The following is a 188,362-nucleotide window of genomic DNA, read 5'->3' as shown; positions in this document are numbered from 1 at the left end:
GGGGATCGATGGGTTCACTGGCTGCCACCGCCGCAGCCTCGCGGCCGAAGTGTCACCACCAAGGCGTACGGAAGTGTCACCGATGTCCTGATGCAGAACTGTCACCGAAGTCCTGCGACATGACAGCCGTTCACCAGCTTCCCGCTCCCGACCTGCTCGGTGCGGTCGACGCGGCGCTGGAGGCGGTGGGTGCGGGGCAGGTGATGCCGGCAGCGGGGCTCGACGACGACGGTCTCGCCGACGCGACCCGGCAGCTCGCCCAGCTCGAAGCGCGGGTCTCCTCGTGGCGTCACGAGCTCCTCGCCGAGGCCCAGCGACGTGACGTCGCCGCCCGCACGGGCGACACCGGCACCGACGCGTGGGCCGGCAAGCTCACCGGCAGCACGCGCGAGCTCATGGCGGGCGGGCTGCGCACGGCCGGGCTGCTCCGCGAGAAGTACCACGAGACGCGGGAGGCCTTCGCGGCCGGCCGGATCAGCCTGCGGCACGTGAAGATCATCGTCCACGCGGCCGAGCAGTCGCCGCCCGAGGCGACGCCGCGGCAGGTGGCCGACGCCGAGGCCTGGCTGGTGGCCCGTGCGACCGGCGACGCCAACCGGAGCGGCCGCCCCATGAACCCCACCCGCCTCCGTCAGGCCGCCCGGCGGATGTTCGAGTGCGTCGACGCCGAGCTGGCCCAGGCGCACGCGCAGATCCTGCTCGGGCGACGCGAGCGCCACGCGCAGCGGGAGACCTACATGGGGCTCCACGACAACGGCGACGGCACCTTCTCGGGGAAGTTCACGATCCCCGAGCTCCACGGCCGGATGCTCCGGGACGCGATCGACCGGCTCACCGCCCCGCGGCGGCTCTTTCGCGGCCCGGACGGGCGGACCGAGGTCGACGAGTCGGCCATCGACCCGCCGAACATCTTCGAGGTCCGCGGGCAGGCCCTGCTCGAGCTCATCGAGCACCTCCCGACCGACGGCCACGCCGCCAACGGCGTCGCGCTCGTCGTCAAGGTCAGCCTGGACGAGCTGCGGGAGGGCCTCGGGGTGGCCGGCCTCGACACCGGCGCCGAGATCACCGCCGGCGAGGCCCGGCGGCTGGCCTGCAATGCCGGCATCATCCCGGCCGTCCTCGACGGGGCGTCCCAGCCCCTCGACCTCGGCCGCACCAAGCGGCTCTTCAGCTCCGCACAGCGCAAGGCGCTCGCGCTGCTCCACGACACCTGCGCCATCGACGGCTGCGAACGCCCGTTCGCGTGGACGGAGATCCATCATCCCGACGCGTGGTCCGGTGGCGGATCGACGGACCTCGACAACGCGCTGCCGCTCTGCGGCCACCACCACCGCCGGGCCCACGACGACAGGTTCCGGCTGACCCGGACCGGGGTCGGCTGGCGGTTGCGACCACGCAGATAGGCGACCGCAACCGTCGTTCCAATCAGGCCGATGCCTGGCGGCTCTCCTGCCACTGCGTGACGTCCCACCGTTCGAGGTCGACGTGCGCGCTGAGCACGACCTCGACCTGGTAGACGTCCTCCGGCTCGCGGCGCACCACCTCGCCCGAGGCGTCGGCGACCGTGAGAGCCGGTCGGGTCACCTCGATGAGTGCGCGGTACTGGTGCCAGCCCGCGTTGGCGCGGTAGACCACGCTGCGCCGCAGCACCTCCACGCGCACCGGGTCCGTCTCCGCGTGCAGCCCGTCCTCGGCCAGGTCCCACACGTCGTCGTTCCAGCTGCAGTCGCAGCCCACGCTGCGCAGCGTGCGCTGGAAGCCGGTGCGCAGCCCGAACGTGCAGGCATCGGCCGCGAACTGGATGACCTCGTCCATCTCCCGCTCGGTCGGCTTGCCGTCCGGGACCTCGGGCCACGCGGGCGACTCGTACTGGAGCGGGTCGAACGCGGCCGACCGGTCGGTCGGGGAGGCCGGCTCGTCGCCGCTCGCGGTATCAGCGTTGCTGCAGCCGCCGAGCAGGGCGGCAGCGAGCAGGGCGGACGCCGCACTGCGGCGCGCCTTGGGGAGGTTCATGGGGGCTCACGATCGTGTGGGGGCGAGCGCATAGTACGCGGGACGAGGGGTCTCGACGGGCTCGACCGGCGTTGGTTGCGGTCCTGCGGCGGGTGCGCTGCTAGCACCGCGCCTGATCGAGAATCTTCAAACGGGGTTGGGGATTCTCGTCCGGTGTGTGCTTGTTCACCCCCCTCCTGTTTGCATTTGCTAACTGCAGTTAGCACGATGGGGGCATGGCCAAGGGCAAGGTAGGGAAGACCGTCGGGTCTCTCGGGGAGTTCCTGAAGGAGCAGCGGGTCGCCAAGCGGCTCTCGCTCCGACAGCTCGCCGAGCAGGCCGGCGTGTCCAACCCCTACCTCAGCCAGATCGAGCGCGGTCTGCGCAAGCCCTCGGCCGACGTGCTGCAGCAGATCGCCAAGGCGCTGCGCATCTCCGCGGAGCAGCTCTACATCCGTGCCGGGATCGTCAGCCCGGAGGACGGCGTCGGGGGATCGGTCGAGCTGGCCATCCTCGGCGACACCGGTCTCACCGAGCGTCAGAAGCAGTCACTGCTGGACGTCTACTCCTCCTTCCTCGCCCTGAACGCAGCGGCTTCCGGGCGGGACGAGGAGCGGACCGCGTCACCCGAGGCAACCAACGAGGCCCCGCAGGACGGGCCGACCAACGAGAAGGAGTGAACATGGCCAAGGCCAAGTTCGACATCAAGACCGAGGCGACCCGCCCCCTCTACGCCGGTGTCGGCGTGACCGACCTGGTCGTCGAGGCCGCCCGCGAGTACGTCGCGGACGTCCAGAAGAAGCTCGCCGGCGTCCAGCAGGACGTCCAGAAGCGCGTCGACGACTTCGAGTTCGAGCCGAAGGCGCTGCGCGACCAGGCCGTGACCGTCGTCAACGCCCGCGTCGAGGCGCTGGCCGCCGACGCCAAGGCCCGCCGCGCCGCCATCGAGGCGCGCGTCGCCGAGCTCCAGGCCGAGGTCCAGACCTACCCGGCCAAGGTCCAGGCGCTCGTCAACGAGAACGTCGCCACCGCCGGCGAGACCTACGGTGAGCTCGTCAAGCGCGGCGAGACCCTCGTCGCGCGGGTCCGCAAGCAGGAGTCGACCAAGAAGACCGCCTCCTCGGCCAAGACCACCTCCGCCAAGGCGAAGACCACCACCACGCAGGCCAAGAAGGCCACGAAGTCGACCGCCAAGAAGGCGTCCTCGACCACCAAGTCGGCGGCCAAGAAGACGGCCTCGACCGCCAAGAAGACCTCGGCTCCCGCCGAGAGCAGCGCCAAGGCGACCGCCACCGCTGCCAAGGAGACCGCGGCCAACGCGGCCGACGCGGCCACCGACGCCGCCGCGAAGGTCGGCGACTGATCTTCGTCGCACACGGCTGAAGGCCCCCGGGAGGTTCGCCTCCCGGGGGCCTTGTCGTTTGTGCCCTGCGTCGGTGCGGGGGTTTCGAGGCTCGGCGCTGAGGCGCCTCGCACCTCAACCACCGGTGCCGGGTGCGGCGGTTTCGAGGCTCGCTCCGCTCGCACCTCAACCACCGGTGCCGGGTTCTCGACGGGCTCGACCGGCGTGTGGTCGCTGCCCTGCGACGGTGCGGGGGTTCCGAGGCTCGCTGCGCTCGCACCTCAACCACCGACGGGTCGGTAGGCTGGAGGGCGTGCCGAACGTGTTCGAGATCCAGGGGACCGTGATCCTGCTCGTCTTCCTCGCCCTGCTGGCGGTGAAGGTCTTCGCGTTCGTGAGCGCGATGCTCTACTCGGGCGAGTCCTACGAGGCGGCCGGCAAGCTCACCAAGCCGGCCTGGGGGGCGATCCTCGGCCTGGGGCTCGCCGCCCACGTGGTCCTGGGGGGCTCGCCGATCAACCTGATCAACCTGGCGTTCACGATCGCCGCGTTCGTGTACCTCGCCGACGTCCGTCCTGCCCTCGCTTCCCTGACGAGGCGCTGACCTCCTCGAGGCTCGCGTAGCCGTAGCCGTAGCCGTAGCCGTAGCCGTACGGGCTGCTGGACTTGCGCGCGGGCGTCATGTTGACCACGACGCCGATGGTCTTGGCGTCGACGGCGTCGAGGCGCTCGATCGCGTGGCCGAGCTGGTCGCGGGTGGTCCTGCCGTGGCGCACCACGACCAGGGCGCCGTCGGAGCGGGCGGCCAGCAGCGCCGCGTCCGTCACCGGCAGCAGCGGCGGCGCGTCGATGATGACCACGTCGAACTGGTCGCGCAGCTCCGCCAGCAGCTTCTCCATCGCCGTCGACTGCAGCAGCTCCGACGGGTTGGGCGGGATCGGGCCCGAGGCGAGCACGTTGAGGCCGGTGGCGTCGTACTCCTGGAGGGCGTCGGCGAGCGGCACCCGGCCGATGAGCACGTTGGTGGTGCCGACGCTGTCGTCGAGCTCGAGGCGCTTGGCGATCTGGGGCCTGCGCAGGTCCGCCTCGATCAGCACCACGCTGTGACCCGCCTGGGCCATCGTGACCGCGAGGTTGACCGAGGTCGTCGACTTGCCCTCCGCGGGCAGCGAGCTCGTCACGACGAAGACCTTCTGGTCCTGGTCGACCTCGACGTACTGCATGTTGGTGCGCAGCACCCGGAACGCCTCGGCCCACGGCGTCGCCCCCTTCAGGGCGGTCGCGGGCGGCTGGGCCACCAGCTGGGAGTCGGCCTTGATGTTGCCGAGGACGGGCGCGTCGGAGACCTCGCCGATGTCCTCCGACGTCGTGATCGAGGTGTCGAGCAGCTCGCGTGCCACCGCGAGGCCGATGCCGAGCAGCAGGCCCAGCACCGTCGCCAGCCCGAGGTTGCGCACCGGTTGCGGCGCGACCGGAGTCGGGTTGATCCGGGCGGACTCCGGGATCGAGGCCTTGATGAGGGCGTTGTTCTTGCCGTCCGGCGTCTCCAGCTCGGCGATCATCAGCCGCAGCCCCTCGGCGTAGGCCTGCGCGATGTCGCGGGCCACCACCGGGTCGGGGTGCGTGGCGGTGAGCTCGAGGATGACGGTCTCCGGGACCACCTGGGCCTTGATCTGGTCCATCAGCACGTCCGGGTCGAGCTCGCCGCCCAGGTCGGCGCTCACCTCCGCCGCGAGCTGGCGGTTCTCGCTGACCAGCTCGGCGTACGACGCGACGCGCTGGCTGGCGAACAGGCTGCCCTGGTAGGCCGAGGAGGTGTCGCTCTCGCTCGTCGAGACGAACAGCCGCACCGACGAGGCGTACTGCGGCGTCGCCTGCCAGGTCAGGAAGGCGGCGCTGGCGACAGCGAGAAACATGACCAGGAGGACTGCGGTCCACCGTCGGCGGATCGCAATCCAGTAGTCCTTCAGCTCCACGAGGGCATCCGATCCAGTTGCAGCCGAGCGCGTCGGCGGGGCAGGCGGGGATCACTCTAACCCCGGCCCGTCACATCGTTCCCGGTCGCCGCGCGGCCCCGGGCAGGCACCCAGCACAGCCTCCCGCGAGATCCAAACTAGGACGTGCGCCACACTTCGTGAGAACGTCTGCGTGGGGACGTAGGTCCCGGCAAACTGTGCGCTCGGGGAATGGCTTGCAACAAATCAGAATCCGGGGAACGGGGGAACGCTCAGTGCGTGACGTGGTGGCGGCGCTTCGGCGCCGACGGGTGGCAGTCGTGGTGGCCTACGACTCGGCGGCATGGTTCGGCGCCTTCGCGCTCTTCGCGTGGCTCCGGATGGACCTCGTGGTGGGTGAGGTGCCGTGGTCGGCAGTCCTCGCCGTCGCTGCGGTGACCGTCGGGCTGTTCCTGGTGGTCGGCGCGGCGTACCGGCTCCACCAGGGGCGGTCGATCACGGCCAGCCTCGAGGAGATGCTGATGCTCGGCGCGGTGGCCGTGAGCGCCGGTGGCGCGGTGACGGTGCTCAACCTCGCCTACCAGTGGATCCCCCGCAGCATTCCACCCAGTGCCACCGTCGGCGCCCTGGTGACGGCCGCCGCCGGTCGGGCCGTGTGGCGTCTCCTCAAGGAGCGTGGCTCGGAGCAGCAGGCCCACAACGAGGACGCCACCCGCGTCCTGCTGCTCGGCGCCGGCGAGGCCGGCCGCGAGCTGGTCGGCTCCATGCTGCGGGACCCGCAGCGGGCCTGGCGCCCCGTGGGCTTCCTCGACGACGACCCGGCCAAGCGCTACCGCCGGATCCGCGGCATCCCGGTCCTCGGCACCACCCGCCAGCTGGCCACGGCGGTCGAGGCGACCGGCGTCGACACCGTCGTGATCGCCATCCCGAGTGCCGACGCCGACGTCGTCGCGCGCCTCCGCAAGGCCGCCGACGAGGCCGGCGTCGCGGTCAAGGTGCTGCCCTCGACGGCCCAGCTGCTCGACCACCACGTCGGCATCCGCGACCTGCGCGACATCAACCTCACCGACGTGCTGGGCCGCAACCAGCTCGACACCGACATCGAGTCCATCGCCGGCTACCTCACCGGCAAGCGGGTGCTGGTCACCGGCGCCGGCGGCTCCATCGGCTCCGAGCTGTGCCGCCAGATCCACCGGTTCGCCCCGGCCGAGCTGATGATGCTCGACCGCGACGAGTCGGCGCTGCACGCCGTCCAGCTGTCGCTGCACGGCCGGGCCCTGCTCGACGGCGGCGACGTGATCCTCTGCGACATCCGCGACGAGCTCGCCGTCCACCGGATCTTCCACGACCGGCGGCCCGAGGTGGTCTTCCACGCGGCCGCCCTCAAGCACCTGCCGATGCTGGAGCAGTACCCCCACGAGGCGGTCAAGACCAACGTCCACGGCACCCGCATCGTGCTCGACGCCGCCGAGGCGGTCGGCGTCACCCACTTCGTCAACATCTCCACCGACAAGGCCGCCAACCCGTGCAGCGTGCTCGGCTACTCCAAGCGCGTCGCCGAGCGGCTGACCGCGGCCCGGGCCGCCACCTCCGACGGCACCTACCTCTCGGTGCGGTTCGGCAACGTGCTCGGCTCCCGCGGCTCGGTGCTCACGGCGTTCGCCAAGCAGATCGCCGCCGGCGGCCCGCTCACGGTCACGCACCCCGACGTCACCCGCTACTTCATGACGATCGAGGAGGCCTGCCAGCTCGTCATCCAGGCGGCCGCCATCGGCTCCGACGGGGAGGCCCTCGTGCTCGACATGGGCGAGCCGGTCCGGATCGCCGACGTCGCCCACCAGCTCATGGAGCAGGCCGGCACGACCGTCCGGATCGAGTACACCGGGCTCCGCGACGGCGAAAAGCTCCACGAGGAGCTCTTCGCCGACCACGAGCCGCAGGACGTCCGGCCGCGCCACCCGCTGGTGTCCCACGTGCCGGTGGCCGCGGTGACCATGGCCGAGATCGAGGCGCTCCCGCTCGGGGGCGACCCGACGGAGGCCAAGCGCGCGATGGCCGAGCTCTGCCTCGCCGACGCGGACGACTTCGCGGACTCCTGGAGCAACTAGCGAGCGGGCGCTACTGCCCCTTCGCGGCATACGCCGCCTCGGTCGCCGCCTTGGCCGGCCGCCACCACTCCTCGTGGTCGCGGTACCAGCCGATGGTGGCGGCCAGGCCGGCGCGGAAGTCGGCGTACCGCGGCTCCCAGCCCAGCTCGGTGCGCAGCCTGGTCGGGTCGATCGCGTAGCGCAGGTCGTGGCCGGCACGGTCGGTGACGAGGTCGTAGTCGTCGGCCGGCCGGCCGAGCTCCTCGAGGATCATCCGCACCACGGTCAGGTTGTCGAGCTCGCCGTCGGCGCCGATCAGGTAGGTCTCGCCCGGCTTCCCGTCGGTGAGGATCCGCCACACGGCGGCCGAGTGGTCGTCCACATGGATCCAGTCGCGGACGTTCTGGCCGGTGCCGTAGACCCTGGGCCGGATCCCGTCGAGGACGTTGGTGATCTGGCGGGGGATGAACTTCTCGACGTGCTGCCACGGCCCGTAGTTGTTGGAGCAGTTCGAGATCGTCGCCTCGACCCCGAACGAGCGGACCCAGGCGCGCACCAGGTGGTCGGAGCCTGCCTTGCTCGCCGAGTAGGGGCTGCTCGGCCGGTAGGGGCTCTCCTCGGTGAACCGGGCCGGGTCGTCGAGCGCCAGGTCGCCGTAGACCTCGTCGGTGGAGACGTGGTGGAGCCGGACGCCGTGGCGGCGGACCGCCTCCAGCAGCGTGAACGTGCCGACCAGGTTGGTGGTGACGAACGGCGTCGGGTCGTCCAGGGAGTTGTCGTTGTGCGACTCCGCGGCGAAGTGCACGACGGCGTCGTGCTCCGCGACCAGCGGGTCGACCGCCTGGGCGTCGGCGACGTCGCCGACGACGGCGGTGACCCGGTCGGCGGGCAGCGCCTCGAGCGCGGCCGGGCTGGCGGCGTACGTCATCTTGTCGAGGACCGTGACCGTCACGTCGGTGTGCTCGACGAGGTGGTGGACGAAGTTGGCGCCGATGAAGCCCGCGCCGCCGGTGACCAGGATGCGCCTCACGAGGGGAGTCTAGGAGCCCTGCTCCGCCACGGCCGGGTGCCCTAGTGTCTGGCCCATGCGGGGAATCATCCTGGCCGGCGGCACCGGCACCCGGCTCCACCCGATCACGCTCGGGGTCAGCAAGCAGCTGATGCCGGTCTACGACAAGCCGATGGTCTACTACCCGCTCACCACCCTGATGCTGGCCGGGATCCGCGACATCCTCGTCATCACCACCCCCCACGAGGCCCAGCAGTTCCAGTGGCTGCTCCGTGACGGCTCGCAGTGGGGCGTCTCCATCAGCTACGCCGAGCAGCCCTCGCCCGACGGGCTCGCCCAGGCGTTCCTGATCGGCGAGGAGCACATCGGCGACGACTCGGTGGCGCTCGTCCTCGGCGACAACCTGTTCTACGGAGCCGGGGTCGGCCTGTCGCTGGCGCGGTTCACCGACGTCGACGGGGCGCTGGTCTTCGGCTACCGGGTCGGCAACCCGAAGGCGTACGGCGTCGTCGAGTTCGACGAGACGGGGAAGGCGATCTCGCTCGAGGAGAAGCCCGAGCAGCCGCGGTCGCACTACGCCGTGCCGGGGCTCTACTTCTACGACAACACCGTGGTGTCCCGGGCGGCGTCGCTGAAGCCGTCGGAGCGCGGCGAGCTCGAGATCACCGACCTCAACCGGCTCTACCTCGACGAGGGCAGGCTGCTCGTCGAGAAGCTGCCGCGGGGCGCCGCCTGGCTCGACACCGGCACCTTCGACGCCCTCAACGACGCCTCCGACTTCGTCCGGGCCGTCGAGGCGCGGCAGGGCACCAAGATCGGCTGCCCCGAGGAGGTCGCGTGGCGGCGCGGCTTCATCGACGACGCGCGGCTGCTCGAGCTGGCCGACGGGCTGATGAAGAGCGGGTACGGCGAGTACCTGCGGGGCCTGCTCGAGACGCCCTAGGACGGATCGGTCGGCGGCTGCTCCTCCGTGCGCTGCACCATGCGCGGGTGCTGCGACAGCCGGCTCGGCGGTGCCGGCGGACGCGGCTTCTGCGCCAGCGGGGGCGCAGTCAGCGAGTGGTGGGCCGCGAGGATGCCGAGCTTGACGCCCCAGCCGACCAGGGCGATGAACATGATGAGGCAGCCGGCTCCGACCACGAAGAGCCCGAACGTCGCGCCGCCCGCATCGCCGGTGACCGTCGGCTCGAACAGGAGCGGGTCGACGTCGTAGTCGACGCGCGGCCGGTTGACGCCGTAGATGGCCCCGCCGACGACAGCGACGCCCAGGCCGACCCAGAAGGCGGCGGACAGGGTCTTGTCGGCGCCCTCGGCGGCGCGCCGGCCGGCCTCGGTGGTGTCGGGCTCGATCATGTGGTTCCCCCTTCGCTCCCGTGTCGCTGGCTGGGCACGCTACCGGCTCCGGGGGTCTCGACGGGCTCGACCGGCGTGTGGTTGCGGTCGGTGACTCAGGCGAGGTCGTGGGCGACCATGCGGCGGACGATCTCCTCGAAGCCGACCGTGGGAGCCCAGCCGAGGAAGGTGCGGGCGCGGGTGGCGTCGCCGACCAGCTCGGTCGGGTCGGCCGGGCGGACCAGGGACGGGTCGGTGCGGACCAGCGGCTCCCAGTCGGTGACGCCGGCGGCGGCGAAGGCCGCGTCGACGAAGTCGCGCACCGAGTGGGCGATCCCGGTCGCGACCACGTAGTCGGCGGGGGAGTCGGCGCGGGCGGCCCGCACCATCGCGTCGACGTAGTCGGGCGCCCAGCCCCAGTCGCGGCGGGCGTCGAGGTTGCCCAGCACGAGGTGGTCGGCTCGCCCCTGCGCGATGGCGGCGACGCCGCGGGTGACCTTGCGGGTCACGAACCGCTCCGGCCGCCGCGGCGACTCGTGGTTGTAGAGGATCGCGCAGACCGCGTGCAGGCCGCGGCGCCGGTAGACGTCGACCATGAGGTGGGCGTAGGCCTTCGCGGCGCCGTACGGGTTGACCGGCCGGATGGGGTTGTCCTCGGCCTGCGGCGAGGTCGCCGGCTCCCCGAAGATCTCCGCGCTGGAGGCCTGCACGAACCGGACGTCGGTGCCGTGCTTCTCCTGCACCTGCAGCGCCGACTCCAGCAGCGCCGCTGCCGCGGCGCCGTTGACGCTGGCGACCAGGTCGGGCTCGGCCCACGACTGCGCCACCGAGGAGACCGCGGCGAGGTTGTAGACCTCGCCCGGCGCGAGGTCGAGCAGCAGCGCCCGCACCTCGTCGTGGCGGGTCAGGTCGCCGGTGTGGAGCACCACCCCGTCGGGGACGTCCGGCGCGGGCTCACGGTCGTGTGCCAGCGCGTGGACCTCGACGCCGTCGGCGAGCAGCCGCTCGGCGAGGTAGCCGCCGTCCTGGCCGCCGATGCCGGTGACGAACGCCCGGGTCACCAGCCGGCCCTCTGCGCCTCGACGTCGGCGTCCACCATCATCCGCACCAGGTCCTCGAACCCGACCTTCGGCTGCCAGCCGAGCACGGTGCGCGCCCTGGTCGCGTCGCCGACCAGCCGGTCGACCTCGGCTGGCCGCATGAACCGCTTGTCCTGCTTGACGTACGGCGTCCAGTCGTCGATGCCCACGTGGCGGAACGCGACGTCGACCAGCTCCCGGATCGAGTGGGTCTCGCCGGTGGCGATGACGTACTCGTCACCGACCGGCTGCTGCAGCATCAGCCACATCGCCTCGACGTAGTCGCCGGCGAAGCCCCAGTCGCGCTCGGCGTCGAGGTTGCCGAGCACCAGCTCGTCCTGCAGCCCGAGGTGGATCCGCGCCACCGCCTTGCTGACCTTGCGGGTCACGAACTCCTCGCCCCGCCGCGGCGACTCGTGGTTGAAGAGGATCCCCGAGCTGGCGTGCATGCCGTAGGACTCGCGGTAGTTGATCGTCATGTGGTGGCCGAACGCCTTCGCCACGCCGTAAGGCGAGCGCGGCCACAGCAGGGTGCGCTCGGTCTGCGGCGTCTGCTGCACCTTGCCGAACATCTCCGAGCTCGACGCCTGGTAGAAGCGGACCCTGCCCGGGTCGTCGCCCCCCTCGTAGGCGCAGTGGAGCCGGATCGCCTCGAGCAGGTTGAGCACGCCCTTGGCGGTCACGTCGGTGGTGAGGTGGGCGTTCTCCCACGAGTAGGCCACGAACGAGACCGCGCCGAGGTTGTAGACCTCGTCGGGCGCGGAGTCGCGCAGCGCCCGGACCAGGCTGGACATGTCGGTGAGGTCGCCGTTGTGCAGCGTGACGTCGGGCAGCAGGTTGCGGACCAGCTCCCGCTTGGGGTTGTTCTGGCCGCGGATCACGCCGTGGACGTCGTACCCCTTGGCCAGCAGCAGCTCGGCCAGGTACAGCCCGTCCTGGCCGGTGATGCCGGTGATGAGGGCGGAGGGCATGCGCGGATTCTGCCAGCCGCCCTCATCGGGGCCGCCTCAGCAGTCCGGAAGGCGCTTGACCCGGATGCCCTCGCGCCTGGTCTTGCCGTTGCGGAGCTCGATCTCGGCGTGCGCGCGGTACCGCTTGACCTGCCGGCCGGTGAGCTCGGTGCCGCCGTCCGGCGTGGTGGTCTCACCGGGACGGACCCAGTCCGTGGTGCCGACCAGGATCAGCTTGCGGGGCCCCCGCACCGACACGAGGGTGCGAGTGGTCCGCTCGGCGTTGCGGGCCTGGTGGCGGAAGATCACCTGGGACCAGCCCCCTGCCTCCGGGTCGAGGCACAGCTGCGTCTTCGCCTTCTTGAATGCGGTGACGGTCCGCCAGTGGGCGTCAGTGGCCTCCTGGGCGGTGGCCGCGGACGGCGTCACGGCGAGCAGGCCGGCGACGAGCGTGCCGGCCGTGGCGAGTGCGAAGTGGCGCGTGGAACGAGTGGTCACGTGGTCCCCCGAGATGTCGTGGCGCCGACCGTCGGCGCCGAGGGGAGCCTAGACCTGGTCTCGACGAGCTCGACCGCCGTGGCCCTGCGCTCAGAGGGTCCGGGCGACGCGCGCGCGTCCCGCTCTCCTAGGTCAGCCGTCGCCCCGACGGCTGTGCCTCAAGACGCGCGCGCGTCGATCTCCGGAAGGTCAGCGAGATCAGGGTGGACGCGCGCCATGTCGTCCATCCCCATCCACTCCGCGACCGTGATCGGGAGTGCTTGCCACTGCGTCTCGCTCACGGAAAGAGCATCGAACGGGGCTCGATCGCGGGTGGGCAGGTTGCGGGTGGCTTACCCCAATTTGGGGACCGACGGTTTCTCAACCGCATGGTTGACGAACGGTCGGGCGTGGGCGTAGCGTCTTCAACCATCAGGTTGACGAAGGAGGAGTCGTGACGGACCAGCTGTCCCGGGTGTTCGCGGCCCTGGCCGACCCCACGCGACGCGACATGGTCGCCCGGCTCGCCGACGGCGACGCGTCCGTCGGCGAGCTCGCGGCGCCGTACGACGTGTCGGTGCAGGCGGTCTCCAAGCACCTCAAGGTGCTCGAGGAGGCGGGGCTGGTGAGTCGCAGCCGCGACGCGCAGCGCCGGCCGGTGCACCTCGAGGCGGAGGTGTTCGACCTGATGACGAAGTGGATCGAGCGGTACCGGCAGCGGGCCGAGGAGCGCTACCAGCGCCTCGACACGGTGCTGGCGGAGATGGAGGTCCCGACGGGCTCGACCGCCGGGGCCCGGACCGAGGGCAAGAGCAAGGGAGCAGCATCATGAGCGCCACCACCCACCACGAGACCACGATCAGCGCGCCCGAGGGGCTGCCGCTGATCGAGATCACCCGCGAGTTCGACGCGCCGGTCGACCGGCTCTTCCGCGCGCACACCGACCCCGAGCTGTTCGTGCGGTGGATCGGTCCGCGCAGCATCGACACCCGGATCGTCGAGTGGGACTGCCGGACCGGCGGCTCCTGGCGGTACGTGTCGCGCCACGAGGGGGAGGAGCTGCCGGAGTTCTACGGCTCCTTCCACGAGGTCCGCGAGAACGAGCGGATCGTGCAGACCTTCTGCTGGACCGGCGCACCCGACGGGGTGGCGCTGGAGATCATGACGCTGGAGGCGCTGCCCGGCGGCCGCAGCCGGCTGCGGGCCGTCTCCGTCGGCGAGTCCGTCGAGGACCGTGACGCGATGATCGCCTCGGGCATGGAGCACGGTGTGGTGGAGGGCTACCAGAAGCTCGACGAGCTGCTGGCCGCCGATGCCGTCTGAGCCGACCGGGCTGCCGCCCGCCGAGGAGCACCGCATCGTCGCGGGCGGCTTCACCGCGCTGGTCCGCGGCGCCGAGACCGGCGCCTGGGACGCCCCGGCCCCGGTCGAGGGCTGGACGGCGCGGGACGTCGTACGCCACCTGGTCGAGTGGTTCCCGGCGTTCCTGCAGCACGGCGCCGGGGTGACGCTGCCGGCCGGGCCGTCGGTCGACGCGGACCCGGTCGGCGCCTGGGTCGTGCACAGCGACGGGGTGCAGGCGCTGCTCGACGACCCTGCGACGGCCGGGCGGGTGCTCTCCGACCCGCACGTCGGCGACGTGCCGCTGCCCGATGCGGTGTCACGCTTCTACACGGGCGACGTCTTCCTGCACACCTGGGACCTCGCCCGCGCCACCGGCCAGGAGGCTGCCCTGGACCCCGACCGGTGCGCCGAGATGCTCGCCGGGATGGAGCCGCTCGATGAGCTGCTCCGGTCGTCGGGACAGTACGGGCCGGCGGTGCCGGTCCCCGAGGACGCCGACCCGCAGACCCGGCTGATCGGGTTCATCGGGCGCGACCCCGGGTGGGTCGCCCCCGGTCGTCAGCCCGGGTAGTCGTCGCCGGCAGCCTGCCGGGCCGACCAGGCGCTGCGCACCATGTCGCGCAGGTCGTGGCGCATCTGCCAGCCCAGGTCGCGGGCCGCGAGCTCGCCGGAGGCGACGATCCGGGCCGGGTCGCCGGGGCGCCGTGGCTTGATCTCGGGGGTGAAGTCGATGCCCGTCACCTCGGCGATGGTGTCCATGATCTCCCGCACCGAGCTGCCGTCGCCGCTGCCGAGGTTGTAGACCGGCTCGAGCCGCTCGCCGGTCTGCAGCCTGCGCGCCGCGGCGACGTGGGAGTCGGCCAGGTCGGCGACGTGGATGTAGTCGCGCACGCAGGTGCCGTCCGGCGTCGGGTAGTCGTCGCCGTTGATGTGCGGCGTCCGTCCCTTGTGCAGCGCGTTGAACACCAGCGGGAAGAGGTTGTGCGGGCTGGTGTCGTACAGGTCGTCCGACCCCGACCCGACCACGTTGAAGTAGCGCAGGCTGGTGTGCGCGAACCCGTGCGCCCGCTCCGCGTCGGCCAGCAGCCACTCACCGATCAGCTTCGACTCGCCGTACGGCGACTCCGGCCGGGTCGCGGTCTCCTCGGTGACCAGGTCGACGTCGGGCGTGCCGTAGGTGGCGGCGCTCGAGGAGAAGACGATCTTGTCCGCGCCGGTCGCCAGCATCGCCTCGAGCAGCGTGACCGTGGCGGTGACGTTCTGGGTGTAGGTGTGCAGCGGCCGCTCGACCGAGACGCCGGCGTACTTGAAGCCCGCGATGTGGATGACGCCGGTGACGTGGTGGGTGACCATCGCCTCCTCGAGTGCCTCCCGGTCGAGGAGGCTGGCCTGCACGAACGGCACGCCCTCCGGCACGAACTTCGCGAAGCCGCTGGACAGGTCGTCGATCACGACCGGCTTCATGCCGGCGCCCTGCAGCGCCCGCACCACGTGAGCCCCGATGTACCCGGCACCGCCGGTGACCAGCCACGTCATCTGCCTGCTCCTCGCCTCGCTGGTTCGCGTACGTCGCCGGGGCGTTTCGGGTTGCTCCGACTCCGGCGAGCCAGCATAGGGTGGCCGACCGTGAAGATCCTCGTCACCGGCGGCGCCGGGTACATCGGCTCGGTCACCGCGAAGGCGCTCGAGCAGGCCGGGCACACCCCGGTCGTCCTCGACTCGCTGCTCACCGGCCCGCTCGCGTTCGTCCGCGACCGCGCCTTCTACCAGGGCGACATCGCTGACCGGGCGCTGCTGCGCCGGATCGTCGACGAGCACCCCGACCTCGACGCCACCATCCACATGGCCGCCCGGATCGTGGTGCCCGAGTCGGTGGAGCTGCCCTACGAGTACTACCGCGACAACGTCGCCAAGTCGCTCGAGCTCTTCGACGAGCTCGCCGCGCTCGGCAAGCCGCGGGTGCTCTTCTCCTCCTCGGCGTCGCTGTACGCCACGAAGCCGGACTTCGAGGTCCGCGAGGAGGACCCGCTCGACCCGCCGTCGCCGTACGCGCGGACCAAGCGGATGATGGAGCAGGTCCTCGAGGACATGGCCCGGGCCACGGACCTGCGGGCCATCATCCTGCGCTACTTCAACCCGGTCGGCTCCGACCCGGACCTCGAGAGCGGCGTCTACGCCAAGGAGCCCTCGCACGTCCTGGGCCAGCTGGTCATGGCCGCGCGCGGCCTCAAGGACGCCTTCACCCTCACCGGCGTCGACCACCCGACCCGCGACGGCACCGGCATCCGCGACTACGTCCACGTCTGGGACCTGGCGCAGGCGCACGTCCGGGCGGTCGAGCGGTTCGACGACGTGCTGTCGTCGGTCGAGGCCCCGAGCACGGTCCTCAACGTCGGCACCGGCTCCGGCGTGACCGTCCGCGAGCTGGTCGCTTCCTTCGAGCGGGTCTTCGGCTCGCCGGTGCCGCTGCGCGAGGCGCCGCCGCGCCCGGGCGACGCGGTCGGCGCCTTCGCCAATGTCGACAAGTGCACCGAGCTGCTCGGCTGGCGCGCCCAGCACACCCTCGACGAGGCCATCGCCTCCGCGCTCGCGTGGGGCGAGAAGCGCCGGGAGATCCTGGGCTACGAGTGATGATGCGCCGGGGATTCGTCCTGCTCGTGGTGCTGCTGCTGGCTGCCACGACCTTCTACGCCGTCGACTCGATCGGCCACCGCCCCGCGGTGGTGTCGCTGACCGAGCCGCTCGACCTCGCCGCGCCCGACCGGGAGCGGCCGGTCACCCGCGCGGCCGGGCGCCCGGCGCTCGCCCGACCGGCCGTGGGTCCGGCGTGCAGCACCGACAGCCCCGGCGGCTGGCTGACTGCCCCGCTGGCACTCACGGTGGCCCTGCGATGCCGTCTGGACCAGGGCGGGTTCTAGCCTCTCTGCGTGACGCGCGAGGCCGGGCCCTGGGGGCTCCCCAACTTCAGATGGTTCTTCACCGCCCAGGCGGTCAACACCGCCGGCTCCACGATGGCGCCGGTGGCTCTCGCGTTCGCGGTGCTCGAGGTCTCGGACTCGGCCGCGGCGCTGGGGCTGGTGCTGGCCTCCCACTCGGTCCCGATGGTGGTCTTCCTGCTGTTCGGCGGGGTGATCGCCGACCGGCTCCCGCGGGTGCCGCTGCTCCGGGTGGGCAACCTCGTCCTGGCGCTGACCCAGGGCGCGGCCGCGCTCCTCGTCGTCGCCGGGACCGCGGAGCTGTGGATGCTCGTGGCGCTGCAGGCGCTGAACGGCACGACGCTCGCGCTGACCTACCCGGCGCTGGCCAGCCTGATGCCGCAGCTCGTGCCGCGGGAGATGCTCCTGCGCGCCAACGTGCTGCAGTCGATGATGCGCGGAGTGCTCCGGGTCGGCGGCCCCGCCGCCGGCGGCCTGCTCGTGGTCACCGTCGGCGCCGGGTGGGCGCTGCTCATCGACGCCCTCACCTACCTCGTGACCGCGCTGCTGCTGGTGCGGGTCCGCATCCCGGCCCGCGCGGCCGCCGCCGAGAAGACCTCGACCCTGACCGAGCTGCGGGAGGGCTGGTCGCTCTTCGTCGGCACCACCTGGCTGTGGGTCGTCGTGGTCGCGTTCAGCCTGCTCAACGCCATCCACATGGGTGCCTGGTTCACGCTCGGGCCGGTGCTGGCCAAGGACACGATCGGGGAGCAGGGCTGGGGGCTCGTGCTCTCGGCCGAGTCGCTCGGCCTGCTCGCCATGACCCTGGTCATGCTGCGCCGGCAGGTGCGGCGTCCGCTGCTCGTCGGGATGCTCGGCGTGGCCCTCCTCGGCCCGGTGCTGGTCCTGCTCGGGGCAGCCCCCGTCCTCGTGGCGCTCCTGCTGGCCGCGTTCCTCGCGGGCGCAGGGCTGGAGCTCTTCACCCTCGGCTGGAACCTCGCCATGCAGGAGAACATCGTGGAGCGGATGCTCTCCCGCGCCTACTCCTACGACATGCTCGGCTCCTACGTCGCCATCCCCGTGGGCCAGCTCGGCTTCAGCCAGCTCGGCGAGGCGTTCGGCATCCGAGAGGTCATGGTGGTCGCCGGCATCGCCTACACCGCCATCGCCCTGCTCACCCTCGCCTCGGGCGCGGTCCGCCGGCTCCAGCGCGCCCCGGGCCCGCTCGAGGTGGTCTCCGCCTGACGCAGTGCCGACGCGGCATCGGTGGTCGAGTGGCTCCGGTGGGTGAGTGGCACCGGTGGTTGAGGTGCGAGGCCGTTCACGGCCGAGCCTCGAAACCCCGCAAGGGGAGGCAGCGCCTAGGTCGGGTGTGTGGCACCGGTGGTTGAGGTGCGAGGCCGTTCACGGCCGAGCCTCGAAACCCCTGAGTGCAGGCAGGGCCTCAGGCAGAGGACTGGTCGGCGACCACCCGCCTCGGACGGCTCGCCAGCTCCGGCAGGTCCTCCAACCGCCCCTCGATGAGCGCGAGCCGCTTGGCCCGGCTCCAGCCCTGCACCTGCTTCTCAAAGGCGAAGGCGTCCTCGATCCGAGCGAACTGCCCGGCCCAGGCCAGGTGCACGGGCCGTCGGCGGCGTGGCCGGGTGTACTTCGCGCCCTGGCCGCGGTTGTGCTGGTCGATCCGTCTTTGCAGGTCCGTGGTGCTGCCGACGTACATCGAGCCATCCGCGCACCAGAGGATGTAGGTCCAGGCCATGGGGCACGGTGCGCCGGAGAGCTGTCCGTTCGCTCCGGTGACAGCGAGACCTGAGGATGGGGTGCCGTGGTCGCCGCCCTGCGGACGCCACTGGGGTTTCGAGGCTCGGCCGTGGGCGGCCTCGCACCTCAACCACCGGTGCCACTCGACCACCGGTGCCACCTCAACCACCGGTGCCGCTCGACCACCGGTGCCACCTCAACCACCGGTGCCGCTCGACCACCGGTGGGCCGCGGGTTTCCGGGGCTTGGCTAGTTTTGCTGCGTGTCGAGCTGGGCCGCGCGCAACACCTACCACTGGGGCGAGTGGACCCTTGACGACCTGCTCGGGCGCAAGCAGGAGTCGGTGAGCCTGGTGGTGCCGGCGCGCAACGAGGCGGCCACCGTGGGCGACGTCGTCACCCGGGTGCGGGAGGCGCTGGTCGACACGGTGAAGCTGCTCGACGAGATCGTCGTCATCGACTCCGACTCCACCGACGCGACCTACGACGTCGCCACCGAGGCCGGCGCGACGGTGCACCGGGCGGCGGAGATCCGGCCCGACCTCGGCACCCGGCCCGGCAAGGGCGAGGCGATGTGGAAGTCGCTGTTCGTGACCACCGGCGACCTCGTCGTGTTCATGGACGCCGACCTGCTCGACTGGGACACCCACTTCGTGCCCGGGCTGCTCGGACCGCTGCTGACCCGTCCGGACGTCCAGCTGGTCAAGGGGTTCTACGAGCGGCCGCTCGGCAGCGGCGACGCGGCGGTGCCCTTCGAGGGCGGCCGGGTCACCGAGCTCGTCGCGCGCCCGCTGATCCGGCTGCTGTTCCCCGAGCTCGAGGGGCTCCACCAGCCGCTCGCGGGGGAGTGGGCGGTGCGGCGGTCGCTGTTCGAGTCGCTGGAGGTGCCGACCGGGTACGCCGTCGAGCTCGCCGCGCTGGTCGACACGCTGCGCGGCCACGGCCTCGACGCCATCGCCCAGGTCGACCTCGGCACCCGTGCCCACCGGCACCAGGCGCTGCGCGACCTGTCCGGCATGGCCACCCAGATCCTCGCCGCCGCCCTGGCCCGCTCCGGCGGCGAGCCCTCCCCCGACGAGCGGCCGGCCGCGAGGAGCGTGGCATGACCCTGCGACTGGGCCGGCACGAGTTCGGCGACGAACGCGCGCTGATGATGGCGATCGTCAACCGCACCCCCGACTCCTTCTACGACAAGGGCGCCACCTGGGCCGAGGACAAGGCCTTCGAACGCGTCGAGCTCGTGGTCAGCCAGGGCGCGGAGATCGTCGACATCGGCGGCATCAAGGCCGCCCCCGGCGTGGAGATCGACGCCGCCGAGGAGAAGGCACGCGTCGTCGACTTCGTCGCCCGGGTCCGCGAGGCCCACCCCGACCTGGTGATCTCCGTCGACACCTGGCGCGCGGAGGTCGGCGACGCCGTCTGCCGTGCGGGCGCCGACGTCCTCAACGACGCGTGGGGCGGCGCCGACCCCGAGCTCGTCGACGTCGCCGCCGAGCACGACGCCGCGATCATCTGCACCCACACCGGCGGGGTCACGCCCCGCACCCGCCCCTACCGGATCGAGTACGACGACGTCGTCGCCGCCGCGATCGCCGACACGACCGCCTACGCCGAGCGGGCGCTGGCCGCCGGCGTCGACAAGCAGTCGATCGTCATCGACCCTGCCCACGACTTCGGCAAGAACACCTTCCACTCGCTCGAGGTCACCCGCCGGCTCGGCGAGATGGTCGCGACCGGCTGGCCGGTGCTGGTCTCGCTCTCCAACAAGGACTTCGTCGGCGAGACCCTCGACCTGCCGGTCGGGGAGCGGCTCAACGGCACCCTCGCCGCCACCGCCGTCTGCGCCCTGGCCGGCGCCCGGATCTACCGGGTCCACGAGGTCGTCGAGACCCGGCAGGTCGTCGACATGGTCGATGCGATCGCCGGCCGGCGGCCGCCGCGGCGCGCGATCCGGGGGCTGCAGTGACTCGAGTGGTGCTGGTGCCCGGGGTGCTCGCGCTGCTCCCGGAGTACGCCGGCGAGATCGACCCGGTGCCCGAGCTGCGGGCCGCCTGCCGCGAGGCGGTGGGCTGGCTCGACGGGCCGGTCGAGGTGGTGGCCGGGGACGACCGGGGCCGCCGGGTGGCACAGGCGCTGCTCGAGGAGGCCCGCGACGGCCGCCGCGAGGTGAGCGGCGACGGCGAGCCCACGGCGTACCTCGTCGTCGGCAACGGCTCCGCCTGCCGCACCGAGAAGGCGCCCGGCCACCTCGACGAGCGCGCCGCCGGCTTCGACACTTCGCTGGGCGAGGCCCTCGCGAGTGCCGACAGCGCCGCCCTCGCCGACCTCGATCACGACCTCGCCGAGGAGCTCTGGGCCTCCACCGGCGCGTTCGGCCGGCTCGCCGAGCTGCTGGCGGCCGGCCCCGAGGGCGCAGTGAGCACGACGGTCGACTACGCCGACGACCCGTTCGGCGTGCAGTACTGGGTCGTGCGCTGGACCACCCCTGCCTGACACGCCGAGCAGGAATGCCCGGCCCCTCGCCGCCGTTGGGCCCCGAGTGAACCCTGACGACTCCCGCCGCGTGTCCCTGCTGCTCGGCCTGCTCTTCGGCCTGGCCGGCATGGGGTCGTCCTCGGCCGCCATCGCGCTGCCGCTGATGGGCGCCGACCTCGGCGTCTCGGTCGGGGTAGCCACCTGGGCGATCAGCCTCTACGCGCTGATGCTGGCCGTGACCACCGCCGTCTACGGCCGGGTCTCCGACCTCGTCGGGGTCCGGATTCCGCTGCTCGTCGGCATCGGGCTCATGGTCGCAGGCGCGCTGGTCGCCGCGCTCGCCCCGTCGTACGGCGTGCTGCTCACGGCGCGGCTCGCCCAGGGCGCCGGCGCCGCGGCGATCCCGACGCTGGGCGTCGCCATGCTCAGCCGCCGCTACGAGGGCGCGGTCCGCGGTCTCGCCCTCGGCCGGCTGGCCGGGGTGGCGGCGGCGGTCAGCTGCCTCGGGCCGTTCATCGGCGGCGTGGTCGAGGCCGGCCTCGGCTGGCGCGCCGTGATGGCGCTGCCGGTGCTCGGCCTGGCCGTGGTGCCGTTCCTGCTGCGCGCGATGGGCGGCGAGGGCACCGGCGCCCGGCTCGACGTCCTCGGCGCGGTGCTCGTGGCGCTCACCGCCGGCGGCGCCGTGCTGCTCGTCCAGTCGCCCTCCACCGGCGTCACCGTCGCCCTCGTCGGCGCCCTCCTGCTCGCCCTCGGCACCCCCGCAGTCGCGCTGCGGGTCCGGCAGCGCCCCGACGGCTTCCTGCCCCGCGAGGTGATCTCCAACGGCACCGTCGTCCGCTCCGCGCTGGCTGCGGCCGCCGTCCCGGCCGCGTGGTTCGCGTTGCTCGTCGGCGTCCCCGCGGTCCTCGTCGGCGAGGGCTGGGAGGCGTGGCAGGTCGGCGTGCTGCTGCTGCCGAGCGCCGCTGTCGCGCTGATCGTGCCGCGGTTCGTCGGGCCGACCCTGGTCCGGTTCGGCGCCGCCCGGTCGCTGGCCTTCTCCGGCGTGGTCTCGACCGTCGCGCTGCTGCTGGCCGCCGCCGGGACCGCCCTGCTCGCACCCGGCCTGCTGGTCGCCACGATCGTGCTGGTCACGGTCGCCTTCGGGCTCGGCCAGCCGGCGCTGTCCGCCTCGGTCGGCGACGCCACCGAGCCCGGCGTACGCGGTGTCGCGCTGGGCGTCGCGACCCTGCTCTTCCTGGTCGGCGGCAGTGTCGGCTCGGCGGTGGTCGGCGGTCTCGGCGAGGTGGCCGGCGTCCCCGTCGCGCTCACCGTGCTTGCCGTCCTGCCGGTGCTCGGGCTGGTCGCGCTGGCCCCGCTGCTGCGCCGCCAGGCTTGGGAGCCGCTCGCTACCGTGGACGCATGACCCAGTACCCGGCCCTCGACCGCCAGCGCTCCACCCCCGCGTGGGTGCGCGCGGCCGTGCTGGTGGCCGTGTTCACGGCCGTGCTGTGGGCCGTCGAGATCGTCGACGTCGTCACCCCCGCCCAGCTCGACGCCGAGGGCATCCGGCCGCGAGACACCGACGGGCTGCTCGGCATCCTGCTGGCGCCGTTCCTCCACGCCGGGTTCGACCACCTCGCCGCCAACACCGTTCCGCTGCTGGTTCTCGGCTTCCTCGCGCTCGCCACCGGCCTCGGCCGCGGCCTCGCCGCCACCGCGATCATCTGGGTCGTCGGCGGCCTCGGCACCTGGCTGATCGCGCCCGAGCGGACCATCCACATCGGCGCGTCCGGGCTGGTCTTCGGCTTCCTCACCTACGTCATCCTGCGAGGCTTCCTGTCCCGCAGCGCCGGCCAGATCACCATCGGGATCATGGTGCTGCTGGTCTACGGCGGCCTGCTGTGGGGCGTGCTCCCCGGCGTCCCGGGCGTCTCGTGGCAGGGCCACCTCTTCGGCGCCGTCGGCGGCGCGCTCGCCGCCTGGTGGCTGCGGCCGGCCCACCGCCCCGTCCGGCCCTGATCCCCGGGGCCGCGGCCCGTCTGGAAGAGTGGCGTCATGCAGATGCGCCTCCTGGTGGGCCCCGACGGGACCCGCGCACCGCAGACCGACGCCGACCTCCGTGAGCTGTACGCCGCCCCCCGCCCCGCGTGGGTCCGCGCCAACATGATCGCCACGCTCGACGGCGCCGCCACCGGCGAGGACGGCCGCAGCGGCTCGATCAACAACCCGGTGGACCACCGCGTCTTCGAGACGCTGCGCGGCCTCAGCGACGTGATCGTGGTCGGCGCCGGCACCGCCGAGGCCGAGGGCTACGGGCCGACCGACCGGCCGATCGTCGTGGTCAGCCGCTCCGGCCGGGTGCCCGGGAAGCTGCGCGGCGCCGAGCCGGGATCCGTCCTGCTGGCCACCTGCCAGGCGGCCGAGGGCGTCGACGATATGCGCGACCTGCTCGGCGCCGACAACGTGCTGGTCCTCGGCGGCCACCGGGTCGACCTCGCGCAGCTGCGCGACCGGCTCGCCGAGCGGGGCCTCCACCAGGTCCTCGCCGAGGGCGGCCCCCACCTGCTGCGCGACCTGTGCGACCAGGGCGTGCTCGACGAGCTCGACATGACGATGGTGCCGCGGCTCGTCGGCGGCACCCACCCGCGGGTCACCGACGGCCCGCCGGTCGACGTGATGCTCGACCTGAAGGTGCTGCTCGAGGCCGAGCACACCCTGCTCGGCCGCTGGTACGTCCACCGCTGACCCGGTCAACCCCTGTCCACACCGGCGGGCGAAAGCCTCCCGGAACAGGGTCGAAGGACCCTAGACTGCTGCGACCTGCCTCTCGCTGTCCCGGAAGGGTCCCCGATGCGCGTCGACTGGGTGCCGCTGTCAGCCTCCGCCCTCGTGGCCGGCGCGGTGGCGCTCTCGGTCAGTGGGGTGATGCTGCCGGACGCCAGCGGCGCCGAGACGCTGCAGGTGGTCGAGCAGAACCGCGGCGAGTGGATGGCCATGGCGGCCCTCTACTTCGTCGCCTCGGTCGGCCTCACCGCCGGCATGCCGGCGGTGCTGACCCTCTTCCACGACCGTGGCGCCCGGACCGGCCTGACCGCTGTCACCGTGTTCACGGTCGGCGCCGTCGGGGTGGCGGGCCTCGCGATGCTGATGGCCTTCATCGGCGCCCTCGTCGAGGAGCAGGCCGTCGACCCCGTCGTCTTCGACGCGGTCACCAGTGAGGTCGGCTTCTCGGCCTTCCTCTACTCCTGGGTGGCCGCGTTCTACCTCGGGGAGGTGCTGCTGGCGGTCGCGCTGCTGCGCGCCGGGTCCACCCCGCTCTGGATCCCGCTGCTGCTGCTCGCGCACGTCGCGACGTTCCCGCTGCGGGCCGTCCTCCCCGAGGAGGTCTCCAACCTCGCGGTGCTGCTGCTGACCGTCGGGCTCTCCGGCCTCGGCATCGCCGCCAACCAGCAGCACATCCGCGACGAGGTCCGCGTCCGCGTCTAGGACGGCCCGCGGTGGCTGCGCCCCCGACGGCGAGGATGGACGCCATGAACGAGCGGCCGGCGTACCACCTGACGCCGCGACGGCAGTGGATGAACGACCCCAACGGGCTGGTGCTCCACGACGGCGAGTTCCACGCGTTCTTCCAGTTCAACCCCGAGGGCGTCGACTGGGGGAACATGTCGTGGGGCCATGCCGTCAGCCGTGACCTGCTGCGCTGGGAGGAGCTCCCGGTCGCGCTGCGCCACACGGAGGCCGAGCACGTCTTCTCCGGCAGCGTCGTCGTCGACGAGGGCGACACCGCCGGCTTCGGGGCCGGCGCGATGGTCGCCGTCTACACCAGCCACGTCGAGGAGCCGAAGCACGAGGCGCAGTCGCTCGCCTTCAGCCTCGACCGCGGCCGGACCTGGGAGCGGTACGCCGGCAACCCGGTCCTCGACCTCGGCCTCGAGGACTTCCGCGACCCCAAGGTGTTCCGCCACGACGGCCGCTGGGTCATGGTCGTGGCGCTCTCGACCGAGCGGCGGGCACGGATCTTCGCCTCGCCGGACCTGAAGCGGTGGGAGCCGTTGTCGGACGTCGGCCCGCTCGGGGAGTCGGGGGACCCGACCGGGGTGTGGGAGTGCCCCGACCTGTTCCCGCTGGCCGTCGACGGCGACCCCTCCCGGCGCCGCTGGGTGCTGGTGGTCAGCGTCATCGAGGGTGCGCCCGCCGGCGGGTCCGGCACCCAGTACGTCGTCGGCGACTTCGACGGCACCACGTTCACGCCCGACCCCGGGGGGCCGCAGTGGCTCGACTGGGGCGCCGACCACTACGCGGCGGTCTCCTTCTCCGGCCAGCCGGAGGACGAGCGGGTGCTGCTCGGCTGGATGAGCAACTGGGCCTACGCCCGCGAGGTCCCCGCCGGCGGCGGCTACCGCGGCGCGATGACCCTCGCCCGGGCGGTCTCGCTGCGCACCCTCGACGGCCGGGTCCGGCTGGCGCAGCGCCCGGTCGCGCCGGCCGGCGAGCCGGCGTACGCGTGTGAGGGGGAGCGGGTCGACGGCGTGCAGCCGCTGCCCGTCGCCACGTCCCGGCTCCGGGTGCGGCTCGAGCTCGAGGCCCCCGCCGGCGGCCGCGCGGGCGTCCGGGTCCGGGCGGGGGAGGGCGAGCACACCGAGGTCGGGTACGACGCCGACCGCGGCAGCGTCTACCTCGACCGCACCCGGTCGGGGGAGACCGGCTTCGCGCCCGGGTTCGCGGCGGTGCACCGGGCGCCGTACGAGCCGGTCGACGGGGTCGTCACGCTCGACGTGCTCGTCGACAGCACCTCGGTGGAGGTGTTCGCCGGCGAGGGCGAGGTGGCGCTGACCGACCTCGTCTTCCCGGGCCCGGGCAGCACCGGCGTCGCCCTGGTGGCAGAGGCGACCGGCGAGCCGGCGCGGGTGCGCCGGCTCGAGGTCACCGACCTGGGCGACTGGGCCTGACGGCTACTTGTTGGCCTTGCGGGCCCGCGAGGCCATCAGGGCGCCTTCGGCGCCCGGATCGCTCGCCTCGCAGAAAACGATCAAGCGAGACCGCTCCGCTCGTTCCTCGCTCCGGGCCTCACTTGTTCGCTTTACGCGCTCGGCTCGCGATCTTCGCCCGCTCGTTGCTGTCGAGGACCACCTTGCGGATCCGCACCGTCTCCGGCGTGACCTCCACGCACTCGTCCTCGCGACAGAACTCCAGGCACTGCTCCAGCGACAGCTTGCGCGGCGGGATCAGCTTCTCGAAGTTGTCGGAGGTGGCGGACCGGATGTTGGTCTGCTGCTTCTCCTTGGTGATGTTGACGTCCATGTCGTCGGCGCGGGAGTTCTCGCCGACGATCATGCCCTCGTAGACCTCGGTGGCCGGCTCCACGAACATGACGCCGCGCTCCTGCAGCGAGGTCATGGCGTACGCCGTGGCGGCACCCGACCGGTCGGCGACCAGCGAGCCGCTGGCGCGCGAGCGGATCTCGCCGGCCCACGGGAAGTAGCCCTCCGAGATGTGGTGGGCGATGCCGGTGCCGCGGGTCTCGGTGAGGAAGTCGGTGCGGAAGCCGATCAGGCCACGTGCGGGCACGACGAACTCCATGCGCACCCAGCCGGTGCCGTGGTTGGTCATGCCCTCCATGCGGCCCTTGCGGGCCGCGAGGAGCTCGGTGATCGTGCCGAGGAACTCCTCGGGTGCGTCGATGGTCAGCCGCTCGAACGGCTCGTGCAGCTTGCCGTCGACCTCCTTGGTGACCACCTGCGGCTTGCCGACGGTCAGCTCGTAGCCCTCGCGGCGCATCTGCTCGACCAGGATCGCCAGGGCGAGCTCGCCGCGGCCCTGCACCTCCCAGGCGTCGGGGCGCTCGGTGGGGAGGACCCGCAGCGAGACGTTGCCGATCAGCTCGGAGTCGAGGCGGTCCTTGACCAGGCGGGCGGTGACCTTCGAGCCCTTGACCTTGCCCACCAGAGGGCTGGTGTTGGTGCCGATGGTCATCGAGATCGCCGGCTCGTCGACGTGGATCAGCGGCAGCGCGATCGGGTTCTCCGGGTCGGCGAGGGTCTCGCCGATGGTGATGTCGGGGATGCCGGCGACGGCGACGATGTCGCCCGGCCCGGCGGACTCGCCCGGCTTGCGCTCGAGGCCCTCGGTGACGAGGAGCTCGGTGATGCGGACGTTCTTGACCTCGCCGTCGCGGCGGATCCAGGCGACGTTCTGGCCCTTCTTCAGCGTGCCCTGCTTGATGCGGAGCAGCGCGAGCCGGCCGAGGAACGGCGAGGCGTCGAGGTTGGTGACGTGGGCCTGCAGCGGTGCCTCCGGGGTGTACCGCGGCGCCGGGATGGTCTCGAGGATGGTGCGGAACAGCGGCTCGAGGTCGGTGCCCTCGGGCATGGTGCCGTCGGCGGGCTGCTCGAGCGAGGCGATGCCGGCCTTGCCGGAGGCGTAGACGACCGGGAAGTCGAGCGCGTCCTGGCTGTGGGAGTCGTCGAGCAGGTCCATGAACAGCTCGTAGGTCTCGTCGACGACCTCGCTGATGCGCGCGTCGGACCGGTCGGTCTTGTTGACGACGAGGATGACCGGCATGTCGGCGTTGAGTGCCTTGCGCAGCACGAACCGGGTCTGGGGGAGCGGGCCCTCGGACGCGTCGACGAGGAGCACGATGCCGTCGACCATCGACAGGCCGCGCTCGACCTCGCCGCCGAAGTCGGCGTGGCCCGGGGTGTCGATGATGTTGATGGTCATCCCGGCGGGGGCACCGAAGTCCGCGGCGCTGGGGCCCTCGTAGCGGACCGCGGTGTTCTTCGCGAGGATCGTGATGCCCTTCTCGCGCTCGAGGTCACCGGAGTCCATCACGCGCTCGGCGACGCCCTCGGCCTCGTGCGCGGAGAACGCGCCGGCCTGGTGGAGCATCGCGTCGACCAGCGTGGTCTTGCCGTGGTCGACGTGGGCCACGATCGCGACGTTGCGCAGGTCGGAGCGCTCCACGAGCGTGCTGGCGGGGCTGGTGGGGGCAGACATGGGCGTACGGCGTCACTTTCGGGAGAGGTCGCGGGCCCGACCGGGCCGGCAAAGAGTCTACGGACCCGCCTGCGAACCTCCGATTCGACAGGTACCGTCGCTGCATGGTCGGGCCGGTCACCACCGCCGAGGACGTGCGTCGCGAGGTCGACGCCCGCGTCACCCTGCTCCGCACGGTCTGCCGGGTGGCGGACCCGTGGGTCCCCGTCCCGGCGGGCTCGCCGGGCGGCTCCGACGGCCGTCTGGAGTACGCCGTGCGGGACGGCCTCTTCGTCCTGGAGGCGCGCAGCCGCGGCTCGGTGCTGCTCCGGCGCGAGACCAGCGACCCCGACCAGTTCCTGTTCTGGTGCCTCGACGCCGTCGTGTCGGAGGCGGCCGCCCGCTGGGAGGCCGACCGGCGCCGCCCCGGCACCGACCCGCGCCGGCAGTTCTACGCCCGCCGGCTCGACCTGATGACGAGGCTCGACGAGGGCTGGGTCGGGCGACTGGAGAAGCAGCTCGACGCCGTGCTGGCGGGCAACCCGCTCGACACGGACCTGGTCTCGATCTCGGTGCCGACCGTCCGGGCCAGCCGCCGGCGCGGGCTGCTGCGGCGGCCGATGGTCGGCACGATGGTGCTCGCCGGCAACGACGAGCGGGTCCTGGAGGCCCGGCACCTCGTCGCGCGGCTCCTTCCCCAGCCCGCCCACCGGCTGATGGGATCCGTCGCCGAGGCCGGGCTGGGCGCCGCCGGTGTGGCGCTGCGAGCCGCGACGTACGAGTTCGACCTCGACGGCCACCGGCTGGTCGTCCCCGAGCACGCCCTCACCCCGGAGCTGCGGCGGCTCGCCGAGCTGGTGCTGCCATCCGGCGTCCGCTGATTCCGGTCGTTCCGGACAGCTCGTGACGTTCGGGTCGCGAATCGGGCCGGAACCCGACCCGATCGTCACGAACTGTCCGCGCCTCCGCGGTTGACGGGCGCGTCTACCGTGACGGGCATGGTGACGATCGCGACCAACCGTCGGGTGGACCGTGCCGAGCTGCTCGACTTCGTGCGGGTGCGGCACCGCCTGGTGCTGGTGACGACGAGACGCGACGGCAGCCCGCAGCTCTCACCGGTGGCCGGTGGCGTCGACGACGAGGGGCGGATCGTGGTGTCGACCTACCCCGACCGCGCCAAGGCGGTGAACCTGCGGCGCAATCCCGCCGCCTCGGTTCTGGTGCTCTCCGACGACTGGGACGGGCCCTGGGTGCAGGTGTCCGGCCGAGCCGAGGTCCTCGACATGCCCTCGCAGGAGGCCGAGGACGCGCTCGTGGAGTACTTCCGCTGCATCTCCGGCGAGCACCCGGACTGGGACGAGTACCGCCAGGCGATGCGACGCCAGGGCAAGTCCCTGATCCGGGTCACCGTCGAGTCGTGGGGACCCGTCGCGACCGGCGGCTTCCCGCCCGACCGGGCGCCCGCCGGCTGAGGCGTCAGGCCAGCGCGCGGTCCAGCGCCGCCTCGACGTGCAGCGTGGTGCACGGGAAGACGGGGATGTCCACGTCGGGCTGCTTGATGAGCAGCTCGAGCTCGGTGCAGCCGAGGAGCACGCCGCCGGCGCCCGCGTCCCACAGCTCGTCGATGATCCCGACGACCCGGCGGCGGGTGCGGGGCAGCACGTGGCCGTGCACGAGCTCCTCGTAGATCGCGGAGTTCAGCCACTCGTGGTGCTCCTGCTTCGGCAGGATCGCGGTCACGCCGTGCTCGGCGAGCCGGTCGGTGAAGAAGCCGTCCTCCATCGCGACCTTGGTGCCGATGAACCCGACCGTGGTGACGCCCTGGTCGGCGCAGGCCTTGGCGACCACGTCGGCGAGGTGCACCAGCGGGATGTCGACCGCGGCCTCCACCTGGGCGGCCACCTTGTGGAACGTCGTGGTGCACAGCAGCAGGAAGTCGGCGCCGGCGCGCTCGACCCCCCGCGCGGCGTCGGCGAGCAGCTCACCGACCTGCTGCCAGCGCTCCTCGTCCTCGAGGTGGGTCAGCTCCGCGAAGTCCACGGTGCTGAGCACCAGCTTCGGTGAGGAGAGCCCTCCCAGCCGCTGCTGCACCCCGAGGTTGAGGTCGCGGTAGTACACCGCGCTGCTCTCCCAGCTCATCCCGCCGATCAGTCCGATGGTCTGCACGCGGGCAGTCTGCCACCGTCGGGCCCACGGTGCTCGACGCATCCGTCAGGTGGCCCGTCCCGGCTGCTCAGGCCTCGCGGTGGACCTTGTGCTGGGCGGCCTGCGCCCGCGGGCGGATCACCATCTCGTCGACGTTCACGTGGCTGGGCCGCGTCGCGATCCAGGCGATGGCGTCGGCAACGTCCTCGGCGACCAGCGGCTCGGCGACGCCCTCGTAGATCGCGTCGGCCCTGCTCGTGTCGCCGCCGAACCGCTTCACCGAGAACTCGTCGGTCCGGACCATCCCGGGCGCCACCTCGGAGACCCGGATCGGCTCGCCGCACAGCTCGAGCCGCAGCGTCTCGGTGACGACCTGGGTGCCGTGCTTGGCGGCGGTGTAGCCGGCGCCGCCCTCGTAGGCGATCCGGCCGGCCGTGGAGCCGACGTTCACGATGAGCCCGTCGCCCGACTCCCGCAGCGCCGGCAGCAGCGCCTGGGTGACGTGCAGGACGCCGAGCACGTTGACGTCGTACATCGCCCGCCAGTCCTCGGGGTCGGCGACCTCGACGTAGTCGGCGCCGAACGCGCCGCCGGCGTTGTTGACCAGCACGTGGAGCGGCCCGCCGGTCGCCTCGGCGACCGACTCGGCGAGCCCGGCCACGGACTCCCGGTCGGTCACGTCGCAGGCCACGGCGAGGCCTCCGATCTCGGCGGCCAGCGCCTCGACCCGATCGGTACGCCGGGCGGCGCAGACGACGCGGTACCCCTCGGCCGCGAGGGCGCGGGCGGTGGCGGCGCCGATGCCGCTGCTGGCTCCCGTGACGACGGCGGTGCGGGACGGGTGGCTGGTGGGCTTGTCCATGGCCGAGATTCTGCACACGTCGCCGCCGAGGGCGGCGCCGGGGACCTGCCGCTGGTGGGGGAGGGAGAACCGGTGGCAGACTGGCCTGCCCACCGCGACCCGAGGAGGCCGATGAACCTGCGCACCGCCCTGCTGGCGTCGGGTGTGCTCGGCGGCCTCGCCTGGCTGCTGCGGACCGTCCTCGACCTCGCCGGCTCGACCGGCGGCCTCGTCGACGTCCTCCACTGGGTCGGCCTCGTGCTGCTCGCGCTCGGCCTGGCCGGCCTCGGCCTCGACCTCGTCGGCAAGGGCGTCGTCTGGCTGCGGGCCATCGTCGCGGTCGCGGTGCCGGTGCTGGTGTGGTCGATCCTCGAGGCGATCGACCCCGGCACCGACCCCTCGGTGGTGGACGGCATCGCCGGCCTGGTCGTCGCCGTCCTGGCCTGGCTGGAGCTGCGCAAGGCCAAGCGGGCCCGCGCGCCCAAGCGCCGCGCGGGCACCCGCGCCCGCTGACGGCTCAGCCGCCGGGCCGGACCACGCCGCTCTCGTAGGCGAACACCACCGCCTGCACCCGGTCGCGCAGCCCGAGCTTGTCGAGCACCGAGGCGACGTGGGTCTTCACGGTCGTCTCGCCCACGTGCATCGCCGCCGCGATCTCCGCGTTGGAGCGGCCGCGGCCGAGGTGGTCGAGGACCTCCCGCTCGCGGGGCGTCAGCCGCGCCAGCGCCGGCGCCTCGCGCACGCTGCCCCGCAGGCGCGGCGCGCTCCGGCCTCGCGGTCGAGCTGGTGGCCTTCGTGCTGCTGCTCTGCTTCGTCGGCAGCCTGGCCGGGTCCGTGCGCCGCTCCGCGGCCGCCGGCGTGATGGCGGTGGCCGGCACGGCGATGGTGGCCGTCAAGCTCGGCTCCGCCGCTGCGGTGCTCGCCGCGCTGCACACCCGCGACGAGCTCGACGAGGTCACCGCGACCGCGCTGGTCGAGCAGAACGGCGCCGCCTTCGTGCTCTTCTGGATCCCGTTCGGCCTGTTCGTGGCCGCCGCCGCGCGGGTGCTCGGCGAGGCGGGCCACGTCGGCAGGGTTCTCGGGTACGCCGGGCTGGTGCTCGGCAGCCTCGGCACCGTCGCCGGCGTCCTCGGCGCCGTGTGGCCGTCGTACGCCGTGCCGATCCCGTTCCTGCTGTCGCTGATCTGGGTGGTCGCGGTGTCGGTGCGGCTGGCCGCGGGCCGAAGCGTCGACCGGGGCGCTGGTCGGCGTGGTGCCCGTCACACCGGGGCGCCCGTCACCGCCTGATCCGGTTTCGCGGCACCGGGAATGAGGCAGGATCACCGGGTGTTCTACGGGGTCGGACCCTGACCTGGAGGTGGACCTTGCCGAACCCGGTGCCGCACCCGGTGCCGCGCTCGACCCGGCGCGTCGCGATGATCAGCCTGCACACCTCCCCGCTCGACCAGCCCGGGACGGGTGACGCGGGCGGCATGAACGTCTACGTCATCGAGCTCGCGCGCCGGCTCGCCCAGCAGGGCATCGAGGTCGACATCTTCACCCGCGCCACCACCTCGGCGCTGCCGCCGGTGGTCGAGGACACCGACGGGGTCCGGGTGCGCCACGTCCTCGCCGGACCGTTCGAGGGGCTCGACAAGCACCAGCTGCCCGGCCAGATGTGCGCCTTCGCCCGCGAGGTGCTGCGCGCCGAGGCCGCCGAACCGGTCGGCCACTACGACGTCGTCCACTCCCACTACTGGCTCTCCGGCCAGGTGGGCGCGCTCGCCCGGGACCGCTGGGGCGTCCCGCTGGTCCACTCGATGCACACCATGGCCAAGGTCAAGAACGCCGCGCTCGCCGAGGGTGACACCCCCGAGCCGGAGGGCCGGATCATCGGCGAGGAGCAGGTGGTCGACGCCTCCGACATGCTCATCGCCAACACCGACCTCGAGGCGTCGCAGCTCATCGACCTCTACGGCGCCCACCCCGACCGCGTCGAGGTGGTCCACCCCGGCGTCGACCTCGGCGTCTTCCGGCCCCACGACCGCGCCGAGGCCCGCCGTGAGCTCGGCCTGCCCGCCGACGCCCACGTGCTGATGTTCGCCGGCCGGATCCAGCCGCTGAAGGCCCCCGACGTGCTGCTCCGCGCCGTCGCGGTGCTGCTCGAGCAGTCCCCGCAGCTGCGCAGCCGGCTCGTCGTCCCGGTCGTCGGTGGCCCGTCCGGCACCGGCCTGGAGCACCCCGAGTCGCTCGCCCAGCTCTCCGCCGAGCTCGGCCTCGACGACGTGGTCCGCTTCGTGCCGCCGGTCGCGCAGGCCGACCTCGCGCGCTGGTCGTCGGCCGCCACCCTGGTCGCCGTGCCGTCGTACAACGAGTCCTTCGGGCTGGTCGCCGTCGAGGCGCAGGCCACCGGCACCCCCGTCGTCGCCGCCGCGGTCGGCGGCCTCACCACGGTCGTCCGCGACGGACGCAGCGGCCTGCTCGTCGACGGCCACGAGCCCCGCGACTGGGCCGCTACGCTGCGCCGGGTGATCGAGGACGAGGCGCTCCACGCCCGGCTCTCCGCCGGCGCCCGGCAGCAGGCCCGCCGGTTCGCCTGGGAGCGCACCGCCCAGCGCACGCTCGACGTGTACGCCGCCTCCCGCGGCGCGCTGCTGCAGGCGGTCTCGTGAGCGACGCCGTCGAGCGCGTCCCGGGGGACCTCCAGCAGCGGGCTGCCCAGGCGGTCCGCGACCACCTCGCGGCCCAGGAGCTCGACTATCGCGAGCTGTCCGACGGCGTCTTCTCCTTCAGCCTGCCCGGCGAGAAGAAGCTGCAGACGCCGGTCCGGCTCGACGTCGGCGAGCACGCGCTGGGCATCCACGCCTTCGTCTGCCGCCGACCCGACGAGAACCACGAGCGGGTCTACCGCTGGCTGCTCGAGCGCAACCTGCGGCTGTACGCCGTCGCGTTCGCCGTCGACGCCGCCGGCGACATCTACCTCGACGCCCGGCTGCCGCTGGCCGCGGCCACCCCGGACGAGCTCGACCGGCTGCTGGGCGCGGTGCTCAGCTACGCCGACGGGTCCTTCAACACCATCCTCGAGCTCGGCTTCGCCAGCTCGATCCGCAAGGAGTGGGAGTGGCGCAAGCTGCGCGGCGAGCCCACCCACAACCTCGAGGCGTTCCGCCCCTGGCTGGAGGCCGAGGAGGCCGAGAAGGGCTAGCGGGCGGCCGGCTCCAGCGGCGCCGGCGGGGTCACGACCGGCGGGGCCGGCGGGCGCCGCCGGTGGCGGGCCACCGCGACGCCGACCAGCGCCAGCGCGCCGCCGAGGTAGGCGATCGACGGCGGGGTCTCGCCGAGGAACAGCAGGCCGAGGACGATCGTGATCGGCGGGACGAGGTAGGTGGTCACGCCGAGCCGGCTGGCGTCCATGTGGCGCAGCGCGTAGGCGTACGTCGTGAACGCGATCGCCGTCGGGAAGACCCCGAGGTAGACCAGCCACAGCACCGACGACAGCGGCGCCTCACCCAGCTCGACGACGAGCTGCGGCGTGAACGGCAGGCAGGTGACCACGCCGACCGAGCAGGCGAGCCAGGTGATGTGGACCGCCGGCATCCGGCCCACGAGCGGCTTCTGGAGGATCAGGCTGATCGCGTAGGAGACCGCGGCCAGCACGCAGAGCGCCACGCCGAGCACGTCGCGGTCGCCGGCCGGCGACGTGCCGAGCGCGATCAGCCCGACGCCGCCGAACGCCAGCGCGAGGCCGACGCCGAGATTCAGCGTGAACCGCTCGCCGAGGAACATCGCGGCCATGAGTGCGATCAGCACCGGCGAGACCTGGATCAGCATCGCGGCGGTGCCGGCGTCCACCCGCTGCTCGCCCTCGTTGAGGGCGACGTTGTAGACGCCGAACCACAGCACGCCGATGGCGGCGATGGCGAACCAGTCGGCGCGCGTCGGGCGCGGCAGCCCGCGGCTCAGCGCGACCGCCCCGAGGCAGGCCGCCCCGACCACCAGGCGGCCCAGCGAGAGGGCGCCGGCGGAGAAGTCGTGGCCGAGGTGCCGGATCGCCACGAAGGCAGAGGCCCAGAACACCAGCGTCACCGCCACGGCCGCCAGCGGCAGCCAGGCGCGGGGGTTCGTCGTGCTCGTCACCGCATCAGCGTAAGGAGCACAACCCCCCTGTGCCACGCGGTTTTCGGACGCGCATGCGCGAGATCCCGCCACCTTCCGGCGGCGGGCCAGGCGTCGCCGGCGGGGCTCAGGCCTCGAGCTTGTAACCGAGGCCGCGGACCGTGACGAGGTACTTCGGCTCGCTCGGGTCCGGCTCGATCTTGGCGCGGAGCCGCTTCACGTGGACGTCGAGCGTCTTGGTGTCGCCGACGTAGTCGGAGCCCCACACCCGGTCGATGAGCTGGCCGCGGGTCAGCACCCGGCCGGGGTTGCGCAGGAACATCTCGAGCAGCTCGAACTCCTTCAGGGGGAGCTTCTGCTCCTGGCCGTCGACGGTCACCACGTGCCGCTCGACGTCCATCCGCACCGGGCCCGCCTCGAGCGCGGCCGGCTCGAGCTCGGGCTCGCCGCCGCGGCGCAGCACCGCGCGGATCCGGGCGACCAGCTCGCGGGGGGAGTAGGGCTTGGTGACGTAGTCGTCGGCGCCGAGCTCGAGGCCCACCACCTTGTCGACCTCGTCGTCCTTGGCGCTCACCATGATCACCGGGACGCTGGACGTGGCCCGGATCTGGCGGCACACCTCGGTGCCGGGCAGGCCCGGCAGCATCAGGTCGAGCAGGACGATGTCGGCGCCGTTGCGGTCGAACTCCGCCAGCGCGTCGGTGCCGGTCGCGGCGATGGCGACCTCGTAGCCCTCCTTGCGGAGCATGTACGCGAGGGCGTCGCTGTAGCTCTCTTCGTCCTCGACGACGAGTACCCGTGTCACCGGCCGTTCTCCTGGTTCTTCTCGTGGGGGACGTGGCGCGGAAGGCTGAGGGTGAACGTAGACCCCTGCCCCTCCACGGACCAGACCCGGACGTCGCCGCCGTGGGTGGTGGCGACGTGCTTGACGATGGACAGCCCCAGCCCGGTGCCTCCGGTGGACCGGTGGCGGGCGGGGTCGACGCGGTAGAACCGCTCGAAGATGCGGCTCATCTCGCTCGACGGGATGCCGACGCCCTGGTCGACGACGGAGATCTCCACGTCGTCGCCCTCGGACTTGCAGGACACCAGCACCGTCGAGTCGTCGCCGGAGTAGTGGACGGCGTTGGCGACGAGGTTGGCGACCGCCGCGGTCACCTGCTCCGGGTTGCCGAGGACCTCCAGGCCCGGGGCGCCGCTGGTGACGACGGAGATCCGCCGCGCGTCGGCGTCGATGGCGACGGTGTCGGCGGCGGTGCGGATCACCTCGTCGACCGGGACCGGGACCGGCTCCTCGAGCGGGTCGTCGCCCTGCAGCCGGGACAGCTCGATGATCTGCTGCACCAGCCGGCCGAGCCGCTCGCTCTCGGTGAGCATCCGGTTGCTGAAGCGCTTGACGGCCTCGGGGTCGTCGGCAGCGTCGGTGACGGCCTCGGCGAGCAGCCGGATCGCGCCCACCGGCGTCTTGAGCTCGTGGCTGACGTTGGCGACGAAGTCGCGGCGGATCGCCTCGACCTGGCGCTCGCGGGTGCGGTCCTCGACCAGTGCCAGCACCAGCCGTGCGCCCAGCGGCGCGACCCGGGCGGTGACGTGGCGGGCGGGCATGTGGTGGCGGGAGAGCAGCAGCTCGGTCTCGCGGATCTGGCCGTCTCGGCGTACCTGCTGGACCAGCGTGGCCAGCTCGTCGGAGGCCAGCGCCTGGCCGCGGACCAGGCCGTAGGCGTACGCCGGCGCCGACGCCTTGAGCACGACGTCGTCCTCGCCGACGACCACGGCGCTGCTGCGCAGGACGGACAGCACGGCGGTCACCGAGGGTGGCACGGCCCGGTCCTCGAGGCCCGGCGTCGTGCGCTGCTGCTGCCGCTCGCGGCCGCGCCGCGTCAGGAGCAGGCCCGCGGTGAGGCCCGCTCCGAGCAGCGCTCCGAGCAGCATCCAGAGAAGCACCGGGAGCAGTGCCTCCGTCGTCGCGTCCACGGTCCCGATCTTAGGCAGGGATTGGCCGGAACCTCCGCCCGAGGACGGCGGGCTTCGAGACGTTCACCACTCGTTCACGGCGTTGCCGCCTGTTGTCACCCGCACTGCTTATGGTGGGGGCATGCGTGAGGCATTCCATGACCAGCTCGACGGCATCTTCCAGGACCTGGCCGGCATCAGCCACCAGGTCGAGAACGCCGTCCACCTCGCCACCGAGGCACTGCTGACGGGGGACGCCGGCATCGCCGAGCGCGTCATCAGCGGCGACGCCGCCATCGACCGGGCGCGTGAGCGCGTCGAGGACAACGCCTTCCAGCTGCTGTCGCTGCAGCAGCCCGTCGCCGGCGACCTGCGTCTCGTCGTCTCCGCCCTGCGGATCGTCAGCGAGCTCGAGCGGATGGGCGACCTGAGCGTCCACGTCGCGAAGATCGCCCGGCTCCGCGTGCCGCAGGTGGCCGTGCCCGAGGAGGTGCGCCCCACCCTGGCGAAGATGGGCCAGGTCGCCGAGGAGATGGTGGGCCGGGTCGCCGGGATCATCGTCGAGCGCGACGTCGAGGCCGCCGCCGAGCTGGTGCGCGACGACGACGTCATGGACGGCCTGCGCCGCCGCAGCTTCACCGAGCTGCTCGGGGACCACTGGGCCCACGGCATCGAGGCCGCCGTCGACGTCGCCCTGCTCGGCCGCTACTACGAGCGGATCGCCGACCACACCGTCTCGATCGCCAACCGCATCGTCTACGTCGTCACCGGCGACTTCCCCGTCGAGGCCTGAGGCCCCGCACAAGCCCGGAAATACGCTGACCCGCCCGGAACTTCCGGGCGGGTCAGCGTTCAGTTTCGGGCGGGTCAGCGCAATCCGCGCGTCAGCGACCCTGGTTCGCGACCGCGGCCGCGGCGGCCGCGGCGGCCTCCGGGTCGAGGTACTCGCCGCCCTGGACGGTCGGCTGCATCGAGTCGTCGAGCCGGTAGACCAGCGGCTGACCGGTGGGGATGTTCAGCCCCGCGATGTCCTCGTCGCCGATGCCGTCGAGGTGCTTCACCAGTGCGCGGAGGCTGTTGCCGTGCGCGGCGACCAGGACGGTGTGGCCGGCCTGCAGGTCGGGGACGATCGCGGACTCCCAGTAGGGGAGGAACCGGGCGATGACGTCCTTGAGGCACTCGGTGCGGGGCATCTCCTCGCCGAGGTCGGCGTACTGCGGGTCGCCGACCTGGGAGTGCTCGGCGTCGTCGTCGAGCGGCGGCGGCGGGACGTCGAAGGAGCGGCGCCAGAGCATGAACTGCTCCTCGCCGTAGGCCTCGAGGGTCTCCTTCTTGTCCTTGCCCTGGAGCGCGCCGTAATGACGCTCGTTGAGCCGCCAGCTGCGGCGCACCGGGATCCAGTGGCGGTCGGCGGCGTCGAGCGCGAGGCAGGCGGTGCTGATCGCGCGCCGCTGCAGCGACGTGTGGACGACGTCGGGCGCGAGCCCGGCCTCCTTGATCTGCGCGCCGCCGCGCACCGCCTCCTGCTGGCCCTTCTCCGTGAGGGGCACGTCGACCCACCCGGTGAAGAGGTTCCTGGCGTTCCACTCGCTCTCGCCGTGGCGGAGGAGGATCAGCGTGTGGGTCACGGGGTGCTCCGATCGGTCGTGCCGGCGCCGCCGGGACGCCCGCGGATTTTCAGTGCGTCACCTGGGAGGCGACGAGATCAGTGGTCGCCCTCGCCGTGGACCTCGTCGGGGTCGATGCACTCGGACTCGCCGTCGATGCCCTCGTAGTCGCCGCAGTTGTCGACGACCACGACGTCCATCTCGATCTGCTCGCCGTCACCGAAGCGGATGGAGACCGGGATGAAGTCGCCCTTGTCGAAGTCGCCCTCGACCTCGACACCGCCCTCGTCGTTGAGGTTGACCGCGCCGGCGGCCGGCACCTCGAAGGGTGAGAAGCCGGTGAAGTCGAGCGTCGTCTCGCCCGCGCCGGCCATCTCCTCGACCGTGGCGGCCTCGAGCTCCTCGTTGTTGACGAAGGTGGCGATGAAGGTGCCGGAGCCGTCCTCGGCGGAGACGATCACGGCGCTCAGCACGTCGACGGAGGCGTCGCGGTTGTTGACGCCGGCGCCGGGCGTGTAGACCCGGTTGGTCGCCTCGTCGAAGCCGCACGCGCCGAGCGTGGAGAGGACGAGCGCGGTGGTCGACAGCGCAAGGGTGCGTCGCAGGGGCGTCGGTCGCAGGTGCATCGTGTGAGGGCCTTCGCAGGTCGTCGGCGAGCGCGGGCCGCCGTTCCGGCATGGTGCGGAGGACAGCCTAGCGGCCCCCGCGCCCGAGGGGCCTACTGGCCGAGGCCGACCCGGCCCGCCTCGACCAGCAGCGCCAGCGACACGACCGTCGTCGCGCCGATCGAGAGCCACAGCAGCCGGGGTGCGCCGGTGCGCAGCGCGATCCGCAGCGGCAGGTGGCGCAGGCCCTCCCGGTTGTCGGGGACGAGCCCGGGGAGTGCCCGGAGCACGTGGACGCACACGCCGAGGAGGGCGGCGAGGACGGTGATGCTGATCTCCGGCGGTCGGCCGGTGGCGGCGCCGCCCCAGCCGCCGTACGAGAGGAAGGCGGGGTAGAGGCCGTACGACGCCGCCCACGGCAGCCAGGACAGCCAGCCGCCGCGGAGGGCGACGTTGCCGACGACGGCGACCGCGACCGAGGCGAGGTAGGCGACGCCGGCGGCGAGCCCGTTGCTCAGCGACATCGGCACGAGCAGCAGGACGGCGCAGGTCAGCGCGAACCAGACCGTGCCGGGGTCGAGCCGGCCGGCCGCGACCGGCTTGCCGGGACGCTGGGCCCGCAGGTCGCGCTCGCGGTCGACCACGTCGTTGTGCCAGCCGAGCACGGCCTGGCCGATCAGCACGGTCCCCAGCACGAGGAGCACCTCGCGGGTGGCGCGGCCGCTCAGCGCGGCGGCGGTCGCCAGCACCAGCGCGGTGACGACGGCCTGCCGCGGGTGCGCGGCGTGCAGCAGCGGCAGCGGGCGCGGGTCGGGCACCGGGGACGGCAGCGGCGGCAGCGGCGGCAGCGGCGGCTCGGGGTCGACCGGCTTGCCGGGCGGGGCGTCCGGCCGCTGCCGACCGGGCAGGCGGACGCGCAGGCGGGGCGACATGCGACGCAGTATCGCCAAAGAACCGCTCAACCGTGGGGGATTCGCGCACCGACACGCGCCCGCCACCACAGGGGACGCCGATCTGTCAAGCCCTCATACCCCCTCTGACCTGCACAAACGCGGAAGGAGCAGTCGTGGCGGCGTGTTAGACTGCTCACCTAGGAAGGGGTACTTGCCATATGACTTTCACCGTCGGAGAAACGGTCGTCTACCCGAATCACGGGGCTGCAGTCATCGAGGACATCGAGACTCGGAAGATCAAGGGAGAGGACCGGCAGTACCTCGTCCTTCGGATCGTTGCCCAGCAGGACCTGGTGGTCCGCGTCCCCGCGTGCAACCTTGACCTCGTCGGCGTTCGCGACGTGGTCGACAAGGAGGGTCTCGACCGTGTGTTCGACGTGCTGCGGGCCGAGCACGTCGAGGAGCCGACCAACTGGTCGCGCCGTTACAAGGCCAACCTCGAGAAGCTGCACAGCGGCGACGTCATGAAGGTCGCCGAGGTCGTCCGCGACCTGTGGCGCCGTGAGCGTGACCGCGGGCTGTCGGCCGGTGAGAAGCGGATGCTCGCCAAGGCGCGGCAGATCCTCGTCTCCGAGCTGGCGCTCGCCGAGCACACCAACGAGGACAAGGCGGAGGCCCTCCTCGACGAGGTCCTCGCCTCCTGAGTCAGTTCCTGACCGTCACGACGAGGCCCCGGCGCAGCAGCGCCGGGGCCTCGTCGCGTGTGCGGCCGGTGCGCTGTCGGTTCCCAGGGGCGCCCGGACGTCATACGATCCGGTCGCCATGACGACCGATTCGTATGACGTCCCCGAGTACCCCGAGTACCCCGAGTACGCCGCCCTCGGCGCCGTCGTGGAGACCGGTCGCGGCTCGCTGCCGTTCGCGCTCATCCACGGCGAGCCACTCGTGGGCTGTGCCTCCTGGGCGTTGGGGGAGGCCGGCGTCACCGCGGTCGACCTCGGGACGTCGTGGGAGGACATCGTCGAGTCGGGCGAGCCGTTCGTGCTGCACGACCCGCTGTGCCCGATGACCCCCGCCGGCTTCGTCCGGGAGTGCGTGGCCCGGGCTGCCGAGCTCGACCGCGTGGTGGTGGCGGTGCGCCCGGTGACCGACACGGTCAAGCAGGTCACCGGCGAGGCGGTCGGCGGGACGGTCGACCGCGACGGGCTGGTGACGGTCGTCTCGCCCGTCGTGCTGCCCGCCTCCGTGGTGCGCGAGATCCGCGGGCTGCCCTCGCCCGAGCTGCCGTCGCTCGACTTCGCCGAGCTGGTGCCGGCGCTGCGCGACCGGTTCGGGGTCGAGCTGGTTGAGGCGCCGGCCGACGCTCGCCGGGTCGCCTCCGAGGAGGACCTGCGACTGCTCGAGGCGCTCACCGGCCGCGGCGAGCAGCGGCCGTGACGGGCGGGCCGATCGACCCCCGCGGGCCGGGCAGCCGGCCCGACCCGGTGGAGACCGCCCGGGCGGTCGTGGAGACCCACCACCCCGACGCCCGGCAGGCCTGGCTCTCGGGGTCTGTCGTGCTGGGCGGCGCCGGACCGACCTCCGACCTCGACGTGACCGTGCTGCTCGACGCCGCGGACTCCGGGGGCGCCGGCGACGCGGTCGTCCACCGCCGCTCGCTGACCCACGACGGCTGGCCGGTCGAGCTCTTCGTCCACACCGAGGCGTCGGTGCGGCACTTCGTCGAGCTCGACCGGCGCCGCCGCCGGCCGACCATGGCCCGGCTGGTCGCGACCGGGGTGCCGTTGCTGGGCGGCGACGCAGGTGCGGCACTCCAGGCCGAGTGCGCCGACCTCGTGGTGGCCGGCCCCGGCCCGCTGTCCGACGAGGCGCGTGACCGCGCCCGCTACGCGCTCACCGACCTGCTCGACGACCTCGTCGACGTCGCCGTCTCCGGCGGGGACCGCGACCGCCGCGGCGGCGCCGCCGGCCACGCGGTCGCGGTCGAGGTGTGGCACCAGGCCGCCGAGCTGCTGCTCGCCGCCGCCGGCCGGTGGAGCGGCACCGGCAAGTGGCTGGTCCGCGAGCTCGAGGAGTACGACGCGGAGTACGACACGGCGTACGCCGAGCGGCTCGACGCGGGGCTGCAGGCCGCCCTCTCCGGCGACCCGAACCCGCTGGCCACGGTCGCGGAGGCGGTCCTCGACGGCGTCGGCGGCCGGCTCTGGGCCGGCTACAGCGCGGTGGCCACCGTCGAGGAGCCTCCCCCGGACGCGACCGGCTGATCCAGCCCCGGTCGACCCAGATCGGCCCGGCTCACGTCGAGCTGGGTTCCGTGGCGCCGTCGTCGGGCGAGAGGTCCGCGCCGGGCCCGCCCGGGAGCCCGCCCTCGGGTCCGCCTGGACCGTGGCCGAAGTCGTGGTGCCCGCCGAGACCGGGGAAGCCGTCGCGCTCCTCGGCGGCCTCGAGCAGCGCGTCCGCCTGCTCGCGGGTCATCAGGCCGTCCTCGACCGCCCGGTCCAGCCGGAAGGCGAGCAGCTCCAGCCGGCGCGCCTCCTGCTCCTCGCGGAGCTCCTCGGTCACGGTCTCCAGCGCTGCGGCGACCTCGTCGGCGTCGAGGCCGAGCTCCTCGGCGAGCCGCTGCGCGAAGTCGGCCTGCCGCTGCTCGCGGAGCTCGTCGCGCAGGCCGTCGAGCTCCCCGAGCTGCCCCTCGAGCTGCCCCTCGAGCTGGCCCTCGAGCTGGGCGGCCGTGCTCGTGTCGGCCGGGTCGTCGTCGGCCAGCGCGGGCACGGCGAGGCCGGCGGCGGCGATGCCGGCGACCGCGACTCCGGCGACCGTGGTCCGGTGCAGCCGGGGGAGCCGGGGAAAGGTCGTGCGGTTCATGGTGGTCCTCCCGTCGGTTGCTGACGCAGACGAGCCTGACCCCGCAGGCTGGGACGCCCTCCAAGGTTTGCTGGACGTTCGCTGGGAGTCTCAGGACCCGTCGTCCGGCGCCAGCGGCAGCCGCACCCGGAAACTGGCGCCCTCGCCCGGTGTGGAGTCCACGTCGACCTCGCCCTGCAGCGCCCGGACCAGCGCCGCGACGATGGTGAGGCCCAGCCCGGCGCCACCGCCCGACCCGCGGGCGCGCGACCGGTCCGCCCGGGCGAAGCCGTCGAAGGCCGTGGTGACCAGGTCCTCGGGCAGCCCCGGCCCGTCGTCACGCACCGCGACGACCCCGACGCCGCCGTCGCGCGACGCGGCGATCGTCACCGTCGTCCCGGCGGGGGTGTGCCGCACCGCGTTGACGACGAGGTTCATCACGACCTGGCGCAGCCGCTCCTCGTCGGCGAGCACCAGGACGCCGCCGTCGTCGCGGGGCAGGTCCAGCCGGACCGCGTGCCCGGGTGCGGTGGCCCGGGCGTCGTGGGCGGCGTCGGCGGCCACCACGACCAGGTCGACGACGTCGCGCCGCAGCGGTCGCTGCTGGTCGAGCCGGGCGAGGAGCAGCAGGTCCTCGACCAGGCCGGCCATCCGGGTCGACTCCTCCTCGATCCGGCGCATCATCCGGTCCAGGTCCTCCGGCTCCCGGACCGCGCCCTGCCGGTAGAGCTCGGCGAACCCCCGGATGGACGTCAGCGGGGTCCGCAGCTCGTGGCTCGCATCGGCCATGAACCGCCGCATCCGACGCTCGGACTGCGTGCGGACCTCGAAGGCCGCCTCGATCTGGGCGAGCATCCCGTTGAGCGCCTGGCCGAGCCGCCCCACCTCGGTCCCCGGCCCGCCCTCGACGGGGACGCGACGCGAGAGGTCGCCGGCCGCGATCGCGCCGGCCGTCTCCTCGATCCGGTGCAGCGGCCGGAGGCTGCCCCGCACGGCCGCGAGGCCCGCGGCGACCCCCAGTCCGAGCACCGCCAGCCCGATCGCCAGCACGATCCGCCGCAGCTGCGCCGCGGTGGCCTCGACGTCCTCGAGCGAGGTGGCGAGCACGAACGTCCGGCCCTGCTCCAGCGGCGCCACGAGGAGCCGCCACGGGGTGCCGTCGGCGGCGGTCAGCGTGTACGGCGTGCCCGCCCGCTCCGCGGCGACCCGGGAGGTGATCCCGGTCAGGTCCGGGGGCTCCTCCGGGGTCACCGGGTCGGCGAGCTGCAGCAGCGTCGACCCGTCGGCGGCGAGCACGCGCACGACGTACCGGCTGGGGAGGTCCTGCCGCTGCCGCAGGCCACGGTCGGGCCCGGCCAGCGGGCCGCGGCGCAGCGACTCGACGACGGTCGACATCTCGTCGTCCACGCGGTCGGCGAGGTAGCCGCGCAGCAGCGCGCTCGTGGTGGCGCTGGTGAGGGCCAGTGCGGCGGTGAGCAGGAGCGCGACCACGACGAGCAGCCGGCCCCGCAGCGACCGGCGGCCCCACCAGGACGCCCGGTCCGGGGTCGTCGCGGTGACCATCGGGTCTCAGCCGCCGTCCGGCAGCCGCAGCACGTAGCCGACGCCGCGGACGGTGTGCAGCAGCGGCGGCCCGTCCGCGTCGACCTTGCGCCGAAGGTAGGAGACGTAGGACTCGACGATGCCGGACTCGCCCGCGAAGTCGTACTCCCAGACGTGGTCGAGGATCTGCGCCTTCGACAGCACGCGGCCGGCGTTCACCATGAGGTAGCGCAGCAGGTTGAACTCGGTCGGCGAGAGCGCCACCAGCCGGCCGCCCCGGCGCACCTGGTGGGCGTCCTCGTCGAGCTCGAGGTCGGCGACGACGAGCCGGCCGTCCGCGCCCGGGTCGGCCGAGGTGCGGCGCAGCACGGCGCGGATCCGGGCGACGACCTCCTCGAGGCTGAACGGCTTGGTGACGTAGTCGTCGCCGCCGAGCGTGAGCCCGGTGACCTTGTCCTCGGTGGCGTCGCGGGCGGTCAGGAACAGCACCGGCAGCACCCGGTGGCCGGCGCGGAGCCGGCGCAGCACCTCGAACCCGTCCAGGTCCGGCAGCATCACGTCGAGCACGACGAGGTCCGGGGCCCGGCGGGCGGCGGCGTCCAGCGCCTCCCGGCCGCTGGCGGCCGCGGTGACCTCGAAGCCGGCGAAGCGCAGGCTCGCCCCGAGCAGCTCGCGGATGTTGGGCTCGTCGTCGACGACCAGCAGGTGGGTGGTCACCCCGTCATCGTGGCGGCGCCGGCTGACGGTCTGCTGGGAGCCGGCTGAGCGTTCCCTGTGAGCCGGCCGAGCCGGTCGAACCGGTCAGTCGTCGCCCGGCGCCCGGTCGTCGAGGCCGGCCAGGGTGGCGGCGAGGGCGACGTCCTCGGGGAAGGTGATCTTGATGTTGGCCGGTCCGGACCCGACCGCGACGACCCGCCCCTCGCCGTACCGCTCGAAGCAGCTCGCGGTGTCGGTGCCGTCGAAGCCGTCGGCGTCGGCCCGGCGGTACGCCGCCAGCAGCTCCGCGGCCCGGAACGCCTGCGGCGTCTGCACGCCGACGAGGCCGGCGGGTACGGCGGCGCCCTCGGCGGTCACCAGGCCGGACAGCCGGACGACCGGCAGCGCGCCACCGTGCTCGCGGGCCGCGGCGACGGTGGCCGCGAAGAGCTCGGGGCCGGCCAACGGCCGGGCGGCGTCGTGGACGGCGACCACGTCGATCTCGCCGGCCTCGATCTCCGGGGCCAGCGCCCGCAGCGCCTGCCACTCCGACGCGTGCCGGGTGGCGCCGCCCTCCACGACACCGACCTCGCGGTCGCCGAGGTGGGGGGAGACCGCCCCGGCCACGGCATCGCGCTCGCCGGGGCGGACGACGAGCAGCAGCCGGTGCAGGTCGGGCAGCTGCCAGGCGGCCCGCAGCGAGGCCACCAGCACGGGGGCGTCGCCGAGGGGGAGCAGCACCTTGTTGACCTCGGCCCCGACCCGGGAGCCGGACCCGGCGGCGAGGACGACGACGGCGGCGGGCATGGGGCGCAGTCTAGGTTTCCACGGCTGTTACACGGCCGCCCGGTTGCGAAACCTCGGCACAACACGGCGGCCCTAGCGTCGGTCCCCAGGCTGCGAGAGGAGTGCGCATGGAGGACTGGCAACCCGTGTGCCGCGTGGTGGAGCTCGAGGTCGACCGGCCCGCGACCGCGCTGGTGCACGGGCAGGCGGTGGCGGTCTTCCGCACCGTCGGCCCCGGGGGCGGCGACGAGGTACACGTGCTCGGCAACCACGACCCGTACGCGCGGGCGTCCGTGCTGTCCCGCGGGATCGTCGGCCGGCGTGGCGACGTCCCGATCGTCGGCTCCCCGGTGCACCACCACGCCTTCGACCTGCGGACCGGGACCTGCCTCGAGGACCCGCACGTGCACGTCCCGGTCTTCGCGGTCCGGGTGGTCGAGGGCGTGGTGCTGGTCGGGCCGCGGCTCGACCGGGTGGTGGAGGGGGCCTAGCGGGGCCGTCGCGATCCCCGGATATCCGGGGATCGCCTCGCTTCTGGGCCACTGCAGTGCCCGAGAAGCGAGCGGAGTGCCCGAGCAGCGGGGCTGGTGTGACGGCTGGTGTCAGACGATCAGGGCGGTCGCGATCGCCGCGACCCCCTCGCCGCGCCCGGTGAGCCCGAGCCCGTCGGTGGTGGTGGCCGACACCGTCACCGGGGCGCCGGCCGCCGCGGAGAGGGCAGCCTCGGCCTCGGCGCGGCGCGGGCCGAGCCGCGGCCGGTTGCCGACGACCTGGACCGCGACGTTGCCGATCTCGAAGCCGGCGGCCCGCACCCGGCGGGCGGTCTCGGCGAGCAGCGCGGCGCCCGAGGCGCCCGCCCACTCCGGCTCGGCCGTGCCGAAGTTGCTGCCGAGGTCGCCGAGGCCGGCGGCGGACAGCAGCGCGTCGCACGCCGCGTGCGCGGCGACGTCGGCGTCGGAGTGCCCCTCGAGGCCCTGGGGCTCGTCCGGCCACCCCAGCCCGGCGAGGTTCATGGGGACGCCGTCGACGAGCCGGTGGACGTCGGTACCGAGGCCGACGCGTGGGACGCGTGGGGTCTGAGTCACACGATGATGATGCACGAGCCACAATCGGACGTGTGAGGACCTCCCGAGGCACAGGCGCCTGGTCGTGGGCCGGCATCGTCGCCGGCTTCGCGGGCCTGGCCACCAGCTACGCGCTGGCCATGGCGCTGACCATCCGTGAGTCGCCCGTCGTCGCGGTGGCCGAGCTGGTGATCAGGGTGACGCCGGGCCGCGTCGTGGAGGAGGCCATCGCGCGGCTCGGCTTCTGGGACAAGCCGCTGCTGATCGGCGGGATCCTGCTGTTCCTCGCGGTCCTCTTCGCGTACGCCGGCCGGTTGGCCGCGCGCGGCCCGTGGCAGCCGCTCACCGTGTGGCTGCCGCTGACCGCCGTCGGCGCCGTCGCGGTGGTGGTGCAGCGCGGGCAGACGCTCGTCGACTACCTGCCGCTGGCGCTGGGTCTTGCGACCTGGGTGGTGGTGCTGCGGCTGCTCGCGGCGGTGCTGCGGCGCGAGCAGGCCGCCGCTGCCGGCGCCGACGCCACGGGTGCGGCGTTCGACGAGCCCGTGGCGGTCGCCGACGAGGGCCGGCCCGGGGCCGCCTCCTCGCGGCGTACCTTCCTGCTCGCCTCGGGCGCGGTCGCGCTGGTCGCGGCCGCCACCACCGGCCTGGGTCGCGTGGTCGGCGCCGGCCGCCGCGGCGTGGAGGCGAGCCGGCGGCTGCTCAAGATCGACGGGGTCACCGAGCCGAGCGTGCCGGCGAAGGCGCGGATCGGGCTCGACGGGGTCTCGCCGTGGATGACGCCCAACGAGGACTTCTACCTGATCCACACCGCCATCGTGGTCCCCACGATCGCGCCCGGCGACTGGTCGGTGCGGATCCACGGCATGGTCGAGCGCGAGGTGGTGCTGACGTACGCCGACCTGCTGGAGCGGGAGCGCACCGAGGCGTGGGTGACGCTCAACTGCGTGTCCAACCCGGTCGGCGGCAACCTCATCGGCAACGCGTGGTGGAGCGGGGTCCGGCTCGACGCGCTGCTCGCCGAGGCCGGGCCGCTGCCCGGCGCCGACGCGGTCAAGCAGACGTCGCACGACGGCTGGACCTGTGGCACCCCGCTCACCGCGCTCACCGACGGTCGCGACGCGATGCTGGCCGTCGCCATGAACGGCAAGCCGCTGCCGATCGAGCACGGCTTCCCCGTGCGCACCATCGTCCCGGGGCTCTACGGCTTCGTGTCGGCCTGCAAGTGGGTCGTCGACATCGAGGTGACCCGGTTCGCCGACTTCACGGCGTACTGGACCGGGAAGGGCTGGTCGGCGCAGGGCCCGGTCAAGATCGCCTCGCGCATCGACGTGCCGCGCCAGGGTCAGGACGTCGAGGCCGGCAAGGTGCAGGTCGGCGGGGTCGCCTGGCACCAGCGGACCGGCATCGACGCGGTCGAGGTCTCCCTCGACGGCGGCGGCTGGCAGCGGGCCGCGGTCGCGTCGGTCCCGACCGACGACACCTGGGTGCAGTGGGCGCTGACCCTCGACGACGTGCCGCCGGGGGACCACGAGGTGCGGGTGCGCGCCATCGGCAAGGACGGCGACGTGCAGACCGGCGTCGAGCGCGACGTGGTGCCGGACGGCGCCACCGGCTGGCACGGCGTGGAGTTCACCGCCCGCGCCTGACGCGCCTCAGCCGGGCGTCACCAGTTGCGCAGCTTGGTCCCGGGCAGCGGGTGCGCGGCGTCGTGGATGACGTAGACCAGCCCGCCCGACTTCGGCAGCCAGGCGTCCTCGAACTGGCCGCGGTCGTAGACCCGCCGCACCCCGGCCCGGTCCTCGGCCGCGGGGTCGTTGACGACGACGTCGCCGTTCTTGCGGAAGCCGACGATCACCAGCAGGTGGCCGTTGCTGCCGTTGCGGGTCTCCGGCGGCGCGTTGTCGAGCCGGCCGGCCGACCAGGAGAGCGACGCGATCAGCGGGATGCCGGCCTCGATGAACCGGCCCGCCTCGCGCAGGTTGCGCAGTCGCGTCACGAACGCGTGGTCGGTGCGGGTCGCGGCGTACGCCGTGTTGAAGGGCCAGTTGCCGGTGCCGCGGTAGGACGCGTCGTACGTGCGTCGGGCCGCGTGGTCGACCCACGGGTCGACGTGGTCGTCGGGGACCCAGTCGTAGGCCTTCGCGGGCGGGAGCGCGTCGTAGTAGCCGAGCACCATCGAGGTCGAGGTCGGCGAGCACCACGCCTGGCCGCCGGCGCCCCAGGTGGGGTAGTGGCCGCGGTGCATCATCTGCGAGTAGCGGGGGACGGGCAGCACGGTGCCGGCGCCCGGTCCGGGCCGGGAGGTGGCCACGTCGCTGACGGCGGGCAGCCGGCTCGCCATCGCGCCGACGGCGTCGAGCCGCGGGCTCCTCGCGCCGGGGCGGCGGAGCAGCGTCACCTGCAGCTGCCAGGAGGTGAGCGGGGTGCTCGCCTGCCAGGTGTCGACGTTGACGTCGGCGAGGTCGTCGCCCTGGCCGGGCAAGGAGGTGCGCCGCACGTGACGGTCGGCGTCGGCCCAGCGGCCGAGGACGTCCCAGCTCGAGGTCCGGCCGTCGGCGGCCTGGCCGCGCACGGCGACCTCGAGGTAGCCGGCGCCGCGGGTGCGGGCCTCCCAGGAGGCGATCAGCTCGGTGAGCCCGAAGCCCGGCGAGACCCACGGCGAGGTCCAGGTGCCGGCCTCGTAGGTGTCGCCGTTGTAGGACCGGGTGCCGCTGGCCTCGGAGATCCGGAGCCCGCCCTTGCGGACCCGGACACCGTCGCGGGTGCCGGCTCGCAGCTCGGCGCCGGTGTCCCAGGCGGTCCGGGCGATCTGCCGCTTGGCGGCCCGCTCGGTGGTCGGGGCCGCCGCAGAGGCCTTGCCCGGGGCCGGCTCGGCGGGGGCCGGGAGCGGGGTGAGCAGGGCGGCGGCGAGGGTCAGGCCGGCCGCCAGGATCGGGGTGCGCACCCGACGACGGTAACCCGCACCCGCCACTCCTGTCACAGGAGTCACAGGGATCCGCCCGGCGCGGACCGCGCGTCCCCTGCGGCCCCCGGAGCGGCCGGGGATGCGGGGTCGACCGGGCCGCGACCCTAGAATCGGCCGGGTGAGTTTCCGGCTGTACGACACCGCGACCCGAGACGTCCGCGACTTCGTCCCGCTCGAGGCGGGCAAGGCGGGCATCTACGTCTGCGGTCTCACCGTGCAGTCCGAGCCGCACGTCGGCCACGTCCGCTCCGCGGTCAACTTCGACGTGCTGCGCCGCTGGCTCACGAGGTCGGGCTACGAGGTGTCGTTCATCCGCAACGTCACCGACATCGACGACAAGATCCTCGCCAAGGCCGAGCAGCAGGGCCGCCCCTGGTACAACCTCGCCTACGCGATGCACCGCGAGCTCGACCGGGCGCTGGCCTCGATCAACGTGCTGCCGCCGACCTACGAGCCCGGCGCGACCGGCCACGTGCCGGAGATGGTCGAGCTGATCGCGGAGCTGGTCTCCCGCGGCCACGCCTACGCCGCCGAGGACGGCTCGGGCGACGTCTACTTCGACGTGCGCTCCTGGCCGTCGTACGGCGAGCTGACCCGGCAGAAGGTCGAGGACATGGAACCGGCCGGCGACGCCGACCCGCGCGGGAAGCGCGACCCCCGCGACTTCGCGCTGTGGAAAGGCTGGAAGAAGGACTCCGAGCCCGCCTCCGCCGCGTGGCCGTCGCCGTGGGGCCCCGGCCGCCCCGGCTGGCACATCGAGTGCTCGGCGATGGCGCAGAAGTACCTCGGCCCCGCCTTCGACATCCACGGCGGCGGCGTCGACCTGCGCTTCCCCCACCACGAGAACGAGCAGGCCCAGTCGCGCGCGGCCGGCCACCCGTTCGCGTCGTACTGGATGCACAACGCGTGGATCACCACCGCCGGCGAGAAGATGAGCAAGTCGCTCGGCAACTCGCTGCTGATCCCGTCGGTGCTCGAGCGGGTCCGCGGCATCGAGCTGCGGTTCTACATCGTCGCCGCCCACTACCGCTCACACGTCGAGTTCTCGTTCGAGGCGCTCGACGAGGCCGCGGCGGGCTTCCGCCGCATCGAGGGGTACGTCGCGCGGGCGGCCGCCGTCGTCGGCGAGCTGCCGACCGGCGGTATCGCCTGCGCCGAGTTCGTCGAGGCGATGGACGACGACCTCGGCACCCCCGCGGCCGTCGCGGCGATCCACGACGTGGTGCGCGAGGGCAACAGGCTGCTGGCAGCGGGGGACCCCGGCAGCACCGCAGCGCTGCGGGGGAACCTGGCGTCGGTGCTGGAGATGCTCGACGTGCTCGGGCTGCATCCCGCCGACCCCGCCTGGGCGCAGGCGTCCGGGGGTGCCGACGAGCGGCTCACGCAGGCCGTCGACGTGCTGGTCTCCGGGCTGCTCGAGCAGCGCGCCGAGGCCCGCGCCGCCAAGGACTTCGCCACCGCCGATGCGATCCGCGACCGGATCAAGGCGGCCGGCATCGAGATCGAGGACACACCCGAGGGCCCGAAGTGGTCGCTCGGAGAAGGACACTGAGGGCAATGGCAGGTAATTCGCAGCGCAAGGGCGCCATCCGCAAGTCGTCGAAGGGACCGACCGCCGGCTCCGGCGGCCGGGTCAAGCGCGGCCTCGAGGGGAAGGGTCCGACGCCGAAGGCCAAGGACCGCCCCAACCACAAGGCCTACAAGGCCCGCCAGAAGGAGGAGCGCGCCGCCGCGGCCCGTCCCAAGCGCAAGCCCACCAGCGGCGACGCCGAGTGGGTCGCCGGGCGCAACTCCGTCGTCGAGGCGCTACGAGCCGGCATCCCGGTCAGCGGCGTCTACGTCGCCGAGGGCGCCGAGCGCGACGGCCGCCTCCGCGAGGCGTTCCGGCTGGCCGCCGAGCAGGGGCTGAGCCTGCTCGAGGTGAGCAGGGGCGAGCTCGACCGGATGACCGGGGGCGCGGTCCACCAGGGGCTCGCCGCGAAGATCCCGGCCTACGAGTACGCCCACCCCGACGACCTGCTCGCCCGCGCCGCCGAGGCGGGGGAGAAGCCGCTCGTCGTGGCGCTCGACTCCGTCACCGACCCGCGCAACCTCGGCGCGGCGGTCCGCAGCGCCGCCGGGTTCGGCGCCCACGGCGTACTGGTGCCCGAGCGGCGCGCGGCCGGGATGACCGCGTCGGCGTGGAAGACCTCCGCCGGCGCCGCCGCCCGGATCCCCGTCGCGCAGACGGTCAACCTGGTCCGGCAGCTCAAGGCCTACCAGGAGGCCGGCTGCATGGTCATCGGCCTCGCTGCCGACGGCGACGTGTCGCTCCCCGACCTCGACCTGGCCGACATGCCGCTCGTCGTCGTGGTCGGCTCCGAGGGCAAGGGCCTCTCGCGGCTCGTGGCCGAGACCTGCGACCAGCTGGTCTCGATCCCGATGGCCAACCAGCTCGAGTCTCTCAACGCCGGCGTGGCCGCCTCGGTGACCCTCTACGCGATCGCCCAGGCGCGCGCCTGACGCACCTTCCCCGCGAGGTGGCAGGCTTGGCTCCGCGAGGTGGCAGGCTTTGCCCAACGAGGTGGGACAGTTGAGGCATCTCCAGCAGCGGAACCAGAGGTGGCAGCGATGGTGAGACGGTCCCCGTCGGTGGGGCGTCGATGACTCGCGCCCGCGTCCTCCACGGCGTCGTGCTGCTGGTGGTCTGGCTCGTCGTGGCCCTGCCTGCCGCGATGGCGTTCTTCCTCAACAGCAGCACCCAGGTGGTCGTCGCCAGCCACCAGGCCCAGCTGCGGCCGACCCTGGACGGCTGGGTGGTGCTCCACACCGGCCCGGTGCTCCCCGACGTGCGCCTCGAGTCACCGAGCATCGTGGGCGCCGACCTCGTGCTCGGCAAGACCACGGCCGGTGACACCACCGGCCTCGTCGAGCGCTACGCCTTCCTGGCCAGCCAGCCGGACGGCCAGAAGGCCAAGGTCGAGCGCGCGCTCACCGACATGGCGTACGACGCCGCGGTGCGCGGCGCGCTCGTCGGCCTCGTCCCGGTGGCGATCTGGCTCCTGGTCGGACCCGTGCGTCGCCGGGAGCTGTGGGGTCACGTCAAGCGTCCCGAGGGCGCCGCCCTGGTGGCCGCCGCGCTGGTCGCCGGCGTCCTGGTGTGGGAACCGTGGAACCCCGACGAGCCCACCGGCGAGGACGAGGTCGGCTGGGCCGCGCTGCAGGACTACCTGGGCCCGGAGGTGCCGGTGCCCGAGCCGGCACGCGGCCTGCAGATCAGCACCGACGCGACCGCCGTCTCCTCTCGCCGGCTCATCCAGAGCGCGCTCGACACCTACGACAAGAGCCGCGCGTTCTACGAGAAGGCCGCGGAGAAGGCGGCCGAGCTCGAGCTGCGGCAGCCCGAGGAGGGCGAGACGGTCGTGACGCTGGTCTCCGACCGCCACGACAACATCGGCATGGACGTCGTCGCCCGCGCCATCCACGACGCCGCCGGCGCCAGTGCGGTCTTCAACGCCGGCGACGACACCTCCACCGGCGCCAGCTGGGAGGCTTTCAGCCTCGACTCCGTCAGCGCCGCCTTCGACGGCGTGGACAAGTACGCCGTCGCCGGCAACCACGACCACGGCGACTTCGTCGCCGACTACCTCGACGAGCTCGGCTGGACCATGCTCGGGGGCGAGGTGATCGACGGCCCCGACGGCATCTCGCTGCTCGGCGTCGACGACCCGCGCTCCAGCGGCCTGGGCAACTGGCGGGACGAGACCGGGCTCAGCTTCACCGAGGTGGGCTCCCGGCTCTCCGGGGTGGCCTGCGACCGGGACGAGAAGATCTCGACGATCCTCGTCCACGACGAGAACCTCGCCGACGAGGCGCTCGAGCGCGGCTGCGTCGACCTGGTGCTCGCCGGCCACGTGCACGTCCGGGTCGGCCCCACCCGCGTCGTCGGCGCCAACGGCGAGGTCGGCTACCGCTACACGACCGGCACGACCGGCGGCGCGGCGTACGCGATCGCGATCGGAAGCAAGCCGCGACGCGACGCCATGGTCAGCCTGGTGACCTACCGCGAGGGCCGGCCGGTCGGCATCCAGTACGTCATCCTGCAGACCAACGGCGTCTACCAGGTCGGTCCCTTCACCGAGCTCGACCTGACGCCGGTCTCGGAGATCGCCCCCGTCGACGACCCCGATGATGCCGGGGGGCCGGACGGGGACGGCGGCGAGGCCGACGGCGAGGGGACCGGGGACACCGGGGACGAGCGCTGAGGGGCGCCGCCTAGCATGGCGGGGTGCCCACGAACGTCGACCGACTGCTGCCCACCGACGAGGCCGAGGCCCTTCTCGAGCTGACCCGCGACATCGCCGCCAAGGAGCTGGCGCCGCAGGTCGCGGAGCTGGAGGAGCAGGCCGCCTTCCCGACGGACGCGTACGCCCTGCTCGGACGCTCCGGGCTGCTCAGCCTGCCGTTCGCCGAGGAGCACGGCGGCGGCGCGCAGCCCTACGAGGTCTACCTGCAGGTCATCGAGGAGATCGCGACCGCGTGGCCGAGCGTCGGCGTCGGCACCAGCGTCCACACCCTCACCGCCAGCGTCGTCGACGCCAACGCGAGCCCCGAGCAGCGCGCCGAGTGGCTGCCGCGGATGCTCGGCGGCGACTGGCTCGGCGCCTACTGCCTCTCCGAGCCGCAGGCCGGCTCCGACGTGAGCGGCATCCGCACCAAGGCGGTGCGCGAGGGCGACGAGTACGTCGTCACCGGCACCAAGCAGTGGATCAGCAACGGCTCGTGTGCCGACTACTACATCCTCTTCGCCCGCACCGGCGAGCACCCCTCGCGCGGGTTGTCGGCGTTCATCGTTCCCGCCGACACCGAGGGCATGGGCTTCGGCGCCCCCGAGAAGAAGATGGGCCTCGCCTGCGACGTCACCACCCAGGTGATCTTCGAGGGCGCCCGGATCCCGGTGGCGCAGCGGATCGGCGAGGAGGGCGACGGGATGCGGGTCGCGCTCTCGGCGCTCGACGCCGGTCGGCTCGGCATCGCCGCCGTCGCCACCGGCATCGCCCAGGCCGCCCTCGCGCACGCCGTCGCCTACGCCGGCGAGCGCGAGCAGTTCGGCAAGCCGATCGGCGAGTTCCAGGGCCTGCAGTTCCTGCTCGCCGACATGGCGGCCGAGGTGGAGCGCGCCCGGGCGACGTACCTCCACGCGGCGCGGCTCAAGGACGCCGGCCGGCCCTTCTCGCGGCAGGCCAGCATCGCCAAGCTCACGGCGACCGACGCGGCGATGCGGGTGACCACAGAGGCCGTGCAGGTGCTCGGCGGCAACGGCTACACCCGCGACTACCCCGTCGAGCGGCTGTTCCGCGACGCCAAGGTGACCCAGATCTTCGAGGGCACCAACCAGATCCAGCGGATGGTCATCGGCCGCGACCTGCTGCGCTGACCCGCTAGGCCCGCCACCTCGCGGGTCAGAGCAGCTCGGGACGCGCACCCGGGTCCGGGGCAGCGGCGACGGCCTCGTCGGGCTTCTTCGACAGCACGGTCGCGATGTAGTCGCGGGCGGTGTCGAAGAGGTCGACCTCGTGTCCGGCGCGCTCCGAGAGGTACCACCGGTGCTCGAGCACCTCGTGGTAGAACTCCGCAGGCTCGAGCTTGCCGCGCGCCTCCGGTGGCACCATCTCCACGACCGGCTCGTAGAAGTCCGTGAGCCAGCGGTAGGCCACCAGGGTACGGTCCTCGCCGCCCTGGTCGCTGGAGACGCGGTACGACGCGATGTCGTTGAGCAGGCGCCGGGCCTGGGCGTCCTCGACGTACAGGCCGGTGAGGGTCTGCAGCTCGCGCGAGTGGTGGCCGAGCTCGACGACCTTGGGCTGGATCCGGATCTTGTCGCCGTCGAAGTCGGTGATGATGTCGAGCTCGTCGACGTCGAAGCCGAGGTCGTTGAGCCGCTCGATCCGCCGCTCGATGCGCCACATCTCGTCGGTCGAGAACTCCTCCTCGCCGGTGAGCTCGTCCCAGAGCGCCGCGTAGCGCTCCTGGATCATCTCGACGATGTCGTGGGCCTGGACGTGGGCGTCGAGGGACTCGCTGGCCTGGAGATCGAGGAGCTCGGCGAAGACGTTCTCGCAGCCCACGGTGAGGTCGTACTCGCGCAGCTGCCGCGACAGGGACGGCTTGAGCTCGCCGGTCTCGGCGTCGACGAGGTACGCCGAGAAGCCGCCGGCGCTGCGCCGGAACAGCACGTTCGACAGCGACACGTCGCCCCAGTAGAAGTCCTCGAGGTGCAGCCGGACCAGCAGGACCACGAGGGCGTCGATCAGCGAGGGCAGGTTGTCGGCGGAGAGGCCGTGGGCGAAGAGGCTGCGGTAGGGGAGCGAGAACTGCAGGTGCTGGGTGAGCAGCGCGGCCGGCAGCTCGTTGCCGTCCTTGTCCACGCGGCCGGTGACCACGCCCTGGGGGACGACCGCGGGCAGCCCCTCGCGCTGCAGGTCGCGCAGCAGCCGGTACTCGCGGAAGGCGATGTCCTCGACGGTCTCCTTGACCGCGTAGGTGCGCTGGCCGAGCCTGACGATCCGCACCACGTGGCGGGACAGGCCGCGGGGCAGCGGGACGACGTACTGGTCTGTCCACTCCTCCAGCGGGGTCGACCACGGCAGGGACACGATCGCCGGGTCAGGACGGCTCGCCACGATCCGCAGGGCCATGGCCCTCAGCCTAGCGGCGGTCCGGCGGGCGCCCTCAGCGGCGGAGAGTGGGCTCGATGTTCACCGCGCCGGTGCCGCGCAGCGCCGCCTCGTCGTGCGGGTTGTGCAGGGAGCAGGTCTTGAGGCTCAGGCAGCCGCAGCCGATGCAGCCGTCGAGACGGTCGCGCAGCAGCTGGATCCGCTCGATCTGCTCGTCGAGGCGCCGCCGCCACATCCGGCTCAGCCTCGTCCAGTCGGCCTTGGTCGGCGTGCGGTTGTCCGGCAGCTCGGAGAGCGCCTCGGCTATCTCCTCGAGGGAGAGGCCGATCCGCTGGGCGGCCCGGATGAAACCGACGCGACGCAGCTCGGGCTGGTCGTACCGGCGCTGGTTGCCGGCCGTCCGGTGGGAGCGGATCAGCCCGCGCGACTCGTAGAAGCGGAGCGCGGACTGGGGCACGCCGCTGCGCTCGCTGAGCTCTCCGATCGACAACTGGTGCATACCGCCCATCGTAGACCTTGACCTGAAGTGAACTTCAAGTCTCACCATCGTTCTCATGAGCCAGATCCCACGACTGATCTCCCTGATGACGGGGGACGAGAAGCACACCGCTGCCGCCACGTCGACCCTCGACGTGATCCGGGTCCTCTACGAGCGGGTGCTCGACGTCTCTCCGGAGACCATGGGGGATCCCCGGCGGGACCGGTTCCTCCTCTCCAAGGGGCACGGGCCGATGGCGTACTACGCGGTCCTCGCCGACCAGGGCTTCTTCCCTGAGGAGTGGCTCGCCGGCTGGTCCACCTGGGACAGCCCGCTGGGCTACCACCCGGACCGGAACCTCGTCCCCGGCGTCGAGATCGGGTCGGGCTCGCTCGGCCACGGGCTGCCGCTCGCGGTCGGCACCGCCCTCGGCCTGCGGGCGCAGGGCATCGACTCCCGGGTCGTCGTGCTCGTCGGCGACGCCGAGCTGGACGAGGGCAGCAACCACGAGGCGCTCGAGGTCGCCGCGGCCCTCGCGCTGGACGCCCTCACCGTGGTCGTGATCGACAACCGGTCGTCGTCGTACGCGGTCCCCGGGCGCATCGAGCAGCGGTTCCTGACCGAGGGCTGGGATGCCGCCACCGTCGACGGCCGCGACCACGACCTGCTGGAGAAGGCCCTGTCCCACCGTTCCGTCGGCCGCCCGAACGCGGTCGTGGCCATCGTCGAGGAGAAGTCGTGAACCCGCGCCAGCAGTTCGCCCGCACCGCCGCCGAGCTCGTCGAGACCGACCTGTCGGTGACGCTGGTCTACGCCGAGATCTCCGGCCAGTTCTTCCGTGACGTCGAGGCCGCCCACCCCGACCGGGTGGTCAACGTCGGCATCCGCGAGCAGCTGCTCGTCAACGTCGGCGCCGGCATGGCGCTGACCGGCATGCGCCCGATCGTCCACACCTTCGGTGCCTTCCTGGTCGAGCGTGCATTCGAGCAGGTCAAGCTCGGCTTCGGCCACCAGGACGTGGGCGGGGTGCTGGTCGGCTCGGGCGGGTCGTTCGACATGACCACCGGCGGGCGCACCCACCAGTCGCCCGGCGACATGGCGCTGATGGACACCCTCCCGGGGGCCCACCTGCACGCCCCCGGGACGTCCGCGGAGGTCGACGCGGTGCTGCGCCGCGCCGTCGACGGCGACGGGCTGCACTACGTCCGCGTGGTGGACCAGAACAACACCACGTCGTACCCCGGCCGCGGCCTGCACGTCGTCCGCCGCGGCACCGGGCCGACCGTCGTCGCCCTCGGCCCGGTGCTCGACGCCGTGCTCGAGGCCACCACCGACCGCGACGTCACGGTCGTCTACGCGCACTCGGTGCGGCCCTTCGACGGCCGCGGGCTGCGGGAGGTCCTCGGCACGCCCGAGGTGGTGCTCGTCGAGCCGTGGCTCGCCGGCACCTCGGCGTACGTCGTCTCCGACGCGTTGCGCGACCTGCCGCACCGGCTGCTGGCGCTGGGTGTGGGACGCGAGGAGCTCCGCCGCTACGGCAGCGCCGCGGACCACGTGCGTGCCCACGGCCTCGACGCGGCCGGGATCCGGCGCTCGCTCGACGGCTTCCTGCGAGTGGCGGCATGAGGTCGCTGGGCCTGCCGTGCCCCTCGCTGCGGGCGGGCGGCGCGTCCGCCGGTCGCGGTTCGGACGGCGACCGGGCAGCAACTACGATGAGGCCGCGCCCCACGGTGGATCCGTGGGGCGAGGCCGGTGTAGCTCAGTTGGTAGAGCGTTCGCCTTGTAAGCGAAATGTCGCGGGTTCGACTCCTGTCACCGGCTCCCAGTCCTGGGTGTGGTGACGCCCGGGGTCACGACGCGAGCAGCTGCTCCATCTGCTCGATCTCGGCCTGCTGGCCGTCGCGGATCTGCTCGGCGAGCTCGATCGCCTCGGGGAACTCGCCCTCCGCGATCTCGGTCCCGGCCATCTCGATCGCGCCCTCGTGGTGCTCGATCATCATGTCGAGCCACATCTCCTCGAAGGACTCCCCGGCGGCGGACTCGAGCCCGTCGAGCTCCTCGTCGCTCATCATCCCGGGCATGTCGCGGTGGTCGGTGCCGTCGGGGTGCCCCCCGTCGCCGTGCGCGTTCGCGTGGTCGCGCATCGTCTCGGGCACCGGCTCCTCCCACGAGGTGAGCCAGTCGGCCATCAGCTCGATCTCGGGCGCCTGGGTGGCGAGGATCTGGTCGGTCAGCGCCGCGAGCCCGGGGTCGAGGTTCCGGCCGCGGGTCATGTCGACCATCACCAGCGCCTGCGCGTGGTGCGGGATCATGTCGGCCGCGAACGCGACGTCGGCCTCGTTCCAGGGGTTCTCGTCGTCGACGCTGCTGGTCGAGGCGTCGTCGCCGCAGCCGGCGAGCAGGCCCAGGGCGAGGGTGGTGGCGGCGGTCGTGCGGCGTACAGCGGTGGAGCGGGGGGTCACGGCGGCGAACCTAGCAATCGCCTGGTGGTGGCCGGGGCCTGCACCGGCCCAGCCTCAGCGCAGCCGGCGCACCTCGAACCGCGTCGGCGGCTCGGCGATGGCCTCCTGCGCGGCGACCAGCTGGATCTCGCGGGTGCCGGCCTCGAGGGTGCGCTCGAGCACCGCGAAGACCGACGACGCGGTGGCGGCCAGCGCCTGCTCCGGCGACCCGCTGGTGCTGAGGTGGGCGAGGTAGAGCGCGGCGGTGACGTCGCCGCAGCCGTTCGGGGTGATCGGCAGCAGCGGCGTGGTCAGCGCCCAGGCGCCGGCGCCGGAGACCGCGACCAGGTCGAGGCTGCCCTCGGGCAGGTCCTCGTGCAGCACGCTGGTCACCAGCACGTCGCGCGGACCGGTGTCCCGCACCGCGTCGACCGCGTCGAGCACCTCGTCGAGGGTGCGGGTGGTGCGGCCCGCGAGGAAGTCGAGCTCGAAGTGGTTGGGCGTGATGACATCGGCCTGCGGCACCACCGAGTCGCGCATGAACTCCGGGATGCCCGGCCTCACGAACATCCCGCGGCCGACGTCGCCCATCACCGGGTCGCAGCAGTAGACCGCGTCCGGGTTGGCCTTCTTGACCCGCGCGACCGCGTCGAGGATCACCGCGCCCACGGCCGGGTCGCCCTGGTAGCCGGAGAGCACCGCGTCAGCCTGCCCGAGCACACCGCGGTCCTCGATGCCGTTGATGACGTCGGCGACGTCCGTCGGCGCGAGCAGCGGCCCGCGCCACTCGCCGTACCCGGTGTGGTTGGAGAAGTGGACCGTCAGCACCGGCCACACCTCGTGCCCGAGCCGCTGCAGCGGGAACACCGCCGCGGAGTTGCCGACGTGGCCGTACGCGACCGAGGACTGCACCGACAGGATCTTCACCGGGCGATCATCGCGAGCGCTGCACGGCACTGGCAAACCCCGGGCGCACGACGTAGCGTCGGGGACGGGAGGCCGCATGACGGAGATGCGCTACCGCTCGCTCGGCCGCTCGGGGCTGATGGTCAGCGTCGTCGGGGTCGGGTGCAACGCGTTCAGCAGGCGGGTCGGCCTGGAGGAGGTGCGCGACATCCTCGCCGCGGCGCGCGAGGTCGGCGTGACCTTCCTCGACACCGCCGATGTGTACGGCAACCCCGCCGGCGGCAGCGAGTCGCTGCTCGGGGAGGCGCTGCAGGGGCAGCGCGACGAGTTCGTGGTCGCCACCAAGTTCGGCATGGACATGCGCGGCCAGTACGGCAACGACCACGGGGTGCGGGCGTCGCGGGCGTACGTGCGCCGCGCGGTCGAGGCCAGCCTGCGGCGCCTCCGGACCGACCACATCGACCTCTACCAGCTGCACACCCCCGACGCGGTCACGCCGATCGAGGAGACGCTCTCGGCGCTGAGCGAGCTGGTGCAGCAGGGCAAGGTCCGCTACGTCGGCTGCTCGAACCTCGCGGCCTGGGAGGTCGTCGACGCCGACTGGACCGCCCGCAGCCGCGGCCTCGAGCGGTTCGTGTCGGTGCAGAGCCGCTACTCGCTGCTGCACCGCGACGTCGAGGTCGAGATGGTGCCCGCCTGCGAGCGGCTCGGGCTCGGGCTGCTGCCGTACTTCCCGCTGGAGTACGGCCTGCTCACCGGGAAGTACCGCCGTGGCCACGCCCCTCCGGAGGGCTCCCGCGCCGCCCACGACCCGCGCCGGGCGCACTGGCTCGCCGAGGCGGACTGGGACCGGATCGCCGCGCTCGAGGAGTACGCCAAGGTCCGCGGCCTCGACCTGCTCGACGTGGCCATCGCCGGCCTGGCCGCCCAGCCGACCGTCGCCTCCGTCATCGCCGGCGCCACCTCGGCCGACCAGGTGCTCCGCAACGCGGCCGCGCTGGCGTGGTGTCCCGACGCCGAGGACCTCGCCGAGCTCGACCGGGTGACGGGCTAGGGGCCGTCGCGATCCCCGGATATCCGGGGATCGCCCCGCTTCTGGGCCATCGGAGTGGCCGAGAAGCGCAGCGAGTGGCCGAGCGGTGTGACGGCTGGGGCGATCAGGCCACCAGGAGCGAGCGCTTGGAGAGGCCGAGCCAGAACCCGTCGATGACCTGCCGGCCGGGTTGCTCGGGGTCGGTCGCGGCGCCGAGCGTCACGAACAGCGGGGTGTAGTGCTCGACGGTCGGGTGGGCGTAGGGCATACCGGGCGCCTGGCCTCGGAAGTCGGCCAGCGCGTCGACGTCGCCGCGCGCCAGCGCGTCGCCGGCCCAGGCGTCGAAGTCGACCGACCAGCCGGGCGGCTCGGCGTCCAGCCGCCACGACGTCAGGAACGGCAGGCCGTGGGTGAGGAAGCCGGAGCCGATGATCAGCACGCCCTCGTCGCGCAGCGGGCGCAGCCGCTCGCCGAGCCGCATCAGCCGGACCGGGTCCTGGGTCGGCAGCGACATCTGCAGCACCGGCACGTCGCCGGCGGGGTACATGATCCTCAGCGGCACCCACGCTCCGTGGTCGAGGCCGCGCGAGGTGTGCTGGTGGACCGGCTCGGTGTCCGGCATCAGTGCCGCGATCCGTGCGGCGAGTGCCGAGGCGTCCGGCGTCTCGTAGGTCATCCGGTAGTACTTCGGGTCGAAGCCGCCGAAGTCGTAGACGAGCGGTACGCCGCTCGCGGTCAGGCTGACCGGCGCCGACTCCCAGTGGGCGCTGACGATCAGGATCGCGCTCGGACGTGGCAGGTCCGCGGCCAGCGCGGCCAGCTCGCTCGACCAGACGGGGTCGTCGAGCAGCGGGGGAGCGCCGTGACCGAGGTAGAGCGCCGGCATCGGTGTAGCGGAATCCATGACCACCCCAACTGGTTTAGGATTCAACTTTATTCCACGGGGAGTCGCCAGTCCACCGCCGTCCCGCCCTGCTCCTCCAGCAGCCGGTTGACCCGCGAGAACGGCCGCGACCCGAAGAAGCCCCGGCTCGCCGACAGTGGCGACGGGTGCGGCGACTCGACCCACGGCACCGGCGCCAGCATCGGCTTGAGCGACTGCGCGTCGCGGCCCCAGAGGATCGCGGCGAGCGGCCCGCCGCGGCGTACCAGCGCCTGGATCGCGCACTCGGTGACGGCCTCCCAGCCGCGGCCGCGGTGGGACGCCGCCTCGCCGGGCCTGACGGTCAGCACCCGGTTGAGCAGCATCACGCCCTGGTCTGCCCAGGCGGTCAGGTCGCCGTGGGGCGGCGGCTCCACGCCGACGTCGGTGCGGAGCTCGGCGTAGATGTTCGCGAGGCTGCGCGGGATCGGCCGCACGTGGGCGTCGACGGCGAAGCTGAGCCCGATCGGGTGCCCCGGCGTGGGGTAGGGGTCCTGGCCGACCACGAGCACCCGGACGTCGGCGAGCGGGCGCCGGAACGCCCGCAGCACCTGGTCGCCGGCAGGCAGGTACTGCCGACCGGCCGCCAGCTCGTCGCGCAGGAAGCGCCCCATCGCCGCGATCCGGTCGTCGACCGGGGCCAGCGCCTCCGCCCAGTCCGGGGCCACGAGGCCCTTGGCGACGAGTCCGGCCAGCGCGCTCATGCCGCGGAGGCTACCGGGCGCTCACCGGCGGCGGTTCAGCGCCAGAACGCCCGGCGGGGGAGGTGCGACCGCCGGCCGCGCTCGCCCACCTCGACGTCGAGGATCGCGTGGTGCTCGGAGTTCCCGGTGAAGGCCTGGTTGGCGACCAGCACCCGGGTGCCGTGGAACGTGGCGTTGGAGGGCGTGTCGAAGGGGATCGACGAGCCGTTGTCGCCGGCGCCCGGCTCCTCGGGGAACCGCTCGAGCTCGCGGCCATTCCTCGTCAGCACCACGATCTGCTGGGTGGTGCCGACGGTGGCGAGGTAGATCCGGCCCGACCGCGCGATCCCGAAGCCGTCCGGCAGCTCGCCGGGCAGCGACTCCCAGAGCGTCGACAGCTTCCCTGGCCGGCCGTTCGTGCGGACAGCGAGCCGGAAGAGCTTGCCGTTGGTCGGCGCCGACCCGTCGGTCGTCGAGGACATCTGGGAGATGAGCAGGTCGGAGCGCCCCGGCCGGAACACGATGCCGGTCGTCCCGAACTCCGATCCGTCCAGCCGCGGCGAGGCGAACCAGAGCCGCGGCCGCTGCGTCCGGCGGGAGATCTTCCAGATGACCGCCTGCCCGTAGTCGCTGACGAACAGTGCCCCGCCCGGGCCCCAGGTGGCGTAGTTGGGGATCGCCGGGTTGTCGGCGACGTTCGGCGAGCAGGGCTGCTCGCCGGACGAGCAGGTCGGCAGGTCCGGCAGCGTCGCCCAGGTGCGGAAGCGGCCGGTGCGGGTGTCGAGCGTCATCACCCGGGACCGCGACTTCTCCAGCAGCACCAGCCGGCCCCGAGCGTCCTGGTTCGCCACCTGCACGCCGCGGTCGGAGTCGAGGTCCTGCCCGGGCACGGTCCACGAGCGCAGCAGGGTGCCGCCGCCGGTCCACTCGAAGACCCGCGACCGCTGCCGGTCGCCCTGCGGGTCGGTGTAGGTGCCGGCGTACACCCGGCCGTTGCTGTGCTTGTGGACGTACGCCGGGAAGCCCGGCTCGGGCACCTTGGCGAAGACGCGGGTGTCCCAGCGCGGGCGCTCCGCCCCGGCGCGCGCCGCGGGACCGGGCAGCAGCGTCGCGGACACGGCGAGCGTCGCCGCCGCGGCGACGACGCGGGTGGTCAGGCGGGCGGGGCGGCTCATCGGAGCACCTCCAGCACCTCGACGGCGGCGCGCTCGCCGGCCCGGACCGCGCCGTCCATGTAGCCGTTCCAGTAGGTCGAGGTCTCGGTCCCGGCCCAGTGCACGAGCCCGTGCGGACGCCGGATCGCCCGGCCGAACCGCACCATCGTCCCGGGGGAGTAGTTGGCGATCGGGCCGCCGCCGGTCCACTGCTCCCGGGTCCAGTCCTGCTCGGTGTACTCGACCGGGCGCAGCGCCTGCTCGCCGAACATCGCCGCGAACCCCTCGAGCACGGCCTGCTTCCGCTCGGCGCGCGACTGCACGCCGTACGTCCGCCAGGTCGAGCCACCGACGAAGGCCAGCAGCACGCCGGGGTCGCCGTCCTTCGGGCAGTTGTCGAAGGCGACCCGCACCGCGCCGGAGTCGTTGAGTCCGAAGCCGTTGAGCCCGGCCTCGCGCCAGAACGGCTTGTCGTAGACGGCGTCGCACTTCATCAGCTGGCCCATCTCGAGGTGCCGGAGCAGCTCGGCGCGTCGCCGCGGCAGCTGCGGCTGCCAGTCGATGTCGAGCACCAGCGGCGGCGGGCACGCGACCACCACGCGCCGGGCGCGGACCCGGCCGCGGTCGGTGTGCACGATCGCGTGGTCGCCCCGCTGCACTATGCGCCGGACCGGTGCCGCCAGCGCGACCGCGTCCCCGAGCCGGCGCGCGAGCCGCAGCGGGATCAGCTGCGAGCCGCCGACGAAGCGGCGCTCCTGGGCGCCGTTCTGCGTCTCGGAGTTCCGGGCGAAGGTGCCGGTGTTCCGCTCGTCGCCCGAGCAGGCCACGAACCACAGCACGTAGAGGAACGACAGCTGCGCGGGATCGGCGCCGAAGCCGGGGTGGGTCCAGGAGCGGATGAGGTTCTCCACGCCGTCGGGGTTGACCGCGTTGTCGCGGATCCACTCCCCAAACGTGATCGCATCCCACTCCGCGGCCCGCGGGTGGGACCAGGGGGCGTGGACGGCGATCTCGCTCGCGTACTTGTCGATCTCGGTGAGCAGCCGGGCCGCGTCGAGGAGGATCGACGGGTCCGGCGGGACGGTGCCCTGGTACTCCTGCCGCCCGGTGGTCGAGGAGATGTAGACGCTGCTGCCCTCGACGTGCTCGTCGAACGTCGGGACCCCGACCTCGCGGGCCAGCCGCAGGATCCGGCCCTGGGTCGGGCCGACGAAGGCGGCCCCGGCCTCGACGACACCGCCGCTGCGCAGGTGGTGGTTGAGGATCCGGCCGCCGACGCGGCGCCGTGCCTCGACGACCAGCACCGACCGGCCGCGCCGCGCCACGTCGCGGGCCGCGACGAGCCCGGAGAGCCCGGCGCCGACCACGACGACGTCGACCGCGCGCGGCAGCGAGCCCTGTCGTGTCGCGGCGGCGACCTCGTCGGCGAGCAGGCCCACCGACCCGGCGCCGAGCGCCAGCCCGGCACCGCCCAGCAGCGTGCGGCGGGACAGGTGCAGGTCGGTCATGGCGGCTCCCCGGGGCAGACGTTGTTGACAGATGTTCAACGGCGCGTCCGCCCCGGGGTCACGACCCGCGGAGAATCAGATCCCGCAGGTCGGGGCACTCCAGGAGATGCTGCTGCGGACGTCGACGTGCACGTGGTCGTCGTGGTTCGGGTAGCCCGGGCCGAAGATGCCGCCGAAGCCGGCGTAGCGGGCGTTCTGCGCGATGCTGCACAGCGTCGGGCTGCCGCTGACCCCGACCAGGTCCAGCGCGGTGCCGTAGGTGTGCTGGCCCGACCCGGACCCGCCGACCGAGGCGTCGCACGACTTCGAGCGGAACCCGGACGTCACCACCAGCGGCTTGTCACCCATCCGGTGCCGCAACGCCTCCGCGCGCCACATCGCGCGCAGCAGGTTCTGCTGCACGGTCGCAGCCGAGACCGAGCCCCCGCTGTAGCCGCCCTGGCCGCAGCCGCCGTCGACCTCGGCCCAGCTGAAGTGCGCCGGCGAGCAGTCGGCGTCCTGGAGCTCGTAGATCTTCGCGTAGGTCTGCGGACCGGCCACGCCGTCGGCGGACAGGCCGTACGCCGACTGGAAGTTGCGGACCGCGGTGGCGGTCTGCGAGCCGTAGGAGCCGTCGATCGACATCACCACGCCGTAGCCGGCCCAGCCGGCCACCCGGACCTGGAGCTCGGCGACGTCGGAGCCGCTGGCCCCGCTGGAGAGGGTGCGGTTCCACGTGTAGCACTCGTCGGCGTACGCCGGGGACGGCGCCGAGGTGAGGGCCACGAGGCTGGTCAGGGTGACCAGCAGCGCCACGAGGGCAGCGCGCAGTCGCGACATGGAGGGTCCTTTCCCGAGACGGTGCGGACGCGAGCGCGGCCGCACCCAGAACCTGCCACCGAACGCGTGCCCGGGGAACCCCTGGGACCGGGTCATGCCCGGGATCGGAGGTCTCCGGCTCAGAAGTCGCTCGGGCCGAAGTTCTTCAGCCCGGCGCACTGGCCCTTCAGCACGCCCGGGGTCTCGGCGGAGATGCCCCGGACGAGCGGCTCGCGGGTGTTGCCCCGGCAGTCGGCGCTGCCGAGGTCGAAGTAGATGTCGCGGATCTCGACCCGACCCGTGTTGCGACGGATCAGGTAGTCCGTGTAGCCGCCCTCGAGCAGGAGGACGTCCCGGCCGCCCTCGATGACGGCCTCGACCTCGTTCAGCGGGTAGTCGGCCCGCCACCAGTCGCTGCGGCCCGGGACCGGACCGTCCACGATCGCCACCCTCCGGTGGCCGCGAGCGGTGAGGCCCTCCCCGAACCAGGAGGACCGGGCGTACAGGGTGGCGCCGGCGCCGACGGAGGTGTGGCCGAGCACTGCGACCCCGAGCAGGCGGCACCGTTCGCCCGGCGGCACCGTCAGGTCCCCGTCGACCTCGGCCGCGCGCACGGTCCCGGTGCACTCGCCGCCGTCGAGCGTGCTGGGCGGGGGCCGGTCGGCTCCCGGCCCGTCGTCGCCGTCCCGGAGCCAGATCGGAAGCCCGACAGCAAGCCCCACGACGAGCACGACGACGAGCACGACGACGAGCACCGCCGCCGTGGCCGCGCCCCGTCGCTGCATCCGTCCCTCGACGCGTCCCCCGTCCATGCCGCAACGGTACGACGTTCCGCGCCGGGCTCCTCGCGCCCCGCGGGAGTGAGCGTCAGCGTGCCAGCGAGCGGGAGGACTCCGAGCCGTAGCGGCGCGACGGGTTGGCACCGATCGCGTCGGCGCTGGACTTCGTCGGCTTCTTGCGCGGGGTCTTCTTCGCCGTCTCCTTCCCGGCCTGCTTGGTCGACTTCGCGGCGGCCTTCTTGCGCGCTGCCTTCGGCGGCGGCGCGGCGGCGGACGGCGCGGACGCGGCGTGCCGCGGGGTGCCGGAGTCGTCGTCGGAGCCGGGGGTCTCGACCGGGGTCGACCACTGGTCGATCCACTCGTCCATGATCCGCCAGGTCGTGTGGCGCGCCGCCCGGCCGGTCAGCATCCCGAGGTGGCCGCCGGGAACGACCTCGAACCGTGCCTCCGCCGAGCCGCTCAGCAGCGGCACCATCGCCTGGACGGCGGGGCTGGGGGCGATGCCGTCGTTGGCGCCGCCGAACACCAGCACCGGCTGCTTGATCGAGCCGAGGGAGATGGTGCGGTCCCCGAACTCCACCTCGCCGGTGACGAGCATGTTGCCCTTCACGAACCGGTGGTAGAGCTGCCCGAACGTGCGGCCGGGGTAGGCGATCATGTTGTCGGTGAACCGGTCGACCGCCTCGAGCTGGGCGAGGAAGTCGTGGTCGTCGAGGTTGGCCGCGATCGCCAGCGGCTTCGTCACGAGCTTCTGGAACGACGACAGCTGGAACGCCCACTTCACCAGCGGTCGGGGCGCACCGCCCATCGCCTGGTAGGCCCGGGTGATCGCGCCGCGTCCGTCGGTGAGGTGCAGCAGCGGCCGGATCGGCGCGACCAGCGGCACCTGCTTGATGTCGGCCGGCGTGCCCACCGCGGTCAGCGACGCGATCGGCAGGTCGGGCCGGTCGGCGGCCGTGAGCAGCGTGAAGATGCCGCCGAGGCTCCAGCCGACCACGTGGACGGGCCGGCCGCCGGCGTGCCGGGAGGCCTCCTCGATCGCGGCCGGCACCACCTCGTCGACCCAGTGCTCCATCCCGAGCGCCCGGTCCTTGAAGGACACTCGGCCGTACTCCACGAGGTAGGTCGGACGGCCCTGCGCGATGAAGTGTTCGACCAGCGAGCAGCCGCGGCGCAGGTCGTAGCAGAGCGACGGCGCGGCAAGCGGCGTCACCAGCAGCACCGGGTCGCCCTGCTCCACGACCTTCTTGGCGGGTCGGTAGTGGTAGAGCTCGCGCAGGTGGCCGTCGTCGATGAGGGTGCGCGGCATCGGACGGAGATCGGCCAGACCGCCGTAGAGCATCTTGTGGGCCACGTTGCCGGCAGCCGAGACGACCTGATCGGGCTTCGGGATCAGATCCATGCTCGCAAGTTACCCGACCGTCGCCTGCGGCGCGGTGGTCTGGACGCGTCGGGCATCCCACACCCCGCAGGCCGTAACCCCTTCCGCTGTGACCCCGGTCACCACTAGGTTCGCGCTGGCCGGTCGGCCGGGGAGGGAACAACCACTCGAAGGAGCCCTTGGTGCCTCGTCTCTCGGGAGCCGGTCGGCCACGCCGCCGTGCCGCGCTCGCCATCCTCGTCACGCTGTTCCTGTCCGCGACGATCGCCCTCGTGGCGGCGCCGCCCGCCACCGCGGACGGTCCCGGGGTCGGCACCCCGTGGGTCGTCACCGTCGGCGACTCCTACATCTCCGGGGAGGCCGGTCGCTGGGCGGGCAGCTCCAACGCGTCCTCGTCGTACGCCGACGCGCTCGGCCCCTCGGCGTACCACGACAACGCCACCGGCACCGGCGAGGCCATCGCGCGCTGCCACCGCAGCAAGTCCGCCGAGGCGTTCATCGGCGGCGGCGTCAACGGGCTCAACCTGGCCTGTTCGGGCGCCAGGACGGGCACCTACACCGACTCGAACGGCCGGTTCAAGCCGGGCCTGGACTTCTACGACAACGCCGGGCAGAAGGGCCAGGCCCGGATGCTGCAGGACTTCGCAGCCGCCAACAACGTCAAGATGGTCGTCGTCTCGATCGGCGGCAACGACTTCAACTTCGGCGACATCGTCCAGACCTGCGTCAGCAACTTCCTGTCCTCCCCCTCGTGGTGGCCCGACTACTGCAACGACGACAGCTCGGTGACGTCCAACTTCACCACCTCCAACGTGACCGCGGTGCGCGCCAAGATCGCGACGGCGCTGACCAACGTGCGCACCGCGATGCGCAACGCCGGCTACGCCGACTCGTCCTGGACGATGCTGGTGCAGACCTACCCGTCCCCGATCCCGAACGGGTCGGGCTTCCGGTACTCGCAGAGCGGCTACACCCGGCAGAGCACCGGCGGCTGCGGCTTCTGGAACGCCGACGCCGACTGGGCCAACGCCACCGCACTGCCGACCATCAACAACACGGTCACCGCCGCGATCTCGCAGGCCGGCATCACCAACAGCAAGACGCTGAACCTGGCGAGCGCGTTCAACGGCCGCCGGCTGTGCGAGACGACCGTCGGCCTCTACGAGGAGAAGGGGCTCACGTCCTGGACCCAGCCGACCGCGGTCGACAAGACCGAGTGGATCAACCAGATCCGCACGGTCTCGACCTGCTGTGCCAACAGCCCGTACTACATCCAGGAGTCGCTGCACCCGAACTACTGGGCGCAGCTGGCCACCCGGTCCTGCGTGCGCCAGGCGTACAACGGCGGTACGCCGCGTGGCGGCAGCTGCACCATCGCCGGCACCGGCCTCGTCAACGGCGAGCCGCGGATGACCCTGAGCTGACCCGACGCTGACCCGCCCGAGTCTTTCGGGCGGGTCAGCGCTCAGCTCCGGGCGGGTCAGCGGGCGTCGGGGTGCCCGGTCGCCATGAACCGCTCCGGGTGCGCGAGCGGCTCGAACCCGAACCGCCGGTACAGGTCGTGCGCGTCCGCGGTCGCGAGCAGCACCCGCTTCAGCTGCAGCCCCTCGAGCTCGGCAGCCACCCTCTCCAGCAGCGCGGTGCCGACGCCCGACCCGCGGTGGTCGGGGGCGACGTACACGTCGCACAGCCACGCGAACGTCGCCCGGTCGGTGACCACCCGGGCGTAGCCGACCTGCTCGCCGTCGACGTAGGCGCCGACGTTGAGCGAGCCGGCGATCGCGCGCTCGACCACATCGCGGGAGCGGCCCAGCGACCAGTAGGCGTCGGTCGACAGCCAGTGGTGGATCCGGTCCACGTCGAGGCGCGCCGGATCGGTGGAGAGCTCCATCAGGCGGGTCCTGCCGCCTCGAGCTCGGCCGGTCCGTAGCGGGCGGCGGGCTGCCCGGTCACCAGCGCCCAGTAGCGGTCGCCGTAGGACCAGTGCCACCACTCGGTGGGGTAGTTGACCAGCCCCGCCGCGGTCATGGCCCGGGCCAGCTCGCGGCGCAGCAGCAGGGCCTCGCCGGTCACGTCGGGGTGCCAGGTGTAGCAGCGCCCGCCGCTGGCCTCGGGGGAGGCGTCGATGGGGCAGCCCATGTCGAGCTCCACGCCCTCGGGGGTGGTCAGCAGCACGTCGGCGGCCGCGCCGGCGCTGTGCGGGGCGACGTCGGGCGGGGACACGAAGCGGCTGGCCAGTCCCCGGATCTCCTCGTCCGGCAGGGCGGGGAGCTCGGCGCGCAGGCGGGCGGCGTACCGCTCGAAGTAGAGCCGCTGCAGGCGCGGGGGCCGGTAGCCCTCGTTGAGGACGAGCCGCAGGTCGGCCGGCAGGGCTGCCGCGGCGTCGGCCAGCCGGTCGGCCACCTCGCGACGCAGCCACCGGGCGGCACCCGTGCCGTCGTCCTCGCGGCCGTCGAAGGGCAGCCTGCTCGACGCGTCCTCCAACGGCTCGTCGATCGGCTGCACCGGGATCGAGGTGACGCGGGCGTCGCTCATCACGACGACGTCGGGCAGCCGGCTCACGAGCGCTTGGCGGGCCGCACGGTCTTGCCGTGCGAGGGACGGACGTCGGCGAGGCCGTCGAGGAAGCTGTCGGCCCAGGCCGCGACGTCGTGGGTGATGATCGTCTTGCGCATCGCCCGCATCCGGCGGGTCAGCTCGCGCTCGCTGGCGCCGTACGCCTCGAGGAGTGCCGACTTCATGCCGTTGATGTCGTAGGGGTTGACCAGCCATGCCTGCCGCAGTTCGTCGGCGGCGCCGGCGAACTCCGAGAGGACCAGGGCGCCGTCCTCCTCGAACCGGCAGGCGACGTACTCCTTGGCGACGAGGTTCATGCCGTCGCGGAACGGCGTGACGACCATGATGTCGGCGGCGCGGTAGAGGGCCGCCATCTCCTCGCGCGGGTAGGAGGAGTGGAGGTAGGAGATCGCCGGGCGGCCGATCTTGCCGAGGTCGCCGTTGACGCGGCCGACCAGTCGGTCGATCTCGTCGCGGAGGATGCGGTACTGCTCGACCCGCTCCCGCGACGGGGTGGCGACCTGGACGAAGACGGCGTCGTCGACGTCGAAGTGGCCGTCCTCGATGAGCTCGGCGAAGGCGCGCAGCCGCGCGTGGATGCCCTTGGTGTAGTCGAGCCTGTCGACGCCGAGGAAGACCTTGCGGGGGCTGCCGAGCGCCTCGCGGATCTCCTTGGCGCGCTGGGTGACGCTGTCGGAGCGCGCGAGCTCCTCGTAGCCGGCGGCGTCGATGGAGATCGGGAAGGCCGCGGCCTTCACCGTCCGCCCGTCGGGCAGGTAGACGAGGTCGCGGTGGGTCTTGTGGCCGACCCGCTGCCGGACCAGCCGGACGAAGTTCTGCGCGCCGCCGGGGAGCTGGAAGCCGATGAGGTCGGCGCCGAGCAGCCCCTCGAGGATCTGCCGCCGCCACGGCAGCTGCTGGAACAGCTCGTTGGGCGGGAAGGGGATGTGCAGGTAGAAGCCGATGCGCAGGTCCGGCCGCAGCTCGCGCAGCATCTGCGGGACCAGCTGCAGCTGGTAGTCGTGCACCCACACGGTCGCGCCGTCGCCGGCGACCTCCGCGGCCCGCTCGGCGAAGCGGCGGTTGACGTTGACGTAGGTGTCCCACCACTCGCGGTGGAACTCCGGCTTGGCGACGAGGTCGTGGTAGATCGGCCAGAGCGTGGCGTTGGAGAAGCCCTCGTAGAACTCCTCGAGGTCCTGCTCGCTCATCGACATCGGCACCAGCGACAGGCCGTTGTCCTCGAAGGGCTCGAGGTCGGTGTCGGTGCCGCCGGGCCAGCCGATCCAGACGCCGTCGTTGGCCCGCATGACCGGGTCGAGGGCGCTGACCAGGCCGCCGGGGGAGCGGCGCCACTCGGTGGTGCCGTCCGCCGCCGTGACCCGGTCGACCGGAAGCCGGTTGGCGACGATCACGAGGTTGGCGGAGTCGGTCACAGGTCTCACCTTATGCAGGTCGGGGGAAAGAGGTCCCCTGTCCGTACCCGGTGGGACGACGCGCACGCGGTCGTCAGGGCTGCCGGGGGGCCTCCTGCGGATAGGCGACGCCGACCTGCCGCCGCAGCGCGTCCATCGTCTCCATCAGCCGCAGCGTGCGGTCGTGCGGCGCGAGCGGGCTGTCGCGCAGGCCGAGGGCCAGGCAGCGCTGCACCTCGGCCGCCTCGTTCCCCAGCCCGCCGCCCAGCAGCGGCTCGATGCCCTCGATCCGGACGGGCTCGCCGCCGTGCGGGACCCACACGGCGTACGGCGGGTGGTGGAAGTCGGCGGGCAGCTCGACGCGGCCGGCGTCGGTGGCGAGCGTCGCGTGGCGCGGCGACCAGGAGGTCATCGAGGCGGTCAGCGCGGCGACGGCGCCGTCGGCGTGGCGGGTCGCGATCGCCACGTCGAGGTCGAACCCGGAGTCGCTGAGTCCGGCGACCGCGGTGGCCTGCTCGGCGGGCCCGAGCAGCAGGTCGGCGAGCGTGAGCGGGTAGACGCCCATGTCGAGCAGCGCGCCGGCTCCGAGGTCCGGCTCGACGAGCCGGTCGCCGGCGGGGCGGCTGACCACGAACCCGAGGTCGGCGTGGAGCTGCCGCGGCCGTCCGAACCGGCCGGCCTGCAGCTCGTCGCGGACGGCACGGATGACCGGGTGGCAGGTCATCCACATCGCCTCCATCAGGAAGCGGTCGTGCTCGGCGGCGAGGTCGACCATCTCCCGCGCCTCGGCGAGGTTGAGGGTGAGCGGCTTCTCGCAGAGCACGTGCTTGCCGGCCTCGAGGGCGAGCCGGGCGTGCTCGAGGTGCAGGGCGTGCGGGCTGGCGACGTAGACCACGTCGACCGACGGGTCCGCGACCAGCGCCTCGTAGGAGCCGTGCGCCCGCGTCCCGGAGTCGCCGTACTGCTCGGCGAGGTCGTGCGCGGATCCCTCGCTGCGCGAGCCGACCGCGGCGAGCCGGGCGCCGGGCACCTCCCGCAGGTCGCGCGCGAAGCTCCGCGCGATCCGGCCGGTGGCGAGGACCCCCCACCCGGTCGTGGCCTCCTGCGATGACATGCTCGTCCCCTTCCGACGGCCGCACATGGATGCGGCGAAGCCTGTCACGGCGACTCGCCGCAAACGAATCACATCGGTGTGGTTCGTAGCCCTACACTGGGGGCAGTTGGGTCGAGGTCACACATCAGGGGAGACGCCATGGACGCCGCGAACGCCCGTCATGCCACGGGGGCCACCGGAACCGAGGGTCACGCCGACGAGTCGACCGCGGCCGGGCTGAGCGACCGCGACCGCGACATCCTGGAGTTCGAGCGCCAGTGGTGGAAGTACGCCGGCGCCAAGGAGACGGCCGTCCGCGAGAAGTTCGACATGTCGTCGACCCGCTACTACCAGGTCCTCAACGCCCTGATCGACCGTCCCGAGGCGCTCGAGGCCGACCCGCTGCTGGTCCGCCGGCTTCGCCGCCTCCGCGCCGCCCGGCAGCGGCAGCGCTCCGCCCGCCGCCTCGGCTTCGAGCTCTGAGGAGCCACCGTGCGGGTCCGTGACGAGCGTGGCGTGGTGTTCCCGTCGCCGGTGGTGATGCTGAGCATCGTCGCCGTCGCAATGGCCGGGATCGCCTACGTCGCGACCCAGGGCCAGGACCCCACCGAGCGCGAGATCATCAGCGCGGCCCAGCCGGCGGCGCCCGCCGACCCGCAGCCCACGTTCAAGCCGGAGAAGATCGAGAAGAAGAAGCCGGCCAAGCCGCCGGTGAGGCGCAACCGCGTCTACGTCGAGGTCTACAACAACTCCGGCATCACCGGCCTGGCCGGACGCTACGCCCAGCGCGCCGGCGAGATCGGGTGGCGCGTGGTCGGCTCCGACAACTGGTACGGCACCATCCCCGCCTCCACCGTGTACTTCCCCGAGAAGCTCGAGCGCGAGGGCAAGCTGCTCGCGCTCGACCTCGGCATCCGCCGGGTGATGCCGGCGGTCGACGGCCCGATGAAGTCCGACCGGCTCACGGTCGTGCTCACCGCCGACGCCGCCAGCTGACCCGTCCCGGGGGTGAGACCCCCCGGCCTGCCACGCCGGTGACGTGGTTGGGTGGAACCCATGGAGTTCCGCTCCCCCGAGGCAGAGCACCGGTACGCCACCTTCGTCGCGGCCGCGTCGCGCGCGGTCTGCGGCTTCGACTTCGACGGCACGCTGTCGCCGATCGTCGAGGACCCGACCGAGGCCCACATCCACCCCGACGCGGGTCAGGCGCTGGCAGAGCTGGCGGACGTGGTCGGCGCGGTCGCGGTGATCACCGGCCGGCCCGCCCGTCAGGCGCTCGCCCTCGGCGGGCTCGACGAGGTCGGCGACGCCATCGGCGAGGCCGGCAAGGAGCTCTACCTGTTCGGTCAGTACGGCAACGAGCGGTGGAGCTCCACCAACCGCCGGATCGTCTCGCCGCGCCCCCCGCACGGCCTGTCGACCTTCCTCGGCAAGCTGCCGGGCGTGCTGCGTCGCCACGACGCCGGCGACGCGTTCATCGAGGAGAAGGGGCTCGCGGTCGCGGTCCACACCCGCCGGCTGCCCGACGCCGCGGCGGCGTACGACCGGCTGCTGCCGGTGCTGCGCGAGCTCGCCGCCGAGCACGGCCTGCGGATCGAGCCCGGCCGCCACGTCATCGAGGTCCGGGCGTCGGGGATGGACAAGGGCCAGGTGGTCCGCACCCTCGTCAAGGAGCTCGACGCCGGTGCCTTCCTCTTCGCCGGCGACGACCTCGGCGACGTCGAGGCGTTCGAGGCGGTCGCCGAGCTGCGCGAGCAGGGGCTGCCCACGCTGCTGGTCTGTTCCATGTCCGACGAGCAGAGCGCCCTCCTCCCGCTCTCCGACGTCGCCGTCCACGGCCCCGACGGGGTGCTGGACCTGATGCGCCAGATCGCCAAGGACGCCGCCTCCGCCTGAGGTTCGGGATCCGACATGACAGGGTCTCCGCGTGCCCACCTCGCTCCATGTCGACGAGATCCCCGTCGACCTCGCCCTCGTACGCCGCCTCCTGGCCGCGTCGGTGCCGAAGCTGGCGGACCGGCCGCTGACGCCGCTGCCGGCGACGGGCTCCTCGAACGTGCTCTTCCGACTCGGGGACGACCTGCTGGTCCGGGTGCCCCGGCAGCCCGGCGGCGCCGCGTCGATCGAGAAGGAGGCGCGCTGGCTGCCGCACGTGGCACCGGCGCTGCCGGTGGGGACGCCCGAGGTGGTCGCCGTGGGCGAGCCTGCGGCCGGGTACCCCGAGCGGTGGTCGGTCGTCCGGTGGGTCGAGGGCCAGACACCCGGTGGTCCCGGTGACGTCGCGCCGGCCGACCTGGTCGCGGTTCTGGAGGCCTTTCGCCGTGCCGAGGTGCCGGACGGGGCACACGCCGACGGTGCGCTGCGCTGGTACCGCGGCGGACCGCTCGCCGAGGTCGACGAGGACCTCCGGGAGACCCTCGTCGAGTGCCGGGAGCTGGCGTGGCTGGACCTGGACCTCGACGCGGTCGCGGCCTGCTGGGACCTGGCGCTCGACGCAGCCCGCTCCCGTCGGGCCCCGTCGCTGCGGTGGTACCACGGCGACCTGCTGGCCGAGAACCTCCTGGTGTGCGACGGCCGGCTCGCGGCCGTCCTCGACTTCGGGGGTCTCGGGGTGGGCGACCCGGCGGTCGACCTGATGGCGGCCTGGGAGGTCCTCGATGCCCCGGGTCGCCGGGAGCTGCGGGACGCGCTCGAGGTCGACGAGGCGACGTGGCTGACCGCCGCCGGCTGGGCGCTGCTGGTCGCCGTCGTCACCTTCCCGTACTACGGCGAGACCATGAAGTCGAGGTGCGCGAGCCGGCTGGCCATGGCGCGGGCGGTGCTGGAGGACCTCGGCCACTGACCGCATGCCGGACAGGTCGACCAGCATGTGGACCCGGCGTACGGATGGCGGGAACGGCGACCGTAGAGTTCTCACCAGCTCATCGAGAGGGACTGAGGGAACGGCCCGACGACGTCCCGGCAACCGCCACGATCCTCCCGCCGCAAGCGGCAGTCGTGGAAACGGTGCCAATTCCGGCCCGAGGCGAGGTCCGTCGCGGGGAAGATGAGAAGGAGGACACTCATGAGCACCCTCGTCGCCCACTCGACCGGCACGGACACCACCGACACCACCGGCGCCACGGGAACGACCGGCCTGCGGGAGGGCGCCTTCGGGCACGCCACCGCGCTGTCGTGCCGCGAGTGCGGGCACCGCACCGCGCTCGGCCCGTTCTACGCCTGTCCGGAGTGCTTCGGCCCGCTCGAGATCGCCTACGAGTTCCCGGCCGTCACCCGCGAGGAGATCGAGGCAGGACCCCGCAACATCTGGCGCTACAAGGCGCTGCTGCCGGTGCCCGCCGACATCGAGGAGAGCCCCAACACCGAGCCCGGCTTCACCCGGCTCCTCGAGGCCCGCAACCTCGGCCGCGAGCTCGGCATCGAGAAGCTGTGGGTGAAGGACGACTCCACCAACCCCACCAACTCCTTCAAGGACCGCGTCGTCGCCTGTGCGCTCAGCGCCGCCCGCGAGCTGAACGCGAAGGTCTTCGCCTGCCCCTCGACCGGGAACCTCGCCAACGCCGTCGCCGCCGCCGGCGCCCGCGCCGGCATCAAGACGGTCGTCTTCATCCCCGCGAACCTCGAGAAACCGAAGCAGGTCAACTCGGCGGTCTACACCGAGAACCTGGTCGCGGTGAACGGCAACTACGACGACGTCAACCGGCTCGCCTCCGAGATCGCCGGCGAGGAGGACGGCTGGGCGTTCGTCAACGTCAACGTCCGGCCCTACTACGCCGAGGGCTCCAAGACGCTCGGCTTCGAGATCGCCGAGCAGCTCGGCTGGCGGCTGCCCGACCAGGTCGTGATCCCGGTGGCCTCCGGGTCGCAGCTCACGAAGGTCCACAAGGCGTTCCAGGAGCTGATCGCGCTCGGGCTCGTCGAGGACAAGCCCTACCGGATCTTCGGGGCGCAGGCGAACGGCTGCTCGCCGGTCTCGGCCGCCTTCAAGGAGGGCCACGACGTCGTGCGGCCGGTGAAGCCGGACACCATCGCCAAGAGCCTCGCGATCGGCAACCCCGCCGACGGCGTCTACGTGCTCGACATCTGCCGCCAGACCGGCGGCGCCGTCGAGGACATCACCGACGACGAGGTGCGCGAGGGGATCCTCACCCTGGCCCGGACCGAGGGCATCTTCACCGAGACCGCCGGCGGCACCACCGTCGGCGTCACCCGCAAGCTCGTCGAGACCGGCCAGCTCGACCCGACCCTCGAGACCGTCATCATCAACACCGGCATGGGCCTGAAGACCCTCGACGCCGTCTCCGACTCGGTGGGCGCCGCGGCGACCATCGACCCGTCGTACGACGCCTTCGCGGCCACCGGCATCGCCTGACCAGCCCGACCACAGCTCAGACCAGCCAAGACCTGAACCGAGGAGCACCGACCGTGAGCGTCTCCGTCCGCATCCCCACCATCCTGCGCACCTACACCGGCGGGGAGTCCGAGGTGGCCGCCGAGGGCGGGACCCTCGCCGAGGTCCTCGACGACCTCGACGGCCGGTTCGCCGGCATCAAGGGCCGGATCCTCGACGAGGCCGGCCAGCTGCGGCGGTTCGTCAACGTGTACGTCGGCAACGACGACGTCCGCTTCCTCGACCACCTCGACACCGCCACCCCGGACGGCGCCCAGATCTCGGTGATCCCCGCGGTCGCCGGCGGCTGACCCGGACCGTCAGGCGGGGGTGGGGCTGCCGTTCCTCCCGTTGACGCCGTTCGCGCCGGTGACGTCGTCCGCGTCCTCGGTGTCCTCCCGCTCCTCCAGGCTGGCGGCGAAGCGGCGGCGCGCCCGGTCGAAGAGGTAGCCGGTCGCGAGGAACACGGTGCCGAGCACCACGAACAGCCACGCGCCCTCGACCAGCACGCCGAACACCTCGAACGCCTGGACGGTGGTGAAGCCCACCAGCGCCACGGTGGCCAGGGCCGTCAGTCGCCAGCTGTCGCGGATCGTGCCGAGCACGGCCACGCCGCCGGCGAGTGCGACGTACGCCGCGACGCTGACGCCCGCGTGCAGCCAGTCGACCACGGTCACCGGGTCGGCGGCGTCGGCGCCGGCGTCCCACAGCACCAGCACCACGGCGACCAGGCTGGCCACCAGCGCCCCGAGGGGCTCGAGCCGCCCGCTCTCCTGGGCGCCCGCCCCCGCCGCGATGAAGGCCACCGCCGCCAGCAGCGGTCCGCCGACCAGCCAGGCGTCCCAGGCGAAGTCCGCGCGGGTGCTGGTGGGCATCGCCGCGATGAAGAGCATCACCAGCGCGATGCCGGCGCCCACCTCGCGCCACGGCACGGCCAGGCTCGGCGACCAGCGCTCGTGGACCGCGGCCAGCGCGAGGCAGATCGTGGCCGCGACCCCCATCGCGATCACCAGCGCCAGCGCGGTCGGGTCCCCGGGGCCGAGCTCGCCGAACCACCAGCCGGCCAGCGCGCCGACACCCACGAGCAGCGGCGGGGCCGCGTGCCGCAGGTAGCCGTGGAGCAGCGCGCCGGCACCCCAGACGGCGAACAGCCACGGCTCGATGTCGACCTCGAACGAGAAGGCGGCCTGCAGCATGGTGGCGCCCCACGCGAACGCCGCGACCAGCCGCAGCGCGGCGACCACCGGGTTCGGGACGACGTCCTGCCAGCGCAGCGCGAGGGACTCGGCGGCGACCAGGGTCACCAGGAACACCGACCCGACGACCACGACGCGCGCCACCGGCGGGAGCTGGTCGAGGTTGACGCCGACCAGCCAGATCAGGCCGACGCCGACGAAGGCGGCGCCGAGGCCCAGCAGCAGCTTGGCGATGGTGAAGCGGCGGGTGACCTGGTAGCTCGCGAGGATCGCGTCGGCCTGGCCCTGCTGGAGGAGGCCCGAGGCCTCCCAGGCGCGGGCCTCGGCGTCGAGCCACTCGAGCTGGCGCGGCGACGCGGGGCGCGGGGGAAGGAGGGTGCTCATGGGCCCATCGTGACCCCGTGGCAGGGCGGACACATGGGTACGAGTGCTCAAATCCCCAAGGTGTGGAGCCTCCGGGCCAGGTGGCGACGCTCGGGAGCGTTGTCGCAGGCAGTCAGCGCGGCGGCGTACGCGTCCCTCGCCTCGGCGTACCGGCCGGCCCGCCGCAGCAGCTCGGCGCGTACGCCGGGCAGCCGGTGCCCGGGGAGCGCGCCCTCGGCGAGCCCGCCGGGACCGTCGAGCAGGGCGAGGCCGGCCAGCGGCCCGTCCGCCTCGGCGACCGCGACGGCCCGGTTGAGCCGGACGACGGGGGAGCCGGTGAGGGCCTCGAGCTCGCGGTAGCGGTCCGCGATCCGGGACCAGTCTGTGTCCGCAGCAGTCGGCGCGACCGCGTGCTCGGCCGCGACCAGGGCCTGCAGGAGGTAGGGCCCGGCGGGGGCGTCGACGTGCGGCCGGAGCAGCCCGAGCGCCTCGTCGACCTCGTCGTCGTGCCAGCGGCTGCGGTCCTGGTCCGGCAGCAGCACCAGCTCGCCGTCGGCCACGCGCGCGTCGCGGCGCGCGTGCTGGAGCAGCACCAGCGCGAGCAGGGCGTCGAGCTCGACCGACGGCGGTGCCAGCTCCCGCAGCGTGCGCACGAGGCGCACCGCCTCGCCCGCCAGGTCGGCGCGGAGGACCTCGTCGCCGGAAGGCGGCGCGTACCCGGCGGTGAAGGCGAGGTAGGCGACGTCGGCGGCCACCCGGAGCCGCTCGTGGAGCGCCTCGCCGGACGGCACCTCGAAGCGCTCGCCGGCGAGCCGCTTGCGGGCCCGGGTGAGCCGGGCCGCCATGGTCGGGACGCGGACGAGGAACAGCCGGGCGATGTCGGCGGTGGACAGGCCGAGGACCAGCCGCAGCGTGAGCGCCGCGGCAGCCTCGGGGGCCAGCGCCGGGTGCGCGCACAGCAGCACGAGCCGGAGCCGCTCGTCGCGCACCGCCCCGGCGGGCTCCCCGGCATCGGCCATGACGCGTTGCGCCTCCTCCTGCAGCTCGGCCTCGACAGCGAGCAGCGGCAGCCGGCGGGTCGCGGCCTCCTCCGAGCGCAGCCGGTCGACGACGCGGCGCCGCGCGGTGGTGAGCAGCCAGGCCGGCGGGTTGGTGGGGACGCCGCCGTCCGGCCAGGTGCGGGCGGCGGCCTCGAAGGCGTCGGCCAGCCCGTCCTCGGTCAGGTCGAGACGGCGGAACTGCGCGACGAGCAGGGCCAGCAGCCGGCCCCACTCGTCGCGCCAGGCGGCGTCGAGCGCGGTCCGCGCCGGCTGGTCGGACGCCGCGGTCAGGCCGGCCCCGGCATCACGACGAGGACCCGTCCCGGCACGCGCGCAGCTCGAGCGGGGATTCGTCCACGGCGAGCATCCCGACGCACTCCACGAGGTCGTCCAGGTCGTCGCTCTCGATCAGGTAGAAGCCCGAGAGCTGCTCGACCGCCTCCGCGTAGGGGCCCTCGGTGACGTGCAGGGCGCCGTCGCGGCGGCGTACGGTCCGGGCCTCCTTCGAGGGGGCGAGCTCCGCGCCGCCGGTGACCTTGTGGCCGCGGGCGGCCAGCGCGGCGGCGAACTCACGGTGCCGGTCGTAGGTCCGTTGCCGCTCGTCCTCGCTCCTGGCGGCCCACTGCTCCTCGTCGTCGGGGATGAGCAGGATGTACTCGGTCATGGGTTCCTCCCGTGCGTTCGTGGTGAGTCTGGCACCTCCATGACGGAGCCGGCCCGGGGAAATCGACAGCCGCCGGCCACCTTGTGTTGGCGGCCGGGTCGGCCGGGCATGGTTGAACTGCGCGGGTGAGCATCCTGCGCCGCTCGTCCGTGGTCCTCGGGGGCGCCGCCGTCGTCGGCGGCGGCCTGTCCCTGACGGCCCGCCACCTGCTGCGCCGCCAGGCGGCCGCGGCCCGACGGCTCATCGGGCACCCGCTCGGCGACGAGCCCCCGGACGCGGACCGGGTCTACAAGAAGAGCCTCGGCGACACCGTCGAGCTCGTCGTCCTGGGGGACTCGATCGCAGCCGGCCTCGGCGCCGAGACGGCCAAGGGCACGCTCGGCGCCCGCCTCGCCAAGGGCGTCCACAAGGCGGCGCGACGCTCGGTGCGACTGACCACCCTCGCGGTCGTCGGGTCGGAGAGCAGCGCGCTGGCCGACCAGCTCGCCTCGCTGCCCGCGGGGGTGCAGCCGGAGGTGGCGGTGATCGTGGTGGGCGGCAACGACGTGACCCACCGGGTGCCGGTCGCCGAGTCGGTGCGCCACCTCGTCGCCTGTATCGAGGGGCTGCAGGAGCTCGGCGCCGCGGTGGTGGTCGGCACCTGCCCGGACCTCGGCGCGCTGCGGCCGGTGCCGCAGCCGCTGCGGGCACTCGGCTCCCGGGCCTCGCGGCAGCTCGCCGCGGCGCAGCGGCGGGCGGCGCTGGAGTGCGGGGCGCGGGTGGTGTCCCTGGCCGACGTCGTGGGGCCGTTCTTCATCACCAACCCCGACGAGATGTTCAGCCTCGACCGGTTCCACCCCAGCGCGCACGGCTACAAGCGGACGGCCAAGGCGATGCTGCCGTCGGTGCTCGCCGCGCTCGGCGTGGTCGTCCGGATCCCGTTCGGGCACCACGCACCCGACCCCCCGGCCGCTCCCGAGCCTTCGGCGGCCGACGTCTAGGGTCGGAACGTGCCTGACGTACTGCTCGCGACCTTCAACCTGATGCCCGACGGCGAGCCGGGCGGAGACCACCTGCTGACCGCGCTTGCGCGACGCGGGGTCGACGCCCGTTGGGAGCGCTGGGACGACCCCGAGGTCGACTGGGCGGCTGCGCGGCTGGTGGTGGTGCGGTCGACGTGGGACTACCACCGTCGGCTCGACGAGTTCCTGGCCTGGGCCCGCCACGTCGAGAAGGTCACGACCCTGCTCAACGGTGCCGACGTGTTCACGTGGAACGCCGACAAGGCCTACCTCGCCGACCTCGGCGACCTTCCCGTGGTGCCGACCGACCTCCTCGACGACGCCAACCTGCTGCCCGGCCTCACTGCGGCACTGGCCGAGCACGGCGCCGTCGTCGTCAAGCCTCGTACCGGCGCCGGCGGCGTCGGTGTGGTCGTGGCCGAGAGCCTCGAGGACCAGCGGCTCGAGGGGCTCACCGCCTCCCCGTGGGTCGTGCAGCCGCTCGTCGAGTCGGTCCGCACCGAGGGGGAGACCTCGGTGTTCGTGCTCGAGGGGCACGCCACGGCCCAGGTCGACAAGCTGCCGGCCGAGGGGGAGATCCGTGTCCACGAGCTGTACGGCGGCGGGTCGCGCCCGGTGCAGCTCGATCCAGAGGCGCTCGAGCTCGCCGAACGCGCCGTGGCGGTGGTGGGCTCTCGCTTCGGCGAGGTGCCGGCGTACGCCCGGGTCGACATGATGCGCCACGACGGCCGGTTGGTCGTGAGCGAGCTCGAGCTCATCGAGCCGGGGCTCTACCTCGACGTGATCCCTGACAACGCGGCCGCCTTCGCCGACCTGCTCGCCGCCCGGCTGGCCTGATCCCGCCCGGCCGGTCGGAGCGGGAGGGCCCGCTGGACCGGCGGACGGATCGTTTGCACTCGCCCACCCCGAGTGCTAAACATTGAGCTGGCACTCTTAGCATGAGAGTGACAAACCGGATCGGTTGGTTGAGGTCCACCAGCGCCGGCGGGAAGGGTCCGCCGGGACAGCCGGATCGTCCGTCGCGGGCAGCCCTCCGACTCCGTCCACGAACTCTAGGCGTGAGGAATCGCAGGAGTTATGCCGAAGCTGATTGCGTTCAACGAGGAGGCCCGCCGCGGCCTCGAGCGTGGCATGAACACGCTCGCCGACGCGGTGAAGGTGACGCTGGGCCCCAAGGGTCGCAACGTCGTCCTCGAGAAGAAGTGGGGCGCGCCCACCATCACCAACGATGGTGTGTCGATCGCCAAGGAGATCGAGCTGGAGGACCCCTACGAGAAGATCGGGGCCGAGCTCGTCAAGGAAGTCGCCAAGAAGACCGACGACGTGGCCGGTGACGGCACCACGACCGCGACGGTCCTCGCCCAGGCGATGGTCCGCGAGGGCCTCCGCAACGTGGCCGCGGGTGCCAACCCGATGGGCCTCAAGCGCGGCATCGAGACCGCCGTCGGCGCGGTGTCCGAGCAGCTGCTCGGCATGGCCAAGGACGTCGAGACCAAGGAGCAGATCGCCGCGACCGCGTCGATCTCCGCCGCCGACACCACCGTCGGCGAGATCATCGCCGAGGCGATGGACAAGGTCGGCAAGGAAGGCGTCATCACCGTCGAGGAGTCGAACACCTTCGGGCTCGACCTCGAGCTCACCGAGGGCATGCGCTTCGACAAGGGCTACATCTCGGCGTACTTCGTCACCGACCCGGAGCGCATGGAGACGGTCCTCGAGGACCCCTACATCCTCATCGCCAACTCCAAGGTCTCCTCGGTCAAGGACCTGCTGCCGCTGCTCGAGAAGGTCATGCAGTCCGGCAAGCCGCTGGTCATCATCGCCGAGGACGTCGACGGCGAGGCGCTGTCCACGCTGGTCGTCAACAAGATCCGCGGCACCTTCAAGTCCGTCGCCGTCAAGGCCCCGGGCTTCGGTGACCGCCGCAAGGCCATGCTGCAGGACATCGCGATCCTGACCGGTGGCCAGGTCATCAGCGAGGAGGTCGGCCTCAAGCTCGAGAACGCCGGCGTCGAGCTGCTCGGCCAGGCCCGCAAGGTCGTCATCACCAAGGACGAGACCACCATCGTCGAGGGTGCCGGCGACGCCGCCCAGATCGAGGGCCGGGTCAACCAGATCCGCGCCGAGATCGAGAAGTCCGACTCGGACTACGACCGCGAGAAGCTCCAGGAGCGCCTCGCCAAGCTGGCCGGCGGCGTGGCCGTCATCAAGGTCGGCGCGGCCACCGAGGTCGAGCTCAAGGAGCGCAAGCACCGCATCGAGGACGCCGTTCGCAACGCGAAGGCGGCCGTCGAGGAGGGCATCGTCGCCGGCGGTGGCGTCGCCCTGGTGCAGGCTGCCGACGCGGCCTTCGAGAAGCTGGAGCTGGAGGGCGACGAGCTCACCGGTGCCAACATCGTTCGCGCGGCCACCGAGGCCCCGCTCAAGCAGATCGCGGTCAACGCCGGTCTCGAGGGCGGCGTCGTGGCGGAGAAGGTGCGCGGCCTCACGGCTGGGCACGGTCTCAACGCCGCCACCGGCGAGTACGTCGACATGATCTCGGCCGGGATCCTCGACCCCGCCAAGGTGACCCGCTCGGCGCTGCAGAACGCCGCGTCGATCGCCGCGCTGTTCCTCACCACCGAGGCCGTCGTGGCCGACAAGCCGGAGAAGGCCGCCCCCATGGGTGGCGACCCGACCGGCGGCATGGGCGGCATGGACTTCTGAGTCCCACCGCTCCGCGAGACGTCATACGAACCGAGCGCTATAGCGACCGGAACGTATGACGTCCGCCAGCACAAACAGCAGGGCCTCCGCTTCGGCGGGGGCCCTGCTGCCATTTCCGGGGCGAGGTTTCCGCAAGGATGGGGACGTGCCTGCCGAGACCGACGTCGCCGACCGCGGGCGGCGGGAGCGCTTCGAGCGGCTCGCCGGCGAGGTGATGGAGCCGGTGCGGCGGTTCCTGGTGCGGCGTTCCGACCCCGACACCGCGGAGGACGTGCTCGCCGAGACGCTGCTGGTGTGCTGGCGCCGCCTCGACGACGTGCCGGGGGAGGCGCTGCCGTGGGCCTACGGCGTGGCCCGCAACTGCCTGGCCAATGCTGAGCGCGGGGAGCGGCGTCGGCGCCGGCTGGCCGCCCGGATCGCCACCGTGGACCCGCCCCGCGAGGCCGCTCCGCCGGCGGCCGACCCCGACCCGGACCTGTCGGCGGCGCTGGCCAGGCTGCGCCCGCAGGACGCCGAGCTGCTGCGACTGTGGGCGTGGGAGCAGCTGACGCCGACCGAGATCGCGGCCGTCCTCGACCTCACCGTGAACGCCGCCAACCTGCGGCTCCACCGCGCCCGCGAGAAATTGCGGGAGGAGCTGCGAAAGCGGGGTACGGGGTCCGGACATGAAGGGACGACAGAGGGGAGGCGACGGTGACCGACCGTGACGACGAGCTGCGTGAGCGGCTGCGCGCGGCCGACCCTGCCGCCGACCTGCCGCCCACCGACCCGGACCGGGTCGCCCGACTCCTGGAGAGCACCATGAGCCACGACGTGACCGACGAGTCCCGCGAGACCGGCACCCACGACCGCAGCCCGCTCACCTGGGTGGTCGCGGCTGCCGCTGCGGTGGTGATCGCCGTCGCCGGCGGGTTCCTCTTCCTGAACGGCGACGACGGTGCCCAGGAGGTCGCGCCGTCCCCCGACGACACCAGCGTCACCCAGCTGCAGGCCCCGGCGCCCAACGGTGCCCGCTGCATGGTGCCGACCGCCGCGGTCCTGTCCAACGCCCAGGTCGCCTTCGACGGTGAGGTGCAGGAGATCAGCGAGGGCATGGTCACCCTCGCGCCCACCCAGTGGTACGCCGGCGAGGAGACCGACCTCGTGACCGTCACCGCGCCCGACCGCGACCTCGCCCAGCTGCTGGTCTCGGTGGAGTTCGAGGAGGGTGGCCGCTACCTGGTCGCCGCCAACGACGGGCAGGTCATGATCTGCGGCTTCAGCGCCCAGTACGACGACGAGCTCGCGGCCTTGTACGCCGAGGCGTTCGACGGCTGAGCCGGCCGGCCGCCGGGTCCCGGCTGCCAGACTGGCCGGGTGAGTGTGCACGGGCTGCTGCTGGCCGCCGGCGCCGGGACCCGCATGGGCGGGCCCAAGGCGCTGGTGCACGACACCGACGGGTCCTGGCTGCGGCGGGCCGCGGCGGTGCTGCGGGACGGCGGCTGTGACGACGTCACCGTCGTGCTCGGTGCCGGAGCCGGGCGCGCCCGCGACCTGCTCGCCGACGAGCAGGCCGGCGTCGTGGTCGCCGAGGACTGGGCCGAGGGGATGGGCGCCTCGCTGCGTGCCGGCCTGGCCGCCCTGGCCGGCGGGGACGCGGATGCTGCGGTGGTCACCCTTGTCGACCTGCCCGACCTGACCGCCGAGGTGCTCGCCCGGCTGCTGGCCACCGGCGCCGACCGGGCCACGCTGGCCCGCGCGGCGTACGACGGGGTGCCCGGCCACCCAGTGGTGCTGGGCCGCGACCACTGGGGGGGTGTGCGTGACACCGCCACCGGCGACCGGGGCGCCCGCGACTACCTCGCCGGCCGCGAGGTCCGGCTGGTCGAGTGCGGCGACCTCGCCACCGGCGCCGACCGCGACACCCCTGCCCCCCACACCCCCGACCCCACCGCCCCGTGACCCACCGGATCCGGCTGCAGCCGCTGACCCGCGCCCGCGTGGGCTCCCTGGGCGGCGCCGGTGCCCGCTGGGTCGACCGGCTGCCCGGCCTGCTCGCCGAGCTCACTGAGTGCTGGTCGCTCACGCTGGGGCGCGGCCTGCCCGGCGGCAGCGCGTCGTACGTCGTCGCCGCCCGGACCGCCGACGGCGACGAGCGGGTGGTCAAGGTGCTGGTGCCCGACGGTGACCTCGCCGACGAGAGCCGGGTGCTCGGCCCCGCGGACGGCCACGGCTACGTGCGGCTCCACGCCCACGACGCCGAACGTCGCGCGCTGCTGCTCGAGCGGCTCGGCACCTCGCTCGAGCACACGCCGCTGCCTCCGGAGGAGAAGCTGCGGGTGCTCGCGGCGACGCTGCGCGAGGCGTGGCAGCTGCCGCTCGACCACGCCCAGGCCGTCGCGCCCGGCGAGGACCGCGCCTCGGTGCTGCACCGGCTGATCACCGACCTCGACCGGCGGCTCGACCACGCCGCGCAGCCACGGGCCGTCGAGCACGCGCTGCGGCTCGCGGAGCGCCTGGCCGCGGACTTCGACCCGGCGGCCTGCGTCGTAGCCCACGGCGACCCGCACCCGGCGAACGCGCTGCGGCTCCCGGCGCCGCGGCCGGGCGGCGGATCCGGGTACGTCTTCGTCGACCCCGACGGCGTCCGCGCCGACCCGGCGTACGACGCGGGCGTGGCGCTGCGCGACTGGAGCGGGCGGCTGCGCGGCGCCGACGCCCGGGGCGTGCTCGAGGGGTACGCCCGGGTGCTCGCCGACGGCACCGGGCTGCCCGAGCAGCGGATCTGGGACTGGGGGTTCGTCGAGCGGGTCTCGACGGGGCTCTACGTCACCTCGTTCGGTGCGCCGAAGGTCGGGGCGCCCCTGCTGGAGACCGCGGGCGCGCTCGTCTAGGCGCGGCGGATCCGGATCGCGCCCCGTGCGGTCGACGGGTCGACCACCCGGCCGCCCTGGGTGATCTCGACCTCGCCCGCCGCGACCAGTCGCCGGGCCGCCCGCCGCGCCGGCTCCATCAGGTCGCGCCAGCCCTCGTCCTCACCGGAGTCCACGGCCCGCGCCGCGTCGGACGGGCAGATCGTGGCCCCGCGGGCACGCCGGCCGAGCAGGTCGAGGATCGCCGCCTCCAGGGCGCGGTCGGTGGCGGTCACGCCGTGGCGGCGGCAGGCGGTCGAGCAGTAGCGCACCTGGTCCCAGTCGCGCTCCCACTTCTTGCGCCACAAGATCTCGCGGCCGCAGGAGGCGCACATTTTCGGCTCCCGGTCGTCGCCGCCCTCGCCACTGGTCCTGCGCGCCCTGCCCACCCGGACAGTGTCCAACCCCCGGCCAACACCGCCCGCATAGTCTGGGCGCATGGACGACCAGAGCGAAGCATCCGCCGACCTCGCGGGTGCCGGCGTCCCCGACGTCGCCGCCGTGGCCGAGCGGCTGGGCCGCACCGGCTACCTGTGCGACGACGCCCTTGCCACGGTCGTCTACCTCGCGCTGCGGATGGAGCGGCCGCTGCTGCTGGAGGGCGAGCCGGGCACCGGCAAGACTGCCCTGGCCGAGGCGGTCGCGGAGGCGCTCGACCTGCCGCTGGTGCGGCTGCAGTGCTACGAGGGCATCGACGCCACCCAGGCGCTCTACGACTGGGACTTCCCGCGCCAGATCCTGCACCTGCGGGCCCTCGAGGCGGTCGCGGGTGCCGCGGCCGACAGCACCGTCGAGGAGGCCGAGAAGAGCCTGTACGACGCCCGCTTCCTGCTCGCCCGGCCGGTGCTGCAGGCGCTCCAGGAGAGCCCTGCCGTGCTGCTGGTCGACGAGGTCGACCGAGCCGACGACGAGTTCGAGGCGTTCCTGCTCGAGGTGCTCTCGACGTACCAGGTGACCATTCCCGAGCTCGGCACCGTCCGCGCCGCGACGCCGCCGATCGTCGTGCTCACCTCCAACCGCACCCGCGAGCTCCACGACGCCCTCAAGCGGCGCTGCCTCTACCACTGGATCGAACACCCGGGCCTCGAGCGCGAGCTGGAGATCGTGCGCTCCCGTGCCCCCGAGGTCAGCGAGGCGCTCGGCCGGCAGGTCGTGCAGCTGGTCCAGCAGCTGCGGCAGCGCGGCGACCTGCTCAAGCCGCCCGGGGTGGCCGAGACGCTCGACTGGGCGCGGGCGCTGCAGCACCTCGGCACCAGCGAGGTCGACCTCGCCGCGGCCTCGGCGACCCTCGGGGCCCTCGTGAAGTACCGCGAGGACAGTGAGCGGGTGAAGCAGGCCCTCGACCGGATGCTGCAGCCATGACCTCAGCCGCGCCCGCTGCGCCCCCTGCCCGGCACCACGCCGACGAGCTGCTGCTCGGCTTCACCCGGGCGCTTCGGGCCGCGGGCGTGCCGGTCACCCAGGACCGGGCGCAGTCGTTCCTGCGGGCCGTCGCGGTGGTGGGGCTCGACGACCAGCGGGCCACCTACACTGCCGGCCGCGCGACGTTGTGCGCCGGCCCCGACGACCTGGCCCGCTACGACCAGGTGTTCGAGGCGTGGTTCCTCAGCCGCGACGGGCTGCCCCGGCCGCGGTCCGGCGCGCCGTCGCAGTCGCCGGTGCTCGGCTTCCCGGACGCGGAGCCCGAGGGTGGTGAGGGGGAGGCCGACGACCAGGAGGTGGTGCGGGCCGCGGCCAGTGCCACCGAGGTGCTGCGCCACCGCGACGTGGCCGCCATGTCCGCCGCCGAGAAGCAGCGGCTCGCCGCGATGTTCGCGACCCTCGAGCTGCGGCCGCCCGTCCGGCGTACCGCCCGGCACCGCGCCTGGCACCGCGGCGAGGTCGACGCCTCCCGCACCCTGCGGCGCAGCCTGCGCCGGATGGGGGAGCCGGGCGAGATCGCGTGGCGGCGTCGCGGCACCCGCGCCCGCCGGGTCGTGCTGCTCGTCGACGTGTCCGGGTCGATGAGCGCCTACGCAGACGCGCTGCTCCGGCTGGCGCAGCGGTGGGTGGCGACCGCGCCCGGCGCGGTCGAGGTGTTCACCGTCGGCACCCGGATCACCCACGTCACCCGGGCGATGCGGCACCGCGACCCCGAGCGCGCGATCGTCGCCGCCGGCGAGACGGTCCCCGACTGGTCCGGCGGCACCCGGCTGGGGGAGACGCTGCGGTTCTTCCTGGACCGCTGGGGGCAGCGGGGGATGGCGCGCGGCGCCGTGGTCGTGGTCTTCAGCGACGGCTGGGAGCGCGGCGACCCGGAGCTGCTCGCGACCCAGATGGCGCGGCTGCAGCGGATCGCGCACCGCGTCGTGTGGGTCAACCCGCACCGCGGCAAGCACGGCTACGAGCCGGTCCAGCAGGGCGTCGTGGCCGCGCTGCCCCACATCGACCACTTCGTGGCCGGGCACTCCCTGGCCACCTTCGCCGAGCTGACGGAGCTGGTGTCCCGTGCGTGACGTCCTTCCCGAGCTGCTGACCTGGTGGCGCGCCGGCGAGACCGTCGGCGTCGGCACCGTGGTCGCGACCTTCCAGTCCGCCCCGCGCCCCGCCGGGGCCTCGATGCTCGTCGGCCCGGACGGCAGCGCCGTCGGGTCGGTGTCCGGCGGCTGCGTCGAGGGCGCCGTCTACGAGCTCGGCGAGTCCGTCGTCGAGTCCGGTGTCCCCGTCCTGCAGCGGTACGGCGTCTCCGACGACGACGCGTTCGCCGTGGGGCTGACCTGCGGCGGCATCCTCGACGTGTTCGTCGAGAAGGTGAACCGCCAGACCTTCCCCGAGCTCGGCGAGATCGCCGGCGACGTGGAGGCCGGCCGGCCGGTTGCGCTCGCCACCGTCATCGAGCACCCCGACCCGGCCTGGCTGGGGCGGCGGATGGTCGTGCGGCCGGATGGGGCCGACCGGGTAGTTCGTGACGATCGGGTCGCGGAAACGGCCGATGAGCGACCCGAACGTCACGAACTATCCGCATCCACGGGAACCCTCGGCAGCGCCCGGGCCGACGACGCGGTCCGCGACGACGCGTTGGGGCTGCTGGCGGCGGGCCACAACGCGACGCTGACCTACGGGCCCGACGGCGAGAGGCGGGGCGAGGGCATGCGGGTCTTCGTGTGGGCGTTCGCGCCCAAGCCGCGGATGCTGGTCTTCGGCGCCATCGACTTCGCGGCCGCGGTCGCCCGGGTGGGGAGCTTCCTCGGCTACCACGTCACCGTGTGCGACGCCCGGCCGGTGTTCGCGACCCGCACCCGCTTCCCCGACGCCGACGAGGTCGTCGTCGAGTGGCCCCACCGCTACCTCGGGAAGCAGGTCGAGGCCGGCACGATCGACCAGCGGACGGTGATCGCCGTGCTCACCCACGACCCCAAGTTCGACGTGCCGCTGCTCGAGGTGGCGCTCCGGCTGCCCGAGGTCGCCTACGTGGGCGCCATGGGCTCGCGGCGCACCCACGAGGACCGGATGGCGCGGCTGCGCGAGGCCGGGCTGACCGACGAGGAGCTCACCCGGCTGTCCAGCCCCATCGGCCTCGACCTCGGGGCCCGCACCCCCGAGGAGACGGCCATCAGCATCGCCGCCGAGATCGTGGCGGGTCGCTGGGGCGGCTCCGGGGAGCGGCTCAGCAGCACCCGGGGCCGGATCCATGGGGCGGCCACCCACCAGCTCGACGCGCCGCCCGCCGTCCGGGACTGACGGTGCGGTCGCCGCGGCACGTTCGTCCTGCGGGACTGGTCGGGCTCGTGCTCGTCGCCTCCGGACTGGTCGCCTGCTCGGACGCCACCTCCGGTCCTTCGCCCGCGTCACCGCGGCCGTCGCCGTCCGCGGTCGAGAGCCCGGCCGACTCGGCCTCGCCCGAGCCGCTGCCCGACCCCACCCCGACCCAGGAGCCCGACGACGGTGCCACGACCGGCGCCGGCGGCAACCGGGCCGACCGGCTGCCGCCGGTCCGGCACCGGGTCTCGCTCGCCGCGCTGATGCGGCAGCGGCTCGGCCCGACCCGGGTGAGGTTCCAGCGGCTGCAGGGCGCCGCGGCGGCGTACACCCGGCACGAGGTGACCTACCGCAGCGGCGACCTGACCGTCTCCGGCGTGCTGCTGCGGCCGCGCGGGCGCGGGCCGTTCCCCGGGATCGTGCTCAACCACGGCTACATCGACCCGGCGTTCTACGTCACCGGCCAGGGGCTGGCCCGCGAGCAGGACTGGCTGGCGCGGGCCGGCTTCGTGGTGCTGCACACCGACTACCGCGGCCACGCCCGCTCCGACCCGATCCCGGCGCGGGACCGGGAGACCCGGCTGGGCTACACGCTCGACGCGATCAACGCGGTGCGGGCGCTCAAGCGGGAGCCGTACGTCGACGGCGACCGGATGGCGATGCTCGGCCGCTCGATGGGGGGCGGGGTCACCCTCAACGCCCTCGTGGTCCGGCCGGGGCTGGTGGACGCGGCCGTGGTGTACGCGTCGGTGAGCTCGCGGTTCCTCACGAACCTGCGCCACTTCACCCAGCGCAACCGGCCGGAGGCGGTGGAGTCGCTGTTCGCACGCTTCGGTACGCCGCGCGAGGAGCCCGCGTTCTACCGCGGCCTGTCGTCGCGCACCCACTTCGACCGCGTGACAGAGCCGGTGCTGATGCACCACGGCACGGCCGACGAGACCTGCCCGTTCCCATGGGCCCGGACCACGCAGCGGCTGCTGACCGAGGCAGGGGCCGACAGTCGGCTGGAGGTCTACGAGGGGGAGCGGCACGCGTTCGTGCCGCAGTGGCAGGACTCGATCGAGGCGACCGTGCGGTTCCTGCGTCGCGAGCTCGGCCCGAACCGTGGCTGACCCGGCGCTGACCGGCCGCGGATCGGGGGTCCTTGGTCGGTTCCGGCACCACGCCCGCGCCGCTAGGTTGGCCGCAGCACGGCCAGCCACCGACGGCCCCGCCGGGCCCCGACAGTCTGGACGACCATGACCACAGCGCGCGACGAGCTCCAGGCCCGCCGGGTCGCGGCCGTGCGCGCGTGGACCAGCTTCGTGGAGTCCGGCGACGACACGCGGGTGCGCCCGGAGATCCTGCGCTCGTGGCGGCTGTCCGAGGGGGTGGCCCCCGACGTCGACGCCGCCCCGCTGGCCGACGAGGCCGACACCACGACGCGGTGGCACGACACCCCGCTGCAGCGCGCGGTGGAGGCGGTCGAGGGAGAGCTGCGGCGTACCGCCGAGGACGGCGACCTCGTCATCGCGGTGACCGACGCCGAGACCCGGATCCTGTGGACCTACGGCGGCCGGGTGATGCGCCGCAAGGCGGAGACGGTGAACTTCGTGCCGGCCGGTCGGTGGGACGAGGCCAGCGTCGGCACCAACGCGCTGGCGATCAGCAGCCGCACCGGCGAGCCGTCGATGGTGTTCAGCGCCGAGCACTACGCCGAGATGGTGCACAACTGGGTGTGTTGGGCGGCGCCGCTCCACGACCCCGTGTCCGGTGAGCAGATCGGCGTGATCGACCTGTCGACGACCTGGGACCGCACCCACCCGATAGGGCTCGCGACGGCCCGGGTCATGGCGCGGCTGATCGAGACCGCGATGCCCCGCTCCGACACCTGGACCCGCGGCTGGCCGGGGGGCCGGGTCGTGACGGACTGCCCGGGGCCGGAGGACCCCGGGCTGGTGCTCTCCGTGCTCGGCACCGCCGAGGCCTGGCTCGACGGGGCCCGGCTGCTGCTCAACCGGCGGCAGACCGAGATCCTGACGCTGCTGACCGTGCACCCCGAGGGGCTGTCGGTCGAGCAGCTCCACGCCCTGCTCTACGGCGACCACGCGGTGACGCTGTCGACGCTCAAGGCCGAGGTCTCCCACCTGCGCCACGCGCTCGGCGGCCAGCTCGCGTCCCGCCCCTACCGGCTGACGCTGCCGGTGCGCACCGACGTCGAGGACGTGCTCGCGCTGCTCGGCCGCGGCCGGGTCCGCGAGGCGGTGGCGGCGTACGGCGGCGACCTGCTGCCCGGCACCGACGCCCCCGCCCTGGTCGAGCTCGCCGAGTACCTCGCCGTCAGCGTCCGCGAGGCGCTGCTCGCCGACCCCGACCCGCAGGCGGTGCTGCGCTACAGCGAGCTCGCGCCGTACGACGCCGCCGTGATCGAGGCCTGCCTGGCCGGGTTGGCCGGCCGCCCGCACCCTGCCGCGCCGCTCCTCAAGGGCCGGCTCGCGGTCGCCCGCCGCTGACCTCCGGGGAGCCGCAGACGGTACCCCCGGGAGGACCAACCTTTCGCCAACCGGGCGGTCCTAGCGTGACGGGCATCACAGGTCAGCCCATCTGGTCCCTGGAGGAGCCGCCATGACCCGGATCAACCTCACCGTCGACGGAGCCAACGTCTCCGACGACGTGGAGCCGCGGATGCTGCTGGTGCAGTACCTGCGCGAGAAGCTCGGCAAGACCGGCACCGTCGTCGGGTGCGACACCGGCAACTGCGGAGCGTGCACCGTCCACCTCGACGGGAGCAGCGTGAAGTCCTGCAACATGCTGGCCGTGCAGGCCGACGGTCGCGAGGTCACCACGGTCGAGGGGCTCGCCAGCAACGGCACCCTCCACCCGGTGCAGGAGGCCTTCCGCGAGTGCCACGGACTGCAGTGCGGCTACTGCACCCCGGGCATGATCATGCAGTCGATCGACCTCCTCAACGACAACCCCGACCCGTCGGAGGAGGAGATCCGGCTCGGCATCGAGGGCAACCTGTGCCGTTGCACGGGCTACCAGAACATCGTGAAGGCCGTGCAGCTCGCGGCCAACGCCGGACAGCGTGAGTCCGAGGGGGCCGCCGAGGGGGTGCGGGCATGACCGCCACCCAGGACCGCGTCGAGCGCGAGATCGGCCGCGACCGGCGTCGCAAGGAGGACCAGCGCCTCATCACCGGCCGCACCCGCTGGACCGACAACATCACGCTGCCCGGCATGCTGCACCTCGCGATGGTGCGCAGCCCCTTCGCCCACGCGCGGATCACCGGCATCGACACCACCGCGGCGAAGGCCGCGCCGAACGTCGTCGACGTCATCACCGGTGCCGACCTCGGCGACGAGCAGGGCTCGGTGCCGAACGCCTGGCCGATCACGCCGGACCAGAAGACGCCGGCCCACCCGCCGGTCGCGATCGACCGGGCCACGTTCGCCGGCGAGATCGTCGCGGTGGTGGTCGCGAGGTCCGCGGCCGAGGCGCGCGACGCCGTCGAGCTGGTCGACGTGGAGTACGAGGAGCTGCCGGCCGCGCTCGACCTCAAGGAGGCTGCGGAGGCCGACCAGGCCGGAGGAGCCCTCGCCCACCCGGACCTCGGCACCAACAAGTCCGCCCTCTGGGTCTTCGACTCGGGTGAGGCCGGGACCGGCGGGGACGTCGAGAAGGCGATCGCCGAGGCCCGCGACGGCGGCATCCTCATCGAGCGCGAGCTCCGGCAGCAGCGATTGGTGCCCGCCTTCATGGAGCCGCGGTCGGTCGTCGTCGACCCGACGGGCGAGCAGGTCGTCATGTGGTCGGCGACCCAGATCCCGCACATCCTGCGGTTCCTGCTGGCGGCCGTGCTCGGCATCCCCGAGTCGAAGATCCGGGTGATCGCCCCCGACGTGGGCGGCGGCTTCGGCGGCAAGCTCCAGACCACGCCGGAGGAGTACCTGACCATGGTGCTCGCCCGTCGCCTCGGCAAGCCCGTGAAGTACACCGAGACGCGGTCGGAGACGATGGTCGCCTGCCACCACGGCCGGGACCAGTGGCAGCGGCTGACCCTGGCGGCCCGCAGCGACGGGACGGTGACGGGGCTCAAGGTCGACCTGCTGGTCGACCTCGGCTCGCACGTGGCCCTGCTCGGCGGTGGCACCCCGGTCCTCGGCGCCTTCATGTTCAACGGGATCTACAAGTTCCCCGCCTATCGGTTCTCCTGCCAGACGGTGCTCACCAACAAGACGTGGACGGACGCCTACCGCGGCGCCGGCCGGCCCGAGGCGACGTTCGCGATCGAGCGGATGATGGACGAGCTGGCCGCCGAGGTCGGTGTGGACCCGCTGGAGATCCGCGAGAAGAACTGGATCCGCCACGACGAGTTCCCCTTCGACACCGTCGCAGGCCTGCAGTACGACTCCGGCAACTACGAGGCCGCCACCGAGCGCGCCAAGGAGATGTTCGGGTACGACGACCTGCGTGCCGAGCAGAAGCGGCGCCGCGAGGCCGGCGACCCCGTACAGCTCGGTATCGGGGTGTCGACGTTCACGGAGATGTGCGGGCTCGCCCCCTCCCGGATCCTGGCGGCGCTGGACTACGGCGCCGGCGGCTGGGAGCACGCCGAGATCAGGATGCTCGCCACCGGCAAGGTCGAGGTCATCACCGGCGCCTCCGCCCACGGACAGGGGCACGAGACCGCCTTCAGCCAGATCGTCGCCGACCGGCTCGGCATCCCGTTCGAGGACATCGAGGTGCTGCACGGTGACACCCAGGTGGCCGCCAAGGGCCTGGACACCTACGGCTCCCGGTCGCTCGCGGTCGGCGGCGAGGCCGTCGTCCGCGCCGCGGACAAGGTGATCGAGAAGGCGAAGCCGATCGCAGCCCACCTGCTCGAGGCCTCGGTCGACGACCTGGAGTTCACCGACGGCAGGTTCACGGTCCGGGGGACCGAGCAGGGCATGGCGCTGACCGAGGTCGCGCTGGCGACGTTCACCGCCCACAACTTCCCCGAGGGGATGGAGCCGTCGCTGGACGCCGCCTCGACCTACGACCCGGTCGACTTCAGCTTCCCGCACGGTACCCACCTGTGCGCGGCGGAGGTCGACACCGAGACCGGCGGCGTGAAGCTGCGCAAGTACGTCTGCGTCGACGACATCGGCAACATCATCAACCCGCTGATCGTGCAGGGGCAGGTCCACGGTGGCCTCACCCAGGGCATCGCCCAGGCGCTGTGGGAGGAGGCGGTGTACGACGACGCCGGCACGCTGGTGACCGGGTCCTTGGTCGACTACCTGCTGCCGACCGCGGCCGACACGATCTCCTACGAGACGGGCCACACCACCTCTCCCGCGACCAAGACCCAGCTCGGGGCCAAGGGGATCGGCGAGGCCGGCACCATCGCGTCGACGCCCGCGGTCGTCAACGCGGTCGTGGATGCCGTGCGGCACCTCGGGGTGAACGACGTACGGATGCCGTGCACGCCGGAGCGGGTGTGGCGCGCGATCAACGACGCCGGCGCCGGCGGCGGTACTGCCGGGGCGGCGATGCCCCACTTCGACCAGTCCGAACCGGGCGCCGACAGTGCGTCCGGCACGAAGGGAGACGGCCAGTGATCCCCGCCGAGTTCGACTACGTCGCCCCCGCCACCGTCGAGGAGGCCCTCGCAGCGCTCGCCGAGCACGGCGACGACGCCAAGATCCTCGCCGGCGGGCAGAGCCTGCTGCCGGTGCTGCGGATGCGCCTCAACGCGCCTGAGGTCGTCATCGACCTGGGCCGGATCGAGTCATTGCGCGGCATCCGCGAGGAGGGCGACGCGATCGTGATCGGGGCGATGACCCCCCACTCCACGGTGGGGTCGGACCCGCTGGTCGCGGAGCACGCCACCTTGCTGACCAAGGCCGTCGAGCACCTCGCCGACGTGCAGATCCGGCACCGTGGCACGTTCGGTGGTGCGCTCGCCCACGCCGACCCTGCCGGCGACCTCGGAGCGCCGGCGCTGGCGCTGGGGGCGGAGTTCGTCATCGCCGGGCAGGGTGGGACCCGCACGGTCGTGGCGGACGACTTCTTCGTCGACCTCTTCGAGACCGCCATCGCCGACGACGAGATCCTCACCGAGGTCCGGATCCCCAAGCGCACCGGCTGGGGGGCGCACTACGAGAAGTTCGTGCGCGTCGCGCACCAGTGGCCGATCGTGGCGGTGGCCGCGGCGGTGCGCGTCGAGGGCGGCACCATCGCCGAGGCGCGGGTCGGGCTCACCAACATGGGGTCCACGCCAGTGCGGGCGCGGCTGGTCGAGGACGCGCTGCGGGGTGGGCCGGCCACCGAGGACGCCGTACGCGAGGCAGCCGCCCGGGCGGCCGAGGGCACCGACCCGCCGTCCGACCTCAACGGGGCCGCCGACTACCGACGCCACCTCGCCACGGTGCTGACGCGGCGCGCGGTACTGGCGGCGGCCGGGGCCTGACGGGGGTGGCATGGAGCTGACGCACCGCTTCACCGTCCCCACCCCGGTGGGGGAGACGTGGGAGCACTTCCAGGACATCGTGTCGCTGGCGGAGTGCTTCCCCGGCGCCACGGTCACCGGGGTCGAGGACGACTCCTTCACCGGCTCGTGCAAGGTCAAGCTCGGCCCGGTCGCGCTCGTCTACAACGGGTCCGGCTCGTTCGTCGAGAAGGACGACGCGGCACACCGGTTCGTGGTCGAGGCCAAGGGGAAGGACAAGCGCGGCAACGGCACCGCCGGCGCCACGGTCATCCTCAGCATGGCCGATGCCGGCGGCGCGACCGACGTCGACGTCCGGACCGACCTCGCGATCACCGGCAAGCCGGCGCAGTTCGGCCGCGGCGTCATGCAGGACGTCTCCGACAAGCTGCTCGGGCAGTTCGTGGCCTGCCTCGAGATGCGGCTGGGGGCCCAGCCCGAGGCGGTCGACCAGGACGCCGGACCGGCCTCGGTCCCGACAGGGGCGGCGGCCGTCGCGGCCCCGCCGGGGGATGCGGACGCCGGACCGGCCTCGGCGCCGTCAGGTGGGGACGCCCAGGCTGCCGCGGCCCCGCCACACGAGGCCGGGCGGGCGCCGCGCTCGGCGCCGCCGCCGCGCGCCGAACGGCCGGGCACCCAGCGGTCGGCCTCCGAGGACGACGCCCTCGACCTCGGGGCAACGGTGCTGCCGGTGCTCGTGAAGAGCTACTGGAAGCCGGTCGCGGGGGCGCTGGCGGTCCTGCTGGGCCTGTGGTGGCTCGTGTCCCGCCGGAACCGGTAGCCGGTCGAGTGGCTGAGGCCGTCACCCGTGACGGCCTCAGCCACCCGACCTGTCAGAAGACGTGGCGCGGTCGGAACTGCACCGACATCCGCGGCCCGGCGTGGGCGACCTTGGGGACGGCGTGGTCCCAGGTGCGCTGGCAGGAGCCGCCCATGACGAGCAGGTCGCCGTGGCCCATCTCGACCGAGAGCGCCTCGCCGCCGCCCCGCGGCCGCAGAGCGAGCCGGCGGGGGTCGCCCACGGAGACGATCGCGACCATCGTGTCGTGGTCGCGGCCGCGCCCGATCCGGTCGCCGTGCCAGGCGACGCTGTCGTTGCCGTCGCGGTAGTAGCAGCAGCCGGCGGTCACGAACGGCTCGCCCAGCTCGGGGAGGTAGTGCTCCGAGAGCGCCTCGCGTCCCTGTGTCAGCGCCGGGTGGGGCAGCGCCTCGCCGACGCCGTAGGTGTGCAGCAGCCGGGGGACGTCGACCACGCGGTCGTACATCTCGCGGCGCTCGGCCCGCCACGGCACGTCGGCGAGCAGCGCCGTGAAGACGTCGTCGGCCTCGGGCAGCCAGTCGCGGCAGACGTCGAGCCAGGCGCCGCTGCCGAGGTCGGTGCGCACCAGGCCGGCGAAGGAGACGCGGTCGGCCACGGCGGTGCTGAAGAGCGTGCCCTGGAAGTCCACGTCCACCACGCTAGCACGGATCTCGAACACCTGTTCGATGTGCGGGAGGTCGGCGCGGCGAGCTTCCAGCGGCCCTCAGGGCAGCTGGAGAAGCTGCTGCTCGAGGTTGTCCGCCACCTCGTCGGCCAGCTTCTCGAGCCGCCCGCGGATCAGCAGCGGCGCCACCAGGTTGATCGGGAAGCGGAAGTCGAAGTCGGCCCGGTAGTGGACGCGGGTGCCGTCGCCGGTGTCGGTGAACGTCATGGTGTCGGTCGCGGTGGCGGTGCTGTTGCGGCCGCGGAACTGCACCCGCTGGGGCCGCTCATGCGCGAGCGTCTCGTAGGTCAGCGACGTGCGGCGCCCCATGAACTCCGACGTGTTGGCGTACGTCGTCCCGACGCCGCCGTCGCCGGCCGTACGGGTGGTCTCCACCGTGCCCGGGTCCCAGTCGTTGGTGCTGGTGAAGTCGGCGAGGTAGTCGAAGACGGCCTCGGTGGACCGGGGGACGGTGATCGTGCGCTCCACGTGCATGCCACGAACCTACGCCCGACACCAACGGAGGGGTCCCGGCTGAGGCACTCCCGTGGAGGGGCTGCTCCTCGGGGGTGGTTCGGGGTGGCCGTCCGGGTGAACCCGACGTAAACACCCATGCGGGCCTTGGCCGGCCTTGGAATGCTGGACCCCATGACCTCGAGCGACACGGTGACGGCCACGGGCGTGGCGGCCAGCGTGAAGAACCTGACCAAGACGTACGGCTCCGGCGAGGCGCTGGTGCGTGCCCTCGACGACGTGTCGCTGGACATCAGGGCCGGCGAGTTCACCGCCGTGATGGGCCCCAGCGGCTCGGGCAAGTCGACGCTGATGCACCTGTGCGCGGGCCTGGACACCGCCGACTCGGGGTCGGTGCTGATCGGCGACCAGGACCTGACCCGACTCAAGGACAAGGCCCTGACGCGACTGCGCCGTGACCAGGTCGGCTTCGTCTTCCAGTCCTTCAACCTTGTCCCGACGCTGACCGCGCGCGAGAACATCCTGCTGCCGCTGGCGATCGCCGGCCGCAAGCCCGACGCCGAGTGGTACGAGTCCGTGATCTCCACCGTGCAGCTCGGCGACCGGCTCCACCACAAGCCGAACGAGCTCTCCGGCGGGCAGCAGCAGCGGGTGGCGGTCGCGCGCGCCCTCGTGAGCCGGCCGCGGATCGTCTTCGCCGACGAGCCGACCGGAAACCTCGACTCCCACTCGGGTGCCGAGGTGCTCGAGCTGCTGCGCCGCAGCGTCGACGAGTTCCGGCAGACCGTCGTCATGGTGACCCACGACCCGGTGGCCGCGGCGTGGACCGACCGGGTCGTCTTCCTCGCCGACGGCCGCGTGGTCGACGAGATGCGGCAGCCCACCCGTGAGAGCGTCCTCGAGGTCATGACGCGGATGACGGCGCCCGCATGATCCGGGCTGCCCTGAAGAGCCTGCTCGGGCGCAAGGTGCGCCTGCTCATGAGCACCTTCGCGATCGTCCTCGGCGTCGCTTTCGTGGCGGGCTCGCTGATCTTCTCCGACACCCTCGAGCGCAGCTTCACCGCGATCTTCGCCTCCAGCGTGGGCGACGTGGTGGTGCGGCCCGAGGGCGGCACCACCGCCGAGGGCTTCCCGACCAACCGCACCGTCCCGGCGTCGCTCGTGGACCGGCTCGCCGAGGTGCCCGGCGCCGCCCGGGTGGACGGCAACGTCGGTGCGGTGGGCGTCTACGTCGTCGGCAAGGACGACAAGGTGGTCGGCGGCTTCGGTCCGCCCGCCTTCGGCGGCAACTGGAACGACGCCCCGGCCGGCCGCGGCCTCGAGGGCCTCACCATCGTCGACGGCCGCGAGCCGGACGGCCCGGGCGAGGTCGTCCTGGACGCCCGCACGGCCAGCAAGGCCGGCTACTCCATCGGCGAGAAGGTGCGGATCGTCACCGCGAGCGACCAGGCGGTGCTCCAGCCGGAGCTCGTCGGCCTCGCCGACTTCGCCGAGGGCGGCTCGACCAACGGCGCCACGCTGTCCCTGTTCGACACGAGGACCGCGCAGGACCTCTTCCTCGACGGCCGCAACGCGTTCCACGACCTGTGGGTCACCGCCGCGCCCGGCACCAGCCAGGAGGAGCTGCGGGACCGGGTCGCCGAGGAGCTGCCCGACGACGTGGAGGCGGTCACCGGCGACGAGGCCGCCGACGAGGCGGCCACCGCGCTCGTCGAGGCGATCTCGTTCCTCACCACGTTCCTGCTGATCTTCGCCGGCATCTCGCTGGTGGTCGGCGCCTACCTCATCGTCAACACCTTCTCGATCCTGGTCGCCCAGCGCAGCCGCGAGCTCGCCCTGCTGCGCGCCCTGGGTGCGTCCAAGCGCCAGGTCTCGGCGTCGGTGCTGCTGGAGGCGTTCGTGCTCGGCCTCATCGGCGCCTCGCTGGGCCTCGGCCTCGGCGTGGTGCTGGCCATGGGGATCCGCGAGCTCTTCAGCAACTTCGGCCTCGACCTGTCGGGGCAGAGCCTGATCTTCCAGACCCGCACCGTCGTGGCGGCGTACGTCGTGGGCGTGGCCGTCACGATGGCCGCGGCCTGGCTGCCCGCCCGGCGGACCGGTCGGATCGCGCCGGTCCAGGCGCTGCGCGACGACGTCGCGATGCCGGAGGCGTCGGTGAAGCGCCGGCTCGCCGCCGGGGTCGGGCTGCTCGTCGCCGGCGGCGTCGCCCTCGGTGCTGGACTGTTCGGGGACGTGCCGCGCGCCGGCTGGTTCGTGGGCGGTGGGGTCCTCGGCATCCTGCTCGGCGTCTCGGTGGCGGCGCCCGTGATCACCCGGCCGTTCCTGGCCGCCGCGCGCTGGCTGTACGCCGCCGTGTTCGGCAGCATCGGCAACCTCGCCGGCCAGAACTCGCTGCGCAACCCGCGCCGCACCACCGCGACGGCGTCGGCGCTGATGATCGGCCTCGCGCTGGCGTGCACGATGGCGATCGTCGGCGACTCGGCGAAGGCCAGCGTCGACAAGTCGGTCGAGGAGAACTTCGTCGGCGACTACATCGTCAGCAACGTCTTCGGCCAGCCGTTCTCGCCGTCGATCGGCCGGGAGATGGCCGAGGTCGAGGGCGTGGACCAGGTGGTCCGCCAGCGGTTCGCCTTCGCGACGTACGAGGACGACGACGAGCCCATGGCCGCCATCGCCCCCGGCACCTCCGACGAGCTGGGCCTCGTGGCCGCGGAGGGGTCCTTCGACCGCCTCGCCGACGACACCATGCTGCTCGAGGAGGGCTGGGCCGAGGGGCAGGGGCTGGCCGTCGGCGACACCATGACGTGGGAGCTGCCGACGGGTGACAAGACGTTCGAGGTGGTCGGTACCTACGAGCAGAACCCGGTCGTGTTCTTCCCGGTCCTGACGACGATCGACGCGCTCGAGGACGCCGGCTTCCCGCGTGCCGACAACACCCTCGTGATCATGACCGGCGGCGAGCAGGTGGGCCTGCAGAACCGGCTCGCCGAGGTCGTGGCCGACAACCCCGTGGTCACGGTCAAGAACCAGAACGAGTTCGCCGAGGAGCAGCGCGGGCCGATCGACCAGCTGGTGCTGATGATCTTCGCCCTGCTGGGCCTCGCCCTGGTGATCGCCGTGCTCGGCATCGTCAACACGCTCGCACTCTCGATCATCGAGCGCACCCGCGAGGTGGGGCTGCTGCGGGCGATCGGGGTGAGCCGGGCACAGCTGCGCTGGATGGTCACCCTCGAGTCGGTGGTCATCTCGCTGCTGGGTGCGCTGCTCGGCGTCGTGATGGGCATCGGCTTCGGCGTCGCGATGATGTACGCCATCCGCGACCAGGGCCTCGAGGTCATCAGCGTGCCGTGGGACCAGCTCGGTGTCTTCCTCGGCGTCTCGCTCGTCATCGGGGTGCTCGCGGCGGTGCTCCCGTCGCGTCGTGCGGCCCGGCTCGACGTGCTCCGCGCGATCGCCACGGAGTAGGTCCCGGGGCTGCCGACACGGGGGTGACGGAGGGCTCCCGAGGCAGCTGCCCGAGAACTCCCCGCAAGGCAGCCACCCGACCGGGTCATGAGCCGTAGCCCGTATGGGGGAGTCGTTGGGTAAACCACATCGGAACCCGGGACGACTCGTATAGACCGCCCTTACAGTGCAGAGGTGGGAGATCTGCTGGTGGGGGCGCGAACACTGAAGCACGTACAGGTGCGCGAGTACGTCCGTGACCTCGTCAAGGACCTCGCGCCCGGTTCCCCGGCGCCGTCGGAGCGCGAGCTGGTCCAGAAGTTCGGCGTGGCCCGGATGACGGTGCGCCAGGCGATGGACGCGTTGGTGAGCGAGGGCCTGCTGGAGCGGGTCCCCGGTCGCGGCACGTTCGTGGCCCGGCCCCGCCGTGAAGTGGGCCGTCTCCTCGGCTACACCGAGGAGATGAGCCGCCGCGGCATGCTGGCCGAGTCGCAGACGCTGCTCGCCCGACGCGAGCAGGCCGGTCCCGGTGTCGCCCGCGCGCTGAGCATCACCGAGGGCGACGCGGTCATCCACTGGAAGCGGCTGCGGCGCGCGGACTCGGCGCCGATGTGCATCGAGGACGCCTACCTCAACGAGGTGCTGATCCCCGGCTTCCTGCAGAGCGGCATGCCGACCAGCCTCTACGACGCGCTGTCCCAGCGCGGGCTGCGGCCGACGTGGGCGGAGGACTCGGTGACCGCCGACCTCGCCACCGAGGACGAGGCCACGCTGCTCGAGGTGAAGCCGGGCGCGGCCGTCCTGCGGCAGTCCCGTCGAGCGCTGTGCGACGAGAAGGTCGTCGAGGTCTCGCGGTCGGTCTACCGCGCGGACCGCTTCACGATGTGGGTCCAGCTGGGCGAGTCGGGCTGAGCCGCCCCAGGGGCGCGACCTCGCGTCCCGACTCCTCGCACACCCACACCGGGTCCGGGCCGCCGAGGTCCGGTTGGATGTAGAGCGCGTGCTCCGGCGCGTCCTCGCACTCGACGCACAGCGGCCAGCGGCCGACGGTCTCGAACAGCGCGTCCTGCACGTCCTGGGCCACCAGCCCCGCGACGTACGCCGCGCCCTCGGGCCACTGCTCCGCCCACCAGGTGCGGGACGAGACCGCCTCCTCGAGCGCCGAGACCGCGTCCGGCGTCGCGTGGTGCCTGGCCTCGAGGTCGGCGAGCACCCGGGCGCGGGCGGTGAGCAGGAGGGCCGGGTCCACGGGGTCCATGCCTCCCATGGTGCCCCCCGCACGGTGAGCCCGCGCCACGTCGGGTGCATCACGTCGGCCTCCCACGATCGGGCCCGACCGCGTCCTACCCTCGGGGTATGGGCCGGGCTCTGCTCGAGGTGACCGTCCTCGGACCCCGCGACGTAGCGGGTGCGGACGAGGGCGGCGCGGACCGTCTGCACCTCGTGGCCCCCGGCGGCCTCTCGCCCGACCCGGCGACCGTCTCCGCGACCTGCCGGGAGACGGAGCTCCCGGTCTTCGTGGTGCTGCGCCTCAACGACTCCTGGACCACCACGGGCGGGGAGCTCACCCGACTCGTCGGGCTCGCCGAGGACTACCTCGGGTGTGGCGCCGCCGGACTGTCCTTCGGCTTCCTAGACCACGACCTCGAGGTCGACGCAGAGGTCTGCGCCCACCTCGCCGGCACCCTCTCGTCGGTGCCGTGGACCTTCCACCGCGCCCTCGACTCAGCCCTCGACCCGCGCCGGGCATGGCGTCGGGTGCTCGGCCTCGTCGGGCTCGTCGGCGTGCACTCCGCCGGGTCGCCGCAGGGCTTCGCCACCGGCCACGAGGACCTGCTCGCTGCCGCCGAGGCCGACCCGGTGCTCGCGGCCCTGCTGGTGCCGTCGGGCGGGGTGCTGGCCGAGCAGGTGCCGTGGTTCGTGCGGGCCGGCGTGCGCCAGCTCCACGTCGGACGCCAGGTGCGGCCCGGAGGCTCCGAGCGGGCCTACGTCGACGCCGGCCACGTCCGCTCGTGGCGGCTGCTGCTCGACGACGCCGTCGAGCGGGCGACGCGGCGGCCGGGCCCTGCCGGTCAGGCCGGTACCGTCGCCGGGTGATCCTCATCGACCCGCCCAACGCCGAGGGGCACGGGCGGATGTGGTCGCACCTCGCCAGCGACACGTCGTACGACGAGCTGCACGCGTTCGCCCGCGAGCTCGGCATCCCCGAGCGTGGCTTCGACCGGGACCACTACGACGTGCCGGCCGAGTGGTACGACCGGGTGATCGAGCTCGGGGCGGTGCCGGTCAGCTCCCGTGAGCTGATCGCCCGGCTGGCCGCCGCCGGGCTGCGCCGCCGCAAGCCCCGCCGCTGACCCTGTGCTGACTGGTCAGCCGAGGTCGGCCAGCTCGCGGTCGAGGTTCGCCCGCGCCGCCGCCTCCCAGTGCTCCCGGGCGTACGCCGTCTGGAACAGGTGCGGCTTATCGTGCAGGTCGCGCAGCACCGCCGCCCGGCCGGCGCGGAACGCCTTGTCCGGGACGTGGGCGTACTCGCGCCGCACGTCGGCGACGTACTCCGCGTAGCGGTCCTCGGGTGAAGCGAGGATCGCTAGGTCGGCGTCGCACAGGGCGGCGCCGTTGGCGTCGTCGTCGGCCGGACGGTGGTGCTCGGTGAGCAGCACCAGTCGCGCGACCTCGGCCGCCGTGGGCGCCGGGTGCGCGGCCAGCGCCTCCTCGGCCCAGGCAGCGGACCGCTGCTCGGCGCCGGGCCGGCCGTCGTAGACGCCGTCGTGGAACCACGCCGCCAGCACCACCGGCAGCCGGTCGTAGGTCGTGCCGTGGGCGGCCAGCTCGTCGAGCCGGTCGAGGACCTCGATCAGGTGGCGCAGGTCGTGGTAGCCGCGCCTCGGCGCGCCGTACGCCGCGAGCAGCGCGTCGCGGGTGGTCGTCTCGTCGGGGAGCGGCCAGCGGGATCCCAGTGCGTCCGACGGGTCATGGAGCGGCACCGGTCCATCCAACCACCGCGGCGGAGTCAGGCCGAGGTCTCCCGGAGCGTCTGGGCCTCCTGCCGCCCGGGAGCCAGCGCCCAGCGGATCGTGCGGACCGCGGCCTCGCCGAGGGGGCGGGCGAGCAGCCGGTCGGTCACCGGGGTCGACGGCAGGCCCAGCGGCCGGCGCGACCACTCGGGCATCAGGGAGATGCCGGCGGCCATCAGGGTCCAGTACGCCGGTCGGGCGGGGGCGGGCAGCGGCGGCTGCCACAGCAGGTAGGAGACGGCCTCGCGGGCCGCGGGGGTGACCCGCAGCTCCGGCCGGAACGACGCGAGCTGCTCGGCGAGCTCCGCCTCGGTGGTGGGCGGGTCGACCACGCCGAGCCGCCGGGCGACCTCGGCGGTCTGGGCGACGTACTCGTCCCGGCCGGCCTGGTCGAGCGGCCGCGCGCCGTGGACCTGGTGGCCGAGCAGGAAGCTGTCGACCTCGGCGACGTGCACCCAGCGGAGCAGGTGCGGGTCGGAGGCGGCGTACGGCGTGCCGTCGTCGAGCGTGCCGTTGACCCGCTCGTGGATCGCGCGCACCGCGTCGACGGCGCGCTGGGCGTGCTCGGCGGTGCCGAACGTGGTGACCGCCAGGAAGCGGCTGGTGCGCGCGAGCCGGCCCCACATGTCGCCGCGGTAGCCGCTGTGCTCGGCCACGGCCGCCATCGCCGCGGGGTGCAGGGTCTGCAGCAGCACCGCGCGGATGCCGCCCACGAACATCGCGGCGTCGCCGTGGACGACGCCGATCGGGCTGTCCGGGTCGAACCACCTCGGGCCGGGGGTGCCGTGGATCCGGGCGCGGTGCTTCTCGCCGTCGGGACCGGCCACGCGCCGGAACAGCGCGTCGCCCAGCCGTTCGCGGAGGTCGACGATCATGCCTTCGAGAGTACGGACGGGTCCTCACGTCGCCCTGCCGCTGGCCCGCGCCATGAGGGGTGGCCTGTTCGGGCGATGACGTCTGCCGGGGGCCGGAGTAGCGTCCAAGGATGGCCGAGCCGATTGCTCGCCCGCCGCTGTTCACCCGGGCCTTCGTGCTGCTGGGCGTGGCGGATCTCGCCTACTTCACGTCCGTCGGCATCGCGATCGTGGCGCTGCCGCTCTACGTCACCGGCCCGATCGGGTCCGACGAGGCCGGTGCCGGCCTCGCGTTCGGCGCCTTCGCGATCACCGCGCTGCTCTGCCGGCCGTTCGCCGGCCGCTACTCCGACCGGCTCGGGCGCCGCCCGCTGCTGCTGCTCGGCGCGGTGCTCGCGGCGGTGGGCATGCTGCTGATGCCGTACGCCGGGTCGCTGGCGCCGGTGGTGCTGCTGCGGCTGCTGCAGGGGGTCGGCGAGGCGGCGTTCTTCGTGTCCGGCTTCGCACTGCTCGCCGACATCGCGCCGGCCGAGCGGATGGGGGAGGCGCTGAGCTACAACTCGCTGGGCCTCTACCTCGGTATCGCGTTCGGCCCGCCGATCGGCGAGTGGCTGCTCGACACGGGCGGGTTCACCACCGCCTGGGTGGGGGCGGGCGTGCTGGCGGGCGTCGCCGGGGCGGTGGTGCTGACCCTGCCCGAGCCCGAGCGCTCCTTCGACGCCGCCGACGAGGGGCACGGCCGGCTGATCCACCGGCCGGCGCTGCCGCTGACGCTCGGGTTCATGACCGCGCTGGTCGCCATGAGCGGCTTCCTCGCGTTCGTGGCGCTGCACGCCGACGAGATCGGGATGCGGAGCACGAGCCTCGCGCTGTTCGTCTACGGCTGCGTCGTGGTGGCCTGCCGGATCGTCTTCGCCCGGGTCCCCGACCGGCTGCCGCTGCTGCCCCTCGCGGCCTCGTCGCTCGCGGTGATGGGGGTCGGCCTGGTCGTCATCGGCGCGTGGACGACGACCGCCGGACTGCTGGTCGGCACCGTGCTCACCGCGCTCGGCATCACCTTCGTGACCCCGTCGTTCTTCGCCGCGATCTTCGCGACCGCGCGGCCCTCGGAGCGGGGTGCGGCGTCCGGGACGGCGAGCGCAGCCCTCGACCTCGGCCTCGGCGCGGGACCGATCGTGCTCGGGCTGGTCGCCCGCGACCAGGGCATCCCGTGGGCGTTCGCGGTGGCCGGCGGGGTGGCGTTCGCGGGTGCGCTGTGGACGGCGTACCTCGCGCGGCCGCGGGTGGACGTCACCAGCGGGCGGCAGCACGCTCCTCGTTCGGCATGAGGATCCACAGCGCGATGTAGACGACGAACTGCGGTCCCGGCAGCAGGCAGCTGATCACGAAGATCAGCCGCACCTTGTTGGGGGAGATGCCGAACCTGCGACCGAGGCCGGCGCAGACGCCGGCGATCCAGCGGTCACGGGGACGGACGAGCGTGTTGTTCATGCCTCGAGCCTGCCTCGCCGGGTCCGCGAAGTCAGCCCCGGGACGCCGATCCGGGGGTGCGTTCAGGGTGACCCCTGAGGTGTACGTGGGACTGCCTTCAATCGTCGCTGGGGGGAGTGTTGACAGCGCCTGCTATTCGGACCGGCGAGCAGGTACGGAACGGGGGCTATCGCGTCGATAGTCAAGTGCGTGTCAATGCAGAGTCTTGGAGGTTCTTCCTATGAAGATACGCGCGTGAACGGGGGAGAAAATAGAATGTCTACTGGAGCGCGCGAGTTTGACAGGTTGAGCAACCTGATCGCGGATCAGAGTGCGCAGATCCGGCACCAGTTCTGGGCCTCGATCGTTTCGTCCGTACTCATCTTCGCCGGGGGGCTGATCGCGGCCTGGTTGCTCGCTGATGCGGCTACGGACTCAGCCAAGATGGTGGCCGACGCGGAATCGGAGACCACTCGCGAGCAGTTGGTAAGTCAGCGTGACTTCCTAGCCTTCGAGCAGCGGAGCGAGGCCTATGCGAACCTCGGCCACATGGCCCGGGACGGAGTCAGGAAGTTGTCGTTGAATGCGAGGTTCTTTGCAACTGGCAAGAAGACCTCGAGGCCGATCCCGAAGGTAGTTGGAGAGGCACACCTCTTGGTCAGAGAAGCTGCCGTTGATGCTCAAGTCGTGGGCGATCCGCTCGTCTTCGAATTCGCGTCGTGCTTAATCGAGGGATTCGAGGTGACGGGGAAGAACCTCAACATGGCGACAGCGAATGGCTTGCCTATGGTTCCGGCGCCAGCCGCTCGTTTCGACAGCGACATACGGTCGCTGCGGAAGTACACAGAGGACTTCGTTGCTTATGCGGCAGATCACTACATGGATTCGCTAACGTCAGAAAGCGCCCTGACAGACCCCGAGGAATGCCCTTGGGAGCTTCCCACCTACGGGTGACCGGGAGGGAGCGCCTAGTTGTGCGCAACCGCAGGTCCAGGGCTGGGTTCAACCTGCTGTTGCGCACGCGGGCACCAGGAATCCCCGGATAGCCGGGGATCGCTACGCGGACAGCCCGCCTCGCTCCACGTCCTCCGCATCGGTGCCCTTGGACGCCTCGCAGGTCGACCGGATCCTCACGCGCCGCCGTCGGCGATCGGACCGCCCCGCTCGACCGCTTCGGCATCGGTGCCCATGGACGCCTCGCAGGTCGACCGGATCCTCACGCGCCGCCGTCGGCGATCGGACCGCCCCGCTCGACCGCTTCGGCATCGACGATCCGGTAGGCGTACCCCTGCTCCGCCAGGAACCGCTGCCGGTTCTGCGCGAAGTCGGCGTCGACGGTGTCACGGGAGACGATCGTGTAGAAGTGCGCGGACTTGCCCTCGGTCTTCGGCCGCAGCAGCCGGCCGAGGCGCTGCGCCTCCTCCTGCCGGGAGCCGAACGAGCCGGACACCTGGATCGCCACCTCGGCCGAGGGCAGGTCGATGGAGAAGTTGGCGACCTTCGAGACGACCAGCAGCCCGATCTCGCCGGAGCGGAAGGCGTCGAAGAGCCGCTGCCGCTCCTTGACCGACGTCTCGCCCTTGATCACAGGGGCGTCGAGCGCCTCGGCGATCTCGTCGAGCTGCTCGATGTACTGCCCGATCACCAGCGTCGGTTGGCCCGGGTGCTGGTCGACGAGCGCCCGCACCACGTCGATCTTGTGGTGGGTGCACGACGCCAGCCGGTAGCGCTCCTCGGGCTCCGCGGTCGCGTAGGCCAGCCGCTCCGAGGCCGGCAGCGTCACCCGCACCTCCACACAGTCGGCCGGCGCGATCCACCCCTGCGCCTCGATGTCCTTCCACGGCGCGTCGTACCGCTTCGGCCCGATCAGCGAGAACACGTCGCCCTCGCGGCCGTCCTCGCGCACCAGCGTCGCGGTCAGCCCGATCCGGCGGCGCGCCTGGAGGTCCGCGGTCATCCGGAAGATCGGCGCCGGCAGCAGGTGCACCTCGTCGTAGACGATGAGCCCCCAGTCGCGGGCATCGAGCAGCTCGAGGTGCGGGTACACGCCCTTCCGCTTGGTGGTCAGCACCTGGTACGTCGCGATGGTGACCGGGCGGATCTCCTTGACCGCGCCGGAGTACTCGCCGATCTCCTCCTCGGTCAGCGACGTGCGCCGGACCAGCTCGTCCTTCCACTGCCGCGCGGAGACGGTGTTGGTGACGAGGATCAGCGTGGTCGCCTGCGCGTGCGCCATCGCGGCCGCGCCGACCAGCGTCTTGCCGGCGCCGCAGGGGAGGACGACGACCCCGGACCCGCCGTGCCAGAACGACTCCGCGGCGTCGCGCTGGTAGTCACGCAGGTGCCAGTCGGACTGGTCGAGCGCGATCGCGTGCGCCTCGCCGTCGACGTACCCGGCGAAGTCCTCCGCCGGCCAGCCCAGCTTGAGCAGCGCCTGCTTGAGGTTGCCGCGCTCGGAGGGGTGCACGGCGACGGTGTCGTCGTCGATGCGCGAGCCGAGCATGCCGGCGACCTTCTTGGCCCGCAGCACCTCCTCGAGCACCGGCCGGTCGGTCGAGACCAGCACCAGCCCGTGGGTGGGGTGCTTCTCCAGGCGCAGCCGGCCGTATCGCGCCATCGTCTCGGCGACGTCGACGAGCAGCGCGTGCGGCACGGCGTACCGGCTGAACTCCAGCAGCGTGTCGACGACCTGCTCGGCGTCGTGGCCGGCGGCACGGGCGTTCCACAGCCCCAGCGGAGTCAGCCGGTAGGTGTGCACGTGCTCCGGGGACCGCTCGAGCTCCGCGAACGGCGCGATCGCCTTGCGGCAGTCGGCGGCGCGGTCGTGGTCGATCTCGAGGAGCAGGGTCTTGTCGCTCTGCACGATCAGCGGGCCGTCCATCCGGGCAATGTTACGGACGGCGGCCAACGACCACGGTGGCGTCCAGGTCGTCGTCCGTCACGACCTCCGGCCGCAGCCCGACGGCGGCCACGGCGGCGGCGGTGAGCCCGGCCTGCGCCCGGCCGGTCTCCAGCAGCAGCGCGCCGCCCCGGGCGAGCCAGTCCGGCGCGGCCGCGGCGATTCGCCGGTGCAGTGCGACGCCGTCGTCGCCGCCGTCGAGCGCGGTGCGGGGCTCGTGATCGCGCGCTTCCGGCGGCATCGCGGCGATCCGGCCGGTGGGGACGTACGGCGCGTTGGCGACGAGCACGTCGACCCGTCCCCGCAGCCGGCCGGGGAGGGCGTCCAGCAGGTCGCCGGTGTGGACGCGGGCCCGGTCGCCGAGGTTGTCGGCTGCGCAGGCGGTGGCGGCGGGGTCGACGTCCGCGGCGTGCAGCTCGACCGGGTCGACCCCCGGGTGGGCCAGCCCGGCGAGCACCGCGCGCCCGACGGCCCCCGTCCCGCAGCACAGGTCGACGACCACGGGCCGTGGATCCGATAGTTCGTGACGCTCGGGTCGCGGATCGCCGCCGGAAGCGACCCGAAGGTCACGAACTGTCGCCAGCGACCGGACCACCCGCACCGCCTCACTCACCAGCAGCGCGGTCCGGGCCCGGGGGACGAACACGCCCGGCGCCACCCGCACCCGCAGCCCGCAGAACTCGGCCCACCCGAGCAGCTGCTCGAGGGGTGCGCCGGCGCACCGCCGCGCGACCCGGGCGGCCAGCTCGTCGGGGGACGCGGCGGCCTCGAGGAGCAGCCGCGCCTCGTCCTCGGCGTACACGCAGCCGGCGGCGCGCAGCCGCGCCGCGACCGCGTCAAGCCGGGGAGCCGGCCCCCGCATCGGCCCCCGCATCCGTCCCCGCCTCGGCGGCCTGCTTCTGCCGCGCCCGGTAAGCGGCGACGTTTGCGCGCGAGGAGCAGCGGTCCGAGCAGTAGCGGCGCGACCGGTTGGGGGAGGTGTCGACGTAGACGTTGGTGCACGGCGAGGCGCTGCACACGCCGAGCCGCTGCGGGCCGAGGTCGCAGACGAGAGTGGCGAGGCCGAGCAGCGACTCGCCGATGAGCAGGTCGGCGACGCTGGCGGCCCGGTTGGCGACGTGCAGGTGCAGGTCGTCGGGGTCGTGGTCGGAGATCCGCGGCGTGATCGGGTTGCGTTCCAAGAGGTCGTTGATGCCCTCGATGACCTTGCCGACGTCGCCGTCCTCGGAGGCCTCGAACACCGGCCGGAGGTCGCGCTGGAACTTCCGCAGCACCGTCGCGTCCCGCTCGGTGCACTGGTCGTGGAGCCACGACCGGCCGGCGAGGTGGGCCACGAGGTCGTCGCGGTCCGCGAGCTCGGCGTTCACCAGGCTCGCGGATGCCTCGGCGTACCTGACGAAGTCCACGCCGCAACTCTACGGCGGTGGCGGTGGGCCATCCGGTCAGCCGGTCGGGACCGACCGGACGGCCGTGATCCGGTGCACTGCGAAGGTCCGGGTGTCGTCGCTGCGGTGGTCGTGGGCGGTCAGCCAGCCGCCCTCGACCCGTAGCGGGTCGACCACCCGCTCGGTCGAGGTGCCGTGGTTGTCGACGTAGCCGATCAGCACGGTCGCGCCTGCCTCGACGGCGTCGCGCAGCGCCGCCAGTGACCCGCTCGGGGTCAGCGCCGCCCTGCTGCCCACGTCGTCGCGGTCGGCGTCGGCCGGGCGGGACGCCAGGGCGCGGTCGCCCGCCCGCACGGCCGTGACGACCTGCGCGACGTGGGCGGTACGCCGGGCGGCCTTCAGGTGGCTGCTCCGCTTGTCCTTGGGCGTGCGGGCGCGCTGCTGGTCGGGCCGGGCGACGCGCACCGTGCCGTCGGCGGCCTCGACGACGGGGGCGGCCCCGAGCTCGCGGAGCCGGGGCAGCAGCACGTCGATCGGGGTGTCGCTGACCAGCACGGTGGGGGCGAGCCGCCGCAGCCCCAGGCTGCCCGCCCGTGGGTGGTGCAGCAGCTCGCTCAGGGCCGCCTCGTCGTCGGACCGCAGGAACGCCTCCGCGTGGCCGACCCGCACCGTGCCGAAGGTCCGCGCGGTGTCGTCGACCAGGTAGGTCAGCGGCTGCGGCACGGGGGTGCGCGACACCTCGCCCACGAAGTCGTGGATCTCGGCGGCCGACCAGCCCACGTCGAGCGCCCGGCGCACCGACCCGGCGGTGAACCGGTAGACGGTCGCGCCGCCGCGGGACTCGACGTCGGCGACGAGCTGCAGCCGCCGCGCCAGCGCCGCCTCCAGCGGGCCCGGCGCGACCGCGGTGAGGTCGGCCTGGATCAGCACGTGGTCGACCGGCTCGGGCAGCAGCGGCGCCAGCAGCGTGGCCGCATCCTCGGTCTCGCCGGCGACCAGCGCCCGGCCGGCCGCGCCGAGGCCGCCGAGCGCGGCGAGGCCGAGGGCCGTCGCCTCCTCCACAGCCCACGCCACCTGCTGCGCCCTGACCCGCGGCCGTCGCGGCCGGCGCCACTCGACCCGGGCCACGACCGACGGCGTGCCGGTGCCGGTGGCCAGCACCTCGCCGGCCGGCACCGCGGCGAGCTCCGCCAGCGCCATCCGCCGGCTCTCGGTCGCGAACGGGCTGGACAGGTCGGGGGCCAGGGCGTTGCGGGCCTTGCCGGCCTCGTCGCGGCTGCCGACCATGCCGGGCAGCCGCGGCGACCCCAGCCAGGCCGTCGCGAGCGAGACCCACCGCTCGGCGGTGGCGCGGGCGGTCCACGCGTCGAAGGCGTCGGTGGGCAGCCACGCCGGGTCGCCCTCCGCATCGGCGCCGAGCGCGAGCAGGCCGGCGGCCGAGGCCACCTCGACCAGCAGCGCAGCCGTCGGCTCGTCGACGTGCAGGAAGCCCGCCGTCGCCTTGAGGTCGCGCACCGCCAGACCGCCGTTGCGCAGCGACGAGGGCGGCTCGGTGCCCCAGTGGTCGAGCAGCAGCTCGACCCGACGTACCGCTTCGAAGGCGGCGCCGGCGGCGGCCCGGTCGACCAGGTCCGCGGACCGCGCGGACGTGACCAGCTCCGGCTCCACCGGCAGCGGCGTCGCCTGGACCTGTCCGCCCCGCAGCGCGAGCCCCACCTCGCCGGGCACGACCACGACGCCCCCGCCCCGCGGCACCAGCAGCCGCCGCGCGAGCAGCTCCTCGGCCGGGGTGCGGGCGTCGTCGGGCGCGACGGTGTGGCGGGCGGTGCCGGCGGTGGCCCGGCCGCCGTGGCCGTCCACGTGCTCGAGCAGCGCCCGGGCCTCCGGGGACAGCTCGGCCAGCCGGCGGGCGACCTCGCCGGGGGAGGGCGGCTCGGCCGAGACCGGCTGCAGCCCGGTCGGGCCGACGCCGGAGGGGCCGGCGAGGCCGTCGGCGACGCCGCTGAGCGCGCGCAGCCCGCCGGAGGTCTCCCACGCCAGCGCCAGGTCGAGGAACCGGTCCACGGCGGCCCCCACGAGGACGGGGTCGGCCGGTACTGTCCCGGCCAGCGCCTCGCGGGTGGTTTGGCCGGCCACCACGAGGGCATCAAGGACGCAGAGCTCGAATCGGGTCAGCCGGTCGAGCGCGCGCACAATCGAGGTCCGGGTGGCGGCACGCGACGCCAGCTGGCTGGAGTCGTGGGGGGCTGGAGTGGCGAGATCGGGACGCTCTTCGAGCAGGCGGGAGAGCCGCTCGTCGGGCCAGGCGCGCAGCGCGTCGGCCAGCGACCGGTACCCCTCGGGGGCGTCACCGGCGCCGGACACGGAACCGGACGTGGGGTCGACCTCGGACATCCCTCCCACGCTACCGGGGGTGGAGCTGCAGCACGGCGCCGCGACGGATGTCGGCCGTGTCCGGGAGGTCAACGAGGACGCTTTCCTCATGGCGCCGCCGGTGTTCGTGGTCGCCGACGGCATGGGTGGGCACGAGGGCGGCGACGTCGCCAGCCGGATCGTGGTCGAGGAGTTCGCCCGGCTGGCCGACGAGGGCTACGACCCGCGTGCCGGCGCCGACGCGGTCGAGCGCACCCTCGACGCCTGCCGTCGCCGCATCGCCGAGTACGACGCGAGCCGCCACGTCGCCGGCGGCAAGCGGCAGCACGCCGGGACCACCGTCGTCGCCGCGCTCCTCGTGGCCGACGACGAGGGCCCGAGGTGGCTGCTCGCCAACGTCGGGGACAGTCGCGCCTACCGGCTCCGGGGCGGCCGGCTCGAGCAGGTGAGCGTCGACCACTCCGTCGTGCAGGAGCTGCAGGACGCCGGCCTGATCGACGCCGCGGAGGCGGCCACCCACCCGGAGCGGCACGTCGTCACCCGGGCGATCGGCGGCAGTGACAACTCGAACGCGGACTACTTCATGCTGCCGCTGCCGTCCGCCGAGCGGCTGCTGCTCTGCTCCGACGGCGTCAGCAACAAGCTCGACGAGCAGCAGCTGGCCGAGGTCCTGCGCGAGGCCACCAGCCCGGCCGAGGCCGCCGACCGGCTGGTCGCCGCCGCCGTGGCCGCAGGGGGCGAGGACAACGCGACGGCGGTCGTGGTCGATGTGGTGGGATCATCGGCGCAGCAGACCCACGGCTCCGCGCGGCAGCACGAGAGCCTCGAGCAGAAATTGGGAGCCCTCCCGTGAGCGTCCCGCTCTCCTACCGGCCGGGCCGGTGGTACGCCGTCCTCGGTGACCGGGTGACGCTGCTGCTGCCGCCCTCGGCGAGGGCGCGCGCGGCCCGCGTGTGGGAGGCCGTCGACGACGGCGCCGACGCCGAGGCGGTCCTCGACCTGCTGCTGGCCGACGGTCTGCGCGGGCTCCCCGGCTTCGTGCTCCTCGCCGAGGGTGACGCCGACCTGCTCGTGCTGGTGCGCGGCGACTCCCGGGTGGCCGTCGGTCACGGCGGGTCGGCCGACCCCGTGGAGGTCACCGGTGCCGGCGCCGCGACCTGGGTGGAGGCCCGGGTCCCCGCCCCGACGTCGCTCCACGTCGAGCCGGCGCCGGACGCCGGCCCCGAAGATGGGCCCGACGACGGCGCCGATGAGGGGCCCACCCACCCCGTCACCGGCGGGCTGCTGCGGGTCGGGCGCCTCGCCGGCCGCGTCGCCGACGACCTCGGGAGTGACAGTGCCGCGGCCGAGCCGACCCCCGACGCCGGACCGGCCACGGAGGCCTGGCAGGTCCCCGCGTCCTTGGCCGCGCCTGCCGCGCCCCAGCAGCCCGCCGACGAGCGCGACGTCATGGCCACCGCCGACACCGCCGACCAGCCGGCCGTCCCCGCAGCACCCGACCTCGACCACGACGGGCTGACCCGCGCCGGCCCCTGGGACCCGGCGCCCTTCGCGCCCCCGCCCGGGATCCCCGGTCAGCCGCCGGCGCCGGGCGTGACCGGGCCGGTGGCCCGACTGGTCATGTCCCATGGCGAGACCGTCGACGTCGACCGGCCGGTGGTCGTCGGGCGCGCCCCGGAGGCCCGCAGGTTCCCCTCCGACGAGCAGCCGCGGCTGGTGACCGTGCCCAGCCCGCAGCAGGAGATCTCCTCGACCCACCTCGAGATCCGCCCCGGCTCCGGCGCCGACCACGGCAGCGCCGTCGTCACCGACCTCGGCTCCACCAACGGCACCGTGCTGGTGCAGCCCGGCATGGCACCCGAGGACCTCCGGCCCGGCGTGGCGGTCCAGCTGCTGCCCGGCGCGGTGGTCGACCTCGGCGACGGCCTCACGATCCGGGTGGCCGACGCGTGACCACCGCAGTCCCGGCCCCTCCCGGTCCTCCCGCCGCCCCCAGCTCGTTGCCGGTCGCGTTCCCTCCGGCGGAGCTCGACCGCCGCTTCTACGCGCACGTCGTCGACCGGATGCTCGGGTGGACGCTGCTCGCCCTCGGCTGGTGGGCGGCCTGGGCGCTGCTGCTGTCGCAGGGCCACGTGCTCGGCGGCGTCGCGCTGGGGCTGCTCGTCGGCCTCGCCGTGCTGCTCGGCTCCGCGACGCTGCTGGGGCTGCGCGGGCTCTCGCCCGGCAAGGCGCTGCTCGGGCTGCGGGTCGTCCGCCTCGGGTCCGGGGACGCCCCCGGGATGGCCGCCGGGCTCACCCGCGCGTTCGTGCTCGCGGTTGCGGGGCTGCCGACCTTCGGCATCGGCCTCGCCACGCTCGCCTGGACGGCCGTGACGGACCCCGGCGGCCGGCGACGCGGCTGGCACGACCAGCTCAGCGAGTGCGTCGTCGTCGACGTCCGCCCCCGGCCGGCACCGCCCGTGCCTGCCGCCGAGGTGCCGCAGCCGGTCGTCAACCTCACCGCGCTGCGTCTCGTTCCGGCACCTGCCACGCCCGCCGCCCCCACCGCCACGCCCGCGACCACCGCCCCTCACGCCGTCGCCGCCGTCGCCTCGTCAGCACCCACGGCGCCGGCCGACGCGTTCGACCCGACCGCGACCCGGGTGGCCGCGGCCCTCGGCGCGGCGGACCGTCGACCGGCATCCCCGCGCCGGGCCACCGCGCGCTGGCGGGTCCGCTTCGACTCCGGCGAGCAGCTCGTCGTCGACGGACCGGTGCTGATCGGCCGCCGCCCGGAGCCGCGCCCCGACGAGCCCGTCGGCCACCTGGTGCCGCTGGTCTCCGGCGACATGTCGCTGTCGAAGACCCACGCCCAGCTCGAGGTCTCCGCCGACGGGGAGCTCGTCGTGGCGGACCGCGGGTCCACCAACGGGTCGGTGCTGCTGCGCCAGGGGGTCTCGCGGCCGCTGCCGCCCGGGCGTCCCACCACGCTGCTGGACGGTGACGTGGTCCGCCTCGGCGACCGTCGGATGACGGTGGTCCGGGAGCCCTGATGGAGCGCTCCTTCCTCGACCTGCTCTACGACCAGGCCCCGCGGGCGGCGTACGACGACCTGCTCGAGGAGGCGCGCCGCGCCGGAGCCGCGGGCGCCGAGCTCGACCGGCTGCGCCGCGAGCACGACGTGGCGATCCGGCTGCGCGACCTGATCGCCGGGCAGCGGGCCCGCGAGGCCGAGCTCCGGGCGCTCTACGACACCGCGAGCGACCTCACCGCGATCCGCGACGTCGACGCGATCCTGACCGCGATCGTGCGCCGCGCCCGGCAGCTGCTCAACGCCGACATGACCTACCTCTCCCTCAACGACGAGGAGGAGGGGGCGTCGTACATGAAGGTGACCGACGGCGCGCTCACCCCCGAGTTCAAGCGGCTGCGGCTGCCGCTGGGCACCGGCCTGTTGGGGCTGGTGGCGCAGACCGGGGCGCCGTACTTCACCGAGGACTACCAGTCGGACGCGCGGTTCGTGCACCGCGGCTACATCGACGACGCGGTGGCGGGGGAGAAGATCCGGGCGATCCTCGGCGTCCCGCTGGTCGTCGACGGGAAGGTGATCGGCACCCTGCTCGCCGTCCACCGGACGGTGCGCCCGTTCCCGCCGTCCGAGGTCAGCCTGCTCACGTCGTTCGCCGCGCACGCCGCGGTGGCGCTGCAGAACGCCCGGCTCTTCGCCGAGCTCGACACCGCCAACCGCGCGGTGACCGCCCACGCGGCCGCGGTGGAGACCGCGGCGGTCGCCCACGACCGGCTCACCGACCTGCTGCTGCACGGCGGTGGCGTCGACGAGGTCGCGGCCGTGCTCGCGGAGGTCCTCGACGGCCGGCTCGCGGTGCTCGAGCCGTCCGGCGAGGTGGTGGCCGGGGTCGCCCCAGACGCCGCCCTCGAGGAGTCCGTCGAGGAGTCGGTCCGCTCCGCGCGCACCGTCCCGGCCGGCCCCGGCGTCTTCGTGGCCGCCGCGCTGGCTGGCACCGAGCACGTCGCCACCCTCGTCCTCGACGGCGTCGACCGCGACCTCGACCTGGCCGAGCGCCGCACTCTGGAGCGCGGCGCCATCGTCACCGCGCTCGTGCTGCTGCTCGCCCGCACCGTTGCCGAGACCGAGGACCGCCTCGGGGCCGCCCTGCTCGGTGACCTGCTCGACGGCGGCGGCCTCGCCGACCTGGGCCTGCGCGAGCGCGCGCGACGGCAGCGGGTCTCGCTCGAGCCACCGCTGGCCGTCGCCGTGGTCGCGGTCGACGGCGCCGACCGGTATGCCGCCACCCGGGCGCTGGCCCGCATCGCCGCCGCCGAGCGGGGCCTGGCCGGCGACCACCACGACCGGCTGGTGCTGGTCGTGGCCGACGACGACCCGCTGGCGGTGGGCGCTCGCGCCCGCGACGCGGTGGCCCGGGCCCTGGGGGCGACGGTGGCGGCCACCGTCGGGGTGGCGGCAGCCCGCGACGACCTGCGGGCGGCGTACACCGAGGCCCGCCGGGTGGTCGACACGCTCGAGACGCTGGGCCGCACGGGCGAGGTGAGCGACCCCGCCGGCCTCGGCGTCACCCGGCTGCTGCTCGGGGAGAACGGCCCCGAGGAGGTCGAGGCGTTCCTCGCGGCCACCCTCGGCCCGGTGGTCGACTACGACCAGCAGCGCGGCACCCACTTGCTCGCGACCCTCGAGGCGTGGTTCGCGGCCGGGGGCCGCGCCAAGGAGACCGCGACCCGGCTGCACGTCCACCCCAACACCGTCGCCCAGCGGCTCGACCGGGTCACCGAGCTCCTCGGCGACTCCTGGCGCCATCCCGCGCGGGGCCTCGACCTGCAGCTGGCGCTGCGGGTCCACCGGCTTCGGCGGTCCTGAGCCGCCGGGCCGGGGCGACGTCCGGGCTCACCCGGCGGGCAGCACCTGCCGGCCCCGGGTGGCGTGGAAGACGAGGCTGGTCTCGGCGTGGACCACGCCCGGCCGCCCGGTGAGGTTGTCCAGCACGAAGTCGCGCAGCGCCTCGGGGGAGGCGCAGGCGACGTGGACGAGGAAGTCGTCGGCGCCGCTGATGTTGTACGCCGCCAGCACCCCCGGGAGCGCGGTCACCTCGGTGGCGAAGGTGTCGACGTCCTCGCGGGCATGACCGGCGAACCGGATCGCCACCATCGCCTGCACCGGCAGCCCGAGCCGGGCCAGGTCGACCTCGGCGGCGACGCCGGTGAGGATGCCGCGCTCGCGCAGGCTGCGGACCCGGGCCAGGCAGGTCGACTCCGCCACGCCGGCGGCCTTCGCGAGCACCACGTTGGGCGTCCGGCCGTCGCGCAGCAGCGCGGCGACGATGGCGCGGTCGACGTCGTCGAGGAGCGGGCGCTCCCGCGGTGGCGGGCCGGGAAGGTTCTTCGGCATGTGACGCAGCCTACGCCCGGTGTGCGCTGATTCTTCGCTGAGAGCGTGGATATTCGAGGGATCTGCGGATCCATTGCGTCTCTGCCGTGGATCCACGCATCCTGCTGCCATGCCGCGACTCGACACCGACGCCGTCCACCTCGGCCGCGAGGACCTCGCCGACCTCGGCGTGCACGTCCCGCCGCTGGACCTGTCGACCACCTACCCGCTGCCGAACGTCACCGACGGCGGCGCGGCGTACGAGACCCTGGCGACCGGCCGCCGCCCGGGCGTCGCCGACTCGCTCGTCTACCAGCGGCTGTGGAACCCCAACGTCGACCGGTTCGAGCGCGCGGTCGCCTCGCTCGAGGCGCGTCCCGAGGCCGTCGCCTTCGCCACCGGGATGGCCGCGCTGAGCGCCGTGCTGCTCGCGTCGGTCGCCGCCGGTCGTCCCCACGTCGTCGCGGTCCGCCCGCTCTACGGCGGCAGCGACCACCTCATCGCCACCGGGCTGCTGGGCACCTCCGTGACCTGGGCGGCCCCCGACCGGGTCGCCGAGGCGCTGCGGCCCGACACCGGCCTCGTCGTCGTCGAGACGCCCGCCAACCCCACCGTCGACCTCGTCGACCTGACTGCCGTGGTCGCGCAGGCTGGGGACGTCCCCGTCCTCGTCGACAACACGTTCGCCACCCCCGTCCTCCAGCGGCCCGCGGTCCACGGCGTGACCCTGGTGCTCCACTCGGCGACCAAGTTCATGGGCGGGCACGGCGACGTGATGGGCGGCGTGGTCGCGGCGGACGAGGACTGGGCCGTGCGGCTGCGCCAGGTCCGCGCCGTCACCGGCGGCCTGCTCCACCCGCTGGCGGCGTACGAGCTGCACCGCGGCCTGCAGACCCTGCCCGTCCGCGTCCGCACCCAGCAGGAGACGGCCGCCGTGCTCGCCGGCCGGCTCGCCGACCACCCGAAGGTCGCCGCCGTGCGCTACCCCGGCCTCAAGGAGTGCGACCCGCAGGGCCTGGTCGGCAGCCAGATGGCCGGCCCGGGCAGCCTGCTCGCCCTCGAGCTCGCCGGCGGGTACGCCGCCGCGCAGGCCACCGCCGCCGGCTGCCGGCTGATCACCCACGCCGTGTCCCTCGGTGGCGTCGACACCCTCGTCCAGCACCCCGCGGGCCTGACCCACCGCCCGGTCGCCGCCGAGGCGAAGCCCGGCGACGCGCTCCTGCGGGTCTCGGTGGGACTTGAGGACGTCGAGGACCTGTGGGAGGACCTCGACCGGGCGCTCGCCCGCGCCTGACCCCCGCGCGCGAGCTGCCGCCAGTTTCCCCGCGGGAGTGTGGGGCGGCCACATCTCCGGCCCTGATGTGTGTGGCGACGGAACGTTCCGTGGAGTGAGACGGCGACCGTAGCGTTCCGCGCATGCCTGAGACGACCGTCACCCATGGCGTCACCCGTGGCCCCGACCTGACCGGCCGGCGCGCCGTCGTCACCGGCGGTGCGAGCGGCATCGGTGCCGCCGTGGCCACCCGGCTCGCCGAGCTCGGCGCCGCCGTCACGGTGCTCGACCGCGACGAGGAGGCCGCCGCGAAGGTGGCCGCCCGGATCGGCGGCGACCACCACGCCATCGACCTCACCGACGGTGCCGCGATCGACGCGCTGGGTTTCGAGACCGACCTGCTCGTCAACAGTGCCGGTGTGCAGCACGTCGCTCCGATCGAGGAGTTCGACCCGGAGAAGTGGGCGCTGATCCAGCGGCTCATGCTCGAGGCGCCGTTCCGCCTCGCCCGGCGGTTCCTGCCGGGCATGTACGAGCGCGGCTTCGGCCGCCTCGTGCACGTGTCCAGCGTCCACGGCCACCGCGCCTCGGCGTACAAGTCGGCCTACGTGAGCGCCAAGCACGGCCTCGAGGGGCTGTCCAAGGTGATCGCGCTCGAGGCCGCCGGCAAGGGCGTCACCAGCAACACCGTCTGCCCGGGCTACGTCCGGACCCCGCTCGTGGAGGGCCAGATCGCCGCCCAGGCCAAGGCCCACGGCATCGACGCCGACGACGTGGTCGACGAGGTGCTGCTCGCGCGCACCCCCGTCAAGCGCCTCGTCGAGCCGGAGGAGGTCGCCGACATGGTCGCCTTCCTCTGCGGCCCCGCCGCCTCCTCCATCACCGGCTCCTCCTTCCTCCTCGACGGCGGCTGGACCGCCGCCTGACCGGGGTCCGCCCCGCCGCACCCGAAAGGAACCCGCATGACCACCCAGTCAGCTCCCGCCCCGCAGACGGGCACCGAGCAGGAGAAGACGCCGATCGTCAAGGTCGTCTTCGCCAGCCTCGTCGGCACCGCGGTCGAGTGGTACGACTTCTTCCTCTACGGCTCCGCCGCCGCGCTGGTCTTCGGCACCCTGTTCTTCCCGGAGTCCGAGCCGGTCACCGCGACCCTGCTCGCGTTCGGCACCTACGCCCTCGGCTTCGTGGCGCGCCCGCTGGGCGGCGTCGTCTTCGGCCACTTCGGTGACCGCGTCGGCCGCAAGAAGATGCTCGTCGTCTCGCTGATGATGATGGGTGTCGCGACGTTCGCGATCGGCCTGCTGCCGACGTACGCCACCATCGGCATCGCGGCCCCGATCCTGCTGCTGGTCTGCCGCCTCGCGCAGGGCTTCGCGGTCGGCGGCGAGTGGGGCGGCGCGGTGCTCATGGTCGCCGAGCACGGCGACGAGGAGAGCCGCGGCTTCTGGTCCTCGTGGCCGCAGGCCGGCGTCCCGCTCGGCAACATGCTCGCCACCGGCGTCCTCTTCGTGCTCGCGGCGGTCCAGAGCGACGAGGCGTTCCTCGCCTGGGGCTGGCGCATCCCGTTCCTGCTGTCGGCCGTGCTGGTCCTGATCGGCCTGTTCGTCCGCCTCTCCCTCGAGGAGTCGCCGGTCTTCCAGGAGGCCAAGGCCGAGATCGCCGAGAAGAAGCAGACCGAGTCGCACCTGCCGATCCTCGAGGTGATCAGGACCTACCCCAAGGAGGTCCTGATCGCGATGGGCATGCGCCTCGCCGAGAACATCTCCTACTACATCTTCACGGTCATCTCGATCACCTACGTGACCACCTACCTCGGCGCCGACAAGGACCTGATCCTGAAGATGCTGCTGATCGGTGCGGGCATGCAGTTCGTGATCATCCCGCTGATCGGCGCGCTGTCCGACCGCGTCGGCCGCCGGCCGCTCTACATCGTCGGCGCCGCCGGTGTCGGTGCCTGGAGCTTCGTGTTCTTCGGCCTGCTCGACGACATGACCTCCGGCAGCGTGATGCTCGCCGTCCTGGTCGGCCTGATCTTCCACTCGTTGATGTACTCGCCGCAGGCGGCGTTCTTCTCCGAGCTGTTCGGCACCTCGGTGCGCTACACCGGCGCCTCGGTGGGCTACCAGCTCGCGTCCATCTTCGCCGGTGCGCTGGCGCCGATCATCGCCCTCGAGCTGCTCGGCACCGTCGAGGAGAAGAACACCTTCGCGGTGGGCGTCTACGTCGCCATCGCCTCGGTGCTGACGATCGTCGCCGTGCTGTTCGCCAAGGAGACCAAGGCCTCCTCGCTGCGCCACGACCGCGTGGTGCGGGCCGCCCACGACTGACGGCCACCCCCGACCCGCCGACCCGCCCCACCTGCCCGGCAGGGGCGGGTCGGCGCATCTCCGGGCAGGTCTTCGCCGGCCAGTGGGACCCAGCTGAGGTCAGCTCGCGGCGAGCGCGGCCACCACGGCGTCGTACGTCGTCCGGTCGGCGGCGGCGACCAGCCCGCCCTCGGTGACCAGTCGCGGCTCGTACGGCGTGCCGTCGTGGGTGCCGACGAACGCGCCGGCCTCGGCCAGGAGCAGCGACCCGGGGACGTGGTCCCACGGGTTGGCGCGGCCGTAGAGGACGAAGTCGGCCTCGCCCTCGAGCAGCTTGGGGTAGTCGACGCCGCAGCACACCCAGGTCAGCTCCAGCGGCGGCAGGCCGTCCAGGCCGTCCAGGGTTCGCCCCAGCCAGCGGCGGCGCGAGGTGGTGCCGCGCCAGCGCGCCGGGTCCTCGGGCGGCGCGGGGCGGTCGAGGCGCTCGCCGTTGCGGAAGGCGCCGGCGCCCTTCTCGGCGACGTAGGCCAGGCCGTGCTGCGGCTGCCAGATCCAGCCGCGGACGGCTTCGCCGCCGCGGACCTCGCCCACCATCACGGCATGGTCGCGCTTGCCCTCGACGAAGTTCTTGGTCCCGTCGACCGGGTCGACGGTGAAGGCGTGCTGGGCCTCGGCGTACCGCGTCATCAGTGACGGGTCGCCGGCGAACGTCTCCTCGCCCAGCACCACGGCGTCGGGGTAGGCGGCGACCAGCGCCTTGGTGAGCAGCACCTCGGCCTCGCGGTCGGCGGCGGTCACCAGGTCGCCCGGGTTCTTCTCGTCGACCTCGTGGTCGGCGAGGTCGCGGAAGCGGGGGTTGATGACCTGCTCGGCGACGTCCTGGAGCAGGCGGAGCACGGCGTCGGTGTCCATCGCCGCCCAACGTACCCGCCCCGTCGAGTCGGGACCCACCCACGTCGAGTCGGGACTTCCTCACGTCGAGTCGGGAGAAAGGTCCGGACCAGGTCGTCCCAAGTCGGGACTCGAGCGTCAGAAGTCGGGACTCGACTGTCAGCGGGTGAGGACCATGGGGATGCGCACGCGACGACCGTCGCCGGAGCGCCAGGTCACCCAGCCGTCGTCGAGCCGGGTGGCGCGGTGGTCGTGCTCGGCCTGCACCCGGAAGGTGACGCTCTCGCCCGGCCCGAGCCGTACCGCGGCGGGCGTGACCTCGACCCGGTGGCCGGTGAAGCCGGAGGTGCGGGAGGAGAAGTAGAGCGCCCGGCCGGTCACGTTGGTGATGGTGCGCCGTGCGGTGTCGCGGTCGCGGGTGAGCAGGATGGAGGGCGTGTTGAGCTCTCCGTCGAGGGAGCGGTCGAGCCAGGCCCGGTAGTCGCGCGGCCCGACCCGGTAGGCGAGCGGGGTCGCGCCGGCCCGTGCGGCGCGTAGCCGGCCCGCGCCCTGCGCCAGCGCCGACGAGTCGCCGGGGACCGACGCCGCCGAGGTGACGAGGGCGGAGCGGACGGTCGCGGCGTCCCAGCCGCGGCGGCCGAGCAGCCGCAGCGCGACGCCGCTGGTGCGGGCGGTGGCGGCGGAGGTGCCGGAGAGCAGGTCCCAGCGCGTGCCGCGCACGTCGGGCGGGACGGCGCCGAGCACGCCGACGCCGGGAGCGACCAGGTCGGGCTTCACCACGGGGCCCGCGGGGTCGCCGGAGCTCGACCAGGGCGTCACCCGCGCCTGTCCGGTGCGGGTCCCGGCCGGCCGCAGCGTGGCCCGCGCCCCACCATCCCGGCCCAGCCACTCGCGCAGCGACTCGGCGTCGGCGCGGGCGAGGTGGACCGTCGGCACGGCGTGGAGGTCGGCCTCGACGGTGCCGGCGCGGACGTTGGCGAGCACCATGCCCACGCCGTCGGCGCGCTGCACGGTCGCGGACTTCTCGACACGACCCACCCCGCCGCGGTCGCAGACCACGATGGCGCCACGCGTCAGCGACACGTCGAGGGCGTCGCTGCGGCACTGCCGTGCCGCCGTCCGGGTGGCGCCGTCGGCGGCGGCGTCCTCGGCCAGCACCAGCCGGGCGGGGCCCGCGGTGCGGCCGGTCGCCATTGCGCCGGTCAGCGTCGGCCCGCCCGCAAGCTCGACGGCGCCCCGGCGCTGGTGGCCGGTGGTGGCGCCCACGGTGGTCACCCACGGGGAGGGGTGCGCGGCGTAGGCGCTGCCGCCCTCGTTGCCGGCCGCGGCCACGACGACCACGTCGTGCTCGGCCGCGCCGAGCAGCGCGCGCTCGAGGGTGTCGGCCGTCGACGGGCCGCCCACCGCGAGGGTGAGCACGTCGACCCCGTCGAGCGTCGCCCGGTCGACGGCGGTCACGACGTCCGCAGTCGCGCAGCCGTCGTCGTCGGGGTCGGGTGCGGTCCAGCAGGCCTTGTAGGTCGCCACCCGCGCCTGCGGGGCGATGCCGCTGAAGCGGCGGTCGCGCAGCCCGGCGACCCCCACGCTGACGCCGGCGTTGCCGGCGACGACCGACGCGACCTGGGTGCCGTGGCCGCTGTCGTCGCGCGGGGAGAGCGAGGAGGTGCTGCGGAGCGAGTCGCGGCCGAAGCCGGTCACGAACCAGCGCGCACCGACCAGCTTGTCGTTGCAGTCGTCGGTGCCCCAGTCGCCGCCCGTGATGCAGCCGCCGCGGAAGTCGCGCGGCTCGCGGCCGAGCCCGGGAACACCGGAGAAGAGCGGGCTCTCGGGCCAGATGCCGGTGTCGACCACACCCACGACCAGGCCGGCGCCGCCACGGCGACCCCCGGCGTACGCCGCCCGCGGGGCGGCCGCGGCGGCCGGGGTCGAGGCCAGCGGCAGGACGGCGTTCTCCTCGATGACGGCGACCCGTGGGTCGGTGCGCAGCGTGTCGAGCTGGATCTCGTCGACCGACACCGCGAAGCCGTTGAGGGCCGTCGTCCAGCGGTACGCGGGGCGCTCGGCGTCGATGCGGTCGAGGACGGAGTCCTGCACCCGCAGCAGCGAGGCGCGGTAGGTCGCGTCGGAGAGCGGGCCGCGGTAGCCGGCGACGCCGGGCTGCTCGAGCGTGACGAGGTGGAGGGAGCGGTCGTCCCCGGAAGGCGCAGTGGCCGCCGCAGCGGCGGGCGAGGTGACGCCGGCCAGCGTGCCGGCGACGCCGGCGCCCAGCGCGGTGGCTGCGGCGGCGGCGCGGACGAGGGAGCGAGTACGGCGAGATGCGCGCGTACCAGGCCGGTGGGGCACCTCTACTCCCTTCTCTCCCCGGTCGTCACGAACGTCCCATTCTGTCGCAGCCGCGCCATGGTCGCAGCCGAACGTTGTGGAAGCAACGGGCGGGGGCCGCCCGGCTGGGCCGCGGAGCGGATGCGGTTCCGCGCCCCGGCCCGACCTAGGCTTGGCGCCATGTCTGACTCGCCGGCCCCGCTCGTCGTCGGCTTCGACCTGGACATGACGCTCATCGACACGGTCCCCGGCTTCGGGGCGACGCTCGCCGCGCTCGGCGAGGAGCTCGGGGTGACCTTCCCCGTGGAGGCGATGACGGCCAGGCTCGGGCCGCCGCTCGATGCCATGCTGTCCGGTCACCTGCCCGAGGAGGCGATCGCTCCCGCGGTCGACCGGTTCCGGGCGCTCTACCCCGACCTGGCGATCACCTCCGTGGGCCTGCTTCCGGGCGCCGCCGAGGCCGTGGCCGCCGTACGCCGCCACCGCGGCCGCGTCGTGGTGGTCACCGGCAAGTTCGCCCCCAACGCCCGGCTGCACGCCGACCACCTCGGCCTCGACCACGACCACCTCGAGGGCGAGGTCTGGGGCGTCGGCAAGGCCGACGTGCTGCGCCGCGAGGGCGCCGCGATCTACGTCGGCGACCACGTCCACGACGTCGCCGGCGCCCTGGCGGCGGGCGCCACCAGCGTCTCCGTCCTCTCCGGCGGCTGCACCCGCGAGGAGCTCGAGGCTGCCGGCACCCACGTGGTCCTCGACGACCTGCACGGCTTCCCGGCCTGGTTGGAGGAGCACCTGCTGACCACCCGGCTGGCCGCCCTGGAGGCGGACCTCGCCGCCCGCGGCTCGGTCATGGTCGCCTACTCGGGCGGCGCCGACAGCGCCTTCCTGCTGGCGGCTGCCGTGCGCGCGCTCGGCCCCGACAACGTGGTCGCCGCGACCGGCTACTCCCACTCGCTGCCGCAGGTCGAGCGTGACCCGGCCCGCGACTTCGCCGGCGCGCTCGGGGTGCGGCTGCTGACACCGGCCACCCACGAGATGGCGCGCGAGGGTTACCGCGCCAACGCCGGCGACCGCTGCTTCTTCTGCAAGGCCGAGCTGCTCGACGTGCTCACGCCGTTGGCCGCCGAGCACGGCATCGCCCACGTCGCCACCGGCACCAACGCCGACGACGCGGTCGCCGGGTTCCGCCCCGGCATCCGCGCCGCGGCCGAGCGCGGCGCGATCACGCCGCTGCGCGACGCCGGGCTCACCAAGGCGCAGGTGCGCGAGGCCTCGCGCCGCTGGGACCTGCCGACCTGGGACAAGCCCGCGGCCGCCTGCCTCTCCTCCCGCGTCGCGTACGGCGTCGAGGTGACGCCGCACCGGCTGGCGCGGGTCGAGCGGGCCGAGGCCGCGGTGCGCGCCCTCCTCGCCGGGGCCGACGTGCCGCTGCGCGACCTGCGGGTGCGCGACATGGGGGAGTGGGCCTCGGTCGAGATCGACGCCGTTCTGCTGGCCGACGTGCTCGCGCCCGGCACGGACCTCGCCGCCGCGGTCGAGGACGCCACCCGCTCCGTCGGCTTCGACCGGGCCGTGATCGACCCCAAGGGGTTCCGCTCCGGCTCGATGAACGAGCTGCTCGCCTGACGAGCCGCGGACGGGGCGCCGCCGACCGCACAACCCGCTGGCTGGGGTTGGCTCGCCCCGCCTAGGCTTGTGCGTCGGTGCCGCGGAGCGCGGCGCGTGCGCGATCTGAGTGAGGGGTTCGACCGGTGCCCACTGGCAAGGTGAAGTGGTACGACGCGGAGAAGGGTTTCGGCTTCCTGTCCCAGGAGAGCGGCCCGGACGTCTACGTGCGCGCCGAGGCGTTGCCGGACGGCGTCACGACCCTCAAGGCCGGCACCCGCGTCGAGTTCGGGATCGCCCAGGGCCGCCGTGGTGACCAGGCACTGCAGGTGCGGGTCCTCGACGCCCCCGCCTCGGTCGCCCGCAAGCAGCAGCAGGCCCGCCGCAAGAAGCCCGAGGAGATGGCCACCATAGTGGAGGACCTGATCCGGCTCCTCGACGGCGTGGGCGAGGCCTACCGCCACGGCCGCCACCCCGACGCCCGCACCGCCAAGCCGACCGCGAAGCTGCTGCGCGCGCTCGCCGACGAGCTGGAGCTCTGAGCCGGGCCCTCGCGGACGCCGCTCAGTCGTCGCTGACGGAGACCGAGCCGCGCGGCCGGGACGCGAGCACCAGCACAGTCCACGCGGCCAGCACGGCCGAGCCGACGCCGAGGCCCAGCCTCGGCATCAGCGGCAGTGCGATGCCGACGAAGCCGCCGATCACCCACGACAGCTGCAGCGTGGTGTCGCTGCGGGCGAAGGCGCTCGACTGCATCCGCTCCGGCACGTGGGTCTGGATGGTGGTGTCGAGGGAGACCTTGGCGAGCGACTGCGCGAGTCCGGCGGTGAGGCCGAGCAGGATCAGCGGCAGCAGGCCGTAGAACAGAGCGCACACCAGCACCATCGCGGCGGCGGCGACCAGCGCGCCCACGACGGTGATCGCCGGGTTGAGCCGCTTCAGCAGCGACGCCGTCGCGATGCCGAGGGTGTTGCCGAGGCCGGCGGCGCCGATCACGAGGCCGAGCAGCAGCTCCGGTCGGAAGTCGCCGATCGGGTTCTCGCGCAGCAGGAACGCCATGAACATCGTGAGGAAGCCCGACAGCCAGCGCGGCCCGCAGTTGGCCCGCAGGGCGAAGGCGACCGGCGCCGGGATACGGGCCCGGTTGCGGGTGCGGCCCCGGCCGATCCGCATGCCGGTGCCGGCCTCGGTCGGGGAGCCGGGGAGCAGCACCATCGTGCCCTCGCCGACACTGGAGTCGACCTTGGCCGGCAGCCGGATCGCCAGCACCGTGGCGACCACGAACACCACGAACCCGTAGCGCAGCGACCACTCGGAGCCGGCGTAGGCGAGCAGGCCGGCGATGGGGGCGGAGAGGGTGGCGCCGACGACGCCGGCCAGCGAGGTGCGGGCGTTCGCCTTCACCAGCGTCAGGCTCGGTGGGAGCAGCCGCGGCACCGCGGCGGCCCGGGTGACGCCGTACGCCTTGGAGGAGACGAGCACGCCGAGCGCGGCCGGGAAGAGCCACGTCGAGCCGGTCACCACCGCCGTGCCGAGCACCCAGCACAGGAACGCGCGTACCGCCATGGTGCCGCCGATCGCCCAGCGGCGGCCGTGGCTGAAGTGGTCGAGGATCGGGCCGATCAGCGGCGCGACGATCGCGAAGGGCAGCATCGTCAGCCCGAGGAACAGCGCGACCTGGTCGCGTGCCTCACCGGTCGGGACCTGGAAGAAGAGGGTGCCGGCCAGCGAGATCGCCACGGCGGTGTCGCCGGCTGCGTTGAGCGCGTGCACCCCGATGAGGCGGGAGAGGCCGGACTCCCCGGCGCCCTCGGCGCGGGCGGCGCGCCGGGCCTGGGTGGCGGTGAAGCGGCCGACCCGTCCGGTCACCCGGCCCGCGGCGCGCGCGCCCTTGCCGGCAGCCCGGGCGCCGGCACCGATGCTGCGTCCCACCGCCCGCGCCCGGGTGCGGCCGCGGGTCGGCCCCTCCGCCCGGGCCTGCTCGGTGGGGGTCTCGTCGGCCGCGCGATCCGCGCGGGTCTCGGCCGAGTCGGGACCGGTGTGGCTCATGCCTCCATCCTGCCCCGTCGGCGGGCGTGCCCGGCAGCAGGACACCACGGCCCGCCGCACCGGCCCGTCATGCGGCCCCGACCTGACAGCGGACCCGGGGATGAGACATGATTCCGCCGTGATGACCAAGGTGCGCGCCAAGGCAGACGCCGCCGCCGTGGGGGCGGTGGACGTCGCTCGCGATGCCCTCGTCGCCGACGTCGGTGCCGCCGACGTGGGCGAGCACCTCGGCCACGTGGTCGAGGGCGAGCGCGTCGTGACCCACCTGTTCGGCTGCACCCGCAAGGGGTACGCCGGCTGGCGCTGGTCCGTCACGGTCGCCCGGGCGCCGCGGCAGAAGGCCGTCACCGTCGACGAGGTCGTGCTGATCCCCGGCGACGAGGCGATCGTCGCGCCCGAGTGGGTGCCCTACCGCGAGCGGATCAAGCCCGGCGACCTCTCGCCCGGCGACCTGCTCCCGGTCGAGGAGGACGACCCGCGCCTCGTCCCGACGTACTCCTTCGGCGACGACCTGCTCGACGACGACGAGAAGTCGCAGGTGCGCCGGGTCGCCGCCGAGCTCGGCCTTGGTCGCGTCCGCACCCTCTCGCTCGAGGGCCGAGACCTCGCCGCCCAGCGCTGGTACGACGGCGACGGCGGGCCGTCCTCGCCGCTCGCGCAGGCCGCCCCCGCCAGCTGCACGAGCTGCGGCTTCCTGATGCGGCTCGCGGGCCCGCTGTCGGAGATGTTCGGGGTCTGCGCCAACGGCGACGCCAACGACGACGGCCGGGTCGTGTCGCTCGACCACGGCTGCGGTGCGCACTCCGAGGTTCAGCTGGCCAAGAAGCACGAGCCGCAGCCGCTGCCGGACCACGTGTTCGACACGCTCACCGACGACGAGCTCGAGGAGCTCTGAGGGGTTCACCCCTCCGCCCGGGGCCCGTGCGGGCCGGGCCTCAGCCCGCGCCACCCTCGCCGTTGACGGCCTCCCGGGCGGCGGCCCGCGCCTTCTTGCGGCGCCGGCAGTACTCCAGGCCGAAGAGGCCGAGGCCGAAGCCGGCCATGCACGACCACAGCCACCACAGCCGCCCGGTCTCCTGCAGCCAGCCGTAGAAGGGGAGCAGCGCGACGAAGGCGAGGAACCACAGCGCGGTGCCGACCTCGACGGTGCGCACGCCGTCGACGTCGAGGGGCTCCACGTCAGCCACGATGTAGGTGCGGTTGCCGATCTCGTGGGCCTTCGGCTGCTCGTCGCGCAGTTCCACGGCTTCCACGCTAGTCCACGTGGGTGGTGGGTCCCACCACCCGGGCCCTGCCTCTGTCATCATTCGCCGCGTGAGCGAGCAGAACCAGCCCGGCCCCGGCGCCGGCCCCCAGACCGGCACCCTGGCCGCCCCCCGTGGTCTCGACGGCTTCTTCAAGATCTCCCAGCGCGGCTCGACCGTGTCGCGGGAGGTCCGTGGCGGCGTCGTGACCTTCCTGACGATGGCCTACATCATCGTGCTCAACCCGATCATCCTGCTCGGGGGCACGGACATGAACGGCGAGCAGCTGGCGGGCGGCGACTTCGCCGCGATCAGCGCCGCGACCGCGCTGGCCGCGGGCGTGCTCACCATCCTCATGGGCCTCGTCGCCAACTTCCCGCTGGCGCTGGCCACCGGACTGGGCCTGAACGCGTTCGTGACCTTCTCCGTCGCCAGCCAGATGACCTGGGCCGACGCGATGGGCCTCGTCGTGATCGAGGGCCTGATCATCCTGCTGCTGGTGCTGACCGGCTTCCGCGAGGCGGTCTTCCGGGCGGTGCCCGCCCAGCTGAAGGTCGCGATCTCCGTCGGGATCGGCCTGTTCCTCACGATCATCGGCCTCGTCGACGCCGGCTTCGTGCGCCGGATCCCGGACGCCGCGCAGACGATCGTCCCGGTCCAGCTCGGTCCGGGCGGCAACCTCGCCGGTTGGCCGGTGCTGATCTTCTGCCTCGGGCTCGTCGTGATGTTCTCGCTCTACGCGCTGCGGGTGAAGGGCGCGATCCTCATCTCCATCGTCTCCATGACGGTGCTCGCGATCATCGTCGAGCAGGTCGCCGACGTGGGCGCGATGTTCGGCCCCGAGGGCTTCAACCCGACCGGCTGGGGCCTCAACGTCCCCGCCTGGCCCGACCAGGTCGTCGGCATGCCCGACCTGCAGCTCGTCGGCGAGTTCAACCTGCTCGGCTCCTGGCAGAACGCCGGCGTGGTCGTCGCCGCGCTGTTCGTCTTCACCCTGCTGCTGGCCGACTTCTTCGACACGATGGGCACGATGACCGCGATCGGCGCCGAGGCCGGCCTCCTCGACGAGGAGGGCATGCCGCCGAACACCAAGCGGATCCTGGTCGTCGACTCCGTCGCCGCGGTCGCCGGTGGCGCTGCCTCGGTCTCCAGCAACACGTCGTACATCGAGAGCGCCTCGGGTGTCGCCGAGGGCGCCCGCACCGGCCTCGCCAGCGTCGTCACCGGCGTGCTGTTCCTGCTGGCGATGTTCTTCGCGCCGGTCGTCAACATCATCCCGAGCGAGGCCGCCGTCCCGGCGCTCGTGCTCGTCGGCTTCCTGATGATGCAGCAGGTCAAGGGCATCGACTGGGACGACCTGGAGATCGCGATCCCGGCGTTCCTGACGATCGTGCTGATGCCGTTCACCTACTCCATCACCGTGGGCATCGGCGCCGGCTTCCTCGCCTTCGTGCTGCTCAAGGTGGTCCGCGGCAAGGCCGCCCAGGTCCACGGCCTGATGTGGCTCATCGCGGCCCTGTTCGTCTGCTACTTCGCGATCAACCCGATCACCGCCTGGCTCACCTGACCCCGGTCCCACGCCGAGTTGCCGCCAGTTGCCCACAACTGGCGGCAACTCGCCGTTCCGGGGCCGGCAACTGGTGGCAGCTCGGCAATTTGATTAGCAAGGGTAATGACCTAGGCTAAGGACATGCCCTCCGTCGCCCGAGTCGTCCGCACCGATGCCGGGTTGGCCGCCGAGCTGCGGCTCGCCGTGATGCGGCTGCGCCGACGACTGGCCCACGAGCGCCACCCCGACAACGACCTCGGTCTGGGCGCGATGAGCGTCCTGGGCTGCCTGGTCCGCAACGGCGACCTGACGGTGGGCGAGCTCGCCGCCGCCGAGCGGGTGCAGCCGCCGAGCATGACCCGCACGGTCAACTGCCTCGAGGAGGGCGGCTACGTCGCCCGACGGCCCCACGAGACCGACCGTCGCCAGGTCGTCGTCGTGATCTCCGACAAGGGCGCCGCGACCGTGCTGGCCGACCGCGCCCGGCGCGACGCCTGGCTGGCCCAACGGTTGGCCGAGCTCACCCCTGACGAGCGCGACGTGCTGCGCCGCGCCGCCCCCATCCTCGACCGACTCGCCTCGAAGGACTGATCCACCACGAGCCCCACGTTCCGCTCCCTCGCCAACCCCAACTACCGGCGGTACGCCGCCGGTGGTGTCGTCTCCAACGTCGGCACCTGGATGCAACGGGTGGCCCAGGACTGGCTGGTCCTGGTGCTCAGCGGCTACAGCGGCGCGGCGATCGGGATCACGACCGGGCTCCAGTTCCTCCCGTTCCTGCTGCTGTCCCCGTGGGCGGGGCTGGTGGCCGACCGGGTCCCGAAGCGCCGGCTGCTGCAGCTCACCAACCTCGGCATGGCCGTGCCCGCCGTGGTGCTCGGGCTGCTCGCCGTCACCGGGGCCGCCGAGATCTGGCACGTCTACGTCCTCGCCCTGGTGCTCGGCGTGGCCGCGGCGTTCGACGCGCCGGCGCGCCAGACCTTCGTCTCCGAGCTCGTCGCCCCCGAGGACCTCACCAACGCCGTCGGCCTGAACTCCGCGAGCTTCAACGCAGCACGCATCGTCGGGCCCGCGCTGGCCGGCGTCCTCATCGCCGCGCTCGGCGGCGGTGCCGTCGCCACCGGCTGGGTCATCCTCGTCAACGCCGTGACGTACGCCGCCCCGATCCTCAGCCTGCGCAGCCTCGACGCCGCGGCCCTGCGCACCCCGCTGCCCATGAAGCGCGAGCCCGGCCAGATCCGCGCGGGCGTCGCCTACGTCCGCGGCCGGCCCGACCTGCTGCTGATCCTCGCGGTGGTCTTCTTCGCCGGCACGTTCGGCCTCAACTTCCAGATGACGTCGGCGCTGATGGCGACCGAGGTCTACGGGAAGGGCCCGACCGAGTACGGCCTGCTCGGCACCTTCATGGCCGTCGGCTCGCTGACCGGCGCCCTGCTCGCGGCCCGGCGGCAGCGGGTCCGGCACCGGCTCGTGCTCGGCGCGGCCATGGCGTTCGCCGCGCTCGAGGTGCTGGCCGGCCTGATGCCGTCGTACGTCACCTTCGCGCTGGTCACGCCGCTGCTCGGCCTCGCGGCGCTGACCATGATCACGGCGGCGAACGCCTTCATGCAGCTGCACACCGCGGACGGGATGCGGGGCCGCGTGATGGCGCTGTACATGATGATCTTCATCGGCGGCACCCCGCTCGGGGCGCCCTTCATCGGCTGGGTCGGCGAGGAGCTCGGCGCCCGGTGGACGCTGGTCCTCGGCGGCCTGCTGACGGCGGTCGGAGTGGGGGTCTCGGCGGCCTGGTTCGCCCGTGCTCGGGGCGTTTTGACCCCCCTCGGGCGACCGAGTAACCTCGTGCCACGTGTCTGGGCCAGCCAGGCCGTTGCGCGTGCGCGGAAATAGCCGCCCTGAAGGCGGGCGGCCTCCGTCACACCAGCTCCCGTCACACGCCAGGACGATCGCGCGTGCGGGGAAGGGCGACACGCCCGACCTCGGGGGGAGGGGCGCGGCGAGGTTGATCCAGCACCACCCAGACACGGGGGAGTCAGCCCGGGCCGAGGCCCGCGGCTCCCAGCAGGATCGTGCCCGGCAGGTCGTCGGGTACTGAGAGAGGACAAGAAGGGGAACCACCCGGTGCCCACTATTCAGCAGCTGGTCCGCAAGGGCCGCCAGGACAAGGTGTCGAAGAACAAGACGCCTGCCCTCAAGGGTTCGCCCCAGCGGCGCGGTGTCTGCACCCGCGTCTACACCACGACCCCGAAGAAGCCGAACTCCGCCCTCCGCAAGGTCGCCCGTGTGCGCCTGTCGAGCGGCGTCGAGGTGACGGCGTACATCCCGGGCGTGGGCCACAACCTCCAGGAGCACTCGATCGTCCTCGTTCGCGGCGGCCGTGTGAAGGACCTCCCCGGCGTCCGCTACAAGATCATCCGCGGCACCCTCGACACCCAGGGTGTCAAGAACCGCAAGCAGGCGCGCAGCCGCTACGGCGCGAAGAAGGAGAAGAGCTGATATGCCGCGCAAGGGTCCCGCTCCCAAGCGTCCGATCGACGTCGACCCGGTCTACGGTTCGCAGCTGGTCACCCAGCTCGTCTCCAAGGTCCTGCAGGACGGCAAGAAGCAGGTTGCTCAGCGCATCGTCTACAACGCGCTCGAGGGCTGCCGCGAGAAGACCGGCACCGACCCGGTCGTCACGCTGAAGCGTGCGCTCGACAACGTGAAGCCGGCCATCGAGGTCAAGTCCCGCCGCGTCGGCGGTGCGACCTACCAGGTGCCGATCGAGGTCAAGGGTGGTCGTGGCACCACCCTCGCCCTGCGCTGGCTCGTCGGCTACGCCAAGGACCGCCGCGAGAAGACCATGACCGAGCGGCTCATGAACGAGATCCTCGACGCCTCCAACGGCCTCGGTGCCGCTGTGAAGAAGCGCGAGGACACCCACAAGATGGCCGAGTCCAACAAGGCCTTCGCCCACTACCGCTGGTGATCACGGCGGGGCCCCGCACCAGGGGCCCCGCCCCCACCGGACACCCGACCAACTTCCGAGGGACTGAGACTTTCAGTGGCTGTCGACATCACCACGGACCTCAACAAGGTCCGCAACATCGGCATCATGGCGCACATCGACGCCGGCAAGACCACCACGACCGAGCGCATCCTCTTCTACACCGGCATCACCTACAAGATCGGTGAGGTCCACGAGGGCGCCGCCACGATGGACTGGATGGAGCAGGAGCAGGAGCGCGGCATCACCATCACGTCCGCCGCGACGACCTGCTGGTGGAAGAACCACCAGATCAACATCATCGACACCCCGGGCCACGTGGACTTCACCGCCGAGGTCGAGCGGTCGCTGCGCGTCCTCGACGGCTCCGTCGCCGTGTTCGACGGTGTCGCCGGTGTCGAGCCCCAGACCATGACCGTCTGGCGTCAGGCCAACAAGTACTCCGTTCCCCGGATGTGCTTCGTCAACAAGCTCGACCGCACCGGCGCGGACTTCTTCCGCTGCGTCGACATGATGGTCGAGCGCCTCAACTCCACCCCGCTGATCCTCCAGCTGCCGATCGGCGCCGAGAGCGACTTCCTCGGAGTCGTCGACCTGGTCGGCATGCGCGCGCTCACCTGGCGCGGCGAGACCAAGATGGGCGAGGACTACGAGGTCGAGGAGATCCCCGCGGACATGGCCGAGCAGGCCGCCGAGTACCGCGAGAAGTTCCTCGAGACCCTGGCCGAGGCCGACGACGCCGTCATGGAGAAGTACCTCGAGGGCGACGAGTTCACTGTCGAGGAGCTCGAGGCCGCGATCCGTCGCGCCACGCTGGCCGACAAGGTGAACCCCGTCCTGTGCGGCACCGCGTTCAAGAACAAGGGCGTCCAGCCGCTGCTCGACGCGGTCGTCAAGTACCTCCCCTCCCCGCTCGACGTCGAGGGCATCCTGGGCCACTCGCCGAAGGACGAGGACGAGAAGATCAAGCGCAAGCCGTCGGACGACGAGCCGTTCTCCGGCCTGGCCTACAAGATCGCCTCGGACCCGCACCTCGGCAAGCTGATCTACGTCCGCGTCTACTCGGGCAAGCTCGAGGCCGGCTCGACCGTGATGAACTCGGTCAACGGTCGCAAGGAGCGGATCGGCAAGGTCTACCAGATGCACGCCAACAAGCGTGAGGAGATCGCGTCGGTCGGCGCCGGCCAGATCGTGGCGGTCATGGGCCTCAAGGACACCAAGACCGGTCACACCCTGTGCGACCAGGCCAACCCGGTGGTCCTCGAGTCGATGACCTTCCCGGCCCCCGTGATCGAGGTCGCGATCGAGCCCAAGACCAAGGGCGACCAGGAGAAGCTGAGCATGGCGATCCAGCGCCTCTCCGACGAGGACCCGACCTTCACGGTCAAGTCCGACGAGGAGACCGGCCAGACGATCATCGCCGGCATGGGTGAGCTCCACCTCGAGATCCTGGTCGACCGGATGAAGCGCGAGTTCCGCGTCGAGGCCACCGTCGGCAAGCCGCAGGTCGCCTACCGCGAGACCGTCCGCAAGGAGGTCACGAACCACAGCTACACCCACAAGAAGCAGACCGGTGGTTCGGGCCAGTTCGCGAAGGTCGTCATCTCGCTCGGCCCCAACATCGACCCCGAGACCGGGACCGGTGCCGGCTACGAGTTCCACAACAACGTCTCCGGTGGCCGCGTGCCGAAGGAGTACATCCCCTCGGTCGACCAGGGTGGCCAGGAGGCCATGGAGTTCGGCGTCCTCGCCGGCTACCCGATGGTCGACGTGAAGTTCACGCTCGAGGACGGCGCCTACCACGACGTCGACTCCTCCGAGCTGGCCTTCAAGATCGCGGGCAACCAGGCCTTCAAGGAGGCCGCGCGCATGGCCAAGCCGGTCCTGCTCGAGCCGATGTTCGCGGTCGAGGTGACCACGCCGGAGAGCTTCCTCGGCACCGTGATCGGTGACATCAACAGCCGTCGCGGTCAGATCCAGGCACAGGAGGAGCGTCACGGTGACATGGTCATCAACGCCCTCGTGCCCCTCTCCGAGATGTTCGGGTACGTTGGCGACCTGAGGTCCAAGACCTCCGGTCAGGCGTCGTACTCGATGGAGTTCGACTCGTACGCCGAGGTTCCCCAGAACATCGCCGACGAGATCATCAAGAAGGTCCGCGGCGAGTAATTCGCCCGGGTCTCGGCATTCAGCAATCGCAACGAGTCAAGTAACAAACACACCAGGAGGAGCCCACCGTGGCTAAGGCGAAGTTCGAGCGGACCAAGCCGCACGTCAACATCGGCACCATCGGTCACATCGACCACGGCAAGACGACGCTGACCGCAGCGATCACCAAGGTCCTGCACGACAAGCACCCCGACCTGAACCCCTTCACGCCGTTCGACGAGATCGACAAGGCCCCGGAGGAGCGTCAGCGCGGTATCACCATCTCGATCGCTCACGTCGAGTACCAGACCGAGAACCGGCACTACGCCCACGTCGACTGCCCCGGTCACGCCGACTACATCAAGAACATGATCACCGGCGCGGCGCAGATGGACGGCGCGATCCTCGTGGTCGCCGCCACCGACGGCCCGATGCCGCAGACCCGTGAGCACGTGCTGCTCGCCCGCCAGGTCGGCGTGCCGGCCCTGGTCGTGGCGCTCAACAAGTGCGACATGGTCGACGACGAGGAGCTCATCGAGCTCGTCGAGATGGAGGTGCGCGAGCTCCTCTCCGAGTACGAGTTCCCGGGCGACGACATCCCGGTCGTGCGCGTGGCGGCCTTCCCGGCCCTCAACGGCGACGCCAAGTGGGGCGAGTCGGTTGCCGAGCTCATGCAGGCCGTGGACGACTACATCCCGACCCCGGAGCGCGACACCGACAAGCCGTTCCTCATGCCGGTCGAGGACGTCTTCACCATCACCGGTCGTGGCACCGTGATCACGGGCCGCATCGAGCGCGGCATCGTGAAGGTGAACGAGGAGGTCGAGATCGTCGGCATCCGCGACAAGTCGCAGAAGACCACGGTCACCGGCGTCGAGATGTTCCGCAAGCTGCTCGACGAGGGCCAGGCCGGTGAGAACGTCGGTCTGCTCCTCCGCGGCACCAAGCGCGAGGACGTCGAGCGTGGCATGGTCGTCGTGAAGCCGGGCACCACCACCCCGCACACCAACTTCGAGGCCTCGGTCTACATCCTCTCGAAGGAGGAGGGCGGCCGTCACACCCCGTTCTTCAACAACTACCGTCCGCAGTTCTACTTCCGGACCACGGACGTGACGGGCGTCGTGACCCTGCCCGAGGGCACCGAGATGGTCATGCCGGGTGACAACACCGAGATGTCGGTCGAGCTCATCCAGCCCATCGCCATGGACGAGGGCCTGCGGTTCGCGATCCGTGAGGGTGGCCGCACCGTCGGCGCCGGCCGCGTCACCAAGATCACGAAGTGAGGACTGGCGGATCGAGCTTGCTCGCATCCGCTCCGAGCTGAGGTGATCCCGGCGAGCGAAGCGAGCCGGCGATCACCAAGTGATCAGCGCCGGTCACTGACCGGCTGAGCTCCACCAGAAAGGCCCCGGGTTCTCCCGGGGCCTTTCTGCATGCCCGGGGTTGTCGCGGCTTCACCACGGTATGTGGGCGAAGCCGCACTTCCCGTGGCGTATAGCCCTCGGGAGGTGCGGGCCGAGCGACATCCCGTGGTGAAGCACCCCACCCTCAGCCCAGCAGCGCGTCGAGGGCGTCGGCGAACACCTCGGTGTGCCGGTCCACGTCTGTCTCGGTGTGCAGCGGGCTGAACAGCGCCATGTTGTGGAACGGCGTGAGGAGCACGCCGCGGTTGAGGCACCACAGGTGGAGGAACGCCTCCAGCCCCTCGTCGACCGCCTCGGCGGCGGCCGCCCCGTCACGCGGCGGCGGGCAGAACCAGTACTCCGCGCGGCAGCCGAGCCGCTGGACGTGCCAGTCCAGGCCGTGCCGCCTGATGGCGTCGGCAACGCCGTCGGTGAACCGCTCGGCGAGCGGCACGGCGACCGAGAAGTCCTCCTCCCGCAGGCAGGACGAGAGCGTGGCGCGGACCGCGGCCAGCGACAGCGCGTTCGCCGTGAGGGTCCCGCCGACGCCGGCCACATCGATCTCGTGCCCGAGCATCGGTCCGGACAGCCGGTCGGCGACCTCCTGGGTCATGCCGTACGCCGCCGCCGGGACGCCGCCGCCGATGGCCTTGCCGACGACGACGAGGTCGGGCTCGAGTCGCCAGGCGGCGGTGCAGCCGCCCGGGCCCGCACACATGGTGTGGGTCTCGTCGTTCACGAGCAGGACCCCGTGCCGGCGGGTCACCTCGCGCACCGCTTCGAGGTAGCCGTCCTCGGGGAGCACGATCCCGATGTTGGTCAGCGCCGGCTCCATCAGCAAGCAGGCCACGTCGCCCTCGGCGAGCCGCCGGTCCAGCGAATCGACGTCGTTGAACGGGACGACGGCCGTGGTGGTGGCGACGTCGACCTGCGGGCCGAGTGCGCCCGGTCGGGGCACGACCTTGCCCCGCTCGAGCACCGCGAGGCTCTCGTCGACGGTGCCGTGGTAGCACCAGTCCATGACCGCCACCCGCGGCCGGCCGGTCAGGTGCCGCGCGAACCGCAGCACGAACCGGTTGGCGTCGGTCGCGGACAGGGCCAGCTGCCAGGCCGGCAGCCCGAAGCGCCGCGCGAGCTCCTCGCCCACCCACACGGCGTCGGGGGAGGGGAGCATCGTGGTCAGTCCGGCCGCGGCCCGCTCGGCCACGGCCGTGCTCACCTGCGGCAGCGCGTGCCCGGTCATCGCGCCCGTGTCGCCGAGGCAGAGGTCGACGTACTCCTGCCCGTCGACGTCGCGCAGCCGCGCCCCCTCGGCCGACTCCACGAAGAGCGGGAACCCGCCCGGCCACCGGGTCATCCACGGCATCGGCACGCCGGCCAGCAGCGACCCCCGTGCCCGGGCTGCAAGCGCGGCGGAGCGGGGGTGCGACGCGGCGAACCGGTCCTCTTCCTGCGTGGTCAGCGAAGCCAGTCGGCGGCGGTCGATCATGGCGGCAATCTAGGACCATCAGGCCCCCGCGGCCTCGTGTCGCGGCGCTCGTTCCCGTCGCGGCCTAGGCCGGTGAGGCGGCCAGCGGCCAGTGCACGATCGTGCGCATCTCCTCCGGGGGACGGTCGGGTCCGGTGAGGTACTCCTCCCACATGAGGGTCTCGTCGAGGTGCCGACCGCGCGCCTCGGCCGCGACGTGGAGCGCGTCGTACGCCGCGGGCAGGTCGTCGTAGGACCCGATGTGCACGCCGGTCGCGGCCTCGTGGGCCGGCAGGTCGAGCGGCACCACGGTCCCGTCGCCCTCGATGGCCTGCTCCACGACGAAGCCCGCGGACACGGTCATCCCGTCTGGCCGGACGTCGTAGTGGCCGACCGCCGGTCCGAGCGGCCTCACTCCCGTCCGCTCCAGGAACCCTGCGACCCTGCCGAATGCCTGGCCCATCTGCTCGCCCATCCGAGGCAGGTCCGCCTCGAACTGCGCGACGGCGAGATGCCGCACCGGCTCCTGCGTGAACTCCACGTCCATGTCGCCTCCCGAACCCGGGCCTCGGTGCCACGCTAGGTCGGCCCGCAGCGGCGACGCAGGGGAGAAGGCACCCGCCTGCGGGGACCAACGCCCCCGTGGCGACGAGCGCTCGACCCCGGCGGCGACGGCCGGCCCGGCCCCGGCGAAAATGGGTGCCATGTCCGCCGAGGGGGTTCGCCCGTCCCGTCCGCACCACAAGCTGACCGAGGACGGCCGCCGCATGCGCGAGGTGCTGACCTACGCCCGTCGCGGCAGCCGGTTCACGCCGAAGCAGCAGCAGGCCTGGGACGAGCACTCCGAGCGCTGGGTCATCCCCGACGAGGCGGTGGACCGGCCCGACTTCACCTGGTCGACCTGGTTCGGCCGGGAGGCCGCGCTCGTCGTCGAGATCGGGTCGGGCGTCGGCGAGGCAACGGCGGCGCTCGCGGCCACCCGGCCGGACCACGACGTGCTGGCCTTCGAGGTGTGGCGGCCCGGCGTCGCGGAGGCGCTCGGGCGGGTCGCCGAGGTGGGCGCGACCAACGTGCGGTTCTGCTCGGTCGACGCCGTCTGGTCGATGGAGCACCTGATCGCCCCCGGCTCCCTCAGCGAGCTGTGGACCTTCTTCCCCGACCCGTGGCACAAGAAGAAGCACCACAAGCGGCGGCTCGTGACGCCCTCCTTCGCGCGGCTCGCCGCCTCCCGGCTCGTGCCCGGCGGCGTCTGGCGGCTCGCCACCGACTGGGACGACTACGCCGAGCAGATGGTCGAGGTGCTCGATGCCGAGCCGTCCCTCGAGGGTGGCCGCGTCGAGCGGTGGGAGGAGCGACCGGTCACGAAGTTCGAGCGCAAGGGCCTCGCCGCCGCCCGGTCGATCACCGACCTTGCCTACCGCCGTCCGGCAGCTGGCGACAGCTCGGCGGGCTGACGGCGTCGACTCGCGGCAGCTCGGCCGGTTGAGCGGGGCAACTGGCGGCAGCTCGGCGATGCAAGGGTTTCCCCCGTAGCGGGGTGCACCTCCTCACGACGAACCTCCTTCCAGGTGGCACGCACGCCACCCGCGTCCCGGTCTCGGGCGTGCGACAGGTCCGCGGTGCGGGCCGGATGGAGGGAACTGGATGTTCAGGAGGACAGCAGTCGTCACGGCCAGCCTGGCCGTGGCCGCGCTTGGTTCGGCGCTGGTGCCGGCCGGCGCCGGCGCGGCCGAGGACGTCGCGCCGCTGCACCAGGCGTCGGCGGCTGACGCCGTCGAGGGCCGCTACATCGTGATGCTCGACAAGGGCAGCAGCCGCGCCGACAACCAGAAGTCGCGCGAGGCGGTGCGCGAGAGCGGCGGCACGGTCCGCCAGGTCTACCAGCACCTCGACGGGTACGTCGCCGACCTCGACGCGGCCCAGCTGGCGCAGGTGCGCCGCGACCCGCGCGTCGCCCTCGTCCAGCAGGACCAGGTGGTCAGCATCGACGCCACCCAGAACAACGCGACCTGGGGCATCGACCGGGTGGACCAGCGCGACCTGCCGCTGTCCGGCACCTACACCTACAACGCCACCGGCTCCGGCGTGAAGGCCTACATCATCGACACCGGCGTCCTGGGTTCGCACCAGGAGTTCTCGGGCCGCATGGCCGCCGGCTACACCGCCATCAACGACGGTCGCGGCACCACCGACTGCAACGGCCACGGCACGCACGTCGCCGGCACGGTCGCCGGTACGACGTACGGCGTCGCGAAGAGCGCCACCGTCATCCCCGTCCGGGTCCTCGACTGCTCCGGCAGCGGCACCAACTCCGGGGTCATCGCGGGCATGGACTGGGTGGCCGGCCAGCCGGCCACGTCGCCGCGGGTCGCGAACATGTCGCTCGGCGGCTCGGCCGACAGCGCCACCGACGCCGCGGTCGACCGGATGGTCAACGCCGGTGTCACCGTCGTGGTGGCCGCGGGCAACGACAACAAGGACGCGTGCACGGCCTCCCCGGCGCGCGCCGCGGCGGCGATCACCGTCGCCTCGTCGACGAGCACCGACGCCCGCTCGAGCTTCTCCAACTGGGGCTCCTGCGTCGACCTGTTCGCCCCGGGCAGCAGCATCACCTCGGCGTGGCACACCTCGAGCACGGCAACCAACACCATTTCCGGCACCTCGATGGCGTCGCCGCACGTCGCGGGCGCCGTCGCCCTGTACCTCCAGGGCAACCCGACCGCCAGCCCGGCCACGGTCACCAGCGCGATCCTGGGCAGCACCACCTCCGGCAAGATCACCGGCGCCAACGGCTCGCCGAACAAGCTGCTCTACACCAACCCGGGCGGTGGCACCCCGCCGCCGCCGAGCAGCAACCTCGTCACCAACGGCGGCTACGAGCAGGGCACCACGGGCTGGAGCGGCACCACCGGCGTCATCGGCACCACCGGCTACGCCGCCGCCACCGGCAGCTACAAGGCCTGGCTGAACGGCTACGGCTCGTCGTCCACCGAGCAGGTCAACCAGTCGGTGACCATCCCGTCGAACGTCTCCAGCGCCACGCTGACCTTCGCGCTGCGGGTCGACAGCGCGGAGACCGGCTCCACCGCCTACGACTTCCTGCGGGTGTACGCCGGCTCGACGCTGCTCGGGACCTGGTCCAACGCCAACGAGACCACCGGCTACGTGACCCGGACCCTCAGCCTGACGGCATACAAGGGGCAGACGGTGAACCTGAAGTTCGAGGGCACCGAGGACTCGATGCTGCAGACGAGCTTCCTCATCGACGACGTGTCGGTCACGACCAGCTGACACCTCGCCCACACGCGGTGCCGTCCGGGCTCGGGGCCGGACGGCACCGCGTTGCGTCTGCCCGTGGAGCGGGATGGCTCGTGACGTTCGGGTCGCTCGAGAAGCCGTTTGGCGACCCGAGCGTCACGAACTATCCGTCATGCGGCGTCGTCGAGGTCGAGGCCCCAGATGTGCAGCAGCCGCTCGACCCGCGCCCGCTCGGTGTCGAGGTCGTCTCCGGGCGCGAGCACGCAGAGCAGGTGCGGGATGCCGAGGGCCTCGCAGCCCTCTACGAGCACGTCGTCATAGGCCTGCCGGACGGCCTCCGACTTCGCGAACGAGACCCCGGTCCGGGTGGCCCGGTACAGCCGGCCGAGGCGGCGTGCCTCGTGGGCGACCACCTCGATGGGGCGTCGGTGGAGAGGGCGGGGCGGCGTGGCGCGGAGGCCGAGGTGCTCGGGCAGCCGGTGCAGGGACCGGTTGACGGATCGGATCCTGCGGCGGAGCCGCGGACGGCAACGTGGATTCAGTGCCAGCCCCAGGCCGGCAGCGACGACGAGGAGCACAGTGCCCTCGGTGAGCAGCCAGCCCATGCAGCGACGGTAGGTCGCCGGCCGATTCCCGGCAAGGCCCGACGCCTGTGACGTGGGCGGCTGCTCGGTGCCGGTCACCGAGGGCCTCGAGAACGTGCTCCGCGCGCGCTGACGCGGTAGGGTCGACGCTTCACCGGGCGGGCTGGACCCGCATCCGGTGGGGCGCCCCGGACCGGGACCGGTTCGATTTGGCGCATCACCCGGCCTTCTGCCAAGATGGTCCGGTTGCTCCGGCGGGTTGCCGGGGTGCGGCACACCTTGACTATTGAATCGGTTCTCCCCAGAAGTGATCAGTGGTTTGGCGTGCGGCCGCACCGATCCTGGAGACCCGATCAGCCCGACGAACCCGTCGGGCGCCACCAACACCAGCTGCAGGACCCCGGTCCCGCGGTGTGTCCCAACTAGGCGACACGCCCGACCGCGGGGGTCGGCGCTGGGGTGGCGAGCAAGGGCGGGACTCCCTCAACCGGGGGTGGTCTCGGGATGGCACTGCACGCGGCACCTCCCGGGGTGCGAACCGAGAAGGACGAGAGAGACCTATGGCGGGACAGAAGATCCGCATCAGGCTCAAGGCCTATGACCACGAGGTGATCGACACCTCGGCGCGCAAGATCGTGGACACGGTCACCCGCACGGGTGCCAAGGTCGCCGGCCCGGTGCCGCTGCCGACCGAGAAGAACGTGTACTGCGTCATCCGCTCGCCCCACAAGTACAAGGACTCCCGCGAGCACTTCGAGATGCGCACCCACAAGCGCCTCATCGACATCATCGACCCCACGCCGAAGACCGTCGACTCGCTGATGCGCCTCGACCTGCCTGCTGGCGTCGACATCGAGATCAAGCTCTGAGGCCCGAGGAGAAGACCGCGCCATGAGCACTTTGGAACGCAACCTGAAGGGCCTGCTGGGCACCAAGCTCGGCATGACCCAGCTGTGGGACGAGAACAACCGCGTCGTCCCCGTGACCGTGATCGCCGCGAACACCAACGTGGTCACCCAGGTCCGTCTCCCCGAGACCGACGGCTACTCGGCCGTGCAGATCGGTTTCGGCGAGATCGACGGCCGCAAGGTGACCAAGCCGCAGGCGGGTCACTTCACCAAGGCCGGCACGACCCCGCGTCGTCACCTGGTCGAGATCCGCACCGCCGCTGCCGGCGAGTACTCCGTGGGCCAGGAGCTGGCCGTCGACACCTTCGCCGCCGGCGACGAGGTCGACGTGACCGGCACCAGCAAGGGCAAGGGCTTCGCCGGAACCATGAAGCGTCACGGCTTCTCCGGCGTGGGCGCCTCCCACGGTGCGCACCGCAACCACCGCAAGCCGGGCTCGATCGGCGCCTGCGCCACCCCGGGTCGCGTGTTCAAGGGCATGCGCATGGCTGGTCGCATGGGTAACGCCACCGTGACCACCCAGAACCTCACCGTGCACGCCGTCGACACCGAGAAGGGCCTCATCCTCCTCAAGGGCGCCGTCCCCGGCCCCAAGGGTGGTCTCGTGGTCCTGCGCTCGGCCGCCAAGACGAACCAGGAGGCCGCCCGATGAGTGACGCAGCGACCGCTAAGAAGGTCAAGGTCGACCTGCCCGCCGAGATCTTCGACGTCGAGGTCAACGTCCCCCTGATCCACCAGGTGGTCGTGGCCCAGCAGGCCGCCGCCCGTCAGGGCACGCACGCCACCAAGACCCGCGGCGAGGTCCGCGGCGGTGGCCGCAAGCCCTACAAGCAGAAGGGCACCGGCCGGGCCCGCCAGGGCTCGACTCGTGCGCCGCAGTTCGCCGGCGGTGGCGTCGTCCACGGCCCGCAGCCGCGCAAGTACGACCAGCGCACCCCCAAGAAGATGAAGGCCGCCGCCCTGCGTGGCGCCCTGTCGGACCGGGCGCGCAACGACCGCATCCACGTGGTGGAGAGCCTCGTCACCGGCGACGCTCCGTCGACGCGGAACGCCCTCAAGGCGCTGGCCGGTCTGACCGACCGCACCAAGTACCTCGTCGTGCTCGAGCGCAACGACACCGTCACCTGGCTGTCGCTGCGCAACGCCCCCGAGGTGCACCTCGTCGCCGTCGACCAGATCAACACCTACGACGTGCTGGCCAGCGACGACGTCATCTTCACCAAGGGCGCGTACGACGCGTTCGTGAGCGGCACCGCGAAGGAGGCTGCCAAGTGAGCACCCTGCACAAGGACCACCGCGACATCCTGATCGCGCCGGTCGTCTCCGAGAAGAGCTACGGCCTGCTCGACGCGAACAAGTACACGTTCATCGTGCACCCGGACGCCAACAAGACCGAGATCAAGATCGCGGTCGAGAAGGTGTTCAACGTCAAGGTGACGTCGGTCAACACGATCAACCGCCAGGGCAAGACCCGCCGCACCCGGTTCGGGATGGGCAAGCGTGCCAACACCAAGCGCGCCATCGTCAGCCTGGCCGAGGGCCACCGCATCGACATCTTCGGAGGTCCGGTCTCCTGACCGGGTCTGCTGAACGCGAGGACTGAGAAATGGCTATCCGCAAGTACAAGCCGACCACCCCGGGCCGTCGTGGCTCGTCGGTCGCCGACTTCGTCGAGGTGACCCGGACCACGCCGGAGAAGTCGCTGACCCGCCCGCTGCCCAAGAAGGGCGGCCGCAACAACCAGGGCCGGATCACCACCCGGCACCAGGGCGGCGGTCACAAGCGCGCCTACCGGATCATCGACTTCCGTCGCTACGACAAGGACGGCGTCCCGGCCAAGGTCGCTCACATCGAGTACGACCCGAACCGGACCGCGCGCATCGCGCTGCTCCACTACGCCGACGGCGAGAAGCGCTACATCATCGCGCCGAAGAACCTGGAGCAGGGCGCGATGGTCGAGTCGGGCCCGAACGCCGACATCAAGCCCGGCAACAACCTGCCGCTGCGCAACATCCCGGTCGGTACCACCATCCACGCGGTCGAGCTGCGGCCGGGTGGCGGTGCCAAGATCGCCCGCTCCGCCGGCATCAGCGCCCAGCTGATCGCCCGTGAGGGTTCGCGCGCCACGCTGCGCATGCCCTCCGGCGAGATGCGCTTCGTCGACGTCCGCTGCCGCGCCACCATCGGCGAGGTCGGCAACGCCGAGCAGTCGAACATCAACTGGGGCAAGGCCGGCCGTATGCGCTGGAAGGGCAAGCGCCCGACCGTCCGCGGTGTCGTCATGAACCCGGTCGACCACCCGCACGGTGGTGGCGAGGGCAAGACGTCGGGTGGTCGCCACCCGGTGTCCCCCTGGGGCAAGCCCGAGGGCCGCACGCGCAAGCGCAAGGCCTCCGACTCCCAGATCATCCGTCGCCGCAAGACCGGCAAGAAGCGCTGAGTAGGGAAGTAACGAGATGCCTCGCAGCCTGAAGAAGGGCCCCTTCGTCGACGACCACCTGATGAAGAAGGTGGACGCGGAGAACGAGAAGGGCAGCCACAACGTGATCAAGACCTGGTCGCGCCGCTCGATGATCGTCCCGGCCATGATCGGCCACACGATCGCCGTGCACGACGGCCGCAAGCACGTTCCCGTGTTCGTGACCGACTCGATGGTCGGCCACAAGCTCGGCGAGTTCGCGCCCACCCGCACCTACCGCGGGCACGTGAAGGAAGACCGGAAGGGTCGCCGCCGCTGACGCGGCGCGATCTTCGAGAGACTGGAGATAACGAGCAATGAGCGTTACCGAGCGTCGGCGCAGCAGCGCCCGCCGCGAGTCGCTGCTCGGCGACCAGCCGGGTGCCTTCGCGAGCGCGCGCTTTGCGCGGATCACGCCCATGAAGGCCCGCCGTGTCGTCGACATGGTCCGTGGCCTTCCCGTCGACGACGCGCTGTCCCTGCTGCAGTTCGCGCCGCAGGCCGCGTCCGAGACGGTCTACAAGGTGCTGGAGAGCGCCATCGCGAACGCCGAGACCACCGAGGGCCTCGACCGGGCTGACCTGGTCGTCTCCGTCGCGCAGGTCGACGAGGGTCCGACGATGAAGCGTTGGCGTCCGCGTGCCCAGGGCCGCGCGACCCGCATCAACAAGCGCACGAGCCACATCACGCTGGCGGTCCAGCCCGCAGATGTGGTGGCCGAGAAGAAGGGACGGACTGCCTGATGGGGCAGAAGATCAACCCGAACGGCTTCCGCCTCGGCATCTCGACGGACCACAAGAGCCGTTGGTACGCCGACAAGCTGTACAAGTCGTACGTCGGTGAGGACGTCGCGATCCGCAAGCTGCTCTCCAAGGGCATGGAGCGGGCCGGCATCTCCAAGGTCGAGATCGAGCGGACCCGGGACCGCGTGCGGGTGGACATCCACACCGCTCGTCCGGGCATCGTCATCGGCCGCCGTGGCGCCGAGGCCGACCGCATCCGCGGCGAGCTCGAGAAGCTGACCGGCAAGCAGGTCCAGCTGAACATCCTCGAGGTCAAGAGCCCCGAGGTCGACGCGCAGCTGGTCGCCCAGGGCGTCGCCGAGCAGCTCTCGGGTCGTGTGCAGTTCCGCCGCGCCATGCGCAAGGCGATGCAGACGACGATGCGCTCCGGTGCCAAGGGCATCCGGATCCAGTGCTCGGGCCGCCTCAACGGCGCCGAGATGTCGCGCACCGAGTTCTACCGCGAGGGTCGCGTCCCGCTGCACACCCTGCGCGCGGACATCGACTACGGCTTCTACGAGGCCCGTACGACCTTCGGTCGCATCGGCGTCAAGGTCTGGATCTACAAGGGCGAGGTCGCGGGCACCCGCGCCGAGCGCCAGGCGCAGGCCGCAGCCCGCGCCGGCGTGCCGGGCCGTGGTGGCCGTCCGAGCCGTGGTGGCGACCGCCCGAGCCGTGGCTCGCGCGGTGACCGTCCCACGCGTTCGGACCGCGCGGCCGAGGCCCCCGCTGCGGAGGCGCCCGCCGAGGCGACCTCCACCGAGTCTGCCGGTCAGGAGGGCTGAGCACCATGTTGATGCCCCGTCGTGTCAAGCACCGCAAGCAGCACCACCCGAAGCGCAACGGTGTTGCCAAGGGCGGTACGAAGCTCGCCTTCGGTGACTTCGGGATCCAGGCGGTCGAGGGTCACTACGTGACCAACCGCCAGATCGAGTCGGCGCGTATCGCGATGACCCGCCACATCAAGCGAGGCGGAAAGGTGTGGATCAACATCTACCCGGACCGTCCGCTGACGAAGAAGCCCGCCGAGACCCGCATGGGTTCCGGTAAGGGCTCGCCCGAGTGGTGGGTCGCGAACGTCAAGCCCGGTCGTGTCATGTTCGAACTCTCCGGCGTCGACGAGAGCGTCGCGCGCGAGGCCATGCGCCGCGCGATGCACAAGCTCCCGATGAAGTGCCGGTTCGTCTCCCGTGAGGCAGGTGAATTCTGATGGCTACCGCTCACGAGCTCGACGAGATGACCAACATCGACCTCGAGTCCAAGCTGCGCGAGGCCAAGGAGGAGCTTTTCAACCTCCGTTTCCAGGCGGCCACCGGCCAGCTGGAGAGCCACGGCCGGCTCCGCACGGTCAAGAAGGACATCGCCCGGATCTACACCGTGGTGCGCGAGCGCGAGCTCGGAATCCGCAGCACCCCCGGTGAGAACGAGGCCAACGAGAAGGACGGTGCCGCATGAGCGAGACCACCGAGAGCACGCGCAACTTCCGCAAGGTCCGTGAGGGCCTGGTCGTCAGCGACAAGATGGACAAGACCGTGGTCGTGTCCGTCGAGGACCGGGTCAAGCACGCCCTCTACGGCAAGGTCATGCGCAAGACCTCGCGGCTCAAGGCGCACGACGAGCAGAACCAGTGCGGCATCGGCGACCGGGTCCTCATCATGGAGACCCGTCCGCTGTCGGCCACCAAGCGCTGGCGCGTCGTCGAGGTCCTCGAGAAGGCCAAGTGAGTGACCGGCGGCCGAGCTCGCTCGTGTCGCCGGTCCAGCAGCCCCCGTCCGCCCCACCGGGCGGGCACCCACCCCATTAGTTCGGCCAGGCTCGTCGCCCGGGAGGCGGCGAGAACCAGCTCGACAACCAGGAGAAACTGATGATCCAGCAGGAGTCGCGACTCAAGGTCGCCGACAACACCGGTGCGAAGGAGATCCTCTGCATCCGTGTTCTCGGTGGCTCGGGTCGACGCTACGCCGGTATCGGCGACGTCATCGTCGCCACCGTCAAGGACGCGATCCCCGGTGGCAACGTGAAGAAGGGTGACGTCGTCAAGGCCGTCGTCGTGCGCACCGTCAAGGAGCGTCGTCGCCCCGACGGTTCCTACATCCGCTTCGACGAGAACGCCGCCGTCATCCTCAAGAACGACGGCGAGCCGCGAGGCACCCGCATCTTCGGCCCCGTGGGCCGCGAGCTGCGCGAGAAGAAGTTCATGAAGATCATCTCGCTCGCGCCGGAGGTGCTCTGAGCCATGGGTAAGAACAGCGTGAACATCAAGAAGGGCGACACCGTCAAGGTCATCGCCGGCAAGGACAAGGGCGCCGAGGGCAAGGTCATCCAGGTGCTCCGCGAGGAGCAGCGGGTGATCGTCGAGGGCGTCAACCGCGTCAAGCGCCACACCAAGGTCGTCAACCAGGGCGGCCGCGGCGGCACGACCGGCGGGATCATCACCACCGAGGCCCCCATCCACGTCTCGAACGTGATGCTGGTCGAGGGTGACGGCGTCACCCGCATCGGCTTCCGTCGTGACGAGGTCACCAAGCGCCGTCCCGACGGCTCGACGTACACCGCGACGCGCAGCGTCCGCATCTCCCGCAAGTCCGGGAAGGAGATCTGAGATGACCGAGACCGCTACTGAGAAGGTCACGCCGCGTCTCAAGACCCGCTACCGCGAGGAGATCCTCCCTGCCCTGCGGGACGAGTTCGACATCAAGAACGTCATGCAGGTGCCCGGCCTGACCAAGATCGTGGTCAACATGGGCGTCGGCGAGGCGGCCCGCGACTCGAAGCTCATCGAGGGCGCGATCAAGGACCTGACCGCCATCACCGGCCAGAAGCCGATGGTGACGAAGGCCCGCAAGTCCATCGCGCAGTTCAAGCTGCGTGAGGGCATGCCGATCGGCGCGCACGTCACGCTGCGCGGCGACCGCATGTGGGAGTTCCTGGACCGCCTGCTGTCGCTGGCGCTGCCGCGTATCCGCGACTTCCGTGGTCTGTCGCCGAAGCAGTTCGACGGCCGTGGCAACTACACGTTCGGTCTCACCGAGCAGGTGATGTTCCACGAGATCGACCAGGACAAGATCGACCGCTCGCGCGGCATGGACATCACGATCGTCACCACCGCCACCAACGACGACGAGGGCCGTGCGCTGCTGAAGCAGCTCGGCTTCCCGTTCAAGGAGAACTGACATGGCGAAGACTGCTCTGAAGGTCAAGGCGGCCCGCAAGCCCAAGTTCGCGGTTCGCGGCTACACCCGGTGCCAGCGCTGCGGCCGGCCGAAGGCCGTCTACCGGAAGTTCGGCCTGTGCCGCATCTGCCTGCGGGAGATGGCGCACCGCGGCGAGCTGCCCGGCGTCACCAAGTCCTCCTGGTAATCACTCACACGCGTTGAAGGTCGCCTGTCCCTGAGTCGGGCGAAACCACGACGAGAAAGAACCCATCATGACGATGACTGACCCGATCGCAGACATGCTCACCCGTCTGCGCAACGCCAACCAGGCGTACCACGACTCGGTGTCCATGCCTTACAGCAAGCTGAAGCAGGGCGTCGCGGACATCCTCCAGCAGGAGGGCTACATCACGTCGTACGACGTGAAGGAGCCGGCCGAGGGCGAGGTGGGCAAGACCCTCACCATCACCCTGAAGTACGGCCGTAACCGAGAGCGCTCGATCGCCGGCGTCCGCCGTATCAGCAAGCCCGGCCTTCGCGTCTACGCGAAGCACACCGGCCTGCCCAAGGTGCTCGGCGGCCTCGGCGTCGCGATCATCTCGACGAGCCAGGGCCTGCTCACCGACCGCCAGGCGAACCAGAAGGGCGTGGGCGGCGAAGTGCTCGCCTACGTCTGGTGACGGAACCGCGAGACTGAGGAAGGAAGAGAAGCATGTCGCGCATTGGCAAGCTCCCCATCGCGGTCCCGTCCGGTGTCGACGTCGCGATCGACGACCGACAGGTGACCGTCAAGGGGCCCAAGGGCACCCTGACCCACCGTGTCGCTGCGCCGATCACGGTCGAGCAGAACGACGGTGCCCTCGAGATCAAGCGGCCTGACGACGAGCGCGAGAGCCGCTCGCTGCACGGCCTCACCCGCACGCTGATCAACAACATGGTGGTCGGCGTGACCGAGGGGTACGAGAAGAAGCTCGAGATCGTGGGCGTCGGTTACCGCGTCCTGTCGAAGGGCCCCACCCAGCTGGAGTTCCAGCTCGGGTACTCCCACCCCATCACGTTCAACGCGCCCGAGGGCATCACCTTCACGGTGGACGGCCCGACGAAGCTCGGCGTGCAGGGCATCGACAAGCAGCTGGTCGGCGAGACCGCGGCCAACATCCGCAAGCTGCGCAAGCCCGAGCCGTACAAGGGCAAGGGCGTTCGCTACGCGGGTGAGCACATCCGCCGCAAGGTCGGAAAGGCTGGTAAGTGACCATGGGGATCTCGCTGTCCACCAACAAGCACACGGCCGCCCGGGTCAAGTCCCGGCTGCGCCGCCAGGTCCGCGGTCGGAAGAAGATCTCCGGCACCGCCGAGCGTCCGCGCCTGGTCATCACCCGCTCCTCGAAGCACATCACCGTCCAGGTCGTCGACGACCTGGTCGGCAAGACGCTGGCCTACGCCTCCACCATGGAGGCCGACCTGCGTGGCTTCGACGGCGACAAGACGGCCAAGGCCCGCAAGGTCGGCGAGCTCGTCGCCGAGCGTGCGAAGTCCGCGGGCGTCGAGGGTGTGGTCTTCGACCGCGCCGGCAACAAGTACCACGGTCGCATCGCGGCCCTCGCTGAGGGTGCCCGCGAGGGCGGCCTGACCTTCTGATCGCACGACAAGCAAGTAGAGAGAGAAGAGGAACAGTCTCATGAGCGGAGCCCAGCGCGGACAGCGCGGTGGCGAGCGCCGTGGCAACCGCGACGACCGTCGCGGCCAGGGTGCTGACAAGACCGCCTACATCGAGCGCGTCGTTGCGATCAACCGTGTCGCCAAGGTCGTGAAGGGTGGTCGTCGCTTCAGCTTCACCGCCCTCGTGGTCGTCGGCGACGGTGAGGGTCTCGTCGGCGTCGGCTACGGCAAGGCCAAGGAGGTGCCCGCGGCGATCGCCAAGGGTGTCGAGGAGGCCAAGAAGCACTTCTTCCGCGTCCCCCGCATCCAGGGGACCATCCCGCACCCGGTCCAGGGCGAGAAGGCCGCAGGCGTCGTCCTGCTGCGCCCGGCCGCTCCCGGTACCGGTGTGATCGCGGGTGGCCCGGTGCGTGCGGTGCTGGAGTGCGCCGGCATCCACGACGTGCTGAGCAAGTCGCTCGGCTCGTCCAACCAGATCAACATCGTCCACGCGACGGTCGAGGCGCTGCGCATGCTCGAGCAGCCGGAGGCCGTGGCCGCGCGTCGTGGTCTCGCTGTCGAGGACGTCGCCCCGGCGGCGCTGCTCAAGGCCCGGACCGAGGTCCCGGCTGGTGTCTCCCAGGAGGTGTCTTCCTGATGGCTCAGCTCAAGGTCAAGCAGATGAAGTCCACGATCGGCTGCAAGCAGAACCAGCGCGAGACCCTGCGCACGCTGGGTCTCAAGCGGATCGGCGACGTGGTCGTCAAGGAGGACCGCCCGGAGATCCGCGGCATGGTCCAGGCCGTCCGTCACCTCGTGACGGTCGAGGAGGTCGACTGACATGACGCTCAAGCTGCACCACCTGCGTCCGGCCCCGGGCGCCAAGACCGCGAAGACCCGTGTGGGTCGCGGTGAGGGCTCGAAGGGCAAGACCGCGGGTCGCGGTACCAAGGGCACCAAGGCCCGCTACCAGGTGCCGGCCCGCTTCGAGGGTGGCCAGATGCCCATCCACATGCGGCTGCCGAAGCTCAAGGGCTTCAAGAACCCGTTCAAGGTCGAGTTCCAGGTCGTCAACCTCGACCGGATCAGCGAGCTCTTCCCCGAGGGTGGCACCATCACGGTCGACGACCTGGTCGCCAAGGGCGCCGTGCGCGGCGGCCACCCGGTGAAGGTCCTCGGCCAGGGCGAGATCTCCGTCAAGGTCGAGATCACCGCGCAGGCGTTCTCGGGCTCCGCCAAGGAGAAGATCGAGGCCGCCGGCGGGACCACCACGGTCGCCTGACCAACTTCATGACACATGCGCTGGGGCGCGGACGGCTCGTCGAGCCGACCGCGCCCCGACGCACAACTGAGGCCCTCCGGGTTGCCTGTTAGGGTTGCCCGGGTCCTCGCTCGGACGGCGGAACGCGCCGATGAGGGACGAGGGCCGCACCCCGCTTGGAGAAAGAGGATGTCGTGCTAGGCGCGTTCGCCAACGCTTTCCGGACCCCGGACCTGCGACGCAAGCTGCTGTTCGTCCTGATGATCATCACGATCTTCCGGCTCGGCAGCCAGGTTCCCGCTCCGGGAGTCAACGTCGCCAACGTCCAGTCGTGCCTCGCCAACGTGCAGGACCAGGGCGTCTACAACCTGATCAACCTGTTCTCCGGCGGTGCGCTGCTGCAGCTCACCATCTTCGCGCTCGGGATCATGCCGTACATCACGGCCAGCATCATCCTGCAGCTGCTCGTCGTGGTGATCCCACGGCTCGAGGCCCTCAAGAAGGAGGGCCAGGCCGGCCAGACCAAGATCACGCAGTACACCCGCTACCTCACGCTGGGCCTCGCGCTGCTGCAGGCCACCGGCATCGTGGCGCTGGCGCGCTCGGGCAACCTGCTCCAGGGCTGCAACGAGCCGCTGCTGCACAGCGACGGCACGGGCACCTTCCTCGTCATGGTCATCACCATGACCGCCGGCACCGCCGTGATCATGTGGCTCGGCGAGCTCATCACCGAGCACGGCATCGGCAACGGCATGTCGCTGCTGATCTTCACCCAGGTCGTCGCCACGTTCCCGAGCTCCATGGGCCAGGTCGCCAGCACCGAGGGCTGGTGGGTCTTCGGCGTCGTGCTGGCCATCGGCCTCGTGATCATCGGCGCGGTCATCTTCATCGAGCAGGCGCAGCGCCGGATCCCGGTGCAGTACGCCCGCCGGATGGTGGGCCGCAAGATGTTCGGCGGCAGCTCGACGTACATCCCGCTGAAGGTCAACCAGGCCGGCATCATCCCGGTCATCTTCGCCTCGTCGCTGATGTACCTTCCCGCCCTCATGGTCCAGTTCAACCAGAACAGCGGCTCGGTCTGGGTGGAGTTCATCAACGACTACTTCGTCGCCGGCAGCCACCCGGTCTACATGGCGACGTTCTTCCTGCTCATCGTCTTCTTCACCTACTTCTACGTCTCGATCACCTTCAACCCTGTGGAGGTCGCGGACAACATGAAGAAGTACGGCGGCTTCATCCCCGGGATCCGGGCGGGCAAGCCGACCGAGGACTACCTGTCCTACGTCCTGTCCCGCATCACGCTGCCCGGTGCCCTCTACCTCGGCCTGATCTCGCTCATCCCGCTCATCGCGCTGGTCGTGATCAACGCCAACCAGAACTTCCCGTTCGGCGGTACGTCCATCCTCATCATGGTCGGCGTCGCCCTCGACACGGTGAAGCAGATCGAGAGCCAGCTCCAGCAGCGCAACTACGAAGGATTCCTGCGGTAATGAGGCTGATCCTGATGGGGCCCCCGGGGGCCGGCAAGGGCACCCAGGCCAAGTTCGTCGCCGAGCGCTTCGGTGTTCCGGCGATCTCGACCGGCGACATCTTCCGCGCCAACGTCTCCCAGGGCACGCCGCTGGGTGTCGAGGCCAAGCGGTACATGGACGCGGGGGAGTACGTCCCCGACGAGGTCACGAACCGGATGGTGCGCAACCGCATCGACGAGCCCGACGCCGAGTCCGGCTTCCTGCTCGACGGCTACCCGCGCACGGTCGCCCAGGTCGAGGAGCTCGACGGGATGGTCGCGCACACCGGCCACCGCATCGACGCTGTCGTCGTGCTGACCGTCGACGAGGACGAGGTCGTCCAGCGGCTGCTGCAGCGTGCCCAGCTCGAGGGCCGCGCGGACGACACCGAGGACGTCATCCGTCGCCGGCAGGAGGTCTACGCCGAGCAGACCGCCCCGCTCATCGACGTCTACCGCGAGCGCGAGATCCTGCACGAGGTCGACGGCATGGGTCAGGTCGACGACGTGACCGAGCGCATCTTCGGTGCCCTCGAGGCCGTGGCGCGGTCCTGAGGAGCGACTGTGGGACTGCTTGACCGCGGTGTCGAGATCAAGACGCCCGAGCAGATCGAGGCGATGCGCCGTGCCGGCCTCGTGGTCGGCGAGACCCTCGAGATGCTGCGCGGCCAGGTCCGTGCCGGCATCTCCACCGGTGAGCTCGACGCGCTCGCCGAGGACAACATCCGTTCCTCCGGCGCGACGCCGTCGTTCAAGGGCTACCACGGGTTCACCGGGTCGATCTGCGCCTCGGTCAACGAGGAGGTCGTCCACGGCATCCCCGGCGACCGGGTGCTCGCCGACGGCGACGTGATCTCGATCGACTGCGGCGCCATCGTCGACGGCTGGCACGGCGACGCGGCCATCACTGTGGCGGTGGGGGAGGTGGCCCCCGAGGTGACCGAGCTGATGCGGGTCACCGAGGACGCGCTGTGGCGCGGCATCGCCGCGGCCCGCCTCGGCGGCCGGGTCACCGACATCTCCCACGCCGTGGAGAGCCACGTCCGCGGCAGCGGCGACTACGGCATCCTCGAGGACTACGTCGGCCACGGAATCGGCTCGCAGATGCACCAGCCGCCGAACGTGCCGAACTACGGCCGGCCCGGTCGCGGGCCGAAGCTGGTCCGCGGCCTCGCGCTCGCCGTGGAGCCGATGATCACCCTCGGCACCAACGAGACGGTCGTCCTCGAGGACGACTGGACCGTCGTCACCACCGACGGCAGCCACGCCGCCCACTTCGAGCACACCTTCACCCTCACCCCGACCGGGGCGTGGGTCCTCACCGCCCTCGACGGCGGCAAGGCACGGCTGGCCGAGCTCGGCGTCCCCTACGGTGGGGACTGAACCGTCCGTCCGGTAGTCCGATTCGCGGTCGCCGCTGTGACCGTGGAAGCATGGTCCCCGGAGGGGAGTATTCCTTCTCGGCGGTGTCGTCAGTACGGCGCGGACCACGGTCCGCACCCGGTGCCGCCGGTCACCCGGTCGCATCGTGCCGGTGTGACGGAAGAGACCTCCGGAGTTCCGACGCGTCGGCGTACCGTGGTGCGCTGACGCCCCCTCGCCCCTCCGGAGGAGCAGCCCCTACATGAACGCCATCCTGGGCAACTCGGTCGCCTCGCCCACCATCTGGCTCGTCACGGTCGTGGTGACCGTCGGCATCATCATGGTCGACCTGCTGATCATCGCGCGCCGGCCCCACGAGCCGAGCATGGCCGAGGTGAGCCGCCACCTGGCGTTCTTCGTCGGACTGGCCATCCTCTTCGGGATCGCGCTGTGGGTCTTCGCCCAGCCGAGCGAGCTGTCCCCGAACCCCGGGCCCGAGTTCTTCGCCGGCTGGCTGACGGAGTACTCGCTGTCGATCGACAACCTGTTCATCTTCATCATCATCATGAGCAAGTTCGCGGTCCCGCGGCAGTACCAGCAGACGGCGCTGATGATCGGCATCGTGCTCGCACTCATCATGCGGGCGATCTTCATCGTCGTCGGCGCCGCGGCGATCAACGAGTTCAGCTGGGTGTTCTACGTCTTCGGTGCGTTCCTGCTGTGGACCGCCGCGAAGCTCGCCAAGGAGGGGAGCGAGGACGAGGACGACTACGAGGAGAACCGCCTCGTGAAGTACGCCGAGACGCACCTCCCTGCGACCAGCGAGTGGCACGGCACGTCGCTGTTCACCAAGGAGAACGGCAAGCGCCTGATCACCCCGATGTTCTTCGTGGTGCTCGCGCTCGGCACCACCGACCTGCTGTTCGCGCTCGACTCCATCCCGGCGATCTACGGCCTGACCCGCGACCCGTACCTCGTGTTCACGGCCAACGTGTTCGCGCTGATGGGCCTGCGCCAGCTCTACTTCCTCATCGGCGGCCTGCTGCAGCGACTGGTCTACCTGTCCTACGGCCTGGCGTTCCTGCTCGCCTTCATCGGCGTGAAGCTGATCCTGCACGCCATGCACGAGAACGAGCTGCCCTTCATCAACGGCGGCGAGCACATCAAGTGGGCTCCGGAGATCCCGATCTGGCTGTCCCTCACCGTCATCATCGGCACCCTCGCCATCACCGCGGTCCTGAGCCTGGCGGCCTCGCGGCGGATGTCGCGCGAGGAGGTCGACGCCAAGACCGGGCCCCGTCGAGAGTTCTCCGACGACTGACCCAGGCACGCCGCGCGGCCTCGCCGCCTACCCCGGCCGGGCCTCGCGGAGACGCCCGGATTAGGGATTCGCGAGGCGGTGCCCCTAGACTGGCGTGTCGGCCCAACGTGGGTCTGCTTCGTGCTGCCTCGCGGCTGCCCGGAAACTCGCCCGACCCGCTCCCAGGAGCGGTCGGGTGCGCGCCCGGGTCGAGGTGCACGAGCGGCTGCACGAGGTCCACGCCGGCTCCCCGGAGCCGGCGGAGGTTCCCGGGCCACCTGACGCGGGACCGGCCCGCGGCAGGCGCACCAAACGGTAGACAACCGACCGACAGATTGCGGAGGACATGCCGAAGAAAGAAGGCGTGATCGAGATCGAGGGCACCGTCGTGGAGGCCCTTCCCAACGCCATGTTCCGGGTCGAGCTGACCAACGGACACAAGGTGCTCGCCCACATCAGCGGCAAGATGCGCCAGCACTACATCCGGATCCTCCCCGAGGACCGCGTGGTGGTGGAGCTGTCGCCGTACGACCTCACCCGGGGTCGGATCGTCTACCGGTACAAGTGAGCCCGCTCCCGCGTGCTCACGACGACACCAAGCCGCTAAAGGACACAACGTGAAGGTCAAGCCCAGCGTCAAGAGGATCTGTGACAAGTGCCAGGTGATCCGTCGCCACGGCCGCGTCATGGTGATCTGCGACAACCCGCGCCACAAGCAGCGCCAGGGTTGAGCCCGCGCAGCCCCGGCTGCGCACCGGAGCGATGCTCCGTGTCTGAACACAACTGAACACCGAACGACGACGTGATCGCTTAGGCACTCGTGCTGAACCACCTCCGGAACGGATGGCCGGAGCCCGGGTCGAGGACACCGGGATGCGACACGACCAGACCACCGTGAACCGAAGGGAAACCGCCAGACCATGGCACGCCTCGTTGGTGTGGACCTCCCGCGCGACAAGCGCATCGAGGTCGCACTCACCTACATCTACGGCATCGGCCGTACCCGCGCCCAGCAGCTCCTGGCCGCCACCGGGGTCAACCCCGACCTGCGCGTCCACCAGCTGGGTGACGAGGAGCTGGTCAAGCTCCGTGACGAGATCGAGGGCCGCGACCTCAAGATCGAGGGTGACCTCCGTCGTGAGGTGCAGGCGGACATCCGCCGCAAGATCGAGATCGGCAGCTACCAGGGTCGCCGCCACCGCCAGGGCCTCCCGGTCCGCGGTCAGCGCACCAAGACCAACGCGCGCACCCGCAAGGGCCCCAAGCGCACGGTTGCCGGCAAGAAGAAGGCCAAGTGATCCACGGCCGGGTCGTCGAGGCACCTCGACGCGCTCGGCCGGCGTGATCCGCCGTCACTGAACACCTCAGACCAGCTACCTCAGGAGAAACTGAATGCCTCCCAAGAGCCGCGCAGCGGCCGGCGCCAAGAAGGTGCGCCGCAAGGAGAAGAAGAACGTCGCCCAGGGCGAGGCCCACATCAAGAGCACGTTCAACAACACGATCGTCACGATCACCGACCCGACCGGTGCGGTGATCTCGTGGGCCTCGGCCGGCACCGTCGGCTTCAAGGGCTCCCGCAAGTCCACCCCGTACGCCGCGCAGATGGCCGCCGAGGCCGCCGGTCGTCGGGCGATGGAGCACGGCATGAAGAAGATCGACGTCTTCGTGAAGGGCCCGGGCTCGGGCCGCGAGACGGCGATCCGTTCGCTGGGTGCGATCGGCCTCGAGGTCGGCACCATCCAGGACGTCACGCCGACGCCCCACAACGGCTGCCGCCCCCCCAAGCGCCGCCGCGTCTGACCGACCGAGTACGAAGGAGACTTTGAAGAATGGCCCGCTACACCGGCCCCATGACCAAGAAGTCGCGCCGTCTCGGTGTCGACCTCGTCGGCGGCGACGCTGCGTTCGAGCGCCGTCCCTACCCGCCCGGCCAGCACGGCCGCGGCCGCATCAAGGAGAGCGAGTACCTCCTCCAGCTTCGTGAGAAGCAGAAGGCCCGCTTCACCTACGGCGTCCTGGAGAAGCAGTTCCACAAGTACTACGTGGAGGCTTCGCGTCGCTCCGGCAAGACCGGTGACAACCTGGTCCAGCTGCTCGAGTGCCGTCTCGACAACGTCGTCTACCGCGCCGGCTTCGCCCGGACCCGCCGCCACGCGCGTCAGCTCGTGGTGCACGGTCACTTCAAGGTGAACGGCAAGAAGGTCGACATCCCGTCCTTCCAGGTCAGCGCGCACGACGTCATCGACGTCCGCGAGAAGTCGCTCGAGATGACCCCGTTCATCGTGGCTCGCGAGACCCACGGCGAGCGCGTCGTCCCGGCGTGGCTCGAGGCGATCCCGTCGCGGATGCGGATCCTCGTCCACCAGCTCCCGGTCCGGGCCCAGATCGACATCCCGGTCCAGGAGCAGCTGATCGTCGAGTACTACTCGAAGAAGTGATCCGGCGCGGGGGGCTCCGGCCCCCCGCACCATCCTCGGCAACCACCACCCGCTTCCTTCATCGCCGCCGTTCGGGCCCGTCAAATGGCGGTCGGGCCCGGAAAGGAAAGAATCAGTGCTCATCGCACAGCGCCCCACCCTGTCGGAAGAGGTCGTCGACGAGTTCCGCTCGCGGTTCGTGATCGAGCCGCTGGAGCCCGGCTTCGGCTACACGCTCGGCAACTCGCTGCGCCGTACCCTCCTGTCGTCGATCCCCGGTGCGTCCGTCACCAGCATCAAGATCGACAACGTCCTCCACGAGTTCTCGACCATCGAGGGCGTCAAGGAGGACGTCACCGAGGTCATCTTGAACCTCAAGGGCCTGGTCGTCTCCTCGGAGCACGACGAGCCGGTCACCATGTACCTCCGCAAGTCCGGTGCCGGTGACGTCACCGCGGCCGACATCGCGCCCCCGGCCGGTGTCGAGGTGCACAACCCCGACCTGAAGATCGCCACCCTGTCCGACAAGGGCAAGCTGGAGATGGAGCTCGTCGTCGAGCGCGGCCGTGGCTACGTCTCGGCCGTCCAGAACAAGGGCGCCGACAACGAGATCGGCCGGATGCCGGTCGACTCGATCTACAGCCCGGTCCTCAAGGTGACCTACAAGGTCGAGGCCACCCGAGTCGAGCAGCGCACCGACTTCGACAAGCTCGTCATCGACGTCGAGACCAAGCCGTCGATCCGTCCCCGCGACGCGATCGCCTCGGCCGGCAAGACCCTCGTCGAGCTGTTCGGCCTCGCCCGTGAGCTCAACGTCGAGGCCGAGGGCATCGACATCGGCCCGTCTCCGGTCGACGAGCAGCTCGCCGCGGACCTCGCCCTCCCGGTCGAGGACCTGCAGCTGACCGTCCGGTCCTACAACTGCCTCAAGCGCGAGGGCATCCACACCGTGGGTGAGCTCATCAGCCGCTCGGAGCAGGACCTGCTCGACATCCGCAACTTCGGTGCGAAGTCGATCGACGAGGTCAAGGCCAAGCTGGTCGAGATGGGCCTGTCCCTCAAGGACAGCGCGCCCGGCTTCGACCCGCACGCTGCCCTGGCGGCGTACGGCGACGACGACGACGACGCGTTCGTCGAGGACGAGCAGTACTGACCCTGTAAATCGACCGGGACCAGCTGGTCCCGGGCGTCTACCCCGGTACCTCGTACGGCCGGGGAGAAGAGAGAGAGACCATGCCCAAGCCCACCAAGGGAACCCGCCTCGGCGGCAGCCCGTCCCACCAGCGGCTGATCCTGTCGAACCTGGCCACGCAGCTCTTCGAGCACGGCCGGATCACGACCACCGAGGCCAAGGCGCGCGCGCTGCGCCCGCACGCCGAGAAGCTGATCACCAAGGCGAAGAAGGGTGACCTGCACAACCGTCGCGAGGTCCTCAAGACCATCCGCGACAAGTCGGTCGTGCACACCCTCTTCACCGAGATCGCCCCGACCTTCTCGGAGCGTCCCGGTGGCTACACCCGGATCACCAAGATCGGCCCCCGCAAGGGCGACAACGCCCCCATGGCGGTCATCGAGCTGGTGACCGAGGCCTACTCGCCGTCGCCGAAGGCGGCGAAGCCGGTCAAGGCTGAGCCCGCCAAGACCGAGGCCCCCGCCGACGAGGCTGAGGTCGAGGAGACCCCGGCCGCCGAGCCTGCCGAGGAGGCTCCCGCCGAGGAGACCACCGAGGCTGCTGCCGAGGAGACCGAGGAGCCGGCCGCCGAGGCCGCTACCGAGGAGACCGAGGACAAGGCCTGACCTCAACGGTCGTCGAGGGCCCGTCACCCACTGGGTGGCGGGCCCTCGTGCATGTCCGGCCCCCCACCGCTGCTGCTGGTCGCCGGGCGGGGGACGGCATCGGCTCCGACCAGGTCCAGACGGTGGGCGAGGGAGGTGAGCTCCGCCCGTCGTGAGGCGTCGAGCTTCGCGAGCAGGTTCGAGACGTGGCGCTCGACCGTGCGGTGGCTGATGAAGAGGCGGGCCCCGATGTCGCGGTCGGCAAGGCCGTCGGCAACCAGTGCCAGCACCTCGCGTTCCCTGGCCGTCAGGCGGAACGGATTGCGCGCCGGTTCTCCCACGGCCCGCAGGCGTGCCCTCCGGGCGAGGTCCGCGGCCAGGTCGACGAGGTGGGAGGCGCCGATCCGCTGGGCGTCGCCGTGGGCACGGCCGAGCAGGTGGGCCGCCTGGGCCCGGTCTCCTCCGTCGCGAAGCATCGCGGCCGCCGCCCGTGCCCTGGCGTAGGACGCACGGTAGGGGTCGCCGACGTCCTCCCAGGCGTCCACGACGAACAGCCACTGCGAGGCCGGGTCCGTCCCCGTCGCGCGTGCGGCTTCGCAGCGGGCCGTAGCCTCGTGGGCCGCCGCCAACGGGCTCGTGTGTCCCGGGCCGCGGCGAGATGCCTCGATGCGGTCGAACCACGGGCTGAGGTCGAGGTGGGGCCGGGTCCGCCGCCCGGAGAGGTGCTCCTCGACGGCAGCCGCAACGGCTGCGCTGTACGCCGGGAACACGTGGACCGGGTCCTCCTCGGGGTGGAGGCGGTCCGCCGCCTCACACGACCGGCGACGGGCCTCGACGTGGTCTCCCTGCCACGTCGCCACCTCCACCAGACCTGCGAGCAGCGGCCCGATGAGCTGGCCGTCGACGAGGTGGGAGGCGGCCGAGTGTGCAGTGCGCAGCTCGTCGGCGGCGGAGGTGAAGGAGCCGAGCCGGAGCAGCATCTGGCCGCTGACGAGATGGGTCCGGAACGCGTCGACCCCTGAGGGGACCAGTGACCGCGCCTCCTCGAGGAGCGCGGCTGCCTCGTCGCACCGCCCGAGCAGCACCAGCGCCGTCGCCCCGTCACAGCGGCACCAGACGCCCTTGCGGCGGCCGAGCCCGAGCCGGTCGACGATCCCGATCGCCTCGCGGGACACCTCCGCCCACTCGGCGACCCGGCCGGCGTCGCCGAGGATCGAGGCCAGGTTGGCCACGGCGCGCGCAATGTCGTCGACATCGTCGAGCTCGTCCTCGGCGATCCGCCGTGCGGCGACAAGCTCGGCGATCCCGTCCTCGAGCCGTCCCTGGCGGGCCAGTGCCACCCCGAGGTTGTTGCGCGCGTGTCCCTCCACCGAGCGTGCGCCGGGCAGCGACTCGGCGATCTCGATCGCCCTCGTGGCGTACGCCTCGGCCTCCGGGTACCTGCCGCAGAGCATGAGGATCTGCGCGTAGCCGCTGAGCACCGAGGCGTGCTGATGCGTCTCGCTACCGTCCGGGAGGAGGGAGACCGCCCGCTCGCAGGCTGCCAGGCAGCCCCGCCCGTCGGCCGACATCCACAGGTAGCGCCCGAGTCGCTCATGGAGGTGGGCCAGGACGAGGGCGTCCGACGGGTCGACCTCGGCGATCGCGTCACGGATGAGCTCGGCTGCGCGGCGGGGCTCCGCAGCGAGGTGGGCCGACTCGGCCGCGCTGCGCAGGAGCTGGTGTCGTGGCTCGTCGATGAGCTGGTCGCCGTCGGGCACAGTGCCGAGCAGGTCCAGCACACGTTCGTGGTGGGCCAGTGCCTCGCTGAACAGAAGTGCCCGCTTCGCCTCGCGAGCGGCAGCCAGGGAGGCGACCAGGGCGCCGGGCCCGTCTCCGGCGGCGAGCCAGTGGCGGGCGATCCGCGCCGAAGCGAAGCGAACGTCACCCGCCAGGTCGGGGTGAGCTTCCAGCGCCTCTGCGACCTGGCGGTGGATCCGGACCGACTCCCCGGGTAGCAGCGTGTGGGCCACGGCCTCCTGGAGGAGCGCGTGCCTGAACTCGTAAGCCGAGGACCCGGGAACCGTCACGAGGACATGGGCCTCGACCGCCTGACGAAGGGAAGCCTCGAGCTGGGCTCGGCCGAGCCCCGCCACCGCCTCGATCAGTGGGTGCGGGAACGAGCGACCGATGACGGCTCCAGCGCGCAGCACCTGACGAGTCACGGGGCCCAGTGAGTCCAGCCGGGCGAGGAGGAGGTCGCGGACCGTCGGCGGCAGGTCCCCGCCGCGGTTCAGGGCAAGCAGCTCCTCGGCGAAGAAGGGGTTGCCCTCTGCGCGCGAGTACACCTCGTCGAGGAGGGCGGTGGTGGGCGGGACCCCGAGGATGTCGCTGAGCTGGCGCGCCTGCTCCGGTCGCGTCAAGGGCGGGAGCCCGATGTGATCGGCCGTGCGACGCCCGAGCTCCGCAACCAGCCGCCCCACGCCCGCGTCCCGTGGGGACTCGTCGGTGCGCAGGGTCAGCACCAGCAACAGGTTCCCGCGGAGCTGCTGCGTCAGCAACGACAACAGGTCGCGGGTGGACCGGTCGGCCCAGTGCAGGTCCTCGACGACCAGCACCACCGGCTGCTCGGCGCTCATCGCCTCGAACAACGAGCAGCATGCCTGGAGGAGCCTGCCCACGCTGGCCGTGGTCACGTGAGGTGGGGCGCTGTGGGCGCCGAGCGCCGGAACCAGCCGGGCCAGCTCGGCCGACGAGGGTCCGGCCCAGGCGCGGACGGCGTCGGTGCCGACGCCCGCGACCAGGCCGCGCAACAGCTCCGCGACGGGGGCGTAGGGGAAGACCTCCTCGCCGAGTGGGACGCAGTGGCCGACGAGCACCTGAGCCCCCTGGTCGGTCACGCGCCGTCCGAGCTCGTCGACCACCCGGCTCTTGCCGATGCCGGCCGGACCGTCGACCAGGACGGTGACAGCGCGGTCGGTGCAGGTCGCCTTCGCGTACGCCTGCTCGAGTCGAGCCAGCGTCACGTCACGGCCGATCAGTCGGCGGCTGGTGGCGCGCCGCGGGGACGCCGGGACCGTCGAGCTCATACTCGTTGATTATGGGGCTCGTCCGGGCCGGTGGCACCGGCCCGGACGGGTCATCCTCAGCTGCCCTCGCGGACCGGCACTACCTGTTCGGCGACGAGGCCGTGGGCCTCCCTGTGAACCCGCGACGCGGTCTCCGCGTCGGGGGCCTCGACCAGGCAGAACACCTTGCCGGAGCCCTCGTCGAACCAGTAGCGGAGGTACTCCACGCCGTACTGCTGCTGGACCTCGAGGTCCCTCTGGTGGGCTCCCGCCACTGCCTCGGCGGTGAGTCCCTCGACGTGCTCGTGGACGTCCATGAAGAGTGCCATGGTGCTTCTCCTGTCTCTGCGGGATCGGTCCCCACAGCGTGTGGCAGCCACGTCCCGCAGAGTTAGGTGGAACCACGTAGACCTGGCGAGATCGCGTGGAGGAGACGCAAGTGAGGAGGAGAGATGGAGTTGGACCTGCCCGGAACCACCGACGAGGTGGTCCTGCGCAACCGGTACGAGGTCGCGAGCATCACGAACGACCTGCTGATCGCACTGTGGTTCCTTGTCGGGAGCATCCTGTTCTTCCAGGAGTCCACCGCGTACGCCGGCACCTGGCTCTTCGTGGTGGGCAGCGCCCAGCTGGCCATCCGCCCGACCATCAGGCTGGCCCGGCGGGTTCACCTGCGCAGCCGCGGCCAGGGTGATCGCTCCCACGAGAGCGACGACGACTTCTAGCCCCCGGACCGCGCGCTCAGCGCGGCCAGGCCCGCTCGACCAGCCCGACGGCCTCGGGCAGGGAGAGGCCGAGCCGGCGGGCGGTGGCGACGTACGTGGCGGCGGCGCCGGTCGCGTCGCTCGACGTCGCCGCGGAGGTGGACGCGACGAAGGTGCCGCGGCGGCCCTCCGTCACCACGACGCCGTCGGCCTCGAGCTCGCGGTAGACGCGCGCCACGGTGTTGGTGGCCAGGCCGAGCTCGGTGGCGAGGGCCCGGACCGTGGGGAGCCGGGTGCCGGGCGCCAGCACGCCGTCGGCCACCTTGCCGGCGACCTGGGCGCGCAGCTGCTCGAACGGCGGCACGGACGAGGTCGGGTCGACGGGGTCGAGGCGCACGTCCATGAGACGGACCCTAGCGGCGGTACCGCCGCTTGGCCGGATGCGGTAGAGACTTCCCATGGCAGCCCCACAGGATCCCGTCGCCCTCGTCGTCGGCGAGTCGCTCGTCGACATCGTCAACCCCGCCGACGGCGACATCAAGGAGTACGCCGGGGGGAGCGCCGCCAACGTGGCCGTCGCGCTGGCCCGGCTGGGGCGCACCGTGCGGTTCGCGACCAGCTACGCCGACGACGAGCGGGGGCGCCTCATCGCGGACCACCTGGAGTCGGCGGGGGTGGAGCTGGCCACCGACCCGGGCGCGATCGAGCGGACGTCGACGGCCGAGGCGACGATCGGGGTCGACGGTGCCGCGGACTACGAGTTCGACCTCGAGTGGCGGCTCAACCCGGTCGGGACCGATCCCGCGCCGGTCGTCGTGCACACATGCTCCTTGGGCGCGGTGCTGATGCCCGGCGCCGACGACGTGCACGACCTGCTGCAGCGGCTGCGCGAGTCCGCGACCGTCACCTACGACATCAACGCCCGCCCGGCGATCACCGGAACCGGGCCCGACCTGCTCGACCGGGTCGAGCGGATGGCCGGCGTCGCCGACCTGGTCAGGGCCTCCGACGAGGACCTCGAGGCCCTCTACCCGCAGCTCGACCTCGTCACCGCCGCCCAGCGGCTGCTGACGCTGGGCCCCGTGGCGGTCGTCGTCACGCGCGGCGGTGAGGGCGCGTTCTGGGTCGCCGACAGCCACTCGGTCGAGGTGGCGTCGCGACCCGTCGAGGTCGCCGACACCATCGGCGCCGGCGACACCTTCGGCGCCGCGCTCATCGACGCGCTGTGGGAGGCCGGCTACCTGGGTGCCGACCGGCGGGAGGCGCTGCGCGACCTCACCCGCGACGAGATCGAGGGCTTCCTCCACCACGCGGCCCGGGCTGCGGCCGTCACCGTGTCGCGGCCGGGCGCGGACCCGCCGTACCGCCACGAGCTCCCCTGAGCCGCTGCTGGAACAATGGTCGTCCGTGCGGCTCCGGATCGACCTCGCCTACGACGGCACCGACTTCCACGGATGGGCGGCCCAGCCGGGGCTGCGCACCGTCGAGGGCACCCTCGCGACCGCGTTGGCCACGGCACTGCGGGTCCCCGGGGTGGGCGTCGTGTGCGCCGGCCGCACCGACACCGGCGTGCACGCGCGCGGCCAGGTGGTGCACGCGGACGTTGAGCCGGAGGCGCTGGCCGCCTCGGCCGGGCGGTCCACGGACCCGCCGCTCGAGGCGCTGCTGCGCCGGCTCAACGGCATCCTCCCGCCCGACGTCCGGGTACGCCGTGCTGTCGAGGCACCGGACGGGTTCGACGCCCGCTTCTCCGCGCTGTGGCGGCGCTACGCCTACCGGGTCGCCGACCGGCCCGCCACCGTCGACCCGCTGGTCCGGCGCCACGTGCTGGCGTGGTCCCGCCCGCTCGACCTCGACGCCATGAACGAGGCGGCGACGGCGCTCGTCGGGCAGCACGACTTCGCGTCCTTCTGCAAGCGGCGCGAGGGCGCGACCACCATCCGCACCCTCGAGGAGCTCTCGTGGACGCGCGACGACGCCGGCCTCGCGGTCGCCCGGGTGCGGGCCGACGCGTTCTGCCACAGCATGGTCCGGGCGCTGGTCGGCTGCCTGCTCGCCGTGGGGGAGGGCCGTCGTCCGCCTTCCTGGGCGGGGGAGATCCTGCGCGCCGAGACCCGCGACCCGTCGGTGACGGTCGTGCACGCCCACGGGCTGACGCTCGAGGAGGTCGCCTACCCCGCCGACGACGAGCTCGCCGCGCGGGCCGACCGCACCCGCGCCCGGAGGGACGCCGATGTCTGACCACTACTTCAGCGCCGACCCCGCGGCGCCGTTCTCGCGCGAGCCCTTCACCTGCGAGGTGTGGGGGAACCGGCTGGACCTGGTGAGCGGCTCCGGCGTCTACAGCAAGGGGCGGCTCGACATCGGCACGTCGGTGCTCTTCCGCGAGACCGAGCCGCCGGCGTCCGGGCGGATCCTGGACCTCGGCTGCGGCTACGGCGTCATCGGCCTGGCCATCGCCCGCGCCGGAGCGGCCGACGTCACGGGCGTCGACGTCAACGAGCGCGCGGTGCTGCTCGCCAACGAGAACGCCGCCGCCCTCGGGCTCGCCGACCGGTTCCGCGCGGCGACCCCCGGCGCGGTCGCCGCCGACGCGACGTACGACGAGATCTGGTCGAACCCGCCGATCCGGATCGGCAAGGAGGCGCTCCACGACCTGCTGCTGCGGTGGCTGCCGAGGCTGGTGCCCGGCGGTCGGGCCGTCATGGTCGTGGGGAAGTACCTCGGCGGCGACTCGCTGCAGCGCTGGCTGGGCGAGCAGGGCTACCCGACGACCCGGCTGGCCAGCGCCAAGGGGTTCCGGGTGCTGGAGACGCGGCGGCCCGGGGACTGAGCCCGTCGGGCCGCCGCGTCGGGGCTCACTCGACCGTGATCGGCCAGACGTGGTCGCCGAAGCTGCGGGCGTAGCCGTCGCCCGCCGGGACCATCGCTCGGAACCACATCGCGCCGCGACGCGCGGCGACGTCGAACGTGAACTGCCACGAGGTCCCGTTGCGGGTGGCGGTGCGGAGCACCGTCGACCACGCGCACTCCTCGCAGTCGCGCCGCTGCAGCCGGACCCTGCCGTCGTAGCCCGGCAGGACGCGGCCCCGCAGCGTGAAGACCGTCGGGCCGACCTGCCGCATCTCGTCCGGGAGGTGGCGGCGCACCGAGATCCGGCGCTCGGCCGCGGAGCGGCCGTAGAGACCGCTGGACTCGTGCACGACCTTGTAGCTGGTGGTCTTCTCCGGCCGCAGGCACTCGAAGCGGAAGACGGCGTCCTCGTCGTCGGAACGCGTGGACGCGATCAGCGTCCACCGCTTCTTGCCGACCGGGCGGGCGTAGAGGTCCACCGCGGCGTCCGGGACCGCGCCGTCGTCCGTCACGACCTGGCCCTCGAGCAGCCCGCCCTGGCCGTAGGTGAGGGACCGAGTCGCGCGGGTCCAGTGGATCGACGTCTCCTCGGCGATCACCGGGACCTCGGGTGCTGCTGCCGCAGGTGCCTCATCGATGAACCGCCCCGGCTGCGGCGCCATGCACGCGCTCGCCTCGCCGCTGACCTCGGGGTCGTCACCGACCCCGGTCGCCGAGGTGGGTGTCAGGACGATCGCCGCCACTGCCGCAGCCAGTGCGCCCGTCAGCGCCGTCCCGAGTCCTCGCTGAAGTCCTGCCCGTCCGAAACGCACCCGGCCCCCTTCTCGTCGTGGTCGCGGGCAGGTCCTGTGCCTGCCCGCGCTCCAAACGACGGAGGGGGCCCCGGGTCACGGCCGGACGCGGGTCGGTCTGTCGCCGGTCAGCAGCAGGCCGGAGCGGCCTGGTTGCCGACCTCGGGGGACCCAATGAGTAGATATGGACAGACATCTATGTCGTAGATGGCGCGAGACATCGGACTCTGTCAATATCGACGTATGTCGAAGTCTTGGATCGAGCTGACGCCGGTGGAGGCGGTGGCCTGCTGCACGCCGCTGACCGCCGCGCCGATGGACGCCGCCACCGCCGAGCGGATCGCGCCGCTGCTCAAGGCGCTCGCGGACCCGGTGCGGCTGCGGCTCCTCTCGATGGTCGCCTCGCACGCCGGCGGCGAGGCCTGCGTCTGCGACCTCAACGACGCGTTCGAGCTGTCGCAGCCGACCATCAGCCACCACCTCAAGGTGCTGCACGAGGTCGGCCTGCTCGACCGTGAAAAGCGGGGCGTGTGGGTCTACTACCGCGTGGCTCCCCGGGTGCTCGAGGACATCTCCAGCCTGCTCGGGTCGGTCGCGAGGTGACCGTCGCGCGCCGCGCGGGAGCCGAGCTGGTCGGCACCGCGTTCCTCGTCATGGCCGTCGTCGGCTCCGGCATCGCCGCCACCCGGCTGTCCCCGGACGACGTGGGTCTGCAGCTGCTGCAGAACAGCCTCGTCACCGGGGCCGTGCTGGTCGCGCTGATCCTCGCGCTGCAGCCGGTGTCGGCGTCGTTCAACCCCGTGGTCACGCTGGTCGAGCGGGCGCTGGGACTGATCACCACGCGGGACCTCGTCACCCTCGTGCCGGCGCAGGTGGTGGGCGGGTGCGTGGGCGCCGTCCTGGCCAACCTGATGTTCGACCTCGATGCGGTGTCGCTCGCCACCACCCAGCGCAGCGGGAGCCACCTGTGGCTCGCCGAGGCGGTGGCCACGCTCGGCCTGGTGCTGGTCGTCTTCGGCACCATCCGGTCCGGCCGCGTCGACACGGTGGCGTACGCCGTCGGCGGCTACATCGCCGCGGCGTACTGGTTCACCAGCTCGACCAGCTTCGCCAACCCGGCCGTGACCGTCGCCCGCACCCTGTCGGACACCTTCGCCGGCATCGCGCCCGGCTCGGCGCCGGCCTTCCTTCTCATGCAGCTCGTCGGCGGCGTGCTCGCCCTCGGGCTCGTCCGGCTGCTCTACCCCGTCCTCGTCCCCGGCCACACCCCCAGCCAGGCCGCCAGCCACACAGCCAGCCCCCGAAAGGCCGACCGGTGACCACCCCCTCCGCCAGCTCCGCTGCCCGCCCCACCGTCCTGTTCGTCTGCGTCCACAACGCCGGCCGCTCCCAGATGGCCGCCGGCTTCCTGCGCCACCTCGGCGGCGACCGCGTCGAGGTGCTCTCCGCCGGCTCGGCGCCCGCCGACACGATCAACCCCGTGGCTGTCGAGGCGATGGCGGAGGAAGGCATCGACATCACCGCGGCCGTCCCGACGGTGCTCACCACCGAGGCCGTCCAGGAGTCGGACGTCGTCGTCACCATGGGCTGCGGCGACGCCTGCCCGGTCTTCCCCGGCAAGCGCTACGAGGACTGGCAGCTGTCCGACCCGGCGGGCCAGGGCATCGAGACGGTGCGCCCCATCCGGGACGAGATCCGGGGCCGGGTCGAGAAGCTGCTGGGCGAGCTGCTCACGGACTGACGCCCGCGCGGGCGCGCTACCCGCCGGGTGGCAGGCTGTCGCCATGACGACGTACGAGGCCGCCGCCGACCGCTACCGCAGCACCGACGCGGGAGGCATGGAGTATCGCTTCACCGGCCGGAGCGGGCTGAAGCTGCCGGTCCTGTCGCTGGGCCTGTGGCAGAACTTCGGCGACGACCGCCCGGAGGAGACCCAGCGCGCGATCCTGCGCCGCGCCTTCGACCGCGGGGTCACGCACTTCGACCTCGCCAACAACTACGGACCGCCCTACGGCCGCGCGGAGGAGAACTACGGACGCTACCTCGCCGACGACTTCAAGCCCTACCGGGACGAGCTGATCATCTCGACGAAGGCCGGCTGGGACATGTGGCCCGGCCCCTACGGGCAGGGCGGCGGCTCGCGGAAGTACGTGCTCGCCTCGCTCGACCAGTCACTGGCGCGCATGGGGCTCGACTACGTCGACATCTTCTACAGCCACCGCTTCGACCCCGAGACGCCCGTCGAGGAGACGATGATGGCGCTCGACCACGCCGTGCGGCAGGGCAAGGCTCTGTACGCCGGCATCTCGTCGTACTCCGCGGCGAAGACCCGCGAGGCCGCCACCATCGCCCGCGACCTCGGCACCCCGCTGCTCATCCACCAGCCGTCGTACTCCCTGCTCAACCGCTGGATCGAGGAGGACCTCCTCGACGAGCTCGAGCAGCAGGGGATGGGCTGCATCGTCTTCACCGCGCTGGCGCAGGGGCTGCTGACCGACCGCTACCTCGACGGCGTCCCGCAGGACTCCCGGGCGGCGCGGTCGGACTCGACCATCCCGGGCGACCACCTCGGCGAGCAGACGCTGCGCCACGTGCGTCGCCTCAACGAGATCGCCCAGGGCCGCGGTCAGAAGCTCGCGCAGATGGCGCTGCAGTGGGTGCTGCGCGACCCGCGGGTGACCTCGGCGGTCATCGGTGCCTCCTCCGTGGAGCAGCTCGACACCAACCTCGACGCGATCTCCGGGCCCGCGTTCACCGACGACGAGCTGCGGGCGATCGACGAGGACGCCGTCGAGGCGGGCATCAACCTCTGGGCGAAGCAGACCCAGGACTGAGCCTCGGGAACCACGCGGTCGCGGGGGACGTCGGACCGGCATGGAGGACGGGGGAGAGCGCGTGCGTGGCCGGATGGGTGTCGTTGCGGCGGTGCTGCTGCCGCTGACCCTGATGCTGACGGGCTGCAGGGACGACCCGGCCGTGGGCGACGACCCGGCCGTGGCGCGCGGCCCGGCGGCTGAAGCGCGTGAGGTTGCCGACGGGTGGCGGGCGGAGTCCTGGCGCGACCTCGAGGTCCTCGTGCCCGCCGCGTGGGAGCTGGACCCGCCCAGCCCGTGGTGCATGGCCAGGGGCGCCGACCCTCGCGACCCGGTCGTCGAGCGGCCCGAGGGCATCCGGGCCCTGATCCTGTGCAACCCGCATCGTGGCGCCGGCGCCCGGTTCTTCGAGCCGGGCGTCGAGGATCCCTGGTCCGTCGAGCCACGTGAGGTGCCGAAGGGGTCGGACCGCTACCCGGCGGGATCCTGGGCCGGGACGTTCGTCGGCGAGCACGTCGGGGTCGAGGTCGTCGCCCCGACGAAGGCGCTCGCCGAGGAGGTCCTCGCCTCCGTCCGCGACGGCCTGGACGTCGACAGCCGGGGCTGCCTCACCGCGATCCGTGCGAACACCGACCTCTCCGGACCGGACCAGGTCGACGGGCCGCTCACGATCTGCCGGTACGCGTCGGCCCCGCTCGGCTCGGAGGCGTCCTACTGGCTCGCCGAGTCGCGTGACCTCTCGGCGGCCGGGTCGGACGCGGTGCGCCGGGCGGTCGAGGCTGCGCCGCGCGGCCGCGGCGCGCTCCTGCGTTGCCACGAGCCCGACTCCGAGGTCATCCTGCTGCTGGCCGACGGCGGCGAGTACGCGCGGGTCCGCAACGGCCGGTGCGGCGAGCACCACGTGATGACGGCGGCCACCGGTGGGGTGACCTACCACCAGCCGACGGACCGGCTGCTCGAGCTGCTCGGCTCACCCTGGGGCAACCTGCGCTGAGCTAAACCCGGATGCGGCGGACGGGGTGGGTGGCGGACAATCGTCGTTCGTGGGACACGTGGACGTTGCCGGTGTGAGGTACGAGCTGCCCGACGGTCGGGTGCTGCTCGACGACGTCTCGTTCCGGGTCGGCGAGGGTGCCAAGGTCGCGCTCGTCGGCGCCAACGGCGCCGGCAAGACGACCCTGCTGCGCATCGTCACCGGCGAGCTCCAGCCGCACGCGGGTGTCGTCACCCGCTCCGGCGGGCTCGGCGTGATGCGGCAGATGGTCGGCGCCGGCCTCGGTGAGGCGCCGACGGTCGCCGACCTGCTGCTGTCGGTGTCACCGCCCAGGGTGCGGGCCGCGGCCGCCGACGTCGACCGCTGCGAGCGCGTCCTCATGGAGACCGACGACGAGAAGTCGCAGATGCGGTACGCCGAGGCGCTGGCCGAGTACGCCGACGCCGGCGGCTACGACCTCGAGGTCACCTGGGACGTGTGCACCATGGCCGGGCTGGGCGTGCCCTTCGAGCGCGCGAAGTACCGCGAGCTGCGCACCCTCTCCGGCGGCGAGCAGAAGCGGCTGGTGCTGGAGTACCTGCTGCGCGGACCCGACGAGGTGCTGCTGCTCGACGAGCCCGACAACTTCCTCGACGTCCCCGGCAAGGTCTGGCTCGAGGAGCGGATCCGGGAGTCCGCCAAGACGATTCTGTACATCAGCCACGACCGCGAGCTGCTCGCCAACACCGCGACCCGCGTGGTCACGGTCGAGCTCGGCAGCGCCGGCAACCTGGTGTGGACGCACCCCGGCGGGTTCGCGTCGTACCACGAGGCGCGCAAGGAGCGGTTCCTGCGCTTCGAGGAGCTGCGCCGCCGCTGGGACGAGGAGCACGCCAAGCTCAAGGCGCTGGTGCTGATGCTCAAGCAGAAGGCGGCCTACAACGACGGCCTCGCCAGCCGCTACCAGGCGGCCCAGACCCGGTTGCGGAAGTTCGAGGAGGCGGGGCCGCCGACCGAGCAGCCGCGCGAGCAGCAGGTGCGGATGCGGCTCAAGGGCGGCCGCACCGGGAAGCGGGCCGTCGTGTGCGAGCAGCTCGAGCTCACCGGGCTGATGCTGCCCTTCGACCTCGAGGTCTGGTACGGCGAGCGGGTCGCGGTGCTCGGCAGCAACGGCTCCGGCAAGTCGCACTTCCTGCGGCTGCTCGCGGCCGGCGGCAGCGACCCCGACGTCGAGCACCAGCCCGTGGGGGAGGTGGCGATCGAGCCGGTCCGCCACACCGGCAGGGCCAAGCTCGGCGCCCGGGTCCGCCCCGGCTGGTTCGTGCAGACCCACGAGCACCCAGAGCTCATCGGGCGCACCCTCGTCGAGATCCTGCACCGGGGGGACGAGCACCGCGACGGCATGGGCCGCGAGCAGGCGAGCCGCGTGCTCGACCGCTACGAGCTGGCGCACGCCGCCGAGCAGCGGTTCGAGTCGCTGTCCGGCGGGCAGCAGGCCCGTTTCCAGATCCTGCTGCTCGAGCTGTCGGGCGCGACGCTGCTGCTGCTCGACGAGCCGACGGACAACCTCGACGTGCAGTCGGCCGAGGCGCTCGAGGAGGGGCTCGAGGCGTTCGAGGGGACGGTCGTCGCCGTCACCCACGACCGCTGGTTCGCCCGAGGCTTCGACCGGTTCCTCGTCTACGGCGCCGACGGCACCGTGTACGAGACGCCCCAGCCGGTCTGGGACGAGGGCCGGGTCGCCCGCGCCCGCTGACCTCGCTTCCTCGTCGCGTCCTCAGAGGTCCCGGACCACGAGCGTGCGGAGCGGCCCCAGTGGCGCGACGGCCCTGAACCCGGCCTCCTCGAAGTGCCGGAGGGTCCCGGCGAAGAGCTCGGTCGGTCCGACCTCGTCGGCCCGCTGCGGGTCGAGCGGGTAGCCCTCGAGGCTGGTCGCGCCCTCGGCGCGTGCGTGATCCACCGCGGTTGCCAGCAGCAGCGGCAGCAGGCCGCGGCCGCGCGCCTCGGGTCGTACGACGAAGCAGGTCACCGCCCAGCGTCCGGTCAGGTCCTCGCCTGCGGGCCTGGCCGCGAGGAAGTTCTCGGCGGTCGTCGTGCGCGCCAGCTCGGCGACCGGCGCCACGCCGCACCAGGCAACCGGCGCGTCGTCGAGGTACGCCAGCAGGCCCGGGGTGTGCGGACCGCCGACCAGGGCCTCGAGGTCGGCCCGGTTCCGCTCGACCGGCCTCGCGTCCCAGTCGTCGCGGCGAACGCGGAAGACCTGGCACCAGCACACCTCGGGGTCGCCGGGCGTCTCCAGGACACGGCGGACGTGGGGCCAGGTGCCGGGCGCGGCGGGAACGATGCGGACGGTCACGACCGCATCGTGGCGCGGCCCCGGCCCGACGTCCAGCGGTGCCCGACACGGATAGCTCGTGACGTTCGGGTCGTCCGGCGCGCGGATTCACGACCCGAACGTCACGAACTGTCTCCCTTCGCGCCCCCTGTAGCGCACGCGCCCCGGCAGGAGTGGTGCAGACCAGGGCGTGACCCGGAACACGTCGACTCGTTGTGCCGGTCGTGCGACTCGGCGTACCCGCGTCCTGTCGTGCGTGGTCAGACCCCCAGTGACGCGGCGTACCCCCGCCGCAAGGACGCGCCGGCGGATCGTCGGCGTCAAGGAGGAACCTCCGTGCTACCACCCCTCGGGACACCATCCCGCCGACGGAGGGCCTCCCTCCTCGTCGGCTCCGCGCTCGGCCTGAGCATGCTCGCCGTGGGGCTGCCCGCCTCCGGCGAGGAGCCCACCCAGCCGAACCTCGACGGCGTCACCTTCTCCTTCCAGGGTGAGGGTGAGGAGCGGGTCGGGAACCTCGACGCCCGCGAGGGCCTCGTCGAGCCGACCGCCGCGCAGCGCGCGCTCGCCGCCGACCTCGGTGCGGACGCCGTCCGCTGGACCAAGTTCGGCACGCCGCACGTGCTATTCAACCGCCAGGGCTACCTCTCCGAGGCCCGGCAGGGGAAGGCCGTCGACGTCGCGCGCGGCTTCGTGCAGGACCACGCCGACCTGTTCCGGCTCTCGTCGGACGCCATCGCCTCGCTCGAGGTCGTGGGCGACTCCCCGCTCTACGACACGCCGGACCTGGTCCGCGCCCGCGACGGCAAGTCCGTCCAGAACCCCGACGTCGCCCACGTCGTCACGTTCCGCCAGACCTTCGGCGACCTGGTCGCCGGCAACGACGGCCTGCTGACCGTCGGCGTCCAGCGCGACGGCCGCGTCGCCTGGGTGTCCTCGTCGGTGACCGGTGACGAGACCGTCTCCGGGTCGCAGAAGCTCGACGCCGTCGCCGCGCTCACCGCGGCCGCCAAGGACGTCGGGCTCGACCTCGGCAAGCTCACCGCGGCCGGCACCGAGGGCCCGTGGGCCACGTTCGAGGCCGTCGGCAGCCACGACGTGCAGCGCGCACGCCTGATGGCGCTGCCGACGCCGAACGACGGCGTCCGCCTGGTCTGGGAGACCACGCTGCTCAAGGCCGACCACACCGACGACCACGCGGATGAGGGTGGGCACGGCCACCCCGCTGCGTTCATCAGCTTCGTCGACGCCGAGACCGGCAAGGTGTGGGTGCGCGACAACCGCGTCGACCACCTCGCCTCGGGGATGACGATGCCCACCGCGGCGCCGAAGGCGGCGGCCCCGGGCGGCCAGACCTTCTCCGGATCGACCGCCGACGCCGGCGCCTGCACCCCGCAGGCCGACCGCCACGGCCCGTACGCCGTCTCCGGCGGCACCGGCCAGATCACGGTCAGCGTCGCGGCGACCATGCCGAACGGGGTGGACGACGACATCACCGTCAACCTCTACCGGGCCGGCAAGGCCTCGCCCGTGGCCTCCCAGGACCTGCTCGCCAGCCCCGAGGTGCTCACCTGGTCCCCGGGCGGCGGCGTGCCGGCCGGCGACTACTTCGTCGAGGTCTGCGAGTTCACGCCGGCGGCCGGCTCCATCGGCTACGCGGGCGCGTTCGCGACGGGTCCCGCGGCCGGCACCGAGGTGCAGATGCCGCGGTGGATGGTCTTCCCGGCCAACCCGAACTTCACCGACTCGGCCGCGCCCGACGCCGACACCCGTCAGCTGTGGTGCTGGTTCTCCGACGCGGAGGACTGCGACGAGGAGCAGGCCAACACCGCCTCGCGGGTGCCGTGGGACGTCCTCGTGCCGAACCTCCCGACGTTCACCACGATGGGCAACAACGCCACCACCGCGATCTCCGAGGTCAGCTACCTGACCCCCGACACCGTGGTGCAGCGGCCCTTCAGCGCCGACCGTCGCTACGACTACCCGTGGCAGAACACCTGGTACAAGTCCAGCTGCGACCCCACGTCGTTCGACAAGCCGGGCGGCAACGACGACGACGCCTCGACGGCCAACCTGTTCGTGATGCACAACCGCATGCACGACTGGAGCTACTTCCTCGGCTTCACCGAGCGGAACTCCAACCTGCAGGTGTCGAACTTCGGCAACACCGGTCCGGCGCGCGAGAACGACCCGGAGGTCGGCAACGCCCAGGCGGGTCGCCGCACCTTCAACGGCCGTGACAACGCCAACCAGATCACGCTGCAGGACGGCATCGCGCCGATCACCAACCAGTACCTCTGGCAGCCGCTCGCCGGCGCCTTCTACGCCGCCTGCACCGACGGTGCCTACGACATGGCCGTGGTCGCCCACGAGTACGGCCACGCCATCAGCAACCGGATGGTGGCCGGTCCCGACACCGGCACCGGCAGCACCCAGGGCCAGTCGGAGAGCTGGTCGGACCTGATCTTCGCGGAGTACTTCCGCGGCTACGGGATCAGCACCGGCGAGGGGGCCAACCCCTACGCGCTGGCGCCGTACGTCTCCGGCAACAAGGAGCGCGGCATCCGCAACTACGGGATGAACAAGAGCCCGCTCAACTACTCGAACCTCGGCTATGACGGCAACGGCTCCACCTCGCCGCACGCCGACGGTGAGATCTGGAGTGCGACCAACTTCGACATCTCCGAGGCTCTGAACGCCAAGTACGACGCGCAGTTCCCGTCCTCGGACGCCGCGCTGCAGCTGAAGTGCGCCGAGGGCGTGCTGCCCGCCGAGCAGTGCCCGGGCAACCGCCGCTGGGCGCAGATCATGTTCGACGGCTTCCTGCTGACGCCGGCCGGGTCGACGATGCTCGACTCGCGCGACGCCATGCTGGCCGCCGACCGGCTGCGCTTCAACGGCGCCAACCAGGCCGAGATGTGGCGCGTGTTCGCCAAGCGGGGCATGGGCGAGAACGCCTCCTCCAACGGCGTCGACGACCGTGACCCGATCCCGGGCTGGTCCTCGCCGCTGTCGAGCGACGAGGCCACCGTCACCTTCGCCGCCAAGGACGTCGGCGGCGGCGTGCCGGAGAAGATGACCGTCTACACCGGCGTCTACGAGGCTCGGGTCACCCCGACCGCCGACACCGACCCGGAGACGGCCACCGGCGACAAGGTGCAGTTCGTGCCGGGCAAGTACGACTTCCTCGTGACGGCCCCCGGCTACGGCGCCGTGCGTCTCACCGAGACGTTCGCCCCCGGTGAGAACCGCGTGGTGAGCGTGCCGATGCGCAAGAACCTCGCGTCGGCCGCCAACGGTGCCACCGCCTCTGGCGACGGCATCAACCTCGCCAGCCTGATCGACGACACCGAGACCACGAACTGGGCCTCGCTGGAGTCCGACGGCACCGCGAGCGAGGGTCGCGGCGAGGGTCAGCAGGTCAAGGGTCGCCAGGTCACGGTGCAGCTGTCCGAGACCCCGATCATGGTCACCGACGTCCAGGTCAGCGCGGCGCTCCGTCCGACGGACGCCACCAACGAGGACTCGGGCAGCCAGAGCCGCTTCTCGGCGCTGCGCTCGTTCGAGATCCTGGCCTGCGACATCACGGAGGAGGGCAACAGCTGCTCCGACGACGAGGCCGAGTTCGACATCGTCTACCGCAGTGCCGCCGACGCCTTCCCGGGCGTCCGGCCGCGGCCGGCGGCGCCGGACCTGACCCTGCGCGGGTTCGACATCAAGGACGTGCAGGCGACCCACATCCGGATCCGGGTGCGGAACAGCCAGTGCACCGGTGGCCCGGACTACCAGGGTGAGAAGAACCCGTCCAACGACCCGGTGTTCTCCAACCCCGACTGCGACAGCATGTCGATGACGCCCGACCGTGCGGTGCTCTCGCCGCCGTACGACCAGGTCCGCATCGCGGAGCTGCAGGTCTTCGGCCCCGTGGTGGCGACCGCCCCCACGACCGAGCCCGGCACGAGCACCGAGGGCAAGAAGGGGAAGAAGGGCAAGAAGGGCAAGAAGGGCGGCAAGAAGGGCAGCCGCCGCTGACCCGCCACTGACGGCCGGCCCCGGGGTCGGGGGACCTGGGGCCGGCACCTTCCAGGGAGACGTGCCCGTCCGCGCACTGCGCGGGCGGGCACGTCCTGTGTCCTGGGGGTCAGCTGCCGGTCACTCGGCGTCCGAGTCGAGGACCAGCGTCGTCTCGCGCTCCTCGCCGCCGCGCACGAAGGTCAGCGTGACCTCGTCGCCGGGTCGGTAGGAGCGGATGGTCGCCACCAGCGAGTCCGCGCCGGTGACCGGCTGGTCGTCGACGCGGGTCACGATGTCGCCGGCCTCGAGGCCCGCGGCCTCGGCCGTCGAGCCGGAGCCGACCTCCTCGATGCGCGCGCCCTCGGCGCCGAGGTCGTCGCCGGTCGGCACCGCGTCGGAGACGGTCACGCCGAGGCGGGCGTGCGTCGGCTCCTCGCCGGCCCGCATCTGCTCCACGATCGGCAGCACGTCGTCGATCGGGATGGCGAAGCCGAGCCCGATCGAGCCGGCGCTGGTCGGGCCGCTGCTCGCGGTGCGGATCGAGGAGTTGATGCCCACGACCTCGCCGGCGGTGTTGACCAGCGGGCCACCGCTGTTGCCGGGGTTGATGGCCGCGTCCGTCTGGATGGCGGGGTACGTCGTGCTGCTGCCGTCGCTGCCGCGGCCCACGTTGACCGGGCGGTCCAGCGCGCTGACGATGCCGCTGGTGACGGTCGACTCCAGCCCGAACGGCGATCCGATGGCGACGACCTCCTGGCCGACGTCGAGTGCGCCGGAGCTGCCGATCGTCGCCGGGGTCAGCCCGGTGACGTCCTCGGCCCTGATCACCGCGGTGTCGGTGAGCGGGTCGCTGCCGACCACGGTGGCGGCGGCGCGGCTGCCGTCGTTGAAGGACACCGAGATCCGGCTGCCGTCGTCGGCGCCGCCCACGACGTGCTCGTTGGTGAGGATCTCGCCGTCGGAGCTGAGGATGATCCCCGACCCGGAGCCGCTGCCCTGCGGGCCGGAGACGTTGATCTTGACCACCGACGGCAGGACCGCGGCGGCCACGGCCTCGACGGAGCCCTCCTCGGCGGGGGTGTCGTCGCTCGTGACGACGGGGGAGCGGGTCGGCTCGCCGCCCACCGCGGGGTCGGAGGATCCCCACTGCTCCCAGGCGGCGGCGCCGCCGAAGCCGGCGGCACCTCCGACGAGCAGCGAGGCCGAGAGCACGGCGGCCACGAAGGGGCCACGCCGCTGCGGGCGGGGGCCCGCCGGGCCGGCCGGGGGCTGGGCGGGGGGCTGGGTGAACGGCTGGCTGAACGGCTGGCTGAACGGTTGGGGGGACTGCTCGCCTCCCTGCGGCTGCTGCGGGCGCGGGGCGAACGGGTCGATGCGCGTGTCGTCCATGTCCACCAGAGTGACCGACGGGTCTGTGACGCGGCTGAGACGGGTCTGGGAGAGCGCTCAGAACCGGGTGTGACGTCGGCCTCGGCCTGCAAGATCAGGCACCCGCTCCGCGCGAGGCCATTGAAAGATCTTGCAGATCTGGCCAAGCGCCTTGCAGACCCTCTACGGTGACGCCCGTCACCCCTTTCCGGTGGCGCCACTATCTCGGGAGAACACGCTTGCGCACGTCCGCACTCGCGGCGACCGGCCTGATGGCCGCGCTCGCCACGGCCCTCAGCAGCCTCGTCAGCCCCGCCCTCGTCCCGGCCGCGCACGCGGACCACACCGGCAGCGGCGCCCCCTCCTCGGTCACCCTGGTCGGGAGCCTGCAGTCGGAGCTCGGCTGCACCGAGGACTGGTCACCCCCCTGCGAGGCCACCCACCTCGAGCAGGTCGACGGCGGGACCACCTGGGCCGGCACCTTCACCGTGCCGGCGGGCAGCTACGCCTGGAAGGTGGCGCTCGACGGCAGCTGGGACGAGTCCTACGGTGCCGATGGCGGCGGCGCGGACATCCCGCTCCACCTCGAGCACGACGCCCGGCTGACCCTCAGCTACGACGACGAGTCCCACCGGGTCGCCGTCGCGCCGGCCGAGCTGCCGTCCGGCGACGTGACCGGTGCCGACCGGGCGCTGGCCGGGAGCTCGCTGCGCACGCCGCTCACCCGGGAGCGGTTCTACTTCGTCATGGCCGACCGGTTCGCCAACGGCGACCCGTCCAACGATCGCGGCGGGGTGACCGGCGGCCGGATGGAGCACGGCTTCGACCCGGCCGACAAGGGCTTCTTCCACGGCGGCGACATCGCCGGGCTCACCGACCGGCTCGACTACATCGAGGGCCTCGGCACCACCGCGATCTGGCTCACCCCCAGCTTCAAGAACCGACCGGTCCAGGGCGCGGGGCAGGACGCCAGCGCCGGCTACCACGGCTACTGGGTCACCGACTTCACCCGCATCGACCCGCACTTCGGAACCAACGCCGAGCTCGAGGCCTTCATCGACGCCGCCCACTCCCGCGGCATCAAGGTCTTCTTCGACATCATCACCAACCACACCGCGGACGTCATCGACTACGAGGAGCAGCGGTACGGCTACGTCTCCAAGGACGAGGCCCCCTACCGCGACGCCGACGGCAACGTCTTCGACGACCGCGACTACGCCGGCACCGACGAGTTCCCCGAGCTCGACCCGGCCACGTCGTTCCCCTACACGCCGGTCTTCCGCAGCGAGGCGGACGAGCAGGTCAAGGTCCCGGCCTGGCTCAACGACCCGACGAACTACCACAACCGCGGCGACTCGACCTTCGCCGGCGAGTCGTCGACGTACGGCGACTTCGTCGGCCTCGACGACCTCTTCACCGAGCAGCCCGACGTCGTCGACGGCATGGTCGACATCTACAACGCCTGGGTCGACTTCGGCATCGACGGCTTCCGGATCGACACCGTGAAGCACGTCGACATGGAGTTCTGGCAGGAGTTCGCCCCGGCGATCCGCGACCACGCCCTCAAGGTCGGCAACGACGACTTCTTCGCCTTCGGCGAGGTCTACGACTCCAGCGCCGCCTTCATGTCGCAGTACACGACCGAGGGTCGCATGGACGCCACTCTCGACTTCGGCTTCCAGGGGGCCGGGACGGGCTTCGCCAAGGGCGCGCCGACCACCCGGCTGCGCGACTTCTTCGCCGCCGACGACTGGTACACCGACGCCGACTCGAACGCCTACTCCCTGCCGACCTTCCTGGGCAACCACGACATGGGCCGCATCGGCGGCTTCCTCGACGACCAGTTCTCCGGCGACGAGCTGCTCGCGCGCGACCGGCTGGCCCATGCGCTCATGTACCTCACCCGCGGCCAGCCGGTCGTCTACTACGGCGACGAGCAGGGCTTCACCGGCGACGGCGGTGACAAGGACGCCCGTCAGGACATGTTCGCCAGCAGCGTCGCCAGCTACAACGACGACGACCTCATCGGCACCGACGCCACCACGGCGCAGGCCAACTTCGACCGCAGCCACCCGCTCTACCGGTCGCTGCGCGACCTCGCCTCACTGCGTGAGCGCTACCCGGCCCTCGCCGACGGCGCGCAGCTGCACCGCTACAGCAGCAACGAGGCCGGGGTCTACGCGTTCAGCCGCATCGACCGGCGCGAGCGCCGCGAGTTCGTGGTCGCCCTCAACAACGCGCCCACCGAGAAGACCGTGACCCTGCAGACGCTGCAGCCGCGAGCCGGTTTCCGACAGGTGTGGCCGGCCGGCGGCGCCCGGGACGCGCGCCTGAAGGCCGACGCCGAGGGTCGCACCACGGTCACCGTGCCGGCGCTGTCGGCCGTGGTGTGGCGGGCCGACGGCCGGCTCGCCGGTCGCGACGACGCCCCGGCCCTCCACTTCGAGAGCCCGACGCCGGGCGGCACCGTCGGCGGCCGCGCCCCGATCGCCGTCGGCGTCCCGGAGGGCGGGCTGAACCAGGTCACGCTCGCCTGGCGCCACGTCGGCGCCCGCGACTGGACCGTGCTCGGCACCGACGACAACGCGCCCTACCGCGTCTTCCACGACGTCCGCGGCCTGGCGAAGGGGTCGCTGCTGGAGTACCGCGCGGTCCTCACCGACAGCAGCGGGAACCGCTCGGTGGCCTCGACGTACGGCACGGTCGGCCAGTCGGCCGCCGCGCCGGGCGACCCCGGCGGCGGCGGTGGCGGCCCGGTGACGCAGCCCGGCGCCGTCTCCATGCCGGGCAGCCACAACTCCGAGCTCGGCTGCCCCGGCGACTGGCAGCCCGACTGCGCCGAGGCCCAGCTGGTCCTCGACCCCGAGGACCAGGTCTGGAAGCGGACCGTGACCCTGCCCGCCGGTGACTACGAGTACAAGGCCGCCATCGACGGATCGTGGGACGAGAACTACGGCCAGGGCGGCGCCGCCAACGGCCCCAACCTCGGGCTGAAGCTCGACAGCACCCGCGAGGTCACCTTCTACTACGACCACGGCACGCACTGGATCACCACCGACGCCAACGGTCCGGTCGTGACCGCGGCGGGCAGCTTCCAGTCCGAGCTCGGCTGCCCCGGCGACTGGCAGCCCGACTGCCTGCGCAGCTGGCTGCAGGACCCCGACGGCGACGGCACCTACACCTTCGTCACCTCCGCCATCCCGGCCGGCAGCTACGCCACCAAGGTCACCCACGGCCAGAGCTGGGACGAGAACTACGGCGAGGGCGGGGCGCCGGGCGGCGCCGACATCGGCTTCGACGTCCCGGCGAACGCGCAGGTCGTCTTCAGCTACGACCTGGCCAGCCACCAGCTGACCGTCTCCACCCGGGCGGCCGGCGGGTCGCCCGACCTGTCGAAGGCGCGCGCCCACTGGCTTCGTGAGGGGCTGCTCGCCTGGGACGTGGACGGCGCCGACGAGCGCCTCTTCCGGCTCCACTGGGCGGCCGACGGTGGCCTCGGCGTTGACGCCGAGGCGGTCACCGGAGGCAGGTCGGTGCGGCTCGTGCACGACCCGGCGGGGCTGCCCGACGACGTCGTCGCCGACTTCCCGCACCTCGCCGGCTACGCGGCCTTCCGGCTGGCCGACCGCGACCTGCGGCTGGTGCCGGAGATCCTGACCGGCCAGGTCGCGGTGGCGGCGTACTCCCCGGACGGCACGCTGCACGACGCCACCGGCGTCCAGCTGCCCGGAGTCCTCGACGACCTGTACGCCGACGAGGCCGCCGACCGCGAGCTGGGCGTGAGCTGGCGCGGCGGTCGCCCCCGCCTCGCGGTGTGGGCGCCCACGGCGCAGGACGTCGACGCCGTCGTCGACGGCTCGCGCGTCCCGATGCGCCGCGGCGCCGACGGGACCTGGACGGTGCGGGGCGACCGCGGCTGGCGCGGCGCCGAGTACCGGTACGCCGTGAAGGTTTTGTCCCCGGCGGCGGGCGAGTTCGTGGAGAACCTCGTGACGGACCCCTACTCGGTGGCGCTCACCGCCGACTCGACCCGCTCGCTGGTCGTCGACCTCGACGACCGGGCGCTGGTGCCGGCCGGCTGGGCCTCGTCGGCCGCGCCGGCCGTGGCGCAGCCCGAGGACCGGGTGGTCTACGAGCTGCACGTCCGCGACTTCTCGATCGGCGACACCACGGTGCCGGAGGAGGAGCGCGGCACCTACCTCGCGTTCGCTCGGCCCGGCACCGACGGCATGGCCCACCTCCGCGAGCTGGCCGACGCGGGCCTCAACACCGTCCACCTGCTGCCGGCGTTCGACATCGCCACGGTGCGCGAGCGACGCTCCGAGCAGGCGGCGCCGCCGTGCGACCTGCGCTCGTTCGGCCCGGCCTCCGAGGAGCAGCAGGAGTGCGTCGAGCAGGTGCGCACCCGTGACGGCTTCAACTGGGGCTACGACCCGTTCCACTACACGGCCCCGGAGGGCTCCTACGCCACCGACCCCGACGGGGCGCGGCGGACCCTGGAGTTCCGCCGCATGGTCCAGGGGCTGCACCGCACGGGCCTGCAGGTCGTGATGGACGTGGTCTACAACCACACCGCCGCGAGCGGGCAGGCCGAGAAGTCGGTGCTCGACAAGGTCGTCCCCGGCTACTACCACCGGCTCGACGGCCAGGGCCGCATCGAGCGGTCGACGTGCTGCGAGAACACCGCGACCGAGCACGCCATGATGGAGAAGCTGATGATCGACTCCGTGCTCACCTGGGCGCGGGACTACAAGGTCGACGGCTTCCGGTTCGACCTGATGGGCCACCACTCGCTGGAGAACATGCAGAACCTCCGCGAGGCCCTCGACGGGCTCACCCTCGAGGAGGACGGCGTCGACGGCGAGTCGGTCTACGTCTACGGCGAGGGCTGGAACTTCGGCGAGGTCGCCGACGACCGGCGCTTCGTCCAGGCCACCCAGCCGAACCTGGCCGGCACCGGCATCGGCTCCTTCAGCGACCGGCTCCGCGACGCCGTGCGCGGCGGCGGGCCGTTCGACGAGAACCCGCGGATCCAGGGCTTCGGCTCCGGCCTCGCGACCGACCCGAACGGCGACGGCGTCAACGGCACCCCGGACCAGCAGGCCG

199 protein-coding genes, 1 tRNA gene, 2 pseudogenes and 1 riboswitch are annotated in these 188,362 nt (G+C 72.6%); of the genes and pseudogenes, 133 read left to right on the top strand and 69 right to left on the bottom strand.

Translation table 11 applies throughout. The annotated features are described in order from the left end of the window. Positions 1-119 precede the first annotated feature (119 nt). Complete coding sequence (locus tag ACFP2E_RS05835) at positions 120-1,403, top strand: DUF222 domain-containing protein (protein WP_378521662.1); 1,284 nt, start codon at positions 120-122, stop codon at positions 1,401-1,403. Positions 1,404-1,425: 22 nt separating this feature from the next. Here ACFP2E_RS05835 and ACFP2E_RS05830 read toward each other — a convergent pair whose 3' ends face one another. Continuing rightward, positions 1,426-2,013, bottom strand: coding sequence for a hypothetical protein (locus ACFP2E_RS05830; protein ID WP_378521661.1), 588 nt, complete (start codon positions 2,011-2,013; stop codon positions 1,426-1,428). Between the two features lie 215 nt (positions 2,014-2,228). On the opposite strand from ACFP2E_RS05830, the gene ACFP2E_RS05825 reads away from it, so the two are divergent. The 3 genes from ACFP2E_RS05825 to ACFP2E_RS05815 all read left to right on the top strand — a co-directional run bounded on the left by ACFP2E_RS05825 (position 2,229) and on the right by ACFP2E_RS05815 (position 3,938). Beyond that, a complete protein-coding gene (locus tag ACFP2E_RS05825; protein WP_378521660.1) occupies positions 2,229-2,672 on the top strand; it encodes a helix-turn-helix domain-containing protein in 444 nt (147 codons plus the stop codon). Positions 2,673-2,674: 2 nt separating this feature from the next. After that, entirely contained in the window at positions 2,675-3,355 is a 681-nt protein-coding gene (locus ACFP2E_RS05820) for a hypothetical protein (protein WP_378521659.1), read from the top strand. Between the two features lie 292 nt (positions 3,356-3,647). Next, on the top strand, positions 3,648-3,938 hold the full coding sequence (locus tag ACFP2E_RS05815) for a DUF2516 family protein (RefSeq protein ID WP_378521658.1): 291 nt from the start codon (positions 3,648-3,650) through the stop codon (positions 3,936-3,938). Here ACFP2E_RS05815 and ACFP2E_RS05810 read toward each other — a convergent pair. Beyond that, positions 3,871-5,310, bottom strand: coding sequence for a polysaccharide biosynthesis tyrosine autokinase (locus ACFP2E_RS05810; protein WP_378521657.1), 1,440 nt, complete (start codon positions 5,308-5,310; stop codon positions 3,871-3,873). The two genes, ACFP2E_RS05815 and ACFP2E_RS05810, sit on opposite strands and share 68 nt — an antisense overlap. A gap of 254 nt (positions 5,311-5,564) precedes the next feature. Here ACFP2E_RS05810 and ACFP2E_RS05805 point away from each other — a divergent pair, with 254 nt between their 5' ends. Continuing rightward, entirely contained in the window at positions 5,565-7,397 is a 1,833-nt protein-coding gene (locus ACFP2E_RS05805; protein WP_378521656.1) for a polysaccharide biosynthesis protein, read from the top strand. A gap of 10 nt (positions 7,398-7,407) precedes the next feature. Here ACFP2E_RS05805 and rfbB read toward each other — a convergent pair whose 3' ends face one another. Further along, on the bottom strand, positions 7,408-8,406 hold the full coding sequence (gene rfbB / locus ACFP2E_RS05800; RefSeq protein WP_378521655.1) for a dTDP-glucose 4,6-dehydratase: 999 nt from the start codon (positions 8,404-8,406) through the stop codon (positions 7,408-7,410). Positions 8,407-8,461: 55 nt separating this feature from the next. Between rfbB and rfbA the strand changes: the two genes are divergently transcribed. Beyond that, entirely contained in the window at positions 8,462-9,328 is an 867-nt protein-coding gene (gene rfbA, locus ACFP2E_RS05795) for a glucose-1-phosphate thymidylyltransferase RfbA (RefSeq protein ID WP_378521654.1), read from the top strand. Here rfbA and ACFP2E_RS05790 read toward each other — a convergent pair. The 5 genes from ACFP2E_RS05790 to ACFP2E_RS05770 form a co-directional block, all read right to left on the bottom strand. Next, the gene (locus tag ACFP2E_RS05790) at positions 9,325-9,738 is read right to left on the bottom strand and encodes a hypothetical protein (RefSeq protein WP_378521653.1); all 414 of its coding nucleotides are present in this window, start codon (positions 9,736-9,738) and stop codon (positions 9,325-9,327) included. The genes rfbA and ACFP2E_RS05790 overlap by 4 nt on opposite strands. Before the next feature lie 95 nt (positions 9,739-9,833). Next, the gene (locus ACFP2E_RS05785; RefSeq protein WP_378521652.1) at positions 9,834-10,778 is read right to left on the bottom strand and encodes a GDP-mannose 4,6-dehydratase; all 945 of its coding nucleotides are present in this window, start codon (positions 10,776-10,778) and stop codon (positions 9,834-9,836) included. After that, positions 10,775-11,767 carry a GDP-mannose 4,6-dehydratase gene (locus ACFP2E_RS05780; protein ID WP_378521651.1) on the bottom strand — a complete coding sequence of 331 codons (993 nt, stop codon included), beginning with the start codon at positions 11,765-11,767 and terminating at the stop codon, positions 10,775-10,777. Before ACFP2E_RS05780 ends, ACFP2E_RS05785 begins: the two co-directional genes overlap by 4 nt. Positions 11,768-11,803: 36 nt before the next feature. After that, a complete protein-coding gene (locus ACFP2E_RS05775; RefSeq protein ID WP_378521650.1) occupies positions 11,804-12,244 on the bottom strand; it encodes a hypothetical protein in 441 nt (146 codons plus the stop codon). Positions 12,245-12,402: 158 nt separating this feature from the next. Next, positions 12,403-12,525 (bottom strand): hypothetical protein, encoded by a 123-nt coding sequence (locus ACFP2E_RS05770; RefSeq protein WP_378521649.1) that lies wholly within the window; start codon positions 12,523-12,525, stop codon positions 12,403-12,405. A 152-nt stretch (positions 12,526-12,677) separates the two neighbouring features. Here ACFP2E_RS05770 and ACFP2E_RS05765 point away from each other — a divergent pair, with 152 nt between their 5' ends. Genes ACFP2E_RS05765 through ACFP2E_RS05755 form a run of 3 tightly spaced genes read left to right on the top strand, consistent with a single transcriptional unit; the run spans position 12,678 to position 14,138 of the window. Then, on the top strand, positions 12,678-13,055 hold the full coding sequence (locus ACFP2E_RS05765; RefSeq protein WP_378521648.1) for an ArsR/SmtB family transcription factor: 378 nt from the start codon (positions 12,678-12,680) through the stop codon (positions 13,053-13,055). Then, positions 13,052-13,546: an SRPBCC family protein gene (locus ACFP2E_RS05760; RefSeq protein ID WP_378521647.1), complete on the top strand. Its 495-nt coding sequence runs from the start codon at positions 13,052-13,054 to the stop codon at positions 13,544-13,546. Before ACFP2E_RS05765 ends, ACFP2E_RS05760 begins: the two co-directional genes overlap by 4 nt. Next, the gene (locus ACFP2E_RS05755) at positions 13,536-14,138 is read left to right on the top strand and encodes a TIGR03086 family metal-binding protein (RefSeq protein WP_378521646.1); all 603 of its coding nucleotides are present in this window, start codon (positions 13,536-13,538) and stop codon (positions 14,136-14,138) included. The genes ACFP2E_RS05760 and ACFP2E_RS05755 overlap by 11 nt, the downstream gene beginning before the upstream one ends. On the opposite strand, the gene galE (ACFP2E_RS05750) is transcribed toward ACFP2E_RS05755, so the two are convergent. Beyond that, positions 14,126-15,103: a UDP-glucose 4-epimerase GalE gene (galE, locus tag ACFP2E_RS05750; RefSeq protein ID WP_378521645.1), complete on the bottom strand. Its 978-nt coding sequence runs from the start codon at positions 15,101-15,103 to the stop codon at positions 14,126-14,128. The genes ACFP2E_RS05755 and galE (ACFP2E_RS05750) overlap by 13 nt on opposite strands. A 90-nt stretch (positions 15,104-15,193) precedes the next feature. Between galE (ACFP2E_RS05750) and galE (ACFP2E_RS05745) the strand changes: the two genes are divergently transcribed. The 3 genes from galE (ACFP2E_RS05745) to ACFP2E_RS05735 are packed head-to-tail and all read left to right on the top strand — an operon-like array spanning position 15,194 to position 17,727. After that, a complete protein-coding gene (gene galE / locus ACFP2E_RS05745) occupies positions 15,194-16,198 on the top strand; it encodes a UDP-glucose 4-epimerase GalE (protein WP_378521644.1) in 1,005 nt (334 codons plus the stop codon). A gap of 2 nt (positions 16,199-16,200) precedes the next feature. Next, positions 16,201-16,485 (top strand): hypothetical protein, encoded by a 285-nt coding sequence (locus tag ACFP2E_RS05740; RefSeq protein ID WP_378521643.1) that lies wholly within the window; start codon positions 16,201-16,203, stop codon positions 16,483-16,485. A gap of 9 nt (positions 16,486-16,494) precedes the next feature. Continuing rightward, on the top strand, positions 16,495-17,727 hold the full coding sequence (locus ACFP2E_RS05735; RefSeq protein WP_378521642.1) for an MFS transporter: 1,233 nt from the start codon (positions 16,495-16,497) through the stop codon (positions 17,725-17,727). Between the two features lie 199 nt (positions 17,728-17,926). On the opposite strand, the gene ACFP2E_RS05730 is transcribed toward ACFP2E_RS05735, so the two are convergent. After that, a complete protein-coding gene (locus ACFP2E_RS05730) occupies positions 17,927-18,238 on the bottom strand; it encodes a GIY-YIG nuclease family protein (RefSeq protein ID WP_378521641.1) in 312 nt (103 codons plus the stop codon). Positions 18,239-18,502: 264 nt separating this feature from the next. Here ACFP2E_RS05730 and ACFP2E_RS05725 point away from each other — a divergent pair, with 264 nt between their 5' ends. The 8 genes from ACFP2E_RS05725 (at position 18,503) to ACFP2E_RS05690 (ending at position 25,642) form a co-directional block, all read left to right on the top strand. Beyond that, positions 18,503-19,345 carry a glucosyl-3-phosphoglycerate synthase gene (locus ACFP2E_RS05725; RefSeq protein ID WP_378521640.1) on the top strand — a complete coding sequence of 281 codons (843 nt, stop codon included), beginning with the start codon at positions 18,503-18,505 and terminating at the stop codon, positions 19,343-19,345. Beyond that, positions 19,342-20,205, top strand: a complete 864-nt coding sequence (gene folP, locus ACFP2E_RS05720; protein ID WP_378521639.1) for a dihydropteroate synthase — start codon at positions 19,342-19,344, stop codon at positions 20,203-20,205. The genes ACFP2E_RS05725 and folP overlap by 4 nt, the downstream gene beginning before the upstream one ends. 5 nt (positions 20,206-20,210) lie before the next feature. Beyond that, on the top strand, positions 20,211-20,732 hold the full coding sequence (locus ACFP2E_RS05715) for a hypothetical protein (RefSeq protein WP_378521638.1): 522 nt from the start codon (positions 20,211-20,213) through the stop codon (positions 20,730-20,732). 70 nt (positions 20,733-20,802) lie between these two features. Then, positions 20,803-22,116, top strand: a complete 1,314-nt coding sequence (locus tag ACFP2E_RS05710) for an MFS transporter (RefSeq protein ID WP_378521637.1) — start codon at positions 20,803-20,805, stop codon at positions 22,114-22,116. After that, the gene (locus ACFP2E_RS05705) at positions 22,113-22,712 is read left to right on the top strand and encodes a rhomboid family intramembrane serine protease (protein ID WP_378521636.1); all 600 of its coding nucleotides are present in this window, start codon (positions 22,113-22,115) and stop codon (positions 22,710-22,712) included. Before ACFP2E_RS05710 ends, ACFP2E_RS05705 begins: the two co-directional genes overlap by 4 nt. A gap of 36 nt (positions 22,713-22,748) precedes the next feature. Continuing rightward, positions 22,749-23,438, top strand: coding sequence for a dihydrofolate reductase family protein (locus tag ACFP2E_RS05700; RefSeq protein WP_378521635.1), 690 nt, complete (start codon positions 22,749-22,751; stop codon positions 23,436-23,438). Positions 23,439-23,543: 105 nt separating this feature from the next. Next, the gene (locus tag ACFP2E_RS05695; protein WP_378521634.1) at positions 23,544-24,179 is read left to right on the top strand and encodes a hypothetical protein; all 636 of its coding nucleotides are present in this window, start codon (positions 23,544-23,546) and stop codon (positions 24,177-24,179) included. 44 nt (positions 24,180-24,223) lie between these two features. Continuing rightward, on the top strand, positions 24,224-25,642 hold the full coding sequence (locus tag ACFP2E_RS05690; protein WP_378521633.1) for a glycoside hydrolase family 32 protein: 1,419 nt from the start codon (positions 24,224-24,226) through the stop codon (positions 25,640-25,642). Positions 25,643-25,760: 118 nt separating this feature from the next. On the opposite strand, the gene typA is transcribed toward ACFP2E_RS05690, so the two are convergent. Then, on the bottom strand, positions 25,761-27,689 hold the full coding sequence (gene typA, locus ACFP2E_RS05685; RefSeq protein ID WP_378521632.1) for a translational GTPase TypA: 1,929 nt from the start codon (positions 27,687-27,689) through the stop codon (positions 25,761-25,763). Between the two features lie 104 nt (positions 27,690-27,793). Between typA and ACFP2E_RS05680 the strand changes: the two genes are divergently transcribed. Further along, entirely contained in the window at positions 27,794-28,549 is a 756-nt protein-coding gene (locus ACFP2E_RS05680) for an Imm63 family immunity protein (protein ID WP_378521631.1), read from the top strand. Between the two features lie 117 nt (positions 28,550-28,666). Next, complete coding sequence (locus ACFP2E_RS05675) at positions 28,667-29,140, top strand: PPOX class F420-dependent oxidoreductase (RefSeq protein WP_378521630.1); 474 nt, start codon at positions 28,667-28,669, stop codon at positions 29,138-29,140. A 4-nt stretch (positions 29,141-29,144) separates the two neighbouring features. Here ACFP2E_RS05675 and ACFP2E_RS05670 read toward each other — a convergent pair whose 3' ends face one another. After that, positions 29,145-29,834, bottom strand: a complete 690-nt coding sequence (locus tag ACFP2E_RS05670) for an aspartate/glutamate racemase family protein (RefSeq protein WP_378521629.1) — start codon at positions 29,832-29,834, stop codon at positions 29,145-29,147. A gap of 67 nt (positions 29,835-29,901) precedes the next feature. After that, complete coding sequence (locus ACFP2E_RS05665) at positions 29,902-30,675, bottom strand: SDR family oxidoreductase (RefSeq protein WP_378521628.1); 774 nt, start codon at positions 30,673-30,675, stop codon at positions 29,902-29,904. A gap of 111 nt (positions 30,676-30,786) precedes the next feature. Here ACFP2E_RS05665 and ACFP2E_RS05660 point away from each other — a divergent pair, with 111 nt between their 5' ends. Then, positions 30,787-31,167, top strand: a complete 381-nt coding sequence (locus ACFP2E_RS05660) for a hypothetical protein (RefSeq protein ID WP_378521627.1) — start codon at positions 30,787-30,789, stop codon at positions 31,165-31,167. A gap of 4 nt (positions 31,168-31,171) precedes the next feature. Here the strand turns inward: ACFP2E_RS05660 and ACFP2E_RS05655 are convergent. Beyond that, positions 31,172-31,378: pseudogene (locus ACFP2E_RS05655) on the bottom strand (response regulator transcription factor); the annotation flags it as partial. 62 nt (positions 31,379-31,440) lie between these two features. Here ACFP2E_RS05655 and ACFP2E_RS05650 point away from each other — a divergent pair. The 3 genes from ACFP2E_RS05650 to ACFP2E_RS05640 all read left to right on the top strand — a co-directional run bounded on the left by ACFP2E_RS05650 (position 31,441) and on the right by ACFP2E_RS05640 (position 33,838). After that, entirely contained in the window at positions 31,441-31,941 is a 501-nt protein-coding gene (locus tag ACFP2E_RS05650; RefSeq protein ID WP_378521626.1) for a hypothetical protein, read from the top strand. A gap of 128 nt (positions 31,942-32,069) precedes the next feature. Continuing rightward, on the top strand, positions 32,070-33,305 hold the full coding sequence (gene mshA, locus ACFP2E_RS05645; RefSeq protein WP_378521668.1) for a D-inositol-3-phosphate glycosyltransferase: 1,236 nt from the start codon (positions 32,070-32,072) through the stop codon (positions 33,303-33,305). Continuing rightward, on the top strand, positions 33,302-33,838 hold the full coding sequence (locus tag ACFP2E_RS05640; RefSeq protein ID WP_378521625.1) for a YbjN domain-containing protein: 537 nt from the start codon (positions 33,302-33,304) through the stop codon (positions 33,836-33,838). Before mshA ends, ACFP2E_RS05640 begins: the two co-directional genes overlap by 4 nt. Here the strand turns inward: ACFP2E_RS05640 and ACFP2E_RS05635 are convergent. From ACFP2E_RS05635 to ACFP2E_RS05625, 3 genes are all read right to left on the bottom strand, one after another. Next, a complete protein-coding gene (locus tag ACFP2E_RS05635; RefSeq protein ID WP_378521624.1) occupies positions 33,835-34,770 on the bottom strand; it encodes a DMT family transporter in 936 nt (311 codons plus the stop codon). The two genes, ACFP2E_RS05640 and ACFP2E_RS05635, sit on opposite strands and share 4 nt — an antisense overlap. A 106-nt stretch (positions 34,771-34,876) precedes the next feature. Further along, positions 34,877-35,554: a response regulator gene (locus tag ACFP2E_RS05630; RefSeq protein WP_378521623.1), complete on the bottom strand. Its 678-nt coding sequence runs from the start codon at positions 35,552-35,554 to the stop codon at positions 34,877-34,879. Further along, positions 35,551-36,723, bottom strand: a complete 1,173-nt coding sequence (locus tag ACFP2E_RS05625; protein ID WP_378521622.1) for a sensor histidine kinase — start codon at positions 36,721-36,723, stop codon at positions 35,551-35,553. The genes ACFP2E_RS05630 and ACFP2E_RS05625 overlap by 4 nt, the downstream gene beginning before the upstream one ends. Positions 36,724-36,844: 121 nt before the next feature. Between ACFP2E_RS05625 and phoU the strand changes: the two genes are divergently transcribed. Continuing rightward, entirely contained in the window at positions 36,845-37,495 is a 651-nt protein-coding gene (phoU, locus tag ACFP2E_RS05620) for a phosphate signaling complex protein PhoU (protein WP_378521621.1), read from the top strand. Between the two features lie 91 nt (positions 37,496-37,586). Here phoU and ACFP2E_RS05615 read toward each other — a convergent pair whose 3' ends face one another. The 3 genes from ACFP2E_RS05615 to ACFP2E_RS05605 all read right to left on the bottom strand — a co-directional run bounded on the left by ACFP2E_RS05615 (position 37,587) and on the right by ACFP2E_RS05605 (position 39,846). Beyond that, positions 37,587-38,330, bottom strand: a complete 744-nt coding sequence (locus tag ACFP2E_RS05615) for a phosphoglyceromutase (protein ID WP_378521620.1) — start codon at positions 38,328-38,330, stop codon at positions 37,587-37,589. A 77-nt stretch (positions 38,331-38,407) separates the two neighbouring features. Next, positions 38,408-38,935 (bottom strand): hypothetical protein, encoded by a 528-nt coding sequence (locus ACFP2E_RS05610; protein ID WP_378521619.1) that lies wholly within the window; start codon positions 38,933-38,935, stop codon positions 38,408-38,410. A gap of 92 nt (positions 38,936-39,027) precedes the next feature. Next, positions 39,028-39,846 (bottom strand): UbiA family prenyltransferase, encoded by an 819-nt coding sequence (locus tag ACFP2E_RS05605; RefSeq protein WP_378521618.1) that lies wholly within the window; start codon positions 39,844-39,846, stop codon positions 39,028-39,030. A gap of 179 nt (positions 39,847-40,025) precedes the next feature. On the opposite strand from ACFP2E_RS05605, the gene ACFP2E_RS05600 reads away from it, so the two are divergent. The 3 genes from ACFP2E_RS05600 (at position 40,026) to ACFP2E_RS05590 (ending at position 42,071) form a co-directional block, all read left to right on the top strand. After that, positions 40,026-40,511, top strand: a complete 486-nt coding sequence (locus ACFP2E_RS05600; RefSeq protein WP_378521617.1) for a CarD family transcriptional regulator — start codon at positions 40,026-40,028, stop codon at positions 40,509-40,511. A 118-nt stretch (positions 40,512-40,629) separates the two neighbouring features. Continuing rightward, positions 40,630-41,244: a 2-C-methyl-D-erythritol 4-phosphate cytidylyltransferase gene (locus tag ACFP2E_RS05595; protein ID WP_378521616.1), complete on the top strand. Its 615-nt coding sequence runs from the start codon at positions 40,630-40,632 to the stop codon at positions 41,242-41,244. After that, a complete protein-coding gene (locus tag ACFP2E_RS05590; protein WP_378521615.1) occupies positions 41,241-42,071 on the top strand; it encodes a hypothetical protein in 831 nt (276 codons plus the stop codon). Before ACFP2E_RS05595 ends, ACFP2E_RS05590 begins: the two co-directional genes overlap by 4 nt. Before the next feature lie 31 nt (positions 42,072-42,102). Here the strand turns inward: ACFP2E_RS05590 and ACFP2E_RS05585 are convergent, their stop codons facing one another. The 4 genes from ACFP2E_RS05585 to ACFP2E_RS05570 all read right to left on the bottom strand — a co-directional run bounded on the left by ACFP2E_RS05585 (position 42,103) and on the right by ACFP2E_RS05570 (position 45,693). Then, positions 42,103-42,669, bottom strand: coding sequence for a hypothetical protein (locus ACFP2E_RS05585; protein ID WP_378521614.1), 567 nt, complete (start codon positions 42,667-42,669; stop codon positions 42,103-42,105). Between the two features lie 90 nt (positions 42,670-42,759). Further along, a complete protein-coding gene (locus tag ACFP2E_RS05580) occupies positions 42,760-44,211 on the bottom strand; it encodes a sensor histidine kinase (protein ID WP_378521613.1) in 1,452 nt (483 codons plus the stop codon). A gap of 6 nt (positions 44,212-44,217) precedes the next feature. Then, positions 44,218-44,907, bottom strand: a complete 690-nt coding sequence (locus ACFP2E_RS05575) for a response regulator transcription factor (RefSeq protein WP_378521612.1) — start codon at positions 44,905-44,907, stop codon at positions 44,218-44,220. Positions 44,908-44,991: 84 nt separating this feature from the next. Further along, positions 44,992-45,693 carry a 2-C-methyl-D-erythritol 4-phosphate cytidylyltransferase gene (locus ACFP2E_RS05570; protein WP_378521611.1) on the bottom strand — a complete coding sequence of 234 codons (702 nt, stop codon included), beginning with the start codon at positions 45,691-45,693 and terminating at the stop codon, positions 44,992-44,994. A gap of 107 nt (positions 45,694-45,800) precedes the next feature. Here ACFP2E_RS05570 and nirD point away from each other — a divergent pair, with 107 nt between their 5' ends. Next, positions 45,801-46,163 (top strand): nitrite reductase small subunit NirD, encoded by a 363-nt coding sequence (nirD, locus tag ACFP2E_RS05565; protein WP_378521610.1) that lies wholly within the window; start codon positions 45,801-45,803, stop codon positions 46,161-46,163. Positions 46,164-46,274: 111 nt separating this feature from the next. Here nirD and ispF read toward each other — a convergent pair whose 3' ends face one another. After that, entirely contained in the window at positions 46,275-46,757 is a 483-nt protein-coding gene (ispF, locus tag ACFP2E_RS05560) for a 2-C-methyl-D-erythritol 2,4-cyclodiphosphate synthase (protein ID WP_378521609.1), read from the bottom strand. Positions 46,758-46,789: 32 nt separating this feature from the next. Between ispF and ACFP2E_RS05555 the strand changes: the two genes are divergently transcribed. Then, positions 46,790-48,382, top strand: coding sequence for a molybdopterin-dependent oxidoreductase (locus ACFP2E_RS05555; protein ID WP_378521608.1), 1,593 nt, complete (start codon positions 46,790-46,792; stop codon positions 48,380-48,382). 17 nt (positions 48,383-48,399) lie between these two features. Here ACFP2E_RS05555 and ACFP2E_RS05550 read toward each other — a convergent pair whose 3' ends face one another. Further along, the gene (locus tag ACFP2E_RS05550; RefSeq protein ID WP_378521607.1) at positions 48,400-49,680 is read right to left on the bottom strand and encodes a peptidase C39 family protein; all 1,281 of its coding nucleotides are present in this window, start codon (positions 49,678-49,680) and stop codon (positions 48,400-48,402) included. Positions 49,681-49,780: 100 nt separating this feature from the next. Here ACFP2E_RS05550 and cysS point away from each other — a divergent pair, with 100 nt between their 5' ends. The 4 genes from cysS (at position 49,781) to ACFP2E_RS05530 (ending at position 55,117) form a co-directional block, all read left to right on the top strand. Then, entirely contained in the window at positions 49,781-51,253 is a 1,473-nt protein-coding gene (cysS, locus tag ACFP2E_RS05545; protein ID WP_378521606.1) for a cysteine--tRNA ligase, read from the top strand. Positions 51,254-51,258: 5 nt separating this feature from the next. After that, positions 51,259-52,203, top strand: coding sequence for a 23S rRNA (guanosine(2251)-2'-O)-methyltransferase RlmB (gene rlmB / locus ACFP2E_RS05540; protein WP_378521605.1), 945 nt, complete (start codon positions 51,259-51,261; stop codon positions 52,201-52,203). Positions 52,204-52,343: 140 nt separating this feature from the next. After that, complete coding sequence (locus tag ACFP2E_RS05535; protein WP_378521604.1) at positions 52,344-53,945, top strand: metallophosphoesterase; 1,602 nt, start codon at positions 52,344-52,346, stop codon at positions 53,943-53,945. Between the two features lie 23 nt (positions 53,946-53,968). Next, the gene (locus tag ACFP2E_RS05530) at positions 53,969-55,117 is read left to right on the top strand and encodes an acyl-CoA dehydrogenase family protein (RefSeq protein WP_378521603.1); all 1,149 of its coding nucleotides are present in this window, start codon (positions 53,969-53,971) and stop codon (positions 55,115-55,117) included. Positions 55,118-55,142: 25 nt separating this feature from the next. Here the strand turns inward: ACFP2E_RS05530 and ACFP2E_RS05525 are convergent, their stop codons facing one another. Further along, a complete protein-coding gene (locus ACFP2E_RS05525; RefSeq protein WP_378521602.1) occupies positions 55,143-56,378 on the bottom strand; it encodes a DUF4032 domain-containing protein in 1,236 nt (411 codons plus the stop codon). A gap of 34 nt (positions 56,379-56,412) precedes the next feature. Further along, positions 56,413-56,856, bottom strand: a complete 444-nt coding sequence (gene soxR / locus ACFP2E_RS05520) for a redox-sensitive transcriptional activator SoxR (protein WP_378521601.1) — start codon at positions 56,854-56,856, stop codon at positions 56,413-56,415. Between the two features lie 55 nt (positions 56,857-56,911). Between soxR and ACFP2E_RS05515 the strand changes: the two genes are divergently transcribed. The 3 genes from ACFP2E_RS05515 (at position 56,912) to ACFP2E_RS05505 (ending at position 58,656) form a co-directional block, all read left to right on the top strand. Next, on the top strand, positions 56,912-57,577 hold the full coding sequence (locus ACFP2E_RS05515) for a thiamine pyrophosphate-dependent enzyme (protein ID WP_378521600.1): 666 nt from the start codon (positions 56,912-56,914) through the stop codon (positions 57,575-57,577). Then, complete coding sequence (locus tag ACFP2E_RS05510; RefSeq protein WP_378521599.1) at positions 57,574-58,461, top strand: transketolase family protein; 888 nt, start codon at positions 57,574-57,576, stop codon at positions 58,459-58,461. The genes ACFP2E_RS05515 and ACFP2E_RS05510 overlap by 4 nt, the downstream gene beginning before the upstream one ends. A 122-nt stretch (positions 58,462-58,583) precedes the next feature. Next, positions 58,584-58,656, top strand: a tRNA-Thr gene (locus ACFP2E_RS05505). A gap of 29 nt (positions 58,657-58,685) precedes the next feature. Here the strand turns inward: ACFP2E_RS05505 and ACFP2E_RS05500 are convergent. Together ACFP2E_RS05500 and pdxY are read right to left on the bottom strand one after the other, a co-directional pair. Then, positions 58,686-59,297: a DUF305 domain-containing protein gene (locus ACFP2E_RS05500; RefSeq protein WP_378521598.1), complete on the bottom strand. Its 612-nt coding sequence runs from the start codon at positions 59,295-59,297 to the stop codon at positions 58,686-58,688. Positions 59,298-59,351: 54 nt separating this feature from the next. Further along, positions 59,352-60,203, bottom strand: coding sequence for a pyridoxal kinase PdxY (gene pdxY / locus ACFP2E_RS05495; protein WP_378521597.1), 852 nt, complete (start codon positions 60,201-60,203; stop codon positions 59,352-59,354). Positions 60,204-60,279: 76 nt separating this feature from the next. Between pdxY and ACFP2E_RS05490 the strand changes: the two genes are divergently transcribed. Next, positions 60,280-61,236 (top strand): aldo/keto reductase, encoded by a 957-nt coding sequence (locus tag ACFP2E_RS05490; protein ID WP_378521596.1) that lies wholly within the window; start codon positions 60,280-60,282, stop codon positions 61,234-61,236. Between the two features lie 103 nt (positions 61,237-61,339). Here ACFP2E_RS05490 and ACFP2E_RS05485 read toward each other — a convergent pair whose 3' ends face one another. From ACFP2E_RS05485 to ACFP2E_RS05455, 7 genes are all read right to left on the bottom strand, one after another. Further along, complete coding sequence (locus tag ACFP2E_RS05485; protein WP_378521595.1) at positions 61,340-62,119, bottom strand: dioxygenase; 780 nt, start codon at positions 62,117-62,119, stop codon at positions 61,340-61,342. 29 nt (positions 62,120-62,148) lie between these two features. Next, positions 62,149-62,841, bottom strand: a complete 693-nt coding sequence (locus ACFP2E_RS05480; RefSeq protein WP_378521594.1) for a uracil-DNA glycosylase — start codon at positions 62,839-62,841, stop codon at positions 62,149-62,151. A gap of 35 nt (positions 62,842-62,876) precedes the next feature. Then, a complete protein-coding gene (locus ACFP2E_RS05475) occupies positions 62,877-63,995 on the bottom strand; it encodes a hypothetical protein (protein WP_378521593.1) in 1,119 nt (372 codons plus the stop codon). After that, entirely contained in the window at positions 63,992-65,482 is a 1,491-nt protein-coding gene (locus ACFP2E_RS05470) for a flavin monoamine oxidase family protein (protein WP_378521592.1), read from the bottom strand. Before ACFP2E_RS05470 ends, ACFP2E_RS05475 begins: the two co-directional genes overlap by 4 nt. Positions 65,483-65,557: 75 nt before the next feature. Next, positions 65,558-66,301 (bottom strand): D-Ala-D-Ala carboxypeptidase family metallohydrolase, encoded by a 744-nt coding sequence (locus tag ACFP2E_RS05465; RefSeq protein ID WP_378521591.1) that lies wholly within the window; start codon positions 66,299-66,301, stop codon positions 65,558-65,560. Positions 66,302-66,420: 119 nt separating this feature from the next. Then, positions 66,421-67,092, bottom strand: coding sequence for a hypothetical protein (locus tag ACFP2E_RS05460; RefSeq protein WP_378521590.1), 672 nt, complete (start codon positions 67,090-67,092; stop codon positions 66,421-66,423). Positions 67,093-67,147: 55 nt separating this feature from the next. Then, entirely contained in the window at positions 67,148-68,461 is a 1,314-nt protein-coding gene (locus ACFP2E_RS05455; RefSeq protein WP_378521589.1) for an alpha/beta fold hydrolase, read from the bottom strand. A gap of 161 nt (positions 68,462-68,622) precedes the next feature. Between ACFP2E_RS05455 and ACFP2E_RS05450 the strand changes: the two genes are divergently transcribed. After that, positions 68,623-69,864, top strand: a complete 1,242-nt coding sequence (locus ACFP2E_RS05450) for a hypothetical protein (protein ID WP_378521588.1) — start codon at positions 68,623-68,625, stop codon at positions 69,862-69,864. 56 nt (positions 69,865-69,920) lie between these two features. Here ACFP2E_RS05450 and ACFP2E_RS05445 read toward each other — a convergent pair whose 3' ends face one another. The 4 genes from ACFP2E_RS05445 to ACFP2E_RS05430 form a co-directional block, all read right to left on the bottom strand. Continuing rightward, positions 69,921-70,331, bottom strand: a complete 411-nt coding sequence (locus ACFP2E_RS05445) for a GNAT family N-acetyltransferase (RefSeq protein ID WP_378521587.1) — start codon at positions 70,329-70,331, stop codon at positions 69,921-69,923. Continuing rightward, on the bottom strand, positions 70,331-71,002 hold the full coding sequence (locus ACFP2E_RS05440; RefSeq protein WP_378521586.1) for a M15 family metallopeptidase: 672 nt from the start codon (positions 71,000-71,002) through the stop codon (positions 70,331-70,333). The genes ACFP2E_RS05445 and ACFP2E_RS05440 overlap by 1 nt, the downstream gene beginning before the upstream one ends. Next, positions 70,999-72,432, bottom strand: a complete 1,434-nt coding sequence (locus ACFP2E_RS05435; RefSeq protein ID WP_378521585.1) for a trehalose-6-phosphate synthase — start codon at positions 72,430-72,432, stop codon at positions 70,999-71,001. Before ACFP2E_RS05435 ends, ACFP2E_RS05440 begins: the two co-directional genes overlap by 4 nt. A 73-nt stretch (positions 72,433-72,505) precedes the next feature. Further along, positions 72,506-73,525 (bottom strand): Gfo/Idh/MocA family protein, encoded by a 1,020-nt coding sequence (locus ACFP2E_RS05430; RefSeq protein WP_378521584.1) that lies wholly within the window; start codon positions 73,523-73,525, stop codon positions 72,506-72,508. 138 nt (positions 73,526-73,663) lie between these two features. Here ACFP2E_RS05430 and ACFP2E_RS05425 point away from each other — a divergent pair, with 138 nt between their 5' ends. The 6 genes from ACFP2E_RS05425 (at position 73,664) to ACFP2E_RS05400 (ending at position 78,205) form a co-directional block, all read left to right on the top strand. Then, entirely contained in the window at positions 73,664-73,987 is a 324-nt protein-coding gene (locus ACFP2E_RS05425; protein WP_378521583.1) for a DUF3263 domain-containing protein, read from the top strand. A 9-nt stretch (positions 73,988-73,996) separates the two neighbouring features. Continuing rightward, positions 73,997-74,500 (top strand): LytR C-terminal domain-containing protein, encoded by a 504-nt coding sequence (locus ACFP2E_RS05420; RefSeq protein WP_378521582.1) that lies wholly within the window; start codon positions 73,997-73,999, stop codon positions 74,498-74,500. A gap of 60 nt (positions 74,501-74,560) precedes the next feature. Continuing rightward, positions 74,561-75,400 (top strand): trehalose-phosphatase, encoded by an 840-nt coding sequence (gene otsB, locus ACFP2E_RS05415; protein ID WP_378521581.1) that lies wholly within the window; start codon positions 74,561-74,563, stop codon positions 75,398-75,400. A gap of 31 nt (positions 75,401-75,431) precedes the next feature. Next, positions 75,432-76,346 carry an aminoglycoside phosphotransferase family protein gene (locus ACFP2E_RS05410; RefSeq protein WP_378521580.1) on the top strand — a complete coding sequence of 305 codons (915 nt, stop codon included), beginning with the start codon at positions 75,432-75,434 and terminating at the stop codon, positions 76,344-76,346. 76 nt (positions 76,347-76,422) lie between these two features. Next, positions 76,423-76,557: riboswitch (SAM riboswitch) on the top strand. A gap of 11 nt (positions 76,558-76,568) precedes the next feature. After that, positions 76,569-77,876: a threonine synthase gene (gene thrC, locus ACFP2E_RS05405; protein WP_378521579.1), complete on the top strand. Its 1,308-nt coding sequence runs from the start codon at positions 76,569-76,571 to the stop codon at positions 77,874-77,876. 53 nt (positions 77,877-77,929) lie between these two features. Beyond that, positions 77,930-78,205: a MoaD/ThiS family protein gene (locus ACFP2E_RS05400; protein ID WP_378521578.1), complete on the top strand. Its 276-nt coding sequence runs from the start codon at positions 77,930-77,932 to the stop codon at positions 78,203-78,205. A 9-nt stretch (positions 78,206-78,214) separates the two neighbouring features. On the opposite strand, the gene ACFP2E_RS05395 is transcribed toward ACFP2E_RS05400, so the two are convergent. The 3 genes from ACFP2E_RS05395 to ACFP2E_RS05385 form a co-directional block, all read right to left on the bottom strand. Beyond that, positions 78,215-79,474, bottom strand: coding sequence for a DUF2157 domain-containing protein (locus ACFP2E_RS05395; RefSeq protein ID WP_378521577.1), 1,260 nt, complete (start codon positions 79,472-79,474; stop codon positions 78,215-78,217). A 47-nt stretch (positions 79,475-79,521) separates the two neighbouring features. Further along, a complete protein-coding gene (locus ACFP2E_RS05390) occupies positions 79,522-80,472 on the bottom strand; it encodes an RNA polymerase sigma factor (protein WP_378521576.1) in 951 nt (316 codons plus the stop codon). A 325-nt stretch (positions 80,473-80,797) separates the two neighbouring features. Continuing rightward, positions 80,798-81,157: a YciI family protein gene (locus ACFP2E_RS05385; protein ID WP_378521575.1), complete on the bottom strand. Its 360-nt coding sequence runs from the start codon at positions 81,155-81,157 to the stop codon at positions 80,798-80,800. Positions 81,158-81,282: 125 nt separating this feature from the next. Here ACFP2E_RS05385 and ACFP2E_RS05380 point away from each other — a divergent pair, with 125 nt between their 5' ends. The 7 genes from ACFP2E_RS05380 (at position 81,283) to ACFP2E_RS05350 (ending at position 87,737) form a co-directional block, all read left to right on the top strand. Continuing rightward, complete coding sequence (locus tag ACFP2E_RS05380) at positions 81,283-82,137, top strand: SGNH/GDSL hydrolase family protein (RefSeq protein ID WP_378521574.1); 855 nt, start codon at positions 81,283-81,285, stop codon at positions 82,135-82,137. Between the two features lie 9 nt (positions 82,138-82,146). Beyond that, entirely contained in the window at positions 82,147-82,995 is an 849-nt protein-coding gene (locus tag ACFP2E_RS05375; RefSeq protein WP_378521573.1) for a RimK family alpha-L-glutamate ligase, read from the top strand. 240 nt (positions 82,996-83,235) lie between these two features. Beyond that, positions 83,236-84,864: a chaperonin GroEL gene (gene groL / locus ACFP2E_RS05370; protein WP_378521572.1), complete on the top strand. Its 1,629-nt coding sequence runs from the start codon at positions 83,236-83,238 to the stop codon at positions 84,862-84,864. 145 nt (positions 84,865-85,009) lie between these two features. Further along, positions 85,010-85,561, top strand: coding sequence for an RNA polymerase sigma factor (locus ACFP2E_RS05365; protein WP_378521571.1), 552 nt, complete (start codon positions 85,010-85,012; stop codon positions 85,559-85,561). Continuing rightward, entirely contained in the window at positions 85,558-86,181 is a 624-nt protein-coding gene (locus ACFP2E_RS05360) for a hypothetical protein (RefSeq protein WP_378521570.1), read from the top strand. The genes ACFP2E_RS05365 and ACFP2E_RS05360 overlap by 4 nt, the downstream gene beginning before the upstream one ends. 39 nt (positions 86,182-86,220) lie before the next feature. Next, positions 86,221-86,805: an NTP transferase domain-containing protein gene (locus ACFP2E_RS05355; RefSeq protein WP_378539286.1), complete on the top strand. Its 585-nt coding sequence runs from the start codon at positions 86,221-86,223 to the stop codon at positions 86,803-86,805. After that, the gene (locus tag ACFP2E_RS05350; RefSeq protein ID WP_378521568.1) at positions 86,802-87,737 is read left to right on the top strand and encodes an aminoglycoside phosphotransferase family protein; all 936 of its coding nucleotides are present in this window, start codon (positions 86,802-86,804) and stop codon (positions 87,735-87,737) included. The genes ACFP2E_RS05355 and ACFP2E_RS05350 overlap by 4 nt, the downstream gene beginning before the upstream one ends. On the opposite strand, the gene ACFP2E_RS05345 is transcribed toward ACFP2E_RS05350, so the two are convergent. Further along, a complete protein-coding gene (locus ACFP2E_RS05345) occupies positions 87,734-88,090 on the bottom strand; it encodes a DUF3253 domain-containing protein (protein ID WP_378521567.1) in 357 nt (118 codons plus the stop codon). The two genes, ACFP2E_RS05350 and ACFP2E_RS05345, sit on opposite strands and share 4 nt — an antisense overlap. A 103-nt stretch (positions 88,091-88,193) precedes the next feature. Here ACFP2E_RS05345 and ACFP2E_RS05340 point away from each other — a divergent pair, with 103 nt between their 5' ends. The 9 genes from ACFP2E_RS05340 to ACFP2E_RS05300 all read left to right on the top strand — a co-directional run bounded on the left by ACFP2E_RS05340 (position 88,194) and on the right by ACFP2E_RS05300 (position 98,728). After that, complete coding sequence (locus tag ACFP2E_RS05340; RefSeq protein ID WP_378521566.1) at positions 88,194-89,117, top strand: AAA family ATPase; 924 nt, start codon at positions 88,194-88,196, stop codon at positions 89,115-89,117. Beyond that, complete coding sequence (locus ACFP2E_RS05335) at positions 89,114-90,250, top strand: VWA domain-containing protein (RefSeq protein WP_378521565.1); 1,137 nt, start codon at positions 89,114-89,116, stop codon at positions 90,248-90,250. Before ACFP2E_RS05340 ends, ACFP2E_RS05335 begins: the two co-directional genes overlap by 4 nt. After that, entirely contained in the window at positions 90,243-91,475 is a 1,233-nt protein-coding gene (locus ACFP2E_RS05330) for an XdhC family protein (RefSeq protein ID WP_378521564.1), read from the top strand. The genes ACFP2E_RS05335 and ACFP2E_RS05330 overlap by 8 nt, the downstream gene beginning before the upstream one ends. A gap of 47 nt (positions 91,476-91,522) precedes the next feature. After that, complete coding sequence (locus tag ACFP2E_RS05325; RefSeq protein WP_378521563.1) at positions 91,523-92,605, top strand: alpha/beta hydrolase family protein; 1,083 nt, start codon at positions 91,523-91,525, stop codon at positions 92,603-92,605. A gap of 126 nt (positions 92,606-92,731) precedes the next feature. After that, positions 92,732-93,985, top strand: a complete 1,254-nt coding sequence (locus tag ACFP2E_RS05320; protein ID WP_378521562.1) for a transcriptional regulator — start codon at positions 92,732-92,734, stop codon at positions 93,983-93,985. Positions 93,986-94,097: 112 nt separating this feature from the next. Further along, positions 94,098-94,598: a (2Fe-2S)-binding protein gene (locus ACFP2E_RS05315; RefSeq protein WP_378521561.1), complete on the top strand. Its 501-nt coding sequence runs from the start codon at positions 94,098-94,100 to the stop codon at positions 94,596-94,598. Beyond that, on the top strand, positions 94,595-97,078 hold the full coding sequence (locus ACFP2E_RS05310) for a xanthine dehydrogenase family protein molybdopterin-binding subunit (protein WP_378521560.1): 2,484 nt from the start codon (positions 94,595-94,597) through the stop codon (positions 97,076-97,078). The genes ACFP2E_RS05315 and ACFP2E_RS05310 overlap by 4 nt, the downstream gene beginning before the upstream one ends. Next, a complete protein-coding gene (locus ACFP2E_RS05305; protein WP_378521559.1) occupies positions 97,075-97,929 on the top strand; it encodes an FAD binding domain-containing protein in 855 nt (284 codons plus the stop codon). Before ACFP2E_RS05310 ends, ACFP2E_RS05305 begins: the two co-directional genes overlap by 4 nt. Positions 97,930-97,939: 10 nt before the next feature. After that, positions 97,940-98,728, top strand: coding sequence for an SRPBCC domain-containing protein (locus tag ACFP2E_RS05300; RefSeq protein ID WP_378521558.1), 789 nt, complete (start codon positions 97,940-97,942; stop codon positions 98,726-98,728). Between the two features lie 52 nt (positions 98,729-98,780). Here ACFP2E_RS05300 and ACFP2E_RS05295 read toward each other — a convergent pair whose 3' ends face one another. Then, positions 98,781-99,395, bottom strand: a complete 615-nt coding sequence (locus tag ACFP2E_RS05295) for an alpha-ketoglutarate-dependent dioxygenase AlkB (protein WP_378521557.1) — start codon at positions 99,393-99,395, stop codon at positions 98,781-98,783. 75 nt (positions 99,396-99,470) lie between these two features. Further along, on the bottom strand, positions 99,471-99,905 hold the full coding sequence (locus ACFP2E_RS05290; RefSeq protein WP_378521556.1) for an SRPBCC family protein: 435 nt from the start codon (positions 99,903-99,905) through the stop codon (positions 99,471-99,473). Between the two features lie 153 nt (positions 99,906-100,058). Here ACFP2E_RS05290 and ACFP2E_RS05285 point away from each other — a divergent pair, with 153 nt between their 5' ends. From ACFP2E_RS05285 to ACFP2E_RS05275, 3 genes are all read left to right on the top strand, one after another. Then, positions 100,059-100,817 (top strand): ABC transporter ATP-binding protein, encoded by a 759-nt coding sequence (locus ACFP2E_RS05285; RefSeq protein WP_378521555.1) that lies wholly within the window; start codon positions 100,059-100,061, stop codon positions 100,815-100,817. Next, positions 100,814-103,351 (top strand): ABC transporter permease, encoded by a 2,538-nt coding sequence (locus ACFP2E_RS05280; RefSeq protein ID WP_378521554.1) that lies wholly within the window; start codon positions 100,814-100,816, stop codon positions 103,349-103,351. The genes ACFP2E_RS05285 and ACFP2E_RS05280 overlap by 4 nt, the downstream gene beginning before the upstream one ends. A gap of 174 nt (positions 103,352-103,525) precedes the next feature. Beyond that, positions 103,526-104,242, top strand: coding sequence for a GntR family transcriptional regulator (locus ACFP2E_RS05275; protein ID WP_378521553.1), 717 nt, complete (start codon positions 103,526-103,528; stop codon positions 104,240-104,242). On the opposite strand, the gene ACFP2E_RS05270 is transcribed toward ACFP2E_RS05275, so the two are convergent. Then, on the bottom strand, positions 104,208-104,588 hold the full coding sequence (locus ACFP2E_RS05270; RefSeq protein ID WP_378521552.1) for a hypothetical protein: 381 nt from the start codon (positions 104,586-104,588) through the stop codon (positions 104,208-104,210). The genes ACFP2E_RS05275 and ACFP2E_RS05270 overlap by 35 nt on opposite strands. 98 nt (positions 104,589-104,686) lie before the next feature. On the opposite strand from ACFP2E_RS05270, the gene ACFP2E_RS05265 reads away from it, so the two are divergent. After that, complete coding sequence (locus tag ACFP2E_RS05265) at positions 104,687-105,427, top strand: copper homeostasis protein CutC (protein ID WP_378521551.1); 741 nt, start codon at positions 104,687-104,689, stop codon at positions 105,425-105,427. Next, the gene (locus tag ACFP2E_RS05260; RefSeq protein ID WP_378521550.1) at positions 105,424-105,684 is read left to right on the top strand and encodes a DUF4031 domain-containing protein; all 261 of its coding nucleotides are present in this window, start codon (positions 105,424-105,426) and stop codon (positions 105,682-105,684) included. Before ACFP2E_RS05265 ends, ACFP2E_RS05260 begins: the two co-directional genes overlap by 4 nt. Positions 105,685-105,699: 15 nt before the next feature. Here ACFP2E_RS05260 and ACFP2E_RS05255 read toward each other — a convergent pair whose 3' ends face one another. Continuing rightward, the gene (locus ACFP2E_RS05255; RefSeq protein WP_378521549.1) at positions 105,700-106,314 is read right to left on the bottom strand and encodes a hypothetical protein; all 615 of its coding nucleotides are present in this window, start codon (positions 106,312-106,314) and stop codon (positions 105,700-105,702) included. A 26-nt stretch (positions 106,315-106,340) separates the two neighbouring features. Beyond that, positions 106,341-107,219, bottom strand: a complete 879-nt coding sequence (locus ACFP2E_RS05250) for an oxygenase MpaB family protein (RefSeq protein WP_378521548.1) — start codon at positions 107,217-107,219, stop codon at positions 106,341-106,343. A gap of 110 nt (positions 107,220-107,329) precedes the next feature. On the opposite strand from ACFP2E_RS05250, the gene ACFP2E_RS05245 reads away from it, so the two are divergent. Beyond that, on the top strand, positions 107,330-108,526 hold the full coding sequence (locus ACFP2E_RS05245) for an MFS transporter (RefSeq protein WP_378521547.1): 1,197 nt from the start codon (positions 107,330-107,332) through the stop codon (positions 108,524-108,526). On the opposite strand, the gene ACFP2E_RS05240 is transcribed toward ACFP2E_RS05245, so the two are convergent. Next, entirely contained in the window at positions 108,489-108,689 is a 201-nt protein-coding gene (locus ACFP2E_RS05240) for a PspC domain-containing protein (RefSeq protein WP_378521546.1), read from the bottom strand. The two genes, ACFP2E_RS05245 and ACFP2E_RS05240, sit on opposite strands and share 38 nt — an antisense overlap. 285 nt (positions 108,690-108,974) lie before the next feature. Here ACFP2E_RS05240 and ACFP2E_RS05235 point away from each other — a divergent pair, with 285 nt between their 5' ends. Then, the gene (locus ACFP2E_RS05235; RefSeq protein ID WP_378521545.1) at positions 108,975-109,622 is read left to right on the top strand and encodes a hypothetical protein; all 648 of its coding nucleotides are present in this window, start codon (positions 108,975-108,977) and stop codon (positions 109,620-109,622) included. 262 nt (positions 109,623-109,884) lie between these two features. On the opposite strand, the gene ACFP2E_RS05230 is transcribed toward ACFP2E_RS05235, so the two are convergent. Genes ACFP2E_RS05230 through ACFP2E_RS05215 form a run of 4 tightly spaced genes read right to left on the bottom strand, consistent with a single transcriptional unit; the run spans position 109,885 to position 115,346 of the window. Further along, positions 109,885-111,549 (bottom strand): DNA repair helicase XPB, encoded by a 1,665-nt coding sequence (locus ACFP2E_RS05230; RefSeq protein WP_378521544.1) that lies wholly within the window; start codon positions 111,547-111,549, stop codon positions 109,885-109,887. A gap of 10 nt (positions 111,550-111,559) precedes the next feature. After that, positions 111,560-112,441 (bottom strand): putative protein N(5)-glutamine methyltransferase, encoded by an 882-nt coding sequence (locus ACFP2E_RS05225; protein ID WP_378521543.1) that lies wholly within the window; start codon positions 112,439-112,441, stop codon positions 111,560-111,562. Then, positions 112,404-112,973 carry a CGNR zinc finger domain-containing protein gene (locus tag ACFP2E_RS05220; protein WP_378521542.1) on the bottom strand — a complete coding sequence of 190 codons (570 nt, stop codon included), beginning with the start codon at positions 112,971-112,973 and terminating at the stop codon, positions 112,404-112,406. Before ACFP2E_RS05220 ends, ACFP2E_RS05225 begins: the two co-directional genes overlap by 38 nt. Before the next feature lie 36 nt (positions 112,974-113,009). After that, positions 113,010-115,346 carry a helicase-associated domain-containing protein gene (locus tag ACFP2E_RS05215; protein WP_378521541.1) on the bottom strand — a complete coding sequence of 779 codons (2,337 nt, stop codon included), beginning with the start codon at positions 115,344-115,346 and terminating at the stop codon, positions 113,010-113,012. A 19-nt stretch (positions 115,347-115,365) separates the two neighbouring features. Here ACFP2E_RS05215 and ACFP2E_RS05210 point away from each other — a divergent pair, with 19 nt between their 5' ends. Genes ACFP2E_RS05210 through ACFP2E_RS05195 form a run of 4 tightly spaced genes read left to right on the top strand, consistent with a single transcriptional unit; the run spans position 115,366 to position 120,198 of the window. Continuing rightward, positions 115,366-116,178 (top strand): PP2C family protein-serine/threonine phosphatase, encoded by an 813-nt coding sequence (locus tag ACFP2E_RS05210; protein WP_378521540.1) that lies wholly within the window; start codon positions 115,366-115,368, stop codon positions 116,176-116,178. Continuing rightward, the gene (locus ACFP2E_RS05205) at positions 116,175-117,278 is read left to right on the top strand and encodes an FHA domain-containing protein (protein ID WP_378521539.1); all 1,104 of its coding nucleotides are present in this window, start codon (positions 116,175-116,177) and stop codon (positions 117,276-117,278) included. Before ACFP2E_RS05210 ends, ACFP2E_RS05205 begins: the two co-directional genes overlap by 4 nt. Next, positions 117,275-118,357 carry an RDD family protein gene (locus ACFP2E_RS05200; RefSeq protein WP_378521538.1) on the top strand — a complete coding sequence of 361 codons (1,083 nt, stop codon included), beginning with the start codon at positions 117,275-117,277 and terminating at the stop codon, positions 118,355-118,357. Before ACFP2E_RS05205 ends, ACFP2E_RS05200 begins: the two co-directional genes overlap by 4 nt. Beyond that, on the top strand, positions 118,357-120,198 hold the full coding sequence (locus ACFP2E_RS05195; RefSeq protein WP_378521537.1) for a helix-turn-helix domain-containing protein: 1,842 nt from the start codon (positions 118,357-118,359) through the stop codon (positions 120,196-120,198). The genes ACFP2E_RS05200 and ACFP2E_RS05195 overlap by 1 nt, the downstream gene beginning before the upstream one ends. 27 nt (positions 120,199-120,225) lie before the next feature. On the opposite strand, the gene ACFP2E_RS05190 is transcribed toward ACFP2E_RS05195, so the two are convergent. Continuing rightward, on the bottom strand, positions 120,226-120,726 hold the full coding sequence (locus tag ACFP2E_RS05190; RefSeq protein ID WP_378521536.1) for an Lrp/AsnC family transcriptional regulator: 501 nt from the start codon (positions 120,724-120,726) through the stop codon (positions 120,226-120,228). 109 nt (positions 120,727-120,835) lie between these two features. On the opposite strand from ACFP2E_RS05190, the gene ACFP2E_RS05185 reads away from it, so the two are divergent. The 3 genes from ACFP2E_RS05185 (at position 120,836) to ACFP2E_RS05175 (ending at position 124,305) form a co-directional block, all read left to right on the top strand. After that, positions 120,836-121,999, top strand: a complete 1,164-nt coding sequence (locus tag ACFP2E_RS05185) for a trans-sulfuration enzyme family protein (RefSeq protein ID WP_378521535.1) — start codon at positions 120,836-120,838, stop codon at positions 121,997-121,999. 122 nt (positions 122,000-122,121) lie between these two features. After that, positions 122,122-122,904: a 3-hydroxybutyrate dehydrogenase gene (locus ACFP2E_RS05180; RefSeq protein WP_378521534.1), complete on the top strand. Its 783-nt coding sequence runs from the start codon at positions 122,122-122,124 to the stop codon at positions 122,902-122,904. 36 nt (positions 122,905-122,940) lie between these two features. Next, positions 122,941-124,305, top strand: coding sequence for an MFS transporter (locus tag ACFP2E_RS05175; protein WP_378521533.1), 1,365 nt, complete (start codon positions 122,941-122,943; stop codon positions 124,303-124,305). A gap of 99 nt (positions 124,306-124,404) precedes the next feature. On the opposite strand, the gene ACFP2E_RS05170 is transcribed toward ACFP2E_RS05175, so the two are convergent. Continuing rightward, complete coding sequence (locus ACFP2E_RS05170; protein ID WP_378521532.1) at positions 124,405-125,196, bottom strand: inositol monophosphatase family protein; 792 nt, start codon at positions 125,194-125,196, stop codon at positions 124,405-124,407. 138 nt (positions 125,197-125,334) lie between these two features. Further along, positions 125,335-127,518: a S8 family serine peptidase gene (locus tag ACFP2E_RS05165; RefSeq protein ID WP_378521531.1), complete on the bottom strand. Its 2,184-nt coding sequence runs from the start codon at positions 127,516-127,518 to the stop codon at positions 125,335-125,337. Positions 127,519-127,677: 159 nt separating this feature from the next. On the opposite strand from ACFP2E_RS05165, the gene ACFP2E_RS05160 reads away from it, so the two are divergent. Continuing rightward, positions 127,678-129,123, top strand: a complete 1,446-nt coding sequence (locus tag ACFP2E_RS05160; protein WP_378521530.1) for a haloacid dehalogenase-like hydrolase — start codon at positions 127,678-127,680, stop codon at positions 129,121-129,123. A gap of 125 nt (positions 129,124-129,248) precedes the next feature. Then, positions 129,249-129,644 (top strand): cold-shock protein, encoded by a 396-nt coding sequence (locus ACFP2E_RS05155; protein ID WP_378521529.1) that lies wholly within the window; start codon positions 129,249-129,251, stop codon positions 129,642-129,644. A 22-nt stretch (positions 129,645-129,666) separates the two neighbouring features. On the opposite strand, the gene ACFP2E_RS05150 is transcribed toward ACFP2E_RS05155, so the two are convergent. Then, the gene (locus tag ACFP2E_RS05150; protein ID WP_378521528.1) at positions 129,667-131,151 is read right to left on the bottom strand and encodes an MFS transporter; all 1,485 of its coding nucleotides are present in this window, start codon (positions 131,149-131,151) and stop codon (positions 129,667-129,669) included. Between the two features lie 100 nt (positions 131,152-131,251). Between ACFP2E_RS05150 and ACFP2E_RS05145 the strand changes: the two genes are divergently transcribed. After that, the gene (locus tag ACFP2E_RS05145; RefSeq protein ID WP_378539285.1) at positions 131,252-132,046 is read left to right on the top strand and encodes a DUF3027 domain-containing protein; all 795 of its coding nucleotides are present in this window, start codon (positions 131,252-131,254) and stop codon (positions 132,044-132,046) included. 40 nt (positions 132,047-132,086) lie between these two features. Here the strand turns inward: ACFP2E_RS05145 and ACFP2E_RS05140 are convergent, their stop codons facing one another. Next, entirely contained in the window at positions 132,087-132,395 is a 309-nt protein-coding gene (locus tag ACFP2E_RS05140) for a DUF2530 domain-containing protein (protein WP_378521527.1), read from the bottom strand. Positions 132,396-132,516: 121 nt separating this feature from the next. On the opposite strand from ACFP2E_RS05140, the gene ACFP2E_RS05135 reads away from it, so the two are divergent. The 7 genes and pseudogenes from ACFP2E_RS05135 (at position 132,517) to tuf (ending at position 140,361) form a co-directional block, all read left to right on the top strand. Continuing rightward, positions 132,517-133,962 carry an NCS2 family permease gene (locus ACFP2E_RS05135; RefSeq protein WP_378521666.1) on the top strand — a complete coding sequence of 482 codons (1,446 nt, stop codon included), beginning with the start codon at positions 132,517-132,519 and terminating at the stop codon, positions 133,960-133,962. Positions 133,963-134,085: 123 nt separating this feature from the next. After that, on the top strand, positions 134,086-134,535 hold the full coding sequence (locus tag ACFP2E_RS05130; RefSeq protein ID WP_378521526.1) for a MarR family winged helix-turn-helix transcriptional regulator: 450 nt from the start codon (positions 134,086-134,088) through the stop codon (positions 134,533-134,535). A gap of 30 nt (positions 134,536-134,565) precedes the next feature. Continuing rightward, a pseudogene (locus ACFP2E_RS05125) lies at positions 134,566-135,834 on the top strand (MFS transporter); the annotation flags it as partial. A gap of 231 nt (positions 135,835-136,065) precedes the next feature. Beyond that, entirely contained in the window at positions 136,066-136,440 is a 375-nt protein-coding gene (gene rpsL, locus ACFP2E_RS05120) for a 30S ribosomal protein S12 (RefSeq protein WP_011757353.1), read from the top strand. Between the two features lies 1 nt (position 136,441). Beyond that, positions 136,442-136,912, top strand: a complete 471-nt coding sequence (gene rpsG, locus ACFP2E_RS05115) for a 30S ribosomal protein S7 (RefSeq protein ID WP_378521525.1) — start codon at positions 136,442-136,444, stop codon at positions 136,910-136,912. Between the two features lie 75 nt (positions 136,913-136,987). Then, a complete protein-coding gene (fusA, locus tag ACFP2E_RS05110; RefSeq protein WP_378521524.1) occupies positions 136,988-139,099 on the top strand; it encodes an elongation factor G in 2,112 nt (703 codons plus the stop codon). Positions 139,100-139,167: 68 nt separating this feature from the next. Then, positions 139,168-140,361, top strand: coding sequence for an elongation factor Tu (tuf, locus tag ACFP2E_RS05105; RefSeq protein ID WP_378521523.1), 1,194 nt, complete (start codon positions 139,168-139,170; stop codon positions 140,359-140,361). 265 nt (positions 140,362-140,626) lie between these two features. On the opposite strand, the gene ACFP2E_RS05100 is transcribed toward tuf, so the two are convergent. Both ACFP2E_RS05100 and ACFP2E_RS05095 read right to left on the bottom strand, forming a co-directional pair. Next, a complete protein-coding gene (locus ACFP2E_RS05100; RefSeq protein WP_378521522.1) occupies positions 140,627-141,970 on the bottom strand; it encodes an aspartate aminotransferase family protein in 1,344 nt (447 codons plus the stop codon). Positions 141,971-142,034: 64 nt separating this feature from the next. Then, the gene (locus ACFP2E_RS05095; RefSeq protein WP_378521521.1) at positions 142,035-142,490 is read right to left on the bottom strand and encodes a GyrI-like domain-containing protein; all 456 of its coding nucleotides are present in this window, start codon (positions 142,488-142,490) and stop codon (positions 142,035-142,037) included. A gap of 163 nt (positions 142,491-142,653) precedes the next feature. Between ACFP2E_RS05095 and trmB the strand changes: the two genes are divergently transcribed. Both trmB and ACFP2E_RS05085 read left to right on the top strand, forming a co-directional pair. After that, positions 142,654-143,403, top strand: a complete 750-nt coding sequence (trmB, locus tag ACFP2E_RS05090) for a tRNA (guanosine(46)-N7)-methyltransferase TrmB (RefSeq protein ID WP_378521520.1) — start codon at positions 142,654-142,656, stop codon at positions 143,401-143,403. Between the two features lie 190 nt (positions 143,404-143,593). Next, a complete protein-coding gene (locus ACFP2E_RS05085; protein ID WP_378521519.1) occupies positions 143,594-145,240 on the top strand; it encodes a S8 family serine peptidase in 1,647 nt (548 codons plus the stop codon). 137 nt (positions 145,241-145,377) lie between these two features. Here the strand turns inward: ACFP2E_RS05085 and ACFP2E_RS05080 are convergent, their stop codons facing one another. Beyond that, positions 145,378-145,812: a hypothetical protein gene (locus ACFP2E_RS05080; RefSeq protein ID WP_378521518.1), complete on the bottom strand. Its 435-nt coding sequence runs from the start codon at positions 145,810-145,812 to the stop codon at positions 145,378-145,380. 539 nt (positions 145,813-146,351) lie between these two features. On the opposite strand from ACFP2E_RS05080, the gene rpsJ reads away from it, so the two are divergent. The 32 genes from rpsJ (at position 146,352) to rplQ (ending at position 164,379) form a co-directional block, all read left to right on the top strand. Further along, entirely contained in the window at positions 146,352-146,660 is a 309-nt protein-coding gene (rpsJ, locus tag ACFP2E_RS05075) for a 30S ribosomal protein S10 (protein ID WP_008360994.1), read from the top strand. A gap of 22 nt (positions 146,661-146,682) precedes the next feature. Continuing rightward, positions 146,683-147,351 carry a 50S ribosomal protein L3 gene (gene rplC / locus ACFP2E_RS05070; RefSeq protein ID WP_378521517.1) on the top strand — a complete coding sequence of 223 codons (669 nt, stop codon included), beginning with the start codon at positions 146,683-146,685 and terminating at the stop codon, positions 147,349-147,351. Further along, positions 147,348-147,974, top strand: coding sequence for a 50S ribosomal protein L4 (gene rplD, locus ACFP2E_RS05065; protein WP_378521516.1), 627 nt, complete (start codon positions 147,348-147,350; stop codon positions 147,972-147,974). The genes rplC and rplD overlap by 4 nt, the downstream gene beginning before the upstream one ends. Next, positions 147,971-148,276 (top strand): 50S ribosomal protein L23, encoded by a 306-nt coding sequence (rplW, locus tag ACFP2E_RS05060; RefSeq protein WP_378521515.1) that lies wholly within the window; start codon positions 147,971-147,973, stop codon positions 148,274-148,276. Before rplD ends, rplW begins: the two co-directional genes overlap by 4 nt. Positions 148,277-148,305: 29 nt before the next feature. Further along, positions 148,306-149,139, top strand: a complete 834-nt coding sequence (gene rplB, locus ACFP2E_RS05055; RefSeq protein ID WP_378521514.1) for a 50S ribosomal protein L2 — start codon at positions 148,306-148,308, stop codon at positions 149,137-149,139. 16 nt (positions 149,140-149,155) lie between these two features. Continuing rightward, positions 149,156-149,437, top strand: a complete 282-nt coding sequence (gene rpsS, locus ACFP2E_RS05050) for a 30S ribosomal protein S19 (RefSeq protein WP_302268085.1) — start codon at positions 149,156-149,158, stop codon at positions 149,435-149,437. Positions 149,438-149,474: 37 nt separating this feature from the next. Beyond that, entirely contained in the window at positions 149,475-149,900 is a 426-nt protein-coding gene (gene rplV, locus ACFP2E_RS05045; protein ID WP_378521513.1) for a 50S ribosomal protein L22, read from the top strand. Next, on the top strand, positions 149,900-150,724 hold the full coding sequence (gene rpsC / locus ACFP2E_RS05040) for a 30S ribosomal protein S3 (RefSeq protein ID WP_378521512.1): 825 nt from the start codon (positions 149,900-149,902) through the stop codon (positions 150,722-150,724). Before rplV ends, rpsC begins: the two co-directional genes overlap by 1 nt. 5 nt (positions 150,725-150,729) lie before the next feature. Further along, on the top strand, positions 150,730-151,149 hold the full coding sequence (rplP, locus tag ACFP2E_RS05035) for a 50S ribosomal protein L16 (protein WP_378521511.1): 420 nt from the start codon (positions 150,730-150,732) through the stop codon (positions 151,147-151,149). Further along, positions 151,149-151,394 carry a 50S ribosomal protein L29 gene (gene rpmC, locus ACFP2E_RS05030; RefSeq protein ID WP_378521510.1) on the top strand — a complete coding sequence of 82 codons (246 nt, stop codon included), beginning with the start codon at positions 151,149-151,151 and terminating at the stop codon, positions 151,392-151,394. The genes rplP and rpmC overlap by 1 nt, the downstream gene beginning before the upstream one ends. Then, a complete protein-coding gene (gene rpsQ / locus ACFP2E_RS05025) occupies positions 151,391-151,663 on the top strand; it encodes a 30S ribosomal protein S17 (RefSeq protein ID WP_378521509.1) in 273 nt (90 codons plus the stop codon). Before rpmC ends, rpsQ begins: the two co-directional genes overlap by 4 nt. Positions 151,664-151,803: 140 nt before the next feature. Further along, positions 151,804-152,172: a 50S ribosomal protein L14 gene (gene rplN / locus ACFP2E_RS05020; protein WP_011757324.1), complete on the top strand. Its 369-nt coding sequence runs from the start codon at positions 151,804-151,806 to the stop codon at positions 152,170-152,172. A 3-nt stretch (positions 152,173-152,175) separates the two neighbouring features. After that, positions 152,176-152,541, top strand: coding sequence for a 50S ribosomal protein L24 (gene rplX, locus ACFP2E_RS05015; protein WP_378521508.1), 366 nt, complete (start codon positions 152,176-152,178; stop codon positions 152,539-152,541). 1 nt (position 152,542) lies between these two features. After that, positions 152,543-153,112 carry a 50S ribosomal protein L5 gene (gene rplE / locus ACFP2E_RS05010; protein WP_378521507.1) on the top strand — a complete coding sequence of 190 codons (570 nt, stop codon included), beginning with the start codon at positions 152,543-152,545 and terminating at the stop codon, positions 153,110-153,112. 1 nt (position 153,113) lies between these two features. Next, complete coding sequence (locus ACFP2E_RS05005) at positions 153,114-153,299, top strand: type Z 30S ribosomal protein S14 (protein WP_011757321.1); 186 nt, start codon at positions 153,114-153,116, stop codon at positions 153,297-153,299. 67 nt (positions 153,300-153,366) lie between these two features. Then, a complete protein-coding gene (rpsH, locus tag ACFP2E_RS05000; RefSeq protein ID WP_378521506.1) occupies positions 153,367-153,774 on the top strand; it encodes a 30S ribosomal protein S8 in 408 nt (135 codons plus the stop codon). A 32-nt stretch (positions 153,775-153,806) separates the two neighbouring features. After that, positions 153,807-154,346, top strand: coding sequence for a 50S ribosomal protein L6 (rplF, locus tag ACFP2E_RS04995; protein ID WP_378521505.1), 540 nt, complete (start codon positions 153,807-153,809; stop codon positions 154,344-154,346). Between the two features lie 2 nt (positions 154,347-154,348). Further along, a complete protein-coding gene (gene rplR / locus ACFP2E_RS04990; RefSeq protein ID WP_378521665.1) occupies positions 154,349-154,732 on the top strand; it encodes a 50S ribosomal protein L18 in 384 nt (127 codons plus the stop codon). Positions 154,733-154,772: 40 nt separating this feature from the next. Beyond that, positions 154,773-155,390, top strand: coding sequence for a 30S ribosomal protein S5 (gene rpsE / locus ACFP2E_RS04985; RefSeq protein ID WP_378521504.1), 618 nt, complete (start codon positions 154,773-154,775; stop codon positions 155,388-155,390). Continuing rightward, a complete protein-coding gene (gene rpmD / locus ACFP2E_RS04980; protein WP_378521503.1) occupies positions 155,390-155,572 on the top strand; it encodes a 50S ribosomal protein L30 in 183 nt (60 codons plus the stop codon). The genes rpsE and rpmD overlap by 1 nt, the downstream gene beginning before the upstream one ends. Before the next feature lies 1 nt (position 155,573). Beyond that, on the top strand, positions 155,574-156,014 hold the full coding sequence (rplO, locus tag ACFP2E_RS04975) for a 50S ribosomal protein L15 (protein ID WP_378521502.1): 441 nt from the start codon (positions 155,574-155,576) through the stop codon (positions 156,012-156,014). 173 nt (positions 156,015-156,187) lie between these two features. After that, a complete protein-coding gene (gene secY, locus ACFP2E_RS04970) occupies positions 156,188-157,483 on the top strand; it encodes a preprotein translocase subunit SecY (RefSeq protein WP_378521501.1) in 1,296 nt (431 codons plus the stop codon). Next, positions 157,483-158,058 (top strand): adenylate kinase, encoded by a 576-nt coding sequence (locus ACFP2E_RS04965; protein WP_378521500.1) that lies wholly within the window; start codon positions 157,483-157,485, stop codon positions 158,056-158,058. Before secY ends, ACFP2E_RS04965 begins: the two co-directional genes overlap by 1 nt. A gap of 15 nt (positions 158,059-158,073) precedes the next feature. Then, positions 158,074-158,886 (top strand): type I methionyl aminopeptidase, encoded by an 813-nt coding sequence (map, locus tag ACFP2E_RS04960; protein ID WP_378521664.1) that lies wholly within the window; start codon positions 158,074-158,076, stop codon positions 158,884-158,886. 241 nt (positions 158,887-159,127) lie between these two features. Continuing rightward, entirely contained in the window at positions 159,128-160,186 is a 1,059-nt protein-coding gene (locus ACFP2E_RS04955) for a TerC family protein (RefSeq protein ID WP_378521499.1), read from the top strand. A gap of 325 nt (positions 160,187-160,511) precedes the next feature. Next, a complete protein-coding gene (infA, locus tag ACFP2E_RS04950; RefSeq protein WP_036490070.1) occupies positions 160,512-160,733 on the top strand; it encodes a translation initiation factor IF-1 in 222 nt (73 codons plus the stop codon). Positions 160,734-160,782: 49 nt separating this feature from the next. Then, entirely contained in the window at positions 160,783-160,896 is a 114-nt protein-coding gene (gene rpmJ / locus ACFP2E_RS04945) for a 50S ribosomal protein L36 (RefSeq protein ID WP_194504229.1), read from the top strand. Between the two features lie 189 nt (positions 160,897-161,085). After that, on the top strand, positions 161,086-161,463 hold the full coding sequence (gene rpsM, locus ACFP2E_RS04940; RefSeq protein WP_378521498.1) for a 30S ribosomal protein S13: 378 nt from the start codon (positions 161,086-161,088) through the stop codon (positions 161,461-161,463). 94 nt (positions 161,464-161,557) lie between these two features. Next, positions 161,558-161,965 carry a 30S ribosomal protein S11 gene (gene rpsK, locus ACFP2E_RS04935; RefSeq protein ID WP_378521497.1) on the top strand — a complete coding sequence of 136 codons (408 nt, stop codon included), beginning with the start codon at positions 161,558-161,560 and terminating at the stop codon, positions 161,963-161,965. A gap of 29 nt (positions 161,966-161,994) precedes the next feature. Beyond that, positions 161,995-162,603: a 30S ribosomal protein S4 gene (gene rpsD / locus ACFP2E_RS04930; RefSeq protein ID WP_378521496.1), complete on the top strand. Its 609-nt coding sequence runs from the start codon at positions 161,995-161,997 to the stop codon at positions 162,601-162,603. A gap of 115 nt (positions 162,604-162,718) precedes the next feature. Continuing rightward, positions 162,719-163,735, top strand: coding sequence for a DNA-directed RNA polymerase subunit alpha (locus ACFP2E_RS04925; RefSeq protein ID WP_378521495.1), 1,017 nt, complete (start codon positions 162,719-162,721; stop codon positions 163,733-163,735). A gap of 80 nt (positions 163,736-163,815) precedes the next feature. Next, positions 163,816-164,379 (top strand): 50S ribosomal protein L17, encoded by a 564-nt coding sequence (rplQ, locus tag ACFP2E_RS04920; protein ID WP_378521494.1) that lies wholly within the window; start codon positions 163,816-163,818, stop codon positions 164,377-164,379. A 23-nt stretch (positions 164,380-164,402) separates the two neighbouring features. Here the strand turns inward: rplQ and ACFP2E_RS04915 are convergent, their stop codons facing one another. Both ACFP2E_RS04915 and ACFP2E_RS04910 read right to left on the bottom strand, forming a co-directional pair. Then, positions 164,403-167,426: an AAA family ATPase gene (locus tag ACFP2E_RS04915; RefSeq protein WP_378521493.1), complete on the bottom strand. Its 3,024-nt coding sequence runs from the start codon at positions 167,424-167,426 to the stop codon at positions 164,403-164,405. A 56-nt stretch (positions 167,427-167,482) separates the two neighbouring features. Then, entirely contained in the window at positions 167,483-167,734 is a 252-nt protein-coding gene (locus ACFP2E_RS04910; RefSeq protein WP_378521492.1) for a DUF4242 domain-containing protein, read from the bottom strand. Between the two features lie 123 nt (positions 167,735-167,857). On the opposite strand from ACFP2E_RS04910, the gene ACFP2E_RS04905 reads away from it, so the two are divergent. Next, entirely contained in the window at positions 167,858-168,130 is a 273-nt protein-coding gene (locus ACFP2E_RS04905; RefSeq protein WP_378521491.1) for a YrhK family protein, read from the top strand. A gap of 16 nt (positions 168,131-168,146) precedes the next feature. On the opposite strand, the gene ACFP2E_RS04900 is transcribed toward ACFP2E_RS04905, so the two are convergent. Next, entirely contained in the window at positions 168,147-168,512 is a 366-nt protein-coding gene (locus ACFP2E_RS04900; protein ID WP_378521490.1) for a GntR family transcriptional regulator, read from the bottom strand. 55 nt (positions 168,513-168,567) lie between these two features. Between ACFP2E_RS04900 and ACFP2E_RS04895 the strand changes: the two genes are divergently transcribed. The 3 genes from ACFP2E_RS04895 to ACFP2E_RS04885 are packed head-to-tail and all read left to right on the top strand — an operon-like array spanning position 168,568 to position 170,942. Further along, positions 168,568-169,491, top strand: a complete 924-nt coding sequence (locus ACFP2E_RS04895) for a carbohydrate kinase (RefSeq protein WP_378521489.1) — start codon at positions 168,568-168,570, stop codon at positions 169,489-169,491. 25 nt (positions 169,492-169,516) lie between these two features. Next, complete coding sequence (truA, locus tag ACFP2E_RS04890) at positions 169,517-170,350, top strand: tRNA pseudouridine(38-40) synthase TruA (protein WP_378521488.1); 834 nt, start codon at positions 169,517-169,519, stop codon at positions 170,348-170,350. Further along, the gene (locus ACFP2E_RS04885; RefSeq protein ID WP_378521487.1) at positions 170,343-170,942 is read left to right on the top strand and encodes a class I SAM-dependent methyltransferase; all 600 of its coding nucleotides are present in this window, start codon (positions 170,343-170,345) and stop codon (positions 170,940-170,942) included. The genes truA and ACFP2E_RS04885 overlap by 8 nt, the downstream gene beginning before the upstream one ends. Positions 170,943-170,967: 25 nt before the next feature. Here ACFP2E_RS04885 and ACFP2E_RS04880 read toward each other — a convergent pair whose 3' ends face one another. Further along, on the bottom strand, positions 170,968-171,705 hold the full coding sequence (locus ACFP2E_RS04880) for a hypothetical protein (protein ID WP_378521486.1): 738 nt from the start codon (positions 171,703-171,705) through the stop codon (positions 170,968-170,970). Positions 171,706-171,996: 291 nt separating this feature from the next. Here ACFP2E_RS04880 and ACFP2E_RS04875 point away from each other — a divergent pair, with 291 nt between their 5' ends. The 6 genes from ACFP2E_RS04875 (at position 171,997) to ACFP2E_RS04850 (ending at position 177,295) form a co-directional block, all read left to right on the top strand. Then, the gene (locus ACFP2E_RS04875; protein ID WP_378521485.1) at positions 171,997-172,356 is read left to right on the top strand and encodes a metalloregulator ArsR/SmtB family transcription factor; all 360 of its coding nucleotides are present in this window, start codon (positions 171,997-171,999) and stop codon (positions 172,354-172,356) included. After that, entirely contained in the window at positions 172,353-173,072 is a 720-nt protein-coding gene (locus tag ACFP2E_RS04870; RefSeq protein ID WP_378521484.1) for an aquaporin, read from the top strand. Before ACFP2E_RS04875 ends, ACFP2E_RS04870 begins: the two co-directional genes overlap by 4 nt. A 74-nt stretch (positions 173,073-173,146) precedes the next feature. Next, on the top strand, positions 173,147-173,494 hold the full coding sequence (locus ACFP2E_RS04865) for an arsenate reductase ArsC (RefSeq protein ID WP_378521663.1): 348 nt from the start codon (positions 173,147-173,149) through the stop codon (positions 173,492-173,494). 43 nt (positions 173,495-173,537) lie between these two features. Then, the gene (mgrA, locus tag ACFP2E_RS04860; RefSeq protein ID WP_378521483.1) at positions 173,538-174,587 is read left to right on the top strand and encodes an L-glyceraldehyde 3-phosphate reductase; all 1,050 of its coding nucleotides are present in this window, start codon (positions 173,538-173,540) and stop codon (positions 174,585-174,587) included. A gap of 40 nt (positions 174,588-174,627) precedes the next feature. After that, positions 174,628-175,560, top strand: a complete 933-nt coding sequence (locus ACFP2E_RS04855; protein ID WP_378521482.1) for a hypothetical protein — start codon at positions 174,628-174,630, stop codon at positions 175,558-175,560. Between the two features lie 49 nt (positions 175,561-175,609). Continuing rightward, entirely contained in the window at positions 175,610-177,295 is a 1,686-nt protein-coding gene (locus ACFP2E_RS04850) for an ABC-F family ATP-binding cassette domain-containing protein (RefSeq protein ID WP_378521481.1), read from the top strand. A 21-nt stretch (positions 177,296-177,316) separates the two neighbouring features. On the opposite strand, the gene ACFP2E_RS04845 is transcribed toward ACFP2E_RS04850, so the two are convergent. Beyond that, positions 177,317-177,895, bottom strand: a complete 579-nt coding sequence (locus tag ACFP2E_RS04845; protein ID WP_378521480.1) for a GNAT family N-acetyltransferase — start codon at positions 177,893-177,895, stop codon at positions 177,317-177,319. A gap of 399 nt (positions 177,896-178,294) precedes the next feature. On the opposite strand from ACFP2E_RS04845, the gene ACFP2E_RS04840 reads away from it, so the two are divergent. Next, positions 178,295-181,906: a M36 family metallopeptidase gene (locus ACFP2E_RS04840; protein ID WP_378521479.1), complete on the top strand. Its 3,612-nt coding sequence runs from the start codon at positions 178,295-178,297 to the stop codon at positions 181,904-181,906. A 120-nt stretch (positions 181,907-182,026) separates the two neighbouring features. On the opposite strand, the gene ACFP2E_RS04835 is transcribed toward ACFP2E_RS04840, so the two are convergent. Then, complete coding sequence (locus ACFP2E_RS04835) at positions 182,027-183,277, bottom strand: S1C family serine protease (protein WP_378521478.1); 1,251 nt, start codon at positions 183,275-183,277, stop codon at positions 182,027-182,029. A 218-nt stretch (positions 183,278-183,495) separates the two neighbouring features. Here ACFP2E_RS04835 and pulA point away from each other — a divergent pair. Further along, the coding region (gene pulA, locus ACFP2E_RS04830; RefSeq protein ID WP_378539284.1) for a pullulanase-type alpha-1,6-glucosidase at positions 183,496-188,362 on the top strand (4,867 nt) is incomplete at its 3' end.

This window comes from Nocardioides sp. GCM10027114 (assembly GCF_042659625.1).
Taxonomy (GTDB): domain Bacteria; phylum Actinomycetota; class Actinomycetes; order Propionibacteriales; family Nocardioidaceae; genus Nocardioides.
The sequence above is the reverse complement of the archived record's forward strand: the minus strand, read 5'-3'. Positions and strand labels throughout refer to the sequence as shown.

Bases quoted from the DNA above. Each gene is read 5' to 3' on its own strand.
- ACFP2E_RS05835 (WP_378521662.1), top strand. From the start codon at position 120: ATGACAGCCGTTCACCAGCTTCCCGCTCCCGACCTGCTCGGTGCGGTC.
- ACFP2E_RS05830 (WP_378521661.1), bottom strand. From the start codon at position 2,013: ATGAACCTCCCCAAGGCGCGCCGCAGTGCGGCGTCCGCCCTGCTCGCT.
- ACFP2E_RS05825 (WP_378521660.1), top strand. From the start codon at position 2,229: ATGGCCAAGGGCAAGGTAGGGAAGACCGTCGGGTCTCTCGGGGAGTTC.
- ACFP2E_RS05820 (WP_378521659.1), top strand. From the start codon at position 2,675: ATGGCCAAGGCCAAGTTCGACATCAAGACCGAGGCGACCCGCCCCCTC.
- rfbA (WP_378521654.1), top strand. From the start codon at position 8,462: ATGCGGGGAATCATCCTGGCCGGCGGCACCGGCACCCGGCTCCACCCG.
- ACFP2E_RS05790 (WP_378521653.1), bottom strand. From the start codon at position 9,738: ATGATCGAGCCCGACACCACCGAGGCCGGCCGGCGCGCCGCCGAGGGC.
- ACFP2E_RS05780 (WP_378521651.1), bottom strand. From the start codon at position 11,767: ATGCCCTCCGCCCTCATCACCGGCATCACCGGCCAGGACGGGCTGTAC.
- ACFP2E_RS05760 (WP_378521647.1), top strand. From the start codon at position 13,052: ATGAGCGCCACCACCCACCACGAGACCACGATCAGCGCGCCCGAGGGG.
- ACFP2E_RS05755 (WP_378521646.1), top strand. From the start codon at position 13,536: ATGCCGTCTGAGCCGACCGGGCTGCCGCCCGCCGAGGAGCACCGCATC.
- galE (WP_378521645.1), bottom strand. From the start codon at position 15,103: ATGACGTGGCTGGTCACCGGCGGTGCCGGGTACATCGGGGCTCACGTG.
- ACFP2E_RS05740 (WP_378521643.1), top strand. From the start codon at position 16,201: ATGCGCCGGGGATTCGTCCTGCTCGTGGTGCTGCTGCTGGCTGCCACG.
- ACFP2E_RS05730 (WP_378521641.1), bottom strand. From the start codon at position 18,238: ATGGCCTGGACCTACATCCTCTGGTGCGCGGATGGCTCGATGTACGTC.
- folP (WP_378521639.1), top strand. From the start codon at position 19,342: ATGACCCTGCGACTGGGCCGGCACGAGTTCGGCGACGAACGCGCGCTG.
- ACFP2E_RS05705 (WP_378521636.1), top strand. From the start codon at position 22,113: ATGACCCAGTACCCGGCCCTCGACCGCCAGCGCTCCACCCCCGCGTGG.
- ACFP2E_RS05700 (WP_378521635.1), top strand. From the start codon at position 22,749: ATGCAGATGCGCCTCCTGGTGGGCCCCGACGGGACCCGCGCACCGCAG.
- ACFP2E_RS05695 (WP_378521634.1), top strand. From the start codon at position 23,544: ATGCGCGTCGACTGGGTGCCGCTGTCAGCCTCCGCCCTCGTGGCCGGC.
- ACFP2E_RS05690 (WP_378521633.1), top strand. From the start codon at position 24,224: ATGAACGAGCGGCCGGCGTACCACCTGACGCCGCGACGGCAGTGGATG.
- typA (WP_378521632.1), bottom strand. From the start codon at position 27,689: ATGTCTGCCCCCACCAGCCCCGCCAGCACGCTCGTGGAGCGCTCCGAC.
- ACFP2E_RS05680 (WP_378521631.1), top strand. From the start codon at position 27,794: ATGGTCGGGCCGGTCACCACCGCCGAGGACGTGCGTCGCGAGGTCGAC.
- ACFP2E_RS05675 (WP_378521630.1), top strand. From the start codon at position 28,667: ATGGTGACGATCGCGACCAACCGTCGGGTGGACCGTGCCGAGCTGCTC.
- ACFP2E_RS05665 (WP_378521628.1), bottom strand. From the start codon at position 30,675: ATGGACAAGCCCACCAGCCACCCGTCCCGCACCGCCGTCGTCACGGGA.
- ACFP2E_RS05660 (WP_378521627.1), top strand. From the start codon at position 30,787: ATGAACCTGCGCACCGCCCTGCTGGCGTCGGGTGTGCTCGGCGGCCTC.
- mshA (WP_378521668.1), top strand. From the start codon at position 32,070: ATGATCAGCCTGCACACCTCCCCGCTCGACCAGCCCGGGACGGGTGAC.
- phoU (WP_378521621.1), top strand. From the start codon at position 36,845: ATGCGTGAGGCATTCCATGACCAGCTCGACGGCATCTTCCAGGACCTG.
- ACFP2E_RS05610 (WP_378521619.1), bottom strand. From the start codon at position 38,935: ATGCACCTGCGACCGACGCCCCTGCGACGCACCCTTGCGCTGTCGACC.
- ACFP2E_RS05605 (WP_378521618.1), bottom strand. From the start codon at position 39,846: ATGTCGCCCCGCCTGCGCGTCCGCCTGCCCGGTCGGCAGCGGCCGGAC.
- ACFP2E_RS05600 (WP_378521617.1), top strand. From the start codon at position 40,026: ATGACTTTCACCGTCGGAGAAACGGTCGTCTACCCGAATCACGGGGCT.
- ACFP2E_RS05595 (WP_378521616.1), top strand. From the start codon at position 40,630: ATGACGACCGATTCGTATGACGTCCCCGAGTACCCCGAGTACCCCGAG.
- ACFP2E_RS05585 (WP_378521614.1), bottom strand. From the start codon at position 42,669: ATGAACCGCACGACCTTTCCCCGGCTCCCCCGGCTGCACCGGACCACG.
- ACFP2E_RS05580 (WP_378521613.1), bottom strand. From the start codon at position 44,211: ATGGTCACCGCGACGACCCCGGACCGGGCGTCCTGGTGGGGCCGCCGG.
- ACFP2E_RS05570 (WP_378521611.1), bottom strand. From the start codon at position 45,693: ATGCCCGCCGCCGTCGTCGTCCTCGCCGCCGGGTCCGGCTCCCGGGTC.
- nirD (WP_378521610.1), top strand. From the start codon at position 45,801: ATGGAGGACTGGCAACCCGTGTGCCGCGTGGTGGAGCTCGAGGTCGAC.
- cysS (WP_378521606.1), top strand. From the start codon at position 49,781: ATGCGGGGTCGACCGGGCCGCGACCCTAGAATCGGCCGGGTGAGTTTC.
- rlmB (WP_378521605.1), top strand. From the start codon at position 51,259: ATGGCAGGTAATTCGCAGCGCAAGGGCGCCATCCGCAAGTCGTCGAAG.
- ACFP2E_RS05535 (WP_378521604.1), top strand. From the start codon at position 52,344: ATGACTCGCGCCCGCGTCCTCCACGGCGTCGTGCTGCTGGTGGTCTGG.
- ACFP2E_RS05525 (WP_378521602.1), bottom strand. From the start codon at position 56,378: ATGGCCCTGCGGATCGTGGCGAGCCGTCCTGACCCGGCGATCGTGTCC.
- soxR (WP_378521601.1), bottom strand. From the start codon at position 56,856: ATGCACCAGTTGTCGATCGGAGAGCTCAGCGAGCGCAGCGGCGTGCCC.
- ACFP2E_RS05515 (WP_378521600.1), top strand. From the start codon at position 56,912: ATGAGCCAGATCCCACGACTGATCTCCCTGATGACGGGGGACGAGAAG.
- ACFP2E_RS05490 (WP_378521596.1), top strand. From the start codon at position 60,280: ATGACGGAGATGCGCTACCGCTCGCTCGGCCGCTCGGGGCTGATGGTC.
- ACFP2E_RS05485 (WP_378521595.1), bottom strand. From the start codon at position 62,119: ATGGATTCCGCTACACCGATGCCGGCGCTCTACCTCGGTCACGGCGCT.
- ACFP2E_RS05480 (WP_378521594.1), bottom strand. From the start codon at position 62,841: ATGAGCGCGCTGGCCGGACTCGTCGCCAAGGGCCTCGTGGCCCCGGAC.
- ACFP2E_RS05475 (WP_378521593.1), bottom strand. From the start codon at position 63,995: ATGAGCCGCCCCGCCCGCCTGACCACCCGCGTCGTCGCCGCGGCGGCG.
- ACFP2E_RS05470 (WP_378521592.1), bottom strand. From the start codon at position 65,482: ATGACCGACCTGCACCTGTCCCGCCGCACGCTGCTGGGCGGTGCCGGG.
- ACFP2E_RS05465 (WP_378521591.1), bottom strand. From the start codon at position 66,301: ATGTCGCGACTGCGCGCTGCCCTCGTGGCGCTGCTGGTCACCCTGACC.
- ACFP2E_RS05460 (WP_378521590.1), bottom strand. From the start codon at position 67,092: ATGGACGGGGGACGCGTCGAGGGACGGATGCAGCGACGGGGCGCGGCC.
- ACFP2E_RS05455 (WP_378521589.1), bottom strand. From the start codon at position 68,461: ATGGATCTGATCCCGAAGCCCGATCAGGTCGTCTCGGCTGCCGGCAAC.
- ACFP2E_RS05445 (WP_378521587.1), bottom strand. From the start codon at position 70,331: ATGGAGCTCTCCACCGATCCGGCGCGCCTCGACGTGGACCGGATCCAC.
- ACFP2E_RS05430 (WP_378521584.1), bottom strand. From the start codon at position 73,525: ATGTCATCGCAGGAGGCCACGACCGGGTGGGGGGTCCTCGCCACCGGC.
- ACFP2E_RS05425 (WP_378521583.1), top strand. From the start codon at position 73,664: ATGGACGCCGCGAACGCCCGTCATGCCACGGGGGCCACCGGAACCGAG.
- otsB (WP_378521581.1), top strand. From the start codon at position 74,561: ATGGAGTTCCGCTCCCCCGAGGCAGAGCACCGGTACGCCACCTTCGTC.
- thrC (WP_378521579.1), top strand. From the start codon at position 76,569: ATGAGCACCCTCGTCGCCCACTCGACCGGCACGGACACCACCGACACC.
- ACFP2E_RS05395 (WP_378521577.1), bottom strand. From the start codon at position 79,474: ATGAGCACCCTCCTTCCCCCGCGCCCCGCGTCGCCGCGCCAGCTCGAG.
- ACFP2E_RS05390 (WP_378521576.1), bottom strand. From the start codon at position 80,472: ATGGCCGATGCCGGGGAGCCCGCCGGGGCGGTGCGCGACGAGCGGCTC.
- ACFP2E_RS05385 (WP_378521575.1), bottom strand. From the start codon at position 81,157: ATGACCGAGTACATCCTGCTCATCCCCGACGACGAGGAGCAGTGGGCC.
- groL (WP_378521572.1), top strand. From the start codon at position 83,236: ATGCCGAAGCTGATTGCGTTCAACGAGGAGGCCCGCCGCGGCCTCGAG.
- ACFP2E_RS05345 (WP_378521567.1), bottom strand. From the start codon at position 88,090: ATGTGCGCCTCCTGCGGCCGCGAGATCTTGTGGCGCAAGAAGTGGGAG.
- ACFP2E_RS05340 (WP_378521566.1), top strand. From the start codon at position 88,194: ATGGACGACCAGAGCGAAGCATCCGCCGACCTCGCGGGTGCCGGCGTC.
- ACFP2E_RS05335 (WP_378521565.1), top strand. From the start codon at position 89,114: ATGACCTCAGCCGCGCCCGCTGCGCCCCCTGCCCGGCACCACGCCGAC.
- ACFP2E_RS05320 (WP_378521562.1), top strand. From the start codon at position 92,732: ATGACCACAGCGCGCGACGAGCTCCAGGCCCGCCGGGTCGCGGCCGTG.
- ACFP2E_RS05315 (WP_378521561.1), top strand. From the start codon at position 94,098: ATGACCCGGATCAACCTCACCGTCGACGGAGCCAACGTCTCCGACGAC.
- ACFP2E_RS05310 (WP_378521560.1), top strand. From the start codon at position 94,595: ATGACCGCCACCCAGGACCGCGTCGAGCGCGAGATCGGCCGCGACCGG.
- ACFP2E_RS05300 (WP_378521558.1), top strand. From the start codon at position 97,940: ATGGAGCTGACGCACCGCTTCACCGTCCCCACCCCGGTGGGGGAGACG.
- ACFP2E_RS05290 (WP_378521556.1), bottom strand. From the start codon at position 99,905: ATGCACGTGGAGCGCACGATCACCGTCCCCCGGTCCACCGAGGCCGTC.
- ACFP2E_RS05285 (WP_378521555.1), top strand. From the start codon at position 100,059: ATGACCTCGAGCGACACGGTGACGGCCACGGGCGTGGCGGCCAGCGTG.
- ACFP2E_RS05280 (WP_378521554.1), top strand. From the start codon at position 100,814: ATGATCCGGGCTGCCCTGAAGAGCCTGCTCGGGCGCAAGGTGCGCCTG.
- ACFP2E_RS05270 (WP_378521552.1), bottom strand. From the start codon at position 104,588: ATGGACCCCGTGGACCCGGCCCTCCTGCTCACCGCCCGCGCCCGGGTG.
- ACFP2E_RS05265 (WP_378521551.1), top strand. From the start codon at position 104,687: ATGGGCCGGGCTCTGCTCGAGGTGACCGTCCTCGGACCCCGCGACGTA.
- ACFP2E_RS05250 (WP_378521548.1), bottom strand. From the start codon at position 107,219: ATGATCGTCGACCTCCGCGAACGGCTGGGCGACGCGCTGTTCCGGCGC.
- ACFP2E_RS05245 (WP_378521547.1), top strand. From the start codon at position 107,330: ATGGCCGAGCCGATTGCTCGCCCGCCGCTGTTCACCCGGGCCTTCGTG.
- ACFP2E_RS05240 (WP_378521546.1), bottom strand. From the start codon at position 108,689: ATGAACAACACGCTCGTCCGTCCCCGTGACCGCTGGATCGCCGGCGTC.
- ACFP2E_RS05230 (WP_378521544.1), bottom strand. From the start codon at position 111,549: ATGGACGGCCCGCTGATCGTGCAGAGCGACAAGACCCTGCTCCTCGAG.
- ACFP2E_RS05225 (WP_378521543.1), bottom strand. From the start codon at position 112,441: ATGCGGGGGCCGATGCGGGGGCCGGCTCCCCGGCTTGACGCGGTCGCG.
- ACFP2E_RS05215 (WP_378521541.1), bottom strand. From the start codon at position 115,346: ATGTCCGAGGTCGACCCCACGTCCGGTTCCGTGTCCGGCGCCGGTGAC.
- ACFP2E_RS05195 (WP_378521537.1), top strand. From the start codon at position 118,357: ATGGAGCGCTCCTTCCTCGACCTGCTCTACGACCAGGCCCCGCGGGCG.
- ACFP2E_RS05190 (WP_378521536.1), bottom strand. From the start codon at position 120,726: ATGCCGAAGAACCTTCCCGGCCCGCCACCGCGGGAGCGCCCGCTCCTC.
- ACFP2E_RS05185 (WP_378521535.1), top strand. From the start codon at position 120,836: ATGCCGCGACTCGACACCGACGCCGTCCACCTCGGCCGCGAGGACCTC.
- ACFP2E_RS05180 (WP_378521534.1), top strand. From the start codon at position 122,122: ATGCCTGAGACGACCGTCACCCATGGCGTCACCCGTGGCCCCGACCTG.
- ACFP2E_RS05175 (WP_378521533.1), top strand. From the start codon at position 122,941: ATGACCACCCAGTCAGCTCCCGCCCCGCAGACGGGCACCGAGCAGGAG.
- ACFP2E_RS05170 (WP_378521532.1), bottom strand. From the start codon at position 125,196: ATGGACACCGACGCCGTGCTCCGCCTGCTCCAGGACGTCGCCGAGCAG.
- ACFP2E_RS05160 (WP_378521530.1), top strand. From the start codon at position 127,678: ATGTCTGACTCGCCGGCCCCGCTCGTCGTCGGCTTCGACCTGGACATG.
- ACFP2E_RS05150 (WP_378521528.1), bottom strand. From the start codon at position 131,151: ATGAGCCACACCGGTCCCGACTCGGCCGAGACCCGCGCGGATCGCGCG.
- ACFP2E_RS05145 (WP_378539285.1), top strand. From the start codon at position 131,252: ATGAGACATGATTCCGCCGTGATGACCAAGGTGCGCGCCAAGGCAGAC.
- ACFP2E_RS05130 (WP_378521526.1), top strand. From the start codon at position 134,086: ATGCCCTCCGTCGCCCGAGTCGTCCGCACCGATGCCGGGTTGGCCGCC.
- rpsG (WP_378521525.1), top strand. From the start codon at position 136,442: ATGCCGCGCAAGGGTCCCGCTCCCAAGCGTCCGATCGACGTCGACCCG.
- ACFP2E_RS05100 (WP_378521522.1), bottom strand. From the start codon at position 141,970: ATGATCGACCGCCGCCGACTGGCTTCGCTGACCACGCAGGAAGAGGAC.
- trmB (WP_378521520.1), top strand. From the start codon at position 142,654: ATGTCCGCCGAGGGGGTTCGCCCGTCCCGTCCGCACCACAAGCTGACC.
- ACFP2E_RS05085 (WP_378521519.1), top strand. From the start codon at position 143,594: ATGTTCAGGAGGACAGCAGTCGTCACGGCCAGCCTGGCCGTGGCCGCG.
- ACFP2E_RS05080 (WP_378521518.1), bottom strand. From the start codon at position 145,812: ATGGGCTGGCTGCTCACCGAGGGCACTGTGCTCCTCGTCGTCGCTGCC.
- rpsJ (WP_008360994.1), top strand. From the start codon at position 146,352: ATGGCGGGACAGAAGATCCGCATCAGGCTCAAGGCCTATGACCACGAG.
- rplC (WP_378521517.1), top strand. From the start codon at position 146,683: ATGAGCACTTTGGAACGCAACCTGAAGGGCCTGCTGGGCACCAAGCTC.
- rplD (WP_378521516.1), top strand. From the start codon at position 147,348: ATGAGTGACGCAGCGACCGCTAAGAAGGTCAAGGTCGACCTGCCCGCC.
- rplB (WP_378521514.1), top strand. From the start codon at position 148,306: ATGGCTATCCGCAAGTACAAGCCGACCACCCCGGGCCGTCGTGGCTCG.
- rpsS (WP_302268085.1), top strand. From the start codon at position 149,156: ATGCCTCGCAGCCTGAAGAAGGGCCCCTTCGTCGACGACCACCTGATG.
- rplV (WP_378521513.1), top strand. From the start codon at position 149,475: ATGAGCGTTACCGAGCGTCGGCGCAGCAGCGCCCGCCGCGAGTCGCTG.
- rpsC (WP_378521512.1), top strand. From the start codon at position 149,900: ATGGGGCAGAAGATCAACCCGAACGGCTTCCGCCTCGGCATCTCGACG.
- rplP (WP_378521511.1), top strand. From the start codon at position 150,730: ATGTTGATGCCCCGTCGTGTCAAGCACCGCAAGCAGCACCACCCGAAG.
- rpmC (WP_378521510.1), top strand. From the start codon at position 151,149: ATGGCTACCGCTCACGAGCTCGACGAGATGACCAACATCGACCTCGAG.
- rpsQ (WP_378521509.1), top strand. From the start codon at position 151,391: ATGAGCGAGACCACCGAGAGCACGCGCAACTTCCGCAAGGTCCGTGAG.
- rplN (WP_011757324.1), top strand. From the start codon at position 151,804: ATGATCCAGCAGGAGTCGCGACTCAAGGTCGCCGACAACACCGGTGCG.
- rplX (WP_378521508.1), top strand. From the start codon at position 152,176: ATGGGTAAGAACAGCGTGAACATCAAGAAGGGCGACACCGTCAAGGTC.
- rplE (WP_378521507.1), top strand. From the start codon at position 152,543: ATGACCGAGACCGCTACTGAGAAGGTCACGCCGCGTCTCAAGACCCGC.
- ACFP2E_RS05005 (WP_011757321.1), top strand. From the start codon at position 153,114: ATGGCGAAGACTGCTCTGAAGGTCAAGGCGGCCCGCAAGCCCAAGTTC.
- rpsH (WP_378521506.1), top strand. From the start codon at position 153,367: ATGACGATGACTGACCCGATCGCAGACATGCTCACCCGTCTGCGCAAC.
- rplF (WP_378521505.1), top strand. From the start codon at position 153,807: ATGTCGCGCATTGGCAAGCTCCCCATCGCGGTCCCGTCCGGTGTCGAC.
- rplR (WP_378521665.1), top strand. From the start codon at position 154,349: ATGGGGATCTCGCTGTCCACCAACAAGCACACGGCCGCCCGGGTCAAG.
- rpsE (WP_378521504.1), top strand. From the start codon at position 154,773: ATGAGCGGAGCCCAGCGCGGACAGCGCGGTGGCGAGCGCCGTGGCAAC.
- rpmD (WP_378521503.1), top strand. From the start codon at position 155,390: ATGGCTCAGCTCAAGGTCAAGCAGATGAAGTCCACGATCGGCTGCAAG.
- rplO (WP_378521502.1), top strand. From the start codon at position 155,574: ATGACGCTCAAGCTGCACCACCTGCGTCCGGCCCCGGGCGCCAAGACC.
- ACFP2E_RS04965 (WP_378521500.1), top strand. From the start codon at position 157,483: ATGAGGCTGATCCTGATGGGGCCCCCGGGGGCCGGCAAGGGCACCCAG.
- ACFP2E_RS04955 (WP_378521499.1), top strand. From the start codon at position 159,128: ATGAACGCCATCCTGGGCAACTCGGTCGCCTCGCCCACCATCTGGCTC.
- infA (WP_036490070.1), top strand. From the start codon at position 160,512: ATGCCGAAGAAAGAAGGCGTGATCGAGATCGAGGGCACCGTCGTGGAG.
- rpsM (WP_378521498.1), top strand. From the start codon at position 161,086: ATGGCACGCCTCGTTGGTGTGGACCTCCCGCGCGACAAGCGCATCGAG.
- rpsK (WP_378521497.1), top strand. From the start codon at position 161,558: ATGCCTCCCAAGAGCCGCGCAGCGGCCGGCGCCAAGAAGGTGCGCCGC.
- rpsD (WP_378521496.1), top strand. From the start codon at position 161,995: ATGGCCCGCTACACCGGCCCCATGACCAAGAAGTCGCGCCGTCTCGGT.
- rplQ (WP_378521494.1), top strand. From the start codon at position 163,816: ATGCCCAAGCCCACCAAGGGAACCCGCCTCGGCGGCAGCCCGTCCCAC.
- ACFP2E_RS04915 (WP_378521493.1), bottom strand. From the start codon at position 167,426: ATGAGCTCGACGGTCCCGGCGTCCCCGCGGCGCGCCACCAGCCGCCGA.
- ACFP2E_RS04910 (WP_378521492.1), bottom strand. From the start codon at position 167,734: ATGGCACTCTTCATGGACGTCCACGAGCACGTCGAGGGACTCACCGCC.
- ACFP2E_RS04905 (WP_378521491.1), top strand. From the start codon at position 167,858: ATGGAGTTGGACCTGCCCGGAACCACCGACGAGGTGGTCCTGCGCAAC.
- ACFP2E_RS04900 (WP_378521490.1), bottom strand. From the start codon at position 168,512: ATGGACGTGCGCCTCGACCCCGTCGACCCGACCTCGTCCGTGCCGCCG.
- ACFP2E_RS04895 (WP_378521489.1), top strand. From the start codon at position 168,568: ATGGCAGCCCCACAGGATCCCGTCGCCCTCGTCGTCGGCGAGTCGCTC.
- ACFP2E_RS04885 (WP_378521487.1), top strand. From the start codon at position 170,343: ATGTCTGACCACTACTTCAGCGCCGACCCCGCGGCGCCGTTCTCGCGC.
- ACFP2E_RS04875 (WP_378521485.1), top strand. From the start codon at position 171,997: ATGTCGAAGTCTTGGATCGAGCTGACGCCGGTGGAGGCGGTGGCCTGC.
- ACFP2E_RS04865 (WP_378521663.1), top strand. From the start codon at position 173,147: ATGGCCGCCGGCTTCCTGCGCCACCTCGGCGGCGACCGCGTCGAGGTG.
- mgrA (WP_378521483.1), top strand. From the start codon at position 173,538: ATGACGACGTACGAGGCCGCCGCCGACCGCTACCGCAGCACCGACGCG.
- ACFP2E_RS04855 (WP_378521482.1), top strand. From the start codon at position 174,628: ATGGAGGACGGGGGAGAGCGCGTGCGTGGCCGGATGGGTGTCGTTGCG.
- ACFP2E_RS04835 (WP_378521478.1), bottom strand. From the start codon at position 183,277: ATGGACGACACGCGCATCGACCCGTTCGCCCCGCGCCCGCAGCAGCCG.